The 193,624-nt window shown below is 70.9% G+C and carries 174 protein-coding genes, 1 tRNA gene and 7 pseudogenes (1 of these 182 only partly in view); 77 read left to right on the plus strand and 105 right to left on the minus strand.

What is annotated here, in order from left to right:
• The 5 genes in view from clpB to dnaK are tightly spaced (at most 7 nt apart) and all read right to left on the minus strand, a layout consistent with a single transcriptional unit that may run on beyond the window.
• Positions 1-122, minus strand: the 5' portion of a protein-coding gene (gene clpB / locus WQO_RS32750) for an ATP-dependent chaperone ClpB (RefSeq protein ID WP_010059241.1). It extends 2,518 nt beyond the left edge of the window; only the first 122 of its 2,640 coding nucleotides appear in the window; the start codon lies at positions 120-122; the stop codon falls past the left edge of the window.
• Positions 113-523, minus strand: coding sequence for a chaperone modulator CbpM (locus WQO_RS32755; protein WP_010059242.1), 411 nt, complete (start codon positions 521-523; stop codon positions 113-115). Before WQO_RS32755 ends, clpB begins: the two co-directional genes overlap by 10 nt.
• On the minus strand, positions 520-1,473 hold the full coding sequence (locus WQO_RS32760) for a DnaJ C-terminal domain-containing protein (protein WP_010059243.1): 954 nt from the start codon (positions 1,471-1,473) through the stop codon (positions 520-522). Before WQO_RS32760 ends, WQO_RS32755 begins: the two co-directional genes overlap by 4 nt.
• A gap of 6 nt (positions 1,474-1,479) precedes the next feature.
• On the minus strand, positions 1,480-2,085 hold the full coding sequence (locus tag WQO_RS32765; RefSeq protein ID WP_029182161.1) for a nucleotide exchange factor GrpE: 606 nt from the start codon (positions 2,083-2,085) through the stop codon (positions 1,480-1,482).
• A gap of 7 nt (positions 2,086-2,092) precedes the next feature.
• On the minus strand, positions 2,093-3,988 hold the full coding sequence (gene dnaK, locus WQO_RS32770) for a molecular chaperone DnaK (protein WP_010059246.1): 1,896 nt from the start codon (positions 3,986-3,988) through the stop codon (positions 2,093-2,095).
• A 583-nt stretch (positions 3,989-4,571) separates the two neighbouring features.
• Between dnaK and WQO_RS37445 the strand changes: the two are divergent.
• Both WQO_RS37445 and WQO_RS32780 read left to right on the plus strand, forming a co-directional pair.
• Positions 4,572-6,142 (plus strand): annotated as a pseudogene (locus WQO_RS37445) (PucR family transcriptional regulator).
• Between the two features lie 179 nt (positions 6,143-6,321).
• A complete protein-coding gene (locus WQO_RS32780; protein WP_010059247.1) occupies positions 6,322-6,654 on the plus strand; it encodes an SCO4225 family membrane protein in 333 nt (110 codons plus the stop codon).
• 100 nt (positions 6,655-6,754) lie between these two features.
• Here WQO_RS32780 and WQO_RS32785 read toward each other — a convergent pair whose 3' ends face one another.
• The 3 genes from WQO_RS32785 to WQO_RS32795 all read right to left on the minus strand — a co-directional run bounded on the left by WQO_RS32785 (position 6,755) and on the right by WQO_RS32795 (position 9,589).
• Positions 6,755-7,867, minus strand: a complete 1,113-nt coding sequence (locus WQO_RS32785) for an acetate/propionate family kinase (protein ID WP_029182162.1) — start codon at positions 7,865-7,867, stop codon at positions 6,755-6,757.
• A gap of 227 nt (positions 7,868-8,094) precedes the next feature.
• Entirely contained in the window at positions 8,095-8,403 is a 309-nt protein-coding gene (locus WQO_RS32790) for a putative quinol monooxygenase (protein WP_010059249.1), read from the minus strand.
• Between the two features lie 649 nt (positions 8,404-9,052).
• Entirely contained in the window at positions 9,053-9,589 is a 537-nt protein-coding gene (locus tag WQO_RS32795; RefSeq protein ID WP_237274191.1) for a DUF6924 domain-containing protein, read from the minus strand.
• A 103-nt stretch (positions 9,590-9,692) separates the two neighbouring features.
• Here WQO_RS32795 and WQO_RS32800 point away from each other — a divergent pair.
• The 4 genes and pseudogenes from WQO_RS32800 to WQO_RS32815 form a co-directional block, all read left to right on the plus strand.
• Positions 9,693-10,127 (plus strand): annotated as a pseudogene (locus tag WQO_RS32800) (alpha/beta hydrolase); the annotation flags it as partial.
• Positions 10,128-10,390: 263 nt separating this feature from the next.
• On the plus strand, positions 10,391-10,804 hold the full coding sequence (locus WQO_RS32805) for a GlcG/HbpS family heme-binding protein (protein ID WP_010062389.1): 414 nt from the start codon (positions 10,391-10,393) through the stop codon (positions 10,802-10,804).
• Between the two features lie 313 nt (positions 10,805-11,117).
• A complete protein-coding gene (locus WQO_RS32810) occupies positions 11,118-11,675 on the plus strand; it encodes a type 1 glutamine amidotransferase domain-containing protein (protein ID WP_010062390.1) in 558 nt (185 codons plus the stop codon).
• Positions 11,676-11,755: 80 nt separating this feature from the next.
• Positions 11,756-12,949, plus strand: a complete 1,194-nt coding sequence (locus tag WQO_RS32815; RefSeq protein WP_010062391.1) for an alcohol dehydrogenase catalytic domain-containing protein — start codon at positions 11,756-11,758, stop codon at positions 12,947-12,949.
• Positions 12,950-13,123: 174 nt separating this feature from the next.
• Here the strand turns inward: WQO_RS32815 and WQO_RS32820 are convergent, their stop codons facing one another.
• Positions 13,124-14,128: a LacI family DNA-binding transcriptional regulator gene (locus tag WQO_RS32820; RefSeq protein WP_029182469.1), complete on the minus strand. Its 1,005-nt coding sequence runs from the start codon at positions 14,126-14,128 to the stop codon at positions 13,124-13,126.
• 116 nt (positions 14,129-14,244) lie between these two features.
• Between WQO_RS32820 and WQO_RS32825 the strand changes: the two genes are divergently transcribed.
• Positions 14,245-15,123, plus strand: a complete 879-nt coding sequence (locus tag WQO_RS32825) for a phytanoyl-CoA dioxygenase family protein (RefSeq protein ID WP_010062393.1) — start codon at positions 14,245-14,247, stop codon at positions 15,121-15,123.
• Positions 15,124-15,401: 278 nt separating this feature from the next.
• Here the strand turns inward: WQO_RS32825 and exaC are convergent, their stop codons facing one another.
• The 5 genes from exaC to WQO_RS32850 all read right to left on the minus strand — a co-directional run bounded on the left by exaC (position 15,402) and on the right by WQO_RS32850 (position 23,657).
• Positions 15,402-16,925 (minus strand): acetaldehyde dehydrogenase ExaC, encoded by a 1,524-nt coding sequence (gene exaC / locus WQO_RS32830; RefSeq protein ID WP_010062394.1) that lies wholly within the window; start codon positions 16,923-16,925, stop codon positions 15,402-15,404.
• A 101-nt stretch (positions 16,926-17,026) separates the two neighbouring features.
• Positions 17,027-18,286 (minus strand): GAF domain-containing protein, encoded by a 1,260-nt coding sequence (locus WQO_RS32835; protein ID WP_032748915.1) that lies wholly within the window; start codon positions 18,284-18,286, stop codon positions 17,027-17,029.
• Positions 18,287-18,393: 107 nt separating this feature from the next.
• The gene (locus tag WQO_RS32840) at positions 18,394-18,981 is read right to left on the minus strand and encodes an N-acetylmuramoyl-L-alanine amidase (RefSeq protein WP_010062396.1); all 588 of its coding nucleotides are present in this window, start codon (positions 18,979-18,981) and stop codon (positions 18,394-18,396) included.
• Between the two features lie 279 nt (positions 18,982-19,260).
• Positions 19,261-20,679, minus strand: a complete 1,419-nt coding sequence (locus WQO_RS32845) for a hypothetical protein (protein ID WP_010062398.1) — start codon at positions 20,677-20,679, stop codon at positions 19,261-19,263.
• Positions 20,676-23,657: a DEAD/DEAH box helicase gene (locus WQO_RS32850; RefSeq protein WP_029182471.1), complete on the minus strand. Its 2,982-nt coding sequence runs from the start codon at positions 23,655-23,657 to the stop codon at positions 20,676-20,678. The genes WQO_RS32845 and WQO_RS32850 overlap by 4 nt, the downstream gene beginning before the upstream one ends.
• A 260-nt stretch (positions 23,658-23,917) precedes the next feature.
• Here WQO_RS32850 and WQO_RS32855 point away from each other — a divergent pair, with 260 nt between their 5' ends.
• Positions 23,918-25,012: an acyl-CoA desaturase gene (locus WQO_RS32855; RefSeq protein WP_010062401.1), complete on the plus strand. Its 1,095-nt coding sequence runs from the start codon at positions 23,918-23,920 to the stop codon at positions 25,010-25,012.
• 81 nt (positions 25,013-25,093) lie between these two features.
• Positions 25,094-25,276, plus strand: coding sequence for a hypothetical protein (locus tag WQO_RS32860; protein WP_010062402.1), 183 nt, complete (start codon positions 25,094-25,096; stop codon positions 25,274-25,276).
• A 29-nt stretch (positions 25,277-25,305) separates the two neighbouring features.
• On the opposite strand, the gene WQO_RS32865 is transcribed toward WQO_RS32860, so the two are convergent.
• Positions 25,306-26,214, minus strand: coding sequence for a hypothetical protein (locus WQO_RS32865; RefSeq protein ID WP_058954182.1), 909 nt, complete (start codon positions 26,212-26,214; stop codon positions 25,306-25,308).
• Between the two features lie 264 nt (positions 26,215-26,478).
• On the opposite strand from WQO_RS32865, the gene WQO_RS32870 reads away from it, so the two are divergent.
• Positions 26,479-27,384, plus strand: coding sequence for an oxygenase MpaB family protein (locus WQO_RS32870; RefSeq protein ID WP_029182473.1), 906 nt, complete (start codon positions 26,479-26,481; stop codon positions 27,382-27,384).
• A gap of 82 nt (positions 27,385-27,466) precedes the next feature.
• On the opposite strand, the gene WQO_RS32875 is transcribed toward WQO_RS32870, so the two are convergent.
• From WQO_RS32875 to WQO_RS32895, 5 genes are all read right to left on the minus strand, one after another.
• Positions 27,467-28,072, minus strand: a complete 606-nt coding sequence (locus tag WQO_RS32875; protein ID WP_010062405.1) for a class I SAM-dependent methyltransferase — start codon at positions 28,070-28,072, stop codon at positions 27,467-27,469.
• A gap of 58 nt (positions 28,073-28,130) precedes the next feature.
• Positions 28,131-28,706, minus strand: coding sequence for a TerD family protein (locus WQO_RS32880; RefSeq protein WP_006129409.1), 576 nt, complete (start codon positions 28,704-28,706; stop codon positions 28,131-28,133).
• A 162-nt stretch (positions 28,707-28,868) separates the two neighbouring features.
• The gene (tatA, locus tag WQO_RS32885) at positions 28,869-29,033 is read right to left on the minus strand and encodes a Sec-independent protein translocase subunit TatA (protein WP_010062407.1); all 165 of its coding nucleotides are present in this window, start codon (positions 29,031-29,033) and stop codon (positions 28,869-28,871) included.
• 72 nt (positions 29,034-29,105) lie between these two features.
• On the minus strand, positions 29,106-31,847 hold the full coding sequence (mgtA, locus tag WQO_RS32890) for a magnesium-translocating P-type ATPase (RefSeq protein WP_029182474.1): 2,742 nt from the start codon (positions 31,845-31,847) through the stop codon (positions 29,106-29,108).
• Entirely contained in the window at positions 31,831-32,196 is a 366-nt protein-coding gene (locus WQO_RS32895) for an ArsR/SmtB family transcription factor (protein WP_010062409.1), read from the minus strand. Before WQO_RS32895 ends, mgtA begins: the two co-directional genes overlap by 17 nt.
• Positions 32,197-32,503: 307 nt before the next feature.
• Between WQO_RS32895 and WQO_RS32900 the strand changes: the two genes are divergently transcribed.
• On the plus strand, positions 32,504-33,172 hold the full coding sequence (locus tag WQO_RS32900) for a GTP-binding protein (protein WP_010062410.1): 669 nt from the start codon (positions 32,504-32,506) through the stop codon (positions 33,170-33,172).
• A 25-nt stretch (positions 33,173-33,197) separates the two neighbouring features.
• Here the strand turns inward: WQO_RS32900 and WQO_RS32905 are convergent, their stop codons facing one another.
• Entirely contained in the window at positions 33,198-33,626 is a 429-nt protein-coding gene (locus WQO_RS32905; RefSeq protein ID WP_010062411.1) for a PPOX class F420-dependent oxidoreductase, read from the minus strand.
• Positions 33,627-33,766: 140 nt separating this feature from the next.
• Here WQO_RS32905 and WQO_RS32910 point away from each other — a divergent pair, with 140 nt between their 5' ends.
• The 3 genes from WQO_RS32910 (at position 33,767) to WQO_RS32920 (ending at position 35,864) form a co-directional block, all read left to right on the plus strand.
• Positions 33,767-34,180 (plus strand): roadblock/LC7 domain-containing protein, encoded by a 414-nt coding sequence (locus WQO_RS32910; RefSeq protein WP_010062412.1) that lies wholly within the window; start codon positions 33,767-33,769, stop codon positions 34,178-34,180.
• A 109-nt stretch (positions 34,181-34,289) separates the two neighbouring features.
• Positions 34,290-35,336, plus strand: coding sequence for a DUF6397 family protein (locus WQO_RS32915; RefSeq protein WP_010062413.1), 1,047 nt, complete (start codon positions 34,290-34,292; stop codon positions 35,334-35,336).
• A 39-nt stretch (positions 35,337-35,375) separates the two neighbouring features.
• A complete protein-coding gene (locus tag WQO_RS32920) occupies positions 35,376-35,864 on the plus strand; it encodes a GNAT family N-acetyltransferase (RefSeq protein WP_010062415.1) in 489 nt (162 codons plus the stop codon).
• On the opposite strand, the gene WQO_RS32925 is transcribed toward WQO_RS32920, so the two are convergent.
• Positions 35,859-36,566: a histidine phosphatase family protein gene (locus tag WQO_RS32925; RefSeq protein WP_010062416.1), complete on the minus strand. Its 708-nt coding sequence runs from the start codon at positions 36,564-36,566 to the stop codon at positions 35,859-35,861. The genes WQO_RS32920 and WQO_RS32925 overlap by 6 nt on opposite strands.
• A 247-nt stretch (positions 36,567-36,813) precedes the next feature.
• Here WQO_RS32925 and WQO_RS32930 point away from each other — a divergent pair, with 247 nt between their 5' ends.
• Entirely contained in the window at positions 36,814-37,434 is a 621-nt protein-coding gene (locus WQO_RS32930) for an LAETG motif-containing sortase-dependent surface protein (RefSeq protein ID WP_050992336.1), read from the plus strand.
• A 127-nt stretch (positions 37,435-37,561) separates the two neighbouring features.
• On the opposite strand, the gene WQO_RS32935 is transcribed toward WQO_RS32930, so the two are convergent.
• Positions 37,562-39,694 carry a SpoIIE family protein phosphatase gene (locus tag WQO_RS32935; protein WP_010062418.1) on the minus strand — a complete coding sequence of 711 codons (2,133 nt, stop codon included), beginning with the start codon at positions 39,692-39,694 and terminating at the stop codon, positions 37,562-37,564.
• Between the two features lie 184 nt (positions 39,695-39,878).
• On the opposite strand from WQO_RS32935, the gene WQO_RS32940 reads away from it, so the two are divergent.
• A complete protein-coding gene (locus WQO_RS32940; RefSeq protein WP_010062419.1) occupies positions 39,879-40,982 on the plus strand; it encodes an enoyl-CoA hydratase/isomerase family protein in 1,104 nt (367 codons plus the stop codon).
• A gap of 44 nt (positions 40,983-41,026) precedes the next feature.
• On the opposite strand, the gene WQO_RS32945 is transcribed toward WQO_RS32940, so the two are convergent.
• The 4 genes from WQO_RS32945 to WQO_RS32960 form a co-directional block, all read right to left on the minus strand.
• Entirely contained in the window at positions 41,027-41,254 is a 228-nt protein-coding gene (locus WQO_RS32945; RefSeq protein ID WP_006129422.1) for a hypothetical protein, read from the minus strand.
• Positions 41,255-41,319: 65 nt separating this feature from the next.
• Positions 41,320-41,814, minus strand: a complete 495-nt coding sequence (locus WQO_RS32950) for a hypothetical protein (protein ID WP_010062420.1) — start codon at positions 41,812-41,814, stop codon at positions 41,320-41,322.
• A 73-nt stretch (positions 41,815-41,887) separates the two neighbouring features.
• Positions 41,888-42,406 (minus strand): SRPBCC family protein, encoded by a 519-nt coding sequence (locus tag WQO_RS32955; RefSeq protein ID WP_010062422.1) that lies wholly within the window; start codon positions 42,404-42,406, stop codon positions 41,888-41,890.
• A gap of 236 nt (positions 42,407-42,642) precedes the next feature.
• Positions 42,643-43,299: an NADPH-dependent F420 reductase gene (locus WQO_RS32960; RefSeq protein ID WP_010062424.1), complete on the minus strand. Its 657-nt coding sequence runs from the start codon at positions 43,297-43,299 to the stop codon at positions 42,643-42,645.
• Between the two features lie 292 nt (positions 43,300-43,591).
• Here WQO_RS32960 and ctaD point away from each other — a divergent pair, with 292 nt between their 5' ends.
• Together ctaD and WQO_RS32970 are read left to right on the plus strand one after the other, a co-directional pair.
• The gene (ctaD, locus tag WQO_RS32965) at positions 43,592-45,325 is read left to right on the plus strand and encodes an aa3-type cytochrome oxidase subunit I (protein WP_058954183.1); all 1,734 of its coding nucleotides are present in this window, start codon (positions 43,592-43,594) and stop codon (positions 45,323-45,325) included.
• A gap of 41 nt (positions 45,326-45,366) precedes the next feature.
• On the plus strand, positions 45,367-45,708 hold the full coding sequence (locus WQO_RS32970; protein ID WP_010062426.1) for a hypothetical protein: 342 nt from the start codon (positions 45,367-45,369) through the stop codon (positions 45,706-45,708).
• 77 nt (positions 45,709-45,785) lie between these two features.
• On the opposite strand, the gene WQO_RS32975 is transcribed toward WQO_RS32970, so the two are convergent.
• The 6 genes from WQO_RS32975 to WQO_RS33000 all read right to left on the minus strand — a co-directional run bounded on the left by WQO_RS32975 (position 45,786) and on the right by WQO_RS33000 (position 51,268).
• On the minus strand, positions 45,786-46,163 hold the full coding sequence (locus WQO_RS32975; protein WP_010062427.1) for a VOC family protein: 378 nt from the start codon (positions 46,161-46,163) through the stop codon (positions 45,786-45,788).
• Positions 46,164-46,209: 46 nt separating this feature from the next.
• Positions 46,210-47,811, minus strand: coding sequence for a sigma-70 family RNA polymerase sigma factor (locus WQO_RS32980; RefSeq protein WP_010062428.1), 1,602 nt, complete (start codon positions 47,809-47,811; stop codon positions 46,210-46,212).
• Between the two features lie 276 nt (positions 47,812-48,087).
• Positions 48,088-48,282, minus strand: coding sequence for an antitoxin (locus tag WQO_RS32985; protein WP_010062429.1), 195 nt, complete (start codon positions 48,280-48,282; stop codon positions 48,088-48,090).
• 331 nt (positions 48,283-48,613) lie between these two features.
• On the minus strand, positions 48,614-49,639 hold the full coding sequence (locus WQO_RS32990; RefSeq protein ID WP_167552072.1) for an MASE1 domain-containing protein: 1,026 nt from the start codon (positions 49,637-49,639) through the stop codon (positions 48,614-48,616).
• A gap of 63 nt (positions 49,640-49,702) precedes the next feature.
• Positions 49,703-50,536, minus strand: a complete 834-nt coding sequence (locus tag WQO_RS32995) for a PP2C family protein-serine/threonine phosphatase (protein WP_010062432.1) — start codon at positions 50,534-50,536, stop codon at positions 49,703-49,705.
• Positions 50,537-50,647: 111 nt separating this feature from the next.
• The gene (locus tag WQO_RS33000) at positions 50,648-51,268 is read right to left on the minus strand and encodes a DinB family protein (protein WP_010062433.1); all 621 of its coding nucleotides are present in this window, start codon (positions 51,266-51,268) and stop codon (positions 50,648-50,650) included.
• Between the two features lie 159 nt (positions 51,269-51,427).
• Between WQO_RS33000 and WQO_RS33005 the strand changes: the two genes are divergently transcribed.
• Positions 51,428-51,697: a hypothetical protein gene (locus WQO_RS33005; RefSeq protein ID WP_003964175.1), complete on the plus strand. Its 270-nt coding sequence runs from the start codon at positions 51,428-51,430 to the stop codon at positions 51,695-51,697.
• A 17-nt stretch (positions 51,698-51,714) separates the two neighbouring features.
• On the opposite strand, the gene WQO_RS33010 is transcribed toward WQO_RS33005, so the two are convergent.
• Positions 51,715-51,790 (minus strand) — tRNA-Trp (locus tag WQO_RS33010).
• A 48-nt stretch (positions 51,791-51,838) separates the two neighbouring features.
• A complete protein-coding gene (locus tag WQO_RS33015; protein WP_010062434.1) occupies positions 51,839-52,735 on the minus strand; it encodes a LysR substrate-binding domain-containing protein in 897 nt (298 codons plus the stop codon).
• Between the two features lie 175 nt (positions 52,736-52,910).
• Here WQO_RS33015 and WQO_RS33020 point away from each other — a divergent pair, with 175 nt between their 5' ends.
• The 5 genes from WQO_RS33020 to WQO_RS33040 all read left to right on the plus strand — a co-directional run bounded on the left by WQO_RS33020 (position 52,911) and on the right by WQO_RS33040 (position 58,463).
• Positions 52,911-53,921 carry an aldo/keto reductase gene (locus WQO_RS33020; RefSeq protein ID WP_010062435.1) on the plus strand — a complete coding sequence of 337 codons (1,011 nt, stop codon included), beginning with the start codon at positions 52,911-52,913 and terminating at the stop codon, positions 53,919-53,921.
• 35 nt (positions 53,922-53,956) lie between these two features.
• Complete coding sequence (locus tag WQO_RS33025; RefSeq protein ID WP_010062436.1) at positions 53,957-54,397, plus strand: SRPBCC family protein; 441 nt, start codon at positions 53,957-53,959, stop codon at positions 54,395-54,397.
• A 39-nt stretch (positions 54,398-54,436) separates the two neighbouring features.
• Positions 54,437-55,948 (plus strand): polyprenol phosphomannose-dependent alpha 1,6 mannosyltransferase MptB, encoded by a 1,512-nt coding sequence (gene mptB, locus WQO_RS33030; protein ID WP_010062438.1) that lies wholly within the window; start codon positions 54,437-54,439, stop codon positions 55,946-55,948.
• 308 nt (positions 55,949-56,256) lie between these two features.
• Positions 56,257-57,933: an ABC-F family ATP-binding cassette domain-containing protein gene (locus WQO_RS33035; RefSeq protein WP_010062439.1), complete on the plus strand. Its 1,677-nt coding sequence runs from the start codon at positions 56,257-56,259 to the stop codon at positions 57,931-57,933.
• The gene (locus tag WQO_RS33040) at positions 57,930-58,463 is read left to right on the plus strand and encodes an AAA family ATPase (RefSeq protein ID WP_010062440.1); all 534 of its coding nucleotides are present in this window, start codon (positions 57,930-57,932) and stop codon (positions 58,461-58,463) included. The genes WQO_RS33035 and WQO_RS33040 overlap by 4 nt, the downstream gene beginning before the upstream one ends.
• 62 nt (positions 58,464-58,525) lie before the next feature.
• Here the strand turns inward: WQO_RS33040 and WQO_RS33045 are convergent, their stop codons facing one another.
• The 5 genes from WQO_RS33045 to WQO_RS33065 all read right to left on the minus strand — a co-directional run bounded on the left by WQO_RS33045 (position 58,526) and on the right by WQO_RS33065 (position 62,627).
• Positions 58,526-58,750, minus strand: coding sequence for a hypothetical protein (locus WQO_RS33045; protein WP_010062441.1), 225 nt, complete (start codon positions 58,748-58,750; stop codon positions 58,526-58,528).
• Positions 58,751-58,866: 116 nt separating this feature from the next.
• A complete protein-coding gene (locus WQO_RS33050) occupies positions 58,867-59,499 on the minus strand; it encodes a hypothetical protein (RefSeq protein ID WP_010062442.1) in 633 nt (210 codons plus the stop codon).
• 31 nt (positions 59,500-59,530) lie between these two features.
• Positions 59,531-60,151 (minus strand): L-threonylcarbamoyladenylate synthase, encoded by a 621-nt coding sequence (locus WQO_RS33055; protein WP_010062443.1) that lies wholly within the window; start codon positions 60,149-60,151, stop codon positions 59,531-59,533.
• A 125-nt stretch (positions 60,152-60,276) separates the two neighbouring features.
• A complete protein-coding gene (locus WQO_RS33060) occupies positions 60,277-61,293 on the minus strand; it encodes a hemolysin family protein (protein WP_010062444.1) in 1,017 nt (338 codons plus the stop codon).
• On the minus strand, positions 61,290-62,627 hold the full coding sequence (locus WQO_RS33065) for a hemolysin family protein (protein WP_010062446.1): 1,338 nt from the start codon (positions 62,625-62,627) through the stop codon (positions 61,290-61,292). Before WQO_RS33065 ends, WQO_RS33060 begins: the two co-directional genes overlap by 4 nt.
• A 382-nt stretch (positions 62,628-63,009) precedes the next feature.
• Here WQO_RS33065 and WQO_RS33070 point away from each other — a divergent pair, with 382 nt between their 5' ends.
• From WQO_RS33070 to WQO_RS33085, 5 genes are all read left to right on the plus strand, one after another.
• A complete protein-coding gene (locus WQO_RS33070; RefSeq protein ID WP_010062447.1) occupies positions 63,010-63,984 on the plus strand; it encodes a sporulation protein in 975 nt (324 codons plus the stop codon).
• A gap of 168 nt (positions 63,985-64,152) precedes the next feature.
• Positions 64,153-64,587 (plus strand): hypothetical protein, encoded by a 435-nt coding sequence (locus tag WQO_RS33075; RefSeq protein WP_010062449.1) that lies wholly within the window; start codon positions 64,153-64,155, stop codon positions 64,585-64,587.
• Between the two features lie 94 nt (positions 64,588-64,681).
• A complete protein-coding gene (locus tag WQO_RS33080) occupies positions 64,682-64,861 on the plus strand; it encodes a hypothetical protein (protein ID WP_029182475.1) in 180 nt (59 codons plus the stop codon).
• A 196-nt stretch (positions 64,862-65,057) separates the two neighbouring features.
• On the plus strand, positions 65,058-65,225 hold the full coding sequence (locus WQO_RS36495; RefSeq protein WP_006129450.1) for a DUF6381 family protein: 168 nt from the start codon (positions 65,058-65,060) through the stop codon (positions 65,223-65,225).
• Positions 65,226-65,287: 62 nt separating this feature from the next.
• Positions 65,288-65,788 carry a GNAT family N-acetyltransferase gene (locus WQO_RS33085; protein ID WP_010062451.1) on the plus strand — a complete coding sequence of 167 codons (501 nt, stop codon included), beginning with the start codon at positions 65,288-65,290 and terminating at the stop codon, positions 65,786-65,788.
• Positions 65,789-65,823: 35 nt separating this feature from the next.
• Here the strand turns inward: WQO_RS33085 and WQO_RS33090 are convergent, their stop codons facing one another.
• Together WQO_RS33090 and WQO_RS33095 are read right to left on the minus strand one after the other, a co-directional pair.
• Positions 65,824-66,588 carry a transporter substrate-binding domain-containing protein gene (locus tag WQO_RS33090; RefSeq protein ID WP_010062452.1) on the minus strand — a complete coding sequence of 255 codons (765 nt, stop codon included), beginning with the start codon at positions 66,586-66,588 and terminating at the stop codon, positions 65,824-65,826.
• Between the two features lie 138 nt (positions 66,589-66,726).
• Positions 66,727-67,239, minus strand: a complete 513-nt coding sequence (locus WQO_RS33095) for a DinB family protein (RefSeq protein WP_029182476.1) — start codon at positions 67,237-67,239, stop codon at positions 66,727-66,729.
• A gap of 101 nt (positions 67,240-67,340) precedes the next feature.
• Between WQO_RS33095 and aac(3) the strand changes: the two genes are divergently transcribed.
• Positions 67,341-68,195: an aminoglycoside 3-N-acetyltransferase gene (gene aac(3) / locus WQO_RS33100; protein WP_010062454.1), complete on the plus strand. Its 855-nt coding sequence runs from the start codon at positions 67,341-67,343 to the stop codon at positions 68,193-68,195.
• Between the two features lie 8 nt (positions 68,196-68,203).
• Here the strand turns inward: aac(3) and WQO_RS33105 are convergent, their stop codons facing one another.
• Positions 68,204-70,618, minus strand: a complete 2,415-nt coding sequence (locus tag WQO_RS33105; protein ID WP_010062455.1) for a polysaccharide lyase 8 family protein — start codon at positions 70,616-70,618, stop codon at positions 68,204-68,206.
• A gap of 307 nt (positions 70,619-70,925) precedes the next feature.
• Between WQO_RS33105 and WQO_RS33110 the strand changes: the two genes are divergently transcribed.
• The 6 genes from WQO_RS33110 (at position 70,926) to WQO_RS33135 (ending at position 78,196) form a co-directional block, all read left to right on the plus strand.
• A complete protein-coding gene (locus WQO_RS33110; protein WP_010062456.1) occupies positions 70,926-72,047 on the plus strand; it encodes a substrate-binding domain-containing protein in 1,122 nt (373 codons plus the stop codon).
• Positions 72,048-72,295: 248 nt separating this feature from the next.
• Positions 72,296-73,600 carry an ABC transporter substrate-binding protein gene (locus tag WQO_RS33115; RefSeq protein WP_010062458.1) on the plus strand — a complete coding sequence of 435 codons (1,305 nt, stop codon included), beginning with the start codon at positions 72,296-72,298 and terminating at the stop codon, positions 73,598-73,600.
• Positions 73,601-73,693: 93 nt separating this feature from the next.
• Entirely contained in the window at positions 73,694-74,695 is a 1,002-nt protein-coding gene (locus WQO_RS33120; protein WP_010062460.1) for a carbohydrate ABC transporter permease, read from the plus strand.
• The gene (locus WQO_RS33125; RefSeq protein ID WP_010062461.1) at positions 74,692-75,630 is read left to right on the plus strand and encodes a carbohydrate ABC transporter permease; all 939 of its coding nucleotides are present in this window, start codon (positions 74,692-74,694) and stop codon (positions 75,628-75,630) included. Before WQO_RS33120 ends, WQO_RS33125 begins: the two co-directional genes overlap by 4 nt.
• On the plus strand, positions 75,627-76,664 hold the full coding sequence (locus WQO_RS33130; RefSeq protein WP_010062462.1) for a hydroxyacid dehydrogenase: 1,038 nt from the start codon (positions 75,627-75,629) through the stop codon (positions 76,662-76,664). The genes WQO_RS33125 and WQO_RS33130 overlap by 4 nt, the downstream gene beginning before the upstream one ends.
• 44 nt (positions 76,665-76,708) lie before the next feature.
• The gene (locus WQO_RS33135) at positions 76,709-78,196 is read left to right on the plus strand and encodes an HAD-IA family hydrolase (RefSeq protein WP_010062463.1); all 1,488 of its coding nucleotides are present in this window, start codon (positions 76,709-76,711) and stop codon (positions 78,194-78,196) included.
• 58 nt (positions 78,197-78,254) lie between these two features.
• On the opposite strand, the gene WQO_RS33140 is transcribed toward WQO_RS33135, so the two are convergent.
• Positions 78,255-79,124, minus strand: a complete 870-nt coding sequence (locus WQO_RS33140) for a class II fructose-bisphosphate aldolase (RefSeq protein ID WP_010062464.1) — start codon at positions 79,122-79,124, stop codon at positions 78,255-78,257.
• A gap of 85 nt (positions 79,125-79,209) precedes the next feature.
• Positions 79,210-80,097 carry an SIS domain-containing protein gene (locus tag WQO_RS33145; protein WP_006129465.1) on the minus strand — a complete coding sequence of 296 codons (888 nt, stop codon included), beginning with the start codon at positions 80,095-80,097 and terminating at the stop codon, positions 79,210-79,212.
• 272 nt (positions 80,098-80,369) lie between these two features.
• Here WQO_RS33145 and WQO_RS33150 point away from each other — a divergent pair, with 272 nt between their 5' ends.
• On the plus strand, positions 80,370-81,134 hold the full coding sequence (locus WQO_RS33150; protein WP_010062465.1) for an SDR family oxidoreductase: 765 nt from the start codon (positions 80,370-80,372) through the stop codon (positions 81,132-81,134).
• Positions 81,135-81,251: 117 nt separating this feature from the next.
• On the opposite strand, the gene WQO_RS33155 is transcribed toward WQO_RS33150, so the two are convergent.
• The 6 genes from WQO_RS33155 to WQO_RS33180 all read right to left on the minus strand — a co-directional run bounded on the left by WQO_RS33155 (position 81,252) and on the right by WQO_RS33180 (position 101,107).
• The gene (locus WQO_RS33155) at positions 81,252-84,170 is read right to left on the minus strand and encodes a DUF5682 family protein (RefSeq protein WP_237274193.1); all 2,919 of its coding nucleotides are present in this window, start codon (positions 84,168-84,170) and stop codon (positions 81,252-81,254) included.
• A complete protein-coding gene (locus WQO_RS33160; RefSeq protein WP_010062466.1) occupies positions 84,167-85,297 on the minus strand; it encodes an ATP-binding protein in 1,131 nt (376 codons plus the stop codon). The genes WQO_RS33155 and WQO_RS33160 overlap by 4 nt, the downstream gene beginning before the upstream one ends.
• Before the next feature lie 101 nt (positions 85,298-85,398).
• On the minus strand, positions 85,399-86,787 hold the full coding sequence (locus WQO_RS33165) for a VWA domain-containing protein (RefSeq protein ID WP_010062467.1): 1,389 nt from the start codon (positions 86,785-86,787) through the stop codon (positions 85,399-85,401).
• Positions 86,784-88,205: a hypothetical protein gene (locus WQO_RS33170; protein ID WP_032748946.1), complete on the minus strand. Its 1,422-nt coding sequence runs from the start codon at positions 88,203-88,205 to the stop codon at positions 86,784-86,786. The genes WQO_RS33165 and WQO_RS33170 overlap by 4 nt, the downstream gene beginning before the upstream one ends.
• Positions 88,205-88,723 (minus strand): hypothetical protein, encoded by a 519-nt coding sequence (locus WQO_RS33175; protein ID WP_032748926.1) that lies wholly within the window; start codon positions 88,721-88,723, stop codon positions 88,205-88,207. The genes WQO_RS33170 and WQO_RS33175 overlap by 1 nt, the downstream gene beginning before the upstream one ends.
• A 48-nt stretch (positions 88,724-88,771) precedes the next feature.
• Positions 88,772-101,107 carry a non-ribosomal peptide synthetase/type I polyketide synthase gene (locus tag WQO_RS33180; protein ID WP_193407251.1) on the minus strand — a complete coding sequence of 4,112 codons (12,336 nt, stop codon included), beginning with the start codon at positions 101,105-101,107 and terminating at the stop codon, positions 88,772-88,774.
• A 169-nt stretch (positions 101,108-101,276) separates the two neighbouring features.
• Here WQO_RS33180 and WQO_RS33185 point away from each other — a divergent pair, with 169 nt between their 5' ends.
• Complete coding sequence (locus WQO_RS33185; protein ID WP_010062472.1) at positions 101,277-101,822, plus strand: AAA family ATPase; 546 nt, start codon at positions 101,277-101,279, stop codon at positions 101,820-101,822.
• A gap of 109 nt (positions 101,823-101,931) precedes the next feature.
• Here the strand turns inward: WQO_RS33185 and WQO_RS33190 are convergent, their stop codons facing one another.
• The 3 genes from WQO_RS33190 to WQO_RS33200 form a co-directional block, all read right to left on the minus strand.
• Positions 101,932-102,261, minus strand: coding sequence for an antibiotic biosynthesis monooxygenase family protein (locus WQO_RS33190; protein WP_010062473.1), 330 nt, complete (start codon positions 102,259-102,261; stop codon positions 101,932-101,934).
• Between the two features lie 38 nt (positions 102,262-102,299).
• Positions 102,300-103,403, minus strand: coding sequence for a sensor histidine kinase (locus tag WQO_RS33195; RefSeq protein ID WP_058954184.1), 1,104 nt, complete (start codon positions 103,401-103,403; stop codon positions 102,300-102,302).
• Positions 103,404-103,476: 73 nt separating this feature from the next.
• Positions 103,477-104,184 carry a response regulator transcription factor gene (locus tag WQO_RS33200; RefSeq protein WP_032748930.1) on the minus strand — a complete coding sequence of 236 codons (708 nt, stop codon included), beginning with the start codon at positions 104,182-104,184 and terminating at the stop codon, positions 103,477-103,479.
• Between the two features lie 88 nt (positions 104,185-104,272).
• Here WQO_RS33200 and WQO_RS33205 point away from each other — a divergent pair, with 88 nt between their 5' ends.
• The 5 genes from WQO_RS33205 to WQO_RS33225 all read left to right on the plus strand — a co-directional run bounded on the left by WQO_RS33205 (position 104,273) and on the right by WQO_RS33225 (position 109,320).
• Positions 104,273-104,977, plus strand: coding sequence for a M15 family metallopeptidase (locus WQO_RS33205; protein ID WP_050992338.1), 705 nt, complete (start codon positions 104,273-104,275; stop codon positions 104,975-104,977).
• Complete coding sequence (locus WQO_RS33210) at positions 104,974-106,098, plus strand: endonuclease/exonuclease/phosphatase family protein (protein ID WP_010062479.1); 1,125 nt, start codon at positions 104,974-104,976, stop codon at positions 106,096-106,098. Before WQO_RS33205 ends, WQO_RS33210 begins: the two co-directional genes overlap by 4 nt.
• Before the next feature lie 292 nt (positions 106,099-106,390).
• Positions 106,391-107,500 carry a FecCD family ABC transporter permease gene (locus WQO_RS33215; protein ID WP_010062480.1) on the plus strand — a complete coding sequence of 370 codons (1,110 nt, stop codon included), beginning with the start codon at positions 106,391-106,393 and terminating at the stop codon, positions 107,498-107,500.
• Positions 107,500-108,282: an ABC transporter ATP-binding protein gene (locus tag WQO_RS33220; RefSeq protein WP_010062481.1), complete on the plus strand. Its 783-nt coding sequence runs from the start codon at positions 107,500-107,502 to the stop codon at positions 108,280-108,282. The genes WQO_RS33215 and WQO_RS33220 overlap by 1 nt, the downstream gene beginning before the upstream one ends.
• 15 nt (positions 108,283-108,297) lie before the next feature.
• The gene (locus WQO_RS33225; RefSeq protein WP_010062482.1) at positions 108,298-109,320 is read left to right on the plus strand and encodes an ABC transporter substrate-binding protein; all 1,023 of its coding nucleotides are present in this window, start codon (positions 108,298-108,300) and stop codon (positions 109,318-109,320) included.
• Positions 109,321-109,427: 107 nt separating this feature from the next.
• On the opposite strand, the gene WQO_RS33230 is transcribed toward WQO_RS33225, so the two are convergent.
• Both WQO_RS33230 and WQO_RS33235 read right to left on the minus strand, forming a co-directional pair.
• Complete coding sequence (locus tag WQO_RS33230) at positions 109,428-110,258, minus strand: aldo/keto reductase (RefSeq protein ID WP_010062484.1); 831 nt, start codon at positions 110,256-110,258, stop codon at positions 109,428-109,430.
• 186 nt (positions 110,259-110,444) lie between these two features.
• Positions 110,445-111,362, minus strand: a complete 918-nt coding sequence (locus WQO_RS33235; protein WP_079055618.1) for an NAD-dependent protein deacetylase — start codon at positions 111,360-111,362, stop codon at positions 110,445-110,447.
• Positions 111,363-111,606: 244 nt separating this feature from the next.
• On the opposite strand from WQO_RS33235, the gene WQO_RS33240 reads away from it, so the two are divergent.
• Positions 111,607-112,185 carry a snapalysin family zinc-dependent metalloprotease gene (locus WQO_RS33240; RefSeq protein WP_058954185.1) on the plus strand — a complete coding sequence of 193 codons (579 nt, stop codon included), beginning with the start codon at positions 111,607-111,609 and terminating at the stop codon, positions 112,183-112,185.
• A gap of 139 nt (positions 112,186-112,324) precedes the next feature.
• On the opposite strand, the gene WQO_RS33245 is transcribed toward WQO_RS33240, so the two are convergent.
• Positions 112,325-113,509 carry a GDSL-type esterase/lipase family protein gene (locus WQO_RS33245; protein WP_010062488.1) on the minus strand — a complete coding sequence of 395 codons (1,185 nt, stop codon included), beginning with the start codon at positions 113,507-113,509 and terminating at the stop codon, positions 112,325-112,327.
• A 43-nt stretch (positions 113,510-113,552) separates the two neighbouring features.
• Positions 113,553-114,128 carry a TetR/AcrR family transcriptional regulator gene (locus WQO_RS33250; RefSeq protein ID WP_010062489.1) on the minus strand — a complete coding sequence of 192 codons (576 nt, stop codon included), beginning with the start codon at positions 114,126-114,128 and terminating at the stop codon, positions 113,553-113,555.
• Between the two features lie 82 nt (positions 114,129-114,210).
• On the opposite strand from WQO_RS33250, the gene WQO_RS33255 reads away from it, so the two are divergent.
• From WQO_RS33255 to WQO_RS33265, 3 genes are all read left to right on the plus strand, one after another.
• A complete protein-coding gene (locus WQO_RS33255; RefSeq protein WP_010062490.1) occupies positions 114,211-114,702 on the plus strand; it encodes an FBP domain-containing protein in 492 nt (163 codons plus the stop codon).
• Between the two features lie 313 nt (positions 114,703-115,015).
• Positions 115,016-116,272, plus strand: a complete 1,257-nt coding sequence (locus tag WQO_RS33260; protein WP_010062491.1) for a cytochrome P450 — start codon at positions 115,016-115,018, stop codon at positions 116,270-116,272.
• A 5-nt stretch (positions 116,273-116,277) separates the two neighbouring features.
• Positions 116,278-116,475 (plus strand): ferredoxin, encoded by a 198-nt coding sequence (locus WQO_RS33265; RefSeq protein WP_010062493.1) that lies wholly within the window; start codon positions 116,278-116,280, stop codon positions 116,473-116,475.
• Positions 116,476-116,594: 119 nt separating this feature from the next.
• On the opposite strand, the gene WQO_RS33270 is transcribed toward WQO_RS33265, so the two are convergent.
• The 4 genes from WQO_RS33270 to WQO_RS33285 form a co-directional block, all read right to left on the minus strand.
• Complete coding sequence (locus WQO_RS33270) at positions 116,595-117,941, minus strand: COG1361 family protein (protein WP_010062495.1); 1,347 nt, start codon at positions 117,939-117,941, stop codon at positions 116,595-116,597.
• 203 nt (positions 117,942-118,144) lie between these two features.
• Positions 118,145-118,714, minus strand: a complete 570-nt coding sequence (locus WQO_RS33275; protein ID WP_029182479.1) for a tellurite resistance TerB family protein — start codon at positions 118,712-118,714, stop codon at positions 118,145-118,147.
• Between the two features lie 75 nt (positions 118,715-118,789).
• Positions 118,790-119,446: a DedA family protein gene (locus WQO_RS33280; protein ID WP_010062498.1), complete on the minus strand. Its 657-nt coding sequence runs from the start codon at positions 119,444-119,446 to the stop codon at positions 118,790-118,792.
• Between the two features lie 227 nt (positions 119,447-119,673).
• Positions 119,674-120,021, minus strand: a complete 348-nt coding sequence (locus WQO_RS33285; protein WP_237274194.1) for a hypothetical protein — start codon at positions 120,019-120,021, stop codon at positions 119,674-119,676.
• Positions 120,022-120,471: 450 nt separating this feature from the next.
• Between WQO_RS33285 and WQO_RS33290 the strand changes: the two genes are divergently transcribed.
• Positions 120,472-121,299 carry a class I SAM-dependent methyltransferase gene (locus tag WQO_RS33290; protein WP_010062499.1) on the plus strand — a complete coding sequence of 276 codons (828 nt, stop codon included), beginning with the start codon at positions 120,472-120,474 and terminating at the stop codon, positions 121,297-121,299.
• Between the two features lie 108 nt (positions 121,300-121,407).
• Positions 121,408-122,034 carry a class I SAM-dependent methyltransferase gene (locus tag WQO_RS33295; RefSeq protein ID WP_010062500.1) on the plus strand — a complete coding sequence of 209 codons (627 nt, stop codon included), beginning with the start codon at positions 121,408-121,410 and terminating at the stop codon, positions 122,032-122,034.
• 4 nt (positions 122,035-122,038) lie between these two features.
• Here the strand turns inward: WQO_RS33295 and WQO_RS33300 are convergent, their stop codons facing one another.
• The 9 genes from WQO_RS33300 to WQO_RS33340 form a co-directional block, all read right to left on the minus strand.
• On the minus strand, positions 122,039-122,590 hold the full coding sequence (locus WQO_RS33300) for a GNAT family N-acetyltransferase (RefSeq protein WP_010062501.1): 552 nt from the start codon (positions 122,588-122,590) through the stop codon (positions 122,039-122,041).
• A 272-nt stretch (positions 122,591-122,862) separates the two neighbouring features.
• A complete protein-coding gene (locus WQO_RS33305; RefSeq protein ID WP_010062502.1) occupies positions 122,863-123,135 on the minus strand; it encodes a DUF3253 domain-containing protein in 273 nt (90 codons plus the stop codon).
• Positions 123,136-123,270: 135 nt separating this feature from the next.
• Positions 123,271-125,754 carry a glycoside hydrolase family 3 N-terminal domain-containing protein gene (locus WQO_RS33310; RefSeq protein ID WP_010062504.1) on the minus strand — a complete coding sequence of 828 codons (2,484 nt, stop codon included), beginning with the start codon at positions 125,752-125,754 and terminating at the stop codon, positions 123,271-123,273.
• A 63-nt stretch (positions 125,755-125,817) separates the two neighbouring features.
• The gene (locus tag WQO_RS33315; RefSeq protein WP_010062505.1) at positions 125,818-127,752 is read right to left on the minus strand and encodes a glycoside hydrolase 5 family protein; all 1,935 of its coding nucleotides are present in this window, start codon (positions 127,750-127,752) and stop codon (positions 125,818-125,820) included.
• A gap of 128 nt (positions 127,753-127,880) precedes the next feature.
• A complete protein-coding gene (locus tag WQO_RS33320) occupies positions 127,881-128,882 on the minus strand; it encodes a LacI family DNA-binding transcriptional regulator (RefSeq protein ID WP_010062506.1) in 1,002 nt (333 codons plus the stop codon).
• Between the two features lie 89 nt (positions 128,883-128,971).
• Positions 128,972-129,799 (minus strand): carbohydrate ABC transporter permease, encoded by an 828-nt coding sequence (locus WQO_RS33325; RefSeq protein ID WP_010062507.1) that lies wholly within the window; start codon positions 129,797-129,799, stop codon positions 128,972-128,974.
• Between the two features lie 13 nt (positions 129,800-129,812).
• Positions 129,813-130,748 carry a carbohydrate ABC transporter permease gene (locus WQO_RS33330; protein ID WP_029182481.1) on the minus strand — a complete coding sequence of 312 codons (936 nt, stop codon included), beginning with the start codon at positions 130,746-130,748 and terminating at the stop codon, positions 129,813-129,815.
• Positions 130,749-130,780: 32 nt separating this feature from the next.
• Complete coding sequence (locus tag WQO_RS33335) at positions 130,781-132,070, minus strand: ABC transporter substrate-binding protein (RefSeq protein ID WP_010062509.1); 1,290 nt, start codon at positions 132,068-132,070, stop codon at positions 130,781-130,783.
• A gap of 268 nt (positions 132,071-132,338) precedes the next feature.
• Positions 132,339-133,346, minus strand: coding sequence for a hypothetical protein (locus WQO_RS33340; protein ID WP_058954186.1), 1,008 nt, complete (start codon positions 133,344-133,346; stop codon positions 132,339-132,341).
• 436 nt (positions 133,347-133,782) lie between these two features.
• Here WQO_RS33340 and WQO_RS33345 point away from each other — a divergent pair, with 436 nt between their 5' ends.
• A complete protein-coding gene (locus WQO_RS33345) occupies positions 133,783-134,676 on the plus strand; it encodes a spherulation-specific family 4 protein (RefSeq protein WP_158514074.1) in 894 nt (297 codons plus the stop codon).
• A gap of 84 nt (positions 134,677-134,760) precedes the next feature.
• Here the strand turns inward: WQO_RS33345 and WQO_RS33350 are convergent, their stop codons facing one another.
• From WQO_RS33350 to WQO_RS33385, 8 genes are all read right to left on the minus strand, one after another.
• Entirely contained in the window at positions 134,761-135,702 is a 942-nt protein-coding gene (locus tag WQO_RS33350; RefSeq protein WP_010062513.1) for a sigma-70 family RNA polymerase sigma factor, read from the minus strand.
• A gap of 10 nt (positions 135,703-135,712) precedes the next feature.
• Positions 135,713-136,903, minus strand: a complete 1,191-nt coding sequence (locus WQO_RS33355) for an NAD(P)/FAD-dependent oxidoreductase (RefSeq protein ID WP_029182482.1) — start codon at positions 136,901-136,903, stop codon at positions 135,713-135,715.
• A 153-nt stretch (positions 136,904-137,056) separates the two neighbouring features.
• Positions 137,057-138,238, minus strand: coding sequence for a hypothetical protein (locus tag WQO_RS33360; RefSeq protein WP_010062515.1), 1,182 nt, complete (start codon positions 138,236-138,238; stop codon positions 137,057-137,059).
• Positions 138,239-138,296: 58 nt separating this feature from the next.
• Positions 138,297-139,553: a sugar ABC transporter permease gene (locus tag WQO_RS33365; RefSeq protein WP_058954187.1), complete on the minus strand. Its 1,257-nt coding sequence runs from the start codon at positions 139,551-139,553 to the stop codon at positions 138,297-138,299.
• The gene (locus WQO_RS33370) at positions 139,550-140,491 is read right to left on the minus strand and encodes an ATP-binding cassette domain-containing protein (RefSeq protein WP_010062518.1); all 942 of its coding nucleotides are present in this window, start codon (positions 140,489-140,491) and stop codon (positions 139,550-139,552) included. The genes WQO_RS33365 and WQO_RS33370 overlap by 4 nt, the downstream gene beginning before the upstream one ends.
• A 130-nt stretch (positions 140,492-140,621) precedes the next feature.
• Positions 140,622-141,701, minus strand: coding sequence for a substrate-binding domain-containing protein (locus WQO_RS33375; RefSeq protein WP_029182483.1), 1,080 nt, complete (start codon positions 141,699-141,701; stop codon positions 140,622-140,624).
• Positions 141,702-141,808: 107 nt separating this feature from the next.
• A complete protein-coding gene (locus tag WQO_RS33380; RefSeq protein WP_010062521.1) occupies positions 141,809-143,290 on the minus strand; it encodes an FGGY-family carbohydrate kinase in 1,482 nt (493 codons plus the stop codon).
• A gap of 58 nt (positions 143,291-143,348) precedes the next feature.
• Positions 143,349-144,404 carry a 2-hydroxyacid dehydrogenase gene (locus WQO_RS33385; protein ID WP_010062522.1) on the minus strand — a complete coding sequence of 352 codons (1,056 nt, stop codon included), beginning with the start codon at positions 144,402-144,404 and terminating at the stop codon, positions 143,349-143,351.
• A gap of 237 nt (positions 144,405-144,641) precedes the next feature.
• Between WQO_RS33385 and WQO_RS33390 the strand changes: the two genes are divergently transcribed.
• From WQO_RS33390 to WQO_RS33410, 5 genes are all read left to right on the plus strand, one after another.
• A complete protein-coding gene (locus tag WQO_RS33390) occupies positions 144,642-145,292 on the plus strand; it encodes a histidine phosphatase family protein (protein ID WP_010062523.1) in 651 nt (216 codons plus the stop codon).
• 5 nt (positions 145,293-145,297) lie between these two features.
• On the plus strand, positions 145,298-146,068 hold the full coding sequence (locus WQO_RS33395; RefSeq protein ID WP_010062524.1) for a DeoR/GlpR family DNA-binding transcription regulator: 771 nt from the start codon (positions 145,298-145,300) through the stop codon (positions 146,066-146,068).
• A complete protein-coding gene (locus WQO_RS33400) occupies positions 146,065-147,537 on the plus strand; it encodes an FGGY-family carbohydrate kinase (RefSeq protein ID WP_029182484.1) in 1,473 nt (490 codons plus the stop codon). Before WQO_RS33395 ends, WQO_RS33400 begins: the two co-directional genes overlap by 4 nt.
• A gap of 397 nt (positions 147,538-147,934) precedes the next feature.
• Complete coding sequence (locus WQO_RS33405) at positions 147,935-148,243, plus strand: GNAT family N-acetyltransferase (protein WP_010062526.1); 309 nt, start codon at positions 147,935-147,937, stop codon at positions 148,241-148,243.
• A 34-nt stretch (positions 148,244-148,277) separates the two neighbouring features.
• A complete protein-coding gene (locus tag WQO_RS33410) occupies positions 148,278-148,583 on the plus strand; it encodes a GNAT family N-acetyltransferase (RefSeq protein ID WP_010062527.1) in 306 nt (101 codons plus the stop codon).
• A 132-nt stretch (positions 148,584-148,715) separates the two neighbouring features.
• Here the strand turns inward: WQO_RS33410 and WQO_RS36190 are convergent, their stop codons facing one another.
• Entirely contained in the window at positions 148,716-148,892 is a 177-nt protein-coding gene (locus tag WQO_RS36190; RefSeq protein ID WP_158073263.1) for a hypothetical protein, read from the minus strand.
• Positions 148,893-149,058: 166 nt separating this feature from the next.
• Positions 149,059-149,535: a carboxymuconolactone decarboxylase family protein gene (locus tag WQO_RS33415; protein WP_010062528.1), complete on the minus strand. Its 477-nt coding sequence runs from the start codon at positions 149,533-149,535 to the stop codon at positions 149,059-149,061.
• Positions 149,536-149,594: 59 nt separating this feature from the next.
• On the opposite strand from WQO_RS33415, the gene WQO_RS33420 reads away from it, so the two are divergent.
• From WQO_RS33420 to WQO_RS35865, 5 genes and pseudogenes are all read left to right on the plus strand, one after another.
• Complete coding sequence (locus WQO_RS33420; RefSeq protein ID WP_010062530.1) at positions 149,595-150,572, plus strand: pirin family protein; 978 nt, start codon at positions 149,595-149,597, stop codon at positions 150,570-150,572.
• 515 nt (positions 150,573-151,087) lie between these two features.
• Entirely contained in the window at positions 151,088-151,255 is a 168-nt protein-coding gene (locus tag WQO_RS36195) for a hypothetical protein (RefSeq protein ID WP_158514075.1), read from the plus strand.
• Positions 151,256-151,403: 148 nt separating this feature from the next.
• Positions 151,404-153,089 (plus strand): acetolactate synthase large subunit, encoded by a 1,686-nt coding sequence (locus WQO_RS33425; protein ID WP_010062531.1) that lies wholly within the window; start codon positions 151,404-151,406, stop codon positions 153,087-153,089.
• Positions 153,090-153,232: 143 nt separating this feature from the next.
• Positions 153,233-154,747 (plus strand): FMN-binding glutamate synthase family protein, encoded by a 1,515-nt coding sequence (locus WQO_RS33430; RefSeq protein ID WP_029182486.1) that lies wholly within the window; start codon positions 153,233-153,235, stop codon positions 154,745-154,747.
• 191 nt (positions 154,748-154,938) lie between these two features.
• A pseudogene (locus WQO_RS35865) lies at positions 154,939-155,052 on the plus strand (IS5/IS1182 family transposase); the annotation flags it as partial.
• A gap of 71 nt (positions 155,053-155,123) precedes the next feature.
• Here the strand turns inward: WQO_RS35865 and WQO_RS33435 are convergent.
• The gene (locus WQO_RS33435) at positions 155,124-156,479 is read right to left on the minus strand and encodes a DUF11 domain-containing protein (RefSeq protein ID WP_237274195.1); all 1,356 of its coding nucleotides are present in this window, start codon (positions 156,477-156,479) and stop codon (positions 155,124-155,126) included.
• Positions 156,480-156,777: 298 nt separating this feature from the next.
• Complete coding sequence (locus tag WQO_RS37320) at positions 156,778-156,966, minus strand: helix-turn-helix domain-containing protein (protein ID WP_335339696.1); 189 nt, start codon at positions 156,964-156,966, stop codon at positions 156,778-156,780.
• A gap of 246 nt (positions 156,967-157,212) precedes the next feature.
• Here WQO_RS37320 and WQO_RS33445 point away from each other — a divergent pair, with 246 nt between their 5' ends.
• Complete coding sequence (locus tag WQO_RS33445) at positions 157,213-157,806, plus strand: hypothetical protein (RefSeq protein ID WP_010062535.1); 594 nt, start codon at positions 157,213-157,215, stop codon at positions 157,804-157,806.
• Between the two features lie 164 nt (positions 157,807-157,970).
• Here WQO_RS33445 and WQO_RS36500 read toward each other — a convergent pair whose 3' ends face one another.
• The 5 genes from WQO_RS36500 to WQO_RS33465 all read right to left on the minus strand — a co-directional run bounded on the left by WQO_RS36500 (position 157,971) and on the right by WQO_RS33465 (position 160,996).
• Positions 157,971-158,135, minus strand: a complete 165-nt coding sequence (locus WQO_RS36500; RefSeq protein ID WP_167552053.1) for a hypothetical protein — start codon at positions 158,133-158,135, stop codon at positions 157,971-157,973.
• A 55-nt stretch (positions 158,136-158,190) separates the two neighbouring features.
• Positions 158,191-158,415, minus strand: a complete 225-nt coding sequence (locus tag WQO_RS33450) for a DUF5133 domain-containing protein (protein ID WP_032748949.1) — start codon at positions 158,413-158,415, stop codon at positions 158,191-158,193.
• Positions 158,416-158,718: 303 nt separating this feature from the next.
• Entirely contained in the window at positions 158,719-159,213 is a 495-nt protein-coding gene (locus WQO_RS37325) for a GNAT family N-acetyltransferase (protein ID WP_335339679.1), read from the minus strand.
• 458 nt (positions 159,214-159,671) lie between these two features.
• Entirely contained in the window at positions 159,672-159,797 is a 126-nt protein-coding gene (locus tag WQO_RS37195) for a hypothetical protein (RefSeq protein ID WP_257721871.1), read from the minus strand.
• 359 nt (positions 159,798-160,156) lie between these two features.
• Complete coding sequence (locus WQO_RS33465; RefSeq protein ID WP_010062539.1) at positions 160,157-160,996, minus strand: alpha/beta fold hydrolase; 840 nt, start codon at positions 160,994-160,996, stop codon at positions 160,157-160,159.
• A gap of 1,074 nt (positions 160,997-162,070) precedes the next feature.
• Here WQO_RS33465 and WQO_RS33470 point away from each other — a divergent pair.
• The 3 genes from WQO_RS33470 to WQO_RS33480 all read left to right on the plus strand — a co-directional run bounded on the left by WQO_RS33470 (position 162,071) and on the right by WQO_RS33480 (position 164,395).
• Complete coding sequence (locus WQO_RS33470; RefSeq protein WP_010062541.1) at positions 162,071-162,796, plus strand: flavodoxin family protein; 726 nt, start codon at positions 162,071-162,073, stop codon at positions 162,794-162,796.
• Between the two features lie 35 nt (positions 162,797-162,831).
• Complete coding sequence (locus WQO_RS33475; protein ID WP_010062543.1) at positions 162,832-163,788, plus strand: DUF5996 family protein; 957 nt, start codon at positions 162,832-162,834, stop codon at positions 163,786-163,788.
• Between the two features lie 382 nt (positions 163,789-164,170).
• Positions 164,171-164,395, plus strand: a complete 225-nt coding sequence (locus WQO_RS33480; RefSeq protein ID WP_010062544.1) for a hypothetical protein — start codon at positions 164,171-164,173, stop codon at positions 164,393-164,395.
• A 39-nt stretch (positions 164,396-164,434) separates the two neighbouring features.
• On the opposite strand, the gene WQO_RS33485 is transcribed toward WQO_RS33480, so the two are convergent.
• Positions 164,435-164,815, minus strand: coding sequence for a nuclear transport factor 2 family protein (locus WQO_RS33485; RefSeq protein ID WP_237274196.1), 381 nt, complete (start codon positions 164,813-164,815; stop codon positions 164,435-164,437).
• Positions 164,816-165,068: 253 nt separating this feature from the next.
• Here WQO_RS33485 and WQO_RS33490 point away from each other — a divergent pair, with 253 nt between their 5' ends.
• From WQO_RS33490 to WQO_RS35465, 7 genes are all read left to right on the plus strand, one after another.
• Positions 165,069-166,139, plus strand: a complete 1,071-nt coding sequence (locus tag WQO_RS33490; protein WP_010062546.1) for an LLM class flavin-dependent oxidoreductase — start codon at positions 165,069-165,071, stop codon at positions 166,137-166,139.
• Positions 166,136-166,795, plus strand: coding sequence for an NADPH-dependent F420 reductase (locus WQO_RS33495; protein WP_058954188.1), 660 nt, complete (start codon positions 166,136-166,138; stop codon positions 166,793-166,795). Before WQO_RS33490 ends, WQO_RS33495 begins: the two co-directional genes overlap by 4 nt.
• Positions 166,796-166,874: 79 nt before the next feature.
• Positions 166,875-168,218 carry a glutaminase gene (locus WQO_RS33500; protein WP_010062548.1) on the plus strand — a complete coding sequence of 448 codons (1,344 nt, stop codon included), beginning with the start codon at positions 166,875-166,877 and terminating at the stop codon, positions 168,216-168,218.
• A gap of 169 nt (positions 168,219-168,387) precedes the next feature.
• On the plus strand, positions 168,388-168,852 hold the full coding sequence (locus WQO_RS33505) for a MarR family winged helix-turn-helix transcriptional regulator (protein ID WP_010062549.1): 465 nt from the start codon (positions 168,388-168,390) through the stop codon (positions 168,850-168,852).
• A gap of 67 nt (positions 168,853-168,919) precedes the next feature.
• On the plus strand, positions 168,920-170,089 hold the full coding sequence (locus WQO_RS33510; protein ID WP_079055622.1) for an FAD-dependent monooxygenase: 1,170 nt from the start codon (positions 168,920-168,922) through the stop codon (positions 170,087-170,089).
• A 254-nt stretch (positions 170,090-170,343) separates the two neighbouring features.
• A complete protein-coding gene (locus WQO_RS33515) occupies positions 170,344-170,928 on the plus strand; it encodes a S1 RNA-binding domain-containing protein (protein ID WP_010062551.1) in 585 nt (194 codons plus the stop codon).
• A 31-nt stretch (positions 170,929-170,959) separates the two neighbouring features.
• Positions 170,960-171,891 (plus strand): IS5 family transposase gene (locus WQO_RS35465; RefSeq protein ID WP_418082122.1). Its coding sequence is split into 2 segments (ribosomal slippage): positions 170,960-171,334 and positions 171,337-171,891, totalling 930 coding nucleotides; the frame shifts between segments, so codons are not numbered across the junction.
• Between the two features lie 154 nt (positions 171,892-172,045).
• On the opposite strand, the gene WQO_RS33530 is transcribed toward WQO_RS35465, so the two are convergent.
• Positions 172,046-172,516 carry a hypothetical protein gene (locus WQO_RS33530; RefSeq protein ID WP_148660135.1) on the minus strand — a complete coding sequence of 157 codons (471 nt, stop codon included), beginning with the start codon at positions 172,514-172,516 and terminating at the stop codon, positions 172,046-172,048.
• On the opposite strand from WQO_RS33530, the gene WQO_RS37485 reads away from it, so the two are divergent.
• Positions 172,431-173,027: a DUF7691 family protein gene (locus WQO_RS37485; protein WP_470433561.1), complete on the plus strand. Its 597-nt coding sequence runs from the start codon at positions 172,431-172,433 to the stop codon at positions 173,025-173,027. The two genes, WQO_RS33530 and WQO_RS37485, sit on opposite strands and share 86 nt — an antisense overlap.
• Here the strand turns inward: WQO_RS37485 and WQO_RS37045 are convergent.
• Together WQO_RS37045 and WQO_RS33540 are read right to left on the minus strand one after the other, a co-directional pair.
• Positions 173,028-173,160, minus strand: a pseudogene (locus tag WQO_RS37045) (HNH endonuclease); the annotation flags it as partial. It abuts the gene before it with no gap.
• 13 nt (positions 173,161-173,173) lie between these two features.
• Positions 173,174-173,884 (minus strand): annotated as a pseudogene (locus WQO_RS33540) (SDR family oxidoreductase); the annotation flags it as partial.
• 173 nt (positions 173,885-174,057) lie between these two features.
• On the opposite strand from WQO_RS33540, the gene WQO_RS33545 reads away from it, so the two are divergent.
• Complete coding sequence (locus WQO_RS33545) at positions 174,058-174,480, plus strand: hypothetical protein (RefSeq protein WP_010062558.1); 423 nt, start codon at positions 174,058-174,060, stop codon at positions 174,478-174,480.
• 313 nt (positions 174,481-174,793) lie between these two features.
• Here WQO_RS33545 and WQO_RS37050 read toward each other — a convergent pair whose 3' ends face one another.
• From WQO_RS37050 to WQO_RS36065, 4 genes are all read right to left on the minus strand, one after another.
• Entirely contained in the window at positions 174,794-175,057 is a 264-nt protein-coding gene (locus WQO_RS37050; RefSeq protein WP_029182488.1) for a hypothetical protein, read from the minus strand.
• Between the two features lie 72 nt (positions 175,058-175,129).
• A complete protein-coding gene (locus WQO_RS33555; protein ID WP_010062559.1) occupies positions 175,130-175,615 on the minus strand; it encodes a WapI family immunity protein in 486 nt (161 codons plus the stop codon).
• A gap of 285 nt (positions 175,616-175,900) precedes the next feature.
• Positions 175,901-176,536: a DUF6461 domain-containing protein gene (locus WQO_RS33560; protein WP_010062562.1), complete on the minus strand. Its 636-nt coding sequence runs from the start codon at positions 176,534-176,536 to the stop codon at positions 175,901-175,903.
• A 75-nt stretch (positions 176,537-176,611) separates the two neighbouring features.
• Positions 176,612-177,535, minus strand: a complete 924-nt coding sequence (locus WQO_RS36065; RefSeq protein WP_148660136.1) for a NucA/NucB deoxyribonuclease domain-containing protein — start codon at positions 177,533-177,535, stop codon at positions 176,612-176,614.
• A gap of 282 nt (positions 177,536-177,817) precedes the next feature.
• Here WQO_RS36065 and WQO_RS33565 point away from each other — a divergent pair, with 282 nt between their 5' ends.
• Positions 177,818-178,501: an MFS transporter gene (locus tag WQO_RS33565; RefSeq protein WP_010062563.1), complete on the plus strand. Its 684-nt coding sequence runs from the start codon at positions 177,818-177,820 to the stop codon at positions 178,499-178,501.
• A gap of 63 nt (positions 178,502-178,564) precedes the next feature.
• Here WQO_RS33565 and WQO_RS33570 read toward each other — a convergent pair whose 3' ends face one another.
• Positions 178,565-178,852, minus strand: a complete 288-nt coding sequence (locus WQO_RS33570; protein WP_010062564.1) for a DUF4287 domain-containing protein — start codon at positions 178,850-178,852, stop codon at positions 178,565-178,567.
• 170 nt (positions 178,853-179,022) lie between these two features.
• Between WQO_RS33570 and WQO_RS37490 the strand changes: the two genes are divergently transcribed.
• From WQO_RS37490 to WQO_RS37495, 3 genes and pseudogenes are all read left to right on the plus strand, one after another.
• Positions 179,023-180,089, plus strand: a protein-coding gene (locus WQO_RS37490) for an IS630 family transposase (protein WP_470433552.1) whose coding sequence is annotated in 2 segments (ribosomal slippage) — positions 179,023-179,466 and positions 179,469-180,089 — 1,065 coding nt in all. Because the reading frame shifts where the segments join, the coding sequence is not laid out codon by codon here.
• 169 nt (positions 180,090-180,258) lie between these two features.
• Complete coding sequence (locus tag WQO_RS33585) at positions 180,259-180,630, plus strand: hypothetical protein (protein ID WP_010056721.1); 372 nt, start codon at positions 180,259-180,261, stop codon at positions 180,628-180,630.
• A 607-nt stretch (positions 180,631-181,237) separates the two neighbouring features.
• A pseudogene (locus tag WQO_RS37495) lies at positions 181,238-182,331 on the plus strand (IS630 family transposase).
• On the opposite strand, the pseudogene WQO_RS33605 reads toward WQO_RS37495, so the two are convergent.
• From WQO_RS33605 to WQO_RS36265, 8 genes and pseudogenes are all read right to left on the minus strand, one after another.
• Positions 182,325-183,710: pseudogene (locus WQO_RS33605) on the minus strand (helicase associated domain-containing protein); the annotation flags it as partial. The pseudogenes WQO_RS37495 and WQO_RS33605 overlap by 7 nt on opposite strands.
• Before the next feature lie 239 nt (positions 183,711-183,949).
• Entirely contained in the window at positions 183,950-184,981 is a 1,032-nt protein-coding gene (locus WQO_RS33615) for a TniB family NTP-binding protein (protein WP_193407253.1), read from the minus strand.
• A gap of 71 nt (positions 184,982-185,052) precedes the next feature.
• Entirely contained in the window at positions 185,053-187,188 is a 2,136-nt protein-coding gene (locus WQO_RS33620) for a Mu transposase C-terminal domain-containing protein (protein WP_010056712.1), read from the minus strand.
• Positions 187,185-187,994, minus strand: coding sequence for a TnsA-like heteromeric transposase endonuclease subunit (locus WQO_RS33625; RefSeq protein ID WP_010056711.1), 810 nt, complete (start codon positions 187,992-187,994; stop codon positions 187,185-187,187). The genes WQO_RS33620 and WQO_RS33625 overlap by 4 nt, the downstream gene beginning before the upstream one ends.
• A 206-nt stretch (positions 187,995-188,200) precedes the next feature.
• On the minus strand, positions 188,201-189,595 hold the full coding sequence (locus tag WQO_RS33630; protein ID WP_010056710.1) for a TniQ family protein: 1,395 nt from the start codon (positions 189,593-189,595) through the stop codon (positions 188,201-188,203).
• 281 nt (positions 189,596-189,876) lie between these two features.
• A complete protein-coding gene (locus WQO_RS33640) occupies positions 189,877-192,546 on the minus strand; it encodes a DEAD/DEAH box helicase (protein WP_079055624.1) in 2,670 nt (889 codons plus the stop codon).
• 20 nt (positions 192,547-192,566) lie between these two features.
• Complete coding sequence (locus WQO_RS36260; protein WP_162493206.1) at positions 192,567-192,743, minus strand: hypothetical protein; 177 nt, start codon at positions 192,741-192,743, stop codon at positions 192,567-192,569.
• Entirely contained in the window at positions 192,740-193,114 is a 375-nt protein-coding gene (locus tag WQO_RS36265; protein WP_162493211.1) for a hypothetical protein, read from the minus strand. Before WQO_RS36265 ends, WQO_RS36260 begins: the two co-directional genes overlap by 4 nt.
• Positions 193,115-193,624 lie beyond the last annotated feature (510 nt).

Here is a 193,624-nt window from a genome sequence, read left to right on the forward strand (position 1 = left end):
TGATCGACGAGTGCGAGCAGCAGGTGTTCTCCGTCCACTTCGGTATGCCCCATGCGGCCGGCCACGGACTGGGCCTCCTGGAGGGCTTCCTGGGACTTCTGTGTGAGACGGTTCATGTCCATGGGGGTGTATCACTCCTCGTGCCGCGGCCGCGCAGGGCGGTTTCGAGCAGGCTGATGCGGTCGAGCAGGTCCAGCACCAGTCCGATGGATGCGTAATTGAGGCAGAGTCCGGAGCGCAGCCGCTGGACGCGGGCAAGTACCGCTGGGGCGTCGCGGTCGAAGACCAGGCGGCCGACCGCATCGCGTTCGGCGTCGACAAGCCCGAGGGCGACGAACCGGCGGACCAGTTCCGGATGGAGACGCGATCGGCGGGCAACGGCCTCCAGGGAAAGGCCTGGGACGGGGACGAGCGCATAGCGGACAGTCGCCGGAGCCGTGGCGGCGTGGCCGACGGGCTGGCTCGGTCGGTCGCCGGGACCGGACCGGGCGGTACCCGCCGCTCCCGTGGGTCGATCGGTCATCGGGTCCTCCTGGGGTCGAACGAGGAGGTCGCGGCGAGCTCCTCGAACAGCTCACGCTCCCGGTCACCCAGGGTGGGCGGCACCATGATGCGGAGTTCGGCGTACAGGTCGCCGTGCGCACCACGCGGGTTCGGCATGCCCTCGCCGCGCAACCGCAGCCGTCGGCCGCTGGACGATCCGGCGGGCACGGTGACCTTGGCCGTACCGCCGCCAGGGGTGGGCACCGGCACGGTCGTGCCCAGGGCCGCCTCCCACGGCGAGACCGGGACCTGCACATGGACATCGCGGCCGTCCAGCCGGAACTGGGGATGGGACCGGATGCGCACCCGAAGGTGCAGGTCGCCTGCGGGTGCGGCACCGCTGCCCCGCCCGCCTTCCCCTGCCAGCCGGATGCGCTGCCCGTCGGTGACGCCCGGCGGGACTTCGACCTCGTAGCTCTGCGGCTCACCGGAGGGCCCGGCAAGTGCGACGGTACGGCGGCCACCCTTGTACGCCTCTTCGACGGTGAGTGGCAGTTCGGCCTCCTGGTCGGCTCCCGGTATGCCCGCGGAGCCGGCACCTGCGCCGAAGAGGGACCCGAGCAGGTCCTCGATGTTCACATCCTCGGCCGAGAAGTCCTCGCCGAAGCCGGTGGTGTACCGGGCGCGGGGGCCGCCGGCGCCTGTGGTCCGTCGGGTACGGAATCCGCCGCCCGCTCCGGCAGCGACCCGTTCGTCGTAGTCTTCGGGGATCTTGCGGAAGTCCTCGCCGAAGCGGTCGTAACGTGCCCGGGTCTTCGGATCGGACAGAACGCTGTACGCCTCGTTGAGGTCTTTGAAGCGTTCCTCGGCCGACGGGTCCTTGTTGACGTCGGGATGGTGTCTGCGGGCGAGCTTGCGGTAGGCCTGTTGGATCTCGTCCTGGCTCGCGGTCCGCGACACTCCCAGCACTTCGTAGAAGTCCCGTGCCATGGCCGGTCACTCCCGCTTCGCGACAGTCACGGCGGCGGGCCTGAGCTGCCGATCGCCGTCGCCGTAGCCCGGGCGCAGCACCTGCACGACGGTGCCGGGCTCGATGTCGGGGTCATCGACCACGCTGACGACCTCGTGGTGGGCCGGGTCGAAGACCACTCCGGTCTCCGCGTGCCGCGGGTAGCCGAGCTGTTCGAGGATGCCCACCGCTTGGTCGCGGACTGCCCGGACGCCCTCCACGACCGCACCTGAGTCGGCGTCGGCGTGGGACAGGGCGAGTTCGAGGTTGTCCAGGACGGGCAGGAAGGCGGAGGCCGTACGCGAACGCTCGACCATTCGCTCCCGCTCCAACTCCCTCGCATGACGCTTGCGCAGGTTGTCGAGATCGGCGAGGGCGCGCCGCCAGCGGTCCTCCAGCTCCCGCACCGCGGCCGCGTGCTCGTCTGCCGCGGATGCGGGGCCGGGCGCGTCTGGCCGCGCTTCGTCCTCCGTCTCTTGCGGCCCAGGAGACTGAGGGGGGTGATGCGGCTTCACGTCAGGAGGGCTTGCGGCGTCGCCCGGAGCCTGCCGGGCCGACGAGGCAGGGTCGGATTCTTCGAGGTGGCTGGGCATACCGGCCTCAACCCTTGTCGAACTCGGCGTCGATGACGTCGTCGTCGCTGCCACCGCTCGAGGGAGCATCGGCGGAAGCACCCTGACCCGGGTCGCCCGGGGCGGCAGCACCCGGCTGGGCAGCCAGCCCGGCGAGGATCTGCTGGAGTTCGGATGCCAGTGGCCGCACGCGCTCCACGTCGGCCTCTTCCTTGACTGCCGCCCGGGCATCGGAGATGAGCATCTCGGCACGTGCCCGCTCATGCGCGGGGGCCGCGTCGCCCAGTTCGGCCAGGCGCTTCTCGACCTGGTACGCGACAGCGTCGAGCTCGTTCCGGGCGTCGACGGCTTCGCGGAGCTCCCGGTCCTGGCCCTGGTTGCGCTCGGCCTCCTGCACCATGCGCTCGACCTCGCCGCGGTCCAGGTTGGAGCTCTCGCTGATGGTGATGCCTTGTTCCTTGCCGGTGTCCCCGTCGCGCGCCGTGACATTGAGGATGCCGTTGGCGTCGATGTCGAAGGTGACCTCGATCTGCGGTTCGCCTCGCGGCGCCGGCCGGATGTCGGTGAGCTGGAACCGGCCGAGCACGCGGTTGTCGGCAGCACGCTCGCGCTCACCCTGGAGGACCACCACATCAACGGCCGGTTGGTTGTCGTCGGCGGTGGAGAACGTCTCCGTACGCCGCACCGGGATGGTGGTGTTCCGCTCGATGATCTTCGTCATGACTCCGCCGCGCGTTTCTACGCCCAGGGACAGGGGCGTGACGTCGAGCAGCAGGACGTCCTTGACCTCGCCCTTGAGCACTCCGGCCTGAATCGCGGCGCCCAGGGCCACGACTTCGTCGGGGTTGACGCTCATGTTGGGGTCCTTGCCGCCGGTCAGCCGACGGACCAGGGACTGGACGGCCGGTATCCGGGTGGAGCCGCCCACGAGGATGACCTCGTCGATGTCGCTCTCACCGACCTTGGCATCGGCCATGGCCTGCCGGACCGGGTCCAGGCACCGTTCCACGAGATCGCCGGTGATCTGTTCGAACGTTGAGCGCATGACGGAGTCGGTGAGGTGTTTGGGGCCCGAGGCGTCGGCTGTGATGAACGGCAGGCTGACCTGCGTCTGCGTCACAGAACTGAGCTCGGTCTTGGCCTTCTCCGCGGCCTCGAACAGTCGTTGCAGCGCCTGCGGGTCATTCCGCAGGTCGATGCCGTTCTCCTTCTGGAAGCCGTCCGCGAGATGGTCCACCAGGCGCCGGTCGAAGTCGTCGCCGCCCAGGTGGCTGTCCCCGGCCGTGGAACGCACCTCCACCACGCCGTCGCCGACGTCGAGGATGCTCACGTCGAAGGTGCCGCCGCCCAGGTCGAAGACGAGGACGGTCTCGTGCTCCTTCTTGTCCATGCCGTACGCGAGAGCGGCCGCCGTCGGCTCGTTGATGATCCGCAGCACCTCCAGCCCCGCGATGCGGCCGGCATCCTTGGTGGCGGTTCGCTGGGCGTCGTTGAAGTAGGCGGGGACGGTGATGACCGCCTCCGTGACACGCTCGCCCAGCTGCTTGGAGGCGTCGTCGGCGAGTTTGCGCAGCACCTGTGCGCTGATCTCCTCCGGCGCGTACAGCTTGTCGCGCACTTCGAAGCGGGCAGCCCCGCCGTCGCCCTCGACGACGTCGTACGCCACCGCTTTCGCCTCGTCGGAGATCTCGTCGAAGTGCCGGCCTATGAATCGCTTGGCCGAGTAGATGGTTCCCTTGGGGTTGAGGATCGCCTGGCGCCGGGCCATCTGGCCCACGATGCGCTCCCCTGTGTCGGTGAAGGCGACCACCGACGGTGTCGTGCGGTTGCCCTCGGTATTGGGAACCACGGAGGGCTCGCCGCCCTCCCATGCGGCGATCACCGAGTTGGTGGTGCCGAGGTCTATGCCCACTGCCCTGGCCATGAGGAACTCCTCCCGGTGCTGCGGCTTGCGCCGACTCCCGGTTCGCTGTTGTTCACCGATGGAGAAGACCTCCGCACAGGGCCGCGCCCTCCGGGCTCTCGCACCCGGACCGAACGTCCCGAGCAGGGCCACCGACCGGTAGCGCTGCTCTGCTCCGGATTCCGCCATTTCTGGCGACGTGTACGCGGAGGCTTCCTAGCGCTCCCAGCATGTCGAGCCGATGTGCTCCGCGCCTGCGCCTGGCGGGACCAAAACGCGGGAGCCCACTCGCTCTGCACGTACTAGAGTGAAATTACGGACATTACGCACAGAGTGGCCTCGCGGACAGCGACCCGGAACAGCGTTTGTCCTGCCCTTCGACAGCTCGGGAACGGTACCCATGGTGAAGCGTCGGCCGCACAGCCTGATCGGCCACTCCCGCAAGAAGGGCAGCCGGTCAGCCGTCGGCCACCGGAAACCGGCCGCAATTACCCGGAGAGGGCCGCGGCCGCCTCCTTCCGGCGGCCGCTCCCTCCAGCAACTGACGGTGTCCCTCGGCGACCTCTTCGCGACCTGGGACGAAAGCAAGATCCTGCGCCTGGCCATGGACCACGTCGCCACCGCCGGGCCCTATACCGCGGAGGCCGGGTACCTGCTCGAAGCCGGCGGCGACCTGGTCCCCAGCGCGGGGAACCGCCAGGATCACGCCCTCGTGGTGCAGCCGAAAGTACGAGATCTGGCGGGGCAGGACGGTTCTGTGGCCGTACCCGGCAGGCATGCGGGGCAGGCCCTGGGGCTGCGCGGACTCGACGGCCTCCACGGATACCTCGTGGTGACGTCCCGCTCCCCGCCTACCGGAACCGAGCGGTTCCTGCTCGCCACGCTCGTCCGGCACACGGCTGCCGCGCTCTCGGTCGCCTTCGCACAGCGCCGCCGCCGGGAGGAGGCAGGGGAGCTGCATGGCCTGAGGGAGGAACGTGCGGCACTTCAACGGCAGCTGGTCACCGTCGTGGGGGAGCTGGCGTACCGGGAGTCTGTGCATGGGCTCACGGCCGACGTCGCAGCCTCGGGCGGTGACGAGGAGGCCGTCACCCGCGCCCTGCACGCGCTGACGGGACTTCCCGCCCTCGTCGAGGACCGCTTCGGCCGACTCAGGTCCTGGGCAGGCCCCCGTCGGCCGACCCATATCCGGAGCCGGATCCCGTGCGCCAGATGGCACTGCTCAACAGAGCCGCCCGGGAGGCGGGGCCGACGCGGATCGAAGGCCGACTGATCGCTCTGGTGCGCTCGCACGGCGAGATCCTGGGCATGCTGGCTCTGGTCGATCCCCTGGGCGTGGCGGACGGGCACGCGGTGCTCGCGTTGGAACAGGCCGTCATGTCGCTCGCCCCGGAGCTGGCGCACCTCCGCAACCAGGCAGAAGTCGAACTGAGACTGCACCGCGAGCTGGCCGACGACCTCCTGGCAGGAACGGATGAGACCAGCGCCTACGCCAGGTCCGAGGCCGTCGGTCACGATCTCCACCGCAGCCACTACATCGTCGTGGTGCGGTGGTCGGACCGGGAAGCGGACGACTCCTTCGCGCGGATCGTGGGCAGGGCGGCCTCCGCCGTGGGCATGCGATCGCTGCTGACCCGAGGGGCTGAGCACGTGGTCCTGCTCGCTGATGACAGGCCGCACGCCGGAGCGCTGTACGAGACACTTGCCCTGGACACGGGCGCGTCCTGCGGGAGCATCGGCGTGAGCGCGCGGTGTGAATCCCCCGACGACTTCCCGCAGCACTACCAGGAGGCGCTGCGCGCCCTGGAAGTGCTGCGCCACTCCCGCAAGCAGTACGGCATGACGTTCTTCGACCAACTGGGCCTCTATCGCATCCTGGGACCCGGCAACAATCTCCGGGAACTGGAGGCGTTCGTCCACGAGTGGCTCGGGCAGCTCATCGATTACGACGCGAGAAACAACTCGGCCATGACGGAGACCCTCGCCCGGTATTTCGACTGCGGCGGCAACTACGACGAGACGGCCGCTTCTCTCTCCATCCACCGCAGCACATTGCGCTACCGGCTCCAGCGCATCCGCGAGATCAGCGGCAACGACCTCGCCAACGTCGAGGACCGGCTCAACCTGCAAGTAGCCACGCGAGTATGGAGGATCGTCCTGGGCGGATCCGACTGATGCTTCACGGAGCACACCCGCGGCAGATCTCAAGCGCCCCGGCGTGCGGGAACCTTGCCGAGAGCGAGGAGAACATGAGTACGGCTACTCATGTGGCGGACGGCGGCTCACGGCATCGTTCGGATCATCAGCGCATCGCTCACCGCACCGGGCATTTCGGTATCCCCAGGAGATCCACCATGGACAAGAATCGTCGTTCGCTGCCCCAGTCTCTCCGCCACTACCTGGTCAACCCCCTGGCTCTGGGGTATCTGGGCGTCGTCCTTGCGGTGTGCCTGTGGGTGACCATCGACGCCGTCTCCGCGTCCTCCTCAGGAGACGCCAGCTTCGCCGGGTTGTGGGCGGTCCTGGCCACCGCACCGACCTCGATGCTGTTCCTCGTCGCCGGTCCCGTCGGACTGATAGGCATTCCCATCGGTGCCATCGTCCAGGCCACCGCGCTCGGAGCTCTTTACCGCTCCATCACCGAACGCCGGGCCCGCGCCACCGACGTCGGTTTGAGCAACGCCTGACCTTTCCCGCGCCGTCATTCCCCGGCCGGACTGCGGGGATTCATCACGCAGGCCCTTCACAGACTCCTCGCCCCCTGGTCACGCCGTGCCTCGGCTCGTCTCAGCCGCGATCCAGAAGAGCCCGGGTCTCGACATCGATCTGCTGGGCTTCTCCCGTGGGGATGACCACGACGGGAACACGGGCGCCGGGCTCACTGACGATCTCGGGTCGTTCGGCGACCAGCGGGCGCAGGCCGCCGGTGAGGCCGAACAGGGACAGGCCGGCGCAGACCTCCTCCCGCACCTCGGGCTGATCCTCGCCGATCTCCCCGGTGAAGACGAGAGCGTCCAGGCGGCTCAGGGATGCGGCCATCCCGGCGATTCCGCGTCGGCATTGGTGGGTGAAGACGTCGAGGGCGAGTGCGGCGCGCTCGTCGCCGGCCGTCCGGCTGCGGACCAGGTTCCGTGTGTCGCCTGATGTGCCGGACAGGGCGAGCAGACCGGACCTCTGATTCAGAACGTCCTCGATCTCGTTCGCCGGCAGATGCTTCCGCGTGAGGAGCCAGGTCAGGACACCGGGGTCTACACTGCCGCTGCGACGACTCATCACCAGCCCTTCCAAGGGCGTGAAGCCCATCGTCGTGTCGACACTGCGCCCGTCGCGCACCGCGCAAGCGGAACAGCCACCGCCGAGGTGCACCATCACCAGGTGCAACTGCTCGGGTCGGCGGCCGAGGAGTTCAGCTGTCCGGGCCAGCGCCCAGGCGTAGGAGAGGCCGTGGAAGCCGTAGCGGCGCAGTCCGTACGTGTCGCGCCAATCGGCAGGTACCGCGTACTCCCTTGCCGCGGGGGTCAGGCCCGAGTGGAAGACGGTGTCGAAACAGGCGACATGGGGAACTCCGGGCAGCAGATCCCGAGCCGCGTCCACCACGGTCAGTGCTTGCGGCACGTGCAAGGGCGCGAGTTCTGCTACCTGGGTCAAGCGGGCACGGACAACGTCGTCCAGTAGCGTGTGGCTCCGCAGCTCCGGACCCCCGTGGACGATGCGGTGTCCCGCAGCCGCAGGAGGCGGTCCTTCCTTCAGCAACTGCCGCAGCGCCTGGGGCACCCCGTCACCCGGAGGGGACTCACTGTGGTGTTCGTTGAGAACGTGACCACCGGCGCCGAAGACTGTCAAACGCAGGCTCGATGACCCGGCGTCAGCCACCAGTACCGGCCCGGCTCGTGTAAGCACACTCCGGTCCTCTCCCTCGTTCCGCGAGCAGGCGATTCATGACCGTCGTGATGGGCTCCCCCGCTCCGGCACCGGGTACCCGATCGATCAACGCGGAGAACAGGGCGGTCCCTCGAGAGGGAGGGGGAGCCCTCCGGACCAGGGATGTCTGCTTCGAGCTTCGCGTTCGTAGAGCCCCGGCCCCGTTCTGGAAGGGACGCGCCGCCTTGGCCCGACCCAATGGGGTCTCAAGCGGGCTGCTTCTCCGCGACCACATCGATCAGCTCGATCGTGGGTTCCTCGAAGAGCTCACCCGTTCTCTCACCGAGCGCCTGCGCGACCGCGCCCGACAGGTGTGCTTGGCGCCCGTCGTCGTCGGGAAAAGCATCGAAAATCCCGAACGACGAGGGTCCGAACTGGATTCCGAACCACCTCACGGTCCCAGGCTCCCCCTCAACGATGGACAGCCCCTTGTTCAGGAAGTTGCGGACGTCTTCCTCCTTGCCGGGGAGAGCTTGAAGCCGTACCAGGACCGCTTTGCTGACCTGCGTAGCCATCTGGGTTCTCCTTCACTTCCACTGGCCCGGTTCGCGCAGTCGCAACGTTCGAGCCACCGGTGCGCGGCTCAGGGAGCCGTCCGTGACAATGTCACGGCCATGTCGGTCACGGCTGGTCCCGTCCTCTCCGGGGCCCTTACCGAGATGCTGGATTGCACCCCGAGGAACTGTTGGACCCCTCAACCCTCACCCGGTGTCCTCCCGCCTGCAAACGCAGGCGACAGGCGTACCATCTGATTCACGGCCCAGGAAATGTGGTGCTCCCATGACCTCTCCGACTCCGGAGGGGGCCAACGAATGCATCGCCGCCCTCACAGCGGCGTTCCGGCGTGTAGCCGCCACACGAGCAGGGTTCCTGATGGAATTCTCGGCTCGGGAGATCGACGCCCTGCCATCAATCCAGCAGTTCGATCGCCGCTGACAGGGAAATGACTTCCGGTCTGCACCCTCGCGAAGCTGTGCACCGTTGTGTCCACGCAGAACTGGCCCACCGGTTTGCCCCCGACAGGGCTGGGCCCGTGCTGGTGACACGGGCCTCGCAGCCCCGGAAACGGCCCCGCACGGATCGATGACCCATACCTCGGCAGCCTGACGGAGTGTGCTCGACTCACCTGGTGCGTCTCGGGACACCCCTTCGATCCTGCCAAGGTCAGAAGCCCCGGAAGACCCCGCCGTCGGAGGCGTTCTCGAAGTCCTCCCAATCCATGTTGGCGAGGGAGAGGTTGTTCTCGACGGACCACAGTTCTGTGGCTACGACTCGGAGTCGGCTGTGCTCCTGCCCGGCCTCACCCTCCCCTCTTTCGTCGTTCTCGTCGGAGAGCAGGAGGGCCAGCAGCGGCATCTCCGGCGCCGTGAGAGCTCTCTTGTCGGCCACGATGAGGAGATCGGTGTCCAGCTCGCGTGCGGCCGAGAGGATCTGTTCGGTCGTCAGGTCGCGATAGGCGAGTTCGTCCACGGGGTGGACGTTCGCCAGGAAGCCGTCCTGGTTCGGTGTGGTGACGGTCGTGAGCAGGGCTTGCCAAGCGGTCGGGTCGGAGAAGTCGGTGCGGATCAGCAAGGTCTCGTCCGTGTCCGGCAGGCTCTTCACGAGTCCTCCCCTTGCGGGCGGGTTCGGGGCGGCGGCGGGCTCGGCCACCGCCTCGCCGTCACGCCAGACGACGGTGCCGTCGGCACGGCACAGGACCACTCCGCCCTCCTCGACACGCAGTTCGTCGGCCGGTCGGCCCCGAACAGAACGAGGCGGCGTTCGTCCCAGTGCCCGAGCACGGTGCTTCCGTCGAGGGAGGTGAGCCGAACCCCGCCTCGCTGAAACCGTGCTGAGGGGCAACGAGGCCGCCTACATCGACTGGTTCCTGCGCGCCGGGACGCTCGGCGACGGGGTGCCCTCCGCCATCCGGGACGCGTTTATCCGCGCGTACACGGGTGGCGGCGCGTTGAGCCGCGCGTTCGCCTACTACCGAGCCCTGCCTCACAGTGCGGTGCAGACGGCGCAGGCCGTCAGTACCGCCCGACTGACCGTTCCGACCATGGCAGTGGGTGCCCAGCCCGTGGGTGCCGTCCTGGAACGCCAGCTCCGCCCCATCACCGACGACCTGATCGGACACCTCATAGAGGACTGCGGCCACATCATCCCCTTGCACCGCCCACACGCACTGCTGGAGCTGCTGATGCCTTTCCTGGCCGGAGGGGAGCGGTCACCCAGTCTCCGAGGTGCGCGGATGTAGGCGTGCCAAATCTTCGCGGACGGTCGTCATTGCAGCCTTGACACGTGAAGTCTTTGCTAGCTTCACGTGAGTTTCCGACTGAGTCATCTCCTGGTCGTCGGCGCGGTGCTTCGGGTCGCGGGTGCTTGGCGGGTCCCCGGTGGGCCTGCCGTGCGCATCGGAGCACGCGAGGTTCGGCCTGGTAGGCGGAGGCGCGCGGGGGCGCGAGTGCACCAGGCTGGGGCTTCAGGGTCGAGTACCCGCAGCAGGAGGAGGGCCTTTCCATGACCATCAGGACAGAGTCCGTGTCGCTGGAGGACGCCCGGCGAGTCGTCGCCGCGGGGGAGGTCAAGGCCGACGAGATCGGCTCACCGAGCAACATCGCCGTCGTCGATGTCGGCGGCAACCTCGTCGCACACATCCGCATGGACGCGGCTTGGATCGGAAGCGTCGACATCTCCATCAGCAAGGCTTTCACGTCCCGGGCCTTCGACATCAGCACCGCCGACCTGGCCGCCAACGCGGGGCCGGGTGAGCAGTTCTTCGGGATCAACGTTTCCAACAACGGACGCGTCATGATCTTCGCGGGTGGTGTTCCGCTGCGCCACGGCGGTCGGATCGTCGGGGCCGTGGGCGTCAGCGGTGGTAGCGGTGAGCAGGACCAGGCCGTGGCCGAGGCTGCGGCGGCGGCCCTCTGACGACCGGCCCCGCGTTGGCGCGATCGCCCGAGCCCGGAGCCCGGCCTGCCAGTCATACTCCGCACACTCCCTCAACCCGTCTGCGCAGCTGACTGAGCATGGGAGGTCCGAGACGTGCCGGATCGCCCCCCAGGAGCTGCCACTGAACCCGGCACCGGCCCATCCGGTACTTCGGCCACCGAGAGGACGGTCGGAGCGACCGGCTCCACATCGTGGCCGACGCCCTAGTCGCCGCTGCCGCTCGACGGCGGATCAGCGGTGGTAGCCGGACCCGAACGGGTGCCCCGCCGACAACCGGAAGGATCCACGCACCATGACCAGCGAACTGCACGGCAGGAAAGTTGCCATCCTGGCAACAGACGGCGTTGAGCGCGTCGAGCTCGAAGAGCCCCTCGGCGCGCTGCTGGGTGCCGGAGCGCAGGCAGAACTCCTCTCGCTCCACACCGGAGAGATCAACGCGCGCCAGATGGACATCGACCCGGCCGGAACCCTCACCGTGGACAAAAAGGTCTCTGACGCCCGTGTGGGGGACTACGACGCGCTCCTGCTGCCCGGCGGCACCATGAACCCCGACCAGCTGCGCACCGACCCCGACGCCGTCGCCTTCGTGAGGGAGTTCATGGAGTCCGGAAAGCCCGTCGCCACCATCTGCCACGGGCCTTGGACCCTGGCGGAGGCCGACGTGCTGCGCGGTCGCCGCGTCACCTCCTGGCCCAGCATCCGTACTGACCTGCGCAACGCCGGCGCCGAGGTCGTCGACGAGGAGATCGTGATCGACGGCAGGCTGATCTCCAGCCGAGGCCCGCAGGATCTCCCCGCCTTCTGCAAGGCGATCGTTGAACGCTTCGCCGCCGCACCGCAACCCGCCTGACCGGAAGAAGTCCCGGGCCGCCGAGATGACGTCCGGCAGTCCCACAGCCACTTCCCCGTGGATCAGCAGAGGAGATCGTCATGGCAAGCAGCAATCGCGCCGTCACCTTCCAGCACCCGAATGACATGCGCGTGGAGTCCCTGGACTTCCCGAAGCTTCGGATGCCGAACGGAAAGGACGCACCGCACGGAGTCATCCTCAGGATCGTCGCCACCAATATCTGCGGAAGCGACCTGCACATCTACCGTGGGTCCTTCCCGGTGCCCCAGGGCATGGTGATGGGGCACGAGATGACAGGGGAGGTCATCGAGGTCGGCCCCGACGTCGAGTTCCTCGGTGAGGGGGACCTCGTCTCCGTCCCGTTCAACGTCGCCTGCGGCCGATGCCGCAACTGCAGGGCGCGCCGGACCGACGTCTGCGAGACCACCAACCCCAAGGTGTCCTGCGCAGCGTACGGCTTCAACCTGGGCGACTGGACCGGCGGCCAGGCCGAGTACCTGTTCGTCCCCTACGCCGACTTCCAGCTCCTGCGCTTCCCGGACAGGGACCAGGCCTTGGCCAAAATCCGTGACCTGGCGCTGCTCTCGGATATCCTGCCCACCGCGTTCCACGGGCTCATGGAGGCCGGTGCCAAGCCGGGCTCGACCGTGTATCTGGCCGGCGCTGGCCCGGTCGGCCGCTGCGGTGCAGCGGCGGCGCGCCTCCTCGGGGCGTCCTGCGTCATCGTCGGCGACTACCACAAGGACCGGCTGAAGCTGGTGAAGGACAACGGCTGCGAGACAATCGACCTGAGCCAGGACGCCGCACTCACCGAGCAGATCGAGGCCATCCTGGGCGAACCGATGGTCGACTGCGCAGTCGACTACGTGGGCACCGAGGCACATGGCATCGGCAGCGAGGCCGAGGACATGGACCCGGCCTACGCCATCAACCAGGTCATGGACGCCACCCGTGCGGGCGGAGCCACCGGAATCATCGGCGTCTACGGCGCCGACCCGCTCGCGAAGTCGAAGGCCGAGCAGGAGGGGACGTACCCGATCGACTTCGGCAAGGCCTGGATCAAGTCGCCGCGGATCGCCGGCGGCCAGGCGCCGATCATGCACTACAACCGCGAGCTGATGATGGCGATCCTCTGGGACCGCATGCCCTACTTGAGCGCCATGCTCAACACCAAGGTGATCAGCCTCGACGATGCCCCCGACGCCTACGCGACCTTCGACACGGGGGTGTCCGAGAAGTTCATCATCGATCCCCACGGCCTCGTTCCCGCCTGAGGGCCGCCGCCATCGGCCTCTTGCCGAGGGTCTGGTGAGCGGTCTTCCCCCTCGCGGCAGAGCCACGGAGCCCCCGTGCCCCCTGCGAGGGGGCGGCTCGGTGGGTCGCGGCCGGTGATCTGTACGCAGGCTGCCGGTCTTCCAGTCAGCGGGAGGCACGTTGCAGGCTGGCCCTCAGGTCGTGCCGCGGGCCACGAGACGGTGGGGAACGGTGACCTCCTGCGGCGGGGTTGCGTTGGCCGGGCTGTAGATGCGGTCGGCCAGGCACTGCAGAGATCGCTCGGCGATCTGCTGTTTGTCGGGGGAGACAGTGGTCAGCGGGGGGTTGCTGTAGCGACCGTCCTCGATGTCGTCGAATCCGACGATCGCTAGGTCCTCGGGCACGCGCAAGCCGCGCTGGTGCGCTGTGTGGAGGGCGCCCAGGGCCACTTCGTCGCTGAAGGCGAACACGGCGTCAGGTGCCGTCGGCCCATCCAGCAGTTCGTTCATGGCCCGGGCCCCGTCCGCCCGGTGCAGCGCGCGAACGGAGCGCTGGAAGTCCTGGTCGTGGAGCAGCCCAGCCCGGTCCAGAGCACGCAGGTAACCTTCGGTGCGCAGCTGTGCGGTGCCGTTACGCAGATGGGGCTGGGTGCCGATGGCTGCGATGCGTCGTCGGCCGAGGCCGATCAGGTGGCTGGTGGCTTCGTCGGCGGCAGCGACGTTGTCGACGGCGACACGGTCGGCTGCACCGTTCGGAGGGCGCTCGCCGAGCAGGACCAGGGGGACCGACGGTCGGGTGGCCGCGAGTTCGGCGGGATCCAGTGCCCAGGGACTGATGATGAGTCCGTCGACGACTCGACCGCCGCCCGGAGTGAGCAGTCGGCGCTCGGCTTCCGCGTCTCCGCCCGTCTGGTCGATGAGAACGGTCCATGAGCGGCGCCGGGCCTCATCCACCAAGAGGCCGGCGAGTTCGCTGAAGTAGGGGGAGTGCAGCTCGGGGATGGCCAGGCCGATGATGCCGGTGCGCCCGGCACGCAGACTGCGGGCCGCGAGGTTGGGGTGATAGCCCAGTTCGTCGATCGCTTCCTGAACCCGGCGACGGGTTTCGACAGCCACCGGTGCCGCTCCGCTGACCACGTTGGACACGGTGCGCACGGAGACTCCGGCTCGGGCGGCCACATCCTTCAGACGACTGCTCACCTCTGCATCCTGCCATGCGCCGCATGGACAGAGAGAGCTTCCGCACGAGTATTGCAACGTTGCATGCATCGATGTAAACCTGGGGCGGCAGCTACTCAGTTCGCAAGAAGGCGAGGATGTCCATGCCTGAAACCCCTGAAAAGCCCACTGTCGGTGGCGTCGACGCGCTCGGCCTGGCAGATGTCCCTGTCGACGTGGTCCAAGACGTCGCCAATCTCTACGAGGAGGGCATCACCGCGCGGAAGGGGGCCTTCACCGTGGCATGGGCCGACCGGCTGCGTGAGGACATCGAGACCGCCTTCGAAGAGGCGCGCTCCCGGCCGGGCGGAGCTGTGGGCCGTGGGCCCCACCGCTACTACGTGGAGATCCATCCCGAGCAGATGCGCGGATTCGTCGAACTCGTCGACCATCCCTGGGTCCGGTCGCTGGCCACCGCAGTCCTCGGTCCTGACTACCGCATCGTCGAACTCGGTTTCGATGTACCGCTCGAAGGCGCGGTGAACCAGCCCTGGCACCGCGACTTCCCTGTCCCCGAGCACACCCGCACCGAACGCCGCCTCACCTCCTTGGCGTTCAACCTCACCGCGGTCGACACAGCTCCGGACATGGGTCCCTTCGAAATCGCGCCCGGCACCCAGTGGGACGAGGAACCTGATTTCGAGCACGGGATGTTCCCGCCCCGTGAGCGCTACGGCCGCTACGAGCAACTAGCAGTGCGCAAGTACCCGCAGCGTGGTGACATCTCGGCCCGGTCCGCGCTCACCATCCACCGCGGGACCAAGAACGAGTCGGCCAAGGCCCGGCCCGTCCTCGTGCTCGGTCTCGACGGGCCCGACGCGCACAACGACGATCGCCACGACGCGGCTGTCACTCGGGGATTCTGGCAGAGCCTGCAGCAGAGGGTTCGCGACCACCTTCACTGCCCTGTCGTTGATGAACTGACACCTATCACGCAGAAGCACACCATTGAGGGCCTGGTGATGGGCGCCCCGTGAGCGGCCGTCCTGCTACTCGCGGGCCGGACGGCTCCGTTCATCGCTCCCGAGGACGTCTTGGAGGGCCTCACCTATGCGTACGTCCGCGGCGTGAGAGTGAGCTCCGCCTCCTCACGGCCCGACAGGAGGCGGTCAAGGCGGTGATCCGGTCGAGCCGGTCAGGAACGGATACGGGCGGGAGGAACCGGGGGTCACACATACCGTCCTCAGCTCTGAGAGATCCCAGTGGGAGGCGCCTGATGGGTCAAAGCCCAGGTCAGGCGCCTTCCTTCGGGTTCCTAGAAAAACCCGAGCTTCTTCGCCGAGTACGACACGAGCAAGTTCTTCGTCTGCTGGTAGTGCTCCAGCATCATCTTGTGGTTCTCCCTGCCGATGCCCGACTGCTTGTAGCCTCCGAACGCAGCGTGCGCCGGGTACGCGTGGTAGCAGTTCGTCCAGACCCTGCCCGCCTTGATCCCGCGCCCCGCCCGGTAGGCCGTGTTGACGTCGCGGGTCCAGACTCCGGCGCCCAGCCCGTACAGGGTGTCGTTCGCCGTGCTGATGGCGTCGTCGAAGTCGGTGAAGGACGTCACGGCCACGACCGGGCCGAAGATCTCCTCCTGGAAGACCCGCATCCGGTTGTCGCCCTCGAAGACCGTCGGCTGCACGTAGTAGCCGCCCTCCAGCTCGCCGCCGTGCTCGACGCGCTGACCGCCCGTCAGGATCTTCGCCCCCTCCTGCTGGCCGATGTCCAGGTACGAGAGGATCTTCTGCAGCTGGTCGTTGGAGGCCTGGGCGCCGATCATCGTGTCGGTGTCCAGCGGGTGGCCCGGCACGATCTGTTCCGTACGGGCGATGGCCGCCTCCAGGAACGCGCCGTAGTGGCCGCGCTGGATGAGAGCGCGCGACGGGCACGTACACACCTCGCCCTGGTTGAGGGCGAACATGGTGAACCCTTCGAGGGCCTTGTCGAGGAAGTCGTCGTCGGCGCGCGAGACGTCGTCGAAGAAGATGTTCGGCGACTTGCCGCCCAGCTCCAGCGTCACCGGCTTGATGTTCTCGGAGGCGTACTGCATGATCAGCCGCCCCGTCGTGGTCTCGCCCGTGAAGGCGATCTTCGCGACGCGCGGGCTGGAGGCGAGCGGCTTGCCGGCCTCCGCCCCGAAGCCGTTGACGATGTTCACGACGCCCGGCGGCAGCAGATCCGCCACCAGGCTCAGCCAGTAGTGGATCGAGGCTGGTGTCTGCTCGGCCGGCTTGAGGACCACCGCGTTGCCCGCTGCGAGCGCCGGGGCGAGCTTCCAGGTGGCCATCAGGATGGGGAAGTTCCACGGGATGATCTGCCCGACCACGCCCAGCGGTTCGTGGAAGTGGTACGCGACGGTGTCGTCGTCGATCTCGCTGAGCGAACCCTCCTGGGCGCGCAGCGCTCCCGCGAAATAGCGGAAGTGGTCGATGGCCAGCGGGATGTCCGCCGCCAGGGTCTCCCGCACGGGTTTGCCGTTCTCCCAGCTTTCGGCGACCGCCAGCTCCTCCAGGTGGGCCTCCATCCGGTCGGCGATCCTGTTCAGCACCGACGCCCGGTCCCCGGCGGACGTTGCGCCCCAGCCCGGAGCCGCCGCATGGGCCGCGTCCAGGGCCCGTTCGACATCCTCGGACGTGCCGCGGGCGACCTCGGTGAACGGGCGGCCGTTGACGGGGCTCGGGTTCTCGAAGTACTGGCCCCGGGCCGGCGGCACGTATTCCCCGCCGATCCAGTGGTCGTAGCGGGACGCGTACGTGACGATCGCACCCTCGGTGCCCGGCGCAGCGTAACGGGTCATCTCTGTGGCCTCCCGGATCCGGTGCCGCCCGCCGTTGGACGGCCCTCGGCGCGAGGCTAGGGACGGGGACGTTGCAAGCGCGTTGCAGGGTCGGGCGGCTGTCAGCCGCGCTGTTCGGCGTCGAGTCCCCGGACCCGGGCCTGCAACGCCGGCCGCTGGTTCGCCGGGACCGCCCCGGCCAGCGCTCGCCACACCGGCAGGTCCTCCTCGCCCCACGGGCTGTACGCCCAGTCGGCGAGCAGCCCCGGATCACCCCGGGCGATCAGCGCGGCCCGCAACTGCTCCTCGATCCGCCGCCGCAGGCGTACGACCGCGGGCGCCCCGGACCCCGGCAGCAGCGGGCCCGCGTACGCGTCCAGCGCCGCCGCCACCGCGCCCGAACCCAGCCGGCGCGTCACGGTGTCGAAATCGGCGTCCACCGGGACGGCCAGCCGGTACGGGCGTGAGTCCAGCAGATCGGGTCCCAGCAGCCGGCGGAGCCGGGAGAGCTCCGCCCGCAGCGTCACCGGGGTCACCGACTCGTCCTCGTACAGCTCGACCAGCAGTTCGTCCCCGCTCAGGCCCTCCGGACGACGGGCCAGGGCGACCAGGATCTCGCTGTGCCGCCGACTGAGCCGCAGCCGTCGCCCGCGCGCAACCAACAGCGCCTCGTCCCGGCCCAGCGCGCTCAGCCGCACCGCTTCGACGTCGGGCCCGGCCGGCGGTGTCAGCAGCGCGAGGTGCGACTCGGCGGCCCGGGCCACCGCCTGGACGAAGGCCAGACTGTGCGGATGGGCGAGCCGGTCTCCGCCCGTGATGTCCACGGCTCCCAGCACCCGGCCCGTACGGGGATCGTGCAACGGTGCCGCCGCGCAGGTCCACTGCTGGACCGACCGCAGGAAGTGCTCGGCCGCGAAGACCTGGACCGGTCGGTCCACCGCGATGGCCGTCCCCGGCGCGTTCGTCCCCGCCACGGACTCGGCCCAGCGGGCACCCTCCACGAAGTTCATCGCTCCGGCCGCCCGACGTGCCGCCGTGTGGCCCTCGACCCACAGGAGGCGGCCGTGGGCGTCGCACACGGCCAGCAGATGTTCCCCGTCCGTGGCGTAGGCACCCATCAGTTCACGGATCACGGGCATCACCCGGGCCAAGGGGTGCGCCGCCCGGTAGGGCCCCAGCTCGTCCGGGCCGAGCTCCACGACGGGCGCCTCGTCCGGGCTGACCCTCGCCCGCGCCGAGCGCCGCCAGGACGCGCCGACCACCGCGCGTACCGGCCGCTCCAGCCGGCCTGCCGAGGTGAACACATCGTGGGCGCGGCGCAGCACGCCGCTCCGTTCACCGGGATCGGCGTCCGCCGCCAGGGCCACCCAGGGATCCGTCAACTCACCCTCCCGTCCAGGGCCGTCGTGCTCTCCCATCGTCGTCGCCGTCGGGCTCCGCGACAACCTCGGTGCGGAGAGTCATCACCACGGGTGGCGGGGGAGAGGACTCAGGCGGCGTCGCGGACGAGCCGGAGGTAGCGCTCCCAGTCCCAGTGGACGCCCGGGTCGGTGTGGTCGCTGCCCGGCACCTCGTGGTGGCCGACGATGTGCTCCCGGTCCTTGGGGATGCCGTGGCGGTCGCAGATGTCGGCGGTGAGCCCGGCGGACCGCAGGTACATGACGTCCGTGAAGAACTCCGGGCGGTCCACCCACCCTTCGTGCTCGATACCGATGCTCCGGGTGTTCCAGCTCCAGTTGCCCGCGTGCCAGGCGATGTCCTTCTCCCTTACGCACTGGGCGACATGGCCGTCGCCCGAGCGCACCACGTAGTGGGCCGACACCTGCTTGGAGGGGGTGCGGAAGATGCCGGCGGTCGGCGTGAACAACTGCTGGGCGACATGGATGACGACACGGTCGATCCGGCGCTCGGAAGGGCGGGAGGGGACGGTGTAGTTGGCGGGGGCGGCCGGAACCCACAGGGCCGTCCCGTAGTCGGTGAAGCCCTTGGGCGCGGCCACGGCCCGGACCGACGGCGGCAGGACGGCCGCCGCACCCACCGTCGCGGCGGCGTACCGGATGAACCTTCTGCGGTGCAACAGCGCTCCTGGGACTGGGCTGGACCGGCCGGGCCCGGGGGATGGGCCGGTCCGGGGCCCCTGTTCGTCGATCACCCCCGTCGCAGCACATGACGAGCGCATCGGATGTCCGGTTCCCCTCAGGGGTGTCCGGACGCGCGAGCGGCTCCCGCGCGCCCCACCTCTCCCCGCGTCGGCGCGTCCGTGGTGTCCGGACGCGCGTGCGGTTCCCGGGCGTCCGGACAGCGCCGGAGCATTCCCGGGTCCCGGAGGGACCCGGCCCTCCGGGACCCGGCCGTGTCAGACCGCCACGCCCACCCCGCTCATCCCGTCCGCCGCTCCGTCCTCAACACCCGCCAGCGCTCCCGCCGGATCGTCGTCCGCCGGTCCGGCGGGCATCCACCGTCCGCGCTCCTTGCGGTAGGGCCACCACCGCCCGTCCCGGTCGAGCCGGAGCTGGAGGTCGGCGCCCGCCACGGTCCAGCGAGCCCGCCCACTCGCCCGCAGGGCCGGGCGCTCACCGGCCTCCCACGCCTCGCCGAGCCGGGCGCGGGCCCGCCCCAGGTCCTCCGGGGCCGGCGCCCACTCCTCGTCGAGCACAGCGAGTGCCGCGACCCCGCCGTACCGCCAGGCGCGTACCGCCGCGTCCAGGTCCACGGGCGGGCGGCCGGACCCCGCGGCCAGCCGGGCCCGGATCCGCGCATCCGGCCGGGCGTCCGCGGCCAGCCGCACCGCGTCCTGCTGCGGGGTCAGCTCCACCGGGAGTGGCTGCTCCTCGTGCCCCGGGGCCAGGGCGTCCAGCAGCATCCGGTGGGCCCGTACCGCGCTGTCGGCCGCCAGCACCTCCAGCGCCGCCGGATCGATGCCGGGCGCGGGCGGGGTCTCCGTGTCCAGCGACGGCCCGAGCCCCGGCGCGTCGGGGGCCGACGGGAGAGCGGGAAGCGGCGGAAGGATTCCGTCCGCCGCGAAGGCTTCCCCGGCCGGGACCCCGCGAACCTCCCGCTCCGCGTCGCCGGTGTCCTCGCCCTCCCCTCCGCCCCCCGGCCGGACCGCACGGGCGGCGCTGCGCACCTGGAGCTCGTCCAGCAGTCGCCGCTCGTCGCGCCCCCGCATCAGCAGCAGGACGAACGGGTCCTCGTCCAGCAGCCGCGCCACCTGGTAGCAGAGGGCGCCCGAATGCGGGCAGTGGTCCCAGGCCCCGCAGGTGCACTCCGGCTCCAGGTCCCCGATCCCCGGCAGCAGCTCGACCCCGGCGCCCGCCGCGTCCTCCACCAGATGCGGCGGCATCTCCCGGTCCAGCAGCGCCGCGATGTGCCCGGCCCGGTCCACCGCCATGTCCAGGAACCGGTCCCAGGCGCCGGAACCCAGTTGCTGGAGCAGGACGTCGCTGCGGTGGGCCGTCCCGTCGCGGTCCCGCACCATCGCCGTGATCCGCCCCGGCCGTACGGAGACCGCCCCGACCCCGCCCTTCCGGGCCAGTTGGCGGCCCTGCTTCAGCTGCTGGCCGTCGAGCGCCGTGTCCTCCAGGGCCTGGAGCCACGCCCGGCCCCACCAGGACGTGGCGAAACCCCGGCCCTGCGCGGGGGGAAGCGCCGCGAACGTCACCTCCGGTCCGCGCCGCCCGCCGTCCCGCGACACACCGGCCCCGTCGTCCCCGCCCGAGCTGTCCACCCCGTACGGGGAATCGTCCTCGTCGTCGTATCCGTGGTCGTCGCTCATCGTGCGCCCCTTCGCAGCTCGACCAGGTCGGCCAGTTCCGCATCGGTCAGTTCGGTCAGTGCCGCCTCGCCCGAGCCGAGCACCGCGTCCGCGAGGCCCTGCTTGCGGGCGAGCATGTCGGCGATCCGGTCCTCGATCGTGCCCTCGGCGATCAGCCGGTGGACCTGCACCGGCTGCGTCTGGCCGATCCGGTACGCCCGGTCCGTCGCCTGCGCCTCGACCGCCGGATTCCACCAGCGGTCGAAGTGCACGACATGGCCGGCACGGGTGAGGTTGAGCCCGGTCCCGGCCGCCTTGAGGGACAGCAGGAACACCGCAGCCTCGCCCGTCTGGAAGCGGGCCACCATCTCCTCGCGCCGGGCCACCGGCGTACCACCGTGCAGGAACTGCGTGTCCACCCCGCGCGCCGCCAGGTGCTCCTCCAGCAGCCGGGCCATCTGCACGTACTGCGTGAAGACCAGCACCGAGCCCCGCTCGGCCAGGATGGTGTCCAGGAGTTCGTCCAGCAGCTCGACCTTCCCCGACCGGTCCGCGATCCGCGGCTGCTCCTCCTTGAGGAACTGCGCCGGGTGATTGCAGATCTGCTTGAGCGACGTCAGCAGCTTCATCACGAGCCCCCGCCGCTCGAAGCCGTCGGCGGCGGAGATCTCCGCCAGGGTCTCGCGGACCACCGCCTCGTACAGACCGGTCTGTTCCGGCGTCAGCGACACGGCCCGGTCGGTCTCGGTCTTCGGCGGCAGCTCGGGCGAGATGCCCGGGTCGGACTTCCGGCGGCGCAGCAGGAACGGCCGGACCAGCGCGGCGAGTCGCTCCGCGGCGGCCGGATCGTTGCCGCCCTCGACCGCGGCGGCGTACCGCGTACGGAAGGTGCCGAGCCGGCCGAGCAGACCGGGCGTCGTCCAGTCCAGGATCGCCCACAGCTCGGAGAGGTTGTTCTCCACGGGGGTGCCGGTGAGCGCGACCCGGGCCCTGGCGCCGATGGTCCGCAGCTGCTTGGCCGTCGCGGAGTGCGGGTTCTTGACGTGCTGGGCCTCGTCGATGACGACCATGCCCCAGGGCACGGCGGCGAGCCGGGGCGCGTCGAGGCGCATCGTGCCGTACGTCGTCAGCACGAACTCGCCGTCCACCAGGCCCTCCAGGGAGCGCGAGGACCCGTGGAAGCGGCGGACGGGGGTGCCCGGGGCGAACTTCTCGATCTCCCGCTGCCAGTTGCCCATCAGCGACGTCGGACACACCACCAGCGTCGGTCCTGCCGCGTCCCGGTCGCTCTGCCGGTGCAGATGCAGGGCGATGAGCGTGATCGTCTTGCCGAGGCCCATGTCGTCGGCGAGACAGCCGCCGAGGCCCAGCGAGGTCATGGTGTTCAGCCAGTTCAGCCCGCGCACCTGATAGTCGCGCAGGGTCGCGGTGAGCGTCTCGGGCTGCCCGATCGACTGCTGGGCGGCGGATTCCGGATCGGCCAGCCGGTCCCGCAACTGCTGGAGCCAGCCGGTCGCCGCCACCTCGACACGCCGGCCGTCCACCTCCGTCGAACCGGTCAGCACCGCGCCCAGCGCGTCGATCGGGGTGACCTTGCGGTCCTGGGTCTCCCGCGCCCGGCGCGCCTCATCCGGGTCGATGAGCACCCACTGGTCGCGCAGCCGCACGATGGGCCGGGACGACTCGGCGAGACGGTCCACCTCCTCGCGGGTCAGCTTCCGGTCGCCCAGAGCGAACCGCCAGTCGAACGACAGCAGCGCGTCGGCGGAGAGGAACGAGGGCGCGTCCGCGGCCGTACGCCCCCGTGGCCCGGTCCCCTGTCCGTCGCCCTCCCGGTCTGCGCCGTCGTGGTCCGCCGCGTCACGGCTGTCCGGGCCGATCACGGCGCGCGCGGTGAGCTTCCTGGCCAGCTCCTTGGGCCAGTGCACCTGCACACCGGCGGCGGCCAGAGCCCGCGAGGCGGACCCCAGCAGCTCGGCGATCTCCTCGTCGGCCGGCTCCACCGAGTCCGGCACCGCGGCGGAGAGCAACGGCGCCAGCGGGGGCCAGGCGCGGGCGGCCCGCCGCAGCGTGAGGAGCGCGTCCATCCGGGCCCGCGGCCCGAACGCGGCAGCGGTCCGCGAGCCGCCCGCCCACAGCTCCGCCGCGTCGGCGACGAGGGAGGGATCGCTGACGCTGTGGATCTGCAGCACGGCACGGAACGACGGCGCGCCCCCATCCGGACCGGATCCGGAGCCCTCCGTGCCCCGGGCGCTCTCGTGGTCCGCTTCCGCGCTGCTCCGCCGCGATGCGAGGCCCGACACCTCGATACGCAACGAGAGCCGTACGCCCGCGTCGTGACCGGCCGCCACATCGGCCGCCCAGGCCCGTGCCTCGGGCAGGCGCTGGGGCTGCGGTGAGGTGAACGCGGGACCGGCGGCGGCGAACCCCGCTGCCGGGGTCCGGGGCATCGCGTCGGCCACGGTGTCGAGGAACGCGCGCAGCAGGCGCTCCGGCTCGGGCAGCAAGGGTTCGCCGTCGCCGTCTTTCGCCGTCGCGTCCGGGACCGGGGTCGCGTGCGCGGTCGGCGGCATCGACGCCGCCAGCTCCCGGACCCGCTCTTGGTCCTCGGCGCTCAACGGTCCGATCCGCCAGGCGTCGTGGTCGGCGGGGCTCAGTCCCGGCAGCAGCAGGCCGCGGGCGACGAACTGCAGGGCGAGGAGCGCTCCGGCGCCCCAGAAGGCGGTGGCGGGGGACGCCTGCGTGGCGGTGCGAGCCCGGGTCAGCACCGGAAGGGCGTCCCGCACGGGGAGGAACAGCGCCGAAACCGTACGGGGCCGCAGGTCGGCTTCGATCACGGTCAGCTCCGACACGGCCCCGGGAGTGTCGCAGGGGGTGCTACCGTCCGGATCCCAGAACGCGATCATGCCTTTACGCGCCGGATCCGCGGGGACGAAGACCGCGGAGCAGCGGGACAGTTCGGCGAGCTCGAAAGGCTTTGCCGCAGGGTGCCTGTGCACAGGAATGGCTGATTCCTCAAACTTGACTAGTGGGCGGAGTCGCCGAGGGTACTCCACTTCGCCCGGCGGCGTGCCGCCTATCCATGTGGCGTGCGTCACGTTTCCTGCTGGTCGGTCTCGGTGGTGGAGCCAGCCCCACCACCGGACACGGGGGTCTGCCCCAGGGGGATCAGGGTGGTGGCGCCATGGCTCCCGTCGCCCCTCGATCCGTACGTTCTATGAGGTCAGCGCCCCAGAGGTTCCAGAGACCGGAGACGTCCATGCCCCAGGCGACAGCCACTGCTGAGGATCCCGCCGAAGCCACTGTTGCGGATTCCGCCGACGAAAGCAGCCCGGACCGCGGTGCCGGCACCCGCGCCGAGGCGGCCGGGAGCGACTTCGCGCCGCTGTTGCGCGCCGCGAGGGACCAGGGTCTGCTGGAGCGCCGCACGGACCGGTATGTGCTCGGCATCGCCGCCGATCTCGCGGCCCTGGGCGCGCTGATCACCGGCCTCGTCCTGGTGGGCGACACCTGGTGGAGCCTGCTCCTCACCCTGCCGCTGGCGGTCCTGTGGACCCGTACGGCCTTCGTCGCCCATGACGCGGGGCATGCCCAGATATGCGCGGACCGCAGGACGAGCAGGCTGATCGCTCTCGTCCACGCCAATCTGCTCCTCGGCATGAACGAGGCGTGGTGGAACGACAAGCACGTACGCCACCACGCCAACCCCAACCACGTCGACAAGGACCCCGACGTCGGCGTCGGTGCCCTGGTCTGGACCCAGAAGCAGGCGGAGCAGCGGGAGGGCTTCGCCCGTTGGCTGACCAGGAACCAGGCCCGGCTGTTCTTCCCGATGCTGCTGCTCGAAGGCATCGCGCTGAAGATCTGCGGATTCCAGTTCCTCCGCCGGCAGCCCCTCCGGGAACGGGCCGTCTCGGCGCTGCTGCTCACCGCACACTTCGCCCTCTACGCGATGCTGCTGTTCAGTACGCTGTCCCCGGGCAAGGCCCTCCTCTTCGCCCTCGTGCTGCACGCACTGTTCGGTCTCCACCTGGGGCTGGCCTTCGCCCCCAACCACAAGGGGATGGAGATGCCCGACCCCGGCGGCGAGCGCTGGGGACACCTTCAGCGCCAGGTTCTGACCTCGCGCAACGTGCGGGGCGGCGTCCTGGCCGACTGGTTCCTCGGCGGGCTGAACTACCAGATAGAGCACCACCTCTTCCCGAGCATGCCCCGCCCCCACCTGCGGCTCGCCCAACCCCTGGTCAGGGCGCACTGCGCCGGCATCGGCATGCCGTACACGGAGACCGGACTGATCGAGTCCTATCGCCAGGCACTGGCACACATGCACGACGTGGGTGAGCCGCTGCGGTAGCGCGGGGAGCCGGGGAACGTAAGGGAGCGCGGAGGCGTTCTCACAACAAGAGCGGCGCCGGCCGCGAAGGAGGCGTGGACCATGTCGAATGGTGCGAAGGTCGCTATCGGGGGTGTCCTCGCGGCAGCCATCCTGTGGCCCCTGATCGGATTCTGGTGGGCGCTGCTGGTCGTGATCGGTGTCCCCGTGGCGGGCTATCTGCTGCTGGACCCGTCCCAGCGGCGCAGGCTCCGCAGGATCAACCGCAAGGAAATCGGCCGCTGACCCAGCGCGTCACAGGGCCGCCCAGGACGTCACACCGCTTGGGCGGCCAACCCGTCCAGGGCCATGAGCAGGCCGGGCAGTGAGGCACCACGGCCGACGGGAATGACCGTGCCCGGCTCCTCGTCCAGCAGGAACAGCGCGATGTCGTCGGTCCGAGCCACCATCGACCATCCCGGGCCGTCGACGCGCAGCGTACGTGCGTCGGCCGTGGCGTACGAGGAACGGATCCGCCCGGGAGGCGGGGGAGTCTTCGTATAGGCGGTCGCCTCCGACAGGGCCCTGCGGACACCGGGGTGCCGGGGGGACCGGGAGGCGGCGTTCGCTTGATCCTCGCCGATGTCGTTCCCCGCGTCCGCCTCGGCGCCGCTTCCCACCTCACCGCGGGTGTCGCGGGCCGTCTCCCCGGTGGTTCCGGGCAGCGGGAACTGTGTGTCGTCGATCTGCTCGCGCCATACCGACCACTGCGCGGCGATCTCGTCGGCGCCGAGACGTCGCTGCGCCGGGCCCCAGGCCTCCGCGTCGGGCGGGGTGAGTGGCGCCGGTCCCTCCCCGTCCGTATCCGGATCATGAGGGTCCGGCACGCCGGGCGCCGAGACGGCCAGGTCCATCGGCCAGCCGGGCAGAGCGCACACCATGGAGCGCTCGTCGGGGGAGAGGTCGTGCTCCATGCCGCAGTCCCAGGCGGCGATGGCCACGGCCACCTGGGAGGCATCTTCGACGACGACCGTCCACCGCGCGCCCTCGCCGTCCTGCCCGAGGATCAGCCCGTAGCCCTCCTCGTACGGTTCGAGCGCGAGCGCACCGCACGCGGCGACATAGTCGTCCCCCAGCACACCGGGGAAGCGCGAGGGCGTCAGCAGCATCGCGGTCAGCACCAGCATCGCGTCGTCGGCGGCCGCCTCATCCGCACCGGCCACGGTGCCCTCCCCATCGCTCATCGCCCGGCCCGCCCATCCCTAGGTCCCGCGTTTCTGGGTTCGTCGTTCCCGAGCCTGTCGCTCCCGGGGCCCGTCGTTCCCGGGGCCCGTCGTTCCCTGTCCGTCGGCGCACCCTAACTACTCGGTAACCTCCTCGTCGAGGGTCTGACGAGCAAGGGCGAAGGGGAGCGGACCCGCCCCGTCCGGGTGGGGAGAGCCGAAGAGCAGGGGCGCGCGGAAGGCCTCCGCGTAAGGTTGGACCTCCGGCCGAACGAGGGGGACAGCATGGTGACGCGGTACGACCGGCTGAAAGAAATTCAGCGGCTGGACCCCGAACGGGACTTCCTGGAGATCTACCGTCTCACCGTCACGTACGAGTTCCCCTGGGACGTCACCCGCGCCCTCGAACTGGCCCTCTACCGCACCTATGCGGTGCCCGGCATCGGCAGACTCCTCGACGAGACAGCGGAGTTGACGGAGCGCTCCCAGAAGCGCTACGACGACACCGCCCTGCTGCTCGACACGGTGGTGGAGCACGGCTTCGACACCGACGAGGGCCGCACGGCCGTCCGCAGGATCAACCAGATGCACCGCAGCTACGACATCAGCAACGACGACATGCGCTACGTCCTGTGCACGTTCGTCGTCACACCGAAGCGCTGGCTGGACGACTTCGGCTGGCGACGCCTCTGCTGCCACGAGCGGGCCGCCTTCGCCGCCTATTACCGCACGCTCGGCGCACGGATGGGCATCAAGGACATTCCGCAGACCTACGAGGACTTCGAGCGCACCCTCGACGTCTACGAGGACAAGCATTTCGGCTGGGACGAAGGAGCCCGACGGGTCTCCGACGCCACCCTGGCCCTGATGGCTTCCTGGTATCCGGCGTTGCTCGCCCCGGTGGTGCGCGGCGCGAGCCTCGCGCTCCTGGACGACTCGTTGCTCAAGGCGTTCCGCTACCGCCGCCCGGGGCCGGCGGCCCGCGGACTGACCCGGGGCGCGCTGCGGATGCGGGCCCGTGCCGTCCGGCTGCTGCCGCCCCGGCGAAAGCCCCACTACGCGCGCCAGAATCCCGAGATCAAGGGATATCCGGACGGGTACGAGATCGCGGGGCTCGGCACGTACCCCACGCCAGGGGTCCGCGGCTGCCCGGTCCCCGGCCACCGTCCCGCGCAGACGCCCGACGACTGACGGCGGCCGCCCGGGGACGTGATTGCCCCGCCGGTACGCCGTCGAGCCGGGGCGTGAGCGGCGGAAATCGGGGCCCTCGGCCTCAGCCCTGCTTGACGGCGAGCGCGAGGAAGCGGTCGTCCTCGTCCGTGTAGGACTCCAGCCGCCACCCCGCCCCGGCCAGCAGCTCACGCAGCCTCGGCTCGGCCCGCAGGTCGTCGTCGGTGATGGCGCGCCCCTGGCGCGCGGCGAGGGCGGCCCGGCCGATCGGGTGGAACAGGGCGAGCACCCCGCCTGGCCGGACCACGCGCGCGAGCTCCGCCATATCGGCCTCGGGCCGGGCCAGATGCGAGATCAGCCCGGCTCCGAACACCGCGTCCAGGGCGCCGTCGCGCAGGGGCAGCCGCGCGACATCGGCACGCAGAAGTGCCCCGTCGGCTCCACGCCCCGCCCTCGCCGCCGCCTCCAGCATGGCCGGCGTCAGATCGGCGCCCACTACCGTGCCCCCGGGCCCGACCACCGCTCGCAGCGCGGGCAGCGCACGCCCCGTCCCGCAGCCCGCGTCGAGCACGGCATCGCCGGGGCGCAGCCCGAGCAGCTCGGCCGCCGCCGCATAGGCGGGGCCGTCGTCGGGGAACTTGCTGTCCCAGTCGGCCGCACGCGGGGTGAAGAAGTCCAGGACATGGGTGTGGGTGTGGTCGTCGGTCATGAGCACATGCTCGCGCAACCGGCGGAGGTGCGCGAGCGCCGCAACCCGGCCCGCCCGGTCAGACGTTGACCCCGTAGTCCGAGGCGATGCCGGCCAGGCCGGAGGCGTAACCCTGGCCGACGGCCCGGAACTTCCACTCCGCGCCGTGCCGGTACAGCTCGCCGAAGACCATCGCCGTCTCGGTGGAGGCGTCCTCGCTCAGGTCGTAGCGGGCGAGCTCGACGCCGTTCGCCCGGTTCACCACGCGGATGAACGCGTTGCGCACCTGGCCGAAGCTCTGGCCACGGCTCTGAGCGTCATGGATCGAGACGGGGAACACGATCTTCGCGACCTCGGCGGGCACCGACGACAGATCGACCTCGACCGACTCGTCGTCGCCCTCGCCCTCGCCCGTCAGGTTGTCACCGGTGTGGCGGACGGAACCGTCCGGGCTGTTGAGGTTGTTGTAGAAGACGAAGTGGCTGTCGGAGAGGACCTTGCCCGCCGCGGAGCACAGCAGCGCACTGGCATCCAGGTCGTGATCGGCCCCGGTCGTGGTCCGTACGTCCCAGCCGAGTCCGACCGTCACGGCGGTGAGGCCGGGGGCCTCCTTCGACAGGGAGACATTGCCACCCTTGGCCAGGGTCACACCCATGAATTTCCTCCAGTCTTCGGTCGGTCCGCACCGGTGATCCGGAAATCCGCGGCTTCACCGCATCCCAGTCCGGTGACCGGAGCCGTTCTGCTGTCACTTGTCACTTTTGCTGGCCGCTACCCGCTATAAACGCGCGGCGCGACACTCCCGGTTCCCGGATCGTCAGGGCGTGCCCTCGTCCTTCATCGCCCTGGCCTCGCTCTTGAGGATGCGCACGGACTTGCCCAGCGCGCGGGCGGTGTCCGGCAGCTTCTTCGAGCCGAAGACGGCGATCACGACGACCGCCAGGATCAGCAGGTGCCAGGGTTCCAGGCCGTTGCGCAGCACTCCGGCCCCGCCTTTCTGTCCGTACGGGTCTCTCCGCGGCAACAACAGTTGCCGCATTGCGCAACTGTACAACTAGCGCGTGCGGTCGGAGCGGGCGCCCCTCGACGCCCCGACGCGCTGCCTCGCGGTGCCGGGCACGTCGGCATGGTAACGGCGCTCGTAGCGCCGTCGGGCCGCCGTGAGCCCGACGGCGTACAACCCCAGGACCGATCCGAGCAGCAGGTAGTAGACGGGCGGCAGGGCGCTCATGCCCAGCAACGGCCCGAGCGGGGTGAGCGGGAGGGCGACCCCGACCGCGGCGAGACCCGCCGCGGCGGCCCGCAGAGGCCCGCCCGCCCGGCGTTCGGCGGCGCTGCGGCCGGTCCGCAGCAGAACCATCACGAGGGCCTGGGTGAGCAGGTTCTCCGTGAACCACCCGGCGTGGAACGCCGCTTCCCCGCCGTCCCCGGACGCGTTGTGGAGGGCGAGCGCGAGCACCCCGAAGGTGGCGAGGTCGGCGGCCGCGTTCAGCAGACCGAAACCCGTGATGAAGCGCAGGAAGTCACGCGGCCGCAGCGCGGTGGGGCGGCGCAGGACCGATGCCGGCGGGCGGTCGAACGCGAACGCCAGCTGCGCCGCGTCGAAGCAGAGGTTCTGCACCAGCACCTGCGCCGGGAGCATCGGGAGGAAGGGCAGCATCAGCCCGGCCGTCAGCATCGCGATGACGTTGCCGAGGTTCGACGAGAGAGTGATCCGCAGATAGGCGGCGATGTTCCCGCTGCTGCGCCGCCCCGCCAGCACCGCACGGTCGATCGCCGTGAGGTCCTTCTCCGCCAGGACGACATCGGCCGCTTCCCGGGCCACGTCCACGGCGTTGCGGGGACAGAGGCCGACATCGGCGGCGTGCAGGGCGGGCAGGTCGTTGACGCCGTCGCCGAGGAAGCCGGTCGTGCGGCCGCCGGCGCGCAGGGCCGAGACGATCCGCGCCTTGTGCTCGGGGGTGCAGCGCGCGAAGACGACGGCCCGGTCCGCCACGCCGACCAGCTCCGCGTCCGACAGGGTGTCCACCAGCTCGGCCGTCACCACGTCGTCGGTACCGGACCGGCCCTCGGCACGCAGGCCGAGGTCCGCGCACACCCGTGCCGCTGTGCCCGGATGGTCGCCGGTGAGTACCTTGACGCGTACACCGCGCCGCGCGAGCACCCCGAGCGCGTCGGCGGCGCTCGGAGCCGGAACGTCCCGCAGCGCCACCAGACCCAGGAAGGCCAGGCCCCGCTCGTCCGCGGGGGTGTACGCGCCCGCCCGCGACGCCCGGTCGGCCCGGGCCACGGCCAGCAGGCGCAGCCCGGACGCGGCTTTCCGGTCCGCCAGGGCGAGCAGCCGGTCACGCTCGTCCCCGTCCACGGCACACCGGTCGAGCACGGCCTCGACGGCGCCCTTGGTGACCAGGGTGTGAACGCCGAGTCGGCCGGGCCGTCTGACCACGGCGGTCGCCACGCGGCGCACCGGATCGAAGGGCAGTACCGCGACCCCCTCGTACGCGTCCGGATCCACGGACCCGGCAGCACCCGGACCGTCCGTGTCGACGACGTCCAGCACCGCTTCGTCGAGGGCGTCGGCGGCGGGCAGGTCCGCCAGCTGGAGCGTCCACAGCGCGTTGACCGCCGCCCACCGCAGTACGTCGGGATCGGCCTGGTCCTTGCCGTCGGTCGCCGCTGCGACGACCGGCCGGTCCTCGGTCAGTGTGCCGGTCTTGTCCAGGCACAGCACATCGACCGCTCCCAGATCGTGCAGCGCCGGGAGGCGCTTGACGATCACTCCACTGGTACGCGCCAGCCGAGCCGCGCCCCGCGCGAGGGTCGTCGTGACGATGACCGGCAGCATCTCCGGGGTGAGCCCCACCGCGACGGCCACGGCGAACGGCAACGTCTCCAGACCCCGTCCGCGCAGCGCCGCATTGGCCATCAGCACCAGGGGCGGGGTCAGGAGCATGAAACGGATGAGGGTCCAGGAGATCCCCCGGACCGAACGGTCGAAGGCGCTCGCACCCCGCTGCCCGGCCCGGCCGTCATGGGCGGCGGCGAACCGGGTCTCCCCGCCGGTGGCCACGATGACCGCCGTACCACTGCCCGACGTGACACTGCTGCCCTGGAAGCACCACTGCGGCTGGGCGAACGGTCCGGCCCCGGACAGCGCCGGGTCTGCGAGGTCGAGGGCCTGCTTGACCACCGGCGCCGACTCCCCGGTCAGGGCCGACTGATGCACGGTGAGGCCGTCGGCGCGCAGCAACCACACATCGGCGGGCACGAGATCGCCCGGCCTCAGCCGGATCACGTCCCCCGGCACCAGATCGGCGACCGGCACCTCGCGTTCCCGGGGAGGGGAGTCCTCCGAGGAGCGGCGGACCACGGTCGCCGTGGTCGCCACCAGTTCGCGCAGCGCCTGGGTCGACCGGTCGGCGCGGTGCTCCTCGGTGGAACGCAGCAGACAGCTCACGGTGACGAGGGCCAGGATGACGCAGGCGGTGCCCCAGGCGGTGACGAGGGCCGACACCAGACCGAGGCAGAGGAGAACGGAGGTGAAGGGATCCCGGAGGCTGCGCAGGAAGCGGCGGGGCCAGGGGACGGGCCGCCGGGCGGGCAGCACGTTCTCGCCCGTCCGGGCGAGCCGGATCTCGGCCTCTGCCTCCAGCAGTCCGCGCGGCCCGCTGCCGAGGGCACGCAGCGTCTGGAGAGGGGTGGGTACGACGTGGGGACCTGGTACGACGGCTGTCGGCGCGCCGGTGGTGACGTGTCCGGGGGCCGAGGCCGGACTGCTCTCAGGCACCGAGTTCACGCAGGCGGGCGGGCGCGGGGGAGGGGTGCCCGGCGCGTGCGGCCAACTGGCCGACCATCAGCCGGACGACCGTCACCACATCGGGATCGTCGACCAGATAGACCTGCCGCCGGCCTTCACGGCGCGACCGGACGAGACCGGCCAGCTTCAGTTTCGTCAGGTGCTGGCTGACCGAGGGCAGCGTCCCGCCCACCCGTTCGGCGAGCCCCGTCACATCGCTCTCGCCCTGGGCCAGAGCCCACACGATGTGCAGCCGTGCGGGTGTCGCCAGGAGCCCGAACGCCGCGGCGGCCTCCGCCAGCACCTCCGCGGGCGGATCCTGGAAACCGCCGCCGGAACCTGTCGACACGCTCGCATCTCCTCGTCCCCGGGCCGCCGCCGGCATGGGCCCGACACCGCTGCCCGTTCCGGACGGCCGAAAAGACCAGTGTAGGGGCCGGGCCGGAAGAGGCCGGGGCTCGTCCTGGGTGTCCCGCTCCGCATCCGTCACCTCCAAGAGAGACGCAATGAGGTCGGGATACGGCAAGGAGCGGCGGACGCGAAACCTCATCGGTCAAGATCGATCAACCCGCTCGAACGAAGCCGAACGGTTGCCATGCTGTGCGCCCGACCGGATTCCTGAAGCCCGAAGCGAGTCCTGAAGAGAGCAGGGACGCATGCCCTCCGAGTCCATCGACAGCGACGAGAACTCCCGTGCCGCCCACCGCGCCCCCGCGAACGTCGGCAGGACCATGATCGGAGAAGACATCGCGCTCACGCTGAAGATCGTCGTGGCGGGTGGCTTCGGCGCCGGGAAATCGACCCTGATCGGCTCGGTCAGCGAGATCCGCCCGCTGCACTCGGAGGAGGAACTGAGCGAGAGCGACACCGAGAGCGGGCCGGACCGGGGCGATACGGGCGGGGTGGAGCGGAAGACCAGCACGACCGTGGCGATGGATTTCGGCCGTATCACCGTCCACTCCGGCCTGTCGCTCCATCTGTTCGGCACGCCGGGCCAGGACCGCTTCCGGTTCCTCTGGGACGAGCTCTGCGAAGGCGCCCTCGCCGCTGTCGTGCTCGCCGACACCCGGCGCCTGGAGGACTGCTTCGCCGCCGTCGACCACTTCGAGCGCAGGCGGATCCCGTTCGTCGTCGCCGTCAACCGCTTCCCCGGCGCCCCCGACCATACGGAGCACGATGTCGCGCAGGCGCTCGACCTCGACAGGGGCACTCCGGTCGTGCTGTGCGACGCCCGCGACCGGGCCTCGGGAAAGGACGTCCTGATCCGTACGGTCGAGTATGCCGGGCGCATGCACACCGCCCGGCTCCTCGCCGCTGTCGGCTGACGTCCCGGCGCCCGGGCCCCCTTCGTCAGTCGGCCATGTCGGCCATCGCGACCACCTTGTCGATCCGCACCCGTACGACCAGTTCGCCGGGCACGCCATTGCGCCGGCCGAACTCCTCGGCGGCGTCGGCCCCCACGTAGCGGCCGGCGATCCGTGTCGCCCACCGCAGGAGTTCCTCGGGGTCCTCGCTCAGCTCGGCATGTCCCTGCACCACCGCGAACGCGTACGGCGGGCGGTCGTCGTCGACGCACAGGGCGACCCGCCCGTCACGTGCGAGGTTGCGCCCCTTCACACTCTCCTTGCCGGTGTTGAAGACCACCGAGTCGCCGTCGAGAAGGAACCAGACGGGGGCGATGTGCGGACTGCCGTCGGCCCGCACCGTCGAAACCTTCGCCGTGCGGGTTCCCTCCGAGAGGAAGGCCCGCCATTCTTCATCGGTCATGTGGTGTGCCATGGGCCCATCCTGAGCCCGAACCCCGCATGGCGCGAAGCGGCACCCCGGGCGATGGGGGGCGCTTGCCCCCACGGGACCGTTGCGCAAGGCTTACGCGCGTAGCGGGGAACGGGGAACGAAGGTACGGGGAGGACGAGCACATGCCGCTTGACCGGGGACTTGACTGGCTCCTTGACGATCTCACCAACAGGGTGCAGTACATACGGCACGCGTTGGTGCTGTCGAACGACGGGCTGGTCACCGGGGCCAGCACCGGCCTCGCACGTGAGGACGCGGAGCACTTGGCGGCCGTCTCGTCCGGCCTGCAGAGCCTGGCGCGCGGATCGGGGCGGCACTTCCGGGCGGGCCGGGCCCGCCAGACGATGGTCGAGTTCGACGAGGCGCTGCTCTTCGTGACGGCCGCCGGCGACGGCAGCTGCCTGTGTGTGCTGACGGCGGCCGAAGCCGACGTCGGCCAGGTCGCCTACGAGATGACCCTGCTCGTCAACCGGGTCGGTGAACACCTCGGAGTCTCCGTCAGGCAGGGCGGACCCGAAGGTATCGAACCTTTCTGACCTGCAACTTTCGTCACCGCCGAGGAGTTATCCACAGGTTCGGCGGGCGATGACTCCCTCGGGCTACCGTGATTACGGAGAGTATTCGAGTCGACGGGGGAGAGCAGTCATGACAGTCAAGGAAGTGCTCCGGGCGCAGGGCCCGACCCACGAGGACGCGAGCGCGGAGGCGAAGGGGGAGGGCGGGATCGCTTCGTCCGTCGCCCCGGCGGCGACGCTCGCGGCCGGGCGAGCGTCACAGGAACTGAGGATCCGGCGTGCGGAGTTCGAGCTGGCGGTGCACCTGGGGCTGATCGCCGTCCTCGGTGCACCGGGTGGCGGGCGACCACGGGTGCATGAGGACGAGATCGCGCGCCTGCGGGAACAGCCGGGTTTTCCCGATGCGCTGGTGGAGCGGGTCCGCACCGTCGGCACGGCGCAGGGGGCGGCCCTGCTGGACATCGCACCGGCGCGGTTCACCCGGCTGGCACGGGCGGGCTGCGTCTCACCGGTCACGTTCTATCTGAACCGGTATCGCGCGGTGGTCTGGCACTATCTCGCGGACGAGCTTGCCGCTTTCGCGGCGCGGGAGCCCGAGCTGCTCGCCGGACGGACACCGCCGGAGATGCGCACGATGCTGGAGTCGGGCGTCGACTGGCGGGCCCGTAACTGGCGTTCGCAACGCATCGACCGGCTGCTGGACCGTACGTCGGACCCCTGGGCGCGGGCGGCGGTCCAGGCATCGGCGCTGGACCCGGTGCAGTTGGCGGAAGTGGTGGACGACCCTTACGAACGCGCCTATCTCGTACGGGTCCGGCCGGAGCCGGTCTTCGGACGCCCGGGGTCCATGGCGGCGAGGGAGGCGATGGCGGAGTTGACGCTTGCCGACGACCCCGACGAGATCCTGTGGCGGCGGGTCAGCCTGACGCTGGAGCTGGACAGCGCCCGCGAGGACCGGCCCGCCCCGCGCCCCGGGGACGACGGAGGAGCCCGGGCGACACCGCCGGCCCGGACCGGAGCCCGGCCGCGGGCCGTGCGTCCGGCGCCTGCGGCCGAGCCGGCCGCGCCGCTCGCACCACCCGCCTGTGCCGGGGCGCCACGTTCCGCCACGGTAGGCCGAACGACGAGGAAAGGGCTGCTGGCCAGGCTGGGGTGGCGTGGCCGGGGTGCCGGATAAGGTTTCGCGCCCGCCACTCGGATGGGCCATCCTGTCCGCATGTTGATCAGGGAAGCAGCCTCCGAGGACTGGCCCGCCATCTGGCCGTTCTTCCATGCGATCGTCTCCGCGGGCGAGACGCTCACCTATCCGCTCGACCTCGGCAAGGAGGACGCCGAGGGATGGTGGTTCGTCCCGGCGCCGAGCCGGGTGGTCGTCGCTGTCGACGAGGCCGGGACGGTGCTCGGCACGGCGAAGATGAACCGCAACCACATGGGCAACGGGTCTCACATCGCCAGCGCCACCTACATGGTCGACCCCGCCCACTCCGGGCGGGGCGTGGGGCGCGCACTGTGCCAGTACTCGGTCGACTGGGCCCGCGCGCAAGGGTATCGAGCCATGCAGTTCAACGCGGTGGTCGAGACGAACACACGCGCCGTCAAACTTTATCAATCGATCGGCTTCGACGTGATCGGCACTCTTCCCGAGGGCTTCAACCACCCGACCGAGGGCTATGTCGGGATGCACATCATGCACAAGGCCCTATGACGACGTGGTGGGGTGATCCGTTGCCGGCCCCAACTCCGAGCCCGGCACAGTGCGGCCTGCCGGGCCGCCGTCCGCCTCGCCGCTCGCGGTGACCGCCGGGACGACCGTCCCGGCCCAGGAGAGGGCCGTCCACCCCGAGTCCGGTGAGCCCTCGACCACCACCACACCCGTGTTGTCCAGGCTGTGCCGGGCGGCGAAATCGACGGTGACGTTCCGGGCGCGGGCCGCTGCCCACACACGGATGGCGGCACCATGACTGACGAGCGCCACTGTCCTGTGCTCCTCGGCCTCCGCCGCCTCGGCCACCACCGTGTCGAAGCGCGCCAGCGCCTCCGTCCCGTCCTCACCTCCGGGCAATCGGCGGGCGACGTCCCCGGCGGGCCAGGCGAAGACGGTTGTCAGGTACTGCCGGATCGCGTCCTCGTCGGCCCGCATCTCCAGGTCACCCGCTGACAGTTCCCGGATTCCGTCACGGATCCGGACCTCGATGCCCCGCTCCGCCGCCAGGGGTGCTGCTGTGAGTTGCGTACGGGTCAGCGTGGAGGCGTACAACGCGGCGATGTCCTCCCGGGCGAGCGCCCGGGGCAGGGCCGCCGCCTGCCGCAGCCCGAGGTCGGTGAGCCCGGGGCCGGGCCGTGCGGTGTCCAGGAAATGGCCGAGGTTGGACGGTGTCTGGCCGTGACGGATCAGCAGCAATCGCATAGAACGGGTCATGCTCCAGGCTCGGGGGCGCGGGCGGCGGCATATGGATGCATGGCCCACCCTCTCATTCGGCCACCTTCGCAGGACAGCCTGACAGAGGTCTGCCCGGCTTGCCGGAAGTGGCCCGGATATGCCCGGAGTTGATGCGCCGGGTTACGCACGGGGCGACTGCGCCGCTCCGGGGCGATGGCAGTACTGTGCGCCCCACCGCCATTCGGGCGATGAGAAGTATCTGGAGGAAGAATCCATGACCATACCCAGGAGATCGTGGCGTGGCGCGGGAGCACTCGTGGCCGCTGCGGTCGTCGGTCTGGCCGGAGGCGTCATCTCCGCCGGTCCGGCCGTTGCTCACACCCCCACCTGGGCCGTGACCTGCTCCGAGGTGACCGTCGACCTCACGAACTACACGAGCGACGTTCCCAACACGGTGACTGTCTCGGTGGACGGCAAGGACCTGCTCCCCACCGAGACGTTCGGCCGTGAGTTCCACAAGAAGCTGGCCCTTCCCGACCACGACAAGCCGGTGACCGTCCGACTGGTCGTCAAGGACGCCGACGGCGACGGCAAGCACTCCATCGACCAGACGAAGACGGCGGAGGTGTGCGAGGAGGAGCCGACCCCGCCGCCGACCGAGCCCGCTCCGTCTGAGACGCCGTCCACCGGGACGCCCGAGCCGAGCGCCACGCCGAGCGACGAGCCCTCGGAGTCCGCGCCCGCCGCGCCCGCCCCGAGCCCGAGCTCGCCGGACCTGGCCGAGACCGGTTCGTCGTCGTCGACGCCGGTCATCGGTGGCGCCGCTGTCGCGGTGCTGCTGGCCGGTGGCGGCATCCTGTGGGCCGTCCGCAAGCGGCGTACCGCCCAGGGCTGACGCCTCGCGCGAGCCGCGGTCGAGGCCCAACGAGCCGTGGCCGGGGGGTGTCTGGCATCACCGCCGGTGATGCGAGACGCCCCCTTCGCACATCACCCCTTCCTCGCCCGTCAGCTCTCCTCGCCCGTCACTCCTCCGCGAGCGTCGGCGGCGGCGTGATGACCGACGCGGGAGTGGGACCGATCTCGCACCAGACCGCCTTCCCCTCGCCGCGGGGCTCGATACCCCACCGCGTGGCGACCGCGTCGAGCAGGAGCAGTCCCCGGCCGGAGGTGGACGTCTCGCCCGGTGTGCGCCGACGGGGCCAAGCGCTGGACCGGTCCTGGACGGACAGCCGGATGCGCCGCACCGGTTCCGGCAGCACTTCCAGGGTCAGGACCGCCCCGCCCTCGGTGTGCAGGAGGACGTTCACCAGCAACTCGCCCGTGACGAGCTCAGCATCGTCGGCGAATTCGGCCATGTCCCAGTCGGCGAGGGCCTGGCGGACGATCGCACGGGCGTCCGAAAGCCCTTCCGGGTCCGCCTGATGGATGTACTGGTGGAGCCGTGGCGCGTGCGACGACCCCACGTCCGGGCTGCGGCGCAGCACCAGGAGCGCCACGTCGTCCCCCGACCCCCACCGCTCCCACAGCCGTTCCGACAGGTGATCGGCCAGTGCCTCGGCCCCCGCGGGCCCGGCGCTCACCTCGTTGCGCAGCGCGTCGATCCCGGTGTCGAGATCGGCCCCGGGCTCCTCCACCAGCCCGTCCGTGTACAGCACGAACGTCTCACCCGGCACCAGATCGAGCCGGGTCTCCGGATATTCCTCGTCCAGGAGGTCCGTGGAGGTGCCCAGCGGCAGCCCGCCGCGTACCTGAGGGCTGCCGACCCGCCCGTCGACGTGGCGAATCAACGGTCCGAGATGCCCGGCCCGCACGACCTTCACCGTTCCGGACGTCAGATCGACCTGGGCGTAGGTACAGGTGGCGAAGCGCTCGGTGTCCAGCTCGGAGAGAAAACGGGAGGCCCGTGCCAGCACGGTGGCCGGAGGGTGCCCCTCGGAGGCGTAAGCGCGCAGGGCGATGCGCAACTGGCCCATGATCGCGGCCGCGTGGGTGTCGTGGCCCTGGACGTCCCCCACGACCAGCCCGTACCGGTTCTTCGGCAGAGTGATCACGTCGTACCAGTCGCCGCCGACCTGCCGGCCGCTCCACGCGGCGTGGTAGCGGACCGCGATCTCGCCGCCCTCGACGTCCTGTATCCGGGGCGGGAGCATCGCGGACTGGAGCTGGGTGGCGAACTCCCGTTCCTCGTCGAAGAGCATCGCCCGCTGCAGGGACTGGGCCACAATCGCGGCGAGACCCAGGCACAGAATGCGCTCGTCCGCGTTGAAGACCGTGCGCTCGCGGTAGAAGAGGGCCAGACCGCCGAGCGACCGCGCCTGGGCCACCAGCGGGAGGTACGCCGCCGCCCGGAACCTGAGCCTGCCCAGATGCGGCTCCAGCTCCGGGTAGCGACGGGCCAGTGCGGCGAGCGAGGTGATGAACCGGGGGCGTCCGCTGCGGATGGTGTCCGCGAGGGGAAGGTTGCGGTCGAGGTCACCGGAGCCGAGCCCGTCGAGCACTTCCAGCGACTCCCCGCTCAGCGCGACGATGTTCAGCGCGGAGTTCTCCACGAGCCCCAGGGCGAGGCCGTCCGCCCCGAGGCGGGCCAGCCCGCCGGGTCCGGTGAGGGCGGCCGTCACATCGTCCACGGTCACCGCGCGGGACATGGCACTCGTTGTCCGTTCAACGATATTGGTCTGGCGCTGCCGCCGCTTTTCCAGATCGAGCACGAAGGCCGAATGGGTGACCTCCGCCGTCGCGTCCCGGACGATCCCCACGATCCGGTGGGCCCTTCCGTCCTTCGAGCGCAGGATGCGGGCCTGGGCATGCGTCCACTGCGTGGTCCCGTCGTCCAGAGGCACGCGGAAGTGGACGCTGAAGGAATTGCTCCCGCCGGTGATGGCCTCGTCGATCGTGACGTCGAGCCGGGCCCGCTCCGCCGGTTCCAGATGCTCCAGCAGGGCGCCCGGGCGTGCGTCGAAGGTCGCCGGATCCACGCCGAACACCATGAGCCCGGCCTCGTCGATGTCCAGGGTCCGGGTGTCCAGGTCCCAGTCGAAGCTGCCGGTCCGGTTCATGGCGAGGCGTTCCGTCGGCCGGATCTCACCGTTGGTCTTCCGGTCGATCCGGCGGAGCGGAGAGGCTTCGGCGTCCTGCCGCCGTTCGTCGTCGGTCATTCCTGCTCCGGAGGTCGTCCGGCGGGGCCGGGCGTCGGCGCATCCCGTGAGACTCAATTGTCGAGCCGCAGCCGGTGGAGTGCCACAGCGGCCGATCCGGGGGCCGGAGAACGGCAGCCGAGAGCCGTCCGCGACCATGGAAGCGTCCCTACGCGTCCATGAGCCCAGCGAGCGGAGCGCACGCATGAACGACGACCGGCCCGTCCTGCTGGAGACGAGGGGCACCTGCATGCACCTCAGGCTGAACCGCCCCAGGGCCCTCAACGCCCTCAGTCACACCATGGTGCGGCTGCTCGACGAGGCCCTGACCCGAGCCGAGCAGGACGAAGCGATCCACTCGGTGCTGCTGTCCGGGGCGGGCGACCGGGGCCTGTGCGCCGGGGGCGACATCCGCGCCCTGCACGACGACGCCCGGGCCTCGGGACGCGCTTCCCTGGAGTTCTGGCGGGACGAGTACCGCCTCAACGCCCGCATCGCCCGATTCCCCAAGCCGTACGTCGCCCTGATGGACGGCATCGTGATGGGCGGCGGGGTCGGCGTGTCGGCCCACGCAGGAATCCGTGTGGTCACCGAACGCTCACGCGTCGCCATGCCCGAGACGGCCATCGGCTTCGTGCCGGACGTCGGGGGCACCCGCCTGCTGGCCGCAGCCCCCGGCGAACTGGGCACCCATCTGGCACTCACGGGCCGCTCCGTCGGGGCTGCCGACGCCATCCTCTGCGGCCTCGCCGATCACCACGTACCTGCCCGCCTCCTGCCGGCCCTGACCGAAGTGCTGGGCGAGACGGCCGGTCCGGGCGTAACCGTCGAGGACATCGTCCAGCGGTTCGCCACCCGGCCGCCCGTCGGAGAGCTCGCGGCGCAGCGCGACTGGATCGATGCCTGTTACGCGGCGGACACCGTGGAGGACATCGTCCGGAAGCTGCGCGAGAGCGGCGTCCCCGCGGCGGACACGGCGGCGGACGAACTGCTGACCAAGTCGCCCCTCGCCCTCAAGGTCACGCTGGCCGCGGTCCGCCGCGCCGCCCGGCTGGACAGCCTGGAAGCCGTACTCGACCAGGAGTTCCGGGTCTCCAGCCGGGCGTTCGAGCACCCGGACTTCGTGGAAGGCGTCCGCGCCCGGATCATCGACAAGGACCACGCCCCGCAGTGGAAGCCGGGCTCCCTCGCCGAGGTCGACGACCAGGAGGTCGCCCTGTTCTTCGCACCGCTCGGCCCCGGCGAACAAGAACTCGGTCTCGTTCCGGAGCCCGCGGACACCTCTGCGGGGGAGGGGCGGGCCGGATAGGACGGACGCCGCCCGTGGCGCCCGGCGCAAGCCCCCGCCGGGCCCTATCTGTCGCTGCCGGAAAGACTCGGTTGCAGGGCCCGGACGAGAGCGAACAGCCGGTCCTCGTTGCCCGTCAGCCCCGCGCTGCGCAGGGCCTGGTCGGCCTCGCGCATCGGAGAGGTGAGCAGCGGCAGGTAGACCGGTGCGTCGTCGGGGTCCGCGAGCGCCGCCCTGGTGGCCTCCAGCAGGCGGACGTACGCCTGCGCCGCGGCGAGTTCGTCGCTGTCCATCTCAGCATCTCCTCCTCAGAGCTGTCGGACCGTCAAGCATCTCTCATGGGTCTGACAACACAGCCTCACGACCGGGCGTGCCCGCCGGACAACCCGCTCGGCGGCTCCACCTCCAGGTAACGCCGTCGGCGCGGCCCCCGATACAGCAGCACCGTCCAGCCCGCCTCCCGCAGGGCCGCAGCGCACCCGGCCAGCGCCTCCTCCTCGTCGTGTGCGGCGCCACTGCCGCGCGGCCCGGTCCACTCGACCCGGACAGAACCCGCCGACTCCCCGTCGCTCACCCGGTATCCGGCCGACACGCGCCGCCCCGACGGGTCGACGGCCGAAGGCGTGGCGCCCGACCTCTCCAGCGCCAGCGCGACCGCCCTCACCGGACGGTTCAGCTCCCACGGAGCCGGCGCGGCCTCGGGGTCGGGCCGCCCTGTTCCGGTCAGGCGGCGGATCTGCAGCAGTCCCTCGAACGCGGTCCGCACCGAAGCGGCCCGTGTCGCCGCGGGCTCGGCGATCGGCGGTCCATCGCCGGTCGCCGGCTCGAATCCGGTGCTCTCCTCGGTGCCCATACGTCCGCCCCCCTCGTGCTCCGTAGCGTACTGAGTCACGCCCACAGCAGCGGCGACGTGAGGGCGGCGGCGGTCAGTCTCCGGTTCCCCGCGCGTCCGCCTCCAGCACTGCCTTGAGACGCTTCAGCGTCGTACGGATGTTGCCGACCTGGAACTGTGCGAAGGTCTTGCCGCCCGTCGCCACACGGTCGAAGGCGTTGGCGAGGAAGTCCGGCCAGCGGCGGCGGTCGTCGGTCCAGGTCTCCGTGACCCGGGTCGCCCCGTCCACCGCCTCGAACCGGTACTCCCATGTGGCGATCGGCCCCGGGAGCAGCGGGCGCCGCAGGCCGATCGCGTGCACCCGGAAGGCGAAGCGCTCGCCGGGGTCGGCCGCCGTCACCGTGCAGCGGGTCGTCCAGCGTGCCGCGCCGCGCTTGTTGCGGCCCTCAAAGACCATGCCGACGTACGCGTCACTCTGCTCGCCCTGCACGGTCGCGCCCCGGTTCTCGGGGCTCCAACGCCCCATCGCCGTGGGGTCGCTGAGCTGTGCGTAGACCAGCGCCGGGGAGGCGTCGATCATGATGCTCTCGGCTACGGACATGGTGCGGGGCATGACGCGACTCCTTGTCCACGGCCGTCGACGGACCACGCCCGGGTGCCGGACGGACCGTGGAGCCGACATCCCGGAGCCCACACCTTACTCGCGGGTAGATTCTCGCCGTGAGGGTGTGGCCCGAGGGCGGCGGACGATCCGGCCGGGCGGACACCCCCGTTTCCCGCCCGGCCGGAGTCTTCGCCCGGTCGCCTCCGCCGACCGACGCGAGGTGTCGGACGGCAGAGCGCCCGGTGTCAGGCGCGGAACTCCGCCGTGCGCTCCGGCGACGCCTCCGCGAGGCCCTTGGTGATGGCGTCGGCGTCGCCCCGGTTGCCGTACACCGGTGTGCCGGGCTGCTGACGCCACGAGTCGTCCAGGCCGCCGCCGTCGACCGTGTCGAAGCCCAACTCGTCGATGAGGTCGCGCACCGCCTGCTTGGCCGCCGGGTCGTCGCCGGCCACCGGGAGGGCCTGGCGGTCCGGAGTGCCCTGCGGGCGACCCCGGTCCAGGATGTCCTGGGCGTAGGTGCCGTTGAACGCCTTGATCACGGGGTGGCCGATCCGCTGCTCCGTCCACCGGCTCTCGGGCAGCCCGTCCTCGATGGCGGCGATGCGGCCGTCACGCTGCGGGTAGTAGTTGCCCGTGTCGATGACCGCGACGCCCTCCGCCGCGCCGTCGAGGAAGCCGGCGGGCAGGTCGGGCACGGCCTTCAGCGGCACGGTGACCACGACCACCTGGGCCCCCTTCGCAGCCTCCGATGCGGTGACCGGCGTCGCCCCGGTCTCCTCGGCGAGGGCGGTGAGCGTCTGCGGTCCGCGGGAGTTGGCGACCGAGACCTCGTGCCCGAGGGCGGTGAGACGCCGTGTCAGATTGCCGCCGATGTTGCCCGCGCCGATGATGCCGATCTTCATGGATCAGACCTTCCGTAGCTGTGGGAGTCGAGAGGAGTGGGTTCTGCCGATTCACCAACTCCGGCTCCGGAGGAGCTATTCCGATCTCCGCGAAGGAATACCCGATCGGCCCCTGGGTGTTGACATGCCCTTCGCGTCGCGCCGACCGAGGTCGGCGCGTTCTCCGTAGGCCATTTGAGTGTCCTTGTCGGCCGCTCGCACCGGACGGGGAAGGATGTCCCACCGCGCCGATCGCCGCGGGTCCATTCTGGTCGCCGAGTCCACACGGGCCGTCGACCGAAGGAGCGTCGTAGTGACGACGAGGGGCATCTCGCAACCGGTGGAGACCGATACCGCCGACGAGGACGAACTTCCGGTACGGAGCGGAGAACCCGGCAACGTGGTCATCAAGTGGATGACCACGACGGACCACAAGACGATCGGTACGCTCTACCTCATCACCTCCTTCGCGTTCTTCTGCGTGGGAGGAATTCTGGCCCTGGTGATGCGAGCCGAGCTGGCCCGGCCCGGACTCCAGCTGATTTCGAACGAGCAGTTCAACCAGGCGTTCACGATGCACGGCACGATCATGCTGCTGATGTTCGCGACGCCGCTGTTCGCCGGATTCGCCAACTGGATCATGCCGCTGCAGATCGGCGCGCCCGACGTGGCGTTCCCGCGGCTCAACATGTTCGCGTACTGGCTGTACCTCTTCGGCTCACTCATCGTGGTGGCGGGCTTCCTCACCCCGCAGGGCGCGGCGGACTTCGGCTGGTTCGCCTATGCCCCGCTCAACGACGCGGTCCGTTCGCCGGGTATCGGCGCCGATATGTGGATCATGGGGCTCGCGTTCTCCGGCTTCGGCACGATCCTCGGTTCGGTCAACTTCATCACCACGATCATCTGCATGCGCGCCCCCGGCATGACGATGTTCCGCATGCCGATCTTCACCTGGAACGTCCTGCTGACGGGGGTGTTGGTCCTGCTGGCCTTCCCGGTCCTGGCCGCGGCTCTGTTGGCGCTGGAGGCCGACCGTAAATTCGGCGCCCATGTCTTCGACGCGGCCAACGGCGGCGCACTGCTGTGGCAGCACCTGTTCTGGTTCTTCGGCCATCCCGAGGTCTACATCATCGCTCTGCCGTTCTTCGGCATCGTCACCGAGATCTTCCCGGTCTTCAGCCGCAAACCGGTGTTCGGGTACATCGGACTGATCGCGGCCACCATCGCCATCGCCGGTCTTTCCGCGACCGTGTGGGCGCACCACATGTTCGTCACGGGCGCGGTGCTGCTGCCGTTCTTCTCGTTCATGACGTTCCTCATCGCCGTACCGACAGGCGTGAAGTTCTTCAACTGGATCGGCACGATGTGGAAAGGGTCGCTGTCCTTGGAGACGCCGATGCTCTGGGCCGTGGGGTTTCTGGTCACCTTCCTGTTCGGTGGTCTGACCGGAATCATCCTCGCCTCACCGCCCCTGGACTTCCACGTCTCCGACTCGTACTTCGTCGTCGCACACTTCCATTACGTGGTGTTCGGCACCGTGGTGTTCGCGATGTTCGCCGGATTCCACTTCTGGTGGCCGAAGTTCACCGGGAAGATGCTGGACGAGCGGCTCGGGAAGGTGACGTTCTGGACGCTCTTCGTCGGATTCCACGGCACGTTCCTCGTACAGCACTGGCTCGGTGCCGAGGGCATGCCGCGCCGTTACGCGGACTACCTCGATGCCGACGGTTTCACCGCGCTGAACACCGTCTCCACCATTGCCTCGTTCCTGCTCGGCCTGTCGATCCTGCCGTTCTTCTACAACGTCTGGAAGACCGCGAAGTACGGCAAGAAGATCGAGGTCGACGACCCATGGGGGTACGGCCGTTCGCTGGAATGGGCGACCTCCTGCCCGCCGCCGCGGCACAACTTCGTCACGCTGCCGCGGATCCGTTCCGAATCCCCGGCGTTCGACCTCCACCACCCGGCGGTCCGCACCCTGGAAGAGGCCACCAACCGCCCTGACAACTCCAGGATCGTCGCCCCGGGGGACCGGCACGAGCAATGACATCGGCCCCGGACCTGACGGTGTGACGGAGAGGAGGACGGATGAAACCCGACAAGGACAGCGCCAGGGGCCTGGCGCAGCTGGAGGGCTTTCTGCTGTGGAACGCCGAGGTCGAACGGGCGCGACGGCAGGCACGCCGCTTCACCGACCAGTTGCCCTGGCTGACCACGGCGCAGCGTGAGGACGTCGAGCGGGTGTTCATCACCGAACGCGTCGCCGTTTCGCGGGAGTCGCTCACCCGCATCCGGGACCGCGCGGAAGAACTGCGCGAGGAGTACACGGGGCGCTACGCGCGGCTCCGGGTCCGCTGCGTCGCTGTCTCGGTCGGAGCGGTGGGCGCGGTGACCTGCCTCGGTACGGCGGTGACCCTGGCCATCCGCTGACCCCGGAGCTCCCCGGTGCGGCCGGTCACCCGGCCGCACCGGACGGGTCCGGGGCGCGGAAGCGGGGGCGGGTACGGTCAGGGTCCCACCAGGCAGAAGGGGTGCCCGGCGGGATCGGCGTACACGCGCCAGCCGCGCTCCTCGTCCCCGCCTCCGAGCAGCGAGGCCCCGGCCGCCAGGACCTCCTCGTGCGCCCGTTCCTGGTCGGTGACGCCGAAGTCCAGGTGGAACTGCTGGGGCGCCTCCTGGCCGGGCCAGCGCGGCGGCCGGTAGCCCGCCACCCGCTGAAAGGCGAGGACGAGCCCACCGGGCGTGTGCAGCGTGGACCACTCCGCGTCGCACTCCCACCGCCGGTCGGGACGGTCGACCTCGCCCCCCAGCAACGACGCGTAGAAACCGGCCAGTTCCCTCGGGTCCGGGCAGTCCAGGACCACGCACTCCAGTTCAGCGATCATGACCGCATCGTAGGCATCCGCCGCGTACGGCGGGCGCCGCGCGGGCTCAGCGGGCCCCGAACACCTGCGTCCACACCGGACCGCCGCCGGAGTCCACCTTTCCCATGCCGATCTCCTTGAACGAGCAGTTGAGGATGTTCGCACGGTGCCCCGGGCTGTCCATCCAGGACTGCATCACGTCGGCCGGCGTCCGCTGCCCCTTGGCGATGTTCTCGCCGTACGTCGACCAGCGGTATCCGGCGGCGGTGATCCGGGCACCCGGGTCCCTGCCGTCCTGCGAGGTGTGGGAGAAGTAGTCCTGGGCGGCCATGTCGGCGGAGTGCCGCTGCGCCGCCGTGTTGAGCTGACCGTTGACGGACACCGGACCGCAGCCCTCCTTGGAACGCTCGGCGTTGACCAGCTGGGCGACCTGCTCGGCCATCCCCGACGGGGCGGGCGGCGCGGGAGCGGGCGGGTCCGGCTTCGGAGCCGGGGCGGCGGAGCTGGGCGCGGGCGGCGTCGTCGTGCTCTGCTTGGGCTTCGGCTTGGGCTTCGGCTTCTTCGAGGGGCTCGGGGACTCCGAGGCGCTGGGCGACTTGGATGCCGAGGGGGAGGGTGAGGTCGGGGCGGCCGACGTGGGCACCTCCGTACGAGGGGCCGGAGCATCGGCCGTGACGGTCGTCGCGTCCCGGTCGTCGCCGTCGGTGTAGAGGTGCACCGCCGCGCCGCCCGTGCCCAGTGCCGCGACCGCGACGACGGCGGCGACGGCCGAGTTGCGACGGCGCCGCCGGGCCTGCACCCGTCTGCGCTCGGCGCGCCCCGCCCCGGCACCGTCCGCGCCCGGAGCCGGGGCCTGGAGGTGCGCCGCCGTGGCGAGCAGCTCGGGAGCGGCCCCCGCCCCGGCCGCCGCGGCCACCGGAACGAGCGCGAGCCCCACCAGCAGCCCCTCGGCGGGGACCAGGCCCGAGCCATGGCCCGAGCACACCGTGCACTCGCGGGCATGGCGGGCCAGCCGCTTCCGCCACAGGGCGGAGGGGATGCCGTCCCAGCCGGCGGCGATGTCCTCCAGCAGCACGCACGGCGGCTCCGCCGCCAGCGCGCCCACGACGACCCGCGCCGCTTCCAGCTGGGCCTTCATCCGCTGCACCCGTACGGCGGTGTGCTGCGGGGTGAGTTCGAGAGCGGCTGCGACCTCGGCCCGGGACAGATGCCCGGCGGTCTCCAGCCACCACAGCGACAACAGGGCGCGGTCGTCCTCGTCCAGCCAGCGCGTCGCCTCCGCCACCTGGCGCCGCTGGCCGGTCAGGCCCAGCTCCAGGATCGTCACCTCGACGAAGTCCGCGCGAGGATCCGGCAGGTCGTACGCGGCGTCCAGCCGGTCCGCCGGTATCGCGCCCGCCTGCTTCTCGCGCCAGTGCGTGCGTATCTCGTTCATGGCTATCGCCACCAGCCAGGAACGGAAGCGCTCCGGGTCGCGCAGTTCGGGCAGGCCCCGGAGCATGCGCAGCACCGTCTCCTGCACCACGTCGTCCACGTCCGCATGACCGTCCAGCGCACGTCCGACGACGTTGTACAGCAGCGGCAGGTACGCCGAGACGAGCTGGTCCTTGGCCTGCTGGTCGCCGCCCTGCGCGGCCGCGATCAAGACCGTCGGGTGATCCTTGCCCATGCTGTGCTCACTCTTCCGGGGTCCGGTGCTGTCACTTCCCACACTCGGGAGATGGGGTGAGGGCGGGACGATAACAAGAATCCGTCGAGCAACCACGGAAACCTCTGCCGCGGACCTCCGCCGCCCGGCCCCGGCGGGCCCCTCGCGGCACTGCGCGCAGCGGCCCCGGCACGCTCCGCGCACCGGTGTGTGTCACGCAAGGTGATCCGTGACACACACCGGTGCGCGGGAGTGGAGGCGGCCGGGCTTCGACCGCCCGGTCACCGGTGGACCGGCTCAGGCGCGGGGCGGCCCGTCCTGGTCGCGGTCCGCGCCCAACTGCTGCTTGAGCTTGTCCTGGCCGGTGTCGACGTGGTCCTTGTACTTGCCCTGCGTACGGTCGTCGACCATGTCGCCTGCCTTGTCGACGCCCTTGCCGGCCTGGTCCTCGTGGCCCTTGAGCATCTTCTTGATCTTGTCCATCGCGGACATGCGTCCTCCTCGTCGACTCTTCGCCCCCACACATCAAGGGTCACCGCACCGGGCCCTGCCCGCATCCGCGCCGGCACACGCCGAGGGCCCGGCCGACGGACCCGCGCAGCGCGGGAAGTGTGAAGCCGCGCCGACTGGGCAGATACCGGTTGACCAGGAGGAGGTGGTGGCAATGGGCCGCATCCGAGTCGTCGTCCGTCGTCCGCCGCCCCCTTCGGGGCCGCCGCCGCTCGATCTGCGCACCCCGTCCGGCCGCCCCCTGCCCTACTGACCGGCCTCACCCCTCCCCGGGGTCGATACGGCCGTGCGGGTTACGGGTCAGCCGTCCGCGTCACGGGTCGTCCGGGTGCGGGCCGCCGTCCAGCGGGCCGTGCCGCCGCGGTCTGTCCTCGTAGCGTCCGGGGTCCGGTACCGACAGCGGCGCGAGCTGCTCCACCAGGGCCTCCAACTCCTCGACGGCGTACTCCGTCTCCCGCCGGATGTTCTTGTGCTCCGCGACGATCGCCCCGAGGAGCAGCGCGGTGAGTGCGACGCAGCCGTTGAGCAGCGACAGATTGGCCATGATCTCCATCAGGCTGTGCCCGGCGAACGGTCCCAGCGCGTCCGTACCGGCGAGAATGGCGAGCACCGAGACGACCAGGGCGCACGGCGCACTGCCCGGCAGCTGGAAGCGCAGGGCCGACCAGATGATCACCGGGAACACCACGTAGATCATCGACAGCGAGCTGCGCGTCGCGATCAGCGACACCATGACCACGACGGCCGCGAGAACCGACGCCTCCAGCCAGCGGTCGTTCCGGCGGGGCCACCGTGCCCCGCGCAGGACGAGCAGGACGGGGGTGACCACCAGCACGCCCATCGCGTCCCCCGCCCACCAGGACGCCCAGACCAGCCAGAACCGCCCCGGCGGAACCTTGTCGTCGAGCAGCAGCGTGAAACTTCCGATGGTGGCGCTGATCAGCATCCCCGCGAACGCGCCGAGGAAGACCAGGCAGACCCCGTCCCGCAGCCGGGCCAGCTCATTGCGGAAGCCGACCCTCCGCAGCAGGGCGTACGCGGCGAGCGGGGCGACCGTGTTGCCGAGCATGATGGCCAGACGGCTCACCGTGAACGCGTCGCCGATCTCGGTGACCGTGACCAGCGTGCCCAGCGCGATGCCCGGCCAGACGCGGACGCCCAGGCACAGCAGCGCGGCCAGGGCGATACCGGTGGGCGGCCACAGCGGAGTGACGACCGCGCCGTCGATGACGACCTGGCGCATCAGCCCGAGCCGCCCCGCCAGGTAGTAGGCGCCGGCCACGCCGAGGATCTGCGCCACGTACACGGCCCGACGTCTGGCTTCCTCGCTGCGGATCACACCACTCATCAGACACCGACCGCGGTGGGAGTCGGCAGGTGACACGCGCGGTACGGTCCGGCGTCACCGGGCTCCGCGGCGGGCAGCGGCATGCCGCAGGACCAGGACGGCGGCGTCGTCCTCGTGGCCCGTCATCTCGGTCGCGCCCAGGACCTCGTCGGCCAGCTGCGCCGCTTTCGCCCCGGCGCGCGCGGCCACCAGCTGCCGGACCCGTTCCAGGCCCTCCTCGATCAGCAGTGACGGCCCCTCGACGACGCCGTCGGTGAGCAGCACGATCGCCCCGTCGCAGTCGAGGGTGCGCCGGGTGACGGGATAGCCCTCGCCGGGCTCGATGCCCAGCGGCAGGCCGCCCGGGTCCTCCGTGACGCCGGACCGGCCCCCCGTGGAGGCCCACACGGACGCCACATGGCCGGCCCGGGCGCTGTGCAGCTCCCAGGTCGTCGGGTCGAGCCGCAGGAACGTACAGGTCGCGAAGAGCCCCGAGTCCACGGAGACCAGCAGATCGTTCGTCCGGCCCAGGATCTCGCCCGGATCGGACGCCGTGCCCGCGATGGCCCGCATCGCGATCCGGACCTGGCCCATGAAGGCGGCCGCCTCGACGTCATGACCCTGTACGTCGCCGATGGCGAAGCCGAGCGCCCCGTCCGCCAGGGGGAAACCGTCGTACCAGTCGCCGCCGATGTCCAGGCCGTGGCGGGCCGGTGCGTAGCGGGCCGCGGACTGCAGGCCGGGGAGGGTGGGAAGGGCCGCCGGAAGCATGTCGCGCTGGAGGGCCTGCGCGAGTTCCACCCTGGCCTGGTGGAACTCCACCTCGCGCCGAGCACGCGCGGTGAGGTCCTGCAAGGTGTTGAGCAGGTCCTCGGCGCTGGCTGAGCGGGGAGTCCGACGCCGGTTCATGTGCCGCTCCGCGGTGCGTTAAGTCCCTGAATCATATGGCGGGCCACCCGGAGCGGCGACTGCGGCGACCGCGACGACGTCCGCGTACCGACGGCCGAGGTGGCGCGCGGCTCAGGACGGACGGGCGCGGTACAGATCGCGGAGCAGGGCGATCTCGGCACCGTGGTGCAGCACCTCCTGGTTGACCCACCAGACGGTGTCGACAAAGAGATCCTCGGCGTCGCTGCCGTTCGGATACGTGCTGTACCCGACGGTGTCCAGGGCCTTGTCGTCCGCGGTGAGCAGGGCCTCGCGCCAGGCGGCGGACGAGGTCTCGAGGGCGGCCACCGCCCCGGCGGCGTCCCCCGGGGTGCGGTAGTCCTCACGGGCGAGCGTCTTGCCGCCGTGGGTGTGGTCGGCGCGGAGGGCGAGCATCTCGGAGAGATGGCTCAGACGCCACGCGATGGTGGTGAACGGCGGGGGAAACGGGTGCGGGGAGTCCGCCGTGTCCCGTCCCCAGTCACCGACCCCGGCCAGGGCGGTCGCCCGTGCCCCGGGCCCGTCGCCGCGACGGCGTACGGACCAGCAGTCGGGCACGGGTTCCCAGAGGTACTCGTCGTCGCCGAGCGGGGTGACACCGATGTCGACGCCGTTGCCGCTGTCCATGACGGGACCGGCCAGGCGGGCGAGGAGCCGCTCGCAGGCGAAGTCGAACTGCTCCAGCAGGGGGATCAGGCGCGGTGGGATGGTCACCGGGGGAGCGTGCCACAGCCGACGGGCGGGCGCGCGCCGATTTCCGGGGGTTCCCGCGCACTCGGCCGGACGGCCCCCACCGCGCGGTCCGCCGCCGGACGATGGCCGGATGGACGCTCGTACCGAGCCGTTGTCAGTGCTCGGTGGGATGCTGCCCGCATGGACGAGCTGATGAGGCAGCGACGGGTGTACGGCACCGACCACGACGACCCCCGCCCGGGACCGAGGCCGGGCCACGACTACCGCGAGCTGGTCGGCGGCCCGCTCGACGGGCTGCTGCTCGACGTCACCGGCTGGGGCGAGGCGGATCTGCGCGACGGCGTCGGGCTGGTCACCGAGATCGGCGCCTACGGGCCCGGAGGGCGCGCCGAGTACGGGCCGCGGTCGCCGGACAGCCACCAGTGGGACTGGCGTGGCGACGTGCGCTGACGAGGGCTGGGTGGTGATGGCAGGGGCGGCAGGAATCGAACCTGCGGCACACGGTTGTGGAGACCGCCGCTCTGGCCGCTGAGCCATGCCCCTTGGGTACGGGCTGAAGCCTGGCACGCCCCCCGGCTCGCGCCAACTGGTTCACGCGGGCGCGGCGTCCAGCACCGTGGCGCGGAACGCCCCCACCACGGGCCGCAGATCGACGCGGTGCCAGGCCGCCCACAGGCGGGCGGACCCGCTGTGCCAGGGCAGTTCGCGAACGGCCACGCCGGGCGCCGTGCCCCGCACCATGCTCCGCTGCACCAGCGCCAGACCGAAGCCGGAGGCGACGAGCCCCAGCGCGGTGAGGGGTTCGGCGGCGTCCAGCGTGATGTCCGGGGTGAAGCCCGCCGCCACGCACGAGGCGACGAAGGCGTCGCGCCAACCCGGATCGCGGCTGCTCTCCACCGCGATCCACGGCTGCCCGTCCAGATCCTCCGGCACGAGGTCCGCCTGCTCCGCCAGCGGATGGCCGGCGGGCAGCACGAGCAGCAGCGGGTCCTCCAGCAGCAGCGCCGAGCGCAGATCCGGATCGTCCTCGGCCGGGGACTCCTGGACCAGGGCGATGTCCAGGCTGCGCTGCCGCAGCCCCTCGAACTGCTCGGCGCTCTGCTGTCCGTAGAGCGCCACATGGATGCCCGGCCGCTCCAGGCGCAGCGTGCGCAGCGCGGCGGGCAGGAGTCCGGTGTGCATGGCGTCCGGTACGTAGCCGACGCAGAGACCGCCCTCCTCGCCCCGCCCGAGCCGGCGCCCCAGGTTCTCCAGCCGGCCGGCATGCGTCAGCAGGGCCCGGGCCTCGGTGAGGAAGACGCGGCCGTCGGACGTCAGGCGGATCCGCTGCCGGTCCCGCTCGAACAGGACCAGACCGAGCTCCTTCTCCAGCTGGGCGATCTGCCGGCTCAGCGGCGACTGGGAGATGTGCAGCTGTTCGGCGGCGCGGCCGACGTGTTCCGTCTCGGCGACGGCGACGAAGTAGCGGAGCTGGCGGAGATCGAGCATGTCACGTCCTCGTAAGACCTTCGGAGACTCAAGTCAGCCCAAACAAGTCTTGGACAGTCTCAACGCTCGATCCTAACCTCGAATGCGTAAGGCCGACAGAGCGTACGCAACCGGATATATCCGGTCGGAAGGCACGTGAACGGTCGGCTCCTCCTTCCCCTCCAAGGACGCACACGTGAGCATCACCCACTTCCTCCCCGGCCGCCTCGGCTTCGGCACCGCACCGCTCGGCAACATGTTCCGGGCGATCCCCGACGACGAGGCCGCCGCCACCGTGCAGGCCGCCTGGGACCAGGGCATCCGCTACTTCGACACCGCCCCCTTCTACGGCGCCGGCCTCTCCGAGATCCGGCTCGGCGACGTCCTCGCCCAGTACCCGCGCGACGCCTACGTCCTCTCCACCAAGGTCGGCCGGGTCGTCCTGGACGAGACCGAGGACCCCGCCGCCCGCGACCTCGGCGAGAAGGGCGGGCTCTTCGAGCACGGCCGCCCCAACAAGATGGTCAACGACTACAGCGCGGACGCCACCCTGCGCTCCATCGAGGACAGCCTGAAGCGGCTGCGCACCGACCGCCTGGACATCGTCTGGGTCCACGACGTCGCCCAGGACTTCTACGGCGACGAGTGGCTCGCGGCCTACGACAGCGCCCGCACCGGCGCCTTCCGGGTGCTGACCCGGCTGCGCGAGGAAGGCGTCATCAAGGCCTGGGGCCTCGGCGTCAACAAGGTCGAGCCGCTCGAACTCACCCTCGACCTCGACGAGCCGCGCCCCGACGCGTTCCTCCTGGCCGGCCGCTACACCCTCCTGGATCACGACCGCGCCCTCCAGCGGCTCCTCCCGGCGGCGGCCGAGCACGACGTCGACCTCGTCGTCGGCGGACCGTACAGCTCCGGCATCCTCGCGGGCGGCGCGCACTTCGAATACCAGAAGGCCCCCGCGGACATCGTCGCCAAGGTCGAGCGCGTCAAGGCCCTCGCCGAGCGGCACGGCATCGGCATCAAGGCCGCCGCACTCCAGTTCGCCCTGGCCCACCCGGCCACGGCGGCGGCGATCCCTGGCGCGACCCGGCCCAGCCGCATCGCCGAAGACCTCGCCGCCCTCGACGAGAAGGTCCCCGAGGCCTTCTGGGCGGCCCTGCGCGAGGAGAAGCTGATCTCCGCCGACGCCCCCGTCCCCACCGCCTGAACCACCCGCACCGACCCCATCAAGGACGTCATCCCATGGCCGGCACCACCGCCTCCACCGAACTCCCCGTACCCGCCGACCGCGTCTGGCAGCTCATCGGCGGCTTCGACTCCCTGCCCGACTGGCTCCCGTACATCCCGACCAGCGAACTGAGCGAGGGCGGCCGCGTCCGCACCCTCGTCAACGAGGAGGGAGGCGTCATCGTCGAGCGGCTCGAAGCCTTCGACAACGCGGCACGCAGCTACAGCTGCTCCATCGTCCGGGCGCCCTTCCCCGTCACCGGCTACCTGTCCACCATCACCGTGGGCGAAGGCTCCGCACCGGACCGGGCGCGCGTCGAGTGGTCCGGCACCTTCACCCCGGACGGGATCGGTGAGGACGAGGCCGCCGCCCTCTTCCACGGCATCTACGCCGACGGCCTCGGCGCGCTCACGCAGTCGCTCGCCGGCGGACCGCCACGGGGGCCGGGGGAGTGACTGACGGCCTGTCCGGGACGTCCGATAGGTTGGCCGGTCATGTGGGCTTTGAGCGCGGCCGGGTACCGGCGGCTGGGTGCGGTGGGATCCCTGGCGATCGTCGGCGGCGGCTGGTTCGCCGGAAAGCTGCCGGTCCACGACCCCTGGGGCCTGTGGACCGACCACGGGTCCGCCACGAAGGCCGTGGCGGCCGCCGTCGCCTACGTCGGACTGACCGTGCTCGTCGTGGCCTGGTGGCAGTACGGCAAGACCGCCTCCACCGTCCGCGACACCCTGGTCACCCTCGCCTGGTGGACGGTTCCGTTCCTGCTCGCGCCCCCGCTCTACAGCGCCGACGTCTACAGCTACATCGCCCAGGGCTCGATGGTCGTCGAAGGGCACGACGTCTACACCGTCGGTCCCTCCGCCCTGGACCCCGGCGGAATCGGCGGCGACGCCGCCGCGAGCGTCGGCAACCACTGGCGCGACACCCCCGCCCCCTACGGTCCGCTCTTCCTGCTGATCTCCGCCGCCGTCGCCTGGACCACCGGCGGCACGATCGTCCCCGCCGTCCTGGCGATGCGGCTCGTCGCACTCGCCTCGCTCGCCCTGATCATCTGGTCCCTGCGCCGCCTGGCGCGCGAACACGGCCGCAGCGAGAGCCGCGCCCTGTGGCTCGGGGCCCTCAACCCGCTGCTGCTGATCCATGTGGTCGGCGGCGTGCACAACGACGGGCTGATGATCGGCCTGATGCTCGCCGGGTTCGTCCTCGCTCTGCGAGGACGGTGGATCGCGGGCAGCGCACTGGTCGGACTCGCCATGATGGTGAAGTCACCGGCGGCCGTGTCGCTGCTGTTCATCGGGGTCCTCGTGCACGCCGCCGCGACCGGCCCCCAGTGGCGCCGCTGGGTCAAGGGGCTCCTCGCTCCCGGCCTGATCGCCTGCGCGGTCGCCGGAGGGGCCACGCTGATCAGCGGTACCGGATTCGGCTGGCTCACCACCCAGGGCGTCGCCGCGAACATCCACACCGCGCTCTCCGTCACCAGCGACCTCGGCCTCGGCCTGGGAGAGCTGGCGCACCTGCTGCTGGACGTCGACGCGGAGCCGGTCAAGTCCGCGGTCCAGACACTGGGCCTGGTGATCGCGCTCGGCCTGATCCTCGTCCTGGGCCGCCGCGCGATGCGCGGCACCGTGACCCCGGCCCACGCGCTCGGCCTCTCGCTGCTCGCGCTGGTCGCCCTCTCACCCATGGTCCAGCCCTGGTACCTGCTCTGGGGCATGGCCGTCGTCGCCGCGACCGCACCGTACGGCCGCCTCTCCGCCGTCCTGATCGTGCTCTCGGCGGCCCTGGTGTACGAGACGCACCCCATGGGGGCCACCCCGCCCTACGGGTTCGCCCTCGCCGGACTCGCCGCCGTCCTCGGTACGCTCGCGATCCGCCGGACCCCCTTCGTCCCGCCCGGCGTCCGGCTGCCCCGCCGGCGCAGCCCCGAGGACGCTGCGGAGCACCAGGCCCCCCGGACGTCCGCCGATTCCCCGGCTCCCGCCCCGTCCCCGCAGAACGCGCCGTAAGTAAATCCCCTCGACTCTCCGCAAGATCCTCCGTTACGCTGGGCGGGTCCTGTTGTCTCCGATAGAGGTGGACGTTGCGCATCTGAGGTCCGCGATCATCGCGCGGTACGGCCCTGGCCCGTACACGGTCACGACGTTGTCGGCATTTCCGCCGCCCGTGACTTCCGCGTGGATGCGACCTCGGTGCTGAGCCGTCCCTCACCTTCGCAGGACTGTTCTCCCCACACTCTCCGGCCGCCGGCCGGGTCGCCGCGTGCTGTTCGCATACGAAGCCCCCTTGTCCCTCCGCTTCCGACTGCGAGAACTCCATGAGCCATCCCACCGCGCCCGGCGCCTCCCTCGCCGCCTCCAGCCTCACCTTCCAGTGGCCCGACGGCACGAACCTCTTCGACGGGCTCTCCCTCACCGTCCCCCGGGGGCGCACCGGTCTGGCCGGGGCCAACGGCGCCGGCAAGTCGACCCTCCTGCGCCTGTTCGCGGGACTCCTGCGCCCCGCGTCGGGGTCCGTCACCGTCGGCGGAAACCTCGCCTACCTGCCCCAGAACATCACCCTGGACACCGGCCTCCGCGTCGATGCCGCCCTCGGCATCGCCGAGCGGCGGGCCGCCCTGCGCGCCATCGAGTCCGGCGACGTACAGGAGGAGCACTTCGAAACCGTCGGCGACGACTGGGACGTCGAGGAACGCGCCCTGGCCACCCTCGGCTCCCTCGGGCTCGGCGCCGTCGAACTGGACCGCACTGTCGGGCAGTTGTCCGGTGGGGAGACCGTCCTGCTGCGCCTGGCCGCGCTGCTCCTGGAACGGCCGGACGTCCTCCTCCTCGACGAACCGACCAACAACCTGGACCTGTTCGCCCGCCGCAGGCTCTACGACGCGGTCGACTCCTGGCGCACCGGCATCCTGATCGTCGTCAGCCACGACCGGGACCTGCTGGAGCGCGTCGACCGCATCGCCGAACTCCGCTCGGGCTCGGTCAGCTGGTACGGGGGCGGCTGGTCCGCCTACCAGGAGGCCCTGGCCACCCAGCAGGAGGCCGCCGGGCGGATGCTGCGCGCCGCCGACGCCGACGTACGCCGTCAGCAGCGCGAGCTGGAGGAGACCCGGATCAAGGTGGCCCGCCGCCAGCGCCACGACAAGAAGCTGGACGGTCAGCGGAAGGCCCCGCGCATCGTCGCGGGGGAGCGCAAACGCTCCGCCCAGGAGTCGGGGGACCGGCTGCGGGGACTGCACGAGGACCGCCTCGACGAGGCCCGCGAGCGCAGGGAGGAAGCCGCCGAGGCCATCCGCCGCGACGCCGAGATCAAGGTGAGCCTGCCCCATACCGCGGTGCCCGCGGGCCGTACCGTCCTGAGGGTACGGGACCTGAGCCTCCCCTACGGTCGGCTGCGCGAAGGCAGCCTCCATGTGCAGGGACCCGAGCGGATCGCCCTGATCGGCCGCAACGGGGCCGGCAAGACCACCTTCCTGCGCACGCTCACCGGGGAGCTGGCGCCGAGCACCGGGGAGGCCGCGGCGGCGGTGCCGTTGAAATTCCTCCCGCAGCGGCTCGACGTCCTCGACGACGCGCTGAGCGTCGCCGACAACGTCGCCCGCACCGCCCCGGGCACCACCGACAACCAGATCCGCTCCCAGCTCGCCCGGTTCCTCTTCAAGGGCGCCCGCGCCGAGCAGCCGGCCGGCACGCTCTCGGGCGGTGAACGCTTCCGGGCCGCGCTCGCGGCGACGATGCTCGCCGCGCCGGCCCCGCAGCTGCTCCTGCTGGACGAGCCGACGAACAACCTGGACCTGGCCAGCGTGCGCCAGCTGACGAGCGCCCTGGAGTCCTACGAGGGCGCGCTCCTCATCGCCAGCCACGACCTGCCGTTCCTGGAATCCGTGGGCATCACCCGGTGGGTCCTGCTGGACGAAGGGCTGCGGGAGACCGACGCCGACGAGATCCGTGAACTTTTCGGGAGCGCGGAATCCACGCAGGCGGGCACGGCGTGACGGGCGACGGCCCGGGCCCCTGCGTCGTCCTGATCACCGGGGTGATGGCCGCGGGCAAGTCCACCGCGGCCCAGCTCCTGGCGGAGAGCCTGCCGCGAGCGGTCCATGTGCGCGGCGACGTCTTCCGCCGCATGATCGTCTCCGGCCGCGCGGAGATGGCACCCGACGAGGCCGAGGAGGCGCGGCGCCAGCTCGACCTGCGCCAGCGGCTCTCCGCGCAGGTGGCCGACGCCTACGCGGACGACGGATGGACGGCCGTCGTCCAGGACATCGTGCTCGGCGAGGATCTGCCCCGCTACGTCGAACGGGTCCGCACCCGCCCGCTGCACGTCGTCGTGCTCGCCCCCTCGCCGGAAACCGTGCGCGAGCGGGAGGAGGGACGGGGCAAGACCGGGTACGGGGCGTGGACGGTCGAGGCGTTCGACGCGCATCTGCGCAGCGGGACGCCCCGGATCGGGCTGTGGCTGGACACGTCCGGCCAGACGCCCGATGAGACGGTTTCGGCCATCCTCGACGGACTGCGCGAGTGAGCCGCGCGCCGGCCGCGGCGGGGTGACACGGGGGGCAGGGCGGTGCGGGTGGCGGCGGGCTCTCAGGCCGCTTCGTAGCTGTGGGCCCGCCCGCCCCGCCACTCCACCCAGACCGGGTTGTCGAGGAGCCGGTCCGCTTCTTCGAGGCCGGCCTCGCTCAGGAACACGATCACGTCGTGGTCGCTGTGGGCCAGCCCGAGTATCTCGTCCCGGCCTTCGTAGTGGACGGTCACCCGGCGGCCGCCCGAGGGGGTCGGCCGGTGGATGACGATCGGGGGATTTGCCATGGGTCCACCCTGCGACGCGCCCCGCACCCTCGCATCCCCGGCCGGACCTCTTCGCGCGCGGTCCGATGACCGCTCGGAAAAGGCCCCCGCACCGCCCCCGGGGGCCGACGGGCTCCTCACCGCCCGGCGGGCGCGAGTTCCACCGTTGTGGTGACGCTGACCAGGGAAGGGCTGCGCGGGGCGGAGCCGAACCCGAAGGCGACCGGTGGATCGAGCGGGGCGAGCGCGCCCAGGCTCACCCCGTCCAGCACGGCGTCGGCGGCCACGACCGGCCGCAGCCCCCGCGCCCCGTACCACTCGCGCCGCCCCGGGCCCGCGCGGCCCAAAGTGCGTACGCCCGGCATCAGCAAACGGGCCGGTACGTCGCACAGGGCGGCCCAGACCGGGCTGCGGGCGAACGGGGCCGGCACGGCGGACAGCAGCAGACCGAGGGCCGTCCGGCGCCCGGTCCGCAGCCGCAGGCGCAGCGGCCCCGCCTCGACGAGCCAGCTGGAGTCCCCGGTGGGGCCGACGGCGGTGACGGACACGGGCACCACCTCGATCCGGTCGAAGCGGTACGTGGCGGCGACGAAGTCCGCGATCCGCCGGGACGGGGCCAGCAGGACCCGTTCACCGTCCGGATGCTCGACCATGACGTCGCTGAACGCCCCGAACGGCGAGCGCGGCCAGTGACCGACCACCAGCCGGGTGCCCGAGGACGTTCCCACACCGGCGATCCAGCCGTCGAACCGCAGTCGCTCACCCGTCACGAGCGTCAGTCTGCCCCGTCACCGCCCGGGATCACTCGAAGCGGGACGTGTCCCCGGCTCCGTGGCGCACGATCTCGGGCTCGTCGCCGGAGAAGTCGATGACCGTGGTCGGCTCGGTGCCGCAGTCGCCCGAGTCGATGACGGCGTCCACCTCGTGGTCGAGCCGCTCCTTGATCTCCCAGCCCTGCGTCAGCGGCTCCTCCTCGTCCGGCAGCAGCAGGGTGCTGGAGAGCAGCGGCTCGCCGAGCTCGGAGACCAGTGCCTGGGTGACGACGTGGTCGGGGATGCGCACCCCGACCGTCTTCTTCTTCGGGTGCAGCAACTGGCGGGGGACCTCCTTCGTCGCGGGAAGGATGAATGTGTAGCTGCCGGGCGTCGCCGCCTTGACCGCGCGGAACACGTCGTTGTCCACGCGGACGAACTGCGCCAGCTGCGCGAAGTCGTGGCACACGAGGGTGAAGTGGTGCCGGTCGTCGAGATTCCGGATCGACTTGATCCGGTCGATGGCGTCGCGGTTGCCCAACTGGCAGCCCAGGGCGTAGCACGAGTCGGTGGGATACGCGACGAGCGCACCGGACCGGATACTGTCGACCACCGTGCCGATGGTGCGGGGCTGGGGATTTGCGGGATGCACGTCGAAGTACTTGGCCATTCGCCGAGCTTACGCGTTCGGGGAGGGCCGGTAGAGCCCTGTGCACGGAAGCGTGAAGGGGCGGACCGTCGCGCGACGGCCCGCCCCTTCTTCCGCTTCGTACGCCGGTGTTCACCGGCGGCCGGTCAGACCGCGGCGGCTCCCACCAGCTCGTCCAGGACGTCCTCCATGGTCACGAAGCCGATGACCGTGCCCTTGCCTCCGGTGACCGCCGCGAGATGCGTGCCGGCGGCGCGCATCGCGGTGAGGGTGTCGTCGAGCGGGGTGTCGATCTCGACCCGGATGACCGGGTGGAGGGCGCTCTTCGGGAGCGCCTTGGTGCGCTCCGCGACGCCGAGGGCGTCCTTGATGTGGAAGTAGCCCAGCAGCCCGTCGTCGGGACCGGTGACCGGCAGCCGGGAGAAGCCCGAAGCGACCGCGGCCCGCTCCAGACCCTGCGGGGTGATGCCCAGGTCGACGGTGACGGTCCGGTTCAGCGGGACCATCACCTCGCCGACCGGCCGGGTCCCGAGCTCCAGGGCGTCCCGCAGCCGCTCGCCGTCGGCCGGGGCCAGCAGCCCGGCGTCGCTGGAGTCCTTCACCAGACGCACGAGCTCGTCGTCGGTGAACACCGAGGCGACCTCGTCCTTGGGCTCCACCTTGAGCAGCCGCAGCAGCATGTTGGCGAAGGCGTTGATGCCGAAGATGACCGGACGCAGCGCCCGGGTCAGGGCCACCAGGGACGGCCCCAGCGCCAGGGCGGTGGCGACGGGGGCGGCCAACGCGATGTTCTTCGGGATCATCTCGCCGATGAGCATGTGCAGATACGTCGCCAGCGTCAGAGCGATCACGAACGCGATCGGGTGGACCAGCGCGTCGGGCACGCCGACCGCGTCGAACGGCGGCTCCAGCAGATGGGCGATGGCCGGTTCCGCGACGGCGCCCAGCACCAGCGAGGAGATGGTGATGCCGAGCTGCGCGGTTGCCATGGCGGCCGACAGGTGTTCGAGGCCCCACAGGGTGCTCCTGGCCCGGCGGCTGCCCCGGACGGCCTGCGGCTCGATCTGGCTGCGGCGGACCGAGATGAGCGCGAACTCCGCGCCCACGAAGAACGCGTTGGTGAGGAGGGTGAGCGCGCCGATGGCGAGCTGAATGGTGGTCATCGGGCGTCCTCCTCCACGAGGGCCAGCGCCGGCACGGGCGCGGTGATCCGGACCCGGTCGGCCCGGTGGTGCTCGATGTCGAGCACGTCGAACTGCCAGCCGTCGACCTCCACCCGGTCCGCCCGGACGGGGATGCGGGCCAGCTGGTTGGCGAGCAGGCCGGCCAGCGTCTCGTACGGGCCTTCCGGCGCGGTGAACCCGATCCGGTCGAGCTGGTCCAGCCGGATGCTGCCCTCGGCCGCCCAGACCTGGCGGCCGTCGCCGAGCGGCTCGGCCGGTGCGAGGTCGGGGCGCTCATGGGGGTCGTGCTCGTCGCGGACCTCGCCCACGACCTCCTCCACGATGTCCTCGACGGTGGCGACCCCCGCCGTGCCGCCGTACTCGTCGATCACCACGGCCATCGTCCGGTGCTTGCGCAACTGCGCCAGCAGCCGGTCGACGGGCAGCGAGTCGGGGACGAGGAGCGGCTCGGTGGCGAGCGCCGTGACCGCGGTCCGGGGCCGATCCGACTCCTCCAGGGCGAGGACGTCGCGGATGTGGACCGTGCCGATGACCTCGTCCAGGCTGTCCCGGTAGACCGGGAAGCGGGACAGACCGGTGGCCAGCGTCAGGTTGGCGGCGTCGGCCGCCGTGGCATGGGCTTCGAGCGCCCGGACGTCGACGCGCGGCGTCATGACGTTCTCGGCCGACAGCTCCGCCAGGTGCAGGGTACGGACGAACAGCTCGGCCGAGTCCTGCTCGATGGCGCCCTCACGGGCGGAGTGCTGGGCGAGCGCGATCAGCTCCTGCGGCGTACGGGCGGAGGCCAGCTCCTCGGCCGGCTCCAGGCCCAGGCGCCGCACGAAGCGGTTCGCGGTGTTGTTCAGGTGCCGGATCAGCGGGCCGAAAGCCGCCGTGAACACCCGCTGCGGGGTCGAGACGACCTTGGCGACCGTGAGCGGGCTGGAGATCGCCCAGTTCTTCGGGACCAGCTCGCCGACGACCATGAGGACCACGGTGGACACGGCCACACCGAGAAGCGTGGCGACCGTGGACACGGCGCCGGACGGCAGCCCGACGGCCTCCAGCGGGCCGCGCAGCAGCACCGCGAGGGACGGCTCGGCCAGCATGCCGATGACCAGGGAGGTCACGGTGATGCCGAGCTGGGCGCCGGAGAGCTGGAAAGTCAGCCGCTTGGCTGCCTTGAGTGCGCTCTCGGCCCCGCGCTCACCGGCCTTCGCGGCGCGTTCGAGCTCGCTCCGCTCGATGGTCGTGAGCGAGAACTCCGCCGCGACGAACACCGCACAGGCCAGTGTCAGCGCGAGGGCGAGGAGAAGAAGGACCACTTCGCTCACCGTGTCACCTCCGTCCCCTGGTGCGTGGGGTCAGGGATGACACGGTTCGTACTGGGAGGCTCACCCATTGCGGTGCTGCAGCTCCTTCTCTGTTCGGGTCGTCGGGATCGACGGTGGGGGACGGGTGTGAAACCCGCCTGATAGATAGTAAAGGGAGCGCAAAGCAATGGGGAGTGGCGGGCGTCACACGGAGTGCCGTCCCGGGGGTGTGTCTCGCGCCGGGTGACGGGGGCGGTCGCGGGGCGGTCGGCCGCGATCTTGATGGCCGGAACCGTGCGTAGCGGTCGCGGGCTCGGGAAATCCTTCACCTCCGGGAGCTTCTGCCCGGCGAGGCGGCTCAGGCCCCTCGATCGCCCATCCACAGAAGGAGCGGACGCCGCACATGGTGTTCAAGAAGTTGCTCGGAGCCCTCGGGGTCGGTGGCCCCTCGGTCGACACCGTTCTGCAGCCCGGCCCGGCCCTGCCCGGCGGTGCCCTCTCCGGGGAGGTCCGCCTGCGGGGCGGCGGGTCGGACGTGACGGTCGACCGGATCTCCCTTCTCCTCGTCGCCCGGGTCGAGAGGGAGGGCCAGGAGGAAGAGGACGAGGGCACGGTCGTCCTCGAACGGTTCACCGTCGGCGGCGGGTTCCGGCTGGCGGAGGAGGCCGACCACACGGTGCCGTTCACCGTCACCCTGCCGTGGGAGACGCCGATCACCGAACTCCACGGCCAGCCCCTCGGCCCGGTGCTCGGCATCCGGACGGAGCTGGAGATCGCCGGGGCGCGCGACAAGGGCGACCTCGACGCACTGGCGGTGGGGCCGCTGCCCGCGCAGGAAGCGATCCTGGAGGCCTTCGGGCAGCTCGGTTACGCGTTCAGGTCCGCGGACCTGGAGCTCGGCCACATCCGTGGCACCGGTCAGCAGCTGCCCTGCTACCAGGAGATCGAGATCCTCCCGCCCGCCGGCCACGCGCACACCGTGAACGAGATCGAGGTGACCTTCATCGCCGCGCCGGGCGGCCTTGAGGTCGTCATCGAGGCGGACAAGCGCGCCGGGCTCTTCTCCGAGGGCCACGACACGGTCCACCGCTTCACCGCATCCCACCACGCGGCCCCGCAGACCGACTGGAACGCCCAGGTCGACGCCTGGCTGAAGGAGGTCGTCGTCGGCCACGAGGGCCATGCCGCGCCTCCCTCGTACGGTGACGCGCACGGCGACCGGCACCGCTCGGGCCCCGGTACGGGCGCGGTGGTGGCCGGCGTCGCGGCGGGCGTGGCCGTGGGGGTCGTCGGCGGCATGGTCGCGGCCGAGGTCGTCGACGAGATCGGTGACGCCTTCGAGGGCGAGGAGGACGAGGAGAGCGAGGACGAGGGCTGACCTGGGTGAGCCCCGGGCCGGAAGGGGCAGCCTGCCCTTCCGGCCCGCCCCTCCGGCCCGCCCGCGACGGGCCGGACGCTCGGCCACCTCGCCGATCGGGCCCGGCGGGAGCGCGGAATTGCGGGTAGGAAGGGGGAGCGAACGGCCGCCCCGTGGACAAGGAGTCCCATGAGCCCCGGAACCCCTCAGCCCGATCCGCGGCACCGGCGCCCCGAAGGTGTCACCGACACGACGGTCGAGGCGCTCGGTGCCCTGTCGAAGGCGCTGGAGACCGCCGAGAGGGCCCGCGGCGCCCTCTACGATTTCCATCAGCTCACCGGAAGCGCCGACCTGGCCCTCGACGATGCCGTACGGCTGCTCCGCGCGGCGGGACACGGGCGCCGGGCCGATCAGGTCGAACGGGAGATCCTCGGCCGCAACGTCATCCCCGGGCACTGGACGTTCCAGATCGTCGAGGAGTACAACGCCACCTACTACGACGTGTTCCGGGCGGTCGAACGGGAGATCAGACAGGAACTCGCCGAGGGCCGCGACCATCTCCACGAAGCCGAGATGAAGGCGGCCCGGCGGACCCAGGGACATCCGGACCACACCGCCGGCTGACGGCCTGCCCCCCCCGCGAGTTGGGGTAGGCACACCCCGGCGTACGTCGCGCGATCCCGGGCACACGGAGGTCACCGCTCGGAAGGAGCTCCCCATGCTCGGTATAGCTGCCGCAGTGCTGTTCTTCATCGCGTTCCTCATCAACGCGGCCGACATCTCCACCAACGACGTGTTCGCGTCGACCAACGTGATGCTGCTCGGCCTCATGCTCCTCGCCCTCCATGTCGCGGGCGTGGGCGCTGGCACCCGGATCGGCGGCTCGCGCCGGCGCTGAACCGTCCCCTCCCCACGGCCCCACCGCCGACCGACCGGCGGTGGGGCCGATGCCTGCCGTCGGATCGGGATCCCCGGGCACCGTCACCGAACGTAGCCGCACGAGATGCGGACCGCACCGACTCCGGTGACGCTGGGGCTCCGGTCGCGCACGCAACGCCGGACGCCGACGGAGGACCACGACGGAGGACACCCCCATGAACCTGTACGACAGCCCGGTGGAGCGAGCCCGCCGCACCCGTGAACGCGCCGAGGAACTGGGCCGCGCCGCCGACCGGGCCACCGACCCCGAGCACCGTCGACGGCTGCGGGCGAAGGCCCTGCGGCTGCTCCGTGAGGAGCCCACGCCCGACCCCGGGCGCTAGAACCTCTCGTACGGGAAAAGCCGATTGCCCGGGCGCCCGCCGCCCGGGTAGCGTCAACCGGCGTGACCCCCACTCTGCACACCGAGAGGCTCCTGCTGGAGCCGTACGTCCCCGAGGACGAAGAGGACTTCGTCGCCCTGTTCCAGGACACCAGGGTGTCCCGGTGGATGGGTGACGGCCCTTCCTCCGAGGCGGAGGACCGGGCGCTGTTCGGGCGGGTCTTCGCCAGGGTCTACGCCCAGGACCTCTTCGCCGTCTGGGCCGTCCGCCGCGACGGCCGGCTGGTCGGGCACGCCGAGATCAAGCGGACCGACACCGTGGACGGCCACGAGATCATCTACGCCCTCGCACCCACGGCGTGGTGCTCCGGCCTGGGCAGCGAACTGGCCCGGGCCGTCGTCGCCCACGGCTTCGGCACCCTCGGACTGGACGAGGTCCACGCCACCGTCGCCGCCGCGAACGAGGCCTCGTTGACCCTGCTGGACAGGATGGGCTTCGCATACGTGAGGGACATCGATGAGGACGACGGCAGCACCACCCGCGTGCTGACCCTCCGCCGCTGACCCCGCGGCGGGCTCCGGGAGCAGCGAGGAATCGCCTACCTGGCTTCCACCGAGATCTCCTGGGCGGGGGCCACCGACGCGCCCTCGACGCCATGACGCCTGAGAGCGTCCGCGACGAAACCGCCCGCCTTCATCTCCTCCACGAACGACGCCAGCAATTCCTGTGCCGCCGCCCCTCGCCCGGCCGGTACCCCCATGGCCTGCTGGATCACCATGAACCGCCCCGGCAGCACCCGTACGCCCTCCTCCCGTGCGGCCTCGGCCTCCAGCAACTGCCGGATCCCGGCGGCCACCTCGACCTCGCCCGCCCGCAGGGCCGCGAGCGCGCGCGGGGCGCCCTCCAGCCGGACGACCTCGGCGTGGCGGATCTCGCGGGTGAGGAAGAGGTCGTAGGCGGACCCGGCCCCGACCGAGATCCGGGTGCCCTCGCGGTCCACCTGGTCGTTCTCGGCGACGGGGGCACGCTCCGGCACCAGGTAGCCGCCCTCGATGAGGACATAGGGGGCGGTGAACCGCAGCCCCTCGCTCCGCGCCGGGTCGACCGCGAAGAACCCGATGTCCGCCCGCTCGGCCCGCACCGCGTCGACCGACAGCGCGGCCCGCTCGAAGGCCACCAGCTCCACGGGCACCCCGAGCCGTCGCCCGAACTCCCGGGCCAGGTCGACGGAGACCCCGGCGGGGCCGCCACTCGCCGGATCCCGGTGGGCCAGGATCGGGTTGCCGAGGTTGATCGAGGCGCGCAGGGTGCCGCCGGGCGCGAACGTGGAGACCAGGGCGGAGGGCGCCGGCTGCTGAGTCATGGAGCCGAGTCTACGAGCGGGGCTGCGACGGTCGACGGCGTACGGGGCCAGGCTCCCGCCCGACCGGCCAGGCCCCCGGACCGACCTGGATCCCCGACCGGCCCGGCCCTGGACCGACCCGGCGCGCACCGCACGTACTCACGCCCCCACCGTGCCGTCCACCCCTTCCCGCAGCAGATCCGCGTGACCGTTGTGGCGGCCGTACTCCAGCAGGACGTGCACCATGACCATCCGCAGCGAGACCTCCTTCTCCCAGCGCGGCTGACGCCCCACCAGGTCCAGCGAGGGCGCCTCCCGTTCGATCCGGCGCGAGGTCTCCACCTCAGCCTCCCAGGCGGCGAACGCCTCGGCCCCCGTCGAGGCGCTCGCGTCGTACGCCGCCTGGAAGTCGAACGGCTTCTCCGACCACACCATCGGAGCCGACTCGTCCTCGAACACCCTCCGGAACCAGGCGCGTTCCACCTCCGCCATGTGCCGCACCAGGGCCAGCAGCGACAGCGTGGACGGCTCCATCGACCGCTCGCGCAACTCCTCGTCGCTCAGCCCCGCGCACTTCATGGCCAGAGTGTCGCGGTGGTAGTCGAGAAAGGCCCGCAGCGTCTCGCGCTCACCGCCCAGGAGCGGGGGTCCGACCCGGTCATCACTCATCATGATCATCATCCTCGGTTCCGTGGTGCCGGCCGACAGTATGTCCGCCCCGGCGGTCCCCGGGCAGCCGGGTTTTCCGCGCAGCCGCCCCTAGGCTGTGAGGCATGGACGTACGAGAACTGCTGCGTCGCTCCGGGGGACCGGTGACCCGCGACCGGATCGCGGATGAGCTCGCCGCGCTCGGCCTCGGACCGGGCGACACCGTGATGTTCCATACGCGCCTGTCCGCGATCGGCTACGTCCCGGGCGGCTCCGAGACCGTCGTCGACGCCCTCCTCGACGTCGTCGGTCCGACCGGCACGCTGATGGTCACCTGTGGCTGGAACGACGCCCCGCCGTACGACTTCACCACCTGGCCCGGCGCCTGGCAGGACGCCGTGCGAGCCCACCACCCCGCGTACGACCCGGAGCTGAGCGAGTCCGATCACAGCAACGGCCGCCTCCCCGAGGCTCTGCGCCGGAGACAGGGGGCGGTGCGCAGCCGCCACCCCGACGCGAGCCTAGCGGCGCTCGGCCCGTCCGCCGCCGCGCTGATGGCCGACCACCCCTGGGACGACCCGCACGGCCCCGGCAGCCCGCTGGCCCGCCTCGTCGCCCTCGGCGGGCGGGTGCTGCTGCTCGGGGCGCCCGGCGAGACGATGACGCTGCTGCACCTGGCGGAGTCGCTGGCCCAGGCGCCCGGCAAGCGGTTCGTGACGTACGAGCAGCCCGTCCGTGTGGACGGCGTCCGGGAATGGCGTACCTTCCACGACATCGACTCGACGGACGGCGCGTTCGACTACTCCCCGGTCGTGCCCGAGGGACAGGACCCGTTCGCGGTCATCGTCCGGGCCATGCTCGACGCGGGCATCGGCCGGACCGGCACCGTCGGGGCGGCCGACAGCCGCCTGTTCGATGCCGGTCCCGCCGTGGACTTCGGCGTCCGCTGGATCGAGGAGCACCTGAACGCCCCCGCGTGACGGCTCGCTCAGGCCAGCCGCACCTTGACCGTCTGCGTCGCCCCGCGCGTACCGGACAGGTCGCCGAAGTCGAGGCGCAGGGACGCGCCCGTGGTCGCCGACCTCACCGTTCCTGGCTTCGACAGGACCGAGGCGACGGCCCGGTTCCACGTGAGGGTCAGGCTGGTGCGCGCCCGCATGGGGTCGCTCACGCACACGGTCGCCGTCCCGTCGGCGTGTTCGGTCACCATCACCGAGCACGGGGCGTCCGCCACCAGCGGCCCGACACTCCCGCCGAACCAGAAGTTGACGGCCGTCAGCCCGAGCGAGGTGACCGCCACCCCCTGCTGGGCGTCCGTGTTGGCGAGCACGCGCAGCCAGCCGCTGTCCGCCGCCCTGGCCGCCGTGCGCTGTTCGGTCGCGCCGGGCAGGAGCTGGTACGCGTACGTGGCGTCCGACGGGTCTGTGCCGTGGTCGAACCAGAGGGTGAGGTACTTCCGGGAGACCGGATCCGTGGAGCCCGCCCGGTTGATGTCGCGCCAGCGGCCCGTCCGGTTCTCCCGCAGCGCCTTCACCGTCGCCCCGCCCGGGAACACGTAACCGCCGTGCCCGGCCAGGTGCGCCCAGGACGCGCCGGACAGCGTCGCCGACCAGGGAGCGGTGACCGGTTTCGCCGAACCGTCGACGGTGAACGGGGCGTTGCCCGTCGGCCCGAGGTTTCGGTTGTCGACCGTGGTCTCCACGGCCGCGCCGTCGCGGCCGTGGATGCCGGCCCCCAGACACACCACAGTGTCGTCCAGGAAGAACCACGACTTCTTCGCCATCAGCGTGCTGGTCAGCCCCTTGAGGTACTGGCCGACGGCGGCGCGCTTGCTGTCGGTGACCCCGCCGACCCAGTTCACATCGGGGAGCGCGACACCCCAGTCGCCGCCCGCCCCGTCGGCGAGGACCTTGCGCGAGACCGTCGTGCCGGGCAGCCGGTACGGGTCGACGGTGGGCCAGAACGCGTCGCTGTACTGGCCGTTGGCGAAGGTGTCGCCCCACCAGTAGAGCATCCCGTTCCCGGTGTGCCAGCCGCGCAGGTTCTCGCCGTTGCCGGTCTCGTAGAAGGTGATCCGCCGGTCGGCCATGCTCAGCGACGCCGCCCAGCCGGGACGGCGGTGGGTGGCCCGGGCCATGTCGGGGAAGAGCCGGTGGCCCGCCGGCTCGGCGATCGGGGCGAGGGAGGTGTCGTCCAGGACGCTCTTGATCCGGGCCAGTGCGGTGAGCCCGAGCGAGGGATTGTTCAACGGCGGGCTGTAGTAGTCGCGTTGTGCCCAGCCCCTGACGAGCGCCCGCCACCGGGCGTTCTCGGCGGCCGACGCGCCCCGGCCCAGCAGCACGATCGAGGCCATGATGGGGTGCCCGCGCCGGTGGTCGTCGACCTCACCGCGGCTGATCGCGCGCCCGGCGACGGAGTCCATGACCAGACCGTTGTAGAGGAACGGGGCCCAGGCGTTCTCCACCGCGTCGAACACCACCTGCCGCTTCGGGTCGGTCACCTCCCACGTGGTTCCCTTCAGCAGCGCGAACAGCAGCCCGAGCCCGCCGAGCATCACCGATCCGTAGCTGCCGGTGTAGGGCACGGTGGTGTGCTGGATGAACGAGCCGTCGGCGTACAGTCCGTCGCCCTTCGTCACCAGCGGGAAGACGGGGGAGAGGGCGTCCCGGGCCAGCGCGATCTTCGCCGCGTTCCCGCCGACGACCCCGCGCAGGGCCAGCACCCGGCACAGGTCGACCCGGTTCGCCCCCGTGCTGGTCCCGGTGTACGAGGCGACGGCGGAGTCCGGTACGAAATGGTCGACGGCGGCGCAGTAGCGGGCGAGCCGCTCCGGGGGGATCGCGTCGTACATCAGGACGCACACGTCCAGCAGGGCCTGCGGCGCGCCGATCTGCCAGCTGTACCAGTTGCCGTACCGGGTCTGCCCGTCGTTGTAGACCTGGGTGCTGAGGTGCTCCAGGCCGGTGAGCACGGCGTCGCGCAGTCCGGTGTTCCCGGTCAGCCCGGTGCCCTGTTGGCGGTAGGCCTGGGCCATGGTGTTCAGGCGGATGAAGCTGTCGGCCATCCGCCCCGAGAAGACGTACGACTCGGCGTCCGTGTCCGGGTCCGGATCCGCGAAGACGGCGTCGGGCCAGAGCGAGCCGTCCACCGGGGCCATCGTCTCCAGCCACTGCGACGCCTTCGTGCCGAGGTCGGCCAGCCGGCTCTTGAAGGGCTCGGCGGTCGGGCTGAACCCCTCGCCGAGGATCAGAGCGCTCCACGTGGTGCGGAGCGCGGTGTACGGGTCGTCCTCGGGCGCGGCGGATGCGGCGCCCGGCGTGGCGAGCATCAGCGCTCCGCCGCCCGCGGCGGTGAGCGCCGCGGAGGTGGCCAGGAAGGTACGGCGGGACCAGGCAGAAGTCATGGGAGAGCTCCGGGTCGGTGAGGTGTCTCCGGCGGGAACCCGGCGCGCGGTGCATGGGCGGACATGGAACCGGCCCCGGGATCCGACTGTTCTGAGCGGGCGGGCACTTTCTAGCAGCCGCCTGACGACTCGCTCAATGACTTTGGCTGAATTGATCGTATCGATCGGTTCTCTGGGTGTGTATGTCACTCCCGAGGGCGAACCGGCGTGTGCCCGTAGCGCGGGGGTAAAACTCCGCTCGGATCGTTTCGAGCGGATGTGATCGATATGGTTGAGAGCTCAGCCGTCTCCAAGCCCAGGGGGATCCATGCGACTGCACGTCGACCAGCGCCACGAGAGGGTGCTCGAACTCGTCCGCGAGCGCGGCAGCCTGCGCGTCGCCGAACTCGCCGAGGAGCTCGGCATGTCCGCCGTCACCCTGCGCCGGGACGTCGAGGCGCTGGCGGCCCAGGGCCTGGTGGAGCGGCTGCACGGCGCGGTGGTGTGGCCCTCCGGGCAGTCCCGGCCCGCCCCGGCCCCCGCGCCGTCCGCCGAAGGGCTGGTGGTGGGCATGGTGGTGCCGACCACCGAGTACTACTACGCGGACGTGGTGCGCGGCGCCCGGCAGACCGTCGAGGCCGCGGGCGCCCGGCTGACGATCGGGCTCTCCCGCTATCTTCCCGACGAGGACGCCGCCCAGGCCCGGCGGCTGCTGTCCACCGGCGCCGACGGGCTGCTGCTCACCCCGAGCTGGGAGCGCGGCTGCCCGGAGCAGGGCGAAGGGCTGTGGACGGTGGAGCAGGAGACCCCGGTCGTCCTGGTGGAACGTTCCGCCCCCCTCGGCCACCCGGCGGCGCGCCTGGACCGGGTGCGCTCGGACCATGCGCACGGGGCCGCCGAAGCGGTGGCCCACCTGGCCGGGCTCGGGCACCGGTCGATCGCGCTCGCCGTGCAGGACAGCCCGACCGCTCCCCGGCTCCGAGTCGGCTACCGGGCCGCCGTGGAGGCGCTGGGGCTGACCCCGGTGTCGCCCTCACCGCTGGACGAGGCCCCGTCACGGTCGGAAGCCGATCGTTTCGAGCGAACGCTGGAGTACCTGTGCCAGGGCGTGGCGAGCGGCAACGTGACCGCCGCGATCGTGCACAGCGACGCCGACGCGATCGTCCTCATCCCCCGGCTCCAGGCCAGGGGAGTGCGGGTGCCCGAGGACCTCGCGGTGATCGCGTACGACGACGAGGTCGCCTCGCTCGCCGACCTGCCGCTCACCGCGGTGGCCCCGGACAAGCACGCCGTGGGAGCCGCCGCGGCCCGGCTCCTGCTGTCCCGCCTCGGTGTCGACGACCCCGGCGCGACGGATGCGACGGGCGCGGGTGCCGGCGCCCGTCGGCATCTGGACATCCTGCCCACCCTGCGGGTCCGGGTCTCCTGCGGGGCGGCCACCGTTTCCTGACGCGCGAGGCGACGCCGAAAGCGACGCAGGAAGCACCGCACCACGAGCCGTGCCCGGGTCAACAGGCCCTGCGGGCACGGCTCTTCGCGTTCCCGGGGCTCGACGGGCTTCGGCGGCGCGCCCCCGACCCGGTAGTGATCGATTCGATTGAATTGGTCATTCGCTCTTGACGGCGATCGGTTCTGCGCAAAATGATGTGTGCCGTTCACCTCATCTCCCGCAGTTCGAGGTCTCGTAGGAGCCGGCCCATGCCCTGTATCGCCCGCACGTCCCGCCTCGCCCTCGCGGCGTCCGCCGCCTCATTCGCCCTGCTCGCCACCGCCTGCGGCGGCTCGGGCTCGGACGCCTCGGGCCCCGGCGACGGCAAGCCCGTCACCCTCACCTTCTGGTCGGCCACCGCGGGCGCCAAGGAGACCGCCGACGCCTTCAACAAGACGCACACCGACATCAAGGTGAAGTTCTCCATGGTCCCCGCGGGCCCCGAGGGAGTCACCAAGCTGTCCAACGCTGTCAAGGGCGGCAACGCCCCCGACGTGGCCACGATGGACTACTCCGCCCTGCCCGAGTACGCCAGCGAGGGCAACCTGGAGGACCTCACCCCCAGCTCCGGCGACCTGGTGAGGAAGGAGTTCCCCGAGGCCGTCCAGTCCCTGGTCAACCTCGGCGGGTCCACCTGGGCGGTCCCCTTCGACGTCACACCGATCCAGCTCTTCTACCGCAAGGACCTCTTCAAGAAGCACGGCGTCGACGTGCCGACGACCTGGGCCGAGTACCGTACGGCCGCCGAGAAGATCCACGCCGGCGACCCCGACGTCACCATCACCAACTTCGGCGGCGGCGACCCCGCCCTGCTCTCCGGTCTCGCCTGGCAGGCCGGCGCCCGGTGGTACGGCACCAACGGCGACGCCTGGAAGGTGAACATCGACGACCCGGCCTCCCGCAAGGTCGCCGCCTACTGGGACGACCTCCTCGCCGAAGGGCTCGCCTCCAAGACCCCGCTCTGGGGCGAGGGCGAGAACAAGGAGCGCGCCACCGGCAAGGTCGCCACCATCATCGGCGCCGCCTGGAGCGCCGGGAACTTCCCCGTCAGCTACCCCGACGCGAAAGGCAAGTGGGGCATAGCGCCCCTGCCCACCTGGGACGGCAAGGCGAGCACCGGCATGTACGGCGGAACCTCCTACATCGTGCCCAAGGGAAGCGAACACACCGAGGCCGCCGCCGAGTTCATCAAGTGGGTCACGACCGACCCGGCGGCCATGACCGCCCGCCTCAGCTCCCTCAAGGCCCCCAGCAGCGCCCTGCCCGCCAACGAGGGCATGCGCGCCGCGGCGGCGAAGGAGTTCGACAACTCCTACTTCGGGGACCAGGACGTCTACGCCGTGGCCGGTCAGGCCGCCGGCACCATCGTGCCCGGCTGGACCTGGGGCCCGGTCCAGCAGCAGGTCACCTCGGTGCAGATGGCCGCGGGCGGCGACCACACGAAGATGCTGAGCTCCGGTCAGGCGAAGGGCGAGACCGCGGTCACCGACCGCGGTCTGAAGCTCGACAAGTAGGCCCTGACGAAAGGCCCTGACCCCGCGGCTGCCCGGCCCCGCCGTGCCGGGCAGCCCCACACTCGACCGCCCCACCCGCCGAAGGAGCACCAGGTGGCAGCCCCACTCGCCCGGCCGGCCAAGAACCCGGCACCCCCGGCCGTGCCGCCGCCCGCCGGATCCGCCGGACCGGCCGGACCAGGAAAGCCCGGTGCCCCGGGCGGCCCCGGCACACGACGCGGACAGCGCCGGGCCGTCGCCCTGTTCACCGTCCCGTTCTTCGCGCTGTTCGCCGCCGTCACCGTCCTGCCGATGATCTACGCGGCCTGGATGAGCCTCTACCGGGAGGAGTCCTCCGGGCTGGGATTCGGCGGAACCGAGCGTGTCTTCGCCGGGTTCGGCAACTTCACCGAAGCCCTCGGCAACGAGGCGTTCCTCCGGTCCTTCGGGAACATCGCCCTCTACTGCGCCATCTACATCCCCGCGATGGTCGGCGGCGCGCTCATCCTGGCCCTGCTCGTCGACTCGACCATGGCCCGGGCCAGGCGGTTCTTCCAGATCGCCTACTTCCTGCCGCACGCGGTGCCCGGCCTGATCGCCTCACTGATCTGGCTCTACCTCTACACACCCGGCCTCAGCCCCGTCACCGACGCCCTCGACGCGTTCGGCGCGAGCTGGAACTTCTTCGGCGAGGACGAGGCGATCTTCTCCGTCGTCAACATCTCCGCCTGGCAGTGGACCGGCTACAACATGATCATCTTCTATGCGGGCCTCCAGGCCGTTCCCCGCGAGGTCCTGGAAGCCGCGACCGTCGACGGCGCCGGCGCCCTTCGCACCGCCCTCCAGGTCAAGATCCCCATGATCCGCCCGACCGTCGTCCTCACTCTGCTGTTCACCTGCGTCGGCGCCATCCAGCTCTTCGACGCCCCCAAACTCGTCCAACTCCGCGCCAACACCATGGGCGAGGACTGGTCGCCGACCATGTTCATCTACACCGTGGCCTTCAAGGGCCACGACTACGGCCTGGCCGCCGCGAGCTCCCTCCTGCTCGCCCTCGTCGCCGGCCTGCTGTCCTTCGTCGTCACCAAGCTCGGCAACCGGTGGAAGGCCTCATGAGCACCCAGACAGCCCACCGCGAGGCACCGGCCGCCGTCACCCGGCGCGACGGGACCGGACACCGCACCGCACCACGGCCGCCCGCACGCCGCAACCGTACCGGCGGCCTCACCTCCCGGGTGGCGGTGAACGCCGTGCTCGCCGTCGTCGCCGTCTACACGCTGATGCCGCTGACCTGGCTCCTCATCGCCTCCACCAAGAGCTACCGGGACCTGTTCGCCACCAACCCGTTCAGCCTCGGCGACTTCGCGTTCCTGTCGAACCTGAACGCCCTCCTGGAATACAACGACGGCGTCTTCGTCCGCTGGATGCTCAACAGCCTCCTCTACACCGTCGTCGCCTCCCTGCTCTCCACCCTCATCTCCGTCGCCTGCGGTTACGCCTTCGACAAGTACGCCTTCCGCGGCCGGGAGAAATGGTTCGGCGTCGTGCTCGTCGGCGTCCTCATCCCCTCGACCGTCGTCCAGCTCCCGCTCTACCTGATGGCCTCCGAACTGGGCCTCGTCAACACCTACTGGGCCGTCCTGATCCCCAGCCTCGTCAACCCCTTCGGCGTCTACCTGGCCCGCGTCTTCTCCGAGGGGTACGTGCCGGGCGAGGTCCTCGAAGCCGCCCGCGTCGACGGAGCCGGGGAGGTGCAGACCTTCGCCAAGGTCGCCCTGCCGATGCTCGCGCCCGGCTTCGTGACCATCTTCCTGTTCTCCTTCACCGCGAGCTGGAACAACTTCTACGGCGCGCTCATGATGCTCAACGACGACCGGCTCTACCCGGTCAACCTGGGCCTGTTCATGTGGAACCAGAACGTCTACCAGCAGCCGGAGCTCTACCCGCTGGTCATCATCGGCTCCCTCGTCGCCGTCGTCCCCCTGATCGTCGCCTTCCTCTGCCTCCAGCGCTTCTGGCGCTCGGGCCTCACCGCAGGAGCCGTCAAGTGAGCCACCCCGCAGCGCCCCGGGTGACCCGCCCCCGCACCGTCCTGGCAATGAGCGGCGAGACCCGGGCCGCGATCCTCGCCCCCGAGGCCCTGGACCGGCTCGCCCGGGTCGCCGACCTCGACCCCCGTCTCCTCGTCACCGACTTCGGCGCCGACGACCCCGCCCAGCGCACCGGACTCCACCAGGCCGAGGTGCTGTTCACCGGCTGGGGCTGCCCCCCGCTGGACCCGGCAGCCCTGAGCGCCATGCCGCGGCTGCGCGCCGTCGTCCACGCCGCAGGATCCGTCAAGCACCACATCACCCAGGACGTCTGGAACCGGGGCATCGCGGTGAGTACCGCCGCGACGGCCAACGCCTTCCCGGTCGCCGAGTACACGGTCGCCGCGATCCTCTTCGCCAACAAGCACATCCTGGAGAGCGCCCGCGTCTACCGCCAAGCCCGCTCCCGGGTGAACCTCCTCGAACGGTTCCCCGGCGTCGGCAACTACCGCCGCACCGTCGGCATCGTGGGCGCCTCCCGCATCGGCCGCCGCGTGATCGAACTGCTGCGCCCCTACGACCTGCGCGTCCTGGTCCACGACCCGTACCTCGACGAGGCGGGCGCCCGGACCCTCGGCGTGGAGCGCACCGAACTCGACACCCTGGCGGCCGAGAGCGACGTCGTCACCATCCATGCTCCCGAACTCCCCAGCACGCGGCACCTGTTCGACGCCCCGCGCCTCGCGCTGATGCAGGACGGGGCGACCCTCGTCAACACCGCCCGCGGCTCCCTGGTGGACACCGAGGCGCTGGCGAAGGAAGCGGCCACCGGGCGTCTGAACGCCGTCCTCGACCACACGGAACCCGAAGTCCTGCCCGCCGACTCGCCCCTCTACGATCTGCCGAACGTCCTGCTCACCCCGCACATCGCCGGCTCCCAGGGCGGCGAACTCCACCGGCTCGCCGACGCCGCCGTCGACGAACTCGAACGGTACGCGCACGGCCTGCCGTTCGCCCACGCGGTGGACCCCCGCACCCTGCACCAGCAGGCCTGAACCCGTCCCCGTACCCACCCCCGTTCCCCTCCGGGAGACCCGCCATGTCCCGTGCCCGCCGCGTGCTCGTCGTCGGCATCGACGGAGTGCGCCTCGACACCCTGCGCCGGGTGCCCACCCCCCACCTCGACGCGGTGGCCGACGCCGGCTTCCTGGCCCCGGTGACCGTGGGGGAGGGCACCCCCACCATGTCGGGCCCGTGCTGGGCCACCGTCGTCACCGGCGTCCGCGTCACCAAGCACGCCGTGTGGAGCAACGACTTCAGCGGCCACCGCCTCGGCGTCTTCCCGGACTTCGCCACCCGCCTGGCCCGCCAGGACGGCCGCCGCACCTATGTCGCGGCGGCCTGGGAACCGCTGGTCACCGTCGCCGACGGCGGGCCGATGTTCCGCCGCCCCGCCCGGCTCACCCACCACGCACCGGCCGCCGACACCCCGGCCGCCTGGGAGGAGGCCGACGCCTCGACCGAGCGCGACGCGGTGGCCGTCCTCACCCAGGAGGATCCCGAGGCATCCTTCGTCTACCTCGGCGCCCCCGACGAGACCGCCCACCACCTCGGCTGCGGCGACGCGTACGAGTCATCTGTCCGGGCCGCCGACCGCCGCCTGGGCGACCTCCTCGCCGCCCTGCGCGCCCGGCCCGGTTACGGGAACGAGGCCTGGACCGTCCTCGTCGTCACCGACCACGGGCACCGGGACGAGGGCGGCCACGGCGGCGACAGCCCGGCCGAGCGCACCGCCTGGCTCGCCTGCGCCGGCCCCGACATCACCGCCGGGGCCCGCCCCGCCCGCCCGGTCCGGCACGAGGACGTCGCCGCCCAGGTGTACGCGGCCCTGGACCGTACGCCCGACGCGCACTGGACGCTCGACGGCCGGGAGGTGCCCACCGTGCCGCGCGGTGTCCTCCTCGACATGGACGGCACCCTCGTCGACACCGAGCCCCTCTGGCTGGAGGCGTCGCGCGCCGTCGCGGCCGCCCACGGCCACCACCTGACCGAGCAGGAGGGCGCCTCGGTCCTCGGCCGCACCTGCGCCGACACCGCCGCCGGCCTCGTACGGCTGTGCCCGGATCCCACCACCGTCGCCGGGCTGGAGACCGAGCTGGAGGACACGTTCCTCGCCGCTGTAGAAGCGGGTGTGGAACTGCGGCCCGGAGCACGCGCCCTGCTGGACCGGCTGGAGAGGGAGGGCCTGCCCGCGGCTCTGGTGTCGGCCTCGCCGCGCCGGGTGGTGGACACCGTCCTGCGTACGTTGGGCGGCGAGGCGTTCCGCACGACGGTGGCGGACGGCGAGAGCGACCGCCCCAAGCCCTTTCCGGACCCCTATCTGAAGGCGGCCGCGCGTCTGGGCCTTCCGCCCGAGGCCTGCCTGGCGGTCGAGGACAGCCCCACCGGGGTGGCCGCGGCGGAGGCGGCGGGCTGCCGGGTGCTGGCCGTGCCCTCGGCGGCGCCGATCGAACCGGCCCCGGGTCGGCGGGTACGGACGGACCTCACGGCCCTGCTGCGGGAATGGGGACCGGAGGAGCCGGGGTGATGTGAAGACACCGGTGGCCGGCGGGCGCGCTGCCCGCCGGCCACCGGTGTCCTGGTTCTCACGCGGCGTGCACCCGCCCCTGGGCCAGCACCGCCATCAGCCGGGCGACCGTCCGGGCCATCGCGTCCCGGCCGTCCGCCAGATACCGGCGCGGGTCCACGCCCCGGTCGTCCTGGGCCAGCCGCTCCCGTATCGCCCCGGTCATCGCGATGTTCAGCGCGGTCCCGATGTTGACCTTGCGGATCCCGCCCGCCACGGCGCGGGCCAGCTCCTCGTCGGAGGCCCCGGACGAACCGTGCAGCACCAGCGGAACCGGCACCGCCGCACGCAGCCCGCCCAACAGCTCGTGGTCGATGACGGCGTCCCGCGAGGTCATGGCGTGCGAGGTGCCGACCGCCACGGCCAGCGCGTCGATCCCGGTGGCCGCGACGAACGACCGCGCCTCCTCGGGATCCGTACGCGCCCCGGGTGCATGGGCGTTCAGCGGCGGCTCCCCGTTCTTGCCGCCGACCTGCCCGAGCTCGGCCTCCAGCCACAGGCCCCGCTCGTGCGCCCAGACGGCGGCGGCGCGGGTGGCCGCCAGATTCTCCGTGTACGGCAGCCGCGCGGCGTCGAACATCGCCGAACTGAAACCGCAGTCCGCCGCCCGGTGCAGCAGCTCCGTCGACTGCACATGGTCGAGGTGCAGGGAGACGGGGACGGCCGCCTGGTCCGCGACCTCCGCCGCGGCGCGCGCGATCGGCCGCGGCCGGCCCCGGTGATAGGCGACCGCGTTCTCACTGATCTGCAGGATCACCGGCGACCCCGCCGCCTCGGCGCCCTCGGCGATGGCTTCCGCGTGTTCCAGGGTGATGACGTTGAACGCGGCGACCGCACGGTGCTGTGCGGCCGCCTCGGCGATCAGATCGCCGGTGGCGGCGAGGGGCATGGCGACTCCGGGATGAGGCTGGGGGACTGAGGAGCGATCGGCGGGGAAGGGGCGGGGCCCGGTGCGCCAGGCCGTGCCGCTGCCGTCAGGCCGTGGTGCTGAGGATGACCGAGCGGGTGAGGTGGCGCGGCCGGTCCGGGTCCAGGCCCCGCGCGTTCGCGATGGCCAGTGCCAGTCGCTGCACCCGGACCAGCTCCGCCAGCGGGTCGAGGCCGCCGGCCACCCAGCGGGCGCCGGTCGCGTGCACCTCGTCCATCAGCCCGGACGGGGCCTCACCGAGCATCCAGGTCGCGGTGGAGCGGGTGGAGATGCTGATCGGCCCGTGCCGGTACTCCATCGCCGGGTACGCCTCGGTCCAGGCGAGCGCGGCCTCGCGCATCTTCAGCGCCGCCTCGTTGGCGAGCCCCACGCTCCACCCCTGCCCGAGGAAGGTGAACTGGCTGCACTCCACAAGCCCGGCGGGCAGCGGCTCGGCCAGCGCGACCTGGGCGTCCTCGACGACCGCGTCGCTGTGCAGACCCAGATGGGCGCGGAGCAGGGTCAGCGCCGACGTCGCGAAGCGGGTCTGCACGACGGACTTCTCGTCGGCGAACTCGAGCACGATCGTGTCGTCGGCCATGGCGGCCATCGGGGTGTCGGGGTCGCCGATGACCACCGTGCGGCGGGTCGTGTCACCGATCCGGCCGAGGAGTCCGAGCACCTCCGTCGTGGTGCCGGAGCGACTCAGGGCCACGACCCGGTCGTAGGGGCGCCCGGCCGGGAACTCGGACGCGGCGAAGGCGTCGGTCTCGCCCTGGCCGCTGCCCTCCCGGAGGGCCGCGTAGGCCTGGGCCATGAAGTACGAGGTCCCGCAGCCGACCACGGCGATGCGCTCGCCCGCCGCCGGAAGCCGATGGGCCAGCCCGTCCGCCATGCCGGCGGCCACCTGCCAGCAGTCGGGCTGGCTGGCCAGCTCCTGAGCCACGTGCGTCATCTGTGCTCCCTGTTCGCGGCGGTAGATGCTCGAAGCTGCATTTTAGGCAAGCGTTTCACGCAATATCAAGCAGATGAACGCCAGGGCTGTAGGCCAGGCGCGGCCTGCCCCGCCCCGACGGCGGGGTCCCGAGGGGGATCGGTCGTCACAGGCCGTCACCGCCGATGGTGGGGTGTGCGCCACTTCGCGGTCGCGGATTCCGTCGTGGCCGATGGGTAGAGTGACTGCGTTTCGCGAAATCTGCGGAAGGGCCGAGCTAGGGGGAACGATTCATGGGTTCGCTGACGGGAAAGGTCGCGTTGGTCACGGGTGCCAGCCGTGGCATCGGTCGGGCGATTGCCCGGCGGCTTGCGCGCGACGGAGCCCTGGTCGCCGTTCACTACGGTGTGCGGGGAGATGTGGCGCAGGAAGTGGTCGAGGAGATCGCGAATGCGGGCGGTCAGGCTTTCGCGGTGGGTTCCCTGCTGGGGGTGCCTGGAGACGTCGAAGCACTGTACGAGGGGTTCGGTGCGGGAATGGCGCACCGGGGAGAAGACCCGGTGCTGGATATTCTGGTCAACAATGCCGGTGTGAGCGGATCGGGGCGCATAAGTGACGCATCGCCGGAGGTTTTCGACCGCCTGTTCGCGGTGAACGTGAAAGCACCGCTCTTCCTCATCCAGCAGGGTTTGACCCTGCTGCGGGACCGAGGCCGGATCATCAACATTTCGTCGGCCGCCGCCCACCGGTCCTTTCCGGAGTCCGTGACCTACGCCATGACCAAGGGGGCGTTGGAGACGTTGACGCTTGCGGTGGCAAAGGAAGTGGCGGAGCGTGACATCACGGCGAACACCGTGGTGCCCGGTTTCGTGGAGACCGACATGAACGCCCGGCGACGCGAGACGCCCGAGGCCGCGGCGGTTCTCGCCGCGCACTCCGTGTTCGGCCGCATGGGCCAGCCGGCCGACATCGCCGACGTCGTGGCCTTCCTCGCCTCGGAGGACTCCCGCTGGGTCACCGGCCAGAGCATCGACGCCACGGGCGGCATCGGGCTCTGAGGGGGACGGACGGGCCGGTGCCGGGCTCGGAGGGGCCGACGGTACGGCTCCGGAATCCGGGCGGCGGACGGGCCGGTGCCGGGGCGGCTTCGACCGCCCCGGCACCACGCACCACCCTCACGCGCCCGTGAGCAGCGACTCCCACGCGATCGCGGTATGCGGGTGACGGGTTGTCAGTACCGCGCCGGCCGGGCCCGCCGGCTCTTCCTCGGAAGCGGCCCACGTGCCGTCGCAGCCCAGCAGCTCCGCGACCGCGTCGAGCGTTCCCGGGTGGGCGAAGAGCAGCGCGGCACCACGGCCCCCGCCACCGGCCGCCCGCACCCCGCCGCCCGGCGCATCCGCCTCCGGCGCCTCCCGCCACGGCGGCACCCACGCGTCCAGCGCCGCGAGCCGGGCCGGGAAGATCCGCCCCGCCTCCCGGACCAACACCGGGGCCAAGTCCGCAGCTCCGGCGCGCAGGGTCGTGATCAGGCTCGGCAGCCAGGGCAGCAGAACCGGGTCCGGCAGCCGCCCGAACGCGTTGGACACCGCCTCCACCACCACGTCCGCCAGCCCCGGCACCGGCACCAACGCGTGCACGAATCCGCTCAGATAGCGCGGATAGGCGGGCACCACCATCGGGTTGGCCAGCAGCTCACCGCAGCGCTCCCGCAGCTCGGCCCGCGACAGTGCGCCGAGCTGCACCTGTGCCGCCCACAGAAGCGCCGTCCGCTCCGGATCCGTGGGGCGGGACTGGGCGACGGCCAGCTCCAGCTGGGCCCGGTCGCAGCCCAGGGACAGCGCGAGGCTCTCCATGCTGAACAGGAAGCCCAGCATCGCCGCCACCTGCCCCACGGTCGCGTCCTCGTCGGTGAACGCCGTCGGCAGCAAGGTGCAGTAGTGGGCGTAACCGGCCTTGACGAACGACTCCACCCACGGCGGCAGCACCGGCTCGGCGGTCCGGTAGTACGCCAGCAGCCCCCGCACCCGGCGCAGCACCTCAGGGGCCCCGTCCACCGTGCGCTCGGCGGCGAGAACCTCCAGGGCGCGGGCGCCCAGCTCATCGGCGAGCCGACGGCTGCCGAGATACAGCGTCGCGTCCTCGACGGCGGCGAGGACGCCCGCCGTCGTCGCCCGCGGCCCGTACGCATCGCGGCGCAGCCGCTGTTCGAGGACCTGCTCGATGCTCACGCCCTCGTACCCGAGCTCGATGAGCGCCCGCTGATGGGTGCCCAGCGCCAGGTCCCACGACTCCTGGATCGACCGCTCGCCGAGCTTCCGCTCACCCATGATCGGCCGGGCCGCGCCGTGCGGCATCAGACGGCGCAGCATCCACAGCACGTCCGAGCACACCCCCAGCTCCGGGCGGGAGTTCATGTCCAGCAGGGCTCGCTGCACACCCCGCTGCTGGAGCTTCAACTCCAGCGGGGCGAGCCGGTCGTGCACATCGCGGGCCAGCGGCGGCAGCGCGTCGTAGCCGACCCGGCCGATACGGTCGCCGCCCATCATGATCTCGACGAGCCGCCGCACGTCGCGCCGCCCCGGCACCGCGTCCTTCTCGATGCAGGTGATCGCCGCGTCCTGGAAGTCGTACGGGGTGGGCTTGGCCCGGTCCCGCATCCCGGCGAGCAGGATCGACGTCTCGAACACCGCGATGGCGTCCGCGGTCGACGCCAGATAGCCGCTGCGCCGTGCTGCGCGCACGATGTCCACCGACCAGCCCAGCAGCTCGGCCTCGTCCAGTGTGTCGAGGACCGGCGGCCGCCGCAGGAACCCGGAGAGCCGGTCCTCGGCCGCCTCCGGCGGGGGAGCGGCGACGGCGGGGGCGGCCTTCTTCGTCGCGCGGGACTTCTTCGCGCCGTCCTGCCCGGCCAGCCGGTAGGGCTGCACCCGGGTGCGCTTGAGGTTCTTCGCCCACTGGGTCGCGGCGATCGACACCGACCCGGGGGCCAGCCCGAACTGCGCCTCGATCGCCGCGTGGCTGGACGGGATCAGCCCGTGCTGCCAGGTGGTGGCGGACCGGGGGGAGATGGTGAACGGTCCGCTGCCCGCCACCCCGAACTCCTCGACGCGGCTGGCCGCGTGGAAGGCGCCGCACACATACAGGCAGTCCTCCGGGTCCGCCCCGTCGGCCGCCAGATGTTCGCGGATCCGGGTCCACATGTACCGCTCGCGGTCCTCGTCCACCCGGACCCGGTCCCCGTCGCCGGGAGCGAGCCGCCGGAACAGGCTGCCGACGAGGAACATCACCTGGCGGTAGGCCTCGTGATCGCTGTCGCCGAGCGGCACCTCGACGTACTGGTGCCACCACTCCGACCAGTGCCGCACCTTGCCGTGGCGCAGCAGATGCTCCTCCAGTTCGGCGAAGCGGGGCCGCAGGTCGCCGATCTCCACACCCACCGCCTCACCGTGCAGCGCGGCTTCGGGCTCCGGCACCCCGTCCGCCGGAGGGGACGGCTCCAGCGGGGTGCGCTCGCCGTGGCGGCTGTCCCACTGGAACACGTGGTCCGAGGACCGGTCGACGAGGACCAGCTCGACGCCGGGGGTGTCCAGCGCGTACGCGATGGCCTGGTACTCGGCGGACGCCTCGGTGATCGGGGCGACGACCGACAGCGGCGCCCACTCGGCGGGGAACCCGTCGACGTCGCTCGCGAAGGCCTGGACCGCCACCGGAAGGCGGCAGTTGCGCAGCTCGTCCAGGAGCGGTGCCATGTCCTCGCACAGCTCCAGATACACGACCTTGGGCTGCTTCTCTCGCAGCCGGCGGGCCATGGCCAGCGCGGAGGCGGGCGAGTGGTGGCAGACCGGGAAGATCTCCAGCGGTTCGCGCACCGCCCGGTCGACGTCGTCGACCATGCCGAGGAGGATGCCCTCCAGAGCGCCGGGCCCGTCGGCGAAGGCGGTCGCGGCCTCGTGCAGCTGCTCGCGCAGCGCCGCGAAGGACGCCTGCCCGGGGCTGATCGCGGACGGCCGCGCGGTCCCGTTCGTGGAGGGTGTCCGACCGGTACCGTTCGTGGATGGTGTCCGGCCGGGCCCGTTCGTGGGGGACCCGGTCATGACAGCGTGGCGATCGTGTCGCGGCCGCCGTCCAGGAACTCCGGCCAGGAGCCGCCCTCCTGCTTGCTGCGCGGCTCGACGACACCGTGCAGGTACTTGTTGAAGATGGCCAGGTCCTCGGGGTCGCGCCGGGCGAGGGAGCCGACGAGCGAGGAGGCGAGGGCCTTGGCGGTCAGCGTGCGCTCGCCGAAGAAGTTGCTGTGCAGGACCGCGTCCTCCAGCACGCCGATCTGCTCCGCCGTCGACAGCGAGGACTCCAGCTTCTCGTCGTCGCTGCCCGCCGCCGCTGCCGAGGCCCGCAGATCGGCGAAGCTCTGGAGCAGCACGTCGAGGAGCGTCGGCGGCACGTCCAGGTCGATCGCGTGACGGCGCAGCAGTTCCTCCGTGCGGAAACGGACGATCTCCGCCTCGCTCTTCTTGTTCGTCACGACCGGGATGCGCACGAAGTTGAAGCGGCGCTTCAGCGCGGACGACAGGTCGTTCACGCCCCGGTCGCGGCTGTTGGCGGTCGCGATGATCGAGAAACCGGGCTTGGCGAAGACGATGTTGTCGCCCGCGTCCGTGCCGTCGCTCTGCAGCTCGGGGACGGAGATGTACTTCTCTGAGAGGATCGAGATCAGCGCGTCCTGGACGTCGCTGGTGGAACGGGTCAGTTCCTCGAACCGGCCGATGGCGCCCGTCTCCATCGCGGTCATGATCGGCGACGGGATCATCGACTCGCGCGACTGTCCCTTGGCGATGACCATGGACACGTTCCACGCGTACTTGATGTGGTCCTCGGTCGTGCCGGCCGTACCCTGCACCACCAGCGTGGAGTTGCGTGAGATCGCGGCGGACAGCAGCTCGGCCAGCCAGCTCTTCCCGGTGCCCGGGTCCCCTATCAGCAGCAGACCCCGGTCGGAGGCGAGGGTGACGATCGAGCGCTCGACGAAGCTCCGGTCGCCGAACCACTTCTGCGAGATCTCCCGGTCGAGACCGTCGGCACGCTCGGAGCCCAGGATGAACAGCCGGACCATCTTCGGCGAGAGCCGCCAGGAGAACGGCTTGGGGCTGTCGTCGATCGACTCCAGCCAGTCGAGCTCCTCGGCGTACTTGGTCTCGGCGGGGGCACGCAACACGTCGGACATCGGAAAGCCTTTCTGAACAGGCGGGAAAGTGAAAGAAGGAAAAGAGAGACACGACGGGGGAGCGCACGCGATGACGGGCGGCGGTCACACCCCGAGGGGCCTCAGGTGAGGAACGTCTTGAGTTCGTGCACGAGCTTGTTGATGTGCCCGGAGACCACGGGTGTGCCCAGGGCCTTGAACCGCTCCCGGAACCACGGGTTGACCTCCTGCCGCCCGGAGCTGGTCACCGAGCCGACGGGGATGAACTTCACCCCGGAGCGGTGCACGGCCTCGATGCCTTCGAACAGCGGCTGGGAGCGGTCGAACTCGTAGAAGTCCGAGATCCACACCATGACGGTGTTCTTCGGCTCGGCTATCTTCGGGCGCGCCATCGCCATCGCGACGGGGCCGTCGTTCCCTCCGCCGAGATTGGTGCGCAGCAGCACGTCGAACGGGTCGTGCACCCACGGCGTCAGATCGATCGAGCGGGTGTCGTAGGCGATGAGATGCACGTCCACCTTCGGCAGACCGGCGAAGATCGAGGCGAGAATGGTGCAGTTCACCATCGAGTCGACCATCGAACCGGACTGGTCCACCACGACGATCAACCGCTGAGGTGTCGTCCTGCGCACCGTGTGCCGGTAGTAGAGGCGGTCGACATACAGCCGCTCCTCCTCCGGACTCCAGTTGGTCAGGTTCTTCCAGATGGTGCGGTCCAGGTCGAGGTTGCGGAAGACGCGCTTGGGCGGAACCGAACGGTCCAGCTCGCCGACGGTGGCCTTCTCCACCTGCGTACGCAGCACCTCGGCCACCTCGTCGACGTAACGCCGGATGAGGGACTTCGCGTTGGCCAGGGCCACACCCGACAGGTTGCCCTTGTCCCGCAGCAACTGCTCGATCAGCGACATGCTCGGCGTCAGCCGCGCGGCCAGCGCCGGATCGGCCAGCACCTCCCGCAACCGCATCCGCCCCACGAGGTCCGCCTCGATCGCCGCCAGCTCCGGCCCGAGGCCGCCGCCGTCGAGGCCCGCGCCGCCGGCCCGCCCACCGCGAAGCCCGCCCGGCGGACAGCCCAGCGCACGCTCCAGCCACCCGGCATCGGACTGCCAGCGCGCCAACTGCTCGGCGCTCACCGCGCTCGAACCGGTCGCGAAGACATTCAGCAGCACCTTCGACACCAGCGCGGCACGCCGCACCTCCGCCGCCCGGTCACGGGAGCCCTCTCCAGCCTCCTCCGGCACCATCAGCCCGTCGAACTCGGCGGCCAGCTCGGGATGGCGCTGTACGACCGAGTCGAGCGACGTCCCGGGATCCAGCAGCGCGGACGGCAGGCCGATGTCCTCGACCACTCCCAGGCTCGCCGACTCCAGGGCGGGCTGCTCCTCGCCGTCGAGGAGACGGGCCAGGAGCCGCCAGTACAGCACCTGACGGCGGTTCTCGTACGGGTCGGGCCCAGAAGGGGACAGGTCTGCGGCGAGGCCGGGCGACTGCCCGGTGAGGTTCTCGGTCATTTCCGCAACAGCCTTCCGGCGCGCTCGCGCAGCACGGCGACGGCATCGGTGGCGGCCTTCTCCGCCCGGACACCGGCCTTGTCGGTGGTGCCGCCCGCCCACGCACCGGCGTGCACGGCGACGGTCTTCTTCCGCACGGTCGTCTCGACCGCGAGCGGCTGGAGGAGGAACTCCCCGGCATCCCAGCGCAGCAGCCCGACGCAGGCGTGGGAGGCGGCGACCGCCTCGGTCGTCAGCGGACCGGCGGCGGGCATCCGGTCGGTGTCCACGGACAGGAGCTGCCCGGCGAGATCGAACGTGAGGCGGCCTTCCTCGCTGTGAGCGGCATACCCCTCCAGCAGCACCGGGACGGCGATCCGCACGGGATGCCGGTCCAGCGGAGCGACACGGGCGGCCGTCGCGGCGGACAGCCTCACCCGCGCCGTGGCGAAGGGATCGGCCGGCTCACCCGCACGGGCCCGCTCGTCGTCCCAGAGCAGATCCCCCTCGGCGGTCACCGGCATGGCGTCCAGCTCCATCGAGCGGCCCTCGCTCACGGCACCGAGCAACGACATCCGGGGACGCAGCAGCTGCCACAGCCCCGCCCCGACGACCGTGTCGGGCTTCGGCGCCGACACCCCGGCACGCACCAGGCGGGGTGCACCCCCGTCCGCCGGCTCGACCACGGCATGGACCTGGGCCTGGACGGCCGTCGCATGCTCCTGCACATCGATGCCGAGCGGCAGCAGCCGACCCGTCACCGAGCCGTCGGACCGCTCCCCGGCGGAGCCCGGCACCGTCAACAGCAGGGCGCGCGACCACAGATCGGCCCAGCGGCGCATCGGAACGCGCTCCAGGGTCGCCCCGGGGCAGGACGCGGCGAGTTCGGCGGCGAACCCGTCGAGCAGCGTCGCCCGGCGGCGCAGCTCCGGAACGGGCAGCATCGCGGAGACCACCGGGGCGGCCCCGGCGACCAGCTCGTGGTCGATGCCCCGCCAGCCGCTGCGCGCCAGGTCGCACAGCCAACTGCGGGCCGCCGCGTGGAGGTTCGCCCCGCGCTCCGGCCCGGCGGCGGCCGGGGCCGACTTCTCCCCGGCGACGGCAGGAGAGGGCTCCCCCTCAGGAGCGGGCCTGCCGACCGCCTCGTCGATGCGCAGCGCCAACGCGTCGTGCACGGAACCGAGCAGCGCACCGCGCGCGGCGGCGAGCGCCACGAAGTGCTCCTCCCCGGCGGCCCCGGCCGCAGCCCGCTCCGCCGCCTCCGCGACCCGCGCGGCCAGCGGCGTCCCGGCGACGGCCTCGGCGAGTCCGGCGACCGCGGCCGCCTGGACGGCCCCTGGCCGCAGCAGACCGGCCACCAGCGCCCCGTCGAACGCGTCCACGGCGGCGAGCGCCTCGTCGAGCCCCTCGACCGGATCGGCCAGCAGATCCCCGCGCATCAGGCCAGCGCCCGCGTCGGTGGGAACCACTGCATCTCTGGCAGCGGCGAAGTGACCGGGGCCAGTTCGAGATAGGCGAGGTGCCGCAGGAACCGGCTGAACACCTGGGCGGCCGCCGAGGAGTCGTCCTTCACCGGCCGCGTCGCGGTCATGGCGGCGGTGAGGGACTGCGCGTCCGGTTCCCCGTCCGGGGGCACCACCGCGAGATAGCGGGCGACGCGCTCGGCGCCGTACTGCAGCACCGCCTCGGCGACGAGCGCCTGGATGTGCTTGCAGAACATGCCGCGCGCACCGCCGCAGGGCCGGTTGTTGTTGGTGCTGCACGCGAACGCGTACGTCCGCGCCGCCACCGACGACACATACACCCGCCCGATGTCCGACCCGCTGGAGACGACCCCCTGCAACCGCCCGTCGGCCAGTTCGACGAACGGCACCTTGGCCAGCTTCCGCGGGCGCGCGGGCGCCATCACCCGCGCGGTACTCGACTGCTCCCAGACCGACAACGCGCCAACTCCCATGTATGTGAAAGGGGACGTCCACGCCCTCTCGGCGGGACATCAACGAACTTAATCCCGACCACTGACAACGCCGTCGATCACCCCCCGGCCGATGGTGCGGGTGAGGAGGTGCAGGGGCGCGGCCCGGATGCCCGCCGCCTCCGCCGCTTCCCAATAAGCAAGCCCGGTGGCCGCGTCGACCGGACCGTGGACGAGCGGCACCGCGGCATCCGATGCGTGGAGCAAGGACTCCAGCCGGCAGGACGCGATCGCGTCCGCCACCATCGGCTGCGCCAGATAACCGGCCACCGCGGCGGCCGGCAGCCCCTCGGCCACCTGACGCTCGGCGGCCCCGGCGCTCAGCAGCCCGCCCCCGACGACCAGGACGTCCTTCGCCCGTTCCATCCGCCCGAAGGCGCGCGATGTGTCGAAGCAGTGCGGGAACGAGTCGTCGACCACCGTCGTCCCCGGGGCGAGAGCGTCGATGTCCAGGAGCGTGCCGCCCCCACTGACCGCAGCGACGATCAGACGGGCCCCGTACACGGCGTCGGGCAGCCCCTGATCCGACTCGACCACCTCCACGACTTCGGCGAGGCCGCGTTCCAGAAGACTCTCCGCCAGCTCCTTGAGACGCGGCCCGCTGCCCGGTACGTCACAGAGCAGCAGCCGGGCGGGCGGTTCCTCGGCCAGGGTGAGCAGCAGATCCAGCGAGGAGGAGCCGATCGATCCGAGCCCCACGAACGCGACGGTGAGGGAGCCCAGTTCCTGCCCCGTCGCGCCGAGAGCGGCGTGCACGGTCCTGACGACGGACACGACGGTCGCCGCGTGACCGGTGGTGACGGCGGGGGCGGAGCCCGTCGTCCCGACGGCCCGCAGGACGTCGAAGCCGTAGCCGGTGAGCGACGGGATCATTCCGGCCAGGGACACGGCCCGCGCCCCCAGGGCCGAGGCGAGCTCCACCCCGCGCGTGGTGTGCCCGAGCAGGGCGTCGCCGGGGGCGAGTTCGTCCGCGAACAGCGGGACGCACACGAAGCCCGAACGGCCCAGCGGCGTACGCAGCGTCTCCAGGAGCCGCGGCCGCCCGTCGGGGAACAGCAGGGTGCGCAACTCCTCGCGCGGCAAAGCCGCCTCCGGCAGACCCGCCAGCCCGGCGAGATCGGCCGGGGACGGCAGATAGCCGACGAGCGCGGCGTCCACCGGCTCGTCCCGGCCGGTACGGTCCGGCGCGCCGAGCCTACGGGGACGACCTGCCCCGTCAAGCCCGTCGGTACCGGTGCCGGTACAAATCCCGGGCACGGCCGAGGCCGCCGCGTCCGCGAGACCGTCGCGTACCGCGTCCGCGAACGCGGCCAGCGCCTGAGAGGTGAACGCCGTGGCCGCCGCGCGAACGGTGACCCGCAGCCGCCCGCCCTCAGGACCGGCGGACAGGAACACGTCCGTACCGGCCGGAGGCGGGGTGTACACGCTGTCGCCTTCCTCCCGGCTGACCGTCAGGCCCGCTCCGCTCACCTGGCCCAGGGCGGAGAAGTCCAGATAGGTGAAGAAGAACTGCGAGGCCATGGGCAGCCCGTTGGGCAGCGCGGGCACGGCCCCCTCGTACGCCCGAGCTTCGGCGGCCTCCGTGGCGAGACGCCGCAGATCGTCCTCGAAGCCCGTGCCGTCCCTCCGTCCCGACGCCGGGCCCGCGGGCCGGAGCGGAACAGCCGTGGCGTAGGGGCCGAACACCCGGTGTACGTCGGGCAGTGCGTCGTCCCGGCCGCTCACCGCGAGACCGAGCACCAGATCCGCCCGGCCGGTGGTGGCTGCGAGCGCCCGGTAGTAGGCGGTGAGCACGGGGGCGAAGAGGGTGGTTCCGTTGTACGCGGCAAGCCCGCGCAACGCCTCCACCTGGTCGGCCTCGACCGTGAACCCGTACGTGTGGAAGAGCGGGTTCGCCGCGGAGCCCGGCCGCGCGGGGGTGTCCGTACCTGCGGAGAGTACGGGCGGCCGGTAGGGGACGCTGAGCCGGGCCCACCGGTCGTCGTGGTACGGGGCCGTCGCGGGTACAGCGGGCGCGGCCGAGCGTTCCGCGAGGCGGACGGCGTGGTCGCGGAAGGTGCTGCGCAAGGGCGCCGAAGCCGGTACGTCACCCCGGGACAGGGCGTCGTACACGGTGATCAGTTCGCGTACCAGGAGCGCGGCGCTGTAGCCGTCGCCGATGACGTGGTGGGCGTGCGCCACCAGGACATGCTCGTCGGGGGCGACGGTGAGCACCCGCAGGCGCAGCAGGGGCCAGGCCCAGGGTTCGAAACGGCGCGCCCGCTCAGCGGCGACGCGCTCCTCCACCTGGTCCGGGTCGCTGAGGGTCTCGAAGTCGACCGGCAGGCGCAGCGAGGGCGGCAGCTCCTGCTGGACGGCCGGCCGCGCCCCGGCGGGGAAGACCGTGCGCAGCATCGGGTGGCGCCCGACGAGCGTGTCCACCGCGCCCTGGAAGCGGGCGGTGTCGAGGCGGCCGTGCAGGCGGAAGCGTGTGAGCCAGGACGAGGTCGCGCCCGGTGCGATGGCTTCGGCCAGCAGGAAACCCCGTTGGGCGGGGGTGAGAGGGAAGGGCGTGGGGGCCCCGGCATCGGAGGCGGCATCGGAGGCGGCATCAACCGCGGTGTCGGAGGCTTCGGCCGTCGCCGTGTCCACGGCGGCGGCGAGGGTCGCGAGCGTGCGGTTGCGGTAGATGACGGTGGGCCGGGGGAGCGGCCCGCCCTGCTTCTCCAGTCGGGCGAACACCTCCAGTACGAGCAGGGAGTCACCGCCCAGGACGAAGAAGTCGTCCTCGCGGCAGACGTCGTCGGCCTGGAGCAGCGCGGACCAGATGGCGGCGAGCCGGATCTCGGTCGGCGTGCGCGGCGCGGTACGGGTCGCAGCCGTACGGGACGGTGAACGGGGCGGCGCCTCCCCGAGGGCCGGCAGCGCACGGCGGTCGATCTTGCCCGTGCCCGTGAGCGGCATCGTGTCGACACGGGTGATCCGGGACGGAATCATGTAAGCGGGCAGCGACTCGGCCAGATGACGTCGCAGCTCCACGGCGTCCGCTCCGGACGAACCGGAAGCTCCGGACGAACTGGTAGCTCCGGACGAACCGGGCCCGGGGGTCACGAAGGCGGAAAGGCGTCCGTCCTCGGCGAGGACGACGGCCTGGGTGACGTCGGGATGCGTCTGGAGCACCGCTTCGATCTCGCCCGGCTCGACCCGGTTGCCCCGGATCTTCACCTGGTCGTCCAGCCGCCCGAGGAACTCCAGGGTGCCGTCCGTCGAACACCGCACCCGGTCGCCGCTGCGGTACCAGCGCCGTCCGCGCCGAACGGTGAACGCGGCCTCGGTCAGAGCCGGTTCGCCGAGGTACCCCGGGGTCAGGCCGGTTCCGGCGATGAGGAGTTCGCCCGCCTCGCCGGACCGCAGCGGCTCCCCGCCGGGACCGACGATCTCCACCTCGGTACCCGAGACCGGGCGGCCGATGGGCAGTCGCCGCATCTGGTCGTCGGGCCGGTCGCTGATGATGTGGCAGCTCGTGTTGATGGTGGCCTCGGTGGGGCCGTACAGGTTGGCGATGCGCTGACCGTCGCCGAAGAGGTCGAACCAGCGGCGTACGTGCGCGGGTGACAGGGCTTCGCCGCCGACATGGACCCACCGCAGCGCGGACAGGTCCGGCAGCGGTGCGCCGGTGCGCACCCGTGCCTCGGAGGCGCTGAGGAGCTGTTCCCAGAGCGTGGGGACGGAGCTCCAGACGGTGATCCGGCGGCGTTCGACGTGGGTGAGCAGCCGGTCGGGATCGCGCAACAGGTCCCAGTCGACCGTGACCACGGTGGCGCCGACGAGCAGCGGGGCGAGGAGCTGGCGGACGGAGGCGTCGAAGCAGGGCGAGGCGGTCTGGGCGAGCCGGTCGTGCTCGTCGTAGCCGAAGGTGCCGATGGCCCAGCCGAGGTAGTTCTCCATGGACCGGTGGGTGATGGGCACGGCCTTGGGCCGGCCGGTGGACCCGGAGGTGAAGATCACGTACGCGATGCCGTCGGCGTCCGCGTCGACCAGGGTGCCGGGCCCGGATGCCTCGTCCTCGTACCGCACGGAATCCTGGTTCTGCGAGAGCGGCGACGCCGGTGCGTCGACGGGCACCAGCGTCACGTCGCCGAGAGCTTCCGCCACCGCGCGCGTCGCGGCGTGACAGAGCACCGCACGCGCCCCGGAGCGCGTGAGCTGGTCGACCAGGCGCGCGGTCGGGTGCCCGGCGTCCAACGGAACCCAGCCCGCCCCGGCACGCAGGGCCGCGACGACGGCGACGACGGTGTCGGCGCCGGGTTCGGTGAGGAGCCCGACGAGGCTGCCCGGGGTGATGCCGTGGGCGCGGAGAGAGGCCGCGTGAGCCTGCGAGGCACGGTCGAGTTCACCGTACGTCAGGGTGGCGGCGCCGGTGTCGACGGCGACCGCGTCCGGGGTGGCCCGGAACCGCTCGACCAGTCGGCGTACGAGCGTGGCGGACCCGGAGGCCGGGAGGGGTACGGCGGCCGCCGTGCGGGCCGTTGCGGCCAGCTCGTCGTGGAATTCACGGTCCAGGCGGGCCACCGTCTCCGGGGCGAAGAGCCGGGCGGGGAAGTTCCACGAGAACCGCAGGACCGACTCGTCCTGCCAGCACAGCAGGCTCAGCCGGGTCGCGGCGGTGGCGGTGCCGGCGGCGGTCGGCCGCACGCTCACCGGACACCGTTCGTCGAGGGCGGCGGGGAAGCGCGAGAAGCTGAAGCCGGCCGGGCTGACCGTCCGGGGGCCGGGCCCGGCCGGGTCCGGCGGCAGCAGCCGTGCCAGGTCCAGGCCGGTGAGGCCGGCGTGCTGCTCGCTCTCCAGCCAGATCCCCGCCAGCCGTTCGGCCAGGGCTCCGACCGCCTCGTCCGGGTCCGTCGAGCACAGCAGGGGGAGGGTGTCGGCGAGCGGTCCCACGAGCCGGTCCAGGCCCGCCAGCCGGTCGTCCCGGCGGGCGCGGGCGACGTTCACCGCGATCTCCCGCTGCCCGCTCCACCGTGCCAGGCAGCGCACGTGCACGGCGAGCAGCAGATGGAACAGGCTCACCCCCTGATCGGCGGCCCGCTTCTCCAACGCGGCGGTCAGCGCAGGGTCGAGACTGCTCTGATGCGTGGTCAGGGGGGCCGAGGGAAGCGCGCACGGATCACCGTCGTACGGCAGGCGCAGCGGCTCGCCACGGGAGGCCAGCCGGTCCGCCCAGTACCGCCGGTCGGCGGCGAGGTCGCGCACGCCGTCAGTGGAGGACCGCTCGTCGGCGGCAGCGGCCGCGTACCGCCCGAAGCCGGTGCCGATCGCGGGCAGTGCCGGTGCGTCCCCGTAGGCGAAGGCGGTGTAGAGGGACCAGAGTTCCCCGGCCAGGACGTTGAGGCTGTATCCGTCACCGGCCGCGTGGTGGATCACCAGCACCAGATGGGCCAGCTCGGGGTTCTCCCGCGCGAGGACCGCTCGCAGGGGAGGCTCGGCGGAGAGATCGAACGGGCGGTTGCACAGGGCCGTTTCGAGCTCCTCGATGCGACCGGGCAGCTCGCGGACCTCGTACCACGTGGACAGGGCGGAGGGCGGTGCGACGTACTGCGCCGGTGAAGCGGAACCGATCCCGTCCTCAGTGCCGTCGGTGCCGGCGGCGTTGTCGATGCGGATCCGCAGCATGGTGTGCCGGTCGGCGAGCGCGGAGAGCGCCCGGCCCAGGAGGCGGGTGTCCAGGGGGCCCCGGACGGTCTGGCGGACGTAACCGTGGGCCGGGACGTCCGGGTGGAGCCGGCTGCTGGTGTGCAGGGCCAGTTGGACGGGGGTGAGCGGGAAGGGGAACCCGTCCGGGACGGGGTCCGGCGTTGGCGCGAGGGCGGGGGGGACGGCGGCGGCGGGTGTGCTGTCGAGGTGCGCGGCCAGTTCGGCGACGGTCCGGTACTCGAAGAAGAGAGTGGCGGGCAGGGCCGTGCCCAGTTCCCGTTCGAGCTGCCTGACGAGGTCGACGGCGGCGAGCGAGTCGAGGCCGAGAGCGAGGAACGGTTCGTCGTCCGGAACCTCGGTGGCGGGCAGCCGCAGCGCCGAGGCGAGCAGGCGCCGAAGCAACACGGTGGTGTTCGTGCCGCTGCCGGTGCCCTCGGCGGGCGTACGGCCCGAGGTCCCCGATCCCGATCCCGTGGCTTCTGCCATCGGTGCCGGGGGCTCCGGGGCTTCCGAGGCCACCGGTGGCGAAGGCGGTGTCAGGTCGGCGAGCAGCAGCTGTGCCGCGTCGACGCCGCAGGCCGTGTGGAGCGCCGCCAGCGCGGGAGCGAGAGCAACGGGCCGCCCTCGGGTGTTCCGTACGGTGGCGGAGCCCGCTCCTGTTCCGGTTCCGAGCGCCGCCGCCATGCCCGTAGCGGCCAGGGCAGCGAGGTTCACGGACTGCCAGGGCCTGCCCGCGTGTCGTTCCGAGGCGGCGAACGCGTCGAGGAAGGCGTTGGCACCGGCGTAGTCGCCCAGTGCGCCCGCCAGTCCGGGCAGTACGGCGCTCACGGAGGAGAAGGCGACGCGGACCGCCGGGTCGAGCCCGTGCCGGCGCAGGGCCAGCGAGAGGAGGAGGGTGCCGCGGGCCTTGGCGGCCAGGGCGTCCGCCGTCTCCTCCGGGCGCCTGTTGCGCAGGGTGCCGGGGCGTACGACGCCCGCGGAGTGGAAGAGGGCGTCGAGGCGGGGCAGTTCGGCGAGGAGCGCGTCGACATCCCGCTCCACCGAGACGTCGGCCACGCGGTAGTGGACGGTGGCGCCCAGCGTACGGAGCTCGTCGGCCAGCCCCTCGGGAAGCGCGGGGGAGCGCCCGGTGAGGACGAGGATGGGGCGGCCCCGGCCCGCGAGGTCCCGGGCGAGTGCGGCGCCGATCCCGCCGCCGCCCCCGGTGATGAGGAAGGTGCCGTCGGGCGGCAGCGGTGACCGCGTCGTCGCGGGGCCACCCGCCGGCTCCGGCAGGGGTACGAAACGGCGGGTGAGCCGTCGTCCCGCGCGCCAGGCGACGATGGTCGTGCTGCCCGGGACACCGCCGGACCCGAGCTCGGTCAGTACGGCCGTCAGACGCTGGGACGGTGTGTCCAGCGAGCAGAGGTCGAGGGCGGTCGCCGCAGCACGCGGAGTCTCCTGCGGCAGCGCCAGCAGAAGTCCGCCGAGGACGGCATGGGCGGGCCGTGGCCTTTCCCGGTCGGTGCCCGTGGCATGCACGTCCTCGGTCACCACGAGGAACCGGGCGGCGTGCGACGCGTCGAACCGTGCGAGGGCCTCGCGGAAGGCGGCCGTCGCGGCGTCGTGGACCCGGCCGAGCGCGTCGCCGGTGTCCTGGACGGGAGCAGGCCCGGCCACCAGGACCACGGCATCCGGCCGCCCGTCGTCACCCGCTTCGTACCGGCGTACACCTGCGGCGGAGAGCTGTGAGGCGAGCCGGTCGACGGACGCGGGGTCGGGCCCGGTCAGCAGCACCGAACGTACGGACCCCGCCGCCTCCACCGGCTCGGCCGGCTTCCCGGGCAGGGCCTCGTCCTCCCACAGGACCCGGTGCAGGAGCGGACGCGTGGGCGGCTCGGCCCAGTAGCGGCGGCGCTGGAAGGGGTAGGTGGGCAGGGGAACGCGGTGGTGGCCCGCGTCGAGCGCGGTCCGGTCCAGGGGCATGCCGAGCGACCAGAGCCGGGCGACGGTCGCCAGAAGGTCCCCGTGCCCGCCGTGCCGGTCATCGGGCAGCGGAGCGTCATCCGCTCGGTCGGCGGAACGCCCGGGCAAGGCGCTCATCACCGTGACTCCGCCGCCGGACTCACCGGGCGCGTACGCCTCCGTCGCCGCGCGGACCGAACCCGACAGCACCGCGCCGTGGCCGACCTCCACGAAGGTGTCGTACCCCTCCCGGGCCAGACGTTCCACGGCCGCCCCGAACAGCACCGGACGTTCGGCGTGGTCGCGCAGGTACTCCGGGTCGAGGACCGGCTGCCACGCGCCGGTGACCGTGCTCATCAGGGGCACGGACGGGGCCCGCGGGGTCAGCGCACGGGCTGCGTCGGCGAGTTGGCCGGCCACCGGCCGCATCAGCGGTGAGTGGAAGGCCCGCGAGACCCGCAGGCGGCGCATGGGGACCTTTTGGGCGTCGAGGGCGAGGGCGGCGCGTTCCACGGCGGAGACGGTCCCGGACAGGACCTGAAGTCCGGGACCGTTGTACGCGGCCAGGGTGAGGCTCCCGCCGGACCCCGCCACCGCCGCCGCTACGGCCTCCTCGCCTCCGCGAACGGCGAGCATGGCACCGGGTTCGGTGAACGCGCCCATGAGACGGCCGCGTTCGGCCGCGAACCGTACCGCCTCCCGGAGAGTCAGCGCCCCGCTGACACAGGCGGCGGTGATCTCCCCGACGCTGTGCCCGGCGACCGCTTCGGGCTCCGCACCCCAGGTACGCAGCTGGCGGGCGAGCGCCACCCCGGAGGCGACGAGGAGCGGCTGGGCCACCTCGGTCATGGCCTGCGCGGCTGGATCCGCCTCCGGGTCCAGCCCCCAGTCCAGCAGGGGCCGCCCGCAGACAGGGCCGAGGAGCGCGGACGCCTCGTCGAGCGTGTCCCGGAACACCGACGCCGTCCGGTACAGCGCCCCGTTCTGGCCGGGGGACTGGGCGCCCTGCCCGGGAAACAGGAAGACGACGCGCGGCCGGGACCGGACGACGCTCGCGCCGGGCACACCGGATCCGCCGCTCTCGGCATGCTGGCCCACTCCGCCTGTCCCGGCGCGCCCGCCCGCTCCACCCGCCCCGGCGCGCCTGCCTGCTCCACCCGCCCCCGCGGCGATGGCGGCAAGCCGGTCCCGGAGATCACCGTCGGCGATGACGGCGAGTCGATGGGGCCCCTCGTCCCAGGACGTGCTCGCGGTCCGGCAGACATCGCCCTCGCGCAGCCGCGGACGGCTTACCAGATGCGTGGCGAGCCGGTCCACCGCGTCCCGGAGCGCACCCGCACTCCGGGCCGACAGGGTCAGCAAATGAGGCCCCTCTGCGGGGACTTCACGCGCGGCACCCGGCGACGGCGAGGCAGCCCCGGCCGACGGCGGCGAGGTCGGGGCCTGTTCGAGAACGGCATGGGCGTTGGTGCCGCCGAAGCCGAACGCGTTGATTCCCGCGACGAGGGGCCCGGCGGACGTCCAGTCGCGAGCCTCGGCGACCACGGAGAAGCCCGCAGCGGCCAGGCCCGGCGCGGGCGGGGTGTGGTGCAGCGACGGCGGCAGCCGACGGTGGCCCAGAGCCAGCACGGCCTTCACGAGCGCGGGCAGCGCGGCGGCATTGAGCAGATGCCCGATGTTCGTCTTCACCGAGCCGAGCAACCGCGGCTCGCCGTCGGGCCGTTCGGGAAACGCGTGGGCCAGTGACCGCAGTTCGATCGGGTCGCCCACGGCTGTGCCCGTCCCGTGGGCCTCCACATAGGTCACCGATGCGGGATCGACGCCCGCCGCCTCGTACGCCCGGGTGATGACCTCGCGCTGCCGCAGCGGATTGGGCGCCATGAGGCTCATCGACCGGCCGTCGTTGTTGACGGCCGTCCCCCGGACCACCGCCAGCACCTCGTCGTCCGCGAGCCGGGCCGCGTCGAGGCGGGTCAGGACGATCGCCGCTCCGCCCTCACCCGGGACGAAGCCGTCCGCGTCGGCGCTGAAGGCGCGGCTGCGCCCGGTGGGGGACAGGGCCTGCGCCGCTTCCAGAAGCCGGTGCGGGGTCGCGGTGAGATGGAGGTTGACCCCACCGACGACGGCGAGGTCGCACTCGCCGTCCAGCAGGCTGCGCCGGGCCAGATGCAGGGCCACCAGACCCGACGAGCAGGCGGTGTCCACGGCGAGTGCGGGACCGTCGAGGTCGAGGCTCTGCGAGACCCGGGCGGCTGTCAGGGAGGGCAGATTGCCGGTGAGCGCGTTCGGCAGCCGAGGGCCGTCGGCCGCAGCCCGGTCCAGCACCTCGCGGTAGCCGCTGTCGCCGACGGCCGCGAACACACCGACCCGGCGACCGCGCCGACGGGGCCCCGCGTACCCGGCGCGTTCGAGTGCCTCATGCGCGAGTTCCAGGAAGAGCCGCGCCTGCGGGTCGATCGCGCGCGCTTCGTCCTCGCCGATACCGAAGTAGCCGGCGTCGAAGGCGGCCGGGTCCTTGAGGAGCCCCGCCCAGCGCTTCCGGGGAGCTTGACGGTCGAGGGTGTCGTCGTGCCAACGGCCGTACGGTACGGGGGTGATGGCGTCGTGCCCGTCGATGAGCAGGTCCCAGAAGTCCTCGGGGGTGTCGGCGCCGGGGAACCGGCACGCCATCCCAATGACGGCAGCGACGACTTCTCCGTCTTCCGGGGATTCCCCGGTTTCCCCGGCCCCGGGGGCGGACGCCGACGGACCGGGCACCAGCGTCAGAAGGTGACCGGCGAGAGCGGCCACCGTGCCGTGGTCCCGGATGACCGCCGGAGGCAGCGTCACTTCGAAGGCGTCCTCCAGCGCCACCAGGACCTCCATCGCCTTGAGCGACGTCCCCCCGAGGCTCCCGAACGGCTCATGCGCACCGATCGACTCGACGGGCCGGTCCAGCACGCGGGCCCACACCTCCCGAACGGCCTCGACGGTCCGGGCCCGCGACCGGGGCACGTCGGCCGGGGGGATGTCCGCCCGGGGCACTTCCCCCCGGGGCACGTCCGCGCGGGGCTCCGCCGACAGAACACCGTCGCCGCCCGACGGCCGCCCACCCGCCGACAGCTCACCCGTCGCGAACGATTCGGCCCCGAACCCACCCGCCTCGAACCGCTCCCGCAACCGTCGCCGCTGCAACTTGCCACTCGTCGTACGTGGGAACGCCCCCGGCGGCAGGGCCAGCACCCGCACATCGTCATGGAGCAGTGCCTCGCGCACCCGCGCCGCGACGCGTTCGAGCACCTCCGCCGCGTCGCGCGGAGGCCGTGCCCAGGGGACGAACACCACGACGCGCTCCGCACCGGTGGCCGGATCGGTCGAACCGACCACCGCCGGGGCGCCGGGTGGCAGCCCGGGTGTCGCTGCCGCGACCTCTTCCAGGTCCGTGGCGTGGAAGGTGCGGCCGTTGAGGAACAGCACGTCCTTGTGCCGGCCCGTGACGCACAGCCGGCCGTCCCGGAGGAACCCGAGGTCACCGGTGCGCAGCCACCCCTCGGTGAACGTCTCCGCGCTCACGCCGGGAAGGCCGTGGTAGCCACGGGCCAGTTGGGGACCGCGCACCATGATGTGCCCGACCCGCCGATCCCCGAGGGTGTCACCCTGGTCATCGACGATGCGCACGGCGCAGCCGCCCACCGGCCGCCCGACGTCCATCAACTCGACCGCGTCCTCGCCCGGTTCGGTGTCCACGGCCACGCCGTCGCCCAGTGACGCCCGGTCCAGGACCAGCGGCTCGGCCACTTCGCCCGGCGGGGGGAAGGTTACCGCGAGCGTCGCCTCCGCCAGGCCGTAGACGGGCTGGGCCGCCGCCGGATCCAGCCCCGCGGGCCGCGTCCTGGCGGCGAAGGCACGCCACACCGCGGGCGCGATCGGCTCCGCCCCGACCAGGAGCAGCCGCACGGCCGAGAGGTCCAGCCGGGCCAGGACGTCATCGGGAACGCGGCGTACCGCCAGGGCCAGGGCGAAGTTGGCCGCCGAGAGCACCGTGGCCCGGTGCCGGGCCGCCACCTCGAACCACAGGCGGGGCCGCTTGGCAAACGACAGCGGACCGATCTTGACCTGCCGGGCCCGGGCGGCCAGCGGAGCGAGATGCGTACCGATGAGTCCCATGTCGTGGAAGTACGGCATCCAGCTGACCACCACGTCGTCGGCGCTCAGCGCCGAGGCGGCCCGTATCTGTTCCAGATTGGCCAGCACCGCCCGATGCGTCACCTCCACCCCCTTGGGCGCACCGGTGCTTCCCGAGGAGAACTGCAGGAACGCGACGTCGTCGCGCCCGCCGGGTGCGGGTTCCCGCAGCACCGGTCCCGCGCGCAGGCCATCGAGGGTCAGGGCACGTGCGCCGTCGGGAAGCTCATCGGCCAGCGGCGCGGTCGAGGCGTCCACGACGAGGGGCGGCCGCCCCAGGTGCTCCCAGACGGGCAGGACCCGACGGGCGTCGGCAGCCAGCGGAACGGGAACGAGACCGGCCGCCACCGCGCCCCAGAACATCGGCTGGAAGTCCTCGCTGCGGTCCGCGAGCAGCGGCACACAGGTCCCGGGCGCGACGCCCGCCTCCCGGAAGCCGCCGGCCACCCGCAGGGAATCGTCGAGAAGCTCGCGCAGCGTGACCGTCAGCTCGCTTCCGTCGCCACGGACATGCACGACGATCTGCCCGGGGGCTTCACGGACCGCGTCCAGCAGTACATCCAGCAGTGTCATGTGGTGCTCCACCGGTCGATCGATCCGTTCCGCACGAGTTCTCCGGAGTTCCCGGATGTTCTCCGAAGAATGATCTTAAAAACGCGCGGGCCGGGGGGAATCAACCGCCGGGAGGAGACCGCGTGCGCCCTGGGAGTGACATGGCCGAGTTCGGCCCCGGGCCCCGCCCGGGGCCGCTAGCGTGATCGCCGTGAAGGTGGGCACGGAAGAGACCCGGCTGATCGTCCTGCGCGGCAACAGCGCTTCGGGGAAGTCGACCGTCGCCGCCGGTCTCCGCCACAGATTCGGCCGCGGGCTGGCCGTGGTCGGGCAGGACAACCTCCGCCGCACCGTGCTGCGCGAACGCGACCGGCCGGGGGCGGCGAACATCGGCCTGATCGAGCTGACGGCCCGCTACGCCCTGGACGCCGGCTACCACGTGGTGGTCGAAGGGATCCTCTACGCCGACCACTACGGTGACATGCTCGCCCGGCTGCGCTCCGACCACCGGGGCCCGACCCATGGGTACTACCTGGACGTCCCGTTCGCCGAGACCGTGGCGCGGCACGCCACCAAACCCATCGCCGACGAGGTCGACGAGAACCAACTGCGGGACTGGTACCGCCCCCGCGATGTGCTGCCCGACGGACGGGAGACCGTGATCGGCCCCGACAGCATCCTGGACAGGACCGTCGACCGCATCATGCTCGACACCGGCCTGGCCGGACTGCCGCCCGTCGACCGCTGACGCACCGGGTTCCGGCCCAGTGGCCTTGCTGCCCCGTACACAAGGGGGAGCGACCTGCCCGGCCGGTCATGATCCGGCCGGGCAGGGGCGCACACCGGTGCGCGCTCGCCTACGCGCTCTTCGGCGCCGCCTGCTGCACGACCTCGAAGGACCACACCGTCGAGCCGCTCGCCGCAGGCTTGGGGCGCTCGCCGCCGGAGGCGCCGCCGCCCTGGTGGGCCGCCTTCATCGGACCCTCCATCCACGCCTGGAAGGATGCCTCGTCACGCCAGCGCGTGTAGACGAGGTAATCGTCCGTGCCCTCGACGGGCCGGAGCAGCTCGAACCATTCGAATCCGTCGGAGCTCTCCACGGCATGGGCGCGGGACGCGAAGCGCTTCTCCAGCGTCTCGCGCTGTTCCTGGGGGACGGTCAGCACATTGATCTTGACTACGCTCATGGCACCATCCTGCCGCAACTGGTCCGCACCCCGTCGCTTCAGGGGGAGGGAAGAGCTCGCGCCGGTCTCCCGTCCCCGCTCCCGGCGACCGAGGGGAGTTCCACCGTGACGCGCAGCCCGCCGCCGGCGCGCGGGGTGAGGAGGAGCGTCCCGTCGTGTGCGCGAGCGATGGTCTCGACGATGGCCAGGCCGAGGCCGACCCCCGCGTGGTGGGTGCGCAGTCGCTCGGCGCCCCGCTGGAACGGCTCGGTGAGCGTCGAGACCAGCTCGGCGGAGAAGGGGACACCGGTGTTCTCGACCGCCAGCACCACGCTCCCGGCGCGGACGCTCGTCGTGACCTGGACGGTGCCCCCTTCCGGCAGGTTGTGGACGATGGCGTTGTGCACGAGGTTCGTGGTCAGCTGCAGCAGAAGCGCCGGCGATCCGGTCGTGGCGGCGATGCCGCCCCGCGTCTCCAGGGTGACGCCGCGCTCTTCCGCGAGGGGAAGGAGGCTCTCGGCGGACTCTTCCGCGAGCAGTGACAGGTCGACACGTTCCCGGATGAAGGAACGCCGGTCCGCCCGGCTGAGGAGGAGCAGCGCCTCGGTGAGGTCGATCGCCCGGCTGTTGACGGCATGGAGGCGGTCGATGATCTCGCCGGTGTCGTGGTCCGGATCGGCGCGGGCCACCTCCAGCAGCGTCCGGGAGACCGAGAGCGGCGTGCGCAACTCGTGGGAGGCGTTGGCCGCGAAGCGCTTCTGCTCGGCGACGTGCGCCTCCAGCCGGGCGAGCATCGTGTCGAACGCGTCCGCGAGTTCACGGAATTCGTCCTTGTGGCCGGGCAGCCGGATCCGGTGCGACAGCGATCCGTGCGTGGCCGTGCGGGTGGCTTCCGTGATCCGGGTCAGCGGGGCGAGCATCCGGCCGGCCAGGAACCATCCGCCCACGAGCCCGAAGACGAGAAGGATCGCCAGCACGGTACCCGCCGCCGGGGCGAAGGTGTACGCGAGGAGCTGACGGTTGGGGTTCTCGTACAGCATGCGCTGGTTCCAGTCATCGGGAACGTACTGGAGGAGATACACCCACACCGCCGCGAGCAGCAGAACTCCCGCGACCATGAGGAACCCGGCGTAGCTCAGGGTGAGCTTGAGGCGGACGCTCAACCCGGGCCGCCTGACCACGGCCCTCTCCGGCGCGACGACCGTCCCCGCGGCCCCGGCCGCGGTCCGCTCGTTCCTAGCCACGGCTCTCTCCGTTCTCTTCGTCGCCCCGTCCGGCGCCGGCAGCCGGTTCGATGCGGTAGCCGACGCCGGGAACGGTCGCGATGATCCCGGGTGCTCCAAGGCGTTTGCGCAGAGCCGATACGGTGATGCGCACGGCGTTGGTGAAGGGATCGGCGTTCTCGTCCCAGGCCCGTTCGAGGAGTTCCTCGGCGCTGACGACACCACCCTCGGCGCCGATCAGGACTTCGAGCACGGCGAACTGCTTCCGGGTCAGCGCGACGTACCGGCCGTCCCGGTACACCTCCCGGCGGAACGGGTCGAGCCGCAGCCCCGCGATCTCCCGTACGGGCGGCCTGCTGTGGGCCCGTCCGCGGTCGAGCGCCCGGAGCCGGAGGGCGAGTTCCCGGAGCTCGAAGGGTTTCGTGAGGTAGTCGTCGGCGCCGAGTTCGAACCCGGAGGCCTTGTCGTCGAGCCGGTCGGCGGCGGTGAGCATGAGGATCGGGGTGCCGCTGCCGGAGGCGACGATGTGCCGGGCGATCTCGTCGCCGGAAGGACCGGGCACATCGCGGTCGAGGACGGCGATGTCGTAGGTGTTGACGCTCAGCAGCTCCAGCGCGGTGTCGCCGTCGCCCGCGATGTCGGCCGCGATCGCTTCGAGACGCAGACCGTCGCGGATGGCTTCTGCCAGATAGGGCTCGTCCTCGACGATCAGCACACGCATGTCCCTGATGGTAGGAGTCGCCGCATATCGTCGGCGTATCGAAAAGCTCATACGCGACGGCAACTCCGCGCCGCCTTGAGTGGGCAGCATGACTCGACCCCCGCCGTCGGCGCGTACGTCGACCCTCCGGTTCCGTCAACCTCTTGTCGTCGGCCTGGTGGCCGTCCTGGCAGCGATCGTCGTGGCCATCGGCCACCCGCTGCTGACACCCTCCTCGGACTCGGCGGCCACCCCCGGCCAGGACTCCTCGACCCTCCTGCCCGCCCCGTCCCTCTCCGACCGGCCGCGTTCGCACGCCCCGCACAGCGAGAGCCGGGGCGCGCCCGACGAGGCCGACGGTGTCGTGCCCGACGGTGTCGTGCCCGACGGTGTGACGGTCCTCGACGACGAGGTTCCGGCGGTGGCCAACCTCGACGCGGAGCTGCTCGACGCCCTCCGCCGGGCAGCACAGGACGCGACGGACGACGGAGTGGCGTTCACCGTCAACAGCGGCTGGCGGTCCGCCGCGTACCAGGAGGAGCTGCTCCGCAAGGCGGTCGCGCAGCACGGCTCCGAGGCCGGGGCCGCCCGCTGGGTCGCCACCGCGACGACCTCTCCCCACGTGGCGGGGGACGCGGTCGACATCGGGCCCGACAGGGCGACGGACCGGCTCTCCGAACACGGCTCCGCGTACGGGCTGTGCCGGATCTACCGGAACGAGCCCTGGCACTTCGAGCTGCGCACGGACGCGGCGGACCGAGGCTGCCCGCGCATGTACGCCGACCCCACCCAGGACCCGAGGATGCGACAGTGACCGGCACCGAACGCGGACAGACGATGGCGACGCAGGTGGACACCGGGAACACGGCAGACGTGGCCGCCGAGGCACGGACGACAGAGGCGTCCGACACGGCGGAGAAACCGGGCACGTCGCGCACGCCCGGAACCCCCGGAACACCCCGAGCCTCGGGCATCTGGCGCCGCGGCCGGGTCCTCGCGACGGCGGCGCTGCTGCTGGGCCTGCTCCTGCTGCTGCACGCGAGCATCCCGAACCGGATCGGGAACCTCGGCAGCCTGGTCGAGACCTTCCTGCCCTGGTGCGGCCTGCTCGTCCCGCTGCTGCTGGCCGGCGCGTTGCTGCGCCGCTCCGCCACCGCGGTGATCGCCCTGCTTCTGCCGGTCGTGGCCTGGCTGAACCTCTTCGGCGGACTGCTCACCGACAAGTCGCACCCGGGCGGCGACCTCACGGTGGCCTCCCACAACGTCGGCGCGGAGAACCCCGACCCGGCCGGCACCGCCCGCTCCTTGGCCCGCTCCGGTGCGGACGTGCTGGCCCTGGAGGAGCTGCCCGCCCGGGCCCGGGGGACGTACGAGAAGGAACTGGCGCAGGCCTACCCGCACCACACGGTGCAGGGCACGGTCGGCCTGTGGAGCAGGTTCCCGTTGTCGGACACCCGCCCGGTCGACGTCAAGATGGACGCCGGACCGCTGGGGGACGCCAAGCCCGCCGAGGTCAAGATGGCCTACAACCGGGGGATGCGGACCACGGTGACGACGGACCACGGGCCGCTGGCGGTGTACGTGGCCCATCTCGGGTCCGTACGCGTGAACCCCAGGGCCGGACTGTCGTCGGGCCAGCGGGACGCCGGCGCGCAGTCGCTGGGTCAGGCCGTCGCCGCCGAGGAGAACGAGCGGGTGGTGCTGCTCGGCGATCTGAACGGCACGCTGGACGACCGCGCGTACGCCGGGATCACCTCGCGGATGGACTCGGCCCAGGAGGCGGCCGGGGCTGGCTTCGGCTTCAGCTGGCCGGCCACGTTCCCCGTGGTACGGATCGACCAGATCCTCGTACGCGGCGTGAAACCGGAGAGCGCCTGGGTGCTGCCCGCCACCGGCAGCGACCACCGGTCCGTGGCGGCCCGCGTCAGCTGGTAACGCGATGAACGTGATGAACGCCGAGGACGGCCCCCGCCCCGCCCCGGCCCTCCCCGAGGCCGGGACCGACACACGCGCTAGGCTGCGGACTCGCCACGGGGGAAGTCCGGTCGAAATCCGGCGCTGACCCGCAACGGTAGACGGACCCCCGGTCCGTGAGCCCGATCACCCGCGGCACAGAAGGCTCCTGACCATTCGCCGTGGACTGCGAAAAGGGCGCTGCGCGGGACGGCCGCCGTCCGGGGCCGCTCCTCCTTGCGCGACGCACGGCCCGAGGCGAAAGCGACCGGCCGTGGCCACGTCTCTCGACCGCATACCCGCCAAGCCGCCGAGCCCCGCGCGCGTCGGCTCCGGACCGGCCCCGCCCCGCCGCGTCCCCCTGCCGCTGCTCCTGACCGGCCTGGCCCTCGCCCTTCCCCTCTCGCTCGTCTGCGGGGCGGCACTCGGGGCCTCGGGGCTCTCCTGGGCCGAGGTGACGCGCTACCTGTGGGCGGGGCTCAGCGGCGGACCGATCGACCCCGACGAGGTCCCGGCCTACACCATCGTCTGGGAACTGCGCCTGCCACGAGCTGTTCTGGCCGCTGTCGTGGGCGCCGGTCTGTCGGCCATCGGCGTCGCCGTCCAGGCCATGGTGCGCAACGCGCTCGCCGACCCGTTCGTGCTCGGCATCTCCTCGGGCGCGGCGGTCGGCGCCAACGCCGTCCTCATCTTCGGGGCCTTGGGCGCACTGGGCATCTGGGCGCTGTCCACGGCGGCGTTCGCCTCCGCGCTCCTCGCGATGCTGCTCGTGTACGCGGTCGCCCGCACCGAACGCGGTCTCACCCCGCTCCGGCTCGTGCTGACGGGGACCGCGATGTACTACGGCTTCTCCGCCGTCACCACGTTCATGGTGTTCGCGGCCGAGCGCGGGGAAGCGGCCCGCTCCGCGATGATGTGGCTGCTCGGCAGCCTGAGCGGGGCCAACTGGGCCGCCGTGCCGATCGCCGCCGGGGCGGTGCTCGTCGGCCTCGCCCACCTCGGCTGGTCGGCGCGGCGTCTGAACGCCCTCGCCATGGGCGACGAGACCGCCGCCGCGCTCGGCGTCGACCCCGGGAGACTGCGCAGGGAACTCTTCCTCGTCTCCGCGGCCGTCACCGGGGCGGTCGTCGCGGTCAGCGGGGCGATCGGCTTCGTCGGCCTGATGGTCCCGCACGCCACCCGGATGCTGGTCGGCGCCGACCACCGGCGGCTCCTGGCCGCCGCACCCCTCGCGGGAGCCGTCCTGCTGATCTGGGTCGACATCCTCTCGCGCGTGGTGCTCGCGCCGGCCGAACTGCCGGTGGGCGTCCTCACCGCGGTCATCGGCGTTCCCTGCTTCATCCTCCTCATGCGCCGGCGCGCCTACTCCTTCGGGGGCATCTGATGCGGATCGACATCGACGCGCTCACCGTCGAGATCGCCGGCGCACGCCTGGTGGACCAGGTCACCCTGGGCGCGGCCGACGGGCAGCTCGTCGGCCTGGTCGGCCCCAACGGCAGCGGGAAATCAACCCTGTTGCGCTGCGTCTACCGGGCTCTGCGACCGTCCGCCGGCGCCGTCAGGATCGGTGGTGAGGACCTCCACGCCCTCTCCACCCGGGAAGGCGCCCGACGTCTGGCCGCACTTCCGCAGGACGCGGTCGCCGAATTCGACTTCACCGTCGCCGAGATCGTCGCCATGGGCCGTCTGCCGCACCAGGGGCCGATGGCCCGCACGACCGACGAGGACCGCCGCCGCTGCGACGATGCGCTGGAAGGAGTCGGGGCGGGACACCTGGCCGAACGCGGCTTCCTCACCCTCTCCGGCGGTGAGCGGCAGCGCGTCCTGATCGCCCGTGCGCTGGCCCAGCAGCCCCGGGTCCTGGTGCTCGACGAGCCCACCAACCACCTGGACATCGCCCATCAACTGGAAGTCCTCGCCCTGGTCCGGGGCAGCGGCCTGACCGTGCTGACCGCCCTGCACGACCTGAACCTCGCCGCCCTCCACTGCGACATCGTCCACGTCATCGACAGCGGCCGGATCATCGCCTCAGGACCGCCGCACGACGTCCTGACCACCGAACTGCTGGCCGACGTCTTCGGCGTACGGGCCCACCGCGTGACACACCCCGAAACCGGCGCGCTGCAACTGCTCTTCGACCTTCCCCCGGCCCGTCCCGCCTCCTGAAGGAGACCCGCCTCCATGCCCCACCTCCTGCGCCCCGCGGCCCTCGCCCTCGCCGCCGCCCTGGCCCTCACCGGCTGCGGAGCGGACGTCACATCGCAAGCCGACGGGAAGGACACCTCCGCACAGGCCGACCGCCACTACCCGGTGACCGTGGAGAACTGCGGTGAGAAGAAGCGCTACGACAAGGCCCCGCAGCGCGTCGTGACCAACGACGTCGGCATCACCGAGATCATGTTCGCCCTCGGACTCGAGGACCACATGGCCGGATACGTGATGCCCGACGACAAGGGCGACATGACAGCCGTCCCCTGGAAGGACGGCTACAAGAAGACCAAGTGGCTCTCCAAGGAGCGCATCAACAAGGAACTGGTCCTCGACGCCCGGGCCGACCTGGTCTTCGCCGGCTGGAACTACGGATTCAACGAGGGCGAGGGCTTCACCCCCGCCGAACTGAAGCGCGTGGGCGTCGACTCCTACCTGCTCAGCGAGTCGTGCCGGAACGGACAGGGCAAGGCCCGCGGCGTCATGCCCCCGCTCGAAGCGCTCTACACCGACCTGCGGAACCTCGGGAAGATCTTCGACGTGGAGGACCGGGCGAACACCCTCATCACGTCCTTCCGGAAGGAGGTCGCCGACGCGCGCTCCCAGGCGGCGACGGGGGACGACCGCCTCCGCGTCTTCCTGTACGACGACGGGAAGGACAAGCCGCTGACCTCGGGCGCGTACGCCGGACCGCACGACATCATCACCAAGGCCGGCGGCGACCACATCATGAAGGACCTCAAGGACAGCTGGACCACGGTGGGCTGGGAGACGGTCGTCGACCGCGACCCCGAGGTCATCGTCATCAACAACTACGGCGACACCGGCGCGGACGAGAAGCGGAAGTTCCTGAAGTCCTACAAGCCGCTCGCCGGCGTATCGGCGATCAAGAACGACCGGATCGTCGTCCTCGACTACGTGGACCTCGTCGAGAGCCCGCGCAATCCGGCGGCCATCAGCTCGCTCGCCGAGGACCTGAGGAAGTTCGCACGGTAGGGATCGACGCGTGCGTACGCGGGTGGGGTTCGTCGCGTACGTACGCCGGGCGGGCCCGGCACCGGAGATGTTCCCCGGTGCCGGGCCCGCCGTACTCCCCGTCCGGGTCAGCCGTTGAACGTGTCCGGGTCGGGCCCGGTGCGCTCGTCACGGTTGAGGGCGGCGATCTCGCCGATGTCCCCCTCGGTCAGCTCGAAGTCGAAGAGCGCGAAGTTGTCCTGGATGCGCTTCAGCGTCACGGACTTGGGAAACACGATGTCCCCACGCTGCAGATGCCAGCGCAGCACCACCTGCGCGGGGGTCTTGCCCACCCGCTCGGCGATCCGCGCGATCGCCGGGTCGGAGAGCACCTTGCCCTGGGCGATGGGCGACCACGCCTCCGTGGCGATGTCGTGCTCCGCCCCGAAGGCCCGCAGAGGCTCCTGCGTGAGGTACGGATGCACCTCGATCTGGTTGACGGCGGGCACCACCGTGCTGCTGTCCAGCAGCCGACGCAGATGGTTCTCCTGGAAGTTGGAGACCCCGATCGCCTTGGCGCGCCCGGACCGGTAGATCTCCTCCAGCGTCTTCCACGTCTCCACGAAGTCGCCCGAACCGCCCGGCAGGGGCCAGTGGATGAGGAAGAGGTCCAGGTAGTCGAAGCCCAGCTCCTCCAGGGAGCGGTCGAACGCCCGGAGCGCCTCGTCGGGTGCGTGCGCCCCGTTGTTCAGCTTGCTCGTGACGAAGACGTCGGCCCGGTCGAGCCCGGATTCCCGGACGGCCTGGCCGACCTCCTTCTCATTGCCGTACATCTGCGCCGTGTCGATGTGCCGGTAGCCGGTCTCCAGAGCGGCGACCGTGGTCTCGCAGGTCTCGTCCGGCGGGATCTGGAAGGTCCCGAAGCCGAGCTGGGGGATCGTCACACCGTTGTTGAGGGTGATGGACGGTACTGAAGGCACGGTTGCTCCTTGCTCTGTCGACGGCCTCGGAGGGCGGTGTGAGGGTCGGATGGGATGAGGCGGGGAAGCCGCCTCTCAGTGGGGTACCCGACTGCCCGAGCAGAAAACTGCCCATAAGCATCTATATCGGTAATATCCCGCGTGCGCAGAGTGACGGGGAAGGGCGGGGGAGGCGCGCCTCGCCCGCTACGCGGGTTCTGTCGTCGCGTCGGCGGCTTGGGCGGGGACGTGAACACCCAGCCGGCCCGCCGCGGCGGTGAGGGCCGCTCCCAGCGGTAGGGCGATACGGGTCACGGCGTGCCGGTCGCCCCGGGTGGCATCCCGGTTGACGATGAGCACGGGCGTACCGGCATCGGCGGCCTGGCGGACGAAGCGGAGCCCTGACATCACGGTCAGCGAGGAGCCCAGGACCAACAGGGTGCGCGCCTCGCGGACCAGCGTGCGGCAGTGCTCGACCCGCTCCGGCGGCACGGCCTCACCGAAGAACACCACGTCCGGTTTGAGGACGCCCCCGCACGCGGCGCAGGGCACCACGTGGAAGTCCCCGACCTGCTCGTCCGTGAGGTCCGCGTCGCCGTCCGGGTTCAGCGAGGAGGCCACCGGTGCGAATCCCTCGTTGGCCGCCTCCAGCCGGTCCGCCAGCTCGCGGCGCGGGCTGAAGGCGCCGCAGGAGAGGCAGACGACCCGGTCCAGACGTCCGTGCAGGTCCACGGCCGTTTCGCTGCCCGCGGCCTGGTGCAGCCCGTCGACGTTCTGGGTGATCACGCCCGAGAGCAGTCCCTGCCGCCCGAACGCGGCCACGGCCCGGTGGCCGGCGTTGGGCCGGGCGCGGCCGAACGTACGCCAGCCGAGGTGGCTGCGGGCCCAGTAGCGGCGACGGGCCCCGGCATCGGCTGTGAAGTCCTGGTAGGTCATGGGGGTGTGGCGGCTCAGGCTCCCGCCCTCGCCCCGGTAGTCCGGGATGCCCGACTCCGTCGAGATGCCCGCCCCGCTCAGGACCAGGACACCACCAGCGCGCAGCGCCTCGGCGACCGGCTCCAGGTCCGTGGTGCCCGGCGGCAGCTCCTCGGCCGAGGTCCAGCTCAGGGTGGGTCGCATGCGCATGCCCTCCAGGGTACGGAAACGGCTCCCGATGTCGTCGGTCTCGCGCCACCACGGGGCAAGGGTCGGTTTCCGGCCTCATTTCGTGACAGGGGCATGACCAAGGTCTGATCGCGGCATACGTCCTGCGGCCCGGGAGGAACAGCAACCGGCCATCGAGGCCGCCCGGTTCCCCGTGAACCGGCTGTTTCTCCCACTCGCCCGGCTCCGCGAGGAGCCGAGCCCCCCATGAGTGAAGGGACGAACAATGCTGGATTCCAGATGGTTCAAGGCGGCCGGCGTCGCCGTGGCGCTCACCCTGGCCTCGGCCACGGCGGCGCACGCCGCTCCCGCGCCGGACCCGGCCGCGGAGAACACGGCAGCCGTGGTGACGCTCCGCTACGACGACAGCCGGGCCGGCGGCTGGGAGGCGGCGATCGCCGCAGGGGTCGCCTCCTGGAACGGACACGTCGGCAACGTCAAGCTCGTCGAGGCCGCGCCCGGCACGCGCGCCGAGATACAGATCGTGGCCACCAGCGGCTGGCCGCAGGCCACGCTCGGCCCGGTCCGCCCCGGCGGCCAGGCCCGGGTGGAGCTGGGCAGCCAGGCGGTCACCCAGGGCCACGACAAGACCCGTATCGCCGCCCATGAGCTCGGTCACAGCCTGGGCCTGCCCGACACCAAGCCCGGCCCCTGCTCGCAGCTGATGTCGGGCTCCAGCGCCGGTACGAGCTGCAAGAACGCGGTTCCGAACGCGGCCGAGCGGTCTCGCGTCGAGTCCGCCTACGCGGGCGGCCTCGCCTCCCTCGTCCCGGCCGACGGTCGCATCCTGGTGGACGCCCCGTAACCGGCCGTACGGCGAAAGGCGGGGAGCCGGGCTCGCTCCGAACCGGCTCCCCGCCGACCGGCAACGGAGTGTTCGGCTCCCCGCCGACCGGCGGACGAGGCGCCCGGCGCGGAGCCGACCGGTGACCGGGCGCTCGGCATTACCGCTCCTGCGGAGCGAAGGGCCCACCGAGGCCGAAGGCGTGCCCGGCGAAGCGTTCGGCGATTCGCCGGTGGGTGGCGGGATCCGGGTGCAGACCGTCGGGCAACGGCAGCTCGGCGTGATCGTCCGCGCCGTAGAGGTCCAGCCCGTCGAGGTGGTGCAGATGGGGGTCGGTGGCCGCGCGTTCCCCGACGATCCGGGCCAGCTCGTCCCGGATCACGGTCAGAGTGAGCTTCCCCGCGGCGACCTCCGCCGGGTCGCCGGTGGCTGTGAAGCCCACCCGCCCCTCGCTCATCGCGCGGAAGTCCGGGGCGAGCGGCCCCGGGGTGTTCTCGTGGAGGGGGCAGCAGATCGGTGAGATCACCAGCAGCGGCGCGGTGGGGTGCCCGTCGCGCAGGGTGTCGAGGAAGCCGTGGACGGCCGGGCCGAACGCGCGCAGCCGCATCAGGTCGGCGTTCACGATGTTGATGCCGATCTTGACGCTGAGCAGGTCGGCGGGGGTGTCGCGCATGGCGCGGGCGGTGAAGGGGTCGAGCAGTGCACCGCCGCCGAACCCCATGTTGATCAGTTCGGCGCCGCCGGAGGCCGCGGCCAGGGCGGGCCAGGTGCCGGTCGGGGTGGTGGCGTTGGAGCCGTGGCTGATGGAACTGCCGTGGTGCAGCCAGACCGGGCGGTCGCTCGGCCGGGGACTGCCGACCGGAGCGTCGGTGCGCAGGGCGACCAGGAGCGTCGTCTCGTCGTGGGGCAGCCAGATCTCGACGTCCTTCTCGCCGTCCGGCAGACCGGTGAACCGGAGCGTCTCCATCGGCCCCGGCCTGGTCTGAGCCGTCCCCGCGGACATGTCGATGGTGAACGTGTCGCCGTCGGAGGCACTGGCGCGGTCCACGAGGCGGCCGTCCACGAGAAGTTCGTACACACCGTCGGGGCGCGGCGGCGCTCCGACGTAGACGCGCTTGGTGGCCACCACGTCCAGTTCGACGGCGGTGGCCCGGGTACGGAACGCCAGCCGGACCCCTGAGGGCTGCGACTCGGCCATGGCCAGCTGGCCGTCGGTGATCTGCTGCCGTGCCCGGGTGGGAAGCCGGTGCGGCAGCACTCCGCGCTGGGTCTGCTCCAGGTCGAGCGCGCCGCGCAGGATGTCGGAGCTGATGGGTGTCGTCGTCCAGTTGTGCCGGGTGGTCATGTTCTCGGTCTCTTCGTTCGTCGCGAGGGGAGGGGCGTCCGGGTCAGGAAGCAGAAGCGGGCCAGTTGCGCAGCAGAGAGTCGAGCGCGTCGAGGATCTCCGTCCAGCTCTCTTCGGAGGAGGGGGCGCTGTGGCTGAAACTGCCCGCCATCTCCAGCTCCACGTAGCCGTTGAAAACACTGCCCAGGAGCCGCACCGCGTGCGTCTCCTGAAGCTCGGGCAGGTCGTAGCCGCGCAGGAGCGCCCGTGTCATCCGGGAGTGGCGCGGGCCCGCGCTCGCGGCCGCCGTGGCCGCGTCGAGGCGGAACCGGGCGGCGGCGAAGCGGCCCGGGTGCTGGAACGCGTAGTCACGGTAGGCGTTGGCGAAGGCGCCGAGCGCGTCCCTGTCCGCCCGCCCCGCGATGGCCGCCGACGCCTGGTCGGCGAGTTCCTCCAGGGCCAGCAGGGCGATCCTGGTCTTGAGGTCGTGGGCGTTCTTGACGTGCGAATACAGGCTCGCGGTCCTGATGCCCAGCTTCCGGGCGAGCTCCGACGGCGTCACCTGCTCGAAGCCGATCTCGTCCGCCAGCTCGGCGCCCGCCCGCACCACGCGCTCCGCGGCCAGTCCCGCTCGTGCCATTCCACCCTCCGAACACGTCCCCATGGTTGCCTAAAGGAATATACATTTGCCTAATAGTCTTAGGCAAATTAGCGTGGATCTCATGAAACCCCTGACCGAGCGAGAGATCCGCAGCGCCTTCGTGAACTGCTCCAAGGGCGAGGCCAAGCGCCTGTCCGTCCCCCGTGACCTGGCCGACCGGCCCTGGGGCGACCTGGACTTCCTGGGCTGGCGCGACCCCCAGGCTCCCGACCGGGCCTACGTGGTGATGGAGTCCGGTGACGGCCTCACAGGCATCCAGCTGCGCTCGACCGCCGCCGGCTCCTCGCAGACCCGCCGCAGCATGTGCTCGATGTGCGTGACCGTCCACACCGGGGGAGTCTCCCTGCTGGTGGCCCCCAAGCCGGGCAAGGCGGGCAAGCAGGGCAACTCGGTCGGCGCCTACATGTGCACCGACCTCGCCTGCTCGCTTTACGTGCGCGGGAAGAAGGACGCGGGGGTGGGTGGGCGGCTGCGTGAGTCCCTCACCCTGGAGCAGCAGATCGAGCGGACCGTGGCGAATCTCGCCGCGTTCATCGCCAAGGTCACCGCGTGACCTGATGGGCGTTCCGCGGCCGCTCGGCGGCTACCCGGAGCGGCGCGGACTGAATGGTTCCGGACAGTCTGGTGAACGGATTCGGGCCCGCGTATGCCGGCGCTCCGCACCGAAGCTCGTCCGCTCATCCCTCCCGGCCTGAGGGGATGCGCAGGTGTTCGATCATGTGCGAAAAACACCGGCCAGATCTGAGGCTCCGCGATGTGGCCGGTCCACACGTCGACCGGGTAGGTGCCTGAGGCATCCAATTGGCGGTGAGGTGCGGAGTGACCCGCTTCGCACCTATCACCGAGCACTGCGAGGCGACCGCTCCATGACGGAATCCACGACGGAACCGGCCCGCCAGGACCGTGCCTTCACCGGCACCGGCACCGCCACCGAATCGACCCCCGCGCCACCGTTCCCGCAGGACCGTGAGTGCCCCTATCACCCGCCCACCGGCTACGAACCGCTGCGTGCGCAGGGCCCGTTGAGCCGGGTCACGCTCTTCGACGGACGCCCGGTCTGGGCCGTCACCGGGCACGCGCTCGCCCGTCGCCTCCTGGCGGATCCCCGGCTCTCCACCGACCGCACCCACCCCGGCTTCCCGATTCCGGCCGAGCGGTTCACGCAGACGCGGCAGCGGCGCGTGGCGCTCCTCGGCGTCGACGACCCCGAGCACAACGCCCAGCGCAGGAAGCTCATCCCGAGCTTCTCCGTGAAGCGGATCGCCGCGCTGCGCCCACAGATCCAGGAGACGGTGGACGGGCTCCTGGACGCGATGGAGCGGCAGGGGCCGCCCTCCGAACTGGTCGCCGACTTCGCGCTGCCGGTGCCGTCCATGGTGATCTGCGCACTCCTCGGCGTGCCCTACGCCGACCACGCGTTCTTCGAAGGCTGCTCGCGCCGCCTGCTGCGCGGCCCCGCCGCGAGCGATGTGGACGGCGCACGGATCGAACTGGAGGATTATCTGGGTGCGTTGATCGACCGCAAGCGCGCGGAACCTGGGGACGGGCTGCTGGACGAACTGATCCACCGGGACCACCCGGACGGGCCCGTCGGCCGGGAGGACCTCGTCTCCTTCGCGCTGATCCTGCTCGTCGCGGGACACGAGACGACGGCGAACATGATCTCGCTCGGCACGTTCACGCTGCTGCGCCATCCCGGTCAACTGGCGGCGCTGCGGTCCGGAGAGACGACGACGGCCGCAGTGGTCGAGGAACTTCTGCGCTTCCTCTCCATCGCCGAAGGTCTGCAACGGCTGGCGGCCGAGGACATCGAGGTGGACGGGACGACGATCCGCAAGGGCGAGGGCGTCTTCTTCTCGACCTCGCTCATCAACCGCGACGCCGACGTGTTCGAGCATCCGGAGACGCTGGACTGGGACCGGTCCGCCCGCCACCATCTCGCCTTCGGCTTCGGCGTCCACCAGTGCCTGGGCCAGAACCTGGCCCGGACCGAGCTCGACATCGCCCTGCGCACCCTCTTCGAGCGGCTGCCGGCCCTCAGGCTGGCCGTACCCGCGGACGAGATCCGGCACAAACCCGGCGACACCATCCAGGGCCTGCTCGAACTCCCCGTGGCCTGGTGAGGGGCATGGGCATCCGGGTCGACAGGGAACGCTGCGTGGGGGCCGGCATGTGCGCGCTGACCGCGCCGGACGTGTTCACCCAGGACGACGACGGGTTCAGTGAGATGCTCCCCGACCGCCCGGCGGTGACGGAGAACCACCCGCTGGTACGGGAAGCCGCGCGGGCCTGCCCGGTCGGGGCGGTCGCCCTCACCGACGACTGAACCCCGACGACCGCCGACGGCGACGGACGGGCCGGGACACCGGGTCCGGACCGGGCCGCCGGACCACGGTGCCGGACCTGGCGGGGGAGTGAGACACCCGCCCCGCCGGGTCCCGGCCGCTACGCGGCGGGGGTCGGGTTGACCGTCACCCAGCCCGTGTTGTTGCCGGGCCTCGGGTCGTGCAGGAATGCGGTCCCCGTGATCACCGGACGCAGGGCGACCCGCCCCTTGGCGTCCGGCACGACCGCGTCGATACGAAGGTCGAAGCGGAAGGTGCGCACGGCGTTCTCCAGCACCCAGTACGGCATCTCGCACACGTAACGCGGAGCGCCGAGACGCCCCGCCCGGTAGCTGCCGCCGGCCGACGTGCGGGGGTCGCACCCGGCGGGTGCGCGGGTGACGGTGACACCCTCGGGGGCCGTGAAATCGACCAGGGCGACCGAGTCACCCGAACCGAGATTGCCGAGCCAGCCCGGCCCCTTGTTGCGGAAGGTGAGCGAGGCCTTCACGGTCTCGCCGACGGCGCCGGCGACCCGGGAACCGCGCACCGCGAAGTCGGCCGTGTTCACCGCGTCCACTTCGAGGATCCGGTAGTTGTTCCCGTCATCGATGTCCGCGACCCCGCCGACGGGCCGCACCTCGACGTCGAGGCGCTCCCGCAACGCGTGGTCCGCCAGGGCGATCCGCAGCGGCTGCGGCAGGGTGAAGCTCTCACCGGGCTGGAGCACCCGGTCGAAGGCGCACTCGGCATGGGACATGGGCGCGTAGTCGCCGCCCGTCCGCGTGTACGTGCACGCGTCGTACCGCGAGTCGAAGCCCAGGCCGTACGACGCGGTCATCCCGAGAGTGAAGCCCCGGGCGGGCTCCGCCCCCTCGTTGGTCACCGTGAGCGGCGCCGTGTGCACCGTCCCAGGGGTGGCGCCTTCGACCGGGTCGAGCCCGTCCAGTGCGAGGTCGGGGCCGGAGGCCACGGTGAGGGTCGTCTCGAAGGAGTCCAGCGGAGCCTCCAGCGTCCCCTCCGGGCCACCCGTCGCGGTCGCCGCGTACGTGATCCGGCCCCGCGCTCCCGCCTCGGCACCGTCGGCGGCGTGCACGTCCAGCAGCACCTGAGGGCTGTAGTCCGGGCCGATCACCGGCACCTGGGCGACGGTGCACACGGCGGTCGTTCCGCTGGGTGCGCAGTTCTCGGGCCAGGTCACCTCGGCCACACCCGCGAGCCCGGAGGCGTCGACGGTCAGGCGGCCGTCCGTGACGGTGAAGGTGTCGTTGTCGTGGTACAGACCTACCTCGACCGGGGTACCGACCTCGGTGCCCATCTGCAGGTTCTTCGCGTACGGCGCGGCGATCCACAGCTGGTCGGACTCGGCGGCGGACGCCGGTGCGGACAGACCGGCCAACAGGATGCCGGCGGTCGCGACGGCGCCAGTGCCGAAGCGTACGAGCGGACGGACGAAGACGGGTCTCATGGTTCTCCAGTGACCGGGCAGGGTGCACTCCTGCCGGGGCGTGGGATACCCCGGCAGTCCTTTGACGATCAAGGAACGCCCAAGGTTGTGCCGTGCGCCGCCCGAACCGGACGGGCCGTCGGAGAGCAGCTCCGGTCACTCCGACGCCCGTCAGGCTGCCCGCCGCCCGGCAACCAGGACCGGGTGCTGTGGCCCGGGACGGCTCAGAGGCCGAACTCCTGCGGGGAGACACCGAGCGCCATGCACGCCTCCCGCAGAACCTGCGCCTCGGCCGGGGCGATGTACCCGTCCGCGCCGGCGATCACGAAGCCGGTCTGGACGACCGCCTTGGCCTCCACCGGCTTCTTCGCCGCCTTGGCGATCTCCTGCATGGCGTCGGCCTTGCCCTGCTGGAAGTTGAACGTCAGCTGGTCGACGTGCTTGTTGAACCGCTGCCGCAGCTGCTCGGGGGGGAAGTTCTGCAGGACGTCGTTCTGCAGAATCAGGTTCTCCACGTGGTGCCGCTCGGCGGGGTCGACAGAACCGTCGGCGGCCGCGACCAGCGCGCACATCGCCATACTGGCGTCCCGGTAAGCACCGCTCTTCAGCTCCGTCTTGAGGGAGCCGAGCTGCGACTTGAGCAGCCCGACCAGCTTCTCCTTCGAACCCCCCGAACCTCCCGAGGCCCCCGGGCCCCCGGTTCCGGGCTGCCGCTGACCGGCGGGGCCCCTCGCGCCCTGCGCCTGCTGCTGCAGCCCCTTGGCCTGGTCCTTGAGACGATCCCACATTGCCATGTCCAGCCACCTTGTCGATCGGATCGATGGGCCGCGCACCGCGCGGCCCCCTATACGGTCATGCCTGCAAAACGGTCATACGTGGTCGGTCTGCCGCTCGCCCCGCCGGGCACGCACCCTGCGAACGATCCACACGACGAGGGCCGCTACGACCAGCCCGAGCACCACCTTGGAGAGCACCCCGACGTAACGCTCCACCAGGTCCCACTGGTCACCCAGCAGATACCCGGCCATCACGAGAACGAAGTTCCATATGAAGCTGCCCAGCGTGGTGAAGAGGACGAAGATCGGCAGAGGCATCCGCTCGACGCCTGCCGGGACACTGATCAAGCTACGGAAAATGGGAATCATCCGGCCGAAGAAGATGGCCTTCCTGCCGTGCTTGAGGAACCATCGCTCGGTCTTCTCCAGGTCGGTGACCTTCACCAGAGGGAGCCGATCCCACAGGGCGTACATGCGCTCCCGGCCGAAGGCGGCTCCGATCCAGTAGAGCGCGACCGCACCCACCACCGACCCGAGCGTCGTCCAGAAGAGGGCGGAGAACAGGCTGATCACTCCCTGCCCCGCGGCAAAGCCCGTCAGCGGCAGAATGATCTCGCTCGGCAGCGGAGGGAAGAGGTTCTCCAGGGCGATCGCCAGCCCGGCCCCGGGACCGCCCATGGTGTCGACGAGGCTGGTCGCCCACCCCGCGATACCGCTCGTCGGTTCCGAGGCGAGGGGGAAGTGGTACATGTACGGCTGCTCCAGGACTGAGTCATCGATTTCGGGTATCCCGTACGGCCCGTATCGCGAAGGAATTCCGCAGCCCACGGGCTGAGAAAGGGCTCAGAAATATGAAAGACGAAAGAGGAAACGTGTAGGCGAGATGCTTACGGAACGAGGCGCGACGGCCCATGCCGGCGAGCGGAAGATCAGCGCTCACATTCCGGACGGTCACTGGGGTGATCGGACGAGCTCGCTCAGCAGCGAAGAATTCGGGCCTGGGCAGGGACGCGCGATCCCGAAGGCGAAGCATGGTGCGGGGAGACGCCTGCCGGGCAGTCGTGCAGATCCGGTGCCGAGGAAGGGACGCCTGCCTGAACGGGGGACGTCGTCGTCGTACTTCCCGCTTTGTGGCGCTGCTGGAGCGTGACGTCACCGTCCACACCGTCCAGCGGAACATTCGGACCTGATGTGTCGAACACGGACACGGCACGGTCGCCGGAATGCGCTGCGGCGTCGACGGTTGCCAGGGCCTGGGAGGAGGAGCCCAGGGAGAACGCGGAAATCATCAGGAGCACGGCGATACCGGCGTAGAGGGCCAGCATCTCCCTGCAGCGCATTCCTACGCTCCTTGTCCCGGTCGATTCGGCCCGCAGAACGAACTGTCATAGCCGCTCGGCGAATTACCGCCGCAGGACTGCACTCTAACAGCCCGAACTGAAGGGAACCTGAAGCCGATTTCGCGCAGGGCCCACGGGGCCGTTACAGCAGACCCCCGCCGCCGCGCGCACCTTCGTCCGACCGGCACGCCGCGCACCCTCGCCGGCGTCCCGCCGTGCACCGATCGGCCTCAGCCTCGGCGAGCCTCGGCCGCACGGACGCCGGCCGGTGAAGGATGACCGCGGGCGGCCCGGGACCGGGGCCGCCCGCACCACCCCTGTCGCGTGGAGAGGCCCGGCCATGGAACTGCTCGACGACCCGCCGACCCCCGCCGTCGGCGGCCGAAGGCCAGGACGGAACAGGGGCGCCCGGTCCGGTGCCGTACCGGTGACGGCGTGAACCCCTCTCCTCCCGGGGACGCGCCGGGCGAGGGCCGCTACGGCGAGGCGTTCTTCCGCCCCGACCGGGCGGGGGAGGCGGAGCGCATCGACTTCGGTGCGCTCGCGTACGACGACATCACGATGGCCCGGCTCCGGGCGCTCGGCGCCGGACCGGGATGGCGCTGTCTCGACATCGGAGCCGGAACGGGCACGGTCTCCCGCCGGCTGCTGGGCGAGGCCGGGGTGGCGAGCGTGCTCGCCGTGGACCGCGACGTGCGCTTCCTGGACGCACGCCCCGCCCCCGGCCTCCGGACGCTTCGGGCCGACGTCACCGCCCCCGACTTCGCCCCCGGTTCCTTTCAGCTCGTCCACGCGCGGTTCGTGCTGATGCATCTGCCCGAGCGGGACCGCCTGATCGGCCGGTTCGCCGAACTCCTCAAGCCCGGCGGCGTGCTGGTGCTCAGCGACGCGGTCGACCTGACGAGTGAGCGGGCACCGGCGACCCCGTACGCCACAGCGATGCGGGCGATGTGGCAAGGGCTGCGGGCCACCATCGGCACCGACGTCTCCTCGGTTCCGTCGTACCCGCACCTCCTGCGCGGGGCCGGGCTCGACCACGTGGCAGCGGAGATCCACGTCCCTCCGCTGGTGCCGGGCAGCGCCATCAGCCGCTTCTGGGCCGACACCTGGCAGCGCAGCAGGGAAGCCATGCTCTCCACCGGCCTGGTCGACGACGCGGGCATCGACGCCGCGGCCCGGTACCTGGAGAGCGAGGCGTGCGCCGCGCTGTCGGCCGGGATGCTCACGGCGTGGGGGCAGAAGCCCCAAGAACCCAGGGGCTGACCGCAGGGGCCGCTACCCTCTGTTCCACCGGACCGAACGGGGCTCCGGGGTGAGCGGCTCGCCTATGCTCCCGCTGGGGGAAGAGCGAACCGGAAGGCATGCGGAAACATGACAGGGCAACGCGACCGTTGGGCGGAACTGACCGGTGGACAGGCGGGGGAGGAGTACGCGCGGCGCTTCGCCCGGCTCGCCGCATCGGGCCATGACGTCCACGGCGAAGCCACCTTCTGCACCGCGCTGCTGAAGCCCGGGGCCCGTGTGCTCGACGCGGGCTGCGGCACCGGCCGCATCGCGATCCGGCTCGCCGAACTGGGCCACCACTGCACCGGCGTGGACGTCGACGCCTCGATGCTGGCCGTCGCACACCGCGAGGCGCCCGCACAGGACTGGCTCCTCGGCGATCTGGCCCGGCTGGACACCCTCGGCCTGGACACGGACTTCGACCTCGTGCTCGCAGCCGGCAACGTCATCCCTCTCCTGGCCCCCGGCACCGGACCGGCCGTCGTCGGACAACTGGCCGCCGTACTGCGCCCGGGTGGTCTGCTGGTCACGGGCATGGGACTGGACGCGGCCCACCTCCCGCTGGAGGAAGCGCCGGTGACCCTCGCCGAGTTCGACGAGTGGTGCGCCCGGGCCGGACTGGCCTTGCGGCAGCGTTACTCGACGTGGAGCGGCGACCTCTATGGCGACGGCGGCGGCTACGCGGTCAGCGTGCACACGCGCGCCGCCGACTGAACCCTCACCGCTGATGCGCTGCGACCGGGCTCCACACACCGAACCACTGCTCAGCGCCGAATTCCTCGAACCGCGTGACCTCGGTGAACCCCAGCTTGAGCGCGAGGCGCATCGAGGGAGCGTTGGCGACCTGGGTGCAGAGGGCCACCGGCTCATCGGGACGCGCTGCGGCGAACCAGTCGAGCGCGGCGGCGCATGCCTCGGCGGCATACCCCGACCCCCACGCCTCCGGAATGAACATGTAGCCGAGTTCGGTGCCGCCGCCGTCCGGACGGAGCCGGCCCGGACGCTCGGGGTCCCGCTGTTCGAGGGTGACCGTGCCGATCATTGCGCCATCGAGCTCCACGACGAAAAGCCCGGGCCGCCGCCCCGGCACCTCGGGCACCGCGCGTTCGAGTTCGTCCCGCGGGTGGGGGCCACCGAGGTAGGCGCGCACCTCCGGCGATGCGAACAACTCGACGAACGCCGCACGATCCCGGGCCTCGGATTCACGGAGCACGAGCCGTGCCGTTCCGATCGGGGCGGGCGGCCAGGAGAACGATGCGGGTCCCGTCATGACGGGGAATCTATCGCACACCTGTGCGCCGACGAGGGGGACACGTGGTCGCGTGGCCCAACAGGGCCGGATATCGGTCGGGTCGAGCTGAACTCGTTGGCATGACCGGCCGCACAACTCCCAGCCCGGGCGTCCCACGTGAGCATCGACCGTGCCGAGGGCTACACGGGCTGACCCGGTACGACGAGAGATCTCCGTCCTCCCCCGGCGAGCCACGATGCACCGGAGGAGGGACCGCCTCCCTGGGATCGGTCCGTACGCCTCCGAAGCCGTCAGCGGACGCGGCGGATCCGGATCGGCCCCCGGGCCCCGTCCGGCTCGACCGGGCGGCCACCCTGGGTGATCTCGACCCGGCCGGCTCCGACCAGCCGCCGAGCCGCCTCGCGTGCGGGCTCCATCAGCGAACGCCAGCCGTCGTCGTCGCCCCCGTACACCGAGCGTGCGGCATCGGAGGGACAGATGGTCGCGGTCGGCCCACGCCGCTCCAGCAGGTCGAGGATCGCCTGCTCCAGACGCCGGACGCTCCGCTGTTCGTGCGAGGTCACCTCTCCATGGTGGCACCGACACGCTGACGGCGCCCCGGCCCGCCCACGACGCCCCGTGGAGCGACCGGGCGGGCGCCACGGCGACCTTCACCGGTACGCGCACCTTCCTAATCCGCGTATCGACCGCGCCGAGGTCTACGGGGACCGACGCGAAGGGCCAGGAGCTTCTGCGCCGGGGCACGCCTCCGGCGCAGACGCCCGCACCGTGAGTAGCACGCCCTGCGCACGGTCCGAGGAGGGACCCGCCTCGATCGTGAACTCCCCGGGCTCCACCACCCGTCGTCCCGAACGTGACACGGACGCCAGCACCCCCGCGTCCACCGTGAAGGAGACCTCCGCCCGCTCCCCGGGTGCCAGGGCGACCCGGCCGAACCCGCGCAGTTCCCGTACCCGGGGCCACGACGACCCGCCGAGCATCCGGCGTACGTAGAGCTGGACCGTCTCCCGCACCGGCCGCTCACCCGTGTTGCGCACCTCGACCGAGCACACGACCGGCCCGTGAACCGGCCTCGGCCCGCCACCGGCCCCCGGGCCGTCATCCCGCTGCGGCCCGCCGCCGAGCCCAGACCTGCCGTCGCGCCCCGTGCCGCACCCGCCACCGCGCTCCGGCGGGGGAGTCACCGCACGGCCCTCACCGGCGAACTCCGCCACCCCGACCGCCGAGCGGGACAGCCGCGGCACGCCGTACTCCACCGAGCTGTACGTCAGCCCGTGGCCGAAGGCGTGCCGCGCGGTGGCGGGCTGGTCGACGTAGCCCCGGTAGCCGTGGTCCTTCCCGTTGTAGAAGACCGGCAGCTGGGCGGCCGACCGGGGCACCGACACCGGGAGCCGGCCCACCGGCTCCGCCACGCCGAAGAGCACGTCGGCCACCGCCCGACCGCCCCACGGTCCGGGATACCACGCACTGAGCACCGCCCCCACGCGGCCGGCCAGGTCCGGCAGCGCGTGCGGCCGCCCCTGGACCAGCACCACCGCCACGGGCGTACCCGTGGCGGCCACCGCTTCCAGCAGGGCCAACTGACCTTCCGGCAGCGAGAGGTCCGCCAGATCCACTCCTTCGCCGCAGGTCATCCCACCGGGGCCGCCGGTAACGACGGCCGCCCCATTGGCATCGAAGCGCGTCTCCGCCTCCCGTGCACTCGACCCGCCGAGCACCACCACCGCGACATCCGCCCCCGCTGTGAGCGCGACCGCTTCGGGGAGGGCCGACCGGTCACCCCCGACGAGCCCGCAGCCCCGCGCGTACACGACGTCCGTGCCCGGCGGGGCCGCCGCCCGCAGCCCGTCGAGGACGCTCACACCGGTGCCGGGACGCTGAGGCGCCGTGTAGTCGCCGATCTGCTGCGGTACGGAGTCGGCGTTCGGGCCGAGAACCGCGATGCGGGCCCCGCCGGTGAGCGGCAGCGTGACGCGGTCGTGGGCCAGCAGCGTGACGGACTCCCGGGCGATACGTTCGCTCAGCCGCTCCGGCCCGGCGGCCGGCGGCCGGTCTCCTGTGTACGGCCGCTCGAAGAGTCCGAGCCGGAACTTCAGCGCGAGGACCCGCCCCACGGCCGCGTCGAGGACCGCCTCGTCGACCAGCCCGCCCTCGACGGCCTCGGCCAGCCGCGGAAAGCAGCCGTCCCACAGGCTCAGATCGGTCCCCGCCGCCAGCGCCATCGCCCCGGCGGCGACCGGATTCCCGGCCAGCCGCACCAAACGGTCCAGCGCCAGGCCGTCGGCCATCACCACACCCGTGAAACCCCATGCCTCGCGCAGGATCCCGGTGAGGAGATCCCGGTTCGCCGCACACGGCAGGCCGTCGAACTCGTTGTACGCGGCCATCACCCCGGCAGCCCCCGCCCGCACCCCCGCCAGAGCCGCCTCCAGGTGGATCTCCCGCAGTTCACGCAGGCCCAGCTCGGTCGCCGCGCTGTTGCGGCCGCCGACCGCCGCGCCCTGCCCCGCGAAGTGCTTGAGCACGACCGCCGCCCGGTCCGGTCCGATCCGCTCGTCCGGCGGCCCCTGCACCCCGCGTACCAGCGCCTCGGTGAACCGGGCCGCCAGATACGGGTCCTCACCGAAACACTCCTCGGCACGTCCCCAGCGCGGATCCCGCACCAGATCGAGCGCCGACACCAGGGCCACATGCCCGCCCCGCGAACGGAGCTGTGCCGCCGCGAGTGCGACCGCCTCCTCGTACAGCTCCGGATTCCACGTCGCGCCGACCGCCAGATTGACCGGCAACAGGGTGCCGTCCAGGGCCTGCAGCCCGTGCGGCATCTCCTCCACCAGCAGGACGGGGATGCCGAGGCGGGTCCGCTCCACGACATGACGCTGGACGGCGTCGGACACCCGCGCACCCTCCGCCGCCCCGATGCCCGACTCCGCCGTCACACCCGACCAGGCGTCCGCGCGCTGCAATCCGTACAGCGCGCCCATCCCGTCGTACGCGGCCACCTCGGCCCGGAACGCCTCGGTGAGCCGATGACCGGTCGCCGTCCGCTCGTACGCGTCCCAGCCGTACATCCGCTGGTTGACCTGACCCACCTTCTCGTTCAGGGTCATCCGGCCCAGCAGGTCCCGCACCCGGGCGGCAACAGGCGCAGCGGGGTCGCGGAACAGCGGGTCATCGGTCATGGCACGGATCTCCTCGGCCGGAAGCAGGGCAGGACGGTCGTACGGCGGGAACGGCCGGGCCGGTCAGCGCAGTTCGAGGACACGCACGCCGTACGGGGCCATCACCACGTCCCGCACCGGCTCACCGCCCTCCAGCTCATGCAGCTCGCCGTCCGCCACCGGACGTACGCTCAGCTCCGCCTCGGACTGGCTCACCAGCCAGACGTACCGCGTCCCGTCCTCGCGGACGAGGGTGTCGGCGGCGACGTACGGACTGTCCACCGTCACCGGCCGTGCCGCCCCGGAGACCTCGGCGAGCGCCGCGTACAGCCGGTGCGTCTGCTCGGGGTTCGCGCGGGCCGTGCGGGCGGCCATGTGCTCCAGCGGGTAGGTCGCGAGCACGGTGCGGCCCTCGCCCGTCCCGTGGCACAGCAGCGCCGGGCGGCCGTGCGCGTCGGTGGCGACGACCCGGGCCCCCGTCGGCACCACCGGCAGGTAAGCGCGGCTGTCCTCGTTCCCCGCGACCGGGAAGACCAGCGTCTCGCCCGCCGCGATGGACCCGAAGTCCTCGGCGAACGTCATCTCCAGGACATCGTCCTCGATCGGCTCCGCCACCCCGTAGGAGAGCTGGAGTTCGACGCCGAACAGCCCGTCCAGGTCGTCGAACCACGGGCCGCGCGTCCCCGGGTGCTCGCCCGAGCAGAACGACAGATAGACGGTGGCCCCCTCACGGGCCCGCCGCTCCAGCGCCCGCCGGGTGCGGGTCGTCAGCTGACGGGTCGACGGCAGCAGGTACAGTGCCGCGTCGTCCGGCAGACCGTCGGCCTCCCGGGCGAAGGCCACGGGCAGATCCGCGCCGCGCGCCGCCACGTACCCCTGATGCAGGGAGGTGAAGATCAGCGGCCGGTCGGCGGGCCGGCTGTAGGGGTAGCCGCGCTCCAGGAACGCGGGCACCACCAGTGCGGCGTCGGCGTCGGTGCGGCGGCAGCGGGCGAAGTCCACCCGCTTCAGCACCGCGGCGAAGGAGGCCAGCTCGCGCAGAGGCTCCTTCGGGCGCCCCACGTGGTCGGTGATGCCGAAATGCATCTCGAAGGGGTGGTGGTCGTACGGGGACTGGTCCCAGAGGTCGTCGTAGTCCGTGTTGTTCCACGCGATCCAGCCCGTGGCCCCGCCGAGCAGCGAATTGTGCAGCGTCTGCCGGTAGAAGACCCCCGCGTTCGCCGCCGAGACCGTGTCGGTGGAGAGCCCGAACTCCTCCAGCACGACCGGCTGCCCGGTCACCGCCGCGAGCTCGCACTCGAACGCGGCCCGGTAGTGCTGGCGCGGCCGGTCCGTGTCCGAGCGGTAGACGTGCGGCCCCACGAAGTCCACGTACTCCGCCGTGTCCCGCAGTGAGAAGCCGTTGTCGCGGCCCGTCACCTCGATGCCCCACGCCCCGTCGCCCAGCGAGACGGGCTGCGTCCCGCCCGCCGCACGCACCGCGTCGCACATGAACTGCGCCCAGGCGGTGACCACATCACTGGAGGGCGGGTCCACCTGATAGACACGCCCGTAGCCCGGCATCTCGTTGGTGATCAGCCAGCCCGTGACCGCAGGGTGGTCCTTGAACCGACGGGTCATCTGGGAGACGAACCACGCCTGCCGCCCGACGAGCCACACGTCCTCGTAGAGATCACGCCCCCCGCGCCAGACCGGGTCCCAGTTCTCCCCGGACATATGGCCGACGATGAACGTCGGCACGGTCCCCATCCCCGCCTCCGTATGGGCGTCGAGGAAGTCCCGGAACCGGTCGCACAGTTCCTCGTCGATCCTCCCCGGCTCCGGGTGGAAGTCCGGCCAGTAGAAGAACGACCGGGTCATCGTCAGCCCGTGCTCCCGCAGGACGGCCAGCTCCTCGCGCACCGTCTTCGGCTCGTAGTTCCGCCACATCAGCGGACCCCCTGTGCGGGACCAGAAGTTGGCACCGAGCCAGGGGAGCACGGAATGGTCATGGGTGAGGTGGGCGCTGTGGCGTCGCATGGTCCTTCTCCGGCGTTCTTCGGTGTACGGGATCGGTCGGCCGCCGTCGGGGCGATGCGGGCCGACCAGGAAGAGGTACGGGTGGTCCCGGTGGTCCGCGCGGGGTGCGGGGTGAACGGTCCATGGATTCAGGGAGCGGCAGGCGCGGGGCCGGTCGACTCCCGGACGACCAGGCGGGGCCGCCCCTCCAGGAGCGCGGTGGGCACGTCCTCGCCGCAGCGGGCGAGCAGCGTCAACGCGGCGGCCGCGCCGACCCGCTGCACCTGCTGGTCCACGCTGCTCAGGCGTGGGTGCAGCCAGCGGCCCAGGGGGAGGTTGTCGTAGCCCACCACCGACACGTCCATGGGCACCCGCAGGCCGGCGCGCTGAGCGGCGCCCATCCCGCAGACGGCCATGGAGTCGTTGGGGAAGACCAGGGCGGTGGGCCGCTCCGGCAGTGCGAGGAGCTCCTCGGTCACCGCGACGGCGGCCTCCTCGGTGAAATCGGTGTGCCGGACGGCGGCGGGCAGCAGCCCCGCCTCGGCCAGCGCCTGTTCGAACGCCGTCCGCCGGGCACCGGTGTGCACCAGCTCGGCCGGACCCGCGACGTACGCGATACGCCGGTGGCCCAGCGCCAGCAGATGCGCGACGGCCTCACGGACGCCCGCGCCCTGCTGACCGAGGCCCACACCGGGCACCGGGCCCCCGCGCTCCGGCGAGCCCAGCAGCACGGCGGGCAGTCCGAGCCGCTGGAGCAGGCCGGGGCGCGGGTCGTCCGACCGGGCCTCGGTGAGCACCGCACCGTCGATCCTGCCCTCGGCGACGAGCCGTTCGTACAGCGCGCTCTCCTCGGCCAGCCCCGGGACCAGATGCAGAAGCAGACCGTAACCGCGGGGGGCCAGCTCACCCTCCAGACCGGTGATCAGCTCGCTGAAGTGCGGGTCGACCCCGAGGACGTCCGTCGGACGGCGCACGACGAGGGCGATCGTCCGGGTCCGCGCCCGGCGCAGGGCGGTCGCCGACGCGCTGGGCGACCAGCCCAGCTCGGCCGCCGCCGCCAGGACCCGGCGCCGGGTCGCCTCCGAGATCCGCCCCGTTCCGTTGACCGCCTGGGACACCGTGGCGGTGGAGACTCCCGCCGCGGCCGCCACCGCTTTGATGGTCGGCCTTCCCGGGCCCGCGGATCCCTCTTCGACCGGGCCGGGAAAGCTTTCCCCCGGCCGGTCCTCACGACGTACCTTCACATCTTCACCGCCCCGCTGACGAGTGCCTGTTGCATGCGCTTCTGCAGCACGGTGTACACCGCCCAGACCGGGACCAGCGTCAGCACCGTACCGGCGGTCAGGATGCCGTAGTCCGTGCCGGTCAGGGACTTGAGGGTGGGCAGCGCCACCTGCACGGTGCGCTGCTCCGGGTCGGGCCCGATGATGACGAGCGAGTAGAGGTACTCGTTCCAGAAGGTCAGGAAGTTCAGCAGCAGGATCGTGGCGATCCCCGGCATGCACATCGGGGTGTACACATGCCGCAGCACGCCGAAGGTGGACGCGCCGTCGATCCGCGCGGCCTCCTCCATCTCGCGCGGGATCGTCCGCATGAACTGCACCAGGATCACCACCGACAGCGGCATCGCCGTCGCGGGCAGGAACAGCACCATGAAGGCCCGGGTGTGGAACAGCCCGGTCGCGGCGGCCAGCAGGAACGTGGGGAAGAGTGCGGCGAACGTCGGTACCAGGAAGCCGAGCGAGAACACCCGCTCCACGAACGCCCCCAGCCTTCCCTCCGTACGGGCGATGGCGAACGCCGCCGGAATGGCCAGGCCCAGGGTGAGCGCCAGCGCCAGCGCGGTCACCAGCACCGAGTTGACGACGGCCGGGCCGAGGTCGGCCGAGGAGAACGCCTCGGTGAAGTTGTGCGCGGACAGCGAGGTCGGCAGCGCGAACGGGCTCCCGAAGATCTGGTCGTTCGTCTTGAACGCCGAGACCAGCAGATAGTAGAGAGGGACGACGAGCAGCGCCGCGTACAGCCAGGCGAGGACATGCGCCGGCAGCCAGGACCTTCCGAACTTCATGGAACCGCTCCGATCAGTAGTTCTGGCGGAAGACGCGACGGATGGTCAGCAGCCCGGCCAGACCGACCAGGAACAGGAACACACCCACCGTCTGGCTGTAGCCGAGGTCGGCCGCGATGAACGCCTTCTGGTATACGAGGAAGGACAGGGTCGTGGACGAGGAGCCCGGACCGCCCTGGGTGAGCAGCAGCACGTTCTGCGCCGAACCGAACAGGGTCCACAGGAACTGGAGCATCGTCACCACACCCACGAAGTCCCGGATGACGGGGAAGTGGATGCGCCACATGGCCCGCCAGTGCCCGGCCCCGTCGAGCTGCGCCGCCTCCCCGATCTCGTCCGGCACGCTGCCCAGCCGCGCGGCGAACAGCACGGCGGTGAACCCGATGCCGCTCCACACGTCGAGCACGATCAGACAGGCCAGCGCGGTCGACGGCGAGGCCAGCCAGGCATCGGCCAGCGATCCCAGACCCACCTTGTCCAGCGCCCCGTTGAACAGGCCGTCCGGAGAGAGGACCGCGTAGAACACCATCGCCTTGGCCGGGGTCGAGATCAGGCCCGGAATGAACAGGAGGTAGCGCAGGACCCGGTGTCCCGGCGGCTGCTGCGCGACGTAGTACCCCAGCATGTACGCGCCGACGATCATCAGGGGCAGGGCGACGACGAGCTGGACGGCGGTGTTGGCCACCGCGTCCATGAAGACCGGATCGTCCAGAACGGTGCGGACGTTCTGCAGCCCGGCGAACGACACCGGCTGCAGCATGCCCGGCCAGTGCAGCGCGGCGATCACGAAGATGGCGACCAGCGGGCCGACCATGAAGACGAGATACCAGACCAGCGCCGGCACGGCCAGGATGACTCCGCCCTGCTTGCGGCGCGGGGGAGCGGCGGGAGCGGCCGGGGTCTTCCGGGCGACCGAGGCGCCGCCCGGGGCGGAGGAGAGCAATGTCATGGGGGCCTCGCTAAGGGCTCGGGCGCGCGGGATCAGCCCGTGCGGTAGGCGGATTCGAGGGCGGAGCGCACAGCCGCTGCGCTCGTCCCCCGTGTGAAGGCGGTGCTGGTCGCGGTGATCAGCGGCTGGGTGGCCGTCGGCGGGACGTGGAGATCCGGCAGCAGCACCTGCCCGACCCGGTCCCCGAGCCGCTGGGCCTCCGCCACGAGCGGAAAGTCCTTGCTCACCGTCTCCGTCACCAGGGCCATGTCCCGCCCGCTCTCGGTGATGAAGCGCGAGACGACCTCGGGCCGGTACATGAAGCGCAGGAACTTCTCGACCGACGCGATCTTCCTGACTCCGTTCGGGCTGATCCAGAAGCCGATGAGCGTGTACGAACGCAGAATGGTGGGCTTGTCGTGGGCCGCCCCCGGGGCCAGCGGCCAGCCGCCGATCGCGGTGTGTCCCGCGGTCCTCGCGGGAACCTTCGCAAGCGCCGAGGACATCGCCGACTGGATCGCCGCGGCCTCGGTGTTGTACTGCGTGGTCATGGTGTCCGAGGTCAGCCCCTGCGCCTTGTCGGCGAAGACACCGGCGTCCCGCAGCTCCACGAAGTAGTCGATGCCCTCCCGTACGCCCCGGCTCCCGCTGAAGTCTCCGCTCGTGTAGACCTTCCGGGCCTCGTCGGGGGAGAGGAAGGTCTGGATGATCTGGGCCAGCAGCTTCTGCCCGGTCCAGTCGTTGCCGCCGACGGTGACGGGGGCGATGCCCTTGGCCCGCAACTTCCGGGCGGCGCCGATGAGCTGGTCACCGGTCGTGGGGACGGCGCCGACTCCGGCCCGCTCCAGCAGGGCGGTGTTGTACGCGACGGGCCAGTTGGTGGCGAAGTACGGAAAGGCGCGGAGCCGCCCCTCGCCGTCGGTCCACTCCCTGAGCGCGGCGGGCAGCACCCGCTCGCGCAGCCCCCAGTCGTCGAGATACCCCCGCACGTCGACGGTCGCGCCCACCTCGGTCCAGGCCAGCGTCTTGTCGTACAGGTTGACCATGACGACGTCCGGCTCCTTACGGGCCAGCCGGGAGGTCTCGTACACCTGGGGGAGGTCATCGCCGTTCACGAGGTTCTTGACCCGGAGCCCGGGGTGCTCCGCGTGGAACTCCTCGACCACGGCCTTGTACGTCGGGGAGCCCGGCGCGGTCGTACCGAGCTGGGTGTGGACGATCAGGGTGCCCGGGTCGGAATCGGCCGAGGCGAAGGGGGAACAGCCGGACAGGGCGGGGAGTGCGGCGGCGGCAAGGCCGGAACCTGCAGCGAGGAAGCCGCGTCGGCTCAGGGGTGAGCGCACAGCGAGATGTCTCCAACCGGGAGGGTGACGACGTTGGTTAATCGATATACCTGCGGGTTGCGAGAAACCTAAGGACACATTCCGCTTCGGTCAACCCCCGGTTGCACAGGGTGAAAACTCCGGCATTCCGGACAGGGGGAGGGGAGGTTCATCGACGGCGCTCGTGACGCCGCCGATGAACGCGATTGCTGCGGGCGGGCTGTCCGGCACACGCGGGCACCCGCACGGCGCTGTCCTTTGCTGTGGTGCTCGTGCCGTAAGCGGTGCGCTACCCCAGGGTGACGTCCAGCCCGGAGACCTCTGCCTTGAGGTCGGCGCCCTTGGCGCTGTTCACCACCTGCACGGCCTCGATCTGCGAGGCGCTCGGAACCGCTTCGCCGTTGAGGTAGTCCCGGTACTTCCTCGCGATGCCGGAGAAGTCGACCTCCAGATGCCGGCGCTCACCGGGGGTCAGTTGCTCGCCGTGCACCGTCATCCGGCAGCCGTCGACCGTCCCGTCGGCTGTGCGGCAGTTGTTGGACCACAGCACGCCGTCGTCATTCGGCCGGGAGAAGGGGCCCGGGTCGAAGTGGACGACGGAGATGACGTTGATCCCTCGTGCTGTCCGGTAGATGAAGTCCGTGGTGAGCAGGGCACGCTTCTCCTCGCAGGCGAAGCCGCCGGACTGCTCGACGAGCGCGTCATAGGCGACCTTCACCTGGCCGTCGGCGAAGTTGTACGTGCTGCCGTCGGCCTTCCGTTTGAACGAACTCCCCACGTACTCATGGGAGACGGCGACCTCCTTCAGCTCACAGTTCTGCGTCTGGCCGGCCGTATCCCGCAGGCCCCGGGAGTTGTTCTGCAGCACCAGTTTCAATGGGGCGCCGGAATCCCCCTGAACCTGGTGGTCGTAGCCGGGATAGGCGCGCAGGCGGTCCTGCCCCCAGTTGTAGGTGACGAATCGCCATGCGGGGCACTCCACGCCTCGAGGAGAGGTGTAACCGAACCAGGTGCAGTCGGCGTTCACCCGGTTCGGGTGAACGATCTTTCCGCAGTCCCGGGAGTCGTTGCCATAATTGCTCCCCGCGGTCTCGTTGGAGACGCTGTAGCAGAGCCACTTCATGCCGGGGTCGTACACGATGGAGGCGGCTGACTCCACCGTCCACGACAGGTGTCCGGCGGTCTCGGCGGCGGCTGAGCCCGCCGAGGCGGAGGGTGCCCACGGCACGGCGGCCGCCGAGACCGCGGCCAGCGCGGCTGCCAGGCGTAAGGATTTCCGTGGGCTGCGGGATCGCATGGGGCGGCTCCGGTTCGAGTGTGGCGGGGTGTGGGGGCCGAGGCGCGGGCTCCGGCGCGGTCAACCTAGAACCGTTGCGGTGGCCGTGCAACGGCAACGAGCAAGAATCTTTTTATTCGATCACCGAAACGCGCAGACTCGCGCACTCTCGGCCCGTCTCGCGCAACTGGCACCCACGTTCCTGAGGCAAAATCAGCCACATTCCGCCGTAAAAGAACGCGGTTTCCCTGGCGTGATCGCATGATCGGATGCGCTGTTCCACGCAATGACACGTGCAACCCGAGAATTTATTTCACCCGCCGGTTGTGCGCTCTCCCGCAGGGCTCCTATGTTGACCCTCCCCGGAGCTTCCCTCCTCAGGTTCCGCATCCGGCTTCCCATTCGTTCGCAGGCCGCCCGAAACCCAACTCCGGCCTGCCATGCCCCGGAGGATTCGATGACGTCTCCACGTTCCGCTTTACGCTCGTGCGCCCTGGCGGCCGCGGTCGGCGGCGTCGCCGTGGCGGCCCTCGCCGCCCCCGCTGCCGGCTCACCACCGGCCGACGACGTCCGACCGGCATCGGCCTCTGCCGCGGCCCTGACACAGAAGGTGTCGGTACCCGCCTACTTCTACCCGGGGGCGACCTGGGACCGGCTGACCGGCGCCGGAAATCGCGTCGGTCTCGCCATCGCCAACCCCTACAACGGCCCCGGCACCGGCGACACGCAGTACACCCAGGCGATCCAGCGGGCCCGGTCCGCCGGCATCACCGTCATCGGCTATGTGGCCACCGGCTACTTCGGCACGACCGGCATCACGACCCGGAGCGGCTCGACCGACCCCGCCGAGTGGATGCGCCAGATCAAGAGCGACGTCGACACCTGGTACCGCCTCTACGGAAGTTCCGGTCTCGGAGGCATCTTCTTCGACGAGGCCATGTCCCGGTGCGGAGCGGGCAATGTGGACGTCAACCGCTACATCGAACTGCGCTCCTACGTCGAGCAACGCCACGGTGCCGCGTCCACGGTCGTCGACAACCCCGGGACCGGCGTGGAGGAGTGCTACACCGCCGCCGCCGACACACTCGTCACCTTCGAGGGCAATGACGCCTCCTACCGCTCCCATCGCCCGCAGAGCTGGGAGGCACGCGTACCCGCGGACAGGATCTGGCACATGGTCTACGCGTCACCCGACGAGAGCACGCTGCGCACAGCGGTGTCCCTCAGCAAGCAGCGCAATGCCGGACACGTCTACATCACGCCGGACACGATCGCCGACGGCAACCCTTGGGACACCCTGCCGCCGGCCTCCTACTGGAACACCCAACTGTCCCTGGCCGCCGCCCCCTGAGGGCCGTCCGACCGCCCGCCCCGCACTTCCCCGAAGCGGGGCGGGCACCCGTCGGCCCGGCCCGCCCGGTGATCCGACGGCCGGTCACCAGGCGTCGATCACCGGAACCCCCGCATCGTGCCGCCGCCAGGCCTCGTCCAGGCGCGCGAGCCGGTGCGCCGCGGCGATGCCGTACAGGGCCGCGACCTTGCCGTCGCCCACGTCGAACGCCACGGCCCCCACGACCCGGTCCCCGGCCACGGCGATGACGGCCGGGGAGCCGTTGACCCGCGCCACGTACATCGTTGTCGGGCCACCGGCCAGCCGACGCTTCGCCGGGGTGGACCTGAACCCCGCCCGTACGAAGGAGGCGACCCGCTCCGGCGTCCGGTACCGCAGCAGCCGCCTGGCCAGTCCCGCGCCGTCCGAGACCGCCGTCACGTCGTCGGTGAGCAGCGCCACCAGCCGGTCCGTCCGTCCCGACGTGGCCGCCGTGAGGAACTCCTCGACCACCCGGCGCGCCGCAGCCGGGTCGGCCGCGCCGCCGCTGCGACGGCGTTCGTCCGCGAGCCGGGTCCGGGCGCGGTGGGCGTGCTGCTGGCTCGCCGCCTCCGTGATGTCGAGGATCGAGGCGATCTCGGCGTGGCTGTACGCGAAGGCTTCCCGCAGGACGTAGACCGCCCGCTCGTTCGGCGAGAGGCGCTCCACGAGGGTCAGCACGGCCAGGGACACCGACTCCCGCTGCTCGAACGTGTCGGCGGGGCCGAGCATCGGGTCGCCGTCGAGGAGCGGTTCGGGCAGCCACGCGCCGGCCGTCCGCTCGTGACGTGCCTGTGCCGAGCGGAGCCGGTCGAGGCAGATGTTGGTGGCGACCTTCGTCAGCCACGCCTCCGGCACCTCGATCCGTCCGCGGTCCGCCGCCTGCCAGCGCAGGAAGGTGTCCTGCACGGCGTCCTCCGCGTCGGCCGCCGACCCGAGCAGGCGGTACGCGAGCGAGGCCAGCCTCCCCCGGCCGGCCTCGAACGTCGCGACGGTTGCGCTGTCCATACGGAACACCCTAGGCGGCAACCCGCACACCGGCCCCGTCGGACGCCAGGCCCAGCCTCCGCCGGCGCTTCGGCAGGCCGAAGGTCGGGTGGGCGATACCCCATCCGGCGCTCCGGAGAATCCCCGACTTGAGCCGCGCGGCCTTCCGGCCGCCCAGGTGCCAGGACTTCGACCGGGCGTCGTCGTCCACCATCTGGAAGATGGCGTCCCGGCGGCCGAGGCTGATGTGGTTGCCGAAGTACTTCAGTCCGGTCGCCGGGACCTCATCGCCCGTCAGGCGCGCGATGATCGCGCCGGTCGCCTGGATATTGGTGAGCCCGGCCGAGGCGCAGGACATCGGCAGGGGCCGGCCGTTCTCCCCGATCGCGTAGGCGCAGTCGCCGGCGGCGTAGACGTCCGGGTGCGAGACGGAGCGCATGGACCGGTCGACGACGATCTGCCCGGTGGCGGCGACCTCCAGGCCGGCGGCGGCCGCGATCGGGTGCACGGCGAACCCGGCCGACCACACGGTCACCTCGGCCGGAAGGACCGTACCGTCGGCGGTGATAGCCCCGCCCGGTTCGACGGCCGCGACGGCGGTCTGCTCGTGCACGGTGACGCCGAGCCGGTCGAACGCCTCCCGCAGATGACGCCGGGCCTTGGGGGAGAGCCAGGCGCCCAGCTCACCACGGGCGGCGAGCGCGACCGAGAGACCGGGCCGCGACTCGGCCAGCTCGGTCGCGGTCTCGATGCCGGTCAGCCCCTCGCCGACGACGAGGACGGACCCGCCATCGCCGAGGCCGTCCAGGCGTTCGCGCAGCTGCAGCGCCGAGCCCAGACCGGTCACGTCGAAGGCGTACTCCGCCACGCCGGGGACACCGTGGTGGGCGGCCGAGCTGCCGAGTGCGTAGAGCAGGGTGTCGTAGGTCAGTTCCCCGGGCCCGTCCTCGCCGGTCACGGCGACCGTCCTGCGCTCGGGGTCGAGACCGGTCACCCGGGCCAGGCGCAGCCGTATCCCGGTGCCCGCGAACACGTCGGCGAGCTTGCGGCGCGCGATGTCCTGCCCGGCCGCCACCTGGTGGAGCCGCATCCGCTCGACGAAGTCGGGTGAGGCGTTGACGACGGTGATCTCGGTGTCGGCGGGGGAGAGCCGACGCGCCAGATTCCCGGCGGCGAAGGCCCCGGCGTACCCGGCGCCGAGTACGACGATGCGGTGCTTCATGAGCGTCATGGCGGGCTCCTGTCTCGTTCGCGTACCCCTTGAACGGGACAGCGCCCCGATTGCTGACAGGGGGCGAATGTGACGTGGGTCACCACGGTGCGGAGGCATGGGCCTGCCGATGTCACCCGCGCCGCGGAACGTACCGGGACCTGCTCAGCCACCGGGCCCCCGCACCGCGAACGGGTTCGGCACCGCCCCCGTCCACCGGTGCAGCACCGCGCGGCCGGTCTGCAGCGTGGTCCCCCCGGAGTCGACCGTGCCGGCCTCGGCCACGTAATGGCGGCCGTCGTCGAGCGAGACCAGACCGTACTGGCCGCCCGACTCGTAGCCGTACACACCGGACGGCTCGTGGTGCAGCCCGCGCGGAAGGAGGGAGACGATGCGGCCGGACTCGAGGCGCGGCTGCCCCTTCACCTCGCCCCGGCGGGCGGGCTTCGAGCCGTCCAGAACGTAGAGCCCGTAGTTGGGGAAGGCCGCCTTCTTGCCCTTGTACACCGCCATCAGCCAGTTGCCGCTGTCCCCGTCGTACTCCAGGTTCTGGACCCCGTAGGTGGTGTTGCCGGTGTACGCGAAGAACTTGCCGCCGGGGGAGGCGGGCCCGCTGGTGTGCAGCGCGTCCTCGCTGAGCGGCCGCTCGTACTTCCGCCAGTCGCGCACGTCGTACTGGAGCAGCACCTGGTGGTCGTTGTCGGTGCGGGCGGTGTTGGAGTACACCCCGTACGCCACCGTGAGCCGCCCACCGCCCCTGCCGTTCAGATCCGGACCGAAGGCGACGCCGTCGATGCCACTGCAACCGTAGCGGTGGTCCGGGGTGTTGCCGGTGTCGCCGTCGAAGACCCCGTCGCCGTTCATGTCGGCGGTGTAGTCCCGCACGACCTCCCGGAGATGGACGGTCGAGAGCACATCGGTGGTCCGGGCGTCCATGTGCATCCGGGTGATCCGGGACCCGTCGAAGATCGCCACGTAGAACGCCTGGGCGGCCTTGTACTCCAGGGAGCCGTAGACCCGGCCGTCCGCGCTGTTGAAGTCCAGGTCGCCCAGATGCCCGGTGAGGCCGGTGACCGAGCCGATCGGTCTGCCCGCCAGGTCGGTCTTGACCAGCAGGTTGGTGAAGGAGAAGTACATGTGGCCCCGGCGGCGGTCGATGGCCGTGCCCTGGAGATGCCCCGACGCCCAGGCCCCGCCGTCCACGGAGGCGGGCAGGCCGGTGGAGGAGGACGAGGGCGGGGAGGGCGTACGTGCGTGGGCCGCGCCCTCGCCCGTCGCCAGGAGGGCCGACGCGACGACGGCGGACAGGAACAGGGTGGCGACGTGAGCGCGTGCTCGGCTTCGCATGGTTCCTCCGAGATCGTGATCCTGGGGTGTGCGGGCGTTGCCGGATACGAACGGTGTCTCAGGCCCTGCCGTGGGAGACCCGCGAACGCCGGGCGACCGCGTCCAGCGACACCGCAAGGAGCAGTACCCCGCCGGTGACCATGAAGCGGTAGGCGGAGTCGAGATTCAGCAGCGTGAGTCCGCTGGAGATCGACTGGATCACGAGCACGCCGAGCAGCGCGGCGAACGCGGTGCCCCGGCCGCCGAACAGGCTGGTACCGCCGATGACGGCCGCGGCGATGGCGTTGAGGTTGACGTCACCGCCGCCACTGCTCTGGTTGGCCGCCGCGAGGCGCGAGGCGGAGAGCATCCCGCCGACGCAGGCGAGCGTCGTGCACAGCACGAACGCGGTGGTGAGGACGGCTTTGACGTCGACGCCCGCACGCCGGGCCGCCTCCATGTTGCCGCCGACCGCGTACATCGACTTGCCGAACGAGGTGCGGGACAGGACGTAGTGCAGCACCAGCACCAGAGCCAGGAAGAACACGAACATCCAGCCCACCCCCCGGTCCCGGTTGAGATACCAGACCGCAGCGCCGAGACCGGCCAGCAGGGCCCCGCTCCGTCCGGCGAGCAGACGTCGGGACGCGGCGGCCAGGCCCGCCCGACGGCGCTCCGCCGCGCGTGCGGCACCGGTCGCGTACAGGGCCGCCGCGCCCACGACGACCAGCGTGTACGCCAGCCACGGCGGCAGGAACTGGAGCTGGGCGAAGGCCACGAGACCGGAGTCGAAGGGCAGGTTGATCGAGCCCTTGGGCCCGAGGATCCACAACTGCACGCCGAGGAAGCCGAGGAGGCCGCCGAGCGTGATGACGAAGCTCGGGACGCCGATCCGGTTGTGGACCTGGGCGTAGAACCAGCCGATCAGTGCCGCGAGGACCAGCGACGCGGTGACGGCGACCCAGGCCGGCAGCCCGCGGGCCACGAAGAGGACCGCCAGGACGGCGGCGCTGAGTCCGCTGATCGAGCCGACCGACAGATCGATCTGTCCGACGAGGAGGACGCAGACGACTCCCAGGGCGATGATGCCGACCGGCACGCTTTCGAGGGCGAGGTTCGTGAGGTTCGCGCTCGACAGGAAGATCGGGTTGAGGATCTGCATGACGACCCAGATCACGACGAGCCCGGCGAGGACGGGCAGGAGCCCGAGGTCGCCGCCGCGCAGCCGGTCCGTCACCGCCCGCCGGCGACCCCGCACCCGGCCAAACCAGGTTGTCGACTTGTCGGCCCTGGCGCGGGCGAGTTCCGGGCTCGTGACAGCGGCCGGATCCGTCATGATGCGTCCCCTTGGTGCGCCGAATCCGTTCCGTTGTCCGCTGCTCGCTCGCTCACGGCCCGGTCGTCGAAGGCCAGATCGTCCGCGTCCCGGCTGCCCGCGTCCCGGCCGCCCGTGCCCAGGACGGCCTGATCGTCCCCCGCCCGCTCCCGTCCGGCGCGGCGGCTGACCACGTTGTCCGTGGCCCCGGTGATGGCGGCCACCAGGTCCGCCGCCGTCGCCTCGGCCGCATCGAAGACGCCGTTGTTCCGGCCGAGCCGCAGGACGGCCACGGTGTCGGCGACGGCCCGCACATCGGCCATGTTGTGGCTGACCATGATGACGCCCAGGCCGCGCTCCCTCAGCCGCTCGATCAGATTGAGCACCTCCGCCGTCTGCGCCACCCCCAGCGCGGCCGTCGGTTCGTCGAGGATGATCACCTTGGGGTCGCCCAGCAGGGTTCGCGCGATGGCCACCGTCTGCCGCTGGCCGCCGGACAGAGCCGCTACCGGGACCCGTACCGAGGGGACCTTCGCCGACAGCTCCCCGAGAAGAGCCCGGGAGCGGACCTCCATGGTCACCTCGTCCAGGCGCAGCCCGCGCAACTCGCGTCCGAGGAAGAGGTTTTCGACCACGTTCAGGTTCTCGCACAGGGCGAGGTCCTGGAACACGGTCGCGATGCCGAGCCGCTGCGCCGTGGCGGGGGAGGGGATCGAAACGGTCCCGTGGTCGAAACCGACGGTTCCGGCGTCCGGCTGGTGCACCCCGGAGAGGACTTTCACCAGGGTCGACTTCCCCGCACCGTTGTCGCCCACCAGGGCGACGACCTGGCCCGCGGAGACGTCGAGGTCGACATCGGTGAGGGCGGCGACGGCGCCGAAGGACTTGCTGATCCCACGGAGCGAGAGCAGCGGGCCTCCTGACGGCTCGTGAGGGGAGGGCAAGGACTCAGCGGTCATGACCGGCCTTCCGAGGCAGGCGCACAGACGGGCAGTAGGACAGAGGAGCAGGCAGTAGGACAGAGGAGCAGAAGGACAGAGGAGCAGAAGGACAGAAGGGCGGGCAGAGAAGGGGAGAAGGGGCCCGCGACTACGTGAGGCCCACCTCGGCACAGGCGGCCGCGTACGTCGCCGTGCACACCTCGGCGGTCTTCAGCGGATTTCCGTCACCCACCAGAACCTCCGCGATGTTCTCGCGGGTGACCACGGTGGGGGTGAAGAGTTCCGAGGGGGTGTCGAAGAGTGTGGTCTCGCCCTTGGGCTTCTTCCCCTGGGCGAAGGAGAACGCGGCGACGGCCGCGGCTTCCGCGACGGTCTTGATGGGCTTGGAGATGGTGTTGTACTGATCGCCCTTGATGATCCGCTGGGCGGCGGCGAGTTCGGCGTCGTTCCCGGTCACGGGCGGCACGGTCGCTCCGGCCGCCTTGAACGCGGCGATGGAACCGCCGCCCGTGCCGTCGTTCGCGGCCACCACTCCGGCGATCTTGCCCGGGAACTTGCTGATCTGGCCGCTGACCCAGCTCTGCGCCTTTCCCGGCTCCCACGCAGGCGTGTCGTACTCGGCGAGGAGCTTGAACCCGCTGGAGTCGACCGCGCTGTGGATGCCCTTCTTGATCAGGCCCGCCGCCGCGTCGGTCGGTGATCCGTTGACCTGGAGGAGGCCGCCCTCGGCGTTGGTGGCTTTGAGGTGGTCCACCAACGACGCGCCGATCATGGCGCCGATCTTCTCGTTGTCGAAGGAGACGTAGTAGTCCGCCTTGACCGCCGGGATCGGCCGGTCGTACGCGATGACAGGGACCCCTCGCCCCTGTGCCGTACGAACAGTGCTGGCCGCGGCGGCGGAGTCCACCGGGTCGATCACGATGACGTCGGCGCCCTGCGCGAGAGCGGAGTCGGCCTGCTGCTGTTGCTTCGCGGCGTCGCCGCCCGCGTTCTGGTAGAGCACCTCACAACCGCCGCACAGATCCTTCATCTTGGCCTTGAAGAGCGGCGCGTCGTACAACTCGTAGCGGGTGGAGGCGATATCGGGCATCAGGAACGCGATCTTCGCGTCCTTCGACGACTTGCCCTCCGGGCTGTTGGGCGCTTTCGTCGAACAGGCAGCGGCGGAGACGAGCACCGTCAGCACCGACAGAGCCGCGGCAAACGATCTGACAGAGCGTTGCTTCACTGGAATCTCCCGGTCTTCAGGCGGAGAGCCTCCTTCGCGTCAAATTAACATCGCGCGTGTTATGAGTGTCAATGGTCATGTCATAAATAACAGAAGGGTGGGAGCGCTCAGAGGTGCCCGGGGTGTTCCACCGGCCGCGCGTTTGCTCCCCAGACGGTCCGGGCCGTCGCCAACTCCGCCCGGTACCGCACGTATCCGTCCTCGTACAGAGCCCGTACGTCCTCGCACGGATCGACCACCTGATGACGTCCCGGCGGCGCCTCGTACCCGGGGGACAGCGACGATCTGGCGACGGACACCACACCGAGCGCGCCCACCTGCTCCTCCAGCGGGATACGGACGGGCCTGCCGAGGACGTCGGCGATCAGCCGGGCCCACGTCAGCGACCGCGTGCCGCCGCCGCACAGGGCGAGGGTGCCGCTCAGCCCCGCCGCCTCCAGGCAGTGCCGGGCCGCGTAGCCGATGGCCTCGCAGACGGCCCGGACCGCGTCCGCCCGGCCGGTCGCCAGGCTGAGCCCGTCGAGTCTGCCCTGCGCCGACGGCTCGACGAAGGGGGCCCGTTCGCCCGCCTCGGACAGGAAGGGGAAGGCGCGGACGCCCCGGGCGCCGGGCGGGCTGTCGGCGAGCAGGGCGTCCACATCGGCCGTGGTCGCGCCGACGAGAGCGAGCACCCACTCCAGCGCCGCCGTCCCCACCATCGCCGGCATGGCGCGCAGCCACCGGTCCGGGGCCGGTGTGCACAGCCACATGCCGGCGGGCTCGGCGAGGGGATCGAGATCGACCCGGTCGGTCAGCACCTGGCTCGCGAGGGTCGTGCCGAGGATGAGGACGCCGTCCCCCACCTCACGCACCCCGCTGCCGATCGCACAGGCCGGCAGGTCGTACGGCCCCGCCACGACCGGCAACCCCTCGGGCAGACCCAGGAGCCCGGCGCCGTGGCCGTCGAGTGCGAGCACCGTGCCAGGCGCGGCGGGAGTGGGCAGCAGCCCCGCCCGCTCCGCCACCCCGCACGCCGCCAGGGCCTCGGGTGCGTAGTGGCGGGTACGGGGGTCGAGGAAGGGCAGCGTCGCGTCGGAGGCGTCGAGGCACACCCGGCCGGTGAGGCGCTGGGCGACCGCGTCGACGCAGTACCCCGCGACGGCGGCCCGGTCCAGCGAGCGGGGCTCGTGCTCCTGGAGCCAGTTCAGCAGCGGGCCGTGGCACCCCGGGAACATGCCCGAGCCGGTGTGCGCGTACGCCGTGCTGATCGTGCCGTCCGTCAGCCAGCGGGTCACCAGGTCCGCGGCCCGCGCGTCCATCCAGGAGATGGCGGGCCGCACCGGGCGGCCGTCCGAGTCCCGCAGCCACAACCCGTCCCCCTGCCCGGTCAGCGCCACGGCGTCCGGCAGCCGGCCGAGTTGCGCGGCAACCTCCTGTACGACAGCGCCGACACCGGACACCACGTCGTCGAGATCCTGCTCGACGCGACCGCCCGGCAGCATCTCCAGATGCGAGCGCCGACTCGCGGAGGCCAGGGCTCCGCCCCCCTCGTCGAACGCCACCGCCTTGGTGACCGACGTTCCGATGTCCACGCCGATGATGGTCCTCAACCCTGCTACCTCCTGTGCGATCCGATGGATTCCGGAGCGTCGGCGGCGAAGACGGCGGTCAGGACCCGTCGTCCACCAGGACGTCCCCGTTCGCGAGGTGCCGCAGCTTCTCCCCCCGCACGAAGCGGCCGACCTCGGCGGCGGTGATGGCCGCCGCACGGTGCGCCGTCTGCCGGGTCGCACCCGCGAGATGAGGCGTGGTGATCACGTTCGGTACGTCACGCAAGGCCCAGTCGGCGGGGATCGGCTCGACGTCGTACACATCGAGGGCGAGCGCCCCGAGAGCTCCGCTGCGCAGCAGCTGAGGCAGCGGCGCGTGGTCGAGCAGCCCGCCGCGGGCGGAGTTGACCAGGACCGCCCCGGGCGGCAGCAGCCCGAGCCGGCGGGCGTCGAGCAGATGGTGGGTCTCCTCCGTCAGGCGGGCATGCAGGCTCACCACCGAACTCCGGCTCAGAAGGTCGTCCAGCTCGACGAGTTCGACACCGTCCGCCGCGACCGTCTCCGGGTCGGCGTACGGGTCGGCCGCGAGCACGTGCGCCCCGAAGGCGCGCATCACCCGCGCCACGATGCGGCCGATGGCCCCGTAGCCGACGAGCCCGACCGTGGCCCCGCCGAGCTCGCCGCCGACCTCCTCGTACGCGTACAGATCGCCCCGCCAGACGCCCCGCTTCAGCTCGGCGTCGGCGGCGGCGACGCGCCGCATCGCGGCGAGCGTCAACCCCACCGCGAACTCCGCGGCGGCGGGGGCGTTGCGGCCGGGGGCGAAACTGACCCTGACCCCGTGCCGGGTGGCGGCGGCCAGGTCCACATTGACCGGCCCGCCCCGCGAGACGGCGACGAGCCGCAACCCGGGCGATGCGGCGAACACCCGCTCGGTGAACGGGGCCATCTGCGTCACACAGATGGCCACCCCGTCCAACGCCTCCACGAGCTCGTCCTCCGTACCGCTGGCCTCACGGACCTCCGCGACCGGACCGAAGGGCTCATGGGGCCAGGGAAGGGTCAGCTCCGTGAACTCCGGCAGCTCCCCGCCCGCGTGGGACAGTTCCTGACTCACCGCCTCGCGTATCAACACGGGACGGACGAAGTGGTCGCCTGCGGCGAGGATGCGCATGACGTCGGATTCCTTCTGCGAGGAGAGCCGCTGGGGTGGGTGCCGAGCAGGTCGGAGCCGTGATCCGAGCCTGATCCGAGCCGCGAAAGCCCGGTCCCGGGCTCCGGTCCCGGTCTGTGGAATTTCTGTTAAATTTAACAGCGCCCACGTGAACCGACAATGCGCCGGGCCGACACGGGCGACGGCAACGCGGTCCACTTCGCCTGGACTCGGCCCGACTCAGAAAGGGCGGTCTCCATGACCACTCGTCTCCTGCTCGTACGGCACGGCGAGACCGAGTGGCACGCGGAGAACCGGTATGCCGGCATCACCGACGTCGCCCTGACCACCCGAGGCGTGGCCCAGGCGACTGATCTCGGAGCCTGGGCCGTGCGCGGCGGCGTGGACGCGGTCGCCTGCTCCCCGCTCAGCCGCGCCCGCCTGACAGCTAGCCCCGCGGCGGAAGCGCTGGGCCTGGCGGTGGAGGTCCAGGAGGGGCTGCGGGAGGTGGACTTCGGATGGGGCGAGGGCCGGACGATCCAGGAGATGGCCGACGAGGATCCCGAAGCCGTACGGCGGTTCCGCGAGGACGCCGACTCCGGCGCCTTTCCCGGCTCCGAACCCGTCGCCCGGGCGGCGGCGCGGGCCACCGCGTCCCTGCGCGACCTCGCAGAACGCCACCAGGGCGAAAGGGTGCTCGTCGTCGCCCACAACACCCTGCTGCGCATCGCCCTGTGCGAACTCCTCGGACTGCCCCTCGGGCGCTACCGGCGCATCTTCCCCCGGTTGGACAACGGGGCCGTCACGGAGATCGAGATCCGCGGCACGGAGACGGCGCTGCGCTCGTTGAACGTACCCACAGTGCCGCCCCCCGCCCCCGCGCCCGGTCCGAGCCCTGCGGGAGACTGACGCCCATGACCAAGAGATCCGCCGAAGAGCGCCGACGGCTCATCGCCGACCATGTGGTGGAGCAGGGCACGGCCACGGGAGCCGCCCTCGCCCAGCTCACGGGCGTGAGTCTGATGACCGTCCACCGGGACCTCGACGACCTGGCGCGGCAAGGGGTGCTGCGACGCTTCCGCGGTGGCGCGTCCGCCCTGCCCTCCACGGTGTTCGAGTCGAGCCTCGACTACCGGCTCGGCGTCAACACGGCGGAGAAGAAGGCCGTCGCGCGGGCCGCCGCCGCGCTGGTGGAGCCCGGCATGTCGGTGATGCTCGACGACTCCACCACGGTGCTGGTCATGGCGGGCCTGCTGGTCGACCTCGCGCCGCTCACCGTGGTCACCAACGCCCGCCGGGTGCTGGACGTCTTCGCCGGATGCGAGGGCATCCGCCTGATCGCCCTGGGCGGCGAGTACTCGCGCACCCATGACTCCTTCCTCGGCATGCCCTGCGTCGAGGCGGTGGAGGCGCTCTCCGTGGACCTCGTCGCGGTCTCCACGTCGGCCCTCGACGCCAGGACGGCCTACCACCAGGAGCAGGACGTGGTGCTGGTCAAACGGGCGATGCTCACGTCGGCGGCGACGAAGGTGATGCTCATGGACCACACCAAACTCGCCCGCACCGCGCTGCACCGGGTGGGTCCCGTCGGCGACCTGGACCATCTCGTCGTGGACGACGGAGCGGACGCCGGCCTGCTGGGCAAACTCCGCGAGCGGACCCGGGTCACGGTGGCGGCCGTATGAGCGGGGAATCCTCTCGCCCCACTCCGCCCTCGCCGGCCGTGATCGGCATCGACGTGGCGACCGCCTCCGTCCGCGTGCTCTGCGTCGACGGACAGGGACGCGTACTCGCCGAGGCACGGGCCGATCTCCCGCCCCCCGTACGGACCGCCACGGGAACGAGCGAGCAGGACGCCCGGTCGTGGTGGCCCGCCGTACGGTCCGCCCTGCGCCGCACCACGGGCGCGCTGCCCCGGGGCGGACGGGAAGTGATCGCGGTGGCCGTGTCCGCCACATCCGGCACCATCGTCCCCACCGGAAGCGACGGCGAACCGCTCGGCCCGGCCCTGATGTACGACGACCGGCGTGCCGCCGACATCAACGCCGAGGCCCAGCGGGCGGGCAGCGCCCGGTGGGACGCGCTCGGCCTGTCGGTGGGCCCCACCGCAGCGCTCGGCCGGGCCGTGTGGTGCCTGCGAACGTACGGCTCCGCTCTGCACCACGTCCTGCACACCCCCGAGTTCATCGGCCGCGAACTGACGGGCCGCCCCGTGGCCACGGACTGGAGCCACGCCCTGAAGTCCGGCTACGACGCCCGTGCCGGTCAGTGGGCGCACGAGGTCTTCGACTCCCTCGACTTCCCGCTCGGACTGCTTCCGTCCGTGGGCGCCCCCGGCACCGAGGCCGGGACCGTCGGCCCGGAGGCGGCCGAGGCCACGGGCCTGCCAGAAGGGTGCTCCGTACGCCTCGGGATGACGGACGGCTGCGCGGGCCAGATCGCCACCGGCGCGGTCGAACCGGGCCGGTTCGTGGGCGTCATCGGCACGACGTACGTCCTCAAGGGAGTGTCCGAGCACCTGGTGCGCGATACCACCGGCGCGTTCTACAGCCATCGCCACCCCGATGGCTGGTGGCTCCCCGGCGGCGCGTCCAACACGGGAGGGGAGTGCCTGGCCGGCATCGCCCCGGCCCGCCTGCCCGCGCTGGACGCCGCCGCGGCGGCCCGGGGCCCGGCGTCGTACGTGCGGTATCCGCTGTGCCGCGACGGTGAGCGCTTCCCCTTCGTCTCCGGCGCGGCGCGCGGCTTCGAACTGGGCGGCCCCCGCGACGAGGCGGACGCCCACCGCGCCGCGCTGGAAGGGGTCGCCTTCCTCGAACGCCTGGCCCTGGACCGGGTCGAGCGACTGGGCATCCCGGTGCTCGGCCCCCTGCACGCGGCCGGCGGGGGAAGCCGCAGCGCCGTGTGGACGGCGATCCGGGCCACCGTCCTGGACCGTCCGGTCCGGGTCGTCGAGCGTGCGGAGACGGCGTTCGGCGCCGCACTGCTCGCCGCGACCGGCACGCTCCACGAGGACCTCGCGGCGAGCGCAGCCGCCATGGTGCACAGCGGCGCTCTCGTGGAGCCGGTGCCGGCCGAACGCCCGGCCCTGGAGGAGACGTACGGCCGGTTCGTCGTGGCGCTGCGCGGGCGCGGCTGGCTTTCCGACGACTGACGCGGCTGCGCCCCGAGGGCGCGATCAGCCTCACCGTCGCCGCGCCGCCGGGCGCAGGGGGTGCGGCGGCTGTCCCCCGGGGTGCTTCCGCACTCGGGGGCAGGGGCAGCACGGCGCCGGCGGCCCGTGCGAGACCGGCTGATATGGCCGCCAGCAGGCGCAACCGTCTCATCAGGTGCAGCCTTTCCTCTTGATCGACATAAGTGCGTGCCGGGCCAGAATGTGCCGATGGCCGAAGGGGTGTCATGCGAATCCCGTGACGCAGGTGGGACATGTCGCAAGAGCGACAGCCCGGAACCGGCCTTATGTTGATGCGTCAACCTTCCGAGGTTAAGGTGAGGTGACGGTCGACGGGTCCCCGTCGAGCCGGTCGTGAGCAGGCATTCAAGGAGGAAACATGGCGGTCGAAGTGAGCGACGTGCCCGGGGCGAACCGCTATGAGGCGTACGTCGACGGTGAGTCCAAGCCTGCGGGCATCGCGCAGTACATCCGTACGGCGGAGCTCGTCGCGTTCGTGCACACCGAGGTCGAACCGGCCTACGAGGGCAGAGGCGTCGGGTCCGCGCTGGCCCGGGCCGCCCTCGACGACGCGCGCACGGCAAACCTCCGGGTGCTGGCCACCTGCCCCTTCTTCGCGGGATGGATCGCCCGGCACCCCGACTACCAGGACCTGCTGTACCAGTCCCGCAGCAAGGTCAGCGACTGATATGGCCGACGGGTCGACCACACGGATGGGAACCATGACAACGCGCGTTGCGGACAACACCGATGAGTCGCGTTTCGAGATCTTCGACGGCGGTGAGCTGGCGGGTTTCGTCGAGTACCACCGGTTCCGGGACGAGATCGCTTTCCTTCATACGGAGATCGACCCCCGGTTCGGGGGCATGGGCCTCGGGGGAACGCTGGCCCGCTCGGTTCTCGACGAGGCCAGGAAGCAGGAGCTCAAGGTGCTCCCCTTCTGCCCCTTCATCCGCGGCTGGCTCGGCAAGCACCCGGAGTACACCGACCTGGTGCCGGAGGCACAGCACGCGCGGTTCGGGCTGTGACGCCCGAGGGGTGGCCGGACGCCTGAGCAGGCGTGTTCCGCCGCGCGACCCCTGATCGCCGATCGCTCAACGCCCTGCGGCACGCGGGGATGGCACCGGTCCCCGGCGGACCGGTGCCCCACTCCACCGGAATCAGTGGAGCTGACGTTCGTGCTCCTCGGCGAGATCCAGGTTCGCGGACACGCCTCGCAGGGTCATCAGCGCCCAGATCGCGGCGACGGCCATCACCCCGGCGCCGGCGATACCGGTCACCGTGGCCGCCTCGGTCAGGAGGTCCACCATCTGCTGGGCCACGGTCTGATTCCGCATCGCCGGACTTCTCCCCTCGGGCTGCACACCCGTCTCGTGTGACGATCGGCAGCTAATATAGTTGACACGTCCACTTTGCGGTGGCCGGGTGTCGTCATGCCGCAGAGGAGGTGCCGCCCGGGCCGGATCGGCCCGGCCGTGGGAGCCGTCGCCGACCGGGCCGGTGTCAGGCCTCCTTCACCGGGTGCCCACTCATGATCGACACACGGTTGAAGGCGTTGATGCTGATGGCGACCCAGAGTACGGCCGAGATCTGCTCGTCGGTGAGATCGTCGCGCGCCTCGGCGGCCGCCCCGCCCCGCGCGGATCCGGTCAGGCTGGTCGTCGCCTCCGCCAGGGCCAGTGCGGCGCGTTCCGTGGGGGTGAAGACGTCCGTCTCGCGCCAGGCCGCGAGCAGCCCGAGGCGCTGCGGGCTCTCTCCGGCTTCGAGTGCCGCGCGTGTGTGGGCGCGCAGGCAGTAGGCGCACCCGTTGATCTGGGAGACGCGGAGATTGACCAGTTCCACCAGCGTGACCGACAGGCCGGCGCGGGCGGCCGCCGCCCCGGCGGCCTGCGCGGTCCGTGCGAGAGCGCGGAAGGCTTCGGGGTCGAACTTGTCGATGAATACCTTTTTGTCGCGGCTCGATGCCGAAGTGATGGTCACCGAAGGCTCCCTGCGATCGATAAAGTTGAAGTGTCAACCATACATCTGGAGAGTTCAGCATGAGCAACGTCGAACGTGATCCCGTCAGCACGAACTGCACGCGAGGACCGGAGGGGGCCGAACCCGCCCTCCACCGCGTCGAGATCCTGACGCCGCGGGATGTCCCCCTGGGCGGCCCGCGTTCCATGAGTGTGCGCCGCACCCTTCCCCAGCGGGCCCGCAGTTTCGTCGGCGCCTGGTGCTTCGTCGATCACTACGGACCCGACGACGTCGCCCGGCGCGGTGGGATGGATCTACCGCCGCATCCCCACACCGGCCTGCAGACCGTCACCTGGCTGTGCGACGGCGAGGTGGAGCATCGGGACAGCCTCGGCAGCCACGCCTACGTTCGCCCCGGCGAGCTCAATCTGATGACGGGGGGCCGCGGCATCTGCCATTCCGAGGTCTCCACCGTCCGCACGACCGTTCTGCACGGCGTGCAGTTGTGGGTGGCGCTGCCGAACGAACACCGCGAGGCGGACAGGGACTTCCAGCGATACGTGCCGTCGCCGATCCGCAAGGACGGCGCCGAGATCAGGGTCTTCCTCGGCTCCCTACTCGAAGCGGTCTCGCCGGTGCGCACCTTTACGCCGCTGCTCGGCGCGGAGCTGATTCTCGAGCCCGGCGCGTCCCTCGCCCTGGGCGTCGACGCCACGTTCGAGCACGGCCTGTTGGTGGACGAGGGGGACATCGAGCTGAACGGGACGGCGTTGAGCCCTGCCCAGCTCGGATTCCTCCGTCCGGGCATCGGTTCGTTGACCCTCCGCAACACATCTTCGGCTCGGGCCCGAGCCGTTCTGCTGGGCGGACCGCCTTTCGAGGAGGAGATCGTCATGTGGTGGAACTTCATCGCCCGATCCGGTGAGGAGATCGTGCAGGCGCGAAAGGACTGGGAGGAGGGCTCGCGGTTCGGCGAGGTGCGGGGCTACGACGGCGACCGCCTGCCCGCCCCGGAACTGCCCACGACCCCGCTGAAACCGCGCGGGCGGGTGCGCTGACCTGGTGAAAGCTAAAGTCGGGCTGGCCGCGCTTCCACGGGCGGCCGCTACGCCGACTGCCCTGTTCGCACCTGTCCGGTGCTCGGGGCTCGGGGGTCTAGTGGATTCGAGAGGTGGTGATCGAGTCTCGTGCTCGAGCTTGTGCGTCAGGGTTCGACGGATCGATGCTGACCATTTGCTCGCTTTCCTGATTGACAGTCAGGTGATGATGGCTGTCTGTCGCCCGGATGCCGGAAACCGGTCCAGGCGGAACCGGTTCACGGCCCAGGGCGCAGCCGACCGGACGCTGTACCTCCCCGTACACCGCGACCTGGTGACCGGCACCGTCATGGCGAAGGTGCCAGCAGCGTGGCCGTACCGGGGTGCCCCGGGCCGGGGCCGCCCCGGGGGGAGCTTCGCCGTCCCGACCGAGCCCCGGGGTTCCCCGCCGCCTGAGATCCGAACAGCCCTGGTCACGCCACTGCGACGTGACCAGGACTGCGTCATCGGACATACGTGGGCACTCGCGTAGGGGTGTGGTCACGGAGCGCGTCGGAGAGGAATGCGGCGGTCTTGGAGTGTGGCAGAGTGCCGGTCACGGAGAGCAGGAGCACGACGAGGCGGTGCAGGGTTCCGGCCAGGACGAGTCGGCGGTCCGCCGCGTGGTGGCGACGGCGTGCGAGGAGGAGGGAGTCGAGGAATGAGCCGCCACCGAGCGCCCGGACGGCACACCCCGGGTCCGACTGAGCTTCTTGTACCCCGGTCTGCAGGCGTCCGGGCGGCCGACCGGGGTAGACGGCTGACCGGCCCGCCCATCGGCGTGGCCAAGACCCAGGAGAGGACACCATCAGCGTGAGCGACGCCGAGCACCGGAAGCAGACCCCCGACGGAGCGGCCGAACTCCTGGTTCGCTGCCTGGAGAACGAGGGCGTAGAGGTGGTGTTCGGTGTACCCGGTGAGGAGAACATCCGTTTCACCAACGCCCTCGCCCGCTCGGAGAAGATCCGCTACGTCCTCACCCGGCACGAGCAGGCCGCGTCTTTCATGGCGGAGATGCACGGCCGGCTCACCGGCTCGGCGGGTGTGATGTCCGCGACGCTGGGGCCAGGCGCGATCAACCTGATGCTGGGCGTCGCCGACGCCATGACGAACAGCACGCCCGTTGTCGCGATCACCGCGCAGGTCGGCAAGGAGCGCAATTACAAGGAGTCCCACCAGTTCGTGGACCTGGTGAGCATGTTCGCCCCGGTCACGAAGTGGTCGGCGCAGGTCCCGGCTACTCAGGCCATCCCCGAGATGGTGCGGCGCGCGTTCAAGACCGCGGAGTCCGAGCGGCCCGGCGCCGTCTACCTCGCCGTGCCGGAGGACGTCGACGAGGCGACGGACGGCTCGGACCTGCGCCCGCTGCGCAGGGACGTCGTGCGGCCCGAGGCACCGTCCCCGGAGCAGATCAGGCGTGCGGCGGAGCTGCTGCGGGAGGCCCGCCGGCCGGTGATCCTCGCCGGACACGGCGCGGCGCGCGGCGGCGCCGAGGAGTCGCTGGCGGCGTTCGCCACCGCACTCGACGTGTCGACGGCGACCACCTTCCACGGCAAGGGCGTCCTGCCCGACGACCACCCGTGCGCGACCGGCACGTTCGGCTTCATGCGGCGCGACTACACCAACTTCGGGTTCGAGGAGGCCGACGTCGTCATCGCCGTCGGCTACGAGCTGCAGGAGTTCGACCCGTCCCGGATCAACCCGGACGGTGACAAGAAGATCGTCCACATCCACCGCTTCCCGGCGGAGGTGGACGACAGCTACTCGGTCGACGTCGGCATCATCGGCGACATCTCCGCCTCCCTCGACGCCCTCGCCACCGAACTCGACGGCCTGCGCTGGACCGTCGACGACGAGGACACCAAGGCCACCCGCGCGCTGCTGGCCAAGGAACTCGAGCAGGGCGCCGCGGACGAGCGCTACCCGCTCGCCCCGCAGCGCGTCATCGCCGACACCCGCGCCGCGCTCGGTCGCGACGACATCGTGCTGGTCGACACCGGCGCGCTGAAGATGTGGATGGCCCGGCTCTACCCGACGTACGCGCCGAACACCTGCCTCATCTCCAACGGCTTGTCCACCATGGGCTTCTCGCTGCCCGGCGCGCTCGCGGTCCAGCTCGCCAGGCCGCAGACGAAGGTGCTGGCGGCGGTCGGCGACGGCTCGTTCCTCATGCACTCCCAGGAGATCGAGACGGCTGTCCGCGAGAACATCCCGCTGACCGTACTGATCTGGGAGGACAACGGCTACGGGCTCATCAAGTGGAAGATGGACCTGGAGGTCGGGGAGAACTCCAACACCGACTTCGGCAACCCGGACATCGTCCAGTACGCCAGCAGCTTCGGCGCGAAGGGCTACCACATCGAGTCCGCCGGGGACCTGCTGCCGACGCTCCGTGAGGCACTGGCGGACCCGGGCGTGTCGATCATCAACTGCCCGGTGGACTACGCCGAGAACATGAACCTCATCGAGCACCTCGGGCACCTCGACTCGGCGCTCTGACCCGCCCGCGGCGCGGCCCGACCTCCGTGCGGGCTGCGCCGCGGCTCTCCCGCAGGTCGGGCTGGGGCATCGCGTGGCTTTTCCGCGGCGCGGGGTAGACGGCCTCCGTGAGGCTCGGCCGGTCGAGGAGAGGTATTTTTGTGATGCGTGCTCGGAGCATAGGTGCGGCAGCCGCCACGGGGCTGGCACTGGTGGCCGCCCGTGACCTCGTGCAGAAGAAGCATGCGCTGCTGAGGAACTTCCCCCTGGTGGGACACGCCAGGTATGCGCTGGAGAAGATCGGCCCCGAGCTACGGCAGTACATCGTGACGTCCAACGACGAGGAGCGTCCCTTCAGCCGTGACCAGCGCAGCTGGATCTACGCGTCGGCGAAGGGGGAGAACAACTACTTCGGGTTCGGCACCGACAACGACATCGAGCACGTGCAGGGTCAGGCATACGTGAAGCAGCGTACGTTCGCCGGTGCGCTGCCCGATCTGAGCGACCCGCAGGCGGCATTGCCCTCGGCCAAGGTGCTCGGCGGACCGCGCGGCCGCGCGAAGGCCTTCCGCCCCGCGAGCGTCATCAACATCTCGGCGATGAGCTTCGGCTCGCTGTCCGGTGCGGCCGTCACGGCACTCAACAAGGGCGCGGCGCTGGCCGGGACGATGCAGAACACCGGCGAGGGCGGGCTGTCGCCCTACCACCTCAACGGCGGAGACCTCGTCCTCCAGATCGGAACGTCGTACTTCGGCTGCCGCAACGAGGACGGGACGTTCAACCTCGACAAGCTCAAGTCCATGATCGCGGACGCGCCCGTCAAGGCGATCGAGATCAAGCTCTCGCAGGGCGCGAAGCCGGGGCTCGGCGGCATGCTGCCGGGCGCGAAGGTGAGCGACGAGATTGCCAGGATCCGCGACATTCCCGCAGGCGAGGACTGCGCCTCGCCGTCGCGGCACACCGCGTTCCACGACGTGGACTCGATGCTCGACTTCGTGGAACTTCTCGCCACGGAGACCGGGTTGCCGGTCGGGATCAAGAGCGCCATCGGGGAGATGGACTTCTGGGAGGAACTCGCCACCCTGATGGAGCGGGGCGATCGCGGGGTCGACTTCGTGACCGTCGACGGTGGCGAGGGCGGCACCGGGGCGGCTCCCCTGATCTTCTCCGACTCGGTGTCCCTGCCATTCCGTACGGGCTTCACCCGCGTCTACGGCGTGTTCGCCGAGCGAGGCCTGACCGACGCCATCACCTTCATTGGCTCCGGCAAGCTCGGCCTGCCCGAGAAGGCCGTCGTCGCCTTCGCCCTCGGCGTCGACATGATCAACGTGGGCCGTGAGGCGATGCTGTCCATCGGCTGCATCCAGGCCCAGAAGTGCCACACCGACAAGTGCCCCACCGGCATCGCCACCCAGAATCCGTGGCTGGCGCGCGGCATCGACGCATCCTCGAAGGGCGAGCGGGCCGCGATGTACCTGCGCACCCTGCGCAAGGATTTGCTGAAGGTCTCGGGCGCCGTCGGCGTCCCCCACCCGTCGCTCATCACCCCCACCGACATAGACATCCTGAACGGCGACTACGACGCCCGCAGCCTGGGGAGTGTGTACGGCTACAAGGAAGGCTGGGGCTCGCTCGGCCCGGAACTCGCCCGTGAGATCGCCGAACTGCTCACCACCTGAGACGGCTGCTCGGCCACCTGTCCTCAACCGTCATGCCCTGCGCAGCACGCCCACCGAGTGGAGCGCACCGAGTGGACGGGGGTGCGCACCGCACATCACCTCCAGGGTGTCGGCGGTATCCGGGTGCCGAGGCAGGTGAGGAGTTCGCGGGCGGTGCCGGCCAACGCGGGGGTGTACGTGGTGGGTTCACGGCCGACCGGATCATCGCCCGTCTCGGACCCAAGCTCGCACTTCAGCCGCGCCGGCGGTTCGCGAAGGGCACCGTGCTGATCGTGGACGGCACCCTGGGCAGCAAGCGCCCACATGGTCCGTCGGTGCGAGGGCCGGCTGCCCGGCTCGGACAAGGGCCGGGCCGGGCAGCCCGAGGGGGCGTGCGTCAGCTCGTCGAGGGGTTGACGGTGAGGGTGGCCGTGTTGTTCGTCAGGTCGGGGTCGAAGGTGCGGACGGGGGGTTCGTAGGCGTCGTTGTAGAGGGCGGCGCGGGCGGTGGCGTTCGGGATGACCTCGTCGATGTGAAGGGTGAAGCGGAAGGCGTGGGTGGCGGGCTTGCCGGATTCGGTGAGGTAGATGGGGGTGTTGCAGCGGTAGCGGGTATCGGACTGGGACCAGCAGGCGTCGGGGGCGGAGGCGACCGAGGTGCCGGCGGGGATGTCGATGTCGACGGTCGCGGCGGGTTCGCCCGCGCCGAGGGAGGCGACCCAGGCGGGGCCCGCGTTGTGGACGGTGACGGTGGCGGGGACCGTGTCGCCGGCCGCGCCGGAGACAGCGGAGGCGGTCAGCCGGTAGTCGGCCTGGTTGAGGGTCTTCACCGTGAAGCTGCGGTACGGCTGGAGCTCATCGGAGGGGGCGGCGGCCGGGGTGAGGTTCAGCTCCGGACCGGCGCCCGGGGTGAAGGCGCGGCCGGCGCGGGCCTCGGCGAGCGCCTGCTCGGAGTAGGGCTGCGCCGAATAGTCGACGCGGTCGAAGAGGGCCATGTCCTTGGTGCGGAACTTCAGCGGGAGGGAGTGGTACGAGCCCGGGGTCGTCCGCTCGTCCAGGACGAAGAGGAACGTACGGCCGGTGACGGCGTTCGTGGACTCGCAGTTGGAGGGGACGGACATGCCGAGGCGGATGCCGCGGGAGGTGAAGACGGTGAGCAGGGTGCGGTCGGCGGTGCGGTTGCCCTGGTTGCCGAGGATGACGGAGGAGTCGAAGGGCTGGTCGGGTGCCATGCCGGTGCGGTACTCGGCCTGGGTGAGGCCGAGCGCGGGGCCGTCCTTGACGGCGACGTAGGTCTCGCCTGGGTAGGCGTTCATGCCGCCGGCCTGGGCGGTGTAGCGGACGTAGCCGGCGTTGCCGTCGGTGGCGCCCGGCTTGGTGGTCAGGCCGATCCGCGCAGCGGGTGCGTTGGCGCCGCCGGGGAGTTCGGGCGTGGTGCAGACAGCGGTGGTCTCGTTCTCCGGACGGCAGTTCGCGGGCCAGGTGACCTCGGCGAACGAGGCGACGTCGGAGGCGTCGACGGTGAGCGTGCCGGCCGGGACGGTGGTCGCCGTGTTGTCGTGACTGATCTGCACGGTCAGCGACTGCGACGGTGCGGGGGAGCCGTCCTCGGACGGACCCGCGAGGGTGATCTCGTACGGGTCGGACCAGAGCCACAGGGCGTCGGAGGCGGCCGCGGCGGGGGCCACGGCCGGGCCGGTGACGGCGGCGAGCGCGCCGAGTACGGCGGCGGAGGCTATGAGCGTCTTCTTCACGGGGATCAAGACAGCAGAGATCCGCGGATGGTTGTACGGCAGACATGGGCCGGTTTCAGTCCGCCGGGCAGGCCGTGCGACCGTCGGGAATGCCTGAGCGGGCGATGAGGTAGCCGACTTGGGTGCGGCGGCTGCCGCCGGGGGCGGCGGAGAGTCTGGCGACGTGGCGGCTGCAGGTGCGGATCTTCATAAAGGGGCTGCCACCACTCTTTCAGCTGCGGATCTCTGTCTTCGGGTGAGCCTGGGTCTGGGCTTGCAGGCGTTTGCGGAGCACGATCTCCGCAGTGGTGAAGGGGCCTTACGGGCGACGGCTGCGGACCGGCTTGGGCCGCAGTGGCAAGCGATCGTCCACCACAGCGCGCACGGCTTCCTCGTCCGCCCCACACAGCATGGCGAGACGGTCGACCACGGCGAACTCCTCCGGGATGGTCGCGCCCGAGCAGTAGCGGTGGAGGGTGGGCGCGCTGAAACTCAGCCGCCGGCCCAGCGCCTCCTAACTCCTCCTTCCCGCGCCTTCGGCGCGCACGAGCCCCGCGAGCTCCTCGACGGCGGCGTCCTTCGGCATTCCATCCCCTTCGACCCCACGTCCCAACCTTGCACGTCCTTGCACGTCAGCAGGGGTGGAATGGTTCCAGGACGGCTGGTGGGCGCGTGATCGTTGCAGACGGCGGGCGCTGGCTGCACGCTGGTTGAGCACTGACCGAACGAACGACCCGACGGGGGATCCATCACCATGAACAAGCTCCGCACCGCACTCGCTGCCGCACTGGGCCTCGCGGCTCTCGCCACAGCCCCGGTGCAGGCCGCTGCCCAGCCCGCCTTCCTCGCCGCCTCCCAGATGCCGCCCTCGTCGACGCCGTGGACCGCCACCCAGGTCTTCACCGGCGTCCCGGAGAACGGGGGCGTCCTCTGCGCCCCGTACAAGATCCCGGCGCAGAACACCCGCTACCGCGAGTTCAGCACCGAGCTCGACACCAACGGCGTCCAGGTCACGACCCTCGCCCGTACCGAGGCCGACGCCGTGAAGCTGGTCAACACCCTCCGCGGGGCCCTCGCCGGCTGCGGGCCCCTGCTGGAGCAGCAGAACCCGGGCCTGCAGGCCGTCAGCGCCTTCCACGGCAAGCTCGCCGTCGAGGAGGGCGCCTGGGTCTACAGCCTGGACACCGCCGACCCGCAGATCGGCATCTCCGACATCCACCTGTTCTCCGTCGGCCGCGACGGCCGCACCGTCACCCTCGTCCGCTGGGGCCAGATGGGCGACCTCGAGGACGCCCCGCTGACCGCCTTCCGCACCACGACGAAGACCGCCGTCAACAAGCTCCACTGACCCGGGGCCCCGAGGGCTGACCACACCTCGACAGCGGCGCGGCCGGAACCCGGGCGCGCCGCTGTCGCGCGCACCGCTCCGCGGGCGGCGACCACTTCCTGGCCTTCACCAGCGTCGCCTGCACCCTCATCCGCTACCGCAGGCTCGCCAACTGAGATGGTCTCTCAGGCGGTGTGCTCTTTGGCGTTGTCCGCGAGGCGGAAGTCGAGGGTGTCGGCCGCCTTGAGCCGGGTCTGCTCCGCAGCGTGTGCAGCGTTGGCGATGGCGTCGCCGCGTTCGGTTATCAGCAGATCGTAGATCGGCGCGGTGCCGGTGCTGGTGGCGTCCATGTGGGGGTTTCCGTTTCTGCGGGGGTCAGGGGCCGACGGGAGGGCTAGGGGGGGATCAGCTGCTGCTCAGCACTGAGTCGTCCAGAGGGCGGGCGCCGGGTGACTGGTGCCTGGCAGCGGCCAGGGCAGCGTCGATGTCACGGGTGCCGGTCGACACGCACAGCGTGTAAGTGACGTCGTCCAGACGCTGACGCGCCTGCGCGCTGTTCGCCTTGTCGGCACCCGCCGCGAGGGCCTCGTACTCGTCAATCAGATCCCGCAGCACCGCAGGGTGAGCCATCAACGTCACCGAACCGCCCTTCTCTATCAGCGCACCATCCGCTCTGGATCAGAGCCGCTTCCCACGTACCCCGATTCCTCGTCGCCACCCCTCCCCAACCGGCTGTCCGGGCTGTGGGGGCATCGGGCAGCTGCTGCGCCTCCACGGCCCTCCGGCTTCCACCCGCCGTGGCCGGACACCAAGGCTTCCCTGACGCATCGGTGGTCAGGCAGAGTCCTCCCGACCGGTTGATCAGCGCTTGGCACACGTGGCGTCCAGGCTGTCGACTATGCTTCCCTGCCGGGCTGGTCGGAATGAGGCCATCTACGGCATCTCGGATCGAGGGCTCGGCCCACCGGTGTGAGGGCAGCCGGCCGCGGCGTCTGCAGGGATGGACATGCGGCGCAGGAGATCACGGGTCGCTCGCAGGTTCAGGGTGCTGCGCCATCTCACGCTCGGGTGACGGGAGCGCAGATGGGACAGCGCCCGGGTCCCCAGGCCGGTGCCGCGGAAGCGCTCCTCCAGGGTTACAGCGGTGATGACACCTTGATCGCAACGGTCACACAGCTGGTAGCGGACCTGACCGACGACCTTGCGGATATGGACCAGGAGCAGGCACTGCTCATCCGGACGGGTGCCGCCGGGAACTCGGGAGGGGAGAAATTCGATTGATCGGTAGACCATGATCCGACGCCGCAAGCGGCCCATGGGCCGCTTGCGGCGAGAGTGCCGGGGGCCGTTATGGCCGGTGGCTGCCACCTGATCTTGAGAGGCCGGGCCGAACAGAGTGATCGTAGGACGCGCATGATGTCCCTGCATGCGAGCCGCCTACCCCGAGCCGCGCCATAGATACCCCCTTGTGCAGAAAAGGGATATCTGCCCTTAAGGGTAAGGGCAGTTGCCTCGTTGAGTGAGTGCTGGGCCGTTCCCGAGCGCCCCGTGATCACTTCCTGGCCAGGCACAGATTTTGGCGGCGGATCAGGGGATCAGCACTCTTCCCACTGAGTGGGTCCGGCTCGTCGAGGTCTGGCGGCACGGCGACCCAGCAGCTCAGCCAGTGCTCGTTGTCTCCCCAGGCGAAGAAGGGGGATCGCCCGGAGGTGTCACAGAAGAACACCATACTGAAGGCCGCTTCGAGGTCAGCCGCCAGGCCTCCGCGAGGCTGGCCCCAGGGGCCAGCGGCTCCCGGAAGCCGGCATAGCGAGGAGTGGAAGCCGTGATGGGTGACGACCTGGCCTCGCTGCCGGTCTGCCGGAGCAGCCAGGGGAGGCGAACGGTCACCCTGCGGCAGCGGCAGCGTACTCGTGGTTGAGGATGGAGTGGGTGACGGAGTCGCTCCCTTGACCGCCGCGTTGGACGTGCTCGCGGATGTAGCCCTCCTCGGTGAGACCTGCACGGTGCATGGGGCGGGCGGAGGCGGTGTTGTGTGTGTGGGAGCGGGCTCCCCAGACGCGGTGGAGGTCGAGGTCTTCGAAGGCGCAGGCCAAGAGCAGGCAGGGATACGGTTTCGGTACCGTATGCGTTGCCCCAGATCTCCAGGTTGAGGGCGAAGCCGAAGGTCGCGGCCCGGGGCTGATGGGGGTCCAAGGCGAGGCGGCCGAACCCGATCAGCCGCCCGCCGTCGCTGCCTGTGTCGGCTACGGCCAGGGCGTACTCCTGGCGCGGGTCCGTGGCCGCCGAGGCGATCGACCGGGCAAGGCTCGTCGTGGCGTATCCCGAAGCAGCCGACCTACAGGCGACGACGGAAACGGTCGGACAGGTATCAGCCGAGAAAGGCGCGAAGGGCCGCGTTGACCTCCTCGGCATGCGTCCAGAGCAGCCCGTGCGGAGCGCCCTCGATCTCCACGTACTGCGCGTCGGGCAGCTCACGGCGGAATCGGCGGGCCGTCGCGTCGATGGGGAGGATCCGGTCGGCCGTTCCGTGCAGGACGAGGGCCGGCTTCCCGCTGTCGCGGACCGCCTGGACGTCGGCGCGGAAATCCTCGATCCAGGAGGAGACGACCGCGTAGGCCGCCACGGGAGCGCTCGACGTCGCGACGTTCCAGCTCGCGGTCACGGCCTCCTGGCTGATACGGCTGCCGAGGTTGTCGTCGAGGTTGTAGAAGTCGGCGAAGAACTGGGTGTACCAGGCGTACCGATCCCCCTTCGCCGCTGCCGCGATTCCGTCGAACACCTCTTGCGGCACCCCTTCGGGGTTGTCGTCACGGGCCACGAGGAAGGGCTCCAGCGCGGCGAGGAACGCCAGTTTCGCGACCCTCGCGTGCCCGTACCGTGCGACGTAGCGAGCAAGCTCGCCCGTCCCCATCGAGAAGCCGACGAGAACGACATCGCGGAGATCGAGGCTCTCCAGGAGGGCGTTGAGGTCGGCGGAGAACGTGTCGTAGTCGTATCCCGTGCCGACCTTCGACGATCGTCCGAAGCCGCGACGGTCGTAGGTGATGACGCGGTACCCGGCATCCAGCAGGTCCCGCGTCTGACGCTCCCAGCTGTGGCCGTTCAGCGGGTACCCGTGGATCAGCACGACGGGCTGCCCCGTTCCCTGGTCCTCGTAATAGAGCTCGACCGGAGTGCTGTTCTCACTGCCGACGGCGATGTACCCCATTGTCTTCTCTCCTTCTAATGCGGACGAACGTGCTGGTCAGAATGGTCTACGTGCTCGATGGGCGCGACCGTCGCGGAGGGGCCCGTTCTCGAGACGGACGACGTCGACGAGTGTCGCGCCCCCGCCGGGTGTCAGCCGCCCCCCCTGACCGTCGGGGCCACGACCGCGTGCGGCTCCGATGAGGTCGGAGCGCCGGTACGCCGGGGGAAATTCCACGATTTCGGTGTCCACCGTTCCGGTGCGACCGACGGTCGTCATTCCGCAGCCGCTCACTTGCCGACGAGCTGACGCGGCATGACCGGATTCTTTTTGGGAGGTTGACTGCGAAGGTCAGTTGAAGTCGCAACTCGCCGACGGGCCTCATAGTACGAGGACTTCACCGTTTGGCAAGTCGGGAGAGGAGGGGCGGCTGATTTTCCGATCTCCTGTCGTCACGTCGCGCGTTCTCGGCTTCGTTGAGCGAATTCGGCCGCCACGGGGCGGTGCGGAGGTGCCTAGTTGACACGTCAAATTCTGGTGCTAGTGTACGGCGACATACGCAGGCCACGCCGGACCGCGGAGTACTGACTACCGCGATGAGGGAAGTCAAGGCCGGATTGGGCGCACTGCCGACGCGGGAGGGAAGCATGCTCGATCCCGATCGCCGTACGCTCATCAACGCTCGGGAGGACCGGCGTCTCGTCGTGGCCGTCAAGGCGACCTTTCGGTGCCGAATATCCCACTGCTTGCGCATGGAAGGCAGAATTTCCGGCAGCTGCCGAGTAAGGGCAGGTTCGATGTGAAGAGTGAATGAGGTCCGTTCAGGGTTTTGTGGGCCCGGTCCCAGGGAATCTCCGGCCACGACGTCGGTCGATTCAGGAAGCCGATTCAGAAAGTCGATTCAGGAACACGCCGCGACACATCGCCGTGTCGCCTCCATGCCCGCCTTCCGGGAGGCTTGCCTTTTCCCGTGCGGAAGCCCTGAAGCGGAGTGGGCCCGTACGCGCGCACCAGCTGTCGACGACCGGCCGCGTCGGAACGAAAGAGGTCGGCTGTCAGGGCCGACAGCACCGAACACCCGGAAGGACCACCGCGATGAATGCTTCCGTGATCGACAAGCCCGACTTCAGCGGGCTGAGTGCGATGTACATCAACTGCACCCTGAAACGATCTCCCGAGCTCAGCCACACCCAGGGTGTGATCGACCGCAGCGTGGCCATCATGGAGGCGAACGGAGTCAGCGTGGACCAGATCCGCGCCGTCGACCACGACATCGCCACCGGTGTCCGCCCGGACATGACCGAACACGGCTGGGACACCGACGAGTGGCCGGCGCTCCTTCGGCGGATCCTCGCCGCCGACATCCTCGTCATCGGCGGATCGATCTGGCTCGGGGACAACAGTTCGGTGACCCGGCGCGTCGTCGAACGGCTCTACGGTTACTCCGGCGTGCTCAACGAGCAGGGCCAGTACGCCTACTACGGACGTGTCGGCGGCTGTCTGATCACAGGCAACGAGGACGGCCTCAAGCACTGCGCCATGAGCATCCTCTACAGCCTGCAGCACATCGGCTTCGCCGTCCCGCCCCAGGCCGATGCCGGCTGGCTCGGTGAGGTCGGCCCGGGCCCTTCCTACCTCGACGAGGGATCAGGCGGGCCGGAGAACGACTTCGCCAACCGGAACATCTCGTTCATGACGTACAACCTCCTCCACCTCGCGTCGATGATCCGCGACACCGGTGGCATTCCCGCCTACGGCAACCAGCGCTCGGCCTGGGACGCCGGCTGCCGCCCCGACAACGCCAACCCTGAACACCGCTGACCCACTTGAAGGCGCTACCGAGGATGTGAGATGCGATGACCGCACCAGCTGCCACGAACTGGCCGAGCCTGAGAGTCTCCGACTGGACCGCGACCCGCGACACGCTGCACATGTGGACCCAGATCGTGGGCAAGATCCGCATGGTCCACGCACCACTCGTCAACCACTGGTGGCAGGTGACGCTGTACGTCAGCCCCCGCGGACTGACGACATCGACCATCCCTTACCGCTCCGGGGCGTTCGAGATCGAATTCGACTTCGTCGGCCACCGGCTCGAAGTCCGCAGCAGCGACGGCGGCGTGCGCGGCTTCCCGCTCCGGCCCATGGCAGTGGCCGAGTTCTACGCCCAGGTCCTGCACACGCTCGACGGACTCGGGATCGAGGCCCCGATCCATCCGCACCCCAACGAGGTCGAGCCCGCGATTCCGTTCGCCGACGATCACGATCACGCTGCCTACGACGGTGAAGCGGCAACCCTGTTCTGGCGACAGCTGCTGCAGGCGAACCGGGTCATGGGGGAGTTCCGGTCGCACTTCGTGGGCAAAGTCAGCCCGGTGCACTTCTTCTGGGGAGCGATGGATCTCGCCTGCACCCGCTTCTCCGGGCGACAGGCTCCTCCGCACCCCGGCGGCGCACCCAACTGCGGCGACTGGGTCATGGTCGAGGGCTACTCCCGGGAGCTTTCCAGCTGCGGATTCTGGCCCGGCGGCGGTGAGGAAGGAGCCTTCTACGCGTATGCCTACCCTGAACCCGAAGGCTTCGCCGATCACCCGGTCGGTCCGGAAGGTGCCTACTTCAGCCCCGAGTTCAAGCAGTTCCTGCTGCCCTACGAAGCCGTCCGCTCCGCGCCCGACCCCGATCGCGCGCTCGCCGAGTTCCTGCACACCACCTACGAGGCCGCCGCGGTGCTCGGAAAGTGGGACCGCGCCGCGCTGGAGGACGACCCCATGCGGTGGGACGGCACCTCCACCCCTCGCTGGTCGCCCAAGTAGCCCGTCGCAAGCTCTCCGGCCTCTGACATTTGTCATGTGCGGCGATGACAGCGGTCACCGGAGGCCGTGACAACTCCCCCTGCCGCAAGGGCATGGGCGGCACGATTCTGAACTCATGACGCAGAACGCGATGGGGCCGGGGAACCGGGGAGAAATCTCGCCGCTGGGTACGAGGCCGTTCGCGGCGCCTCCTTCCCGGTCGCCCGCGGCCAACTGCGCGCCCTGCCCGGGACGGACAGGGCGCGCAGGACGTGACCGGACCTGGTCCTCGTACGCCTCGGCGATGGGCATCGACGCCGTACGAGCGGGAGTTGGGCCGACATGCGGCTCGCCGGGCATCATCAGGCGGCGCGGTCCGAGGAAGCCCGAGTGAGGTGACGGCATGAGCGACGAGCACGGGTTCGAGCCGGAAACGCAGCCGCTCACCGACGACGGGCAGTGCGTCCTGTCCACGATGGTCGCCATGCTGTCGATGAGGGACGACATGACGGTCGTTGCCGGCCTGAACGAACGCCTGGCCCTCATGGAGTGCTCCCCGCAGGTGGAACCCGGCGAGCGAGACGCCTCCGGGCCGACGGCGCCGGTGCCTCCGGGGGAGAGCGTGTGAGAGGCGAGGACCGTCCGCCTCGACCTCCGGCGGACGCGGTCAGACCATGCTGTTGCCGCTGGCGGTCGCTTCGGGCAGGACGAGGTCCTGCACGACGTCCCAGTGCTCGACGATGCGGTCGTTCTCCAGTCGGAAGATGTCGACGATCACCGTAGGACCGGGCTCCCAGCCGCGGACGAGGCTGTGCGTGAACACGAGGTCGCCCTGGGCCGCCACGCGCTGCGGCTCCCAGGAGAACCCCTCCAGCCCCGGCACTGCGGCGCGGAGTGTGCCGAGGCCGTCGGGGAGCTGAGGGCTGTGCTGCACATACGGTTCGGCCCAGTACCGGTCCAGCGCGGTGAGGTCCTTCTCCACGAAGAGTTCTCGCATCGCGGTGGTGACGATGTCGATGTTGCGCCGGGCCTGATCGTTGTCCGTCATGACCATGCTTCCTGGATGGTTCGGGAAAGTCGCCGAGGGCGCCGTCGACGGTGACCGGCCGCAGCCCCAGATCTTTGTTGACGCATAAACAATAAAATGGCAGAGTTGACGTGTCAACTTAATTGGAGAGGGGGCGGACGGGACGAGGGAGCCGTGATCGTGCGGACATCCCCGGTCCGCAGGTCCCGACATCCCCGCGCAGAGGCGTGCGATCTCGCGGCGAGCCCACGCAAGCGTTGAAAGAAGGCCCACGATGGATGCTCCGCACGTCGAGTTCGGAATCGACAGCTTCGGCGACCTGCCCCGCGACGATCAGGGCGCGATCGTGTCGCACGCGGAGGCGATCCGCGCCGCAGTGGCCGAAGCGGTCCTCGCCGACGAGGTCGGCATCGACGTGGTCGCGCTGGGCGAGCACCACCTGCCGGAGTTCGCCATCTCCAGCCCCGAGACCGTACTTGCCGGTATCGCGACCGTCACAAAGCGCATCCGGCTCGCATCGGGCGTCACGGTGTTGTCCTCGGACGACCCGGTACGGGTGTTCCAGCGGTTCGCCACGGTCGACGCACTGTCCGGCGGACGGGCCGAGGTGATCCTCGGACGCGGCTCGTTCACCGAGTCGTTCCCACTCTTCGGGTACGACCTCAAGGACTACGAGGTGTTGTTCGAGGAGAAGATCGACCTCTTCCACCGGCTCCTGGACGAGACGCCGGTCACCTGGGAAGGAACCACACGCGCCGCCCTGCACGCCGCGGACGTGTACCCGAAGACCGAATCGGGACGTCTCAGCACCTGGGTCGGTGTCGGCGGAACACCGCAGTCCGTGATCCGCACGGCTCGGTACGGATTCCGGCTCATGCTCGCCATCATCGGCGGCGCTCCCGACCGGTTCGCTCCCTACGTGGATCTGTACCGGCGGGCGAGCGAGGAGTTCGGTACGACGGCACAGCCGGTCGGGCTGCACTCGCCCGGCTTCATCGCCTCCAGTGACCAGGAGGCCAAGGAACTTTTCTACCCCGGATACAAGGAGACGCGTGACCGGATCGGGGCGCTACGCGGCTGGCCACCGCTCCGCCGGGAGGAGTTCAACACAGAGGTGGACCACGGGTCGCTGTACGTCGGGTCGGTCGAGACGGTCGCGTCCAAGATCGCTCACGCCATCCGGGTGCTGGACGCGGGCCGGTTCGACTTGATCTACTCCTCGGCCGGCACCGTATCGGCATCGGCCCGGCTTCGGGCGGTCGAGCTGTACGGCACCCAGGTCATCCCCCGGGTCCGAGAGCTGCTGGCCGAACAGCCCGCGGCCAAGGCCGGAGCGGCGCGATGACCACCATCGGGATCCTGGGGGCCGGGAAGATCGGCACCGTACTGGCGCGTCGGGCGGGCGCTGCCGGATACCGCGTCCTGATCTCCGGGTCGGGTGACCCCGCCAAGATCGTGCTGACCACCAAGGTCCTCACCCCGGGAGCGACAGCCGTATGGCCGGCCCGGGCCGCGGAGGCGGCCGACGTGGTGATCCTCGCTCTTCCGCTCGGCAGACACCGAGACCTCCCCGTCCCCGAACTGGCGGGGAAGCTGGTCGTCGACGCGATGAACCACTGGTGGGAGGTCGACGGTCCGCGCGACACGATCCTCCCGACCGAGATCTCCTCGAGCGAGGCTGTGCAGGGGTTCCTGAAAGGTGCCCGTGTCGTCAAGGCCTTCAACCACATGGGCTACCACGACCTGGAGGACGGGGCGCGTGCGGCAGGCGCCCCCGGTCGCAAGGCGATCGCGATCGCCGGCCACCTGCCCGGCGATCTCGCCACCGTGTCCGCGATGGTCGACGCTTTCGGGTTCCATCCACTGATCGTCGGCGACCTCGCGGCGGGTATCCGGCTCGAGCCCGGAACACCCGCCTTCGGCGCCAACGTGGACGCCGCGCGGCTGCGCTTGCTGACGGACATTCCTGAGCTGGATCGCAACGCTCTGGTCCAGCCGTGATGCCTGCCCGGGAGAATCGACGCCTGCATGGCAAGCAGTTCCTGGCGGAAGAGGTTGCCGTTTCCCTGGAGGAGGACGCATGCGCTCCATCATTCCCGACTATCTGACCGAGGTGCTGGCCGGTGTGCAGCCGGAGGCGTCCGGGGAGCCGGCGGGGTACATCCCCGAGCTCGCGGCGGCGGACCCCGAGCGCCTCAGCGCAGCCTTCGCCATGATTGACGGAGAGGTGTACGGGGCCGGTGACATCGACACCGAGTTCACGATTCAGTCGATCTCCAAGCCGTTCGCGTACGCGCTGGCGTTGGCGGACCGCGGGTTCGCCCCTGTGCTCGCCAAGGTCGGTGTCGAGCCGTCCGGGGAGGCGTTCAACGAGATCTCTCTCGAAAGCGACACCGGCCGGCCCCGCAATCCGATGATCAACGCCGGCGCGATCACTGTTCACTCCCTGGTCGGCCCGGAGGGTCTGAACGCGACCGAGCGGGTGGAACGCGTGGTCGACGGTCTTTCGGCCTTCGCGGGACGTCGACTGAGAACGGATGACGCCGTACACGCGTCGGAGATGAAACATGCCCACCGGAACCTTGCCATCGCGCACATGCTCCGCAGCCACGACATCCTCGTCGGGGACGCGCGGGCCGTCGTCGACGGCTATACCCGCCAGTGTTCCGTGCTCGTCAGCACACGCGATCTGGCCATGATGGCCGCGACGTTGGCGAACCGCGGGATGAACCCTCTCTCGGGCGAGCAGGTGGTGCCGGAACCGGTGGTCCGCCAGGTGCTCAGCGTCATGTTCGGCTGCGGAATGTATGACGCGGCCGGCGACTGGGGTACCCAGGTCGGCATCCCGGCGAAAAGCGGGGTTGCCGGAGGTCTGATCGGCGCGCTCCCCGGACAAGTCGGCATCGCCACGTTCTCACCGCGACTGGACAACCACGGAAACAGCGTTCGCGGAGTGAAACTGTTCGAGCGATTCTCTTCGGACATGGGCCTGCACGTGATGGAGGTTCCCGCCACCGCGCGTGCGGCTTTGCGGACCAACCATGTCGCCGGCAGCGGACCGGACGCCTTCCGGGTTCTCCAACTGCAGGACGGCATCGGCTTCGCCGGAGCCGAGAGAGTCATCCGGGAAACCGTGAACACCTCGTACCCGGAAACCAGCATCGCTCTGGACCTCACACGGGTCCATTCGATCGATGACGTGGCCCGGCGCATGCTTCTGGAAATCATGCGCCGGCTGACGCTCGACGGTCACGAGGTCTACCTGGTCGACCCGGAATCGATCATGCCCGACCCCGATCCAGGCGATGGCGGACGGGTGACCGTGGTGGACAGCCTGGACGAGGCGAGCGGCAGCAAGACCCCGCCGACGCCTGCAGCCCGTCGTCGCATTTCTGGGAGCGCGGGCACTGCTCGACGGACCTGAGCGGCCGACGCCCGGCCGCCGGGCCGGGGCTCCTTGTGAGAGGCGCCACAAGCCGCACGTCATGAAGAACGCCAACGGCGCGCGCGGACCGGCATGTTCTGGGTAACCGCAGGCGCCGGCCGCGTCAGCGGTGTGGAGGACGTGCCGATGCCCTCGATACGCTTGGTCCATGGACGCAACACCGCGCTGGCTGACCCCGGAGCAGCAGGCCGCCTGGGACGGTTTCATCCGCATGCAGGAGAAGCTCATCGGACGTCTTTCCCGCTACGTCCAGGCAGACTCCAGCATGTCCCCGGCCGACTTCATCGTGCTGGTGAAGCTCACCGAGGCCGGCGGGCGCATGCGCTTCATGGACCTCACCAAGCTGGTGGAGTGGGAGAAGAGCCGCATGTCCCACCAGGTGGGGCGGATGGCGAAGCGCGGCCTTGTCACCAAGGAGGAGTGCCCCGACGACGGACGCGGTTCTTTCGTCGTCGCCACCCCCGCCGGATATCGGGCGATCGAGGGCGCAGCGCCCCTTCACGTCGAACACGTCCGCCGACTGTTCATCGATGCCCTGACGCAGGACGAGCTGAACACGCTCACCAGGATCTCGAGCCGCGTCGTCGCTCGCCTGGAGACGCAGCCCGACTGAGGCTCCGGCCCTGGGCCGGGTGGTGACAGTGGGCTACGGGCCGCCGGGTGGAGCGCGCCGATCAGTCATGCCCGGGTCCGGCGGTCCGGGTGAAGTCGGAGGCGTGGTCGCGGGCCCACTGCGCGTAGGAGCGGCCCGGGCAGCCGAGGACGTCTGCGAGCGTGCGGTAGGCACTGCCGCGCGAGGGGGTTGCGTCGAGGGGCTCGACGTAATCCGCCGCATGGGCCTGGAAGCAGCCGCCCGTGACGTGGCGACCCGTGAGGCTGGCATCCGGTTCGTCGACGACCGGAACCGAACCAGAGCCGCTCTCCCGGCGGACGCTTTCGGCGGCCGTGGGCCCGTCGCCGAGCTAGAGATTCTCCGCCCGCTCCTCTCCAATCTGCTCTACGACCACACCCGCAACGACACCGAATACCTCTTCGGCGACGAAATCACCTCCCTGAAAGACGAGGGGCCCCAGGTCCACGCCACACTCAAGAACGCCGGCGAGCGCTCCTTCGACTACGTCATCGCCGCCGACGGCATCCGCTCCCGCACCCGTGACCTCGTCTTCACCAACACCCGGATCAAGGGCCTCGGACTCCGCACGGCGTACTTCACCATCCCCCACCAGCCCGCCGACGGCCGCTGGGCACGCTGGCACAACGCCCCCCGCCACCGGTCGATCACCCTGCGCCCCGACAACCTCGGCACCACCCGGGCCGCACTCTCCTACCTCACACCCGCTCAAGACGATGAAAGGCTGGCCACCACCGACCAGAAACAACTGCTGCATCGAGTCTTCGGCGGCCTCGCCTGGGAAGTGCCCCGAATTCTCACCGAGATGGACAACGCCAGCGACTTCTTCTTCGAGTCCGTCGGCCAAGTCCACATGCCCCGCTGGTTCATGGGAAGGATCGCCGCAGTCGGCGACGCGGCCTACTGCGCCTCACCCCTCAGCGGCATGGGCACCAGCCTCGCCCTGACCGGCGCCTACATCCTGGCCGGAGAACTCGCCCACCGCGCCGACCACCACGCCGCCTTCACCGCCTACGAGAGCACCCTGCGCCCTTACACCGCACGCGCACAGAAGCTACCGCCGGGAACCCCGCGCGCAGCCCTGCCCCGCACCAGGGCCGGCATCGCACTCCTCAACACCGTCCTGCGCACGGCAACCACCAAACCAGCCAGTACACTCCTGGCACGCTTCCTCGTCCCACCGGCCGACACCCTCACTTTGCCCACCTACCGCTCGTAGACAGGAAACTTCAGCCGACCCAAGGCCCAGACACACGGCACTTCTAGAAACGTGAGCACTGCGGCTTCAATAACTGATCATTTCAGAACGAGTCCGGGGTGTGAGCCGTCGGCGGGAGCAGCACGACCAGGAGCAGGACCAGGCCGTGCCTAGGGCTTGTCCGGCCGATCATGGTTCCGGTTGCTGGGGCACAGCGGGGCTTCAGTCTGTCGAGGTCATAATCGGCCCGCGATGTCGTGTGCCAGGGTGACGGTATGGACTGGCAGTCGGAGAGCCCGGAACTCTGGGCATTTTTGGAGACCTTGCACCGCGGCGACATCTTGTCTGGCACCGTTGCGGGGATCGAGCGGTTCGGGGTCTTCGTGGCCCTGGACGACGGACCTGCCCATCCCCTCTTCCCCGGGGTCGGGTTCGTCGTGGTCCCCGAACTGTCCTGGCGGCACATCGACGCCATCACCGATGTCGTTCACGTAGGCCAGCGGGTCTCGTGCGAGTTCCTCCAGTTCGACACCTACAACCTGGAGGCCAGACTGTCCTTGAAGGCGATGGAGCCCGACCCCATGCGGGCTTTCGCCGACCGCACGCCGGTGGGCCAGGAAATCCGCGGGACGGTGGAGAAAACAGTTCCCATCGGCGTCTTCGTCGACCTCGGAGACGGGATCGCCGGACTGGTCCCCTCCAGAGAGATCGACGGCCGGCCCGCAGTGAATCCGGTGGAGGACTTGGAGGCCGGAGAGGAGATCACCGTCGTCGTTACGGAAATCGACCTGCCGACCCGCCGAATCCTTCTTTCCAGGCCGAAGAACGCCCTGCGCGAAGGTGTCGTGCCGGCCACGTGACGGCCAGCGTGCTCCAGCCGTTGAATGGAGCATGGTGCGGGGTGATCTGAGTGATGCCGAGTGGGAACGGCTGCGGCCGTTCCTGCCGGTCAGCAACCGGCGCTGCGGCAGGTGGCGGGATCACCGGCAGGTGATCAACGGGATCCTGCACCGGGTGCGAACCGGAGTGCAGTGGCGTGACCTGCCCGAACGGTTCGGTCCGTGGAAGACCGTCTATGAACGCAACCGCCTGTGGTCGGCGGACGGTACTTGGGAACGTCTCCTTCATCAGCTCCAGGCCGCAGCCGATGCAGCAGGCCAGATCGACTGGGACATCTCGGTCGACTCCACCATCGTGCGGGCACATCAGCATGCTGCGGGCGCTCGCAACGACCCACCGCTGGCACCTGGCTCAAAGGGGGCCGAGGAGCCGGAACATCAGGACGAAGCGCCGTGGCAGAATCTGCACGCCCGCCTGGTGGAGGTGGTGCTGGAGGCGAGAGTCTGGGCCGCTCGCGCGGCGGGTTCACCAGCAAGCTTCACCTGAGCGCGGACGGCCGCTGCCGCCCGCTGTCCCTGATCGTCACACCAGGTCAGCAAGCTGACTGCACCCAGTTCATCGCGGTGCTGGAGAAGATCCGAGTCCCCAGACCGGGCCTGGGGCGACCACGCAAGAAGCCCGACAGCCTTGCGGCCGACAGGGCCCACGGCAACGGCCCCGTCCACGAGTACCTGCGTCGCCGGGGCGTCCGCCACACGATTCCGGACAAGAGTGACAGCCAGGCCGCCCGCCTGCGCAAAGGCGCACGCGGTGGACGGCCGCCTGGCTTCGACGAGGACCGCTACAAGAAGCGCAACACCGTCGAGCGGGCAATCAACCGCATGAAGCAGTTCCGGGCGGTCGCCACTCGCTACGACAAGCGCGGCTACGTCTTCCTCGGCACCGCCACCGCGGCGGCCGTCGCGGTCTGGCTCCGCACATGATCGGCCGGACAAGTCCTAGTAAGCCAGGGACCTGCGATCTCAAGGTGACTCCGACGAGAGTCGGCTTGCCCGCAGGTCAAGATCAATCTCAGCGCCAACGATGTTCCCCGACGCCGGATGCGTGCTGCCGCGAGCAGATCCCGGCGTTCTCGCCCTACAGCCTGCCTTCGAGCGCGGCCTGCACGGCCCCTGTGTCCGTCTCATCTACAAGGTTGGCCGTCTGGTCCGCGAGCCAACCGTCCCGCTCCCCAGGTACGAGCCGGAGAGCGGTGTGCTTCACCAGGCCGCCCAAGGTGGACCTCACGGTCACTCGTAGTCCGATCCCCGACGGATGCGGACCAAAGGCCGGGAGCTTGATCGGCTCACCGGTGCTCACGCGCGCGTCCCTGTAGTCACCGACCCGGGGCGCAGAGGTGATTTCGACACACTCGGCGATGGTGTCGGCGTCCCAGCTCCGCAGGAGCCGTTTGGTACGGGCCTCGCATGCGGCCTCATAGTCCTGATCCACCGATGCCTGCTGGTAATCCCGCGCGACCTCCTTGACCACGGCGGCTTGCTCGCTACTGACTCCGACGGCGGTCCGGCTGTCACCCTCGCAACCGCCCACCGCCAGGATCGCCGCCATCACAAGCAGCCCCACAGCACGTCCACCCCGCGCAGCCACGCCCCGCCCCCTCACCTGTCACTGGTGCCCCCAGCACCTCTCGCAGAATTACAGCACGGCACTGGGCGGGGCTGATTCAAACGAAAGGGCCTGGCCCGAGAGGGATCACGGTCTGGCGAGCTACAGCGGCCCGATCACCCTCTACACCATGCTGGACAGAGAGCTCGGCACGGCCGGTGTTGAGCCAGGCCTGCTGCCCACTCCGTACATCTTCAGCGGCCCGCCGTCCGAAATCCCGTTCCACATCCCCCGGCCCCCGGAGGGCTCACCCGAGATCGGAGTCTGGCCGATGCAGAAGGCCGGGCCCGCCGTTCGCGCATACCGGGAGGCGCTGGACCGGATCGACCCCGACCCCCGGTACGAGCTGTCGGAGCTGATCGAGGCGCTCGACGGCTGGTACGACAACTGGCACGGCAAACAAGGCATACCGTGGTGGCGCAAAGACACCTCGATCTTCGTCGTCGTCGGCTGAGCATCGCCCGGCATACACCTCCAGCTCACGGTCTCCCGCGGTTTGGTCCCAGCGCAGCTTGGTGGCACCCCACCCCCACATACCAGCACTGCGCTGCCGGAGACGGCGGCATCCAGTCCGCCGGATCCGGATCGCACGGGCGGGGGTTACCCCTTCCGTTGAACGGCGGTCGCGCTGCCCAGGAACTCCCGGGCGCCGCGGAGTCGGGTGCGCAGATGCCGTTGGGTCGCCTGGCTGTCGAGACGGATGTCGAGGGCCCCCGGGGTGGTGCTGTCGGCGCGCAGCCCTGTGGGAAGGCGAGAGGCGTCGAGTCCGTCGCGCTCGGCGATGAGCACGCCGAGCTGGTGACGGCTCAGGGCGTCGGGTCCGCTGACGTGGTGGATGCCTGCCGCACTGCCGTCGGCGAGCTCCAGCAGCGCGGCCGCCAGGTCCGAGACGTGGACTGGGCAGCGGATGTCGTCGGTGTACAGCGCACCGTCGGTGGTCCCTGCGGCGAGTTCGTGTACCAGGCGTTCGTGCACGGAGAGCCCGTGTCCGATGATCAGGGACGTTCGGGCGACGACGGCTTTCGGATGTATTGCGATGATCCCGGTCTCCGCTGCGGCTTTGGCCGCCCCGTACGGGGTGACGGGGTCCGGGAGGCAGGACTCGTCGTAGCGGGCGGTGCCGGCACCGGAGAAGACCGCGTCGGTGGATACGTGGACCAGGGGTGTCTCGCGCTTCGCCGTGACGAGTGCGAGCTGGACCGGGCCATCGGCGGTGATCGCCCAGTCGGCCCGGCCGCTGGACGCGTTGATCACGACCCGCGGCTGAGCGTCCGCTACGACGCTGTCCAGGCTCTCCGCGTCCCGCAGATTCGCAGTACCTCGGCACAGCTACTGCGGCGGCCCTCACCATCTGGCTCCGAACATGACCGACCGGACAAGTCCTATGCGGCGGACTCCGCGTACGGAAGGAGCCCCGACGGCTCCGGGTCCCAAATCGATTACCCTCGGTACCCGGCACGGTGTCACATCTGGGCACGAGCAGAATGGCGCAGGTCATCGTGTTGGCGCGGTACGAGGACGAGGTGATGGAGCCGCTGACGCGGCCGGACGAGGCCCGCACCTGGCACGGGTGCTTCGTGCAGATCCCCTGGTTCGTAGGGGGCTGGCGCATCGAGTTCGAGCGGTGGAACCGGCGCCGCGGCGTGCTCAAGGACCTGGAGCCGCTGCCGTGGAACGAGCCCGCCTGCGTGCAGGTCATGCTCCACGACGAGGACGACGACCTGTTCGGTCTGTGGATTTTCCGCGACGGGGGCCTCGTCGAGGTGGGCATCCCCGGCGCCCAAAGGGTGCACATCGCTGCCCCGCCGTGGGACGCAAACCCCGGCTTCCTGGTTCGGACCGGCCTGGGCAGGGGAGAGGACCGGCACTCGCCAGAGCACGTACAGGACCCGCGGTCGTGCTGGTGACCCGGTCCCGACCAGGGCCAGACAGGTGCTGAAGTCGCCGTGGCCGGTCCTGCCCGGGGCCGGACCGGTTTCATCTGGCTCCGAACATGATCGGCCGGACAAGTCCTAGTGGCTTTCCTGATCACAGGCGGGTGGCGAACCGGCCATCGGGCAGCTTGCGGAGCCAGCCGCGATCGACGAGTCTGACCAGCTTGCCGCGTAGCGGTTCCAGCTTGGACTTTACGCTGATGTCCACCCCCACCGCCTCCCCGACCTCGCGGGCCATGACCGGTCCGGCGGCCTGCCGCACGGCGGCGGGGATGCGCTGATAGCCTCAAGGCAGCGAGTCCTCCTCCACGCCCGATTCACGGTGCGGAATCAGCATCACCGCCCGGCCACCCACCTGCCCCGGCATCGGACCGACGGAGGCGCGTTCCTCGGCGAGCTGCCCGCTCATCCGTTCAAGGACGCGCTCGGCGACTGCGAGTTCGTCCCGCTCGGCTCGCACTTCCGCCAGCTGGTTGGCCAGCTGCTCTTCGAGTTCGTCCAGTTGCGCGCGCCGCGCGGTGATCCGTTCCAGCAGTTCGGGATCCAGCATGCACCGGATCGCAGAGGGGCACCCGACCCCAGCAGCGGAAATCGGTTGTCCGGGGAGTGCCGCGTGGCTGGATCAGCGGGATGGGAGGGAAGCCAGAGAGCGGTCCCACTCGTCAGCCGCGTGCAGCAGCGTTGCGGTGTCCACCCTGACCTCCACGACGTACTGGTAGATGTCAGCCCCATCATCGCCCTGTTGCCACGGAGGTGCCGCCTCCAGAGACAGATGAACGCGGATCACCGCGGTCCCGCTCTCGATTCGATGGACGAGGCTGAATGCCACGACCGGCTCGATGAACCACGTGTCCGGCGACAGCTCGCCTTCGGCATCAGGTTCGGTGACGTCCACCGTCCCTGCGGCCACCGCGCGCAGCCACGCGGACACCTGGCGGGCCTCATCGGTGAGCAGACACGGATCGGCGAAGGACCACTTTCCCTCAGGAGTCGCCACCGTGCCCTCAATAACCAGCCAATTGTCGTCGTACGAGTCGCCCCGAACAGTGGCGAACTGATAGCGCACTGGGCGGAGGTCGACACTGCTGGAGAGATCGTTCAGGAGCACCGGGCCAGGATGTCATGCGCCGGCCAGCAGCGGACTGCGCCGCCAGCTCAGGTGCACGCCCACAGCGCCGCCCCTGACTCCGTTTCGGAGACAATCCCGACCTCTGTCAGACGATCTTCTCGATGGGCTCCCGCCCACGACCAGCACGAGCACTCTGAGGACCGACCACACCAGCCCTTTGACATGCGAATTCAGGTTGGCGGCAGCTCATTGAAGGACACCGGGGAGGCGGTGGCGACACTACTCCCGTCGTCCCTCTCATCGTTCGCCGCGGAAGAGGACTTCCTACCCGATTGTTCCCAGGCGGCGGCCCAGGACGCTTCGGGTGCCGTGCCGGGTCGGTGAGTGGAAGCCTGGGACAGGGCGGGCCAGGAGGGCGCGGTCCACAGTCTCGAGATTCGCTGTGAGCAGGGGGCCGTTGAGAAGGGAGGGAGAGATCTCCGCTCCGATGTGCTCAGAAATTACCTGCAAAGATGCCATGGCCGCGCTCGTGCCAGATGACGTGTTCTGGATCCGCTGGAAGAAAGCGTGGTGGCTGTCGCCTCGGACCGTCTGCGGGTTGCGGGGTTCGAACGACTCAGAGAGCCGCCCGTCCTGGGCGTATTTGAACGTTGTCATGGAATGACCCGAGCGACTGAGGGCGAAAGCCTCCGAATCGCCGCAAAGGCTCTTGAGGATGAGGTCGGCGAATCCGATCGGGTTCGCGATTTCGATACAGAAAGACCATGTACCGATATCCCCGGCGCGCAGCAGCGCGCTTGTTTCACTCACCCCGATCTCTGATTCGCTTTGTGAAGCAGACATGAGACGCGCTTCGCCCGGATCGGCGCCGAAAGCCGTGAGGACCTGTTCAGGGTTGAGATTCCGGGAGAGCGTCAAGCAGAAATCGCCGTATTCTTCGATGTCCCAGGTAGCCGGCACGGCTGCCACCCCTCCAGTTGGGTCAGCGGCGCCCGGTGGCCGCGAGATTGCGCGTGGCCACCGGGCGCTGCGGGTTCACGCGTCAGGAACCTTCATGCGGAAGGGATCCTTGTTGACCATCCGCTGGTTCTGGATGAGGTTACTGTAGGCAGTTCCAGCCAGGGAGTTGACGTCCTGCGGGACATGGCCTCGGACACAGGGCTCTGTTTTGGTGACCGGACGCGCAGGGTCGGCCTCGTAGACGTTCCAGGTTCCGTTTTCGAGGAGCGCGACGATTTCCGCGCAGCGCCCGCCGTCGGTCCCGCCCTCCTGAGTTGACGCGAACGGGAACTCGTCGCAGGAATCACTGGGGACGACATCGGGCTTGGCGACGAACGGGATCGAGCTCTTACTGCCGCATGTACGTTCCCTGCGAGCGTTTCCGTCGAGGGCGCGGGTCAATGGCTTTCCGCTGTAGAGTCCCCACTTGTCAGGCAGGTTCCACTGCGCCCACGTGTATGTGGCAGCAGCCGCGCCGTAGGTGCTCAGAGGGAGTTCCAGTTCGGGTGTGATGCTCGGGAGAGCGCAGCCGGTGCTGATGTTGCCTCCGCCGGTGGTGGCAGAGTCGCAGCGAATTTCGCGTGGGTTTGACCAGGTGACAGTAGGCTTGGTGGGGGTTGTTCCTGTCTGAGTGATCTTCAGGGTGTAGCCGACCTTCGTACGGTCTTCCGACCCCGCTGCGGGAGCGTCGCGGTACGTCACGGTGCCGGACGCGACCTGGCCGTCAGTGAGCGCCCTCACCCCGGTCCAGGGTGAGCTCTGAGTCGTCGTGCACTTAGATGTGCAGGTGACGTCCGCAGCAACGTTGACACTCGCCACCCGACCGGAGAACTGAGTCGCCTCGACCAGGAACTCCTCGTTCCAGTTCCCCGACCGGGCGTTGAGGGTTGCGCTGGAACTTACGTAGAGGACTGCCGAACTCAGTACCTCTTGCTGCTCACTGCGGAGAGTGAATTTCACCGTCATCTCCCGCAGGCAGGCGCTCAGGCGCTCAAAACGCCACTCTCCCGGATTGGAGATCGTGCACAGCGATCCCGCTTGGCGTTCTGCCCGACCTGGAGCACGCGAGGCGGGGTCCGGATCAGTGCGTTCCTCGATGGAGGTACAGGCGGTTACGGCCGAGTCAGAGTGCGTTCCGCTGCAAGTCTCTGCGGTCGATTCGACCTTCTCCCTGGCGGATGCACTCCGGTCCTCAGCCGCGGGTATCGAAATCGGCAACGTTCCCAGCTCGCCGAGACCGAGGTGTTCAAGCGCGAGGTCCGAAACCGCCGGGACCGCGGCTCCCTGCGCCAGGTCCTCGTCGCACACCGGCGCAACGTCCTGGTCGCCGTCCTCTTCGTGGCCGGCACCGGCGCCGTCGGCGGCACCTGGACCGCGGTCGTCCCCGCCCTGGGCAGCCGCCTCTCCGAACCGGGGACCATGTTCTGGGTGGTCGTCGCCGTCACGGCCTTCTTCATGGTGCTCAACGTGCCGCTCGGCCTGCTCGCCGACCGGTTCGGCGCCGCCCGTTTCCTCACGGCCACGAGCCTCGTCTTCACCGTGACGGGCTCGGTCTCCTACCTCACCATGAGCGGTACGTTCGCGAGCCTGGTGTTCACCTACGGCTCGGGCATCATGTACCTGGTCTGCGCCACCACAGTCCTGCCCAAGCTCCTCACCGAGATCTTCCCCGCAGAGGTCCGCGCCCTGGGCGTCGGCCTCCCCAACGCCGTCACCAGTGCCGTCCTCGGTGGTATCGCGCCGACGGCAGCCGCCTTCGCCGCCGCGAACAACGCCTCCGGGTGGTTCATCGCCGCGGTCATGAGCGCCGTACTGCTTTCCCTGCCGGCCGCCGCACTGGCTCGCTCGGTGGCCGCCGTCCCGGCCCTCGCCGGGCCACCGCCGTCCCCGCAGCCCGAACGCGTCCTCGCCACGACCGGAGACTGAACCGGCACGGCGGACGGCCACCCCTCACCGGAAGGGCGGCCGTCCGCCGACGGAGCTCCCCGCTCAGGGGCGGTTGTTCTTGCCCTCGAGCCACAGGGTGTCGGAGTCGTCGTGGTGCGTCCCACCCGAACCGACGTGCTTCGCGGAGATCTTGGCACCGTTCTTGAAGACGTGCACCAGCGCCATTCCATGACCCCGGCCGAGTTCGTAGTCGGTCTTCAGCCATTCCAGAACCGGTCCCGCTTTCAGATCCGGGCCCTCGAAACCGCGCTCCTTCGCCAGCTCGATGAATTGGCGGGGCGTCAGACCCGTCTTGTCCTCGATGTTGTCCAGATACGCCTGAAAGGACATGTGTTCCTCACCTTCCGAATTATCCACGTCGGCTACGACCGACTACACCAGCCTGCACTCGGGCGAAGCGCACATCAGGTTTCCCTCGCACCGCTGACGCTACTTACTGAGGTTGAACTTGTGGTGTCGTAGGGGCTGACGGCTCCTCGCCGGTGCGGTATCACCGGGGCATGCGGTATCCACAAGGGGGCGGGCTGACCGCCGAGCGGCAGCAGTTCCGCGAGGAGTTACGACTGAAGGCTGCCGAGAGGTTCGCCCAGGGCGAGGCGAGCTCGGTGATCGCCAGGGACCTGCGGGTCAGCGTCCGCTCGGTGCAGCGGTGGCGGCGGATGTGGGACGAGGGCGGGCCGCGGGCTCTGCGGTCACAGGGCCCGGCATCGCTGCCGAGGCTGAGCGAGAAGCAGTTCGCCCAGTTGGAGGCGGAGCTGGCCAAGGGACCGGCCGCGCATGGCTGGGAAGACCAGCGCTGGACCCTGAGCCGTGTGAAGACGGTGATCGGCCGACGCTTCCACCTGACCTACACGATCCAGGGCGTGCGCAAGCTCCTGGTGCGCAACGGCTGGTCCTGTCAGGTCCCGGCCCGACGCGCCATCGAGCGGGACGACGAGGCGGTGGCCGGGTGGGTCAAGGAGGTGTGGCCGTGCGCGGAAGACTCGCGGCGGCCCGTGGAGCCTGGCTCGTCTTCGAGGACGAAGCCGGTTTCTCCATGACGCCGCCGCAGGCCAGGACCTGGGCCCAGCGCGGCCGGACCCCGGTGGTGCGTGTCCGCGGCCGTTCCCGCAGACGCATCTCCATCGCCGCGCTGACCTGCTACAAGCCCGGCCACCGGTCCCGGCTGATCTACCGGCCACGCCGGGACGACGACCGACGCGACAGTCGCAAGAGCTTCTCCTGGCGCGACTACCGGGACCTGCTGATCGCCGCCCACCAGCAGCTCGGCGGGCCGATCGTGCTCATCTGGGACAACCTGAACGTCCACAAAGCCGCCGGGCTGCGGGAGTTCGCCGCCTCCCGGGACTGGCTGACGATCTACTACCTGCCGCCCTACGCACCCGACCTCAACCCCGTCGAAGGGATCTGGTCCCTCTTACGACGCGGCTGGCTCTCCAACGTCGCCTTCTCCACCCCCGAACACCTCGTCCAGCGCATCCGACACGGCCTACGCCACATCCAATACCGCAGCCACCTCATAGACGGCTGCCTCGCCGAGACCGGCCTGACCATCAGACCCACCTGAGCAACCCAGCGACATCACGAGTTCAACCTCAGTAGCCAACTCCCGTGCTTCCGGTAGCGCGCCGGTCGACTCCGTAAAAGACGTCTCCCCTCGGGGCGGGAACGGGGAGCCACGACAACTCGGCCTCGGCCCGCCCACGGCTTCGGCCATCACCTGTCAGGATGCCCTCATGACCCTGCCTGCCGCCCTCATGCCACACCGGAACCGCGTCTCCGCCACAGGCTCCGTCCTCTCCCGTTGGTCCCACGACTCCGTGCTGTCCGTCGGCTCCCTGGGATCGGTCCTGTCGATCGGCTCGGTGGGCTCCGTCCTCTCGGTCGGCTCGGTCGGCTCCGTTCTGTCGATCGGTTCCGTCGGCTCGGCCCAGTGCCTCCTCTCCGCGGGCTCCTGGCTCAGCACCGGTTCCCTGCTCTCCGCCCAGTCCAGCTGGTCGGTCCTCTCCTGGAAGGCCCGCGGGGGCTTCCTGGCCGCCGGGGCCCTCACCACTGTCGCCGGGGCGGCACTGCTGTTCCGTACAGCGTCCCGGTCCCACCCGGCCTGAGAAGCGGAAGTCATCGCCGGTCCGTCCCGCCACGCCCGAGCGGGACAATCTTTCGATGCGTGATCAATGTGCGGGTGCATGCGGGTGCATGCGGGTTTGAAGGCGTGTTCGATCTGCGATCGCAGCAGGGTGCCCTCCAGATGTGCCGTCTGTGTGCAGGAGAACGAACCGTTCAGCGCCGTCGATACGCCGGTGGAACAAGTCGAGCGGAATGATCTTCCGGCTCCTGCGGAGCACAAGAAGCTGCGGGAGGAGAGGGGCCTCACCGAGTCCCTGGCCGAGCGGCTGGACTTCTCCCGCAACTCCATTCGCAGCTGGACCCGTTCGGCTTGTCTCAGCTGCTTCTCCTGGGCGAGTCCCTCGTTGATTCTCTCCAGTTCCTCGTCCAGGTCGGCCAGTCGTTGCACGGTGTCGGCTCGCACCCCTTCCAGAGCCTCCTCCACCACGTCGTTCTGAGTGGCCAGGGCCGTATCCTCCGCGTCCGCGAACTGCTTCTTCAGCTGCCTCGGTCTCTTCTTGCACCCGGCGCAGACTGTACCTACTGAGGCTGAACTCGTGATGTCGCGTTCGGCTGACCGGGGGCCGTTCCGTGCGGTATCACCGTGGGATGCGGTATCCACACGGGGGCGGGCTGACCGCCGAGCGTCGGGAGTTCCGGGAACGGTTACGCCTGGAGGCGGCCGAGCGGTCTGCGCGCGGTGAGACCAACGCGGCTGTCGCCAAGGAGTTGCGGGTCAGCGTCCGCTCGGTACAGCGCCGGCGCCGGGCTTGGGCCGGGCGGATCGCAGGCCCTGAACTCCAGCGGCCCGGCATCGCTGCCCCGGCTGAGCGACGAGCAGTTCATCGAACTGGAGCGGGACCTCGCCAAAGGGCCGGCCGCCCACGGCTGGGAGGACCGGCGTTGGACGGTGGTCCGGATCAAGACGGTGATCGGCCGACGCTTCCACATGACCTACACCGTCCAAGGCGTGCGCAAGCTCCTCGCCCGCAACGGCTGGTCGTGCCAGGCCCCCGCCCGCCGGGCCCCGGAGAGGGACGGCGAGGCAGTCGCCGGCTGGGCCAAGGAGCCTGGCCCTGCGCGGAAGACTCGCGGCGGTGAGTGGAGGCTGGCTCGTCCTCGAGGACGAAGCCGGCTCCTCCATAACGCCGCCGCACGCGAAGACCTGGTCCCAGCAAGGCCGCACCCCGGTGGTGCGCGTCCGCGGCCGCTCCCGCAGACGTATCTCCATCGCCGCGCTGACCTGCTACACACCCGGCCACCGGTCACGACTGATCTACCGGCCCCGCCGCGACGACAGCAACCGCGACGGACGCAAGAACTTCTCCCGGCGCGACTACCGCGATCTACTCACCGCCGCCACCCAGCTCGGCGGCCCGATCGTCCTCGTCCGGGACAACCTCAACATCCACAAGGCCGCAGGAATACGGGAGTTCGCCGCGATCCGGGACTGGCTGACCATCTACTACCTCCCGCCCCACGCACCTGACCTCAACCCCGTCGCAGGCAACTGGTCCCTCCTGCGGCGCGGCCGGCTCTCCAACGTCGCCTTCACCACCCCCGAACACCTCATGCAGCACATCTGCCGCGGCCTGCGCCACATCCAGCACCGCAGCCACCTCATAGACGGCTGCCTCACCAAGAAAGGGCTGACGATCAACCCTCGAAAACCGGCGACGACATCACGAGTTCAACCTCAGTAGCTCTCGTGTTCGGAGGGCGGTCCGAACCGCTCGATGAGGTCGCAGGTGCACGTACCGCCTTCGTACAGCTCTCCGTCGCTCTCTTCGTGGTGTTCGCGTACTGCCCGTTTCGCCGGGGCCGCCGACGGTGCAGGCTGTAGGGCGGCGGGCGGCTCCGGGGCGGCCGCGATGGCCGGTGGCGGTCCGGCCCATTTCATGCCCAGCGCGGCGAGGGCGGCGAGCTGGTCGGCCTTCAGCCGGTCCCTTCTCGATTTCGTGTTCGATAGCCATACGCCGAGCCGCACGGGTACGGGTTCGGCTTCGCCGTCGACGGTGACCTCGATGACCGCCCCGCGCGGTACGGGCCGGTCGGCGCCTTCCTGCTCCACCCACTGCTCCAGGGCTGTCAGGCCCCGCTGGAACGCCACTTGCGTCTTGCTCGGGGTCTTGCCCGGCCCCTTCGCCGTAGGGGGCGGAGAGGGCGGTTCGGCGATCGGGATGCCGAGCCTGGCGAGGCGTTCGCGCTGTTCGGGCGTCAGCTGGGCCTGGACGCCGGCGTTCTGTTGCTTCCACCGCCAGGCGCCGATGTCATCACCGTCCATGTACACACCGGGGGCGATGTACGGGAGCGCCCCGTCGGCGTCGACGAGGTCGGCGAGCACCCGGTAGTGGCGCTGCCAGTTCAGCGACCATGAGCAGTTCCAGTCCGGGTCGATCTCCGTCAGCTGCTGCGCCCGCTTCTCGGCCCGGTCCGGGTCCTTGCCCAGCCCGCCCTTGCGCCGGAGGTTGGCGAGGTGCTGCCCGATCGGCACCAGGCCCTCGGCTTCGCTCTCGCCCCACACGGCGTCCTGCCTCGGTGCGAGGTGGCCGGTGGCCTGCCGGTAGGAGCGGAGCGCGGCGAGCTTGTTCTCCCAGGCTTCCTCGCCGGGCTCCCAGACCATCCCGGCCTCCGGGGTGTCCAGGAGCTCCTTGCGGTGCGGATCGAGTTCCCCGGCACGCAGGGATTTCCGCTGCTGGTGGACCCATCGGCCCAGCGGGAACGCCTTCGTCGCCCCGACCTCGACCTCGACGTCGTAGGGCACGGCGTGGACACCGGTGACGTTGTTCTCCGCCCGCCAGCGGATCAGGGCCTGGTAACCCTCCAGCCACACCAGCGACTCCGGCCGGTAGACCCGGGTCCGCAGGAAGGCGGCGATCGTCGCCGCGTCGCGCGGGGTGGAGAAGTGCAGCAGCGCCGATTCGGCGGCGGCGCCGGTGCCGTTGCCCTCCTGGTCCTCGCCGTCGCTCCCGCCGCCGTCCCCGACGATTCGCCCGTCCTCGTCGCGCTGGACGTGGACCGTGCGCTTCCCGCTCGTGAGTGCCCGGGAAGCGAGCTGCTCGACCAGACGTTCGTCATGCGATGTCGTTTCGTGGGGGTGTAGTTGCGGTGTAGGTGGTGTCTTGTGCTGGGGGTTTCCCGGTTTGGTTGAGACTGTGTGAGCGTGGTCTTGCGGGGCTGGCGGCTTGCTGATGTGGGGTTCTCTCGTTTTCGTTGAGAGTTTTCTCGTGTCTCTCGTGTGGTCCTGTCTTCTAAAGACCTGGTGTGTGTTTTCCCTGTTCACAGCGTTGCGTGCTGTGTGGTCGTCGGACGTCCCGGGGGTTAGCGGCGGGGTGTGGTGGGCCGGTTGGGGGTGGGGCGGTGGTGGGTTTCGGCGAGGTGGTCCAGGCGGATCGTTTCGAGGCTGGTTTTGGTGATGCGTTCGGTGCCGTTGTAGATGGCGGTGATGGCTGCTTGGCGGATCAGGCGGGTGAGGGATCCGATGCGTCCTGCGGTGCGCTGGTGGAGGTAGGCGGCGTGGCGGGGGAGTGTGCCGGGCTGGTGTGCCCGTAGATCGAGTGCTGCTTCTACGCCGGTGATGAGTTCGCGGAAGGGTTCGTGTTTCCCGAGGCGTGCGGGGAAGGCGCCGCATTCCACCAGGGAGGCCCGCCCGGCGAGTTGGGCTCCGCGTACGCCGGAGAACAGGGCAGTGGTAGTGACGTCGATGCCCGCGTACACGAAGGTCGCGCGGATGCGTTCGGTGAGGTCTTTGAGGAGGTCGGCGGTTTCCGCGCCGGTGGTGGTGCGGGGGTTGAGCCGGTGGATCTCGTCGATGAGGATGAGGCGGACGCCGGTGTGGTTGTAGGTGTGGCAGACGGCGTCGGTGATCTGGGCCTGGGTCATCCGTCCGGTCACGGGGATGCCGAGGTAGCGGGCGAACTCGGTCGCGAGGGCTTTCGCGCTCGCCGCCGGCGGGACCAGCACGTATGCGACGGGCACCGGTGCGCGCATGCCAGGGCCCGGTGGCGGGTGCTGTCGGGTGTGGGCGAGGTGGCAGGTGCGCCCGGTATGCAGGAGGGCGGTGGTCTTTCCGGCTGCTGCCGGCCCGGTGACGATCAGCGATGGCCGTGCGGTGGTCTGCTGGTGCTGTCCCAGGATCATCAGTGTGCGCACGTTGTTGGTGAGGGTGTCGATGGCCGGGGTTCGTACCGTGACGAAGGCGGAGTGGTAGGCGAGGCGTTCTTCCGCGCTTCGTCGGGGGTCTCCGGGGGCTGGTGGTTGTGGGGGAGGGGTGGTGGCGAAGTGCTGCCAGCCCTGCCAGGTCGTCACCGGCCATGCCGTGCCGGTTGGCCCGTCGTCGTCTGGGGCGCTCATGCCGTGCTCTGTTCGGGCGGGCCTTTCGTGCGCTGTGGATGGAGTGCCTTCTGCGCGCGGGCGGGGGCTGGTCACCACTTGAGAGCTTCTTCCTCGGCGTCGTAGAGCCCGTACCCGTTCACCGGCCCGGCCGGGTCCTGCACGGGTTCGTCTGGCGTGAGGCCGTCTGTTTCCTGGTCTTGGTCGAGGCCGTCGAGGTTGTCCTCGCCCGCGCCCGCTGCCCCCGGCTGTGGTCGGGGTGCGTGGTGCCGGCTCTGGGAACGGCGTGGTGGGGGAGTGCGGGCGGTGGTGGTGCGGTTGAGGAGGTGCTGCTCCTGGGCGGTGGCCTGTCCTGCCCGGGCGCGGCGCATCAGAGCGTCGAGGGCTTCGGCGAGAGCGGCTTCGGCCCGTTCGGCGTCCTGTCCGGTCTGCTGAGCGGTGATGGTGCGCAGGTATTGCCAGATGCGGTCGTTGAATGGCTGGTGGGTGTGGTCCCGGTGGATCCACGGGATCTCGGTGAGCAGGCCGTCGGGTAGGCGGATCCAGACTTGGCGGGCATCGTGGGGGTTGTAGTGGATCTCCCATTTACCGCCGCGGCCTGCCACGCTGGAGGGCTGCCCGCGGTGCGGGCCGAGCAGGTCGTGGTCGTAGGTGCGGTGGTGCAGACGGATGCCGTGCTCGGTGATGGCCTGCCACCGCACAGGCAGCAGCTCCAGGTAGTCATTGCCGGTCAGCGGTACGGGCACGTATCCGGCGGCCGCGACCAGGGCCGCCCACATCTGGTTCGGGGACAGCGCGATCTTCGGCAGCAGGGGATGCCGCAGGCCCTGGTGCGGGCGGTGGTGATAGTGCACGACCCACTCATCCAGCAGCTCTTGCAGCTGGGCGACGCTGTAACAGGCTTCGCGTGCCGCGTCTTTGCCGCGGCGAGTGACGTCGGAGCCGGTGTAGCCGGGCAGGTGCTGGCAGAACAGGGTGTTGATCGACCCGAAGGTCCGCTCCACGATGCCTTTGGCTGTGGGGGCGAACGGCGGGGCGGCCTGCACGCTGATCCCGAGTGCTTCGCAGGCGCCCGTGAACGCCTTCGACAGGAACACCTTCCCCCGGTCCACCACCACGGTCTCGGGTACCACGACCGGCCGTGCGGCTGCCCCGCGAAGACGTTCGTCCAAAGAAAGCAGACGCTCGGCCGGCAGGACCGCGCTGTGTGCGAAGCGCAGCACGTCAGGCCACCCCGGGCGTGCCGGATGCGGCACCGCCATCTCCGCCAGCAGCAGAGCGGCGTCAACCGCCTGAGTTCCGGCGGGGCACAGCACCCCCGCCAGGATCGCCCTGGTGGCGACGTCGACAGCGATCGTGAGTTCTGGCCGGCCCACGCTGCCGTCGTCGAACCGTGCGAGGACGTCCAGGCGGGTGGTGTCGATCTGGACCTGCTCCCCGGGCCGCAGTGCCACGGTCGGAGTGAATCCGCGTCCGTCGTCGGTGACCGGCACCGTCCGTACCCGGATGGCCGGATGATCTGCGGGGTGGGCGATCTCATGGACGAGGCGGTAGAACGTGGCCCGCGACGGCATCGTCACGGCGCCCTTGTACCGCTCGTCCAGGAGCTGTGCGACTAGCGGCATCAGCCCCTTCACGGTGCCCTTGGAGCGCCCCCGCTGCCCGCGCAGTACCTCCCTGACCGCGGCCACGACCCGCTCGTCCTGCCGTCTGCCGCCGCTTCGCCCCCGTGTGGAGCGGCGGTCCACCAGCCCCCACAGCCCCTGTTTGCGGTACGCCAGCCGCATCTTCTGCACCGTCCTGTCCGACACCCGCGCAAAGCCCAGCGCCGTCAGCTCAGCGGCTTTGGCGCGTTCGCGCTCGGCCAGCGTCCACCTCTGCGGGTCGTACTCGTCCCGCATCACCCCGCCGCTGTCCGGTCCGCCAGGCAAGCCGCACTCGACCTCCCTGATGTGCCGCAGCCAGGCCATCGCCTTCTCCCGCGCAACCACAGGGGCGGTCTCGAACAGCCCCCACTGCGGCACTGCCTGCACCGGCTCCGCACCCAGGACCGCGAAGCCCGGGTCGGCGAACAGGTGCCCGGCGAGCACCACCTGGTCCGCGCCGCCCTCGTCGACCAGGTGGAAGCCCTGCCGGGAGAGGGCAACGACCTGCCACCGCACTCCGCGGAAACGGACCTGCGCCCCGACCTCCACCACCGGCCGGCCACGGCGCCGCACCCCGCTCACCCGGCCTCCCAGATTCCCGCACCAGCCCTGAAGCCGTCTCTGCTGCTGTCCCTGGCGCCCGGCAATCCGGATCCGCCCCCGGACGCAGGGGCATGGACCAGGACGCGTTCGTGCAGCGTCACATCGATCGCCGCCTCCAGCAGTCCCGCCCACAGAGCGTGGAAGGCGACGGGCAGCACCTCGATCGGATCACCGACCGCTGCCACCCCTTCAACGAGCGGCCGCGGCCGCTCGAATTCGTCCACCACCGCCTCCAGCAGCCCCGTTCGTCCCCGATGCCGCGGGTGGCGGTAGCCGGCCAGCCACTTCAGATTCGCTGCCGGCACCTCGTCCAGCGGCGCCAGGCGCCGGTAGCTCCAGCCGACCTCCTCACACGCCGCGCTCACTGCTTCCGCGGCGGCCAAGGCGCGTTCACCGCCGGTATCGGGGCGGCTGGGGCAGTCGGCCAGCAGGGCAGTGCCGTCGCGGTACCGGGCGAACAGCTGCGGCACCCAGGACCGCACCCGTCCCCCTCCATCGCGCCACAGCAGCCGCACCGGCCGCCCCGCGAGTCCGGTCACGTCCGGGGCCCGGTCCAGGACCATCAGCTGGATACGCATCGCGTTCGACCCCGCGGCCACGTGCCGCCTAGTGGTCGCCGACCACCACAGGCCAGGCCCCCACCGCCGCCCCGGGACCACCGGGAACGCCGACACCGGATCAAGGTCCTCGAACGCCACTGCCACGGCGGCATCCACCCACCGCTGCTGCACCGCCCGCCCGACGGGGCCGATGAAGACCGCTTCGAACCCGGCCCCGATGTTCACGTCCGCCGGCCCGGGCCTGCCGCCAGGCCTGACCGCCGCATTCTCGCCGCTCACCCGCCCAGCCAAACCGGCCCGGCTGCCCGCCGGAGCTATTTACGCATTCCGATCACATGGCGCCACGTGATGCGGTAGCAGGAGGCCACATGCCAGGCACGCCCAAGCGACCTGGCGCGAACCGCCCACTTCCCGGCGAGCGCCAGCACCTATCAGTCGCCCGCGCCCTGATACGACTTGAGCGCGTCGGCCAAAGGACCAGGGGGCAGCTTCGCCCACCGGGCCACATCCTGGGGCGGCACCCCCGCATTCACAGCCGCCACCACTGTGTGCTGCAGAGCCTTCTCAATCAGGTCGGCACTGTGACCGAGAATGCGCAGCAGACGCTGGGCCACGTCCGCACTCGAACCGGCCTGCGCCCCACGCAGCTGGATCAGCTGCTCCTGAGCGCCGTCGACGAGGCTGCTGATCTGGGCGCGCTGTTCAACAGGCACCGCAGCCCGCCACATCGTCCCTGAGCCGGGTGCCTTCTTCTCTTTGCCCAGGACCCGCAGCTGGCCGGCCATGGTGGCGGCCTGGTGTTCCTGCCGCAGCCACCACGGGTCGTTGTCGTATCCGGGCGGCCCTCCGACGCCGCGACGCCGGCGGATGACACCGCCCATCCACGCAATCAGCGGACCACCGTGATCCGACGCCACCAGCGGCCCCAGCCACGGCCGCCCCACCCGCTCACCGAGACGGCGGCAGAACAACCCGTCGGCCGGCAGCGGCCGCGGCCGCCCAGCACCACTGTCCACCCACACCAGCTCGGCCATGCCCGGGTCCAGCAGAGCGCCGGCCACCGCCACCACCTCCGGGAAGACGACCGCGTCCCGCCCCACGATCCGCCACCACTCCAGATCACCCCCAGCATCTCCGCCCGCGACCAGATGCAGCCGGCGCGGCCAGACCGTCTCCCGCTCCCAGCCATAGGCCCCCTCCCACCACCGGGCGACCACCGCCCGCGCCAGCGCGAACACCCGCGCCGGCTCCGCACCGGCCCGCACCGCCCGCCGCCCCACCGACGCCCACCGCCGCTGCGCCGCCACCACCTCCGGCAGACGCCGCACGTCCAGGTACTCACGGGGCTGGTCGGCGTCCGCGTCCAGGAGCCACCGCCCGTGCCGCACACACACCCGTTCCCACCGCGGGGCGTATCGCACCGCACGCACAGCTGTTCCTGTGCGCTGCGCCGTACACAGCCCGCAGCCGAACGCCACCGGCCCAACAACTACGCCGCCGGTCCGCCACACCGCAGCCGGCACTTTGTCCTTTCCGGCAGGCAGCTTGGCGTCCTGCTTTCCCCAGGACGGCAACGCCCGTGCCGCCACGTCCTCCCCGATGCCGCACAGGCTCGCCAGAAGTCGCCGTCCGGCAGCGTTCAGCACTACCTCGGCGTCAGCCCGGCAGGCGCCGCCCTCGTGCTTGGGCTGCTGGTTAAGCCACTGCCAGTACGACCGCAGCCCCTTCGCCTCCAACCCGTAGCGGCTGGCGACGCGGCAGATCAGCGACGAGGTCGTCTCCCCCTGCAGGGGCGCGATCCGCAGGAGGCCGGGGTAAGGGGTCACTCCACCACGGTCTCGTGCTCACCGTCTTGGCGGGCGTTTTCGCAAAAGACGCTCAGCAGACCGAGACCACCTCACCCCAGCCGACCGCATTCGTCGCGATCAAGCCCCAGTTATCGTCGCTGACAACAGCCCACCTGAGCTGATCGAGGACCGCGTCATCGTCCGCTTCAGCCGAGACGAGACAGAACCGCCCTACGGCTTGATCGACGATGAGACGGGCTGAAGATAAGACCACCCGAGTCAGGTCCTGCCTGGAAACCAGCCAGGATCTGAAGTCCGGGTCAGGCCCAGTCCACCCCCAGCTGTGCGAGGGCATCGAGCTGCTCCGCCGTGAGTTTGTCGCGGCGTTGTTTCTGGTTGGCGTACCAGATCCCCAGGGCGAGGTCGTGTTCCTGGTCGTCGATGACGATCTTCTCTCGGTGGGTCCGTTTCACCGTTGCCTCGCCCTCTCGGGCAACGTACTGGGCTAGGGCTGTGAGGCCGCGTTGGAAGGCTTGCTGTGCCTTGCTCGGGCCCTTCTTCGTCGCACGCGCGCCGACCGGGGCGGGAGGCGGGGCCTGGGCAGGTTCCACGCCCAGCTTCGACAGCCGTTCCTGCTGATCGGTCGACAGCTGCGCCCACGTGCCTGGGTTCTTCTGCCGCTTGAGCCATCGTCCGATGTCGTCGCCGTCGAAGGTGACGCCGGGGACGATGTGGGGCAGGTGTCCGTCGGCGTCGACCAGGTCCGCGAGTACGCGGTGGTGGCGTTGCCAGTCGAGTGGCCAGGGGCAGTTCCAGTCCGGGTCGATCTCCGCCAGCTGCTCCGCGCGCGCAGTGGCCCGCTCCGCATCCTTCCCGAGCCCGCCCTTGCGGCGGAGGTTGGCGAGGAGCTGTCCGACAGCTAGCTGCTCCCCGTCTGCCGCGCCTTCGCCCCAGAGGGCGTCTTGTCGGGGTGCGAGGTGCCCGTGTGCCTGGTGGTAGGAGCGGAGTGCGGCGAGCTTTTTCTCCCATGCTTCGTCGCCGGGTTCCCACACCATCCCGGCGTCGTCGAGGAGGTCTTTGCGGTGAGGATCGAGCTCTCCGGCCCGCAATGATTTCCGCTGCTGGTGCACCCATCGCCCCAGCGGAAACGCCTTCGTCGTGCCGGCCTTGGTCTCGACGTCATAAGGCACGGCATACAGGCCGGTGATCCCGTTCTCGGCACGCCACCGGACCAAGGCCTGGTAGCCCTCCAGCCAGACGAAGGACTGGGGGCGGATGACGCGGCAGCGGGTGAGGGCGGCGATGTCGGCGGCGTCGCGGGGGGAGGCGAAGTTGACCACGATGGAGGTGACCCGGTCGACCTCCTGCTGCGCCTCGCCGGCCTCCGCGGGCATGTCCCCGTCCTCCGGACCGGCCGCGGTGGCGGGGGAGGGGTGGACGTGGATGCGCCGCCGTACAGCGCTGCCGCGAGTGAGGGCGTTGGAGGCGAGCTGGTCGACCATGCGTTCGGAGTGCGAGCGCAGGGCCTGGAGGATGTCGACCAGGGGCTGGTAGCTGGCCGAGGCGACCATGTCTTTCGGGTCCTCCCCGGGCTGGAGGAAGACGGGGATGATGATCCGCGCAGTCTTCACACTGCGGTCGGGATTCGGGCGCAGGGCGCGTCCGATGTTCTGGACGATGTCGACCTGGGAGCTGCGTGAGCCGACGATGCACACGGCCTCGACCCCGCGCAGTCCGGTGATGTCGACCCCGACTCCGAGGGCGCGTACCGAGGAGAGGAACGCCCGGTGCACCCGCCGGCTGTCGGCGTCGATGCCGTTGGCGAACTGGTGGATTACTTCACGCCGGTGCGCGATGGGATGGTCCCCGCACAGCCAGTCCGCCCACACCCGCTCCGGCGGCACGTGACGGCCTTCCTCGAGCTCGTACAGCTCTGCGTCGATCGACGACGCGGGTAGCTCCGCGGCCTCGGCCAGCGCCGCCGCGGAGGCCTCAGAGGCGTACAGCTCGGCGGCGGTCGCCGGCATCTGCTCGGCGAACGCTGCGGCTTCCTCGACCCGCTGGTGGAACACCATGGTGGTGTGCAGATTCCGCTGCGTCGCATGCTCCAGCAGCGCCGCCTGCAACAAAGCCATACGCCGGCCGCGCAGCGCCTCCTCCGACAGCCCTAGAATCGGGTCGGGGTCGCGGATTTCCAGCACGTCGATTTCGAACCCCGCGAGGATCGAGCGTTCCACCGCCTCCGCCAGACCGAGATCGAAAATCCGGGTGCCGTAGGTGCGGGAGTCGTCCTCCATCGACGCGATCACCACCTCCCGCCCGTCCCGCCCGCGCTGCGGCCGGGGCGCGGCGAGGATCCGCGGCGTAGCGGTCAGGTAGAGCCGGAAGCCGACAGGGATCCGGCTGTTGTCATGGATCGCCGCCCACGGCCGCCCCAAATCCCCGGCCGTCATGTGCCCCTCATCCAGAATGGCCAGGTCAAACGGAGCCATCCGCTGCCCGTACAACCGATCCCCGCCCGCCAGAGCCGACTCCAACGGCCCAGGAACAGTCCCACGACCAGAGACATCGACCGGGTCCTCACGGTCCACGAGAGAGGCGTACGTAGCGAACACGACCACCGGCCCGGTCCCGGCCCACAGGGCGAGCTGGATCGGATTGGTCGTGGTGCGCACCCCGAGCTGCTCCAGGACCTCGTCCCTGTCCACCGAGCAGACCGCGACCATCGGCGCACTGTGCCCGACCCGCCGCCAGGACTGGGCACTCTGCACGATCAGGTCCAGCGTGGGCACCATCACCAGAATCCGCCCGCCCGGGAAGTACTCCAGAGCGCACGCAGCGGTGGTGATCGTCTTACCGGACCCGGTCGCGGACACCCCCATGGCACGCGCCCCCTCCGGAGGCACAAAAGATCTTGCAGGAAATCCAACCCAGTCACGAAAGCGCAATTTCTGGTCGACCTGGTGTTCCTTGAGCGGAACCAAAAGCATTTCCAAGCCCTCCCCGATTCCTATTCCTGTGGTCCTTCGATGGCCGCGTGCGGAATGCAGGCCGCACCCGAGCCGTTCCAGATCCACGCACCCGCCCTGTGCCAGCCGGGCTTTCCGTCCTTGAAGGGCGGTCGGCCGTCCGGGTCGTAGCGCCCGACACCGAGCATGCAGAGGATCCAGTCCTCGTCGCTGTTCACCCTCCGCGCCGCACACAGACCGCCGACCACGCCCAGCACCTCCCACCCGGAGCCGCGCCATGATGCACGGATAGGCGCGCGGCAGCACGGACTCCCGGACGAACCCCACCGGCCGCCGCACCGTGGCCATCCCCGGCCCGCGATACCTCCAGGGCCTCGCTCACCGCCATCACGCCTTCGTCCCAGCCGTCCGCGAACAGCACACCCCGAGGAGCCGGCGCCATGCCGCCCAGCTCCACCACCTCGCCCTGCGCCCCCGCGACCGCCCCGGCCTCCAGGTCGTCCGCCTCGCTCGCGGGCACGCCCTGCGCCTCCAGGAGCGCGAACAGTCTCAACCGGGCGTTCACACCCGCCGTCTGGTACTGCGTCACCCGGCGCATCGAATCGCTGCTCAGCGCGGGATCTGGTCCGGTAGATTCGCGGTGACCGGCCATCTGGCCATCCTCTCGGAACTTGGGATATTCCCGAGCGACTGCCAGGTATCCCATATTTCCGCCAACGGTACATGCTGCATCTATCTGAGGCAGCCACTGCACTAGAACCCGACACGAACGAGGGACCCCCCACCCCTCGTAGCTAGCCCGGCCCGCGGCAGCGGGCCCAACGGTTCTGGAGGCGCAGCCGGAAGGACCGTTGGGCGAGGGAGCGCAGCGGACTCGCCCCAAGCAGGCGAAGCGAAGCGAAGGCCTGCTAAGCGCAGGCGAAGCCTGCGCCGGTCCGGGAGCGCAGCGGATGGACCGTCACCTCCGAAGCGCAGCACAGGAGGTGCGTGACCCGCGCAGCGGGTCACCAGCGCTTCCGCGGAGCGGAAGCGCAACCACCGCGCGCAGCGCGGTGGTTCGCTTGCACATCGCGCAGCGATGTGGTACCCGCTCCGCGGG

This window comes from Streptomyces globisporus C-1027, from assembly GCF_000261345.2.
GTDB lineage: Bacteria > Actinomycetota > Actinomycetes > Streptomycetales > Streptomycetaceae > Streptomyces > Streptomyces pakalii.

What these genes read in the sequence shown, in the direction of transcription:
- WQO_RS32755 (WP_010059242.1), bottom strand. Translation starts at nt 523, where the DNA reads ATGACCGATCGACCCACGGGAGCGGCGGGTACCGCCCGGTCCGGTCCC.
- WQO_RS32760 (WP_010059243.1), bottom strand. Translation starts at nt 1,473, where the DNA reads ATGGCACGGGACTTCTACGAAGTGCTGGGAGTGTCGCGGACCGCGAGC.
- WQO_RS32765 (WP_029182161.1), bottom strand. Translation starts at nt 2,085, where the DNA reads ATGCCCAGCCACCTCGAAGAATCCGACCCTGCCTCGTCGGCCCGGCAG.
- dnaK (WP_010059246.1), bottom strand. Translation starts at nt 3,988, where the DNA reads ATGGCCAGGGCAGTGGGCATAGACCTCGGCACCACCAACTCGGTGATC.
- WQO_RS32780 (WP_010059247.1), top strand. Translation starts at nt 6,322, where the DNA reads ATGGACAAGAATCGTCGTTCGCTGCCCCAGTCTCTCCGCCACTACCTG.
- WQO_RS32790 (WP_010059249.1), bottom strand. Translation starts at nt 8,403, where the DNA reads ATGGCTACGCAGGTCAGCAAAGCGGTCCTGGTACGGCTTCAAGCTCTC.
- WQO_RS32805 (WP_010062389.1), top strand. Translation starts at nt 10,391, where the DNA reads ATGACCATCAGGACAGAGTCCGTGTCGCTGGAGGACGCCCGGCGAGTC.
- WQO_RS32810 (WP_010062390.1), top strand. Translation starts at nt 11,118, where the DNA reads ATGACCAGCGAACTGCACGGCAGGAAAGTTGCCATCCTGGCAACAGAC.
- WQO_RS32815 (WP_010062391.1), top strand. Translation starts at nt 11,756, where the DNA reads ATGGCAAGCAGCAATCGCGCCGTCACCTTCCAGCACCCGAATGACATG.
- WQO_RS32825 (WP_010062393.1), top strand. Translation starts at nt 14,245, where the DNA reads ATGTCCATGCCTGAAACCCCTGAAAAGCCCACTGTCGGTGGCGTCGAC.
- exaC (WP_010062394.1), bottom strand. Translation starts at nt 16,925, where the DNA reads ATGACCCGTTACGCTGCGCCGGGCACCGAGGGTGCGATCGTCACGTAC.
- WQO_RS32845 (WP_010062398.1), bottom strand. Translation starts at nt 20,679, where the DNA reads ATGAGCGACGACCACGGATACGACGACGAGGACGATTCCCCGTACGGG.
- WQO_RS32855 (WP_010062401.1), top strand. Translation starts at nt 23,918, where the DNA reads ATGCCCCAGGCGACAGCCACTGCTGAGGATCCCGCCGAAGCCACTGTT.
- WQO_RS32860 (WP_010062402.1), top strand. Translation starts at nt 25,094, where the DNA reads ATGTCGAATGGTGCGAAGGTCGCTATCGGGGGTGTCCTCGCGGCAGCC.
- WQO_RS32865 (WP_058954182.1), bottom strand. Translation starts at nt 26,214, where the DNA reads ATGAGCGATGGGGAGGGCACCGTGGCCGGTGCGGATGAGGCGGCCGCC.
- WQO_RS32870 (WP_029182473.1), top strand. Translation starts at nt 26,479, where the DNA reads ATGGTGACGCGGTACGACCGGCTGAAAGAAATTCAGCGGCTGGACCCC.
- WQO_RS32875 (WP_010062405.1), bottom strand. Translation starts at nt 28,072, where the DNA reads ATGACCGACGACCACACCCACACCCATGTCCTGGACTTCTTCACCCCG.
- WQO_RS32880 (WP_006129409.1), bottom strand. Translation starts at nt 28,706, where the DNA reads ATGGGTGTGACCCTGGCCAAGGGTGGCAATGTCTCCCTGTCGAAGGAG.
- WQO_RS32900 (WP_010062410.1), top strand. Translation starts at nt 32,504, where the DNA reads ATGCCCTCCGAGTCCATCGACAGCGACGAGAACTCCCGTGCCGCCCAC.
- WQO_RS32905 (WP_010062411.1), bottom strand. Translation starts at nt 33,626, where the DNA reads ATGGCACACCACATGACCGATGAAGAATGGCGGGCCTTCCTCTCGGAG.
- WQO_RS32910 (WP_010062412.1), top strand. Translation starts at nt 33,767, where the DNA reads ATGCCGCTTGACCGGGGACTTGACTGGCTCCTTGACGATCTCACCAAC.
- WQO_RS32915 (WP_010062413.1), top strand. Translation starts at nt 34,290, where the DNA reads ATGACAGTCAAGGAAGTGCTCCGGGCGCAGGGCCCGACCCACGAGGAC.
- WQO_RS32920 (WP_010062415.1), top strand. Translation starts at nt 35,376, where the DNA reads ATGTTGATCAGGGAAGCAGCCTCCGAGGACTGGCCCGCCATCTGGCCG.
- WQO_RS32925 (WP_010062416.1), bottom strand. Translation starts at nt 36,566, where the DNA reads ATGCGATTGCTGCTGATCCGTCACGGCCAGACACCGTCCAACCTCGGC.
- WQO_RS32930 (WP_050992336.1), top strand. Translation starts at nt 36,814, where the DNA reads ATGACCATACCCAGGAGATCGTGGCGTGGCGCGGGAGCACTCGTGGCC.
- WQO_RS32935 (WP_010062418.1), bottom strand. Translation starts at nt 39,694, where the DNA reads ATGACCGACGACGAACGGCGGCAGGACGCCGAAGCCTCTCCGCTCCGC.
- WQO_RS32940 (WP_010062419.1), top strand. Translation starts at nt 39,879, where the DNA reads ATGAACGACGACCGGCCCGTCCTGCTGGAGACGAGGGGCACCTGCATG.
- WQO_RS32945 (WP_006129422.1), bottom strand. Translation starts at nt 41,254, where the DNA reads ATGGACAGCGACGAACTCGCCGCGGCGCAGGCGTACGTCCGCCTGCTG.
- WQO_RS32950 (WP_010062420.1), bottom strand. Translation starts at nt 41,814, where the DNA reads ATGGGCACCGAGGAGAGCACCGGATTCGAGCCGGCGACCGGCGATGGA.
- WQO_RS32955 (WP_010062422.1), bottom strand. Translation starts at nt 42,406, where the DNA reads ATGCCCCGCACCATGTCCGTAGCCGAGAGCATCATGATCGACGCCTCC.
- WQO_RS32960 (WP_010062424.1), bottom strand. Translation starts at nt 43,299, where the DNA reads ATGAAGATCGGCATCATCGGCGCGGGCAACATCGGCGGCAATCTGACA.
- WQO_RS32970 (WP_010062426.1), top strand. Translation starts at nt 45,367, where the DNA reads ATGAAACCCGACAAGGACAGCGCCAGGGGCCTGGCGCAGCTGGAGGGC.
- WQO_RS32975 (WP_010062427.1), bottom strand. Translation starts at nt 46,163, where the DNA reads ATGATCGCTGAACTGGAGTGCGTGGTCCTGGACTGCCCGGACCCGAGG.
- WQO_RS32980 (WP_010062428.1), bottom strand. Translation starts at nt 47,811, where the DNA reads ATGGGCAAGGATCACCCGACGGTCTTGATCGCGGCCGCGCAGGGCGGC.
- WQO_RS32985 (WP_010062429.1), bottom strand. Translation starts at nt 48,282, where the DNA reads ATGTCCGCGATGGACAAGATCAAGAAGATGCTCAAGGGCCACGAGGAC.
- WQO_RS32995 (WP_010062432.1), bottom strand. Translation starts at nt 50,536, where the DNA reads ATGAACCGGCGTCGGACTCCCCGCTCAGCCAGCGCCGAGGACCTGCTC.
- WQO_RS33005 (WP_003964175.1), top strand. Translation starts at nt 51,428, where the DNA reads ATGGACGAGCTGATGAGGCAGCGACGGGTGTACGGCACCGACCACGAC.
- WQO_RS33015 (WP_010062434.1), bottom strand. Translation starts at nt 52,735, where the DNA reads ATGCTCGATCTCCGCCAGCTCCGCTACTTCGTCGCCGTCGCCGAGACG.
- WQO_RS33025 (WP_010062436.1), top strand. Translation starts at nt 53,957, where the DNA reads ATGGCCGGCACCACCGCCTCCACCGAACTCCCCGTACCCGCCGACCGC.
- mptB (WP_010062438.1), top strand. Translation starts at nt 54,437, where the DNA reads ATGTGGGCTTTGAGCGCGGCCGGGTACCGGCGGCTGGGTGCGGTGGGA.
- WQO_RS33035 (WP_010062439.1), top strand. Translation starts at nt 56,257, where the DNA reads ATGAGCCATCCCACCGCGCCCGGCGCCTCCCTCGCCGCCTCCAGCCTC.
- WQO_RS33045 (WP_010062441.1), bottom strand. Translation starts at nt 58,750, where the DNA reads ATGGCAAATCCCCCGATCGTCATCCACCGGCCGACCCCCTCGGGCGGC.
- WQO_RS33055 (WP_010062443.1), bottom strand. Translation starts at nt 60,151, where the DNA reads ATGGCCAAGTACTTCGACGTGCATCCCGCAAATCCCCAGCCCCGCACC.
- WQO_RS33060 (WP_010062444.1), bottom strand. Translation starts at nt 61,293, where the DNA reads ATGACCACCATTCAGCTCGCCATCGGCGCGCTCACCCTCCTCACCAAC.
- WQO_RS33070 (WP_010062447.1), top strand. Translation starts at nt 63,010, where the DNA reads ATGGTGTTCAAGAAGTTGCTCGGAGCCCTCGGGGTCGGTGGCCCCTCG.
- WQO_RS33075 (WP_010062449.1), top strand. Translation starts at nt 64,153, where the DNA reads ATGAGCCCCGGAACCCCTCAGCCCGATCCGCGGCACCGGCGCCCCGAA.
- WQO_RS33080 (WP_029182475.1), top strand. Translation starts at nt 64,682, where the DNA reads ATGCTCGGTATAGCTGCCGCAGTGCTGTTCTTCATCGCGTTCCTCATC.
- WQO_RS36495 (WP_006129450.1), top strand. Translation starts at nt 65,058, where the DNA reads ATGAACCTGTACGACAGCCCGGTGGAGCGAGCCCGCCGCACCCGTGAA.
- WQO_RS33090 (WP_010062452.1), bottom strand. Translation starts at nt 66,588, where the DNA reads ATGACTCAGCAGCCGGCGCCCTCCGCCCTGGTCTCCACGTTCGCGCCC.
- WQO_RS33095 (WP_029182476.1), bottom strand. Translation starts at nt 67,239, where the DNA reads ATGATGAGTGATGACCGGGTCGGACCCCCGCTCCTGGGCGGTGAGCGC.
- WQO_RS33105 (WP_010062455.1), bottom strand. Translation starts at nt 70,618, where the DNA reads ATGACTTCTGCCTGGTCCCGCCGTACCTTCCTGGCCACCTCCGCGGCG.
- WQO_RS33110 (WP_010062456.1), top strand. Translation starts at nt 70,926, where the DNA reads ATGCGACTGCACGTCGACCAGCGCCACGAGAGGGTGCTCGAACTCGTC.
- WQO_RS33115 (WP_010062458.1), top strand. Translation starts at nt 72,296, where the DNA reads ATGCCCTGTATCGCCCGCACGTCCCGCCTCGCCCTCGCGGCGTCCGCC.
- WQO_RS33125 (WP_010062461.1), top strand. Translation starts at nt 74,692, where the DNA reads ATGAGCACCCAGACAGCCCACCGCGAGGCACCGGCCGCCGTCACCCGG.
- WQO_RS33135 (WP_010062463.1), top strand. Translation starts at nt 76,709, where the DNA reads ATGTCCCGTGCCCGCCGCGTGCTCGTCGTCGGCATCGACGGAGTGCGC.
- WQO_RS33140 (WP_010062464.1), bottom strand. Translation starts at nt 79,124, where the DNA reads ATGCCCCTCGCCGCCACCGGCGATCTGATCGCCGAGGCGGCCGCACAG.
- WQO_RS33145 (WP_006129465.1), bottom strand. Translation starts at nt 80,097, where the DNA reads ATGACGCACGTGGCTCAGGAGCTGGCCAGCCAGCCCGACTGCTGGCAG.
- WQO_RS33150 (WP_010062465.1), top strand. Translation starts at nt 80,370, where the DNA reads ATGGGTTCGCTGACGGGAAAGGTCGCGTTGGTCACGGGTGCCAGCCGT.
- WQO_RS33155 (WP_237274193.1), bottom strand. Translation starts at nt 84,170, where the DNA reads ATGACCGGGTCCCCCACGAACGGGCCCGGCCGGACACCATCCACGAAC.
- WQO_RS33160 (WP_010062466.1), bottom strand. Translation starts at nt 85,297, where the DNA reads ATGTCCGACGTGTTGCGTGCCCCCGCCGAGACCAAGTACGCCGAGGAG.
- WQO_RS33165 (WP_010062467.1), bottom strand. Translation starts at nt 86,787, where the DNA reads ATGACCGAGAACCTCACCGGGCAGTCGCCCGGCCTCGCCGCAGACCTG.
- WQO_RS33170 (WP_032748946.1), bottom strand. Translation starts at nt 88,205, where the DNA reads ATGCGCGGGGATCTGCTGGCCGATCCGGTCGAGGGGCTCGACGAGGCG.
- WQO_RS33175 (WP_032748926.1), bottom strand. Translation starts at nt 88,723, where the DNA reads ATGGGAGTTGGCGCGTTGTCGGTCTGGGAGCAGTCGAGTACCGCGCGG.
- WQO_RS33190 (WP_010062473.1), bottom strand. Translation starts at nt 102,261, where the DNA reads ATGAGCGTAGTCAAGATCAATGTGCTGACCGTCCCCCAGGAACAGCGC.
- WQO_RS33200 (WP_032748930.1), bottom strand. Translation starts at nt 104,184, where the DNA reads ATGCGTGTGCTGATCGTCGAGGACGAGCCCTATCTGGCAGAAGCCATC.
- WQO_RS33205 (WP_050992338.1), top strand. Translation starts at nt 104,273, where the DNA reads ATGACTCGACCCCCGCCGTCGGCGCGTACGTCGACCCTCCGGTTCCGT.
- WQO_RS33220 (WP_010062481.1), top strand. Translation starts at nt 107,500, where the DNA reads ATGCGGATCGACATCGACGCGCTCACCGTCGAGATCGCCGGCGCACGC.
- WQO_RS33225 (WP_010062482.1), top strand. Translation starts at nt 108,298, where the DNA reads ATGCCCCACCTCCTGCGCCCCGCGGCCCTCGCCCTCGCCGCCGCCCTG.
- WQO_RS33235 (WP_079055618.1), bottom strand. Translation starts at nt 111,362, where the DNA reads ATGCGCATGCGACCCACCCTGAGCTGGACCTCGGCCGAGGAGCTGCCG.
- WQO_RS33240 (WP_058954185.1), top strand. Translation starts at nt 111,607, where the DNA reads ATGCTGGATTCCAGATGGTTCAAGGCGGCCGGCGTCGCCGTGGCGCTC.
- WQO_RS33245 (WP_010062488.1), bottom strand. Translation starts at nt 113,509, where the DNA reads ATGACCACCCGGCACAACTGGACGACGACACCCATCAGCTCCGACATC.
- WQO_RS33250 (WP_010062489.1), bottom strand. Translation starts at nt 114,128, where the DNA reads ATGGCACGAGCGGGACTGGCCGCGGAGCGCGTGGTGCGGGCGGGCGCC.
- WQO_RS33255 (WP_010062490.1), top strand. Translation starts at nt 114,211, where the DNA reads ATGAAACCCCTGACCGAGCGAGAGATCCGCAGCGCCTTCGTGAACTGC.
- WQO_RS33260 (WP_010062491.1), top strand. Translation starts at nt 115,016, where the DNA reads ATGACGGAATCCACGACGGAACCGGCCCGCCAGGACCGTGCCTTCACC.
- WQO_RS33265 (WP_010062493.1), top strand. Translation starts at nt 116,278, where the DNA reads ATGGGCATCCGGGTCGACAGGGAACGCTGCGTGGGGGCCGGCATGTGC.
- WQO_RS33270 (WP_010062495.1), bottom strand. Translation starts at nt 117,941, where the DNA reads ATGAGACCCGTCTTCGTCCGTCCGCTCGTACGCTTCGGCACTGGCGCC.
- WQO_RS33275 (WP_029182479.1), bottom strand. Translation starts at nt 118,714, where the DNA reads ATGGCAATGTGGGATCGTCTCAAGGACCAGGCCAAGGGGCTGCAGCAG.
- WQO_RS33280 (WP_010062498.1), bottom strand. Translation starts at nt 119,446, where the DNA reads ATGTACCACTTCCCCCTCGCCTCGGAACCGACGAGCGGTATCGCGGGG.
- WQO_RS33285 (WP_237274194.1), bottom strand. Translation starts at nt 120,021, where the DNA reads ATGCTGGCCCTCTACGCCGGTATCGCCGTGCTCCTGATGATTTCCGCG.
- WQO_RS33295 (WP_010062500.1), top strand. Translation starts at nt 121,408, where the DNA reads ATGACAGGGCAACGCGACCGTTGGGCGGAACTGACCGGTGGACAGGCG.
- WQO_RS33300 (WP_010062501.1), bottom strand. Translation starts at nt 122,590, where the DNA reads ATGACGGGACCCGCATCGTTCTCCTGGCCGCCCGCCCCGATCGGAACG.
- WQO_RS33310 (WP_010062504.1), bottom strand. Translation starts at nt 125,754, where the DNA reads ATGACCGATGACCCGCTGTTCCGCGACCCCGCTGCGCCTGTTGCCGCC.
- WQO_RS33315 (WP_010062505.1), bottom strand. Translation starts at nt 127,752, where the DNA reads ATGCGACGCCACAGCGCCCACCTCACCCATGACCATTCCGTGCTCCCC.
- WQO_RS33325 (WP_010062507.1), bottom strand. Translation starts at nt 129,799, where the DNA reads ATGAAGTTCGGAAGGTCCTGGCTGCCGGCGCATGTCCTCGCCTGGCTG.
- WQO_RS33330 (WP_029182481.1), bottom strand. Translation starts at nt 130,748, where the DNA reads ATGACATTGCTCTCCTCCGCCCCGGGCGGCGCCTCGGTCGCCCGGAAG.
- WQO_RS33340 (WP_058954186.1), bottom strand. Translation starts at nt 133,346, where the DNA reads ATGCGATCCCGCAGCCCACGGAAATCCTTACGCCTGGCAGCCGCGCTG.
- WQO_RS33345 (WP_158514074.1), top strand. Translation starts at nt 133,783, where the DNA reads ATGACGTCTCCACGTTCCGCTTTACGCTCGTGCGCCCTGGCGGCCGCG.
- WQO_RS33350 (WP_010062513.1), bottom strand. Translation starts at nt 135,702, where the DNA reads ATGGACAGCGCAACCGTCGCGACGTTCGAGGCCGGCCGGGGGAGGCTG.
- WQO_RS33355 (WP_029182482.1), bottom strand. Translation starts at nt 136,903, where the DNA reads ATGAAGCACCGCATCGTCGTACTCGGCGCCGGGTACGCCGGGGCCTTC.
- WQO_RS33360 (WP_010062515.1), bottom strand. Translation starts at nt 138,238, where the DNA reads ATGCGAAGCCGAGCACGCGCTCACGTCGCCACCCTGTTCCTGTCCGCC.
- WQO_RS33365 (WP_058954187.1), bottom strand. Translation starts at nt 139,553, where the DNA reads ATGACGGATCCGGCCGCTGTCACGAGCCCGGAACTCGCCCGCGCCAGG.
- WQO_RS33370 (WP_010062518.1), bottom strand. Translation starts at nt 140,491, where the DNA reads ATGACCGCTGAGTCCTTGCCCTCCCCTCACGAGCCGTCAGGAGGCCCG.
- WQO_RS33385 (WP_010062522.1), bottom strand. Translation starts at nt 144,404, where the DNA reads ATGCGCATCCTCGCCGCAGGCGACCACTTCGTCCGTCCCGTGTTGATA.
- WQO_RS33390 (WP_010062523.1), top strand. Translation starts at nt 144,642, where the DNA reads ATGACCACTCGTCTCCTGCTCGTACGGCACGGCGAGACCGAGTGGCAC.
- WQO_RS33395 (WP_010062524.1), top strand. Translation starts at nt 145,298, where the DNA reads ATGACCAAGAGATCCGCCGAAGAGCGCCGACGGCTCATCGCCGACCAT.
- WQO_RS33400 (WP_029182484.1), top strand. Translation starts at nt 146,065, where the DNA reads ATGAGCGGGGAATCCTCTCGCCCCACTCCGCCCTCGCCGGCCGTGATC.
- WQO_RS33405 (WP_010062526.1), top strand. Translation starts at nt 147,935, where the DNA reads ATGGCGGTCGAAGTGAGCGACGTGCCCGGGGCGAACCGCTATGAGGCG.
- WQO_RS33410 (WP_010062527.1), top strand. Translation starts at nt 148,278, where the DNA reads ATGACAACGCGCGTTGCGGACAACACCGATGAGTCGCGTTTCGAGATC.
- WQO_RS36190 (WP_158073263.1), bottom strand. Translation starts at nt 148,892, where the DNA reads ATGCGGAATCAGACCGTGGCCCAGCAGATGGTGGACCTCCTGACCGAG.
- WQO_RS33420 (WP_010062530.1), top strand. Translation starts at nt 149,595, where the DNA reads ATGAGCAACGTCGAACGTGATCCCGTCAGCACGAACTGCACGCGAGGA.
- WQO_RS33430 (WP_029182486.1), top strand. Translation starts at nt 153,233, where the DNA reads ATGCGTGCTCGGAGCATAGGTGCGGCAGCCGCCACGGGGCTGGCACTG.
- WQO_RS33445 (WP_010062535.1), top strand. Translation starts at nt 157,213, where the DNA reads ATGAACAAGCTCCGCACCGCACTCGCTGCCGCACTGGGCCTCGCGGCT.
- WQO_RS36500 (WP_167552053.1), bottom strand. Translation starts at nt 158,135, where the DNA reads ATGGACGCCACCAGCACCGGCACCGCGCCGATCTACGATCTGCTGATA.
- WQO_RS33450 (WP_032748949.1), bottom strand. Translation starts at nt 158,415, where the DNA reads ATGGCTCACCCTGCGGTGCTGCGGGATCTGATTGACGAGTACGAGGCC.
- WQO_RS37325 (WP_335339679.1), bottom strand. Translation starts at nt 159,213, where the DNA reads ATGCAGGGACATCATGCGCGTCCTACGATCACTCTGTTCGGCCCGGCC.
- WQO_RS37195 (WP_257721871.1), bottom strand. Translation starts at nt 159,797, where the DNA reads ATGCACCGTGCAGGTCTCACCGAGGAGGGCTACATCCGCGAGCACGTC.
- WQO_RS33465 (WP_010062539.1), bottom strand. Translation starts at nt 160,996, where the DNA reads ATGGGGTACATCGCCGTCGGCAGTGAGAACAGCACTCCGGTCGAGCTC.
- WQO_RS33470 (WP_010062541.1), top strand. Translation starts at nt 162,071, where the DNA reads ATGAATGCTTCCGTGATCGACAAGCCCGACTTCAGCGGGCTGAGTGCG.
- WQO_RS33475 (WP_010062543.1), top strand. Translation starts at nt 162,832, where the DNA reads ATGACCGCACCAGCTGCCACGAACTGGCCGAGCCTGAGAGTCTCCGAC.
- WQO_RS33480 (WP_010062544.1), top strand. Translation starts at nt 164,171, where the DNA reads ATGAGCGACGAGCACGGGTTCGAGCCGGAAACGCAGCCGCTCACCGAC.
- WQO_RS33485 (WP_237274196.1), bottom strand. Translation starts at nt 164,815, where the DNA reads ATGACGGACAACGATCAGGCCCGGCGCAACATCGACATCGTCACCACC.
- WQO_RS33490 (WP_010062546.1), top strand. Translation starts at nt 165,069, where the DNA reads ATGGATGCTCCGCACGTCGAGTTCGGAATCGACAGCTTCGGCGACCTG.
- WQO_RS33495 (WP_058954188.1), top strand. Translation starts at nt 166,136, where the DNA reads ATGACCACCATCGGGATCCTGGGGGCCGGGAAGATCGGCACCGTACTG.
- WQO_RS33500 (WP_010062548.1), top strand. Translation starts at nt 166,875, where the DNA reads ATGCGCTCCATCATTCCCGACTATCTGACCGAGGTGCTGGCCGGTGTG.
- WQO_RS33505 (WP_010062549.1), top strand. Translation starts at nt 168,388, where the DNA reads ATGGACGCAACACCGCGCTGGCTGACCCCGGAGCAGCAGGCCGCCTGG.
- WQO_RS33510 (WP_079055622.1), top strand. Translation starts at nt 168,920, where the DNA reads ATGCCCGGGTCCGGCGGTCCGGGTGAAGTCGGAGGCGTGGTCGCGGGC.
- WQO_RS33515 (WP_010062551.1), top strand. Translation starts at nt 170,344, where the DNA reads ATGGACTGGCAGTCGGAGAGCCCGGAACTCTGGGCATTTTTGGAGACC.
- WQO_RS33530 (WP_148660135.1), bottom strand. Translation starts at nt 172,516, where the DNA reads ATGGCGGCGATCCTGGCGGTGGGCGGTTGCGAGGGTGACAGCCGGACC.
- WQO_RS33545 (WP_010062558.1), top strand. Translation starts at nt 174,058, where the DNA reads ATGGCGCAGGTCATCGTGTTGGCGCGGTACGAGGACGAGGTGATGGAG.
- WQO_RS37050 (WP_029182488.1), bottom strand. Translation starts at nt 175,057, where the DNA reads ATGCTGGATCCCGAACTGCTGGAACGGATCACCGCGCGGCGCGCGCAA.
- WQO_RS33570 (WP_010062564.1), bottom strand. Translation starts at nt 178,852, where the DNA reads ATGTCCTTTCAGGCGTATCTGGACAACATCGAGGACAAGACGGGTCTG.
- WQO_RS33585 (WP_010056721.1), top strand. Translation starts at nt 180,259, where the DNA reads ATGACCCTGCCTGCCGCCCTCATGCCACACCGGAACCGCGTCTCCGCC.
- WQO_RS33615 (WP_193407253.1), bottom strand. Translation starts at nt 184,981, where the DNA reads ATGAGCGCCCCAGACGACGACGGGCCAACCGGCACGGCATGGCCGGTG.
- WQO_RS33640 (WP_079055624.1), bottom strand. Translation starts at nt 192,546, where the DNA reads ATGCTTTTGGTTCCGCTCAAGGAACACCAGGTCGACCAGAAATTGCGC.